This is a genomic window from Rhodococcus sp. OAS809 (assembly GCF_040546695.1).
Taxonomy (GTDB): domain Bacteria; phylum Actinomycetota; class Actinomycetes; order Mycobacteriales; family Mycobacteriaceae; genus Rhodococcus_F; species Rhodococcus_F qingshengii.
The window spans coordinates 4,281,967-4,512,652 of record NZ_JBEPOI010000002.1; the positions used below are offsets into that span (position 1 = coordinate 4,281,967).

Genomic DNA, 230,686 nt, shown 5'->3' on the forward strand with positions numbered 1-230,686 from the left:
CGAATTCCTGATCGTGACCGAGGTAGTCGAGGGTTGATTCTCTCGCGCAGAATGGCGGGGAAAGGTCCCATTCGACGCGAACCATCTCAACATCGTTGTCAGCGAAGAAGGTTGATGTGGGACTGCGCGCGCTCTGCGATGTAGTGCGGCTCATCGAAGCAAACAGCAGACGGATATCTGAGAACGCGTCTCTGTCCGGTGGACCCTTCACCTCATCAACCGATCAACACCCGCCCACTTGACTGATTCACGAGCGAACACTCACGCTGTGGGCGAGCGATGGTGCGGCCATCGAGCATGGTCGCACCATCATTGTCGATCGACTTACACGGTGGGCGAATACTTTCAACGAATCGCCAACTTTGTCGCACGATTCGTCGCCGCTGCGTTCCCGGAAGGACGCCGGAACTCGGTCGTTTACCCAAAAATGCCTCGACAACTGCAACACTGTTGGGGGCCGTCTATCGATCCCAAACTTGAAATTTCGACGGTGCAGTACGCGCGAGAGTAGTGCACGGCGCTCATGACGTCGAGTCGCGGTAGCTTCGATGCAGATCCCCCGCCAGTCGGGGGCAGAGTTCGCTGCCGAGCCCTCGTCCACGGACCCGCAAGCGCCTAGTCGGTCGACGCCTGAAGGCCCATACTATGATGCCTCCGAAGGACTTTGAGACAGTCGCACGGGTCCGCTGGATGTAGTTAGATCACGCAGGCACCCGGCCTCTTGCCCTTGTTCCACTACATCCTCAGCGAGCAAAATTGCTCTGACTCGGGTTTGCCCGGGTTCGTGTCCGTCGGGGCACCGAACCACAACGCACCAACATCTTCGCGACCCACGGTCGATCATTGCGTCCCGATATCTACGCACACGCCCGAGTTACGCACCACACTGTCGGACCGCACTTTCGAATGTTCCTGCGCCTCAATCGGCCTCAATTTCGGACGGTCCTCTGGCGAACCTTTCGAGGGCTAACAGGCCGTCGGAGGCAGAACAATACGACCTGAACCGGACCGCAGCGCTTTCTCCACCGGTTTGGGGTGACAAACAGATACGACTCCGGCTCTTCAGCTACCAGGAACAGGCGAGCAACGCGCTTGTAGCTCACCCATCAGCCGTACGATCGGGATGCGGCAATCTCGAACTGCGGAGACAGACTGTCTCCCACCGACAACCATCGACCTCTCCCGACAAACGCTCGCCCAAACACTTGCCAGTGATTCGGAGGAATGATCCTCCACGTATATATCGAGTGTCAGCTCCCCGACGCCCGAAAGAGTTGTCGAAGGGCCTGTGGGACGTACACCGCCGTGCGAAATCGGACTCAATGTAGAAACCCCACTATCAAGATCATGCTTCGTTCGCCGACGAACACCTAAGCGCTGGAACCCATTTGGCACTGCCTGTCGACGTCTGGAAGTCAAGGGGTCGCACCGACCATCCGAAGAGCCAATTCTACGTAGCGTGCCGCAAGTGCGTCGGGCTCCGAATAGGTGTTGGACGGGAACCATCGACTGACGTCGACCCCAAGCGAGGTGATAGCGAGTGCGGCTGCCTCCACGTCGACTGTCTGAAAGTCACCTGACGCGTCACCAGCCTCGATAACTCGGGTGAACACCCTCGATGTCGACCGCCTGATGTCCGCGATGACATTGAAATGCTCGTTCGAGAGCGAACGCAGTTCGTATTGCACGACTCGCGCGAGCGCGCGATTGTCTGCGTGCCACTTCACATAGGCGGCGACGATGGCGGCCAACCTGATCACCGGTGATGCGGCGGGCTGATCAGCCTGCTCAACGGCGATGAGCGCTGCATCGTGTCCTTCCAGACTGATGGCAAACAGTAGAGACTCTTTGGTCTTGTAATGGGGATAGACAGCCCCGGCACTGAGATCCAGATTCGCGGCAATCTCGCGAGTGGTTGTCGCACCGTACCCCTTAGCTGCGAATACCTCGATTGCCGCCGCGCGTATACGTGCGGCGGCCTTTGATGTACCCACCTCACTGACGCAATGGTGCGTGGGCGTACTCATCGCCGGGTTTCCTCTCGATCGGCTGGGCCTTGACAGGTATCCGTCTACAAGGTCAGTATATGCAAGTGCATAGAAAATATGCATCTGCATATTTTTCTTTCGCACGTGACCCACCGCCCTCGCAGATGTAACACGAGCAGGCCGCTCCAGAACCCCAGATTAGCCTCGGGGCAACCTCAAAGTCCGGTACGCCGGAGGCGGACTGAGCATCCATCGGTGTCGAGCATCTGAACCAGGAGAAGGAAACATCAATGGGCAACATCACTTACGACTTCACCGGCAAATCGGTCATCGTCACCGGCGCAGCCCGCGGCATCGGCCAGGCACTGGCACGCCACTTCGCCGAAGCCAAAGCCACCGTCTTCATGGTGGACTTCGACAAGGCCGAACTCGACAAGGCCGCCCGTGACGTCGGCGCCATCGGTATCCCCGCCGACGTCAGTAACACCGACGACGTCGAACGGGTCGTCTCCACCGTGATCGACGAGACCGGCCGAATCGACATCCTCGTCAACAACGCGGGCATCCTGCGCGACAAGGTGCTGTGGAAGCTGACCGACGACGACTGGAATCAGGTCCTGAACGTCCACGCCGGCGGGACATTTCGCTTCACGAGGGCATGTGTACCGCACTTCCGGAAGCAGGAGTTTGGGCGCGTCGTCAACATCACCTCGTACACCGGACTGCACGGCAACCGGGGCCAAGCGAACTATGCCACCGCGAAGGCCGGGATCATCGGATTCACCAAGACCGCTGCGAAGGAACTGGCGGCGTTCGGTGTCACTGTCAACGCCATCTCGCCGAACGCCGCCACGCGGATGACCGCATCGATTCCCGCGGACAAGATCGCCGAACTCACCGGACCGATCTCACGGTTCGCAGACCCTTCCGAGATGGCCGATGCCATCTGCTTCCTGGCTTCCGAGGAAGCCGGCTACATCACTGGCGTCGTCCTTCCGGTCGACGGCGGGGTCTCCATGTGACACCACTTTCCGAACGGATGAACCCATGACCGATGTACTCTCCCGGCGCGACATCGACTTCCTGCTCTACGAATGGCTCGATGTCACCTCGCTGACCTCCCGCACACGCTTCGCCGAACATTCGAAGGATACTTTCGATGCGGTGCTCGACCTCAGCGCGAACATCGCGCACAAGCATTTCGCCACGCACAACAAGAAGGCCGACGCTCAGGAGCCGACCCTGCGCTCCGACGGCACCATCGACATGATCGGCGAGGTCAAAACCGCCCTCGCCGCCTACGCTGCGTCGGGGCTGATGGCGGGGCAATTCGACGAGAGCGTCGGAGGTATGCAACTACCCGCCACTGTGGCGCGGGCGGCGATGGCCTGGTTCCAGGCCGCCAATGCAGGCACCGCCGCATATCCGTTCCTGACCATTGCCAACGCCAACCTGATCGCGGCTTACGGCACCGAACAGCAGATCGACGACTACCTTCGCCCGATGCTCGAGGGCCGGTACTTCGGCACGATGTGCCTCTCCGAACCCCAGGCTGGGTCGTCGCTGGCGGACATCACCACCCGGGCGATCCCGCAGGAGGACGGCAGCTACAAGTTGACCGGCACGAAGATGTGGATCTCGGGAGGTGACCACGAACTCACCGAGAACATCGTGCACCTGGTGCTGGCAAAGACCCCGGGCGGCGGCCCCGGAGTCAAAGGCATCTCGTTGTTCATCGTCCCGAAATTTCTTCCCGGCGTAGACGGCAGTGTCGGTGAACGCAACGACGTCACGCTGATGGGCCTCAACCACAAGATGGGTAACCGCGGCACCACCAACACGCTGCTGGCATTTGGCGATGGAACACATTCCCCGGCAGGACAATCCGGCGCTGTGGGATTCCTCGTGGGGCAGGAACACCGGGGTCTGTCGTATATGTTTCATATGATGAACGAGGCCAGGATCGGTGTCGGTTTCCTCGCCACCTCACTCGGTTATGTCGGCTATCTGAAATCGCTCGAGTACGCGAAGGTACGAACCCAGGGACGCCCGCTCGGAGCCAAGAACCCGTCTTCTTCGCCGGTTCCGATCATCGACCACGCCGATGTCCGCCGCATGCTGCTCGCACAGAAGTCCTACGTCGAAGGCGCTCTGGCCCTTGGTCTCTACTGCTCCAGGTTGGTTGACGAGCACGAAACCGTCGAAGATGCAGCAACCGCTGACGAAGCAAGTTTGCTCCTCGACATCCTGACCCCGATCGCGAAGAGTTGGCCATCACAATGGTGCCTCGAAGCCAACAGCCTCGCCATTCAAGTCCACGGCGGATTCGGCTACACCCGCGACTACGACGTCGAACAGCATTACCGCGACAACCGCTTGAACCCGATTCACGAAGGTACCCATGGCATTCAAGGACTAGACCTGCTGAGTCGTAAGGTCACCATGCGCGACGGTGCCGGCTTGGTCCTGCTCGGATCAAAGGTTGCCTCGACCATCGAACGCAGCAGGCTTCTCGGGGGCGAGACAGCGAGTTACGCGGACGAACTCGATTCGGCGTGGAACCGTATGGTCGAGGTGACGACGATCTTGCGCTCGACGGATGACGCGGCGATATCGTTGGCGAACTCGTCGGTGTATCTGGAGGTATTCGGACACACAGTGATTGCATGGATGTGGCTCGAACAGCTCACCGCGGTCGTCGGCAAGGACGGCGACTTCTACGACGGAAAGCGCCATGCCGCCCGCTATTTCTATCGTCATGAGCTACCGAAAGTCGCACCGCAATTGGATCTGTTGGCGCGCCTTGATCGGACCACTCTCGACATGAACCCCAGCTGGTTCTGAGTCGGATGAGGCATTGCACATGAGCTCTCGACGAGTTCCTCATCGCCTCGAATCATCACAGGGCAAAGAAACCGAAACCCATGGAAGGGGTCGCAAGTCTGGATGGCCACCGTCCCGACGGCCTCCTCATATCACTGTGCGTTCCGCCACAACCGAGCTAGTCACCCGAAAACATCTGTCCACCAACCCGAAGCACATCAAATCGTACGTACCAGATATACAGGAGAGATCATGACCCGTGCGGCAATTGTGTCCACAGCACGTACCCCCATCGGCAAAGCCTACCGAGGAGCGTTCAACAACACCCAAGGTCAAGAACTCGCAGCACATGCGATCAAACACGCACTGAGTACCGCTGGCCTCGACCCCTCCGACATCGAAGATGTAATCCTCGGTTGCGCGCTTCCCGAAGGCTCGACCGGCTTCAACATAGCCAGGCAGGCGGCACTCCGCGCCGGCCTCCCGGTAGCTGTCCCCGGAATGACCGTAGATCGGCAGTGCTCCTCCGGACTTATGGCTGTCGCAATCGCCGCAAAACAGGTTCTGGTAGACGGCATGCGGGCCACCATTGGCGGTGGCGTCGAGTCGATTTCGCTCGTTCAAAATGCGCATGTCAACAAATATCGCGCACGCGACGCCTGGCTCGAAGCGAATGCTCCCGGGATTTACATGCCCATGCTTCACACAGCCGAGATTGTAGCAACGCGATACGGCGTAAGCCGGGATCGCCAGGACCAGATGGCATTTGAGTCTCACCGCCGTGCCGCACAAGCACAAAACAACGGAATCTACGACGCGGAGATCGCTCCGATCACCGTTGTCAAGATCGAAGTCGACAAGGTCACCGGTGAGCAGCGAGAAATCGAGGTCACTCTCACGCGAGACGAAGGGGTGCGCCCGTCGACCACTCTCGACGGGCTTACCGGACTCAAAACCGTCCTGAAGCCTGGTGAAGTCGTGGATGCTCCTACTGTCACCGCAGGCAACGCCTCTCAACTATCCGACGGCGCATCCATGAACGTCATAGTCGACGAACACTTCGCCAAAGCCAATGGCCTTACCCCTCTTGGGTATTACCGCGGGATTGCAGTCACTGGCTGTGCCCCGAACGAAATGGGTATCGGCCCAATCGCGGCGATACCGAAGCTGCTCAAGCAACACGGCCTGACGGTGGACGACATCGGTGTCTGGGAACTCAATGAAGCGTTCGCCGCCCAAGCCGCCTACTGCGGCGACACAATCGGCATCGATCCGACAAAATGCAATGTGAATGGTGGCGCAATTGCCCTCGGCCATCCTTACGGAATGACCGGTGCGCGCGCAGTTGGCCATGCACTACTCGAAGCGCAGCGCCGCGGCGAACAATTCGCAGTCGTATCCATGTGTGTCGGTGGCGGTATGGGGGCCGCAGGACTTTTCGAAACAGCCTAACTGGCAACCTCATCCACGGTTGCCCTCGACGAGCAAAACATCAGGCTGGACGTCGCACCATACCGGCTAGCGCCGTCACGCTCAGTCGGAAAGGGCGATTCAAGTGATGGTTCCCGCCGCAGCGAGAACGGTTGGGTGCGGGTGATCGCGCGACAGGGCGATCACCCGCATACGAGATCGAACCGAGACTGTTCCAGGGATGGAATTCATGCCTCTGCTAGATTCTTGCGCGCAACTCGGAGCGCCGCCTGTCTACCCAATATTCGTTTGCGTCGAACTGGCAGACCCTTGTCCTGCCCTGACAGTTCGCGAGATGTACGGTCACCTGTCCGCGGCGATAGACTGAGACAGTCCACCTAAATACAAGCGGCCCGGGCGATCCCAGCTCGACCCTTCTTGGATTCTGCAGATTGCAGCGATGCATCAGCATTTTTCGGATTGGTACCGTCACCCAGACAGCCGAAACACCGACTGTGGCGGCGGATGACCACTTTTCGAATGCCCGGCCACGGTTGTCGCACCCAGGTAACCATCGCTGCTCTACCGCGTAATCGTCAGGTCTCAGCAGTGAGCGTCGCTCAACTCGTCACTCTGGGCGACCCTCAATCTCACCAATCACTCAGCGAGGACAGACAAGGTGCGTGCGACACACACTGGCTTCTCTTCGCCCTCTCTCTCAACGACGAACTTGACAGTTGCACGCAAACCGTGTTGACCCCATTCCACATGCTCGAGTGAGGCAATCGCTCGTACTCGTGAACCCACCGGCACGGGTGAGGGAAACCGAACAGATTCCGACCCGTAATTGAGCGCCATCGACAGACCCTCGACAGTGAAGATCTCCGACTCAAACCGTGGGATCAGGGAAAGGGTCAGGTATCCGTGAGCGACAGTCGTACCGAACGGGCCCTCGGCGGATCTTTCACGGTCTGTGTGGATCCACTGGTGGTCATCCGTCGCTTCAGCAAATTGATCGACACGCGCCTGCGTGATCGTCAACCATTCACTCGTTCCGAGCTCCTCACCGACCGCTGCTGCAAATTCACCAAGATTGCCAAAATTTCTCATGAGTCTCGCTCTCCAATTTCACACTTCGTCGTATCAAATTTCGCCGCTACTTCACTCCCGCGGGTACAAATTCACAGCCGCACGTAGCCCGGCTCGGCCATCTCGACGACAAGCAGTTCATCAACATTGGGCCTGATCGGATCTGTCAGGCTGCCGAGATGCGCGAAAAAGGTCCGAGGGTCGACAGCTTGCTCAGGTGCTGAGACCCCCTTGGCGTCGATCTGTCCCAGCGCGAGCATCTTGGCCCCGACCGCGAGGGGATATCCAGTCATTCCCCCCATTACGTAGGGCGGCCATGCTGTCAGGTAGGCCACAGCCGCCCGCCGCTCAGAACCGGTGAGTCCCTCCACATACGCCCATACTCGTGGGAACGGGTCTTTGGGCGTGAGCGACGGGTCTGCGGGTCGTTCAGCGCTCGCGACCAACTTCGCTGCCTCGAATAGGTCGATCTCTTCGCGGTCATAGGATCTCGCGATTTCCGCCACGTGTTCGAAGAGCCAATCGGGGCCTGACATCACATTGCTTGATTCGATGAGGTGAGGAAAAACCCGAGGAAGGGTAATCGGCTCTGGATGTCCGCAAGAAACAACTGTCTGTTTACCTAGACTGAGAAAGTTGACAATTCCACGCTCCAGTGGCGCCACATCGGTCAGCTCTCCGTTGCGCCAACTCCGAACCGTGCCACTGCACTGAAGCATCCAATGCTGCATCGCAGCCGATCCCGCCCCCGGCATGTCATACGCGGCTTCGGGCACGACCCCACTACTGGCTAGCTTCCACCCAGTAAGCGCAGTGTCGACGATGTCGAGTCGTTTGCCGGCTTCTACAGCAAGCAAGTTGGTGATACCGGGGCTCATTCCAAGCCCGATCACTGCCGTCAAATTGCGATCGGCGGCAAGCCCGTCAAGCTCGAATGCTTCAACGGTGGCCTCCCAGTCGTCGTCGATATCGAGGTAGTTGCACCCCATCTCTAGTGCGGTCTCGAGGATGAGACGTCCGAATCGAGCGAAGGGACCCATCGTATTGAGTACGACATCAACATCACGGAATACGCGTTCGAGATCGTCCCGATCCGTAGCGTTCGCCTGGACCGCAAATGCCTTGGGACCAACTTCGCGTGCGAGTTTCGATGCCCGATCTATATCAAGATCAGCGATGTCAATTCGTTCAATCTCGTCGTAAGTGGCAAGCGCACGGACTGTGTGCCGGCCCATCTGTCCTGCACCTCCGACCACGACCACTCGCAGAGTGCGATCTAGACACTGGGACATTTTCAGCAAACCTCCATTGATTGGCAAGGGCTCGAAAGAGAATTCGATCTCTACGGTTCTGCATTCGCGCAGTGTGCGGCCACGAATGCACGCTCATGCGCGGACCGCGGTAACACTGGGCGGGTTGTGGCTGTACAGCACCCGTCATAGAAGGCTCGGGCGAGATCCGCGGTCGCCGACTGACGGCTCCGCCCCGCAGTCGCAGCGCAACAAACCTGCACCACCCCATGAACCGATCACCGTGCTGCACACCATCGCCCGTTGGCACAACCTCCGTCGTCCACCAGCGAGACGTAGTCCGATTATATATCACACGTGCAAGTTAAATCTAGTATGAAGTGGAATGCCTCAAAGCACTGGCGGTGACTGATGACCCGAGCCCGGACCCCGCGCGTCACCGCCGCCCACTAGGGTTTTCTAAGTCGAACGTTCGAAAATATTTGCCATGAGGGGTGGATGGTGCCGAAAATTGTGGATCACGACGAGCGCCGAAAGGAGATCGCTGATGCGGTACTCGATCTCATCGCCCGCGTGGGGATCGACGGCGTGACTTTGCGTGAGGTCGCCCGCGTCTCGGGGTGGTCGACGGGCATACTAAGCCACTACGGGGGCAGCAGAGATGAATTGCTACTACTCGCACTCCGCCGGGCCGCCGAGCTTGCAGGGGAGAGTTTTCGAAAAGCTTCGCAAGATACGTCACTTTCGGATCTCGACAAGATTACTGAGATCATCTATGAATCTCTACCTGTGGGCCATTCGCGCTTAGCGCTTCAACGAATATTCCTATTTTACTACGCGCGGGCCGCAACGACGACTGACGATCTATTCTCAGCTGAAATGCGCCGGTATCTTGAAAACTGGCGTCGAGTCATTGCGCGATGCGTTGACCGAATCACGGAATCGGGTGGTTTACCACCTGGGGCCGACTCGGCTCGAATAGCGGCGGACATTGCAGCTATCGCAGACGGATCGAGCCTGCATGCCATTCTAGACCCGATATTGATGGACCGCCTGACCGAGGATCGATCGATCCCGCATTCGTGGGTAACAGCAGTATTGCAGGCAGCGGGCTACGACGACACACCACACTTTCATATGCCAGAATGAAATAGACATTCGCTGAGATGTCTTCTCTACGGCTGGCAGCCGCGGTACCCGATATGAAGACTCTTCGATCAGGGAAATATCCCTCAAAATAAGAAGAATTTCCAAATTTCAACTTTGATACCAACACAGCGCCGCCGCCAGCCAATATTGCCCCGACAACGGCCTCACCAGGCAGACTGGACCTCATCGCACGGAACAGTTCAAGTAATGCCGCGAGGCGTCTCGTCCGGGGCTGTCGGCTCCATCGACAGGTGCGCGGCACGACTCTGGCAAGCGAAAGCAGTCGCCCATCAGCGGCGACCCCAACGAACGAGTTCACTAACTCTGACAGCTTCCGCCACCAACATTAGATCTCACTGCAAGAATACCTAGTGGTAGCTCCCGTCTATACCTGAACCCAACTTTCAGACCTTCGACATAGAGCGGGCCAGTACTGAAATGCCCTTCTTGCTCTTCACTGTCGAAAATTCCCAAAAAACTCGCAAGCATCCACCAGATGCCCGTGCACCTCACACTCCCAGACATGCGCGGCCGATCATTGTGAGATTCACCCTTCGATTGTTTCATCCAACCACCGCCGACGCCAAATGACATGCCGGATTTTTCACCTTCTTCCATTGTCCAGCACTGCGCAACGACCATCTGGAAAAATTCTTTACGCCGTCCCGATCACCGAGCGGGAATGCTCTGGTCAAGCAACGCGCACGCTATTCTCACTTTTCAACAACGCATTTGGCACCTGCATACCGACCGTCCTCGAATGCCACTAGGAAAATTGGGCAACTGATCAGAACTGCACCCACGCTCACCAACGACTCATCCGCAACTCGATGGCACCCTCGCTGGGAGCTCCGCTTGGCAGCAACGACGTTGTGAACCTCTTCATCGTCTGCGATCGGGGTGATCGATTTCATGAACAACGCCCGACTCTTCTTCGCCGCACACGGAATCACCCGGATCGAACGGATGATCACGGACGACGGATCATGCTACCGGGCAACAGATTTCACAGCTTCGCTCGGAACCTCTCGACACCAACGGATCAGGCCGTACACCCCGAAACACAATGGGAAAGTAGAACGGTACAACCGCATCCTCGCCGAAGAACTGTTGTACTCCCGTGAGTACACCAGCGAGCAGCAACGCCGCATCGCCGTCGAGGTGTGGAATATTCACTGCAACTACCATCGACCGCATTCAGCACGCGGAGGACGACCGCCCGCCTCTTACGGCCGGCACCGCGTCACCAACGACCGTTCCTCGTACACCTATAGCTCACATAGCTCACACAATTGGCTAGATTGGTCTGATGACGTCTGTACTGCCTGATCGCGGCGCTGGACCTGACATGTTCGCGCCGCGATCGCCGGCGGCCGGGGCGTACGGCATTCTCGGCCTGTGCGCCGAAGAACTCCGCGCACGTGGACTGGCGTACTCGGCTGCCGCGGTCACCTACCGAGACCCGTCGACCGGACGGCATCGGGCCCTGGCGAGTTCCGGATACGACGCCAGGGTGCTCGAGGTCCTGCTCGACGACTTCGTCACTGACCGCGATTTCTCCATTGTTCGCGAGGCCTCAGGTGTGCCGGTTTTCTGGCAGGACGTGCCACGATTCGAGCAGACCGAGATGGTCACCGACGTTCTGCGGCCGTCCGGGTACGCCGAGGGCGCGTCGGTCGCATTGGGGTTCTCAGGCCGTGAGGTGACCGGATTACTGCACATGAGCTTCGCGGATTCCGGCGTCGTCGATCGCGTACGGGAGGTGGTGGCGGCGTCCAGCGCAGCCTGCTCGCGCGTCGTGGGAGACCAGGTGGCGCTCGATCGTGTCCATCTGAGCCCACGGGAGATTCAAGTACTGCAATTGGTGGCCAAGGGTGCGGGCAATGTCGAGATCGCTGAGGAGCTGTTCGTCAGCCGTCGCACCGTCGCCACCCACCTCGAGAACATCTTCGTCAAGACCGGAACCAATTCACGGGTTCAGGCAGCGGTGCGCGCCGCCAAGTGGGGTCTGATCGAGTCCTGAGTGACGCTGTGCGAGGGGAGCCCTACTATCACCCATTTTTGCCTCCCCCATTCTGTTCACAACTTGCGTTTCACGTTTGCGGCCGGGCTGTTGCGGCGGTTGCGTTGTTCCTGGCTTCGGTGTACGCCAAACGGGTGACGCCGTCGATCGCGGAATGCAGGTAGATGTAACCGAGGCGAGGCTGCTTCGATCGCGCCTCGCGTCGCCTCGATCGCTTGGCCTGCTCGGACCCGCGACCGTGAACGCGCCATCCGCCGCCGTCGGGGATCTTCCCAACTTTCTTGATGTCGACGTCACCATCTGGCCGGATCGTTTCGCGCTGATGACTTGCGGTTTTCGGTTGTTTTCGCCTTTCGGATCGATGAACCGGCGACGATTCAAGCCGAGGCCCAACAGGATTTTCGTGACCGGCCGGCGACCAAGGACGATGCCGTCGGTGCGGAGCTCGAACGTGATTCGTGAGGCCGACCATTTCCGGGTCCGTCGCATGGATTTGATCCCGGCCACGACCTCCGCGGCTGTGGCGGTCGGGTGGTGGTTGGGCGAGCTGGATCGGTCCTGTAATCCCAGTTCGCCGTAATTGCGATACCGATTGACCAGGTGGAAGCGCATTGGCGGGAGATACCCATTTCGGCCGCCACGTGCGCGATCGGACGAGTTCGGCACCGCTCGACGAGGCGTCGTTCTTTCCTCGTCAGTCAGCGGAGCATCACGATGTGGCACAGGGCTGGTCCCTTTGCTCGTGATGGTCTGTTTCGCAACTCCCATCCTGCCGCGAAGGGCCAGCCCGTCTACTTCATTCCCGCGTCAGCAACGCCCATACCGACAACAGCTAGGCCATTGCCAGTGAATCGGCCGGCTTCTTGTCCGCCCACGGACGTGCCGCTTCGAAGTTCGCGGCAGCCCGCAGGACCAGTGCGTCCTGGCGGTGACGTGCGGCGATCTGCAGCCCCACCGGTCGACCGTCGGCGGTGAATCCGGCGGGCACGGTGATCGCCGGATTGTTGAGCATGTTGTACGGGTAGGTGAAGAGCCAATCGAGCAACTGCTCACGCAGCGACGCACCCTCGAGCCACGACGGCGCGAACTGACTGAGCGGGAACGTGGCCGAAGCCAAGGTCGGCGAGACCAACACGTCGTAGTCGTTCATGAACGTCGTCCACGTGTCCCACATGACGCCGCGGAATGCGTCGGCCCGCCCGACGTCGACACCGGTGAGCCGCTCGGCCTCGTGCATGATCTCGATCAGGTTGTCATCGACCTCGCCGCGCTGGTTCTCCCAGTCGAGCAAGTCGTATTCGGAAGCGAAACCCGGAACCCAGATGCCGTTCCACATCGACGCCGACGGATTTCCCCACTGCGGGGTCGCCTCGGTGATCCGCGCACCCAATTCCTCGAATGCCGACAACGCGTCGAGACACACCGCCAGCACCTCCGGATCAACATGGCCGAGACCGAGATTCGTCGACCACGCCACGCGAAGGCCCTTCACGTCACCCTTCGAGGCTTCGACGTACGAGGTCTCCGCACGCTCGATCGAGAGCGGATCCGCATTGTCCGGCCCGGCCATGATGTCGAGCATCAGCGCGTTGTCGGCAACAGTCCGGGTGATCGGACCGTGATACGCCCAGTTGTAGAAGCGCCCGGCCAGAATGGTCTGCGGGATGACGCCGGTGGTCGGCTTCAACCCGACGACCCCACAGAGCGCCGACGGGATACGCACCGATCCCGCACCGTCACTGCCCTCGGCGAGTGGCCCGAGGCCTGCAGCCACGGCAGCCGACGCACCGCCACTGGACCCGCCCGCGCTGTTGCCGAGCTTCCACGGGTTGTGCGTCGGCCCGTACAGGTGGTTGTCCGTGCCACCGTAGTAACCACTTTCGGGAGTATTCGTCTTTCCCAGGAACAGTCCGCCGGCGCCACGCAGCCTGTCCACGACGACGGCATTTCCCGTCGCGATGTTGTCGGCCGCCTGCTTCATCCCGAACGTGGTCGGCAGTCCGTCCACTGCCGTCAGATCCTTGATCGTGAACGGCACGCCGTGCAGCGGGCCGAGCTTCTCGCCCGATTCCTGCTGCCGGGAGAGTTCGGCCGCGTCGCGCGTGACCTGCTCGCGATCGAACTGGACTATCGCGTTGATCGACGGATTGACGGCGTCGACGCGCTGGATCATCGCTTCGGCAATCTCGTTGGGCGAGAGACTGTTCGACGCGACCGACGCGGCCATCTCGGTAGCGGAGAGCCAATGCAGATTCTGTTCGGTCATGGGATTTCCTTCGCCGGAGGGGTAATGCTCTCAGGCTAGGAAGCGCCAAACTCGGCCACCATCGGTCATGTGACCGATACCACGCATCGGACCTGGTTTCAGTCCTCCCCCGCGGCAGGCGTTCAGCACCAAAGCGGCAAATCGTCGAGATGGCCGCACGTAGATTAGATGCGGAAGTCTGCGGCAACGATTCAACCCCTGCTCATGTAGCAACCTGGCTCGGCTGTTCGCCTCACTGAACGCTCCTCATATACTCGCGAATCGCACCGGGCTGAACAGCACACTCACCCGACGCCTGCCATCGCCGACAACGCAACCTCATGCCCGGCATCGAGGCGCTCCAGGACCAGGAATGCATCGTTGGTCCGGCGCGTCAATGTCGACACACTCGCCCATGTTGGACATGTTCGACGCAGCCAGTACCGAGGTAAGGGTGCGGGAAATGGGCCGCTGCGCCACGGGCACTGCCGCCGGGGCGCAGCGAACGACTCCCGAAAATAGGACACGCGCAAAGTCGTAGTGACTGAACCGATTGTGATCGCTGATCGAGACCGAATCGGCTCATCCCTCAGCCCCTGCGACACGCATGAGGCCGAGCGAAATTGGCCCTTCGATGAATACCCGGCTAACCATACAACTCATTGCCCTGCAGCGAAATTCGCGATGGAGCAACGGCCCGTACCCCAGGTTTCGGATGGATCGTTCGAAACCTGGGGCTTTGGTGTGGAGTGTTCTGGCCTGTCCAGCCAAAGGGATGGACTGTTAGCTGAGGGCCCCGGTTCCTGCGAAGGCTGCGAAGCCGGCGACGGCTCCGATTCCGGCGAGCACAGCGCCTGCTGTTCCTGCGATCATAGCCACGATGTTGAGCGTCTGCATATCGGACTCTGATGAACCCATTTCAATCTCCTTTTCATAGTGTGAGCAGAACCGCGAAGCGCGGGATCTGCTTTCTCACGCGTGACAGAGCCGCGTGAGACGTGGTGGTGAGTTGACCCATACGTGGTCGCACGGGCCGACCAGGTCGTGCTGGTTCGTTTGATATCTTGTTCAGCCACTCAGACAGTTGATCGGGATTTCCTGGCACGGCGCTGGCGAGTTGCGCAGTGACGCAATCAGGTTGGATCAGGTATGGCGGATTTCGGTCCCCACGGTGTTTGTTGTTCCCACGCATGGGCGAGTTGGAGCAATTGGAGATCCCCCGCACGCGGGCGGGCCAGGATTTGTAGTCCCATAGGCAGCCCGTCTGCGTTGAATCCTGCAGGGATGCTGATCGCGGGTGCGCCGATGAGAGTAGCGATCGTTGTCGTTTCCATCCATCGGTGATAACTCGACATCGAGACCCCATCGACTGTTGCCGGCCAGTGCGTTTCGACTGGGAAGGGAAAGACCTGTGCCGTGGGTAGCGCGATGTAATCGAAGGTGTCGAAGAGTTCGAGGAATGCGCGGTACATGGCGGTGCGTTTGAGGGACATGTTCCATATGTCCAATCCTGAAATCGGGCCTTGGCCGGTCGGGCCGTGCAGGAGACCGTCGATTTCGAAGCGGGCCTCGGTTTTGAGCGCTGCCGCCATCTCAGGGACCTGGTACAGGTCTGCAATTTCGGCTCCGATGTGCCAGTGGCGAAAGGTCAGCCACAGGGGCCACAGGTCGTCACTGCCGTTGAAGCCCGTCGACTTCGGTAGCGCTGATACGGATTCGACGGAGACGCCGAGGGCGTCCATGTTTGCCAGTGCTGTTTCGCACATCTCAATGACGCCGGGCTCGGTGGGCAAATAGCCGCCGAGGTCGCCCATCCAGGCCAGCCTCACATCGGTAAAATCTCGATCGAGGTTATCGGCCAAGGATTGCCCCTGTGGCCTGAGCAGTGACAACGGAGCCCGAGGATCGTATCCGGACATCGTGTCATAAAGCAGGGCAAGGTCTTTCGCCGTGCGAGCCATCGGCCCTTCGACTGCGCCGTGGCTGGTGAACGCGTTTGCGGCCGCGATGGGAACTGCACCAAAAGAAGGACGAAGACCGAAAAGATTGTTCCACCCGGCCGGATTGCGCAGTGATCCCATGAAGTCGCTGCCGTCGGCGACGGGGACCAGGCGTGCAGCGAGGGCAGCGGCGGCTCCGCCGCTGCTGCCACCAGCGGTTCGGGTGAGATCGTAGGGATTGCGGGTAGTGCCGAAAACCGAGTTGTACGTGTGCGAGCCGAGACCGAACTCGGGAATATTCGTCTTGCCGATGATGACCGCCCCCGCGCTGCGGATGCGGGCGATGGAAACCGAATCCTCGGTGGCGGGTTCGGTGTCGAAGGGCGGCCGAAAGAACCCGTAAGTCGTCTTGAGTCCCTTCGCATCGGCAGCATCCTTGACTGCGTGCGGAAAGCCGTGCATCCACCCCTGGTAGTTGCCGGCCTCGAGTAGCGCGTCCTTCTCCGCTGCTTCGAGGAGCAATTCCTCGTGTGGGCGGAGATTGACGATCGCGTTGACATGCGGGTTGAGGCGATCGATCCGATCGAGGTAAGCCGCCATCACCTCGACACATGTGACGTGGCGGTCGCGAATGGCCAGCGAGAGGCTGACCGCATCGAGTTGTGTGATCTCGTCCGCGGCGAGAGATCCGGAACTGTGCGGGAGCCCCCCGGAGGACGATGGAAACTCGATCGATCCTTCGGCGTCAGCGGGGGTGGTTGCGGCTGCGGTCATCGCCAGGGTGGCAGAGACGGTTGCCGCGAGCCCGAGAAAACTGCGGCGCCCCAATGTAAGAGAATTCGGTGAGCCGTCTGCTTCGGTCAAGTGCGTCATTATTTCCTTCATGATGTGGGTTCTGTGCCAGCGGATTCCTTGGCTGGATCACCGGCAAGAAGCACCTGCTGCGGAGAGGATCCGTCATGAGAAGTGGGCGTATGCACCGGCCTGAGGGTTTCAGATTCGGGTCCTTCACCTAACTGTGCGTAAATCCTCGGCTTGTATGTGCGCAGCCATAGCCCGTAACCCATCCCAAGCAACGCGACAGCGAAGAGAGCCCACGGAATCACGTTGACCACCCACGAATCCATCTGCGTGAGGATGCTGAAGTTGCCGATGGTGAGGGCCACCACGACAGAAAACACAATGAGAGCCAGAGCAGGCGCAACAATGTAGATGAGCTTCTCGCGATTCTTGATGAAGTAGAGCATGATCGCCAGCGCAGCAAGAACCTGGAGCAGCAGAATCCCTAGGGTGCCCAATCCGGTCATTGTCGTTCCGAACCCGTAGTAAGGATCGGCTCCTATGAGCGCGAAAATGATGATTACGACGACATTGATACCGGTCTGGACAAGGCTTGCGCGTGACGGCGTGCCCTGCGTGCGGTGAGGGACACCGATCCAGCGAGGGAGCAACCCCTCCCGCCCAGCGTTGAACATGTAGCGACTCGATGCATTGTGGAGTGCAAGTAGTGAGGCGAGCAAGCTCGTCAACAGAACTACCTGCATGACGGCTGTGAGCGATTCCGAGGCGAACTCCGAACTCAGAACGAAGTACATGTCGCCTGCGTTATCCGCACCGAAGCTGCGAATCTCGTCGGTGCCGACTGCTCCGACGGTGATCCAGGTGGTCAGGAAGTAGAACACCGTGATGATGCCGACAGACGTATATGTGGCGCGTGGGATGGATTTTCGAGGGTTCTTCGCCTCCTCCCGGTACAGGGCAGTCGACTCGAAGCCGATGAAACACTGAAAGGCGAACATCGCGGCCAGGCCGAATGTTCCCAAGTTCAGTGACGGATCAGGGGCGAAAATTTCCAGCGGGAATGCGTCCCACCCCTTGTGGACAACCATCGCGAGATCGAGGACGATCAGCGCGCCGACTTCCAGAACCAGCAAAACTGTGAGAACGCGTGCCGCCAAATCCACCTGGCGATAGCCGAACAGCGCAATGATGATGGCACCGGCGAGAGCGTAGACAACCCACGGCACGGAAACTCCGAGCACGCCTCCGATGATGAGGTCACCGAAGTAGCCGAGTCCCGCAACGATCGTCAAAGCGGTTGCGTTGTAGGCGATTATCGCCAGATAGGACGCGCCTACTGCAGGTATGCGGCCAAGGCCTTTGGCTACGTAAACGTAAAAGGCCCCCGCCGTCGAGATGCGCCGGCTCATCGCACTGTATCCGATCGAGAAGAGCAGCAGCGTTGCACCCGCGATGAGGTACGCCACCGGTGTAGCAGGCCCGCCCGCGAGTGCGAACGCCATCGGGATGATTCCGAGCACTGCCCCCATAGGCGCTGCGGCTGCAACGACCATCACTACGATCTTCGAGGCTGAGAGGCCTCCGGCCAGCTGACGATTCGAGTCTGCAGAGGGTGTCATGGACAAGCTTTCTGTTGAAATGCATCAGTGATACAGGTCACTGGTTCATGCAGCGTAATTTTAGTCACCCGAACATGTCAACTGACCAAGTCGGATCAACGGAAATTGTTGCGCCCAAGAGACTCGAATGAGTTTCCAAGCGGTTACGTTCGCGTTAGCTGCACTCGTCGCGCGCACCGACGACCTTGGCGGTCGGGCCACGCGAAAAGGCCACTCCACAGCATGTGGAGTGGCACGGGTTTCGCCGAGACTGGCGGAGGAGAGCCGAGTTAGCTTGTGCGCGAAGGTTCGTCGACAAGCGCGGCGAGCTGTTTGGCCGCGAGGGCCAGAATTGCCCGGGTCTGCTCAGTGTTGCGATCCGCCAACCAGGAAAGGATCGCGCCGTCGATCAAGACCGTGAACAACCGCGCCACAGTTTCGGTCGGCACCGCCCAGCGAAAGTCGAACCGCTCTGCAAGATCACCCAACAGGGCGTTGATCGCTTCGTAGTACTGGTCGTACTGCCAATGGGCAAGTTCGGCCAGTCCGGGATCGCGTAACACCGTCGTCGTCAATTCGTACAATACGAGCTGGCGATCAGGTCGCTCGAGAGCGGACCTGAGTAGATAATCAAAGGCTTGAGCGAGCGAAGACTCCAGGTCGGCCGCGGTAGTTTTCGGCGCCGGCGAACCCATCTCGACAACGACCGAGCGTGCCAGTTGCCGTAGCAAATCCTCTTTCGTGTGGAAACAATAGTGGAAGACGCTCTGGGGAACACCAGCTTCGGTACAGATCGCGCGTGTAGTCGCTGCCGATATGCCATCGCGTGCCATCACCCGAAATGCAGCCTCGACCAGATCTTGGCGTCGCTGCGTTGCCGGTATCCGAGCCATTGCGCCTCCAAAGTTCGAGCAGAAACCAATGTCCATTCCTCATAGGAGCTGATCCAGCTGTCCTATTATCTGCCGCTACGACAAGGTTAACGTCATCGCTCGTCCTGACCAAGTCAGACGACCAGGTTCGAACTCGACGACTCGCGAAACAGTTGGGAAAATGCCAGTGGAGGGGCACTGCCGTGAACAAGCGATACCCCTCCCCCACATTTTCGGTAATTTTGTTGTCAATTAATTGAGCCTGGCCTTGTTAGGCGTAGACCTTCCGTTGATGGACTTGTCCCAGCTCTCGATGTAGGGCGTGCCTGTCGCGCGCAGACACGCATAGTGCGTTTCGCAATATCCGAGCCGCACTGCGTGCGTCGAACAGTTTTCTTCGGAATTGCAGAAGTGAGCAAGTAACCTGTTCACCCCGACCCGGGAAAAGAAATAGAATTGTTCTCCCGCGACAATACCGCCGAATCCTCGCGGAGAAACTGAAAGGCAACCGTCGCCTTATCGAAAAACATAGGGTCGCCTTCACCGAAGGTCGCCACACGGATCACTCTTGCGGTCGCGTTTGCCCTCAGAGCAAAGCTCGGCGAGCTGAATCTGCAAAAAAATTTTGATGCCTCGGATATGCCGCGGCCAATTTATCTACGATTTGACGATCGCAGTCGAGATGGTGCACGAGGGTCCACATCTGGTCCACGAAGCGGGACAACGTCGTTCCGTATTGTTCGAATACCATTTCCTCTGGAACCCCGCCATAGGGCGCCCAGCTCAACGCTAGATTGAGAAGCGACATGGCTTCTGCTGGGCGATAACGCACAAGCTGGTCAGATATTTCGGCCACGATCTTCTGATGCCTTTCCTCATGATAGCGCCGCGAGAGTTCATCGAATATTGCTTTTGCCAGCCGAGAAGGGTCATTTCCCGACGAGTACGAAGTCCGATTGGTAGTCATGTGTTTTCAGCCAGTCTCCTGTGAGTTCGAGGTTTGAGAATTCGTCGGTAAAAGCTGCACTCGAACAGCCCGCCGAACTTGACGCACTGGTCGCGAACTTGCATGTCAAAACGAATGATGCTGCGATACAAGGCGAATCGGGCGGACCTGGACACCTACGTTCGACTGTTGACCCCACCGACAGGTTCCGGGGTGTTGCCTAGACGCACCATAATGACAGAAATCAGGATTTCATTTTTGTCGCGGCATGACTAGGTTGTTCAGAATTTCGGAATCTCCCACTGAAGCCGTTCGATTCTCGCAAGAGCGCGGAGGAAACCCACCCTGACCCGAAGCGTCTACGACGCCGAATTCCTCCAACGAACGAACTCGCCGATATGTCACAGCTCCGAACAGGTCAGATTTCTTGCGTTTGGGAATTTTCCTCTTGATCTATTGCGAGGACGGTCGCGCGGTCGAGGTGCCGCAGTCCTGCGCTTGCCAACGACGACGCGAGATCCCCCACGAGAACTGCGTTGGCGCCGGAAACGAGTGCTTGCCGCGCGCCGTGCACTCCCACTCCGACCAGCATCGAACCGAGTAACTCGATACTGCGGTCCGAAGGAGCAGTCAGTGAGCGCCGGGAGAAATATGCCCGCATCTTCTCGGCAATACGAGCCGAGATACTATCGGTCAGCCTGTCACGGACTGTCGTATTGGGTCCGGACGTGGCGTCGTCGAACAAAAGGCCAAACCCCGCAGGGTGCGCCGCCGCGTATTCGAACAACGCGAGCATATCGGCGTGGACCTGCCCGTCGATGTTGAGGTCAATGGCCGACTCGTAGGCGGCGAACAGCCATTTCTGCAACATCTTAGATTCACGCTCAAGGCAGGCTTGATAGAGATCCACCTTGTTGCCGAAGTGGGCATACAAAGTCGGCTTCGAGACGTCGGCACGTTCCGCGATTTTCTCCATCGCCGCCGCATGGAAGCCGACTTCGTGGAAGACCTCACACGCCGCGTCGAGAAGTAAGTTGTCGGAAGGCCTGTTGCCCTGACTGCGACGGGGACGTGAGCTAGTGCGAAGTCGTACACCTTCGGAATCCACCTGTTTCACTTTACCCAGCGCCTCCGAACGCCCTTGACCAGGCCACGGTGACAGCGCTCCCGGTAGAGGGCAGCAGCGCACCATCCGCCATCCTGGACCCTGATGTACCCCGGAGGGGCCGTGTCGGACACGAAGACTGCATCCCATCGAAACGCGTTCTGACAGCAGGAAAGGTAGGCGAGTCAAGCGCTCACGCAGGCCGCGTCACGTCGCAGCGTCCGTCAGAATGTTGATCTCAGTGCCAGTGTTGCGGACTCCTGAAACACGACAGCGATGTCAAAAGACGGATTCGTCGAGATCCATAAGTTCCAGATCCAGATCGTTGACGGTCTGTGCGACACCGTTGAGTAGGGGTAACATGCTCTTGGCGAAGAAAGACGCGGCGGCGACTTTGCCGAGATAGAACGGTCGATCCTGTTCCCTGCAATCGCCGGCAAGTGCAGCGATGGCTACCTCTGCTGCCACCAACAAACGCCAGCCGATGATCAAGTCGCCGAAGGCGAGTAGGAAACGCACCGAACCAAGTCCGACTTTGTGTAGTTCGCGGGGTTCGTCTTGCGCACTCAACAGGTACTGGGTCATTTTCGCGGTCATCGCCTCGATGTCGGTCAATGCGGCGCCGAGCAGAGCGCGCTCGCGTCCGAGTTCGTCTGTCCCTTCGAGGCTCTTCTCTGCGGTCTTGCGGACTTCGTTGAGCACGTGCCCAAGTCCTACACCTCGGTCCCGGGCAATCTTGCGGAAGAAAAAGTCTTGCGCCTGAATGGCAGTAGTACCTTCGTACAGCGAGTCGATTTTGGCATCGCGAACGTATTGCTCGATCGGGTAGTCCTGGAGGAAGCCTGAGCCTCCGAAGCACTGCAGAGTTTCCGTCAGGTACTGGTATGCCCGCTCGGATCCCACGCCCTTCACCACTGGTAGCAACAGATCGTTGACACGGAAGGCAACGTCGTCGTCGATCCCGCTGACGTTGTGCGCCGATACCGGATCTTGGTGTGCGGCGGTGTACAGGTACACCGCCCGTAACCCTTCCGCGTAGCACTTTTGTGCCATCAGGGAGCGTCGCACATCGGGATGATGAGTGATCGTCACCTTGGGTGGGTTTCTTTCAGCACTCCGGCTCAGATCGGAACCTTGCACCCGAGTCTTTGCGTATTCCAACGCATTCAGATAGCCCGAGGACAGTGTCGCGATAGCCTTGGTGCCGACCATCATGCGCGCTTCTTCGATCACCTTGAACATCTGCGCTATACCCGCGTGGTTGTCCCCAACCAACCAACCTTTGGCAGGAGAGTCTGCACCGAACGTCAACTCGCAGGTGGCCGACGCCTTCAATCCCATCTTGCGCTCAACATTGGTGACATAGACACCGTTTCGCTCCATCGACTCGCCGGTTACAGGGTCGAGAACGAACTTGGGTACCAGAAACAAACTCAGTCCCTTGGTGCCTCCACCAGCGCCTTCCGGCCTGGCGAGAACAAAGTGAAGGATGTTGTCGAACAGGTCATCCGAGTCCCCGGAGGTGATGAACCGTTTGACTCCTTCCAGGTGCCACGTTCCGTCCGGTTGCGCGACCGCCTTGGTGCGACCGGCGCCGACGTCCGATCCCGCGTCTGGTTCGGTAAGCACCATGGTTGCTCCCCAGTTCCGGTCAATCGCCAGGGTGGCCCAATGTCGTTGCTGTTCGGTTCCCAGTTCGTAGAGGATGCCCGCCATGAAGGGGCCGGTGAGGTACATATGGGCGGCGGGATTGGCACCCAGGCTGAACTCGTTGATCGCCCAGGCCAACATCGCCGGGGCGGGTACTCCCCCGATTCCTTCGGGTAGGCCGACTCGGAACCAGCCCGCTTTTTGCCATTCTCGAAGGGACTGTTTGATCGACTCAGGCAACAGCACTGAGTGGCTTTGCACGTCGAAAGTGGGGGGGTTCCGGTCGGCATCGGAGTAAGAAGCGGCCAAGGGGCCTTCGGCGAGTCGCGCCGCCTCTTCGAGCATCGATCGCACTGATTGCTCGTCGAGGTCTCCGAATGCGCCGGACTCAAGAATCGATCCGAGTCCGAGGACATCGAACAGAGTGAATTCAAGATCTCGAACATTGCTTTTGTAGTGGCCCATGTTTGTCCCTTCAAAGGCGGCAATTACCAGGAGTTGATTGAGAAAGTCGAACCGATGTCGAAGCCGAGGGGTCTCTCAGCGCGGCACGGAGCAGACACCGCATGTTTGACTAGAAAGTAAAACTAACACAGTTTTCCTCACGGGTAAATCTTCCTCGACGAAGTCGTCGGTCGCAGTAGCAATCCTTAGGACAACACACAGCTCTCGAATCAAAAGCCGGCCAGACACTCAGTCCCGTCCACAGGTTTCCCGGTGTCTGCGCATTCAACGACTTCCAGTCTGCGACAAAGCGTGACCTCAACCGCACGAGTTTCAAGGTGCTGTCGATCGAGGGAGCCTCACATGCCGCAACGGCGAGAGCGAACGGCCGGCGCGGGTGTCGTAGGAGTCGAAGACCACCGGTTCGAGTAAGTCGCATGGGAGGTGCGCCCACGGTGAATATCACTTCTGGGCAACGGATTTTTCCACGGCACCGCTGGTCGCGGCGACACTTTGTCTGCATGTTCTTCCGCGGTATCGACACGAGCACCTCCTCGTTTGCCTCCTGACCACCAAGATTGAGACGAGAATCGACACTGTCTGACAGTTGACGCTTTCCATCGTCTAGTCGATGGTTGGCGGGCTCCGAATGTTGCTTTACTCCTCAGTCGTTCGATGGTGGCGCACGCGGCAGGCAGTCAAGGGTGACGTGTTGTCGGCGGCCAACTCTTGCGCCGAAGAAACCGGCGAATGCACCGACAAATGACCAGCCTTCCGTGAATTCGTGAGGGCTGTCGGGAATTTGCGCAATTCCGTTCGTCCTGACCGCAAGTCGTGGGACCGATTCGATCGGCCCGTTATCCTGTCTTGGGCTACGCGCCACAGCTGCGAGGGACAAAGATCTGGTGGCAATTTCAGCATCAAATGGTCGTTCCGGCCACGCAATCATCAAACTTGCACCCTGCCAATCCGATTGACGCTATCAGGCTCGCCGAGGAGCCAAACATGCCCGGCTGCACGTCGAGTGATTTCATTTCATTTTGACGAGATCGGCAGGGCGCCTCAAATTTCCAAAAGGATAGGGGCTATGCGCGCAAACCCGAGAATCAGCGTTGCGACGGCATGTAAGTCGACACATACGCGCGCAGTGCGCGTTTGATTTCGTCGAAAACGAGTTCACTCCCGTTGGTTTCTTCTTCAAATCCATAGCGGAGGAGACGGTCAGCTAACTCCACGCTAAATCGAGACACATACCTTGGTATGTCGAGGGGATAGCCCACTGCACGTTCCAGGACGGAACGAGTTCGATCCGCGATCGCGGAGTTGCCCATACGGTCAGCGGCGACTACGGAAACGTCGAGGTGGCCGGAGAACCACAACGCGCGAAACCCGATCCTGACTCGAAACCAATTGACGTAGGCGTCGACCATTGCATCGACAGCATCCTCCCACGTCGCAAAGGTCCTGTCGTCGAGTTGATCCATCACCCAAGCAGCTTCCTCCACATAGCGCATTCCGAGCGCGCTGAGAACAGCGTCACGATCGCTGAAGTATGCGTAAAAAGTTGGAGGTGCCACCCCAGCGTGCTGAGTGATCACCCGAACACTCAGATCGTCGATCGGCATCTTTTCGAGCAATTCCGCAGCGGCATCAAGGATTTGAGAAACTTTGATCTGGCTGCGTCTTTGTTTCGGAATGCGCCGATTAGGCACTACCTGCGAATCTGAGACCGGGGCGTCCACCTCGACCTACCAACCGCAGGGCAGGTAGGGCGCGTAGACATTACCGCCAGTTCTTCGTGACACATCGGCCCTTCCCACAAAATTTCCGGCTTGTCGCTCGAATCGTAGCAAGGCAGTCGGAGGACTTCAATGAAAATCAGTGTCTGATTCGGATTTAGAAGATGTGAGTCGGGTTACCAAACACGGCGGGGTTCTGACCAGCGGATCTGCGGCCAATCCATCTGAGGACCCCAGCCGAGGTTCCTGTGCGTTCCCATCCGATTCAGCTGACATCACCGCGCCGGATCACCGAATTCTGGTGGCCGTTGAGTTCAGGTGGTCGCAAGTCACATGTAATTGTGAGATGCAGATGACTACCGGGGATCGAGGGAGGTTGGGGCCGCGCTAGTCGCCGGATTCGACACACGCTGACGGAGTCGTAAATGTTCGATTCAGCAATACGCCCGCCGGCCATCTGGGCAGTCCAATGAAACGGACAGAGGGATAGCTGCCCGGCCGTCGGGCGCCATGGCACAACCAGAGCCTCGATTTCGAAGAGCAATCTACGCCAACAGTGCTGCAACGCCAGCGATTCCGCCGATTACTGCCACCCCCGCGGAAAGCAGACTGGCGATTGCTCCGATTTGCTCAAACTTGGTTCCGGATGAATCCATATCAAAACTCCTTGCTCGCGGATTGGTCGATTCGCAGACACATCCGAACGATTTGATTTGCAACAATGCAAACGCACACTCAAGGCTGCGCCGTACAGCATCCGACATGGTTCGTGACTACATGCAGAGGCGCTTCCGTCCGGCCGCCTGGTTCGCCCGGTGAGGCCCACAACGACCCTGAAAAGTGACGAGCCACGGAATCCCAGCGATACAGCAAGTACTATTTCCTCTGCCGTGCAGGGAAATTGGCTTGAATCGGGGTCCGAGTTGTCCGGAAACCGGGGCATTTGCAAGTGGTGGGCCCCGTCTGGACGCCGCCAGGCCCTGCACCACCGCGCCCAATCAGCGACGAGTTCGTCGCATTGTGGAAACCAGCACGGTCGCGAGTTCACAGTCTGACAAATGCGAACTGAAACACGCCTTCATTGGTTGAGAGTTCTCGACAACGGTTCTAGGCGAGCATGTAATGCCCCTTTCGCGAGTCATCGTTCCTTGTGCATGAACGGGCGACAGGCTTGAAGCACTGTGGCACGGCTGACCTGTTGGACGTCGCGTCGTCCAAATGTCAGTATCTCGTGCGGATTCCGGAGAACAGGTCCCGGATCAGGTGTGCAGCCTGCTCACGGGCCAGCGCTGGGTCGGGTGCGTGAGCGACTGCGAGGGATACTTCGGTGATCGCACCGTAGATAGCGGCCGTTGCGAGGGTGTCTGGATGCGATTCGATCAGTCCCGAGGTGCGAAGGGTCGAGATGGAGTCGAGCACCAGACCCCTCAGGTATTGCTCGTCGAGTTCCCGCCAGCGCTCCCATCCGAGCGCCGCAGGGCCCTGCAGCAGAACGATTTCTCGGTAGTTCTTCTCGGAACATACATCCAGGAAGGCGTCGACGGCAGCAAGTTGCCGCTCCCAAACCTCGGTGCGAGAGCCGATCGCGTCGGAGATCTTCTGTGATGCTGCGGCTTCCTGTTCCTCGAAGACTGCTTCGAAGAGGCCTCGTTTGCCACCGTCGAAGTGGTGGTACAAAGCGCCTCGGGTCAGTCCGGCGGTTCGAACCACTTGCTCCGCCGACACGGATGTGTACCCGCTGGAGACGAATAGTTCGAGTCCGGCGTCGAGGAGAGCCCGGCGAGTGCTCTGGCTGTATTCATCTCGGCGACTGGCAGCTGTTGACATACCCTATGTATATCACATACAACTTGTATGTCGGATACATAAGGTATGGAAGCGAGTTGGCCATGGAACGAGAATTTGTCGACGTAGTCGTGATCGGCGCCGGGGTTGCGGGTCTTGTGGCGGCCCGTGATCTGACCCGAGAGGGACTCGACGTCGTTGTACTCGAAGCCCGAGATCGAGTTGGTGGGCGAGTCCTGAACGACGTCCTTCCCGACGGATCGCCAATTGAGATCGGCGGTCAATGGATCGGCCCCGGCCAGGACAGGGTCTTGGCTTTGATCGGTGAACTAGGACTTTCGCTACACCCCACACGAAACGGCGGTAAACACATCGCGGAGCTCGGCGGCCGCACCTACCCCGGCCGCACTCCGCGCCTCAATCCAATAGTCCTGGCGGACATCGCGCTCGGACAATGGAGGGTGGGCAACGCCTCTCGGAGAATCGTCAACGGTTATCCGTGGCTCAGTCGTGATGCCGAAGAGCTGGACCAGATGACTTTCGACGCCTGGCTCGAGAAGCACTTCCATACCAAGGACGGGCGCGCCCTCATGCGCCTGATCACCCAGGCGGTCTTCTCCGCTGAACCCAGGGAACTCTCTGCGCTGTGGGTACTGGCATACATCGAGGCCGCCGGCGGTCTCGACGCACTCATCAACACGCGAGGTGGTGCGCAGCAGGATCGCGTTGTCGGCGGAACGCAGGAAATCCCGCTGGGGCTTGCCGCGGGACTCGGTGACCGAGTCAGACTCGGAAGTGCGGTGACTGAGATCGAGTGGAGCACAGATGGCGCGCGTGTGCAGACTGCCGGCGGTGGGGTACTCGAGGCCCGTCGAGTAATCGTTGCCGTTCCGCCGCCACTGGCCGCCGAGATCAATTATGTCCCTGAACTTCCCGCTGACCGCGCGAAACTGTTGGCGAACATGCCGATGGGACGGGTGATCAAATACAACATCGTCTACCGTGAACCCTTCTGGCGCAGCGCAGGACTCAGCGGTCAAGTCACCAGTGCGAACAGACCTTTCGGAGTGGTGTACGACAACACACTGCCGGGCGGCGGCCATGGGGTGTTGGTGGGTTTCCTGGAAGGAGCGGCGGCAGACGACGCGCTACAGCTCGATGCCGACGAGCGTCGTGCCCGTGTCCTGGGCGATCTGAGCTCGTACTTCGGGCCACAGGCGTTGGAACCGATCGATTTCATCGAGCAGGATTGGGTTTCGGAGCACTATTCGCGTGGTGGATACGGCGGATATACCCGGCCCGGGACTCTGACGTCGGTGGGTTCGTCGCTGCGTCAACCTGTCGGACCCATTCACTGGGCCGGCGCTGAAACCGCCACCCGCTGGACCGGATACATCGATGGGGCGGTGGAATCGGGGGTGCGCGCCGCCCGAGAGGCGTCAGGCATCGAGCGCCGAGCGCAGAAAGACAGCTGACGCACGCCGGATCGAGGTCAGTTTTGCGTGCTCACGCTGGATGGGTCCCGAGGTCGCAGGGCCGCGTCAGCTCGCACTCACGCGGTCCTGACGCGTAACCAAGCAAGGTGGCGGCCTCGCGGCTGCAGACTCGCCACGGTCTCGCCGGAAGCACCTGTGCGTCATCTCTCAAGAACCGGCGTCAAACAGGGACACACATCCTTGACCGTTGTGTGAGCGCGCTGCTCTAATAACCCTATTCCGTATCCGACTCGCATTCTGATTTCAGGTCCAGCGGGTCCAACTCAGAGCTGGGAGCTTGGCGTGGGTAGATCGGTGATCAGGATCGGACAGTTGGAGATGAAGCGCGGTTGGTCTTCCACCGGCGAGATCGACACATGGATTCTCACGCGGTCCGCACGGCCACCGAACCCGGCAAGTTCAGCGAACTTGTGAGCGCCGATGACCGCTGGAGAAAATTTTTCGCCGCACTCGACAACCTCCACTCCGAATCCGACTGCATCACAACCCCACTCGTTCATATTGATCACACAGGCGGACCCTCATGAGCAATCCACTTAACAACATCACCGACCACTGGGCAGGTACCAGATGAAGACCGAAATACCCGAGGTGGCCGAGTCCATCGAAGTCCGGAACCCAGCTGACGGCATTCTGGTCGGACATGTGCCGAACGATGCGCCCGACACCGTCGCCGCAAAAGTCCGCGCCCTACGGCACGCACAGCCGGCTTGGGAGGCGCTCGGCCCCAAGGGACGCAAGCGGTGGTTACTGAAACTGCAGGACTGGGTGCTCGACAACGCCGAGCGCATCAACGATGTGCTGCAGTCCGAGACCGGCAAGTCTCGCGCGGATGCCGGTTTCGAGCCGGTCGTTACCGCCGACTTGATCAACTACTGGTCCGGCAACGCCGCCAAGTTTCTCGCCGACAAGCACCCGAGACCACACGGCCCACTGGGAATGCTGAAGAAACTCGAAACCGTATACCGGCCGTATCCGGTAGTAGGTGTGGTCACGCCGTGGAACTTTCCGTTCCTCATGCCGGCTTTCGATGTGATCCCCGCCCTGGCTGCAGGAGCGGCTGTGCTACTCAAACCCTCGGAAGTGACGCCCCTGTCCGCAATCGAATTTGCCCGAGGGTGGGCCGAGATCGGTGCTCCGCCGGTTCTGGCAGTGGCCACCGGCTACGGGGCCACCGGGGCCGCCCTGGTCGACAACGTCGACTACGTTCAGTTCACCGGTTCCACGGGCACAGGCCGGATTGTCGCCCAGAAATGCGCTGGTCGACTCATTCCGTACAGCCTCGAACTCGGCGGCAAGGACCCGGCAATTGTGCTCGCCGATGCTGACATCGATCGCGCAGCCAATGGCATCGCCTGGGGCGGATTGTTCAACGCCGGCCAAGTGTGCGTCTCGATCGAACGGGTATATGTCGAAGAACCGGTATACGACGAGTTCCTCGCCAAACTCGCGAAGAACGTCAACGAACTGCGGTTGGGTGAAGATGATCGCGGCTACCACTTCGATGTCGGCGCACTCGCAACCCAGAGCCAGCGCGATCTCGTGCAGCGCCACGTGGACGAGGCAATCGCGGCCGGAGCGAGAGCGGTAACCGGCGGCGCTCCCACTGGTGTCGGTACCTTCTTCCAACCAACAGTGCTTGCCGACGTCGAGCAATCGATGTCGTGTATACGCGAGGAAACTTTCGGGCCGACGCTGCCGGTGATCAAAGTGCGTGACGAACAGGAAGCCATTGAGCTGGCCAATGATTCGCGATACGGCTTGTCGGCGACCATATGGACTGGAAGTAACAAGCGTGGGCGCAGGATCGCTCGTCAACTCGACTCCGGCGCAGTCAATATCAATGATGCGTACGCCAACGTGTTCAACTTCGCCTTGCCTATGGGCGGCTGGAAAGAATCAGGAGTCGGTGCTCGCTGGGGAGGCCAGAGCGGAATCCTGAAATACTGCCGCCAACAGGCCATCACCACGCCGCGAATTCCGTTACAGGACAGAGAGCTGAACTGGTACCCGTACACGCCTTCGAGAGTCAAACTCGCGCTCGGTCTCATGCGGGCTGCAGCAGCTAAGGGCCGACGCCGATTCGGCCTCGATCACCGATAGCGATTCAGTCAGCACTGTCTGACCGACTATCGGGAATCAGCTCTGTTGCAACAGGAGTCGCCTCGAATCTCGATATCACTGAAAGCATCTACAGCTGGCGAAATCAACTACTCATCGATTCCGGCCAGAAGCCGGGAGTGCACTGGCCATTGCACGTGTTCCATCGAGGTGCGCGAGTCAGCGGCACTTTTCACATGACGGCACTAAAAGCTCGAGGTGATGGCAGGGAAGTCGCATTTTCGCACACCGGTTTGTCGCCCCATGGAGAGCTCCGGCTTCGACTGAGACATGGTTCAAAAATGTTGTTCTGTCGGAATTTCGAGCGCTTGTCGGCCTGCGATGCTGTCGTACGCGTGAGGTCTCCGATATTGGGGTTAGCAACCAAGCAACCTTGAACATCGGCGCTCGCCGCCAGGGGTAACTCTGTATCGGGGGTGGAGCTGGCCGTCACCAGGTTGGCGCAGTTTGCGCCGTTTCGACGCCCGTCCATGCGCGCCCCGGGCGGGACCACCTTGGCTAGAGATGCCGACACGATATGGCCGCAACAGACGATATGCTTACTGCTTCTGCGCTGACAACGCTCGTGTGCGGGTCACCGCGGGAGCGATCGGGTGAGACGTCAGTGTGGACTCGACAATTGAGCGGGCTCTTGAGCGCGCGCCCGGCATGATGGCGGCGAAGCGAGGGGTCCGTTTCCCGAGGAAAACAGCCGCGCGCTCTTGAAGAGGCATAGGCACACCATGCCGTCCACGGGTACCGTTGCCCAATGTCTGAGGAGCGCCCCGCGGAGCGCGAAAATCGGTCCCGCGAGTCTGACCCATTCGTCGAAGCCTTCGAGCGTGCTCTCACCCCCGCGTTGGTAGCCGATCTAGCAGGGACGCAGGCGCGGGTGATCCGCGCCAATGGCGCGTTGCGTCGACTGGCGGATCGTCCTGTCGTTGCAGAGGTACCGGTAGCCGACATTATCGAGGGATTCGTGTGCGACGGTGAATCGGGGGCCATTGTCGATGCCGTCGTAGTCAGGCCGACGGGCCAACGGATCGCAGTGACACTGCGGACGGACGTCCTGCCATTTCCCGGCGGGTCTGCATTGGTACAGCTCAGTCCGCACGGCGGCGCCGACCTGCACGCCGAACGCGCACTGTGGGAAAGCGAGCAGCGTCTGGAAGCGATTGCCGATGCTGTCGACGCGTTGATCTACCTCAAGGGCATAGACGGACGTTACTTGTTGATCAACAGCTTCTTCGAGCGAGAGCATGGGGTCCGCCGCGAAGACGTGACGGGTCTGACCGACGTAGACATTTTCGGCGAAGAACTTGGCCGCACCTACTCCTACAACGATCGTCGGGTGTGGGAGGCAGGGCACAGTATGCAATTCGAAGAGCTGCTACCGGATGGAGAAATCTATTTGTCGACCAAGTTCCCATTGCGTCGCAAGAATGGCGAACTCTACGCGGTTGGTGGGATCTCCACCGATATCACGGTCCGGAGCCGGGCAGAGCGCGCGATCCGCGCCGCAAAGGATGAGGCGGAACGCGCAAACCTGGCCATGAGCGAGTTTCTCTCCAGGATGAGTCATGAGCTTCGCACACCGCTGAACTCCATCTTGGGTTTCGGCCAGCTCTTGCAACTCGAATTGGCCGGCGACGTAGAGGTGAGCGAGAAGGCCGACCGGATTGTCCAGGCCGGTCGGCACTTGCTCAAACTTATCAACGAAGTCCTCGACATTTCTCGGATCGAGGATCACGGGCAAGACCTCTCGATCGAGCCGGTCGGTGCGGTCGAGGCATTCCAGGAGGCACTTGTCCTGGTGCGGCCACTCGCCCAGGCCCGGCACATCGAACTCGCGCGAGATTTCCACGACGGCTTGCATACAGTGGTGCTTGCAAACCCACAGCGACTCACCCAGGTCCTGCTCAACATACTGAGTAACGCCGTCAAATATAACCGTGAATGTGGGATGGTGACCGCCTCGTTCAGCGGCCCCTTGGATGGACGGATTAAGTTTCTGGTCACGGATACTGGACCTGGCCTCGCCCCTGCCGATCTCGAACGGATCTTCACACCGTTTGAGCGGCTCGATGCTGACGGCACTGGGGTAGAGGGCACCGGCCTGGGACTGACTCTCTCCAGGAGCATCGCGACAGCGATGGGCGGAACCGTCGGTGTCGAAAGGACGAAGAAGGGGCGCGGTAGCGTCTTCTACGTCGAACTTCCCGCAATCGAGGATTCCCTGGCCGGCGACATGCCCACCCAAACTTCCGCCGACAGCGACGCAGTCCAACTGCACTCAGTCTTGCGTAATGTTCGGGCGTTGTATATCGAGGACGACCCCGCCAACATCGAACTCGTGCAACAAGTTCTACGACGACGCGCCCTCGCCGATCTGGTTTGCGTTCCAACAGGTGGGGCGGGGATCGAGTTTGCCCGGCAAAGCCGCCCCGACGTTATCCTGCTCGACATGCACCTGCCCGACATGGAGGGTGAGCAAGTACTCGCGGAGCTCAAGTCCGACGATCGGACACGACGTATCCCCGTCATCGTGGTTTCCGCCGACGCCCTGCCCGCCCGAATCGACCGGCTACTCGACGCCGGAGCCACTGCCTACCTCACCAAACCGATCGACGTGTACAACCTCGTCGAGACTGTGCGGGCGGCCGTCGACGGGGTGATCTCGTGAGCGGACGTACGCGCGTTCTAGTCGCAGACGACCATCCTGTCTATCTGGATGGGTTGGCGCGATTGTTCGAGCAGCACCCTTCCATCGAGTTAGTCGGGGTCGCCAATGACGGTGCCCACGCACTAAAAGATCTGCGCCGCACCGTCCCCGACGTCGCAGTGCTCGATCTTCGTCTACCCGGCCTCGATGGGATCGCGATTATCGAGGCACTCGAGCGCGACGGCATGCCGACACGAGGCATCATCATCTCGGCGTTCGAGGACAGCGCCACCGTTTACCGTGCGATTGCCGCTGGCGCCCGCGCCTACCTGCTCAAGGTGGTTTCCGGGGAGACAGTCTGCGATACCGTGCTCGCCGTAGCTGGCGGCGCCACTGTGATCCCGCCAGATTTACAGACAGGATTCGCCGAGGAACTCCGCCGCCGGCACGCCGAGCCAGAGGGGGCCAAGCTGACGGCCCGCGAACTCGACGTTCTACGGCTCGCTGCGGACGGCCTGTCTATCAAGGATATCGCCGCTGAGCTTTTTGTCGGAGTCACGACGGTCAAAACGCACCTACAGCATGTGTACGACAAGCTCGGAGTCAGCGACCGGGGAGCCGCGGTCGCCGCCGGGATGCGTCGAGGCCTGTTGACCTGAGGATGGGATCGGATCTCCTCCTTTTAGTCGGCGTCTCTCCTCCAGCCATCCGGCCCATCGAATGATGTGCCGCGGGCACTTCACCCGTCATTGTTGACACGTACCTGATCAGTGTTCCAGATCACAATGAACCTGATCTGCCGAGTCTCCTTTCCGATAGCGTGGTCCGCCTCTCCGTCGGTACGTGCGAGTCTCGTCCACCTCTGAAGGAGTTGCGTGTGTCGATCACGGTAGGCCAGCATTCCCCGCCATTGATGAATAGAAAATCCCTGAACTCCATCTGGTACAGCATCGTCAGCGCAATGTTCTTCATCTATCTCGGCGCGGCGCTCGCCCTCGCCTACGGGACGATGAATGCCCTAATAGGACTGGCGCTCACTATCGTCGTCTACGGTGTTATCAACCGCGTCATTGCCGAGCACGCTCTACGGAACAACGTGTCGGTCGCAGAATTCTCACGAAGTATCCTCGGGCGCAGCGGAGCCTCTATTGCGTCGCTGATCCTCGGTGTTACCGCGCTGTACTACGCGGTGTTCGAGGGATCAATTGTCGCGTTCGCATTCCAAGCGGAGTTCGGTGGACCATTGCCCCTGTGGTCCGCCATCGTCGTGGCCTACTCGACGCCCCTCGTGGTCGGTCGGGTCCGGGAGTTCCTGGACCGCATTAATGGAATTCTGCTCCCGATTTACTGGGGCGGATTGCTGCTGGCCGTCGTATGGGCGGGCTTCAAGTACGGCACCGATTCGGAATGGATAACACACAGCGTGCCCGCGTTGCCCGTCGCATCCGGTGGCCCAGGGTGGCTCGCCGCCTTCGCTGCCTATATCGGCGTGTGGGTACTCATGATGTATACGATGGACTTTGCCGCGATGGGCCGTTCCGAGGACATTCGATTCCATAAGCGATACACCTTCGGATATCTCTTCTACGCCTTGGCATTCGGAGTCAACGCAGTCGTGGGAATCTTTCTCACTTTCACCATTCCTGGCATCGCGGCCACCGAAACAGGTGTTGCTACCGGACTCGTCCAAATGCTCGGAGTCGTCGGACTGCTCATCATTTTCGTCTCACAGACCCGTATCAATACGGCCAACTATCACCTGGCGATCACGAACTTACAGTCGATCGGAAAACGGGTTCTCGGAATCTCTGCTCCGATGTGGGTGTGGGCGATCGTCACCGGAGCGGCGATCTACCTCATGATGTTGCTACCTGTCGTCCAATATCTGCTGGTAGCACTATCGTGGCAGGCTGTCCTTATCACCGGTTGGGTCGGCATAGCGTTGACCCACATCATGATGACACGCCGACACGGCGAGAGTGCGGATCCCGCCCATACCCCCGAGTCGCGGTTCGCCCGGTTCTATCCCCCCGGAATCGTTGCCTGGACAGTGTCTACCGCCGCGGGCCTGGTGATCTTGCAGTCAGGGATCGGTTGGGGACCAGGTATCGGCGCCCTCGTCACACCGATTCTCGCGGCGACCATCTACGGCTCGATGCGCACTTTCGCCAGTAACCGCAGTGCGTTACTACCAGCCCTCGCCAATTAGTTAAACCCAAACCCAAACAACGTTCGCCTCGCCGAAGGAAGTTTCGAGATGCCCTACCAAATCTCCGCAGACACCGGAGGAACATTCATCGATGTCGTCATTAACGACGAACGCGGCAGAAAAACCATAGGAAAAGCACTGACAACGCACGACCGCGTTTCCCGTGGACTCTCACAGGCTATCGCCGCGGCAGCGAGCGAGATCGGCACCGATCTGTCGGGAGTGCTTTCAAACGCGAATCTTTTCATTTACGGCACGACCCGTGCGACCAACGCAATCGTTACTCGAAATGTTGCGAAGACAGCACTTCTGGCCACAGAAGGCTTCACCGACATACTCGTACTGAAGGAAGGTGGGAAGCTCGACGGCCACGACTTCAGCCACAACTATCCCGACCCGTACATTCCTCGGCGCCGCACCTTCGGCGTACCCGAACGCATCAGCTCTGAAGCTGAGGTGACGACGCCGTTGGACGAGGCGGCGGTCCGCACAATTCTGCAGCGACTTGGCGACGAGGGGTACGAGGCGATTGCCGTATCGCTGCTCTGGTCGATCGTAAACCCGGAACATGAACGTCGCATCGGGCTACTCATCGAAGATGAGTTGCCGGGCATCCCCTACACCCTGTCCCATCAACTCGCACCGATCATTCGTGAGTACCGCCGTACCTCGGCGACCGCGATCGACGCATCGCTCAAACCACTCATGCAAGGCCACTTCCGGGAGCTCCGAGACGATCTCGCAAATCTTGGCTATCAGGGCCAGCTACTCGTCTCGACGAGCATGGGTGGAGTGATGGGGATCGACGAGGTCATCGAGTCGCCGATCCATACTGCCAAGTCAGGACCGGCAATGGCGCCCATCGCGGGAGTTAACTATTCCCTCAGCGAGGGACTCGGTGGCGACATGGTCGTATGCGATACCGGCGGAACAACATTCGATGTCGGCGTGAGTCGAGACGGGCAACTGGTGTACTCCCGAGACACCTGGCTGGGCGGAATATGGGAAGGGGACCTTCTCGGGATTTCCTCCGTCGACATCCGCTCCATCGGCGCGGGCGGCGGGTCAATTGCGTGGGTCGATGACGGCGGCCTACTCCACGTGGGTCCGCAATCGGCAGGCTCTGAACCAGGACCGGCCTGCTACGGGCGCGGAGGAGTCGACGCCACTGTCTCCGATGCCGCGACTGTGCTCGGCTACTTCAACCCCGACAACTTCCTGGGCGGCCGTATGCAACTCGACCGCACTTCTGCTGAGAAAGCAGTGGACCGCCTCGCTGCGCAACTTGGCATCGGGCGGTACGAAACCGCCTGGGGCATTCTCTCACTCGCCAGCGATTCGATGGTCAAGGCCGTGCACGAGGTCACCACGGCCCAAGGGCTGAACCCAGCAGAGAGCACGATCGTTGCAGGCGGCGGCGCCGCAGGAATCAACATCATGCAAATCGCCTCCGAACTCGGCGCCCGCAACATCGTCCTACCCCGACTCGCGTCCGCGCTGTCAGCCACCGGAATGCACTTCGCCGACATCGTCAAGGAAGAGGCGAAGGCGTTCATCACGTCCACCAACCGCTTCGATACCCATTCGGTCAATCGGACCCTCGAAGAACTCGACCGTCGACTCAACGAATTCCTCGAACGCGCCGGTCTCCGAGGTCGGTTATCCTCCATCGACTACTTCGCCGAGGCTCGATACCAGGGCCAGGTGTGGGATGTAGACGCGCCCCTACCCTTCGCTCGATTCACATCCGGGGACGAAGATGTCGCGCGCTTCGTCGAGGAATTTCACCAAGCTCACGAACGTATTTTCGCGATTCGCGATGCCGGTTCAGCGGTCGAAGTCATCAATTGGAAAGCCCGACTGACCGTTGAAATTCCCTCCACCCGAGACCATGCCGCTCTCGTTCATGAGGCGACGAGCACCCCCGGTCAACGGTCGTGTTACTTCGGCGGGACAGAACCGATACCAACGGCGATCTACCGACCTGAGCATTTCGATATCGGCACCACTATTCAGGGCCCCGCAATCATCGAAGAGCCCACTACCACCCTTGTAGTTTTCCCGGGGATGAGCGCACAGATCAGCCCCAGCCGCAATTACATCCTGCACACAGACGGAGCGCACTGATGACCTCCACACCCACCACCACGTTTGATGCGGTCCTTACCGCTGTCCTGGCAAACCGCCTAGACAGCGTCGTACGGGAAATGACCAACACATTGCTCCGATCGGCCCGATCAGCAGTGATCAACAGTGCGCGCGACTTCTCGTGCGCCATAACAACTGCTGACGACCAACTGCTCGCTTGTGCAGAGGGGCTTCCTGTCCACATTTTCGGCTCGCAACTGCAGACAGCAGCACTGCGCGAACGCCATCCCGATCTCAAAGAAGGCGATGCCTACCTCGACAACAATCCGTACAAAGGTGGATCCCACGCCGCTGACCACACGATCCTCGTGCCCGTGTTCTTCGAAGGCGAACATCTCTTCACCGCGATCGCAAAAGCGCATCAAGCGGACATCGGGAACTCCCTGGCAACGACCTACCATGCCGAAGCTAGGGACGTCTACGAGGAAGGCGCACTCATATTCCCCACCGTCCAGGTGCAACGCGACTACGCCGACAACGACGACATCCTCCAAATATGCGCCTCGCGCATCCGAGTACCCGCGCAATGGTATGGCGACTATCTGGCGGCCGTGGGATCGGCCCGCACCGCCGAGCGGCGACTCAAGCAACTCTGCGCGAAGTACGGAGTGGAGACAATCAAAGCTTTCATCTCCGACTGGCTCGACTACTCCGAGCAGCGGATGGCCAACGAAATCGCCAAACTCCCCCGCCGGACACTGACGAACACCGGACGCCACGACGCATTCGATCCCTACCTTCCCGAGGGGCTCGAGATCCGGTCCACGATCACCATCGACCCGGACCAGGGACTCATCGAGGTCGATCTCCGCGACAACGCCGACAACCTGAACTGCGGGCTCAACATGACCGAGGCTACAACGATGGCGGCAGTCTTTGCCGGGTTGTTCAACGCCATCGGCGGAGAAGTCCCAAAGAATTCGGGCGCCTTCCGCAGAGTGAAAGTACTTCTGAAACACGGTGCGGCCGTCGGTATACCGAAGTTTCCGCACAGCTGCTCCCTGGCGACTACCAACCTCACCGATCGTCTCATCAACATGATCGGCAGCTCGTTCGCTCAGCTGGGCGCCCCTTTCGGTGTATCGGAGGCGGCTGTAGGGATGGGGCCAGCTATGGCTACCTTGTCGGGCAAAGACTCTCGCTACGACAACGAACCATTCGTGAACCAGATCATCGTGTCCGCCAACGGCGGCCCTGCCAGCGCCCGAGCAGATGGATGGGTCACCTTCGGCCTGCCTGTGGTCAGCGGACTGATGTATCGGGACTCCATCGAAATTGACGAAGTGAAGATGCCGATCCAGTACCGCCACATGTTGATTCGGCAAGACAGCGGAGGCGCCGGCGAGTTCAGAGGGGGGCCGAGTCTAGAGGTCAGTTACGCGGCAAAGGACACTCCGGTGACGGTGATCTTCCCGTGCGACGGCCAGGAAACCTCACCGAAGGGGGTTCTCGGTGGCCACGACGGACAGCGTGCCGAAGCGTGGATCGAGAACGCTGACGGCACCGAATCACCGCTACCTGCCAATGCCGCGTTCGAGCTCGAGCCCGGGCAGGCCGTGCGCGGTGTGGATAGTTCAGCCGGAGGTTACGGACGCCCATTCGACCGCTGTCAGGACGCCGTGTTACATGATGTCATCGAAGGCTGGGTCAGCATCAACGTCGCACGCACCACCTATGGAGTGGCAATCGTACGTACCGAAACGGGACTGGCGGTTGATAGCGCCGATACCTCAGCGCTACGTGGAGCGTGATCTGCTCCACCTCACGGTCCTCAAATTTATGTCTTTGACGACGATCGTTCGGAATACGGGTTCTATGCCAGCAGAATGCGATTGGCGCGGGGAGATGGGTTGTGAACCGTCCGGAATCGTAGGTTCGCGTGCGCTTTCGCAGGCGAACTACTGACGGCTTTGTCTGACCAGATCTCTCCCATCAATGGTGCTGCCCGCGGCAACAAAGTGTGCATAAATGTTTGTCTACCAATGCATTTATGCGCGAGGAAGCAACCAAGCACGTCTCGTACGCCGACTTAATTCTCACTCTGAACGACCGAGAGGAATCATGCGTTTCGAGGGTAGTCCCCCCAAAAAAGTGATCCGGCAAACCTGTTCCGCACCGAACTGGGCTCGCTGTATACAAGTTCTGCGATACTTCACTGCATTCGCTGCGCACCGAGTCTGACGGCGCCCTATCCCCGCTCGTCCAGCTTTCCACCACACAGGCGGCCCTTTATGAGCAATCCACTCAACAGCATCACCGACCACGTCGAACACTGGGCGTCCCACACCCCCAACGCGATCGCCGTGTCCTCATTCGACACCGAAATCAGCTATGCAGAACTCCTCTCACTCATCGACACCACCGCCGCACGCCTATCCGCTGCCGGTGTCCGGCCGGGAGATCGGGTCGTACTCTCAGGCAACAACACCCCTGCCTGGGTAGTAGCCTTCCTCGCGGCGCTACGTATGCGCGCGGTGATCGTGCCCTTGAACTCGCGCCTAGGGTCCGAACAACTCCGCCCACTGATCGAGCTCGTCGAACCCCGCATCGTCCTCGTCGACGACACTCAATTCGCGGTACTCACCACCGCACAGATAACCGAATCGGGAACTCGGATACACGCACTGGGTTCAGGTGACGTCACCGACGCATTCGCTGGGATGCCCTGCGATCACCGTTGGAACGCCCCCAGCTCAGCAGACCGTGACACCCTCGCCCTGCTGAGCTTTACCTCGGGAACCACCGGAGACCCCAAAGCGGCTTCGATATCTCACGGCTCCTTGGTCGATTCGGCGAGTGTGTACGTGCCGTGGATGCCGTTCCGCGAGCGCGCGGTCTCGACCATCCTAGTTCCGTTATTCCACAACACCGGCTATGTCGACCAACTCGGATTCATGCTGGTCATCGGCGGTCAGGTCGATCTCGTGCCTCGGTTCCGCACCACTACCGCCATCGATGCCATGACCCGGCGGCCTCCCTCCCACCTGGCCTCCGTCCCGAGTATCTACCGCATGCTCATGCTCACCGAACACGCTGACGTAATTCTTGGCTCCTGCCGGCACGCCATCGTCGGGGGCGCTGGAATGCCGCCAGCGTGGAGCGCCGAGTTCTTCGAACGCTGGCCAGAACTGAACCTTTTTCACGCCTACGGACTCACCGAGTTCACCTCGGCTACTCACCTGCTACCCGCCGAAGAAATCAGAGACCACGGTGACACGGTCGGCTACCCAGTTGCCGGTGTGCACTGCTCCATCCGTGACCCAGAAGGCAACGAAGTCCCCGGGGGCGCCGCCGGCGAGGTGTGGGTCAGCGGGCCGATGCGGATGCTCGAATACTGGAAGCGGCCCGACGCCACTAAAGACGCGTTCAGCGGGCACTGGCTGCGCACCGGCGACATCGGAGCCATCGACGCGGACGGGCGACTGCGAATCCTTGGCCGGATCAATCAAGTCATCAACCGCGGCGGCGAAAAGATACTGCCCACGCAACTTGAGTATCTTCTCGCGCAAAACACCGCGATCGCCGAGGTGGCGGTCGTGGGCCTTCCCGACCCTGTAATGGGGGAACGTATCGTCGCCGGTGTCGTCCTGCGTGGCGGGCACACACTCGACGAGACCGATGCCAGGGGACAACTACAAGGTCGTGTTCCCGACTACGCCATCCCTGAAAAATTCATCGCCTTACATGAACTCCCCTACAACGCTAGTGGCAAGATCGACCGCAAACACGCAACACAACTTATCGCACAACAAGACGCAGCAGGATCGGTACGAGTTCGTTGACGCCGGATATCTTGCCTGCTTTACTTGCGATGGGTCGGAGTGGAAACCACCATTTATGTTGCGCAGGTAAGCATCTCGCGGGGTGCGAAGACGCGGTAGCTAGCGGCGAGGAAGACGATAGTCTTCCGAGGGCGCCTGCCCGTCGTAGCCGGATCGCATTGGGACGTAAGCCAGCGCTACATCTGCAGCCCGCAATCGGTAGCGCGGCTACAGCATCAAAAGCGACGCTGTGTTGTGGGCCAATATTTCTGTGGCACAGCCATGAGTGCATCTCGCCAGGCGCCATGGCGACATCCGAGAACTGGTTGTGCGTGGATGATGGGTTCGTGTGTCACGTGCTCTCAATCCGCTTGAGCTCAGCTACACCCGAAGACTGAGGAGACGGCCCGCTGTGGGTGTGGATGTGCTGCAGCAGTTTCCAGCCGGGACCTGTGAAGTCAATCTGGCCACCGGTTAGAGTATGTCTCCGCTGCTTCGCATCGAGGCGCCGGGCGGGTTACGCGATCATTGGGAGTAGAGTCAGTAGACCCACTCCCCTGTGAAAGTTCCCGGAAAATGCGCATGTAGGATTTTAAATCCGTCGCGAGCAGAAAGGTTCGGCGGCGATCAGAATGAGTTTCGTCCACTGCTAATGTCCTCGCATGACGAACGTCACCGCAAATCGGTTCAGCGCCGCCGGTTCCGCCCTCGGCTATCTCGCTCAGGTTGAGTATGGATTGTTGTTGATGCTTCGCCGGATGGATACTGACGTATCGCTTGCGATGTCGATGGAAACCGTCGACGATATCGGTTTTGATGGTTCCGACGTCGGGACACCTCGCGAGTTGTGGCAGACGAAACACCATGTAGGTCGACGCGGCTCGCTTGGCGACGCCAGCCCAGATGTGTGGAAGACCATCCATAACTGGATCGAGACATCGGACGGTGCCGAATGTGTCATTTTCTCCACAGCAACTTCACCGGCAGATTCGGCTGCCTCCTTACTCGCTCCTGGTCGTAATGCGGACGCGGTTCGTCAAGCACAGGAGAAACTGGAAGCAGTAGCGAAGGCCTGCGGTAATGAAGCATCAAAAGATTATTACGAAGAATTTTTGAAACTTACGGTCAAAGCGCGATATGAACTTCTCAGTCGCGTCACGGTGATAGATCAAGCAGCGGCAGCAGTTGATATCACTGCCCAACTGATGTTGGCGGTTCGCAAGACGGTGCCAAAAAACCGCCGCACACCACTGGTCGAGCGACTGCGAGGTTGGTGGCATGGCCGAGCAATGACACATCTGACTCTCGTTGCTGATCAGCACAGCGACACGATTGAAATCGAAGAAATCGAAGAGCAATTGCATCACATCGCACAAGCATTGCGAGATGATAATCTCCCGCTCGATTTCGGTGACATGGAAATGCCGAGTGTGGGTGAAGTAGCGGAAGACGATCGAGTCTTTGTCGCTCAACTCAAGCTGATAATGCTCCATAATGAACGAATCCGAATGGCAGTCCTCGACCACAATCGCGCCTTCTTGCAAAGATCTCGATGGCAGCGCGAAAAGTTGCTCGCCGTGACTGAACTTGCAGATTACGACCGGCGCTTGGTCGAAGAGTGGCGCCGACTCTTCATACCCGCAGAGGAGCCGGGCGACACCGAGGCGGTAGACGTCGAAGAACGCAGACGAGCAGCCCTGGGACTCTTCATTGCATTAGGAGACCGACCGCTACCTGAGATACGCAGAGAATTGCGCTCCGGATACATCCCCATCGGGTCCATGCACATCCTGGCGGACCGCCTGACAATTGGCTGGCACCCCGATTGGGTGACCCTCCTTCGCGAACGTGTCGCCGAGGCGCGTGAGACAGCGTGATGCAACCCCCACAGAACACCCGCCCGGACGATGAAGCCGCTGCTCTCTTTAACCCCGCGTTCTGCGGCGCGCTGGTCAATCGCGCCTGTGCGGCCTTCGTTGACAAAACAGATGCACCGCTGCCATTGACTTATGCCTACATCATCCTGCCTGCGTCTCTCCACAAACAGACACGAGAGAATCTTCCGAAAACCGTAGCTACATCAATGTGGGCCTGGATTCGAGAGAACCCGCTGCTCTTCGTTGACATCGCTGAACGCGTAACAGACTTCAAGGAATTGACGTCAGAGGCGATCCTGTTTGGTGTCCGTCACGGCGTGCTAAGGAGCGATGATTTCGGCCTTCTGCCCTCACGGCTAAAGCGGCGTCCTCAGTCGCTTCGCCCAACCGAGGATTGGGAATCATGTATGAATACAGCCGTCTTCCTTGGAAAGTGGTTCGCCACCTCCGACAGTGACGAAGCCACCACACTAGCCAGATGGGGATTTCGACCATGATGCAGCTTGACGCCCTCGTTCTTTACAACCGATCCGGCGAAGAAAGAGTGATCCGCTTTAATCCCGGGAAGCTGAACATCATCAGCGGGGAATCGGGAACCGGAAAAACGAGCATCATCAACATTCTCCGATTTTTGCTCGGCGGCGACAGCCCGCACGCAGCCATCGGGCCTATTTCGAAAACCGTGCATTGGTACGGACTCCTCGCGCACGTGAACGAAACATCATTTTACATCGCCCGACCTGCACCAAATCATGGCTCCACCACATCGCTTGCCGTACTCCTCGTCGGGGAAGACTCGATCCCCGACATGTCTACGTTGTCAGTCAACGCGAACGCAGCCGACGTGATCGAATACATCGGAGGACTAATCGGTATTGGGGATAATCTGAATGTCCCGGCGGACGGCCAAACCAGACTTCCTCTCGCGGCGAATCTCAGGCATTCCCTGTACTACTGCTTTCAAGGGCAGGGTGAGATCGCGAACCCAGACATCCTCTTCCACCACCAAAATCGCGACTTCCAGAAACAGGCGATCCGAGACTCATTGCCGTACTTTCTAGGCGCGCAAGGCCTCGACGCGATGCGTAAACGCGAAGAACTCACTGCTCTGCGTCGAGACATACGGTCCAGGAGTATCAAGATCGGAACGGCAAGGGCAGCACTAACCCTCGGAGTCGGGCGGGCTGCAGGTCTGATATCAGAAGCGCGATCCTGCGGACTGCTCGACGTCACAGACGCACCAACTGCATCCGACGAAGCAATGGACCTTCTCAGGCGCATCCTGATCTCTCCGTCATCCACTGAAGTGGACTTCGGTGAATTTGACGAGACCGAACAACTTGTTCGACGAAAACGCGATCTTCGCAACCAGATTCGTGAACTCAACGACAATCTCCGCGGCCTCGACAATTTTGCCAACGTCGGTAGAGATTACAACCAAGAACTGAATGAACACCGGGTAAGGCTCGCGTCGATCGGGTTGATACCCGACAGAGAAGTAGAGAATCCCTCGTGCCCGCTTTGCCGAAACTCCATCGCCGCAATCCCAGAGCACGACGCAATCGCTCGCAACCTGGGCAGAGTAGAACACCGCCTGGAACTCGCTCAACGCGACCAGCCACGGATCGAGCAGGCGCGGAGCGGGCTGATTGCACAACGGGAGAAGCTGCGAGCGGACCTTTCGGACGCCGATGAGGCGCTTGACTCCCTGGCCCGAACCGACGAAGCGCGCCTCGCCGAACGCGGTGAGTGGGAACAACAGAGCTTTGTGAAGGGAAAGATCTCCCAGTATCTCGCAACCGCAAACGTCGACGGCGATGACACCATTGACCTCATGGAGCGGGAGCTGACCGAACTCCAACGGTGGGCCGAAGACCTCGCCGATGAACTCGACCCCGAAACGCTTCGATCTACTGTCGCCTCATTACTGGCCGCAGTTGCACGCAACATGACCTCTATGGCGCAGACGCTACAACTCGAACATTCGCAACACGGAGTCCGCATTGATCCTCAACGTCTCACTGTCGTCGCCGATACACCTCAAGGTCCCGCATACATGGATGCTGGCGAAATCGGCAGTGGAATGAGTTGGGTCGGCTACCACCTGGTCGCGTACCTCGCCCTGCACGATTTCTTCATTACGAACCGCCGACCAGTCCCGGGATTCATCGTCATCGATCAGCCCAGTCAAGCATTCTTCCCGCGTGACCGGGAAACCGGTGGTGACCTCAGCGAATTGACCGACACAGACCGTGACAACACTCGGATGCTGTACAAGCTCATGTATGACGCCGTGCAAGCGCAAGGAGGCCGACTGCAAATCATCGCTTTTGATCACGCGGATTTCACCGACGACTGGTTCCACGACTCTGTCGTTGAGACCTGGCGTTCGGGCGAAGCGCTTATCCCACGAACGTGGATCAATGCGGAGCGCAACATCGATTAAGTGGCCGATTGCGGCGGACGCAGGATGCCACGCCAATTGTCGCGGGTTCGAAGCGTTTGGACCGCAACCCCCTCTTAGAATCGGGGTGTCGTACTCTTTCTGCGAACGATGATGTCGCAGAAAGGTTCCTATGCGTCGGTGCTTCATTGTCAACGGAGGTCGGCGAGAGACAAAGCTGGGTACCGGTGGGCCCTGGCCAGTTTGTTGGTTGCGGCCGAAGTCGATCGAAGGATCCGGTCCGTCGAGGTGGCCGATTGGTCCGCGAAGGGTGTGTGCACCCTGGTCTCACAGGAAAACCGCTGATTGTCAATGGATTCGGGAGGAATGCAGAAATATTCTCGATCCGGCAATGACTCAGTTCGATTGCTGGCGAGACGATTTCATCGGAAAAATACAGCGTTCCGGTGATGATGGCACCGCGAAGCTCAATGTTCTTCACTGGCCCATCCGAGTATCCATGCCGGATCAGTCGCGCCAGAATTTCGCCGCGGATCATTCGCTCGGGTGACGTCCACTCAGCGATTTCGAGTGCGGGCGGCTTGATCGTGCGAAATGTCCGTCCAGCGATTTCGAAGTTGTGCAGCTTGGATTCGTACGGAATGGGGTCGCAGATCGTCGACGTCCGCACTGCATGGAGAAGTTTCCGTTCGGCTGGCAATAGATTTTCGGTGTCGAGGACGGGGCCCGCGCCATACCCCGGATCCTCGTATACCGGCGAAGGCACCGGGTCGTCCTCTGATCTAAGGCCTTCCGTTTCCAACACCTTTGCGTCTTCTTCCGTCGGGTACCCGGCAGCGCGGCTACAGCATAAAAGCGACGCTTCAGGGTGTCATACCGACGAACGATTCGGGTGCGGTCTCTCGCCGGCGCACGATTATGCGAAGTCGACAAGCTCCTTTGAACTGGACCTGCGGCATGCCTCGGGTAGGTCGAGATCTGCTCGAATGGCACCGGCCCACGGTATCTGGTTGAACGGGGTCAGTCGCGGCGTGACGGTGAATCCCGTCTGGAGCCGAACGCCGTTGGCGTCAATTAGGGAGTGAAATGTACGGAAGGCTTGCCTAGCTAGGTTTGTCTCAACTTCAGTATCGGAGCTTGTCTCATCGGGTCTGTTCCGCAGGTGTCTGTCTCAACTTCGGGCGATGGCGGCAGCTGCTGCCGCCATCGCCTGAAGGTGGGACAAGAATCGGTCATGGTGGGATTCGGGGCGAGCACCAGCGATTATGTCGATGTTGGGACGAAGCGCGGATGTAGGCCCAGCACACACCGTCCGGATCTGGGGCAGTTTGATTTGTGTATGGAACTTGTCGACCTGAGATACAGTGCGGCGACTGGGTCGCGTTGAAGAAATCGTGAGCGTGGTTCTTCAGCGTCTAGTCTGCGCAGGGTGGTTCGTAGCTGGCGACGGCGTAGTTTGTCGATGTTCGCCCGGGCGAGGTTGTACAGCGCAGTGCCTGTGGGTGTGAGTTCGCGAGTCCCATTGGGCATTCTTCGAGCGAAGATTTCCGTTCCGAGTGACTTGGAGAGGTACGCGCATTCTCGGCTGATTTGAGTGGTTCGGATTCCTAAAGTTGCTGCAGCCTCTGTCTCCCACGCGCAGAGGGCGGTTTCGGTGAATCGGCAGAGTCGAAGTGCGGCAACCATTTCACCGGAGAGCGCTAGATGGACAAATTCTTCGGGGTCGCCTGCCGTCGAGGCCGCGAGTGTGAGTGACAGACTAGTTCTTCGGAGGTCGCTGCGGCCGATGTCTCGAAGGTAGTGTTCTTCGCGTCCTCGGGCCGCCCATGTTCCGGATTGCACTGAATTGTGTTGTTTAGCTAGTGGGTTCACCGATTCGATGCTTGAGTAGGAGCCTATGGGCGGCCTCGCCGGATTTGTCTTGCAGGTCGGCAGGCATCGTCAGCACAATTTGCGGTAGCTATAGGCGGCGGGGCCGTGGAGCAGAGCAGCGCCGTAGGTTACGAGTGGGTCGCTGCCGGTCAGGGGTTGCCAGATGTAGCGCTGGATTTTCCATGTGAAGGCTTCGGTCAGGTAGGCGTTTGCCGCGCGAGCGAGGAGTCGAGTGTGATTGCGCCCGATATCAGAGGGGGCCGGGAAGATGCGTCGTCGGCGCCGGTAGTCGATCGGGGGTGGGCAAGCCATCGCTCGAGCTATTCGCGACATCCGCCGCGAAGCATTGAATTCTTGAAACATTTTTTCTTGCACAGTATTTCGCTCGCGGCCTTGTTTGTATCGTAGATTGGATGCGGGCAGGCGCATTTGTTGGGGAAAGCTTGTGCGGTCCCTTTCGCCTTCGGTGGCTACGGCATTACGAGTGCAGCAACGAGTCAGGTCTGAAGTCGGTCAAGATGCAGAACTTGCCGTAGTTTTCAGGCGCGGGGCTCTTTGAGCGTCGACCGCGGATCGAAGTCGGTGGACAACAATAGTGAATAGGTTTCGGCAAGTACAGGATCGACCCGTCGATCCTGGCGGAGTCGCTCACATGCGAAACTCAATTCGATTGGCCAAGAGGGTATTTGATTCTCGCATCATAGACCTGTGTAACCGCGTCCAAGCGCGCACCGGCCTCGCATAAGGACGCTATGGGCATTTGGTTTCGATCGGCAAGTCTCCGCGATCGGCGCCAGAAGTGACAGTGCCGTGGCGCAGGGCATCAGTGCGGCAGAAGAGCGGCCACCTGGGCCTTGATCTCCCCCCTGATTTCGTCGACAGTACGAGCGATGTTTACGGTGGCCGCCATTGCGAGGAACATGATCGCCGACACCACGTGCGCCCGCGTTGCAGCCTCGGCCTCTCCGATTTGACCGCCTCGGCGCAGCACTGCTGCGATGGCTTCTTCGGTCTGGCCGACGATAGTGAGCGCTTCCGCATGGTGGGGTTCCTCGGGGTTGCCGAACACCATCTCCCGCAGGTAGGTGCGTCCGTTGTCGATCTGGGTGCGGTTGCATTCCACGATCGGGCCGATGATCGCCATCACCGCGTCGAGTACGTCGGAGATGTTTTCGGCATCCGTGCGGCCCCGCGCGAGTGCTTCGCTGTAGTTCGCGTTCTGCACAAGTAGGAGCAACTCGCCTTTCGTCTTGGCGTACAGGAACACCGTCCCGGTACCGACGTCCGCCTTCTCGGCGATCTGTTGGGTGGTGACATCGTCGACGCCGTACTCGGCGAAGAGTTCGCTGGCAGCGGCGGTAATACGGACAAGTTTCTGCTGCTTGTTTCGCTCGCGCCTTCCGGCTGGCTGGGAAGCGGATGGCATGACGGATATCCTTCGGGAATAGATATTGAGTACATTCAGTTATGACTGTAGTCAATATTGATGCGGTTCAGATGTCCCCTTGATCGTCCCACGAGACATCACCTCTGCATCGCACCGATGACCTACCTGACCGATTTACCTGAGGAGCACCCCGCTCATGACATCACCTTCACTCTGGCAACCGTTCGCCCTCGGACGCGTCGAACTCCCGCACCGACTCGCCTTGGCGCCGATGACCCGCAACCGAGCAAACCCGGACGGCACCCCGGGCCCGCTCGTAGCGACCTACTACGGCCAGCGCGCCTCGCTCGGACTGGTCATCACCGAGGGCACCCAGCCCTCCGACGACGGGCAGGGTTACCCGAACACGCCTGGGATCTACACTCCGGCTCATATCGAGGGCTGGTCACACGTCGCCGACGCCGTCCATGATGGTGGCGGTGCGCTGTTCATCCAGCTGATGCACGTCGGCCGGATGTCGCACCCGGACAACACAACACATCACCGTCCGCCGGTAGCCCCCTCGGCCATCTCGGCTGATCAGGACATGTTCACCGCGACCGGTCCGCAGAAGACTCCGGTGCCGCGGGAGATGAGCATCTCCGACATTGAGACGACGATCGCCGATTTCCGGCATGCTGCGGCATCCGCGATCGCAGCCGGCGCAGACGGGGTGGAGATTCACGCTGCGAACGGGTATTTGCTGCACCAATTCCTCTCCCCGAACTCGAACCACCGCACTGATCAGTACGGCGGATCGGTGGAAAACCGGTCTCGCTTCGTGATCGAGGTCGCCGCGGCAGTGGCAGAAGAAATCGGAGCCGATCGGGTGGGGATCCGGATTTCCCCGTCGATGCCGTTGGGCGGGATCGACGAAGGTGAGATCGGGAGCGTGCGCGCCCAGTACACGCACCTGGTCGGGGAACTCGCGGCACTGAGCCTTGCCTACCTCCACGTCCATCATGTCGGTGACGACGATTTGCTCCGCTCGTTCCGTGACGTGTGGCCGACCGCTGTCCTGATCGTGCGCTTCGGGCGCACGCGTGAGCAGATCTCCGGCGACATCGACGCCGGTCTGGCTGACATCGCGCCGCTGGGGCAGTTCGCACTGGCGAACCCCGATGTCGTCGACCGTCTACGCCTGGGAGCGCCACTGAACGCTGTGGACCCGACCACCCTCTACGGCGGCGGCGAAGCGGGGTACACCGACTACCCGACCCTCGCACACGTCTGACCATCCGCCACGTAACCCAAGGAACCTGACATGCCCTCACTCAACGGATCCGTTGTCCTCGTCACCGGAGCAAACGGCGGCATCGGCACCCACTTCGTCCACGAAGCCCTCGCTCGCGGTGCGTCGAAGGTATATGCCACCGCTCGCACTCCTCGTACGTGGGACGACGAACGGATCGTCCCCCTCGCCCTCGACGTCACCAATCCCGCATCCATCGAAGCTGTCGTTTCCGCCGCATCGGACGTGACCGTTCTGATCAACAACGCCGGCACTTCCACCTCCAGCACGGGCATCCTCACCCATACCGACGAGGAAATCCGCGCCAATGTCGAAACAAACTTCCTCGGCCCCCTCTTTCTCGCCCGCGCCTTCGCGCCGATCCTTACAGCCCAGGACGAGTCGGTCATCATAGACATCCACTCGCTGCTGAGTTGGTACGCCGTCGCGGGTATCTACAGCGCCACCAAAGCTGCACTATGGTCTGCGACCAACTCACTTCGCCTCGAACTCGCACCCGCAGGCGTCCACGTCGTCGGCGTCCACGTCGGCTGGGTCGACACCCCCCATGGCCGCGCACTCCACCGACCCCAAAACTGATCCAGCGGACCTCGTACGCACCGTGTTCGACGCGGTCGAGGCAGGCGAGTACGAAGTCCTCGCCGACGAAGCATCCGCTCAGGTCAAAGCTGGACTCAGTGCGCCCATCGAAGCTCTCTACCCGCAACTCGGAACTGCAGCGCCGCAGCAGTAGCCAAGCGGAGGCGTCGCGGAAAACAGAGCCGCGACGCCTCCCCGCCCTTCCCGTCGCCCTAGCCGAAGGAACCAAAGACATGAAAGCGTTCGTCGTCACCAAATATAAAGGGCCACTGCAAGAATCCGACGTGCCGGAGCCAGTTGTCGGTGAGCGTGACGTGCTCGTGCGAGTAGAAGCAGCCGGGCTGAACCAACTCGACGAGAAGATCCGCACCGGTGAGTTCAAGCAGATACTCCCGTACAGGCTTCCGTTGATCCTCGGCAACGACCTCGCCGGCGTCGTCATCGAGGTCGGGCCGAAGGTTCAGTCGTTCAAACCCGGCGACGAAGTATTTGCTCGACCCGACAAGGATCGCATCGGAACATTCGCGGAGCGTATCGCAGTGACGGAGGCCGATCTTGCCCTCAAACCGGCAACAATCAGCATGACGGAAGCAGCATCCATGCCTCTGGTGGCACTGACCGCGTGGCAGGCACTGGTCGAGCGCGCCAACGTGCAGCCAGGACAGAGCGTCCTCATCCACGCTGGCGCCGGCGGTGTCGGATCTATCGCGATTCAGCTCGCCAAACACCTCGGCGCCACGGTCGCAACCACAGCCAGCGCCCGAAACGCGGACTTCGTTCGAGCCCTCGGTGCCGACACAGTCATCGACTACCACAATGAGGACTTCGAACAGGTCCTCCACAGCTACGACGTGGTGCTCGACAGCCTCGGCGGCGAGAACCTCAAGAAATCCCTCCGCGTACTCAAGCCAGGAGGAAAGGCTATCGGGATTTCCGGCCCGCCGGATCCAGCCTTCGCCCGCGAGATCGGGCTCAATCCGCTACTGCGCCTCGCGATCACCGGACTGAGCTCCAGTATCCGCCGCCAAGCTCGCAAGCTGGGTGTGAGCTACGAGTTCCTCTTCATGCACGCCAGCGGTGACCAACTCCGCAACATCGCCGAACTCGTCGACGACGGCGCACTCCGCCCCGTCCTCGGGCAGGTCTTCCCGTTCGAGGAGACACCCCAAGGCCTCCGGACACTGAGCAAGGGTGGCATCCGGGGTAAAGCTGTCATCAGTAACACCCGAAACCTCGAAACCTCAACCGACATAAGGACAAATCCATGAGTACCGGCAACGACCCCGTCATCACGTCCTATGCGAAGGCGCCGACCCGCACCATCACCGCCGGCGGCGTCACCTACGCGTACCGCGAACTCGGACCGAAGGGCGAAATCCCCGTCGTCTTCTTCGTCCACCTCGCCGCGAACCTTGACAACTGGGATCCGCGAATCATCGACCCCATCGCGAAAAAGCGCCGTGTCATCGCCTTCGACAACCGCGGCGTCGGCGCCTCTACCGGGAAAGTTCCCGACAGCATCGAGGCGATGGCCGACGACGCCGTCACCTTCATCACAGCGCTCGGACTCGGTACGGTCGATATCTTTTCGTTCTCCCTCGGCGGCATGATCGCCCAAGCCCTCGTGCTCGAGCACCCCGAACTCGTGCGCAGACTTGTCCTCACCGGGACCGGCCCCGCCGGCGGTAAGGACATCGACAAAGTCGTCCGCACAACCTATTACGACATTCTTCGAGCTACCCTGACCCGGTCCGACCCGAAAGAATTCCTGTTCTTCAACCGCAACACCGCCGGCAAACGCGCCGCCACAGCATTCGTCGAACGCCTGAAGGAACGCACCGACGACCGAGATGCGCCCGTCTCGGTCAAGGCCTTTCAGACCCAACTCACAGCGATCAAGAAGTGGGGCCGCTCCACACCGGAAAACCTGTCGGCCATCACCGCACCCACCCTCATCGCCAACGGCGACAACGACCGAATGGTGCCCTCAACCCTCTCCGAAGACCTGCACCGCCGAATCCCCGCAAGCGAACTGATCATCTACCCCGACTCCGGGCACGGCGGCATATTCCAACACCACGACACATTCGCACCCGCCGCCGTCGACTTCCTCACCCGCTGAACGAGCGGAAACCTTCCAGGCCAACACCACCGACGCATGACCGAGCAGAATCGCCGATCACGGCTGACCAAATCCTTGCTCGATGGAGCATGGAGAGGAAAACGGTTCGTGCGCACTTGAGCGCTTCCGATTACCACCGCGGACGATCGTCTCGGCCGCGCAGGGCGTGCTCGGACCTGTTCTCGACAAGAAGCTCTAGCTAGCCCTTGACAGCCCGCACAACACGGACGGCCGGTCCTTCATGCTGTTCGGATGCTCACTCATTGCCGGCCACGGGCGCACGGCTCATCGGGCAGCACGCACACGTCCAACCGATGAGCCACACACACCGCTCCGCGGCCGCCGCCTCCATCACCGTCGGCACCCGTGTCACTGAATCGCACCGTAGTTTCCGGGGACTGATGTACCCCGCACGACTCAGGGCTGGTCCCGTCTATGGGATCGATCGGCGATTGCTATGAACACGCCGTGATCGAATCTTTATGGGGCAGCATGTAAACCGAACTCTTGAATCGAAAACGACGGAAAACGAGAACCGAATTGGCCGACTCCACGTTCGAGTACTTCGAGATCTTCCGCAATCGCTAACGCCGTCACAGTGCCCTCGGGATGCTGACACCGATCGAGTTCGAGAACGTACACGTCACACGTCAACCCGTAGCCTGACGTAAAAATGACGGCTCCACGAAACTTGGGGTACATCGAAGTCCCCGGACTCGCCGGGGCGATTCCGTCGATACCGGCCGATCGGGAGTAAGGGGTTGTTCTTGTTGCGGGGAATCAGGTTTGGCGCCGTTCGAGAGCGAACACTCGAAGATTACGTGCCGTGCGAGTCTTGTACACCGAGTACGTAGGGTTGTATTCGACGAACTGTTCGAAGACGCTCTCTGCCTCCTGCCCTGTCAACAAGGTTGTGTTCACAGGGATCTCGGCCCCTCCGATTGTCACCGTCGCCTCCCGATTGGCCAACAGGTTCTCGGACCACGCGGGGTGATGGGGTCGCCCGAAATTACTACCGACCAGAAATAATCGGTCCCCTTCGCGCATGTAGGTGAGAGGCGTCGTCCGGGGCTGCCCTGTTTTCCTTCCGGTCGTGGTCAACAACAGCAACGGCACCCCCATCGGACCGAAGATCGTTCGTCGGCCTTTGCTGTGCGCGAGCAGTTTTCGGTCGATCGGCGTCAATTTCCGGAGATACCAAGACCCGATCCGCGACGATACGAAGGCATTCAGTGGCTTCTTGAGCAATCGCCGATCGTGACCCCACCGAATATCGGGGAAGGCGTTGGTGTCCATAGTTGATTGTCTCTCCGGTGCTTCTCTGTGTACACCGCCTCCTGCAATGCGCTCAGTCGGCGAAGTGCTGCGGAGTGTTGTGGTTCGGTGCCGGAGCTGATTGGCGGGTTGGTGTCGACTCGGGATGATCACGTGTGTCTTGGTGCGCGGCGTGTCTCGTTGCCCCGGCCGATGACGCGTCCCTGGTACAGCCGGCGGTCGACCTCCCGCCCGACATTGATTCGGAGTGACAACGGATTCGAGGAGTTTGGGGGAGCTCCGGGCGGGTAGGTGAAGGCGGTGAAGACAAATAAACACTTCCAGGGAGAGCGATCTGGTGCCGCAGGTGAGCAGGCCTCGGTGCTGTTGATCGCGGAACCGGGCAAAGCTACGGCTCTCGCGGAACGCATAGCGAAGTATCTGCCACAACGTTTACGAAGCCGTGACCGCCTCGAGCGCCGGTGGACGACTTGTGTACGTAGCAAGCCCTACCTCTCGGACGAGCAAACAGACTTCGCAGACGTCATCGGGGCGGTCGATCCGTCGTCCGAAGGGGAGGACATCGTCGTATACCTCACTGATCTACCGCGCCGCGAAGATACGCTGCCGGTGGTGGCCGACGTCAGCCCCGGCCATTGCTTCGCGCTTGTCTCTGTCGCTGGGGTGGGTGCGATCCACATCGAGCGCCGCGTCCGCGCTGTTACCGAACTCGCGATAGCCCGCATTCTTGGTGAACCGGAACTCATGCCGCAGGGCGCGGCGCGACGGTTCCCGTGTGCGCAGACGGAGAATGGCAGTCGTTACTTCGCGCCATCAGGACTGCGGCGGTTACGACTGTTGTCGGGGATGGTGCGGGCGAACCGCCCGTGGAGGCTGGTCGCCGGACTGTCGAAGGTGCTCGTCGGTGCCTTTGCCACGGGTGCGATCGCGCTGGCAACGAGTACGATTTGGTTGTTCGCCGACACGATGGGCCCTTGGCGTATGAGCGCGGCTACGCTCCTGTCGATCGTGGCGATGATTCTCTGGCTGATCGTCGATCACGAACTGTGGGAGCGGCCGAAGTCGTCGGAAGAGCGCGATCGATCCGTGCTGTACAACATTTCGACCGTGGTCACCCTGTTCATCGGCGTGACCGTCCTCCACGTGGCCCTGTTCTGTCTACTGTTGTTCACTGCGTGTCTCACACTTCCCCCGGAACTGCTGGCCCGCACTCTCGGACACGGGGTGAACTTCTCCGACTACCTCACGCTCGCCTGGCTGCTGGCGTCGATCGCCACGATAGGTGGGGCTCTCGGGTCGGGTCTCGAGGACGACGATGCCGTCACGGAAGCGACGTACGGGGTTCGGCAGCGGCAACGCATCAAGGAGACCCGAACGCGGTCGAACGAAGCGAATGAATGATCGCGAGAGCGCTTCGTAGGCGCTACTGCCGGTGGCGTTCGCGACCGCGGGCGAGGTCGTGATCCCTGCCGACGGTTCGTGATGGGAATGTGCAGCTGACCAGCGCAGTCCTTATTCTCTCGTGATGATCGAACGCAGCACGTAGTAGAGGACCACAGCGATCGGGGCTCCGACCGCGACACTGGCCAGCGCGCACCGTGATCGCGTTACGGCACAACCGAATCCGATTTCACAAGTGCCGAATTCGGTTTTTCTACAGGTGGGGTAGTGCTGCAGTGAGGAAGACGGCGCCGAAGGCGATTCCGGCAATGCCGGTGAGGATCCCGACCACGCCGGCGGTGTTGTCGCCCAGATCGCGTCCGGGGGTGTCGGGTCGGCGCGCTGCCAGGGCGGTTCCGATGGCGGCGGCACCGAGGAGGATGCCGAGGCCGAACATCCAGAACGTCAGTATCGAGAGTGCACCGAGCATCAACGCCATGTCGCTGTATTCATCGCTGGTGATCGGACGGTGGTGATCCCACCAATCGGGTGGAGTGTGCGCGCGGGATTCGGTGTTGTCGGTGTTGTCGGATTGTTCGTGCGGGGGGATAGTGGATGCAGTCATGGCAGCTAAAGGGTTCTCGCGCTGATTCTTTCGTGTGGTGGATGTACCGGTGTGCGCCACGGGTGTGCAGTGGGAGATCGAAACGATGGTGGGTGAGGCCCGAGAACCCATCGCGTGTCCTCGGGAGTCACCCCACCATCAAAGCGGTGTTCGGGCCAGGCGGATCAGGCTTCGATCTGCACCTGTGTTGTCGATCCGGCGTTATCGGTTCGGGAGGGTGGTCCGGAGGAGACCTCGATCCGCCGCGGTTTCGCCTTCTCTGCGATCGGCAACGTCACCGTCAACACGCCGTTGTCGTACGAGGCCTCGATCTGTTGGGCGTCGATGTCGTCGCTGATGGACAGCTGCCGTTTGTATGTTCCAGCGAAACGCTCACTCGCCAGCCAGCTCACACCCTCTTCGGAGAGGGCGGTGCGGTGCGCGGTCAACGTCAGGGTCGAGCCGTCGATGCGGACGTCCACTGATCCTGGGTCGACGCCGGGAAGATCGGCGTGCAGGACGTACTGGTCCTCGACCTTGTAGAGGTCCATCGGCATGAACCGTGGACTGCGTCCGTTGCCGGTTCCCGCGGCGAGTACGGACTTGGTGATCGCGTCGATGTCGGTGAAAGGATCGAAACGAAGCACAGCAACACACCTCCCATGTCGTGAAAAGAAAAGTCACCGCCACTGTGGCGGTTGACCGAACTTACTGTGCGAGAACATGATAACCACACGAATTAGCACTCTGCAACCGAGAGTGCCAGAAGCTTTGGGGAAGTGTTCCGGTCCCTGAAGATCGCTGCTTTGCCTGGTCCCGACAAAAGCGGTGGCCGCCTTCGGCCTCGATTCGAAGCGGGCGGCGCGGTACGGCACTTCGTCAGTAGCGGCGGCGCGGCAACGGATCCGCCGGAGCCCCGACTCTGCGTGTGCGAGTCGGGGCGTATGACCGACGTCGGCATTGAGCACACAACACCGATGACCCACTATCCGTGCGAAGTCGACGTTCATGTCGTCCGCACATCTTCAACCATAAACAGTGCGATCGGTATAAATCATGTTCAGTCGCCTTCGATGCCAAGAAGTGACATGGCCGTTTGCATGGCAAGGTGAACATCTTGGTCGTCACGCTAGCGGCGCAGTAGCCGCGGTGCCTGGAAAGGTGGCCCGTGCCTGGTATTTGGTTTGCAGACGTCTGTTCCGAATGCTTTTGCAAAATAGGTCTTTTCCCGATGTTTGCGGGTGGATCGGGCATCGAACATCGCGGGTGCTCGTTCGTCGGAGTCGCTGCGAACGATGTCGGTGTTCGTGCACACACCGAACCGGCTGTAAGGGAGAACACTTCGGCTACCGTCAAAGCTTGCTCATCACAATGGAACTGGGACTTTCGACCCTGTCGTCTACAAGCAGTGCGCAATAACCTTCGTCGGGTCGGGGGCACCCGTTCCGTTCGAGGGGGCAAACAATCGGGCGGGTGTTCGTCAAGGCAAGGCCATATCACCCTCACTGGTCTCCTTGCCGGGCCTTGAGCTGTGCGCGCCCAGAAGTGCTCAGGGCCCGCCCGATGCGGGGATCGAGAAAGTGAAGACGAAAGGTTCTCAGATGAGCCGAAGGAGTGATCGGCGATCGACAAGTTCTGCTCGCCGCCTGGCCACGCGGACTACCGGTGTCAGAGGTTCGGCGTGTAAGCCGAACTCGCTCACGGCAGAAGATCTGAGGGCTGTAATCGAGTCCCTCACTGGAGTTCTCGCTGCTCGAGAATCGAGCGCGGAAACCGCACCTCTCGCCGGAAATCCTCCGTTGTCGACGCCAACTGACAGGCAGTTCTGAATCGCACCGGTATTTTCGCAGCCGCACAGCATATTCGAACTCGGACGCGCTGTCAGCCGGGACGGGTGGTAATCACAGAAGGAGGTGGAAGATCTCGAAGGCGACTGTCCATTGGGCTGTGCCGGGGTTCTTGCGGTCCGGTTCGACCGTGGCGAAGGTTTGCGCCAGCGCTACGCTCAACCCTCCTGCGATCAGCGGCAGTCGTTGCTCTGTCTCCTCTGAGAGGGCCACGTCCAAGGGCGGGCGGGCCGTGAGCTGATCGAGCAGCGGTTGAAGTTCGATCTCCTCGTCGAGTTTTTCGAACCGGTGGATGCTCTCCTGTAATCCCTTGGTGATCGGCAGGTCCCACGGTTCGATCACGTCGCGCAAGTTTGCTTTCGCGGAGGCTTTCCCGATCAGGATCACGTCGTAGATCTTGTCGTCGATGAAATCGGTATAGCGCTTGAGATCGTTCCGGTCGACCTGCAGTCCGGCCGCTGCCCTGAAGAACCGCTGGAATTTCACGGTGCCCATTACTGGCATGTCGTCAGCTCCTTTCGAAGTATTCATGGATTTGGCGTACGGCCATCGCTCCTTCACCGACGGCGGATGCGACTCGTTTCACCGAACCGCGGCGGATGTCGCCCGCCGCGAACAGGCCGGGCAGGCTGGTTTCGAGCGTCCTGGACAGGCCGCCGTTGATTGGCAGGCTGCCGTCCGCTCGTGCGTGGATCGCGTCCACACCGGTGAGGACGAAGCCGTGGTCGTCGAGTGCGATCGCGTCGGCAAGCCACCCTGTGTGCGGTACCGCCCCGATGAAGACGAACAGGGCGCGCACCCGAATCGTGTCCTGGTCGCCGGTGCGATTGTCCTCGACTGCAATTGCCTCGAGGTATTTCTCGCCGTGGACCGCACGAATCTCGGTGTGCCGGTGCACGGTGACCCGCGGATGGTGTTCGATCTGGTCGACCAGGTATCGGGACATGCTCTTCCCGAGGTCATCGCCGCGGATGAGCAGGTGCACCTGTGAGACGTGCTCGGCGAGGAAGACGGCGGCCTGGCCGGCGGAGTTGCCGCCACCGACGATGGCTATCGGGTCGGTGCCGCATATCCGTGCTTCCTGATGCGTTGCGGCGTAGTACACGCTTGTTCCTTCCAGCGCCTCGATCCCCTGAACGGCCAACTTGCGGTACCGCGCCCCGGCGGCGAGCACAACGGCCCGGGCGTGCACCGACCCGCCGTCCGCCAGTCGGAGCACATGGTTCCCGGCCTCGGATCCCAAACCGGTCACTTCTGCCGACACCAGGATGCGGGCGCCGAACTTCCCGGCCTGGAGCACGGCTCGTTCGGCCAATTCGGAGCCGGAGACCCCGGCGGGGAATCCCAGATAATTCTCGATCCGGGATGAGGTACTGGCTTGGCCGCCCGCAGCGATCCGCTCCAACGTCACCGTGTTCAACCCGTCCGAGGCGCCGTACACCGATGCGGCCAGGCCGGCCGGTCCGGCACCCACGACGACGAGGTTGTAGACGTCCTTGGCTGCGTCCGCGACGGGTGCCGGGACAGGAAGCCCGACGACGCGTGCGAGTTCCGCATTCGTCGGATTGCGCAGCACCTTCTCGCCGTGCCAGATCACGACGGGTGTGTCCTCGGGTGCGACGTTCAGGCTGCGTAGCAGCTGCTCCACTCGTTCGTCCTGTTCCAAGTCGAATCACTTGTGGGGCAGACGGTTTCGCATCGCGAACTCACGAAGTCGCAACGTATCCGGGGAGAAGCAGGAGCCGATGATCCGGAATCCGGAGCCGAGCCCGATCAGCAAGTGCCGACGCACAAGGTAGGCGCGCAGGATCAAATCGCTGAGCACGGGATCGTGGGCAATCAGCTCGCGTACCTGCTCGGCCGGGACGACGAGTATCTCGCCGTCCTCGATCGCTTCGGCGGTGAAGAACGCCACCTGACCTTCCAGGAGTCCGAGCTCGCCCAGGAAACGCCCAGGACCGTGCACGCGCAGTATCCGGCGCTCGCCGTCCGCGTCGCCTTCGTCGACGACTGCGATCTTTCCGGAAAGGACGACGACGAAATCGTTGTCAGGCGCGCCTTCTCGGATCAGCACCTCGCCGGCGTGAACCGGTCGACGCGAGCCACCGACCTCGAGCTTCGCGACCTGGTCGTCCGTCAGCCGCGGGAAGGCGCCCTCCTCGTCCGGGGTCTCGTCGTCGACCGGCGGGCTGTACCCGATGGGTGAGGCGCCCTCAGACGAAGTTCTGGTCGACATAACACCACCGCCAATCCTCGCCGGGCTCCATCGACTGGACGATCGGATGCCCGATGGCGTGAGCGTGAGCACTCGCGTGCCTGCCCGGCGAAGAGTCGCAGCAACCGACGTGTCCGCACGTCAGGCACAGCCTCAGATGCACCCACGGGGTGCCGAGGCGAAGACATTCCTCGCAGCCCTGCGGGGTACGGGGCACCACGGCCCGGATCGCGGTTACATGTGGGTCCGCATGGACAGGACTCATGACTTCGCCTCCTCGCCGGCATTTTCCGAGAGCGCCTGATCGAGCCACGTGCGCAGCTGGGGGACCGGAGCTGCGCCCGACTGGCGAGCGAGAACCTCACCCCGGTCCATCACCAGCAGAGTCGGCACGGCGCGGACGGTGAATCGTTCAGCCGTCCGGGGTGCAGCATCGACGTCGACCTTGACCAGCTTGATCTGGCCGGCGTGTTCTCTGGCGAGCTGCTCGAGCGCGGGGCTGACCATGCGACACGGGCCGCACCACGTCGCCCACAGATCCACGAGCACAGGCACCGAGGATTTTTCGACGATCTCCGCGAAGTCACCGTCTCCCGCCGCGGCGATCCAGGGCAGCGGCTCGTGGCAGTTGCCGCAGCGAGGTTTTCCTTCCCCTGCTGCCGGGATGTTGTTGGTCTTGCCGCAGTTCGGGCACTTCACCTTTTCGGATCCCATGACCAGTTACCTCTTCTCAGGCCGCCGCGAAGGCGGGTTCGGCATACGCGACGGCAAGCTCGCCGCCGTCCACCGTGACGCTGATGGTGCCGTCCGGTTTGATCTCGCCGCGCAACAGTGCACGGCCGATCTTGGTTTCGACCTCGTGTGCGATGTATCGGCGCAGCGGCCGCGCACCGTAGACAGGGTCGAACCCGTGTTCGGCGATCAGTCGGCGTGCCTCCGGCGTGATTTCCAGGTGTATCTGTCTCTCCGACAACCTGTTTCGAAGGTCGGTGAGTTGCAGTTCCACTATGTACTCGATCTGGGGCAGGGTGAGTGGGGAGAACAGCACGATGTCGTCGACCCGGTTGAGGAATTCGGGGCGGAAATGCCCGCGCAGTTCTGCCATCACCCGTTCCCTGGCGTCCGGCTTGATTTCGCCGTCGGCTGTGACCCCGTCGAGGAGATGCTGGGATCCGATGTTGGAGGTCATGATGATCACCGTGTTCCGGAAATCGACTTGCCTCCCTTGAGAATCGGTGATCCGGCCGTCGTCGAGCACCTGCAGCAGGGTATTGAAGACGTCGGCGTGGGCCTTCTCGATCTCGTCGAAGAGCACCACGGAGTACGGCTTACGCCGCACCGCCTCGGTGAGCTGGCCACCTTCGTCGTACCCGACGTATCCGGGAGGTGCACCGATGAGCCGACTCACCGTGTGCCGTTCCTGGTACTCGCTCATATCGAGGCGCACCATGTTGTCTTCACTGTCGAATAGGGCGCTGGCCAATGTCTTTGCAAGCTCGGTCTTTCCGACGCCCGTCGGGCCCAGGAAAATGAACGAACCGATCGGTCGACGAGGATCACGGATACCGGACCTCGCCCGGATCACAGCGTCCGCGACCAGTTGCACCGCCTCGTCCTGACCGACGACCCGCTCGTGCAGGATCTCGTCGAGCTTCAACAACTTCTCCCGCTCACCTTCTTGCAGCCGGGCGACCGGGATACCCGTCCATGCGGCCACGATCTCTGCGATCTCGTCTTCGGTGACCACTTCACGCAGCAACGGATTTCGGCCTTGTCTGGTGGCCAGTTGCTCCTCCGCCGCCTCGAGCCGGCGTTCGAGCTCGGTGATCTCGCCGTATCGCAACTCGGCTGCCCGATTGAGGTCGTAGTTGCGTTCGGCGGCCTCGGCCTCGACGCGCAACCGTTCCAAATCTCCTCGCAGTTCTTGCACCCGCCGGATCGCCTGCCGCTCCGCCTCCCATTGAGCGTGCCGGGCGTCTGCCTCGGCCCGCAGGTCGGCCAGCTCCTTGCGCAATTCTTCGAGGCGCGCTTTGCTGGCCGCGTCCGTTTCCTTGGACAGTGCGGCCTCTTCGATCTCCAGACGGGTCACCTTCCGGGTGAGCTCGTCGAGTTCGGCAGGCATCGAATCGATTTCGGTGCGGAGCCGAGCGCATGCCTCGTCTACGAGATCGATCGCCTTGTCCGGAAGGAAGCGGTCGGTGATATACCGGTGCGAGAGGGTCACGGCGGCCACCAATGCACCGTCTTGAATTTTCACGCCATGGAACACCTCGAGGCGTTCTCGAAGTCCGCGCAGAATCGAGATCGCATCCTCGGCACTGGGCTCGTCGACGAGAACGGTCTGGAATCGACGCTCCAGTGCCGCATCGGATTCGATGTGCTTGCGATACTCGTCGAGAGTGGTGGCACCGATCATGTGCAGTTCGCCGCGTGCGAGCATCGGTTTGAGCATGTTGCCGGCATCGAGAGACCCCTCGCCGCCGACCGAGCCCGCTCCGACCACGGTATGCAACTCGTCGACGAACAACAGGATGCGCCCCTCGGCAGCCTTCACCTCGGACAGCACGGCCTGCAGTCGCTCCTCGAACTCGCCGCGGTACTTCGCACCGGCCACCAGAGAACCCATGTCGAGCGAGAAGATCGTCTTGTCGCGTAGGCCCTCGGGCACGTCGCCGCGGACGATCCGCTGGGCGAGACCCTCGACAATCGCAGTCTTACCAACACCGGGGTCGCCGATCAGCACCGGGTTGTTCTTCGTTTTCCGGCTCAAGATCTGAGTTACCCTGCGTATCTCGGCATCCCGGCCGATGACCGGATCGAGTTTGCCTGCCCGCCCCTCGGAGACGAGGTCGCGCCCGTACTTCTCCAATGCCTCGTACGCCCCCTCCGGGGTTGCCGACGTGACACGCTGATTGCCGCGCACCTTCGTCAGCGCTGTGAGGAAGGCGTCCCGTGTGACCCCGTGACTGGCGAGGACCCGCCCGGCCGCGCTGGCCGATCCTTCCTCGGAAAGGGCCATCACAAGATGCTCCACCGACACGTAGGAATCCTTGAGTCTCTTCGCCTCCCGCTCTGCGGCATCGAGCAGCTTGGCCAGACGCTGGGTGATCATCACCTGACCGGGGGTCACGCCGGGGCCGCTGACCTTCGGCCTACGCGACAGTTCACGATCCAGATCGGATCGAAGTGCTTCGACATTCGCGCCGGCCTGTTCGAGCAGTCGGGGCACCAGCCCATCCTGCTGATCGACCAATGCGAGCAGCAGGTGCTCTCCGTCGACTTCGGTGTGGCCCATTCTGGTCGCAACATTCTGGGCTTCCTGCAAGGCTTCTCGTGACTTTTCGGTCAAGCTGCCGGTGTCCATGAGGATGTCCTCCTTCTGCGGGCCGCTGTTTCGAGCCTTTCGATTCGATCCAGCAGATCGAGCACGAGCCCGATTGCCGAGTAGTTGAGACCCAGACCCGTCCGCAGTCGTTGGATGCGTGCGGCGTGGGTCACTTCGGATGGGTCGAACGACATCTCTCCGCCGGCGTAGCGGTGGGCGTCGAGCAGTCCGAGAGCCACGAGTTTTCGTGCCAGATCCGGGTGCAGGCCAGTACGTTCGGCGAAGGCGTCCGGCGACAATCCGGTACGGCGAACCAATACGTACTGAGTGATCGGCGTTGAGGTGCTCATGTCTCTTTCCTCGGATTGAAGTTCGATTCGGCGCCCAACTGCTCGAACAGTTCGCGTTCACGTGCTGTCGGTTTCGACGGAACCATCACCTTGATTTCGGCGTAGAGGTTGCCGTTGGCACCGCGCGGATTCGGCATTCCCTCTCCGCGCAGGCGCAGCTTCCTACCAGTCGAAGAGCCAGGCACCACTTTGACTTTCGCCTCTCCGCCCGGTGTGGGAACGACGACTGTCGACCCGAGAACCGCCTCCCATGGCGATACGGGAAGATCGACGTAGATGTCCCGACCCTGCACGCGGAACCGTGAATGCGGTTTGATCCGCACCACGAGGTACAGATCCCCAGGCGGCGCGTCACCGTTGCCTCGGCCTCCTTGCCCGGCCAACCGGATTCGCTGGCCGTCCAGGACGCCGGCTGGAATGTCGACGTCATACTGCCGTCCGTCCAGTCTGAGAATGCGTTTTCCGCCCTGATAGGCCTCTTCCAGAGCCAGTTCCAGTTCGGCCTCCTGATCGGCGCCGGGAATCGGTCCGAACCCACCGCCTCCGCCGAACATCTGCCCGAAGAGGTCTTCGAAGTCGACGGCACCCTCACCACCGACACCGTGGCCGAAGTGCACCCGTCTCCCGCCACCGCCGTACCCGGCGGCGTTTGCCCGCACCCGTTCGTCGTAATCCTCGGGTACATGCCGGAAGTCGTCACCGAATCGGTCATAGCGTTTCCGGGTGTCCGGGTCGGACAACACCTGATAGGCCTCGTTGACCTCCTTGAACCTGTCCTCCGCAGTGGGATCCTTGTTCACATCGGGGTGGTACTTGCGGGCCAGCTTGCGGTACGCCTGCTGAATTTCGTCGGTGCCGGCGCCCTTCGGTACGCCGAGTACTTCGTAGTAGTCACGGGCCATCGGTGCTCACCCCTCTGGGCGGCTGACGACCACCGCGGCGGGCCGCAACTGTCGCCCGTCCTCTCCATAACCCGGGCGCAAGACCTCGACCACGGTCCCGGACGGAAGGTCGGGTCGGGTTACCACACTGACCACTTCGTGGAGTTCCGGGGAGAACGGCACACCGGCCTCGTCGTGGCGCTCGAAGCCGAGTCGTGAGAGCACCTGTACCGCCTGGTCCCGGATCGCCTTCACACCTTCGACGACGGCCTGCGGATCGCTGCCTGCGTGTGCAAGCGCAAGCTCCAAGTTGTCCAGTATCGGCAGCCACGCCGCCGAAACCTTCGCTACTTCCGCGGCGCGTTCACGGTCCAGATCTTTGGCGTATCGCTTGCGCAGGTTGTCCAGATCTGCGACGGCCCTGCGCCAACGGTCCTCGAGTTGAGACAGCTCGTCTGCCGTCTCGGCGCGATCGGACTCGGTCTTGCTTTGATCCGTGTCGGCGCTGTTGTCAGTCGGCTCAGTCGTCGAATGATCTGCAGACATTTCCATCGTGCGCCTCAGCTTCGATCGAATTCGGCGTCGATCACGTCGCCGTCATCCGACGACGCAGCATCAGCGCCGCCTGCTTGCCCGTCGTCCGACTGGTCCGGCACAAGTCCGTAGAGCAGCTGTTGCAGCTCCGAGGTGAGTGGCTGAACCTCCGCGGGTGAAGCGCCGTCCTGCACGGCCTTTCGGGCGTCGGCAACCAGCATCTCGGCCCGCGCCTTCTCATGGGGCGGGGCACTGTCACCGAGTTCGGCGAGTCGCCGCTCCACTTGATACGCAACCGAATCGAGCCCGTTGCGCGCGTCGACCGCCTTGCGCAGCGCCTCGTCCTCACCCCGGTTCCGTTCGGCCTCCGCCAACATGCGCTCGACCTCACCCTGATCCAGGTTGCCCTGTTCACTGATCGTGATGCTCTGTTCCTTGCCGGTATCCTTGTCGCGAGCGGTGACGTTCAGGATGCCGTTGGCGTCGATGTCGAAAATGACTTCCACCTGGGCCTCGCCACGTGGCGCGGGGCGGATGTCTTCCAGCCGGAACCGGCCCAGCACCCGGTTGTCGGCCGCACGTTCGCGTTCGCCCTGCAACACCACGACGTCTACGGCGGACTGATTGTCTTCCGCCGTGGAGAACACTTCGCTGCGCCGTGCCGGGATCGTCGTGTTCCGCTCGATGATCTTCGTCATCACCCCGCCCTGCGTCTCGACGCCGAGGGACAGTGGGGTGACATCGAGTAACAACACATCGGAAACCTCGCCTTTGAGCACGCCTGCCTGGACTGCGGCTCCGAGGGCAACGACCTCGTCCGGGTTGACGCCCATGTGGGGGTCCTTGCCGCCGGTCAGCCGGCGAACCAGCGCCTGTACAGCCGGGATACGTGTCGAACCGCCGACCAGTATCACTTCGTCGATGTCGTTGGCGGCGACCTTGGCGTCACTCATGGCCTGCTTCACCGGGCCGAGGCACCGTTCCACCAGATCGGCAGTCAAATCATCGAACTTCGATCGCATGATCGTAGTGGTGAGATGTTTGGGACCATTCGCGTCAGCGGTAACGAAAGGCAGGTTTACCTGGGCCTGGGTCACCGAGGACAGCTCAACCTTTGCCTTCTCCGCGGCTTCGAACAGTCGTTGCAACGCCTGCGCATCCTTACGCAGATCGATGTTCTCCGCGCGCTGGAATTCGTCGGCGAGGTAGTCCACCACGCGTCGATCGAAGTCGTCGCCGCCCAAGTGGGAGTCGCCGGCCGTGGAACGAACCTCGACTACCCCCTCTCCGACGTCCAGCAGGCTCACATCGAAGGTTCCGCCGCCGAGGGTCGAAGACCAGTACGGTTTCGTGGGTCTGTTTGTCCATGCCGTACGCGAGTGCCGCAGCGGTCGGTTCGTTGATAATCCGCAAAACCTCGAGGCCTGCGATACGGCCGGCGTCCTTGGTGGCGTTTCGTTGCGCGTCGTTGAAGTAGGCAGGAACAGTGATGACCGCTTCCTTCACCTTCTCACCGAGGAACTTGCTCGCGTCGTCGACGAGCTTGCGCAGCACGAGAGCGCTGATCTCCTCTGGTGCGTATTTCTTGCCGCGCACGTCGAAGCGGGCCTCACCGTTGTCACCCGCTACGACGTCGAAGCTGACCGCTTTGGCTTCCTCGGAGATCTCGTCGTAGTGACGTCCGATGAAGCGTTTCGCCGAGTAGATCGTGCCCTTCGGATTCAAGATCGCCTGCCGTCGGGCAAGCTGGCCCACCAGACGCTCACCGTTCTCGGTGAACGCCACCACCGAAGGCGTCGTCCGTGCTCCCTCCACATTGGAGATCACCACCGGCTCGCCGCCTTGCCAGCTTGCGATGACCGAGTTGGTTGTGCCCAAGTCGATGCCTACAGCAGTTGTCATGACTCAATTCCTTTCGATCGGCCCGGCCGTTGAGCAAGTGCGATTCCGCCCGCAACTTCGCTCGATGTCGGCAAGGACTTCGTAGTTCCCTGGTTTTGGCGAGTGGATTGGGTGAAGTCACGGAGACCGAGCAGGGCGCCGATAACGGCGCCCGACACCAATCCGTGGATGGCGGGCGTGAGGCTCGAGAGCGGCCGAGGGTAAGGGTTTCCGCCACTGTGCTTTGACATCACGCCCCTCAGCGTTGATGTTGTGGGGTTCGCCGGGCCTGTGTGTACTGACAGGGCCCGACCGCCGGTCAACCGGTTGAGCTCACGAACCACCCAGCCATGATGAGTCTTTTCGTCCACCTAAAGGGCGTCAACAACATTCGCCTGATGGGCGGGGCGCAACGGGGCAGTGGCGACCACACCTGCCCTTGATCGAAGATGTCCGCCGGAACCCGATCGAAGCGGCCATCGCATGAAACTCCGAGTATCGGCTTCGACACGAAAACTCGAGTGTCGGCCGCTACTGCGGTACGTCCACACTACCGCGGCGCATGCAAAAGGAGAACTCCCTTTGCGAAAGATCGTCACAGTCAGTGAACAGCAGCTCCGTTGAACCCGGACGAGATTCATTGTAGTTCTATCGAATCTCCTTGTGACAGAAAGGTAATGAGCCACTACTGGTCGGTTCCAATTGGTTGCGAGTAGGTGGCGCACACCCGCGTGCTGCACGGTTCAACGTCCCGTTCTGTGGCTGGTCAACAGACCGCTCAGGCGGGAGCTATTGCAATTCAACATGTTTCGGTCACTGTCACTACGGGACTTACGTGGTTCTCGTCTATTCCTGTGCTACATCCTTTGGCAGGATTTCGATCGAGGGGTCGGTTTGCTCTCGCCCCCGTGGTGGCGCAGGTGTGCTAGGTCTGGCCGTGGTTGTGTTCGTCTCGGCTCGGAGCCGCCTCAGGGATGCAGTACGACTTTGGTCCAACCGTCGTCGTGAGCGTCGAAACGCTGGTCGCCGGATTCGGTTTCGCCGAGCGGGCTTGGCCGGCGTCAATTCACCTGACGCGCGGATGAAACAGAGCTCACAGCGCCGCCACGGCCGCCTCGGCGACGGTCTTGTCCTGCTCCCCGGTGCCGCCGCTGACGCCGACAGCGCCCACGACCTGGCCGTTGTGCCGCAGAGGCACACCGCCTGTGAAGATCATGATGTGTCCGCCGTTGGAGGCGTGTATCCCGTAGAACTGCTCGCCCGGGCCCGCGTTGGCCGCGAGGTCCTCGGTCGAGACGTCTAATGCCCGCGCGGTGAACGCCTTGTTGATCGAGATGTCGATGCTGGCGATCCAGGCACCGTCCATTCGCACGTGAGCCACGAGGTTGCCGCCGGCATCGACCACCGCAATGTTCGACGGCGACTCGATCTCGGTGGCTTTGGCCTGTCCTGCGGCGATGACCCGCTGCGCATCGTCGAGGGACACCGAGGTCTGGTTCACGGTCATGACGCACCTGCCCCGAGCTTCGCGAACTGCTCGACGATGGCCTGACGGAACGCAGGAAGGTCGTCGGGCGAGCGGCTCGAGATCAGGTTCCCGTCGATCGCGACCTGTTCGTCTACGACTTCTACTCCTCCGGCCCCGTCGGCAGTCGGTATCGCTATCTGCTTGCCCTGCAGTGGCATTGGCATCGTTGTGCTCCTCTCGGTTCTGGCCGTGTCAGGGATGCAGGACGACTTTGGTCCAGCCGTCGTCGCGAGCGTCGAAGTGCTGGTAGCCGGATTCGGCTTCGGCGAGCGGGAGTTCGTGGGAGATGATCCAGGAGGGCTTTGCCCGGTCTTCGTGGATGAGGTCGCGCAGTTGCCGGTTGTAGTGTTTGACGTTCGCTTGTCCGGTGCCGATCTTCTGGCCCTTGAACCAGAATTTGCCCATGTCGAAGGCGATCTTGCCGTTGCGCTCGAGTTCGTCGGGGCCGTTCTGGTCCTGGGGAAGGAAGATGCCGACCACCCCGATGTGGCCGGTGAAGCGCACCGAATCCACGAGCCGGTTCATCGTCATGGCGGCGTCCTCGTGGCCTTGCGGGTCGTGTGCCTGATAGCCGACGCACTCGCACCCCTTGTCTGCGCCTTTCCCGTTGGTTTGCTCGAGGACCTGCTCGACGGGGTCGCCCTTCGAGTCGTCGATGGGGACGACGCCGATCTCTTCGGCCAGGCGTAGCCGGTCGGGGTGGCGGTCGACGATCATCACCTTGCTCGCTCCCTGGATCATCGCCGAATACGCGGCCATCAAACCGACTGGGCCAGCGCCGTAGACCACCATCGAATCGCCGGGTTGCATGTCGGCCAGGCGGGTGCAATGCCATCCGGTGGGAAAGATGTCCGACAGCATCACGTAGTCGGTTTCCTTGTCCTGGGCATCCTCGGGCAGTCGCAGACAGTTGAAGTCGCCGAACGGCACTCGCAGATATTCCGCCTGTCCGCCCCAGAACGGGCCCATCCCCGCGAAACCGAATGCAGCGCCGGCCATCGTCGGATCGGGGTGCACCGTCAGGCAGAATGCGGTCAACCCTTCCTCGCAGTTTCGGCAGAAGCCGCAGCCGATGTTGAACGGCAAGCACACTCGATCCCCTGGCGATACTTTGACCACTGCATTGCCGACTTCGGCGACGATGCCCAAGTTTTCGTGACCGAGGACCATTCCGGGCTCCAGATCGGTGCGGCCTTCGTACATGTGTAGATCCGACCCGCAGATGTTGGTGCTCGTGATCTTCACCAGCACATCTGTCGGATTCTCGATCCGCGCATCGGGCACGTCCTTGACGTGGACCTCTCGAGGCCCGTCGTATACAAGCGCTTTCATCGCGGCACTCCCTTGTCTTGTAGCTGCGGCTTTCCGGTTGATCTCGTCGGCCGCAGGCGTCCACGCGTGAGCGACCGACCGAATGAATCGTGCTGTTCGGGGAAGGTCCACGGCGCGCAGAAGTGAAGACCGCACCAAAATGTCGGCGCACCAACATTTTTCCTGCCATCGACGCAACTGCGGCTGCATCCAGGTATCGCATTCCCTCACCATGGAGTCTCCTCCTTCGGCTCCACGATCGCTAGGGGGTTGGGATCGGTTTCCTCGAACGGTGGGTTTGGGTACCTTCCATTAACCGATGGATGGTGTGATGCTTGACAGTGTTCACCACCTCGAAGAGGAGATCCGATATGGCCACCAAGGCGCTGCTGGTCCGACTTGAAGCGAAGCCCGGCAAGGAAGAAGCGGTCGAGGAATTCCTCCGATCTGCACTGCCGCTCGTCGAGCAGGAGCCCGGCACGAAACCCTGGTTCGCGGTGCGGTTCGGGCCCTCGTCGTTCGGCATCATCGACGCATTCCCGGACCAAGCTGCCCGCGAGACACATCTCAATGGTCCGGTCGGCAAGGCCCTCGGCGAACGCGCCGACGAACTCTTCGCTGCGCCGCCCGAAATCAGCTACCTCGACATTCTCGCTGAAAAAGTCTGAACAACCGACTGGAAAATGTCTTGTCGATGGCGGTCACATTCGGTTGTGAATACAGTTGTGCCACAGCCATACCCGAATCACGGTAGCTTTGCCGGCGTGCGCGGCTGTGGCGTACTGTCCGTCGCTCGCTTCCGCCCAGGTATCGGTAGATCACGAGCAGGGACTCAGTCGAGCCAACTCGCTACCCGTGTAGGAAGAGCATTTCAAACTCGTTTCATTGCAAAGTGTTTCGAGTTTGAGGTGACCTTCCTGGAGTGAAGTAGGACTCCTTGTTCTTGGAGGAGGGCTTAGTGGAGCACCACGGATCATCGAGCAAGGACGATTGGTGCTAGTCCTGTTGGAAAGATGGTCATAGACGATGGCAAAGGTGAGGTCGGATGGATTCACCATCACCGTGCGCCGGTCACCGACCTGGGGTAGCACGTTACCTTTGGGTGCCTCGCAGTCAGCGTCGAACGTGTCCAAACCCGGGCCGCTGATACGGACGGTCAGTTCGGCGGTGTCTTGGCCCTCGTTGAGGTCCCGGATGCGGTTGACGGCGAAAATTTCTGCAGTCGCTGCGATACCGACGGCCCGGAATCGCTTTCCTCCCAGCGCCATCCATAGGTACTGACTGCAAGCCCGATTCCGATCGGGAAGGTGAAGACTCCCCACTACACGGGCGGTCGATCGAGTACGTCATCATCCCGGCGGCGAAACCGATGAGTTCGACCTGCCGCGGTTTGTCCGTGTTCTTGTTGGACAAACCGACACCCTGAGTGAGGGGTGGTTTTCGGGTGACTGTTTCAGGATTGAAAAGCGGTGATGCCGCGTCCCCGTGTGGTTGGCGTCGGATCGGTGTGAGCCCGGATTGCCGTGGACTGAATATTGTTGCAGTCGTTAGCTGTTCGCCGTTTGATGCGATCTCGTTGTGTGCGGTTTTGTTGGTTGCCGACCATATCATGTTGCCGTTGTTGCAAAGCGCCAGTAGGTGTTTGTTGGCATCAACGACGGCTGAGGTTGGAAACGACATGGACGATCTCCGCTGGCAAAGTATGTAAGGGGTGGTGGGTGCCCCTTGGAGCGCTCGGAATGCTCGTGGGAAGTCGCGGCCACACCTGTTGCCGCAGAACCATGGCGATAGGTCACCTGTCGGGTCGGTGCCTGGTGCTGGAAAGGTTCGAACCTAGTCGACAGTTTCCATCGGCAGTCACTCCCGGTCCTCGACACCCTGGTGAATCCTGACGCCCCGTGCCTCGTTCGTAGCTCCGTTGCTAACGGTTTCATCCCGTCGAGTCCAGGGAGAGGGGCAGTGTTGACCGACTGCTGGTGGATTGTTCTCAGCTGTCGAAAAGGCCATCTTTGCCCGGAATTTCAGCGCCAACTGTCGCGTAGTTTTTCGAAAGTCGCAGGTTGATCTGACAAATAGATCGGAATCTACAGCCGCCATCGCCTGAAGGTGGGACAAGGATCGGTCATGGTGGGATCCGGGGCGAGCACCAGCGATTATGTCGATGTTGAGCGGCTGCCGAGCGGTTACGGTGTTTGTCGAATCAGTCTCGGAGCCCGACGATCATCCGGCCACGACAAGTGCGACCGTAGCGAGAATCGCAATAGAAAGGATGGGTACGCGGCGACTGTCACGCTGGACTCCGTTTCCTCGGTTTCGCGAAAATTGCCAGGACAACCGGCTCTCGGAATTCACTCTGAGCCACGAGATGCCTGTTTTCGATACCCTCCGCCAGAGAGTGAGCCCGGGAACGCGCGTTGGTGAGCAGCGCTCTGCGGGGCGGCAAACTGAAGGGGCGGCAGCACCAGCTCACCCGAGAAGACGTACATCCCTTGCCATTTTAGAGACCGGCCAGCCCACAAATCGAAGTTTCGCCAGGTCGATCATCACGAGTAACACTCAGTGCCAGCATCTTTCGAACGGACCCAGCTCGACGATTCCGGTGTCACTGCAAAGCCGAGAGAACCGTGTCGACCCGACCACGGAGTGGGCCGTCAAGCTCGACAACTACCAGGGAGTCACACACCTGCATCGGATCGGCGTACACCAAATCCAGCAACGCGTCGTTCACCGCGCGCTGCAGCTCCGGCATCCCCACCGCAGGCAACTTCTGCACTGTTTCGACGGTAATCGGCACCACAACCAGCACGTCGAGAGTACACAGCGCGGACCTCACAATCGCTGCCTCGACTTCTGCCTCCGGATCGACACCACACGCCGACAAGTACGCCAGGAAGTCGAGCGGCGTGCGATCGAATACAACACCAGAAGAAGGTGTAGTCAGCAATCGCAGTGAACGACGAAGCTGCGCACGGTAATCATCAGCCGAGGGTGGAAACTCGAACTCGCGCCCCTCCTCTTCGAGCACGAAATACGGTTCATCGACCCGAATGTGTCCCGCGAGGCGGCCACACAACTCGTCGACCAGCGTGCTCTTGCCGGTCCCGTGCGGGCCGGATACTCCAATACGCATTAGTGGGGCCCTCTCGAAGAAAGTTGCGGAACTACTCGTCAGTTGAGCACCCGTCGACCGCCGGCTCGATACCGACCCCTGGATGCCCCGACCCGTCGACAATTCTCGTTGCACCTCGGTCGAGTCGTACTGAGGGTATCGAGGTGAGATCGGATCACGGTGGTGATCTGCTCGGAGTCGGTGGGCATCTTCGACGACTGCCTGCCCTCGGTAGTGGGATCTGCTGAACTGATCGTGCATCCCGAGAGCAGCAGTGCTGCAAGGGCTCCCCCGAGGAGGATCGATTCCACCGATCGCCGGCGGTAGTGGTTTATGGATGGATTCACCGAAACTCCATTATTCGTGAACATGTTGCGCCCGGAAAGTCATCCAGCCGGCGGCTAGAAGACAAACGCGGCGGACAGCAGAGCAAGGCTGAGGACCGCGGTGGCATTGGCGGCGCGAACAAAGACGTACTGCTCCGCATCCTCGGCGCCGAGACACAGCGGGGTCAGCTGCAAGGCCAGCGACAACATCCCGGTGTCGTGTGCACCGAGAGCGAACAATTGTCGAGCATCCATCAGCGGTATCCAATCCCGTTGCAGTCCAAAGGAACAACGAGCTGGTCACATGCGCGAACGTAGACTCGGCGAGAGTTCTCCGCACCAGCGGCCGAACTCCTGAACCGAGGATGCAGTCGAGAAGCTGCAGGGGGAGATTTCAGCATCTGGTGAGGACTCCCCGGCAAAATGCGACACAAAACGTCGCTACTTCAGGTGGTTGGGCCGAATCGCAATCCGCGGAGCAGTCGGCGGTAGGAGAAGCGGTCGTCCCAAATGCGAAGCAGGCCGTTTGCGAATGTGTAGTGGCCGTCTACGTCGAGGTGCATGGCAAACCATCCGATGCGGATGATCTCTCGTCGCCGGGAGGACACGGTGTTGTGGTCGGTGGTCATCGTGAGCACTTCCACGACCTCGTACCTGGTGATCAGGCGAGAGACGATCGTGAGCGCCAGTTCGACGCGTTTGCTTCCACGCACGCTGGGCAGGCCGGTATTGCGCCATTCGATGTCGGGATCGACGAGTGCGCGCACGGCATCGGCGTCCATTTCTTCCAGTGCGATCAGCAGGTCCACCACCCGCGATGTCAGTTGATCGTCGTTCAACAGGTACTCCGGTCGTCGGGAATTGTGTTTTCTCATCGGTGGATTCATGTGGTGACCGTCAGGCAGGGACTATTGCTCCGCGAAACGCACAGGAGCATCTTGCCGGCGGCGCGCTCGGCTGGGCTCAACGAATTGTCACGATGATCGACGTCGCCGTCGCTGACGCGGACCATGCAGGTGCCGCAGAAGCCCTGACGACATGAATAGGGGGCTTTCGGGTTCACACGCAGCACCGCGTCCAGTGCGGTCTGGTCGGCGGCGACATCGATGACCTGACCGGTGCGAGCCAGTTGGATGCGGAAGGGTCGTCCATCGACGACCGGTGCGGCGGAGAAGCGTTCGGCGTGCACTTCCACACCGGGCTCGTTGCGCACACTAGCTGTGATCAGGTCCAGCATCGGGACCGGACCGCAACAGTAGATCGCGTCGCCGCTGCGGACATTCGGCGGGAGAAGATCATTCGCTGCGGGTAGGCCGTATTCGTCGTCGGTGCGGATGGTGACCCGATCACCAAACGGCGACAATTCCTCGAGGAACGGTAGTGTGCGGCGCTCGCGACCGACGTACATCAGCGACCAATCCAGGCCCATGCGCTCCGCCTCGCGGACCATCGGCAGTATCGGTGTGATGCCGATGCCACCCGCCACGAAGTGAACGCGCTTCGCGCGCTCGATTCGCCCGGGTTCGACGAACCCGAATGCGTTGCGTGGACCGCGAACGCCGACGACGGTACCGACTGGCAACTCGTCGTGCACCTCGTTCGATCCGCCGCCACCATCAGGAATCCGGCGTACCGCGATCCGGTAGCAGCGTCGATCGGCGGGATCGCCGCACAGCGAGTACTGACGTATCCGTCCCGAGGGCAGGTACAGGTCGAGGTGTGCCCCGGGATACCACCGTTCGAGGTCGCTGCCGTCAGGTGCTCGCAGTTCGAGACTGACCACGTCGTTGTCGGTGGCCACCGTCGTGCGCTCCGACACCGTGAGCGTTGTCTTGTACTTGTCGATCCGGTTTTCCGGTGGCTCGTCGCGATGAATCAAGACCGCCAACTTGACCTGCGTGGAGACCAGGACATCCAGAATGCGCAGAATCGAGTCGCGGCGCTTGCCGCGACGTAGGTCGACCGGGATCTCGCGGGGGGCCGGCCACCGCTGTGTGAGTTCGGGCGCGTTGGGTGTCATGTGTTGACCCGCTTGGCCGCTGGCGATTGCGCGACGTAGGCGAGGGCCTGGGCGGTGGACCCCACACTGTCGGGGTGAAATCCCGGCACGAACGTCGACACACCGCTCCAGAACCATTTCGATACACCAGGCACCAGTCCGCGGCGTCCGGCGCGGACGAATTCCAGTAGCAATCGTGGATAACCGATGTTCGGCGTGTTGGGGTCGTTGCGACTCAGATACATCGCAGCACGGAGCAACCACCCCAAAAAGATTGGCCACGTGATGATCATGGAGATACAGCGGCGAAAGTAGCCGACTCCGAAGTACGTGGCGACCTCGTGTGCCACGGCACGATGCTCGACCTCTTCGGCCCCATGCCACCGATAGAGGTCAAGCATCTGCGGATCCGCGCCGAATTTCTCCAAGTCCGCGTTCAACGCCCAGTCGCCCACGAACGCGAACATATGCTCCGAAGACGCGCAAATCCCGAGACGCTCGATCAGACGCTGCCGGACGGCCCGCGGATCGGGGTCGTCACCGACGCCCAAAGTTCTACGGAAGAAATACTGCATCTGGCGGTTGAACGGGGCCGGGTCGATCCCGTGCCGTGTGAACACCTGATTCATGATCTCGTCATGCGCCTCTGCGTGCAGCAGTTCTTGACCCATGAAACCGAGCATGTCCTCGCGAAGCTTCTCGTCGTGCACGTCCGGGAGGGCCTGCTCGAAGGCCTGGATCATCATCCGTTCGCCCTCCGGGATGACGAGGTTCATCGAGCTGAGGAGGTATGAGGCGATCGGCTCGTTCGGCAACCACACCAAAGGCGCTTTCTCCCAGTCGAAATCGACTCGCCGCGGACGGATCGCTACCCGGCCGGGCGGTGCGATCGGACTCTGTGTCAGTCCACTCGTAATTCGCATGACCACTCCTCATTCATAAGTACTGCTGCGTACTTATGAATGAGCATGGCGATCTACCCTTGGCTTGTCAACACCGGACTACGAAGGGTCGGGCGAGAGATCCAGTACCCGTTCAAGGAAGGACATGATCGGGGCGTGAAGATTCATGTACGAATTCGACCCGTCAACCACCTGGCGGTAGAACAACTCGTTGCAACCGCCGATCGCCGCGAGAAACACTTCACGCCCCGGGGCTTCTGAAGACTTGGACGAGTAGCCGACGAGCAATGCATCGGCGAGCAGTTCCACGTACTCGTTGCGCTTCGCCACCCCGGCCGGGCCGGCCACAGGTAGGTCCACCACCCAGGCTCGCACGAACTCCGGTTCGGACGAACACGTCTCGAGATACTTCTCGATGACAGCCGAAAGCTGTTCGTGTAGAGATAAATTGGCGGTCGAGCTTTGTGTCGAGGTGATGTTGGAGACGATCACCTCGATGCCGGCGTCGATCGCCGCGATCAAGCACGCTTCTTTGCTCTCGAACTGCTTGTAGAAAGCTTGACGAGACACCCTGGCACGCCCGACGACATCGGCGATCGTGGTCGAGGCGATCCCCTTTTCCGCCGTCGACGAGATCACCGCACGCAGAATGCGATCGCGTTGCGCGTCTTGGACCTCGTCCACAGCCAGTCGGCCGCGGCCACGCGGCAACCCGGGGAGGTCACGATCGAACGATCCAGCCAGCCTGCGCATACCGAAATCGTAGCCCGCCTGGCGCCATCGGTTCTCTCGCTCACCACGTCTGTGGACCAACAGCCATGCGAGTGGACCGATGTCGAGTGGAATTGCCCCCGTGGTGCTCTGAGGCAATCTCCCATCGCGACACGGTTGCGTCCAGTTCGTCGTTTCTCCGTGGTGGGGCTGCTCCCTGTGACGAGTCCAGCCGTGGTGCGGCGGAGGGCATCGAAAAGCCTCCTGCATCGACGAAGGCCGTCCGTTGTATTGCATGGTCGTGGAGTGTTGCCTCGTGGAGTGTGAGCACGGGTGTGACACAAGCGTTCAGGCCGTCGAAGACCTCGACCCAGGCGTCGCGATCGTGTGTGGCGAAGGTTCTGCCGAAGCGTTCGGACAAGTCGTCCCAGTTCGATTGGTCCCAGCGATTCGGCAACGAGGCGGGATCCAATCCGAGTCCGAACACGAAGCGGTCGTAGTACACGTCTTCGAGGGCCCCTACCGCCATGTACCTGTGGTCTGCGCACTCGTACGCGCGGTAGAACGGGGCAGATCCGTCGAGGAGGTTGGTTCCACGACGGGCTGACCAGCGGCCGGCATGCTGCCACGATCGGACGAGCGCAGTCAACGAACTGGCGCCGTCGACCATCGCTGTATCCACCACCTGGCCTCGGCCAGTGCGTTCTCTTTCGTGCAGCGCGGCAAGTACTCCTACGAGCAGGAACATCGATCCGCCGCCGAAGTTCCCGACGTAGTTCAGCGGCGGTGACGGCGGCCCGGAAGCCGGTCCGAGCTGTTCGAGCGCGCCCGAAAGCGCAAGGTAGTTCAGGTCGTGCCCGGCTTCTCGGGCCATCGGTCCCTTCTGGCCCCAGCCACTCATTCGGCCGTAGATCAGCCCCGGATTGTCCTGCAGGCAGATCTCGGAGCCCAGGCCGAGCTTCTCCATCGTGCCGGGCCGAGAGCCCTCCATCAGGACGTCCGCTCGGCCGATCAGCCTGCGCACCTTGGCGAGATCTTCGGTCTTGGTCAGATCTGCAGTGAGTTCGGTCCGCCCTCGGAGCATCCCCGCATTCGCATCGTCGATGCCGTCATCTGCTCCCATCGAGATGGGGCGCACGATGCGCACGACATCGGCGCCAAGATCTGCCAACATCAGACCGGCGTGCAGTAGCGGCCCTATGGCCTCCATTTCAATGACCCGGATACCCGACAGCGGCCCGCCGTGCACTCCGCCGGTGGCTTCGTCCTGCATGATCACCCTCGCGCGGTCGGAGTCGGGACCGACTCGGAGCGTGCCGGCTCGGTACGAAAATCTGCCGGGTCGACTCGGTAGGTCATGGCCCAGTAGTCGTTGATCCGCCACGGAAGGACCGACACGACGCGACCGTCCGGGTTTCGGTACCAGTTCTCCATTGCCGGATGGGTCCAGACCATCTGTGCGTGCTGTCGGTCGACGGCCTCGTTGTATCGATCGTTGACCTCGGCCCGGCACTCCATCGCGCCGAGGTTTTCCGATTGCATCAACTTCAAGGCATCCATGATGTAGCGGACCTGACATTCCAGGATCGTGATGAAGCTCCCCCCATGTCCCAGGCCGGTGTTCGGTCCGGTCATGACGAAGAAATTGGGGAAGTCAGGAACTGTGATTCCCAGGTAGGCGCGCGCGTCGTGCTCGCCCCAGATTTCTCCGGTGGACCGGCCGGATCGACCGACGATGTCCATCGGGTAAAGAACGCGCACACTGTGGAAACCCGTCGCCATGACAATGACGTCCAGCTGGTGCTCGACGCCGTTCGTGTCGACGAGTCCAGAAGGTGTCAGGGCGTCGACTCCGTGGGGCACCAGTGTGACGTCGGGCTTACGAAGCATCGTGAACCAGCCATTGTCCAGCAGCATTCGCTTACCAAAGGGCGGATAGTCCGGAAGAGATGCCTCGATCAGATCTGTTCGATCACCCAGCTGATCGCGGAGATAGCGTTCGTAGAACTTGCGATGACCATGGTTGGTCGCATTGATCGAGGCGCTCGGCTCTGGCCAGTCGGGGTCGACCTGGAGGGACGAGTACACCTTGTCGTTGAAGATCCACGACAGACGCGCCCGGTACCACTCGCGATAGCCGGGGATGTTGTCCATCAGCCAGTGGACGCCGTCGTCGATGGTCGTGAAGTAGTCGTCGTTCGGTGCGATCCACTGTGGTGAGCGCTGGAAGATCGTCAGCGATCCGACACGATCCGCGATGGCCGGGCCGATCTGCATAGCACTGGCTCCGGTACCGACGATGCCCACTCGCTTTCCGCGGAGCGACTCGGGATCGTCGAGCTCGTTCGGCCACTCGGCGGAGTGGAAGAGGCGACCACGGAAGGTCTCGATTCCCGGTAGATGCGGGATCTTGGGACGATTGAGCAGACCGACCGCGCTGATCAGGATGGGAGCCTCGAGGGTCTCCGGCGCCTCACCTGGTCGCTGGACGGACACACGCCAACTCTGTTTCGACTCCTCGAACTCGGCGCGCGTCACCTCCTGGCGGAAGCGGACATTGCGCCGGATGTCGTTGGCCTCCGCAAAGTCCTCGAGATATCCCTGAACCTCGTCGCGCTTGCCGAAGTGGGTCGACCAGTTACGAGGGAACGACGAGATCGAGTAAAGGTGGCTCGGTGTATCAACTCCGGCGCCCGGATAGCGGTTCTCCCACCATGATCCGCCGACGTCGTCGTTCTTCTCCAGGATCACGTGAGGGATTCCAGCGCGGGTGAGCTCGACGGAGGCCAGCATCCCCGCGATGCCGGCTCCGATCACGATGGCGTGGAGTCGCTCGTCGCACTTGGTGGTGGCAGGCTTGATCTGCGGACCATTGACTATCTCCGCCATCATCGGCGCGAAGTCCGGCGGCACGGTCTCGCTGCAGGTGAAGTTGAGGATTCGCTCGACTTCCGAGCTGTCCAGCGTCCGCCGGGACGGCTCGTCCAGCGTCCACCAGCGTTCCACTGCGTCGATCAACGCGCTCCGGATTTCGGACTGAACGTCCTCCGGAAGTCCTCCCGTGGAGTTGTCATCCATGCCCCGACTGCGCGTGGGTTGATAGCGGGGTGCCACCCACCGCTCATCGGCGGTCAGCTCCAGCAACACGGCGAGCATGGTCGGAACGTTGCCCCGTAACACCGCCGAACGCAGGTGGTCACGGTCCAGGTCAGTGACGATAGTCATGTCATGCAGGCTAACAGCCGTTAGCGACACAACCAAGTGTGATTTCGATATTCCCATTGTTGCTGGGAAACTCTGCTTGACTCGCGTGGATGCCGATGACAGTATGAGCCAAATCATACTAACCGCGGTAAGCATTCAGGAAGTTGAGGAACCATGGATCTGTCGACAAGTGTCGAATCGGATGCCACTGATGTGCGACGGAGTTCAGGTCCGCTTGTCCGATCCCTCACAGCGACCCAGTCGTCACCGCTAGGGCGAGCGACGTTGGGCGACCAGCTACGCCGCCACTCGCAGAGTCGATACTCGAAGCCGGCGATCGTGTCGTATGCCCCAGGTGGTCGACGCACCGTGACCACCTACGGTGCGCTCAATCAGGATGCCAACCGGGCATCCCATATGTTCCTCGGACTCGGTGTTTCCCGCGGTGACCGGGTCGCCGTGATGGCCCGCAATCGCGTGGAGTCGATCGTCGCCTACTACGGTGCTCTCAAAATAGGGGCGGTGTACTCCGGCATCAATGTCCTTTTCGGACCGAACGAAGTGGCTCAACAGATCGGGCACCTCAAGCCCGCGGTTGTGGTCGTGGCCGCGGAATTCCTGCCGGTACTGGAAGAAGCGCTGGCGGGACTCGGTACCCGCCCCGAAATCATTGTTCTCGACAGCACGGACGAGTTCGGCGGCCACTGCTTCGATCAACTCCTCGAGTCCTCGTCGCCGACAGAGCCGGATTGCGATGTCGACGAGCACGATCTCGCAATGATCGTGTACACCAGTGGAACCGAGGCGGCTCCGAAGGGCGTCATGCTGCCGCATCGCAACTACCTGGTCTCCACCGCACCTGCGTACACGTGGGGACTGCGATGCCTGGACGATGACGTCTGGCTCTACGTCATGCCATTCCACACCATTGCCGGAATCGGCTCCCTGACCTCGCTCCTGCTATTGGGAGCGACGCTCGTGCTCCCGGCCAGCCTCGCGCCTGCCGACGCTTTGCACATGATCAAAGCGGAGCAGATCACCGTCCTGGCTCAAACCCCGACGTTCTTCATCTCGCTCGCAGATCATCCTGACTTCGGTCCTGAGACTGTCGGGACCATCCAGCGCTGCCTGACCTATGGAGGTCAGGTCTCGCCGCGAACGGTGGACGCATGGCACCACGCGGCGCCCGCATCGGTGTGGGGCACCTACTGGGGTCAGTCCGAGTTGACGCAGTTGGGCTCCGTCGGCTGGTTCAAGCGACTCGAGGACATTCCCGATCAGGATCCGACCTGGATCGGCAAGCCTGTAGGCCATCTCGAGGTCAAGGTGGTCGATGCCGACGGAAATGAAGCAGAGCGAGGTGAACTCCTCTGTCGCACGCCGTCGGTGATGCTGGGTTACTACAAGGATCCCGAGAAGACCGCCGCTGTCCTCGACGGTGGTTGGGTCCACACCGGCGACATCGTACGTCGCGATTCGGAGGGCAACATGTTCTTCCTCGATCGCAGCAAGGACATGATCAAGACGGGCGGCTACAACGTGTCCTCGCAGGAGGTCGAGCGCGTACTACAAGCCCACCCCGAGGTGTCGCGCGCCGCCGTCGTGGGACTTCCGGACGAATACTGGTCCGAGGCGGTCACAGGCTTCGTCATCGTCATAGACGGCAGCGACCTCACCGGCCAGGAGTTGCGAGACCACTGCAAGACCGTGCTCGCAGGCTATAAGGTTCCAAAGGCGATCAAGATTGTGGATGAGCTGCCCACGGACCCTCAGGGGAAGCTGCTCAAGAGAGAACTACGCCGCCTGTATGCAAAGGACTGAAACGCTGAACATCGATCCTGCCAGCAGCGCGACACCCGGATCCGGTCGACCACGGCTTGAAGGGCTTCCAAGCAGACGTGACGACATACTGGCCGCGGCGGCCGAATACTTCGCTGATCAGGGCTACCACTCGGCAGGCATGCGTGGCATCGCAGATTCGGTGGGAATCAAGGGCGCGAGCCTCTACAACCACTTCACCTCGAAAGAGGAGATCCTCTACGCGATCGCGCTCAAGATGACCCGGGACCCGGTCGAGGAGCATCTACTTGTCCTCGACGAGACTGGAACTCCGGTCGAGCGACTCACCTCGCTGATCGATGTTCATCTGCGGTATTTGGCGATGAACAGGGTCGAGCATCTGGTAAGCCTACGAGAGATCTCGGCGCTTACCGACGAACACCGTATGAGGGTGCTCGAGTACCGCAAGTACTACCAGAGGCGTGTGCGCGATGTGATTGCTGCCGGGGTCCGCGCCGGAGAGTTCGAGATCGCCGACCCACAGCGTGCGGCTGTTGCGGTGCTCGACCTCATGAATGGCGTGAGCTGGTGGCTTCGAGACGACCACGATATCGAGGCGCTGGTGGCAACCTACGTGGATTACATCGTCGTCGGAATTCTCCGTCACCGTCCCGGAACGCAGAGTGGTAACGGCGGTACGCCCAGCTGACGGTTACGCCCGTTCAGCCCGAAAACAGGTGATCCCCCTCCACCCGACGTGGAGGGGGATCACTTGTTTTCGAGCTCGATCAGAGTGCCCGCCGCAACAAAGGAACCAAAGCATCCGGATTCGCGATGGGGTTCGGATTGGTCCCGCACCAGATGTCCTTGAACGTGTACGTAGCCAGACTGGGGAGGTCGTTTTCGGTCAGCCCGACTTCTCCCAGCGATCTCGGCATGCCGAGCCGCCGGATGAGCGAGTCCGCCAACTCGTGTGCGGGCGTTTGCGGCGCACCCAAGGACGCACTGATCAGCGCCTGGCGATGCTCGTTGACTTCGCGGTTGTACTCGAGCGCGAAGGGCGCCATGACGCAGGAGGTGTACCCGTGTGGGACGTTGAACGAACCGCCGAGTGCATGCCCGACGGCATGGCTGACGCCCATGTCGAGGCCTGCGACGATCGCGACCATTGACGACCACGCACCGACCTGGCACATCAGCCGCGCATCCACGTCGTCGGTGTTCTCCTTCACTCGGACGAGTCCTTCGGAGAGCAGTCGTATGGCGTTCATCGCCATCCCGTCGTAGTACCCGTTCGATTCGAGCGAGCCCAGGGTCTCGAAGGCGTGGTCCAGTGCGCGAACCCCGGTCGACAGCCACAGCCACTCCGGAGTGTGCAGCGTGAGTGCAGGATCGAGGATGACAGCCTTCGGGGTCATCGCCGGATGCAAGTAACCCTCTTTGACGTTGCTCGTCTCATCCGTCGACCCGGCCAACGCGTTGAACTCACCTCCCGCCAGGGTCGTGGGCGCCACCACTACCGGGATCTTCGGGGCGGAGAAGGTGGGGGCGGTCACCGATGTGTCGGGATTGACCTGCAGGTGGTAGGCGTCCATTTGCGATGCCTCGCGAACTCCGTGCTCCAGAGTGATTGCAAGGATCTTCGCCAGGTCCGTCGCCGATCCGCCGCCCACGCACAACAGCATGTCCGGATCGGCGTCGGCAGCAACTCGGGTGGCAGCAATGACGTCTTCGCGCGGTACATGAGGTCGAACCGCATCGAACAGTCCCACGAATCGATCACCCAATGCCTCGATCACCCGAGCGATCTCGTCGGTCTGCGAGTTGAGCGTCCCGCTACATACGACGAAGACTCGGTTCGCCCCGAGCAACTCTGCTTCCTGGGCCGCGGCCTCCGCGACCGGAGCGCCAATGCGGACTCTCTCCATGGACGGCAGAGAGACAAGTGATGACTGCACGGCAATACCATCTTTCTTTCTTGATCCTCAATCCACCACGACGTCGTCAAGAGCGCTCAGCTCTCGCTCGGTCTGTTCAGGAGTGGGATAGAGCGTGGATCCGGCGCTGGGAAATGTCTCGCACCCCGTCGCAGGCTAACAGTGGTTACCCTATAGGAGATTTGTGGCGCACGCCACAATCGTTTGTCTTTTTGGCCAGCGGAACCAGAGGGCGAGGTTAGTCCGTGGGCGTCAATACTGACTTGATCTGCAGTTTTTCAGAAATCCTCATGGCTCCCGGCGGCGCGCCGTTGCATCTCCAGTGGAGGGCGAGAATCGGTTACGGTGGATTCGAGCCCCAAAATGTCGAAGTACCTAACAGCCGATTGCCTAATTTCGGGAACAGCTGCGCGATGACGCCTGGGTTGAGTACTGGGGCTGTAGCCATCACTGGCACTCTTGTGACGGACGCCGAATCCAGTGCGCACCCTTCCCTGCACTCAGGTGCATGGTGTCGACGGCGCGACATGCATCGACTTCGCCGTGGAGAAGCGCCTCGACCTTTCCTTGGTCAGAACAGCTGCACTGTGGTGAACAATTATCGCGAGGTATGCCGCGGGTTGATCCAGCTGCAAAGGGACTTGGCATATCGGGGACGAAGGTTTCTTCTTCCGAGATTCACTCCGCCGAAGCTGACCATTGCAGTCGGTCCGGCAAAGTTAGTCGAGACCCTCGGCTTCTGCTGGGGCTTCGAGACTGGGCATACCCACGGTAAATCCGCTGCCGCCAAACGACGCGAACTGTTTCTTCGACTGGATGGACCGTCAGCTAGAGGACATGATTTTCGGGGTTCGATTACGTACGTATCGAAAGGAGGTGCTGCGTTGTCTGCGTGAGCAAGGGGGCACCGAAGAGGAGAGCACGATGATGTTGCGTCACTTCGGTTCTGAGAGCGCGGTGCCACATCGGCAACCACCCTTCTGCTTGCCGCGCCACACTCGCCGGAGGCTCTGGTCGTGTCACTCGCCCTCGATCAATGGATCTTCCAGTTCGAGAAGCGCGACCTCGTCCGGATGCAAGTTTTCGTTCGGATCCACGGATCGGGTCAACCGGTCGTTTGGACCCAATTCGTCTGGCGCCTGGATGATCTGAAGACCTCGTGCCAAGATCTCGACTCGTCCACGGTTCTCGTTGCTCGTGAGATCTGCTGCGAAAGCAGCAGCTACGGCGTCGCGTGCCAGAGCCTCCGCCAGGTCCCAATCATGGATGTAATCCTCGACCGAAAGGTTCGCTTCTCGCCGGCTCAGCGCGGCCGAAGTGCATCCTTGAAAGTAGAGAGCGACCAACTCCTGAGCGCCGTCCCACTCCGCCTCCAGGCCGAGGGCTACCGTGTTCTCCCGCAACGCGGATCGAAGGTCGAGCGCGTCAGCTGCTCTCATCGGGGGTGACGCGCGCACCTTGCTCACGTACTCCTCGAACCCGATCACGGCGACAGTCCCGACGACATCGATTACTGCGGGCCAATTCGGCCCCAGATGGCTGGCGAGGTCGACGTCCGTGATGGTTGTCGACTCGATGTGCCGGACAAGCGAATCGAGCGAACGATCTGCGTCGTCGTAGAGTCCATCTCGTTGCGCCTGACGAAGCCACTCCGCTTCTGCGACTATCGCATCTCCGGGAATCGAACCGGCGTTCTCGAAAGCTTCATCAATGGATAGCTCAGTACCGACAGCGACTTGGGGCCCCCAAGCCGCTCCGTTGACTCGCAAGAGCTGCGCAGCAGTCTGTACCACGTTCGTCAAACGAACCGACGCGTCAGAAGAGCGACGCAACGTAGCTGCATCGGGCCTCGACGGGATGGGTTCACACGCTGGATTGTGCCGTCCACGTTCCGCTTTCGTGATGGTCTCTTCGATATTCGCAGAGGATGGGCGTGCAGCGAAGATCTTCGATACACCGATAGCACCAGCAGTAGCCACAGCGATGATCAATCCCGCTGCAACGAATTTCGCCCTCCGGGTCGGTACCGCATGCATGCTCTTGATTCCCCTTCGGTGTGCCCCGGACGATGCGAGCGAAATATCGGATTCTATCGCGAACGCTATCGGGCGCGTGAGACTTCGGTGTTCGGTCAAGCGCAAGATTGTTGCGGGGATCGGGGCGCCATAGGGAGTAGGTGCCTTGAAAGGGTTGTCAGACGACTCGACGATCGCACAGTCGGGACGGGCGCGCCGGGCTCTCGTCCTTGCTGTATGCAGTCGAAGCCAAGAAATGTCGGGGGACGTAATGGGGGGAGCTGCTGCGGGCCGACGGTGATGTTTTGGTAGCCCCATGGCCACAACGTCGAGTAGATCGTGTTCGGTGCCGATCGAAATCCTTGCGGTCGTCACTCTGATGACCCCAAGCAATTCGGAGTACACCTCCTTTCCTCGTCCTGGCGTCAATGATCGTCCGGATGCACCCGAAACGATCGAACGGCGATGACAAGCCGCGAGGCGATCGCGAAGAGCTCACCGTCACCGCACGACGCATCGAGGACGAGGTATCGGCGGCATGCGGGTCGACGAGCGCAACGGCAGGGGTCATGCGCGAAGGACTGGCCGACTGTAGCGCTCAGCGGGTTCGGACGTAGTCAGGCGCTGACCGGGTCCAGGAGGCCGGCAAGCCGTCCGGCAATCAGTGCTTCGGACTCTGCGACAATACGTTCCACCAATTCGCCCACAGTGGGGACGTCGCGAATCAATCCTTGCACAGTCCCAGCCGTCCAGATGCCAGCCTCCTGGTCGCCGCTGTCGAACACCGCTCTGCCCCGCGCACCGGCAACAAGATGTCGAACGTCTTCGAATTTGCCACCACTGGAGAGAATTTCGACAACTTCTCGGCTGATGCTGTTGCGTGCTACCCGTGCGGTATTGCGTAGTGACCTGAAAATCAGTTCCGTGTCGACCTCCGAGGCAGCGACTATCGCCTGCTTGATGTTGTGGTGAATCGGGGACTCCTCGGTACACATGAACCGAGTGCCCATGTTGATGCCGTCGGCGCCAAGCGCCAGGGCGGCCACCAATCCTCGCGCGTCGGCAAATCCACCGGACGCGATCATGGGAATGCTGATCCGCTCTGCTGCTGCAGCGATGAGGACGAGACCCGGTACGTCGTCTTCCCCTGGATGCCCGGCACATTCGAACCCGTCGATGCTGATGCCGTCGACACCGAGGGCCTGGGCTTTGACCGCGTGGCGGACGCTGGTGCACTTGTGGAGAACCTTGATGCCTGCGCCGTGAAAGTGCGGCAGATGGGGCGCGGGAGACGATCCAGCTGTCTCGACGACTTTCACTCCGCAGTCGATGATCACGTTGCGATACTCATCGTAGGGCGGAGGTGTGATCGTCGGGAGGATTGTGAGGTTGACCCCGAAAGGTTGATCGGTGAGCTCGCGCGTTCGGGATATTTCTCGGGCAAGATCGTCAGGTGTCGGCTGTGTCAGGGCAGTGAGCATGCCGAGCGCGCCGGCGTTTGCAACTGCCGCTACGAGTTCTGCTCTCCCCACCCATTGCATGCCGCCCTGCACGATTGGGTGGCGAACTCCGAATGTCTCGGTAAATGCGGTGGTCAGCACTGGACATCTCCTCGATGGTGCATGGCTATCTGTTTGTCAGTTACGTTGGTGCAAAGTCAATTTCGACCCGAACGGCGCATTCAGCGCGCCGATGTTGTCCACTCGTTCAAGGCCGGAACCTGTGAAAGTTCAGTTCGTGCCATCGGAGGTTCGGCGCGATAGGGCATGGCAGGCGTCAAATACTGTTCGCCATGTTCGTTGGTGCCGGGGATGAAGGTACGGTTCGCAATCACATCGTCGGCGCAAATTACCTGGTCGTAGTCACGCACAACTGCGGCAACCACTCCGGCCGCAGTGAGATGCTCTACCGCTTCCGCGGCGCTACGGTGGCACAGCTGCTTCTCGATCGTGGCGACGAGGTCTGCACGGTTTTCCACGCGCAGAGCGTTGGTGGTGAACCGCGGGTCGTCGGCCAACTCCGGCAGGTCGATTGCCTTGCACAGTTCAATCCAGGCTTGCGGTTGGTAGCCGCTGATCACCAGCTCGCCGTCGACGGCACGAAAGACGTCTGCCGCCGGTGCGACGCTTGGTTGTCCGTTCCCTTTGCGACTCATGGGCTTTCCGGATACCTGCCACTCGATCCAGTTGGCGGTCTGCAAGTGGATTGCGACGTCCAGCAGGGAAACTCGGACGGACGATCCTTTGCCGGTGCGTTCGCGCCGCAGTAGCGCTGCCAGTACCGCTTGAGCGACAACGTAGCTCGTTGCATGATCTATGACCGGTGCGCCCACACGTTGTGGCGGGCTATCCGCCTCACCCGTCACCGACATCAGTCCGCTCTCTGCTTGCGCAGCGATGTCGAGCCCCGCGCGGGTGGCGGACGGGCCTTCCGCCCCGTACCCGCTCACCGAGACGGCGATGATTTCCGGTCGCAGGCGTTGGAGTTCGGTAGAGGAGAATCCCAATCGATCGAGGGTTCCCGGGCGAAGATTGTGCAGCAAGATGTCGCTCGATGCGATCAGATCCCGAGCTCGCTGCAGATCGGCGGAGTCTTTGAGGTCGAGGCAGATTGAACGCTTTCCACGGTTGTACCCGTAGAAGATGCCGCGCGCGTAGTCGGCGTCGATTTGTCGGGCCGGTTCACCACCTGGAGGCTCGAGCTTGATGACCTCGGCGCCGAGATCGGACAACTGCTGCCCGGCGCTGGGTATTGCGATCAGCTGACCGATCTCCACTACTCGGACACCTGCCAACGGCAGGTCTACTTCGTCGGTCATCGAATGATCTCCACATGAGGCGAAGTGACATCCTCAGCGGGCTCCAGGCAGCGCGCCAACAGAATTCCTTCGGTGTGGTTGCAGGGGTTCAGTCGGTTTCTGTCACCTTCTGCTCCCCCGATTCGGATCGTCACCGTTCCATCGTCATTGCGTTCGAAGTGTGCGTCGTTGAGGTTGACGGTGTGGTCGCGGTACTCGAAGGACTCGAACCAGTGGTTGTACAGCATCACTCCGAAGTAGGTGCAGTCCGGGAGAGTGAATGTAATATCCACGGCAGTAGCGTCTTTCAGTGACCACCAGCCGGCAATGTATTGGTTGGAGCTGGTGCCGTAGAAGTCTCCCCACCCTCGCTGCTCCGAGGTCACGCGAATCTCGTTAGGAGACTGACTGAGTGTTTCGATGAGCTGAAGACTGCGTCGAAGGCTCACGTCCATGCCACGCGCAAGTTTCGTCAGGCGCTGGACCAGCCACGCCGTGTCGAGATCGGGGCGTGCACCAGGCGGCGGACCGAGGCGCTCGATGTGGAGAACGGGATCGATCTCCGCGTTACGCGTCTTGTGATACACACGCACTACTACGTCGAAGCAGCGCTCATCCAGCCGAATGCCGCTGCGCCCCTTAAGTTCTTGTGCGACGAAGATCTCGAAGTTGCCGTCCGCGTCACACACCTTGTCGTCGATGACGATGTTGTCGGCGACCCGGTCGATCCCAGACGCGCCGACGCGATTGGCGAGGGCGGCGACGTACGGCACTGTGCCACGGTTACCGTGAATTCGGTACGTTTCTTTGGGGTCGATCATCGCAGTCCAGTAGTCGACGTCGATGCCGTCTCCCCAGAACTTTCGCATCGGTGACATCAGAGTGAAGAGTTCAGGTCGGAGCACGTCTTGGCGTTCGATATTCATTTCGGCGAGGTATCCGAACAGGCGAAGTGCGTGCCGTACACCTTCGGCGCTGTCCAGCGGCGATCCGGTAGCGGCAGCGGTCGAACCGAATGTCGCAAGGCTGTCGGTGACTGCAGACCAAGCCTCGGTGAGCTGCCGGCGATCGTGCTGGGACTCGGATTGTGTTGACTGGTCAGTGAGTTGTGTCATCGTTTCTTCTCTCTCGTGGTAGACGAACTGGATTGTGTATGGGTGCGTTGGTCAGCAGAGGGGGTCGAAAGGGACGTCTGCGTCGGACTTGCCCGAGGTCTGGTTGTTCACCCATCTGACGTTCTGGGTCCATCGGTCGGCCGAAATCTGCACAGGCCAGAGGCTCTTCTGCCAAGCCCACACCTGGTTGGCTTTGTCAGCAGGAACATTCATTCGCTCGGTGAGAAGTTGAGCTCCTGCTAGCTCGTTCGCAGGATCGGCTATCCACCCTGCTGCGGCCTTGAGCGCCGCACACACGGGGGCAGCAGCATCGGATTCAGCGAATGTGGCTGTCGTGACGAGCACCGTGCCCAGGCCGTATGAACTCACGCCGTCAGAGCCCACCGGGTCTACTTCTGTAATCGCCGTCATCGGAATTCCTTCAGCATCGAATACGGCCTGGCTGGCAGCGGTGAGAACGGCGGCATCTATGTCGCCCTTTCGTGCGAGTGGTATCTGACTCGCGGTGGGTGCCGCTGCGATGAATTGCACCGTGGAGGCGTCGATGTTTCTCTCTGCGAGAAGCTGATTGACGAATTGCTCGGCCGCGCCGCCACGTGACGGTATGGCGATCCGCTTGCCGGGCAAATCCTCGATGGTGGTGATGCCGCTGTCTTTCGTCACGGCGATGGCAAGATCGATCGACCCGTAGGGGGACAGTGGCCGCAGACTCTGCCCTTGCTCTATGGCCGGCACGACGGTTCCGGGTGCACCGACCGCGAGATCGGTTGTACCGCCGATGAGACCGCTGATGAGTTCGGGCCCGTTCTTTCCGTCGATGAGCTCGACGTGGAGGCCTTCCTTGTCGAACATTCCTTGTTGGACAGCGACGTAGACAGGCAGGGACAAAGCACTCGCAGGGTAGACCCCGATGGCGACGCTACCGTCGTTCGGACGCCCTCCCCCTCCACACGCGGAAAGCAGTAGGGCCGCTGCAATGACTGTGCCGACAAAAGGTCGAAGTTTCATGGGATTCCTGTTCCTTGATGGCTGGGCGCATCAGAAATCAAGCTGAGTTGGGTGGGCGCATCAGAAATCAAGCTGAGTTGGCTGGGCACATCAGTGGTCGAGCTGACCACGCAGCCGGTTGAAGATTTCGATGTATCGAGGTTCGGCGGTGAGGGTTTCGAGTTCGCGGGGGCGTTCGATGTCAATGCTGACGTCGTCGATCACCCGGCCGGCCCCGAGCAGCAGAACGCGGTCGGAGAGACAGATGGCTTCGCCGAGGTCGTGGGTTACGAAGATGACCGTCCGGCCTACCTGGGATTGCCAAAGCTCGAGGAATTCTCGCTGTACTTCGACTCGGGTTTGCGCATCGAGGGCGGCAAAGGGTTCGTCCATCAACAAGATGTCCGGATCCAGTGCCCACGTTCGGGCCAACGCGACACGCTGGCGCATCCCTTGGGAGAGTTGCCAAGTCCACAGCCGTGACGCCTCGGACATTTGAACGGCCGCAAGCCAGCGCTCTGATTGAGTTCGTCTCTCCGCCTTGGGTACTCCCCTCAATTCGAGACCGTACTCCACGTTCTTCTGCGCTGTTCGCCACGGGAACAGCGCATCTCGGGCCATCATGAAGCCCATCCGAGAACGAGCGTCGAATGGTGTTGTGCCGAGGACCTCAGTCTTCCCTTCTGTTGCGTCCACCAATCCAGCGAGCGCGTTGAGCAGAGTGGTCTTTCCGCAACCGCTCCTGCCGACCAAGCTCACGAACTGTCCGCGAGGGATGGTGAGGTCGAGATTGTCGACCACAGTTTTCGTCGACCCGTCGGGCGAGGGGAAGGATATCGTCAGTCCGTCGAGTTGTACGGCGGGTGTAATCACGTTGGTATCCATGATGATTCCTGTCATCGTCGAGCCGGCGGCTGCCACCGAAGGAGGTAGCGCTCGGCGAAGTTCATGACCTGGTTGAGGACGACTGCGACGATTGCGAGAAGTATGAGGATCGCGTAGACCGCTTCCATCCGGAACTGGGCCGAGTAGATCGACACAAGCTGGCCCAGCCCGTCCCGTGACGAGATCAGTTCCGAACCGACAACGCCAAGTAGCGAATAGATCAGCCCCAACCGAAGACCGGCAAAAATGCCAGGTGTTGCGACGGGGAGGAGGATGTGCCAGAACACCTGTGTCTTACTGGCATTCAGGACAGTGGATAGTCGGAGCCATTCGTCGTCCACCGACTTCACACCGGCTCGTGCACTCGAGCAGACGATGAAGAAGACGAGTGTGAACGCGAGAGCGACCTTCGCCGTCATCGTGATCCCGAAGATGACGATAAGCAGAGGCGCCAGCGCAAGACGTGGCATGGCATTCGCCGCATCCAGGAACGGACTCATGATGCGTTCGAGGGTCGGAAGCAGTCCGAGAGAGAGTCCGACCGCCACCCCGACTGCGCTGGCGAGGATCCACGCGATCACGACGGCAGTCATCGTGGCACGCAAGTTCGACGAAATCTCGCCCGACTGCACCGCTGCGGTGAAGTAGGCCCAGGCCTCGCCTGGCGTTTTGGCCAGAACTGGCTCGATCCAACCTTGCGATGCGACGAGCTGCCACGCTCCGAGTAGGACCAGAAGCAGCGCGACCTGGGCCAGTCGTACCCCGATGGTGAGTCGCGTACCGGATCGACGCTGTCGAGCGGGCTTCGGCTCAGAGCGTGCCCGCCTCGCAGAACGGGGTGACGTAGCACCGGATGGCGAACTTGCGGTGATGGTTTCGGTCATTTCGGCGCCTCCTCCGTGGTGCTCGCAGGCGGCGATAGGTGCTCGACAAAAGCAGACGGGTGCCTCTGGTCGAAGCTCCCCGGGTTGTTGCTCACTGCGTTCATATGTGAAGCAGATCACGGGATACTTCTTCCCGTCTACGCCACATTCGAGAGGTATGCCATAGGGTTTCCCTATGCCTGACGGGCGCAAAATCGGGCGCGCGCGAGGACTGCCACGAGAAGGGAACCCCGAATGGACCGGCGTCATCTGGAATACTTTCTCGCCCTTGCTGATCGGGGCAGCATTTCCGCTGCGGCTCGCGGACTGGGGGTCAGCCAGCCGACAATCTCGGAGGCTCTCGCCAGAATGGAGAAAGAGTGCGGCCTGACGCTCGTCCGCCGTGGCTCGCGGGGAGTCACCCTGACCGACGCTGGACGCGATCTCACAGGTCCGGCGGCCCAAGTACTTCGGGCATACCGGGATTTGGATCACGCTTTGCATCCATTGAACGTCGTGCAGCGGGGTCGGCTGACGGTCGTGTGTCCGCGAACACTGGCGCGTGATCCAGCGGCCACGGCCCTGGGTGCGTTCAGAAGCAAATTTCCGAACGTTGCGGTGACGATGCTCAGCAATGACACCGACGGAATCGGAACGGTGGTCGCCTCGGGTCAGGCTGATATCGGCCTCGGGGTGGACGAGGTGTTCGACGAGGGCGTTGAACGTATCCTTCTCGGCCGGCAACAAATCGTTGCGCTGGTGCCGGCCGCACGAAGTGAAGGCGAGGGGGCAGCGGCGTTGACGGATCTGTTGCGAATCGGATTGATCACCAGCCCGCGTGACGATGTCACTCGGCGACTGTTGGCGGAACGCCTGGGCGAAGGCACTGTGGACGAGGCGGTGGTTGCGGAGACTATCTCTGTGGCTTCGATGATCCCACTTGTACGCGCGGGAGTCGGCGTCGCTTTCCTTCCCGAATCTGTCGCCGATACAGTCGGAGAAGGTGTGGTGCTGTGTCGTACTCGGCCCCCTCTCACTCGTGATATCTGGATGTTCCACGGTTCGACGCCATCGCCTGCGGCACAAGCGTTTATCGAGACGACCAGCCGATTACGTGACGAAGGTGGAATGGGGAACGCCGGATGAGCAAGTTCGGAGAGTCCGCCACCCCGCGAATCGATCCGCGGCAGCTACAAGACTTCCTTGCCGTCGTCGAACACGGCAGTATCACGGCGGCAGCGGCAAATCAGTTCACGGGAACATCGAGCGTCTCTCAATCAATTGCGCGGCTCGAAAGACGCGTCGGAGGACGGCTTTTCAATCGAAGCCGGACCGGCGCGACGCTGACTGCGCGCGGACGGAATCTCATCGATCCAGCACGCGAAGCGCTGGCCGCGCTCGACCGATTAGTGGTCGAGCGCGAGTTCTTACTGTCAGCAGTCCCCCACCTCAGTGTTGCCACGACAGCGAGCCTTGCGGACGATCCCGCAGCGGTACTGCTCGGAGCGCTGCGCACGGAGGTGCCGAACCTGAGGATCACCATCTCGGATCCGCCTGGGTCGTCCGTGGCCGATGCGATTCACCCGGTCATGGCAGGCACCGCTGACGTGGCAATAATGGAGTCGCTGCCCACCGGTGTTCCCGGGACGCGCACGGTGCGCCTTCCGGACCACAAGTTGCGGCTCGTCTGCCCGCCCGGTACCCCGCCACCGGTGGACGGGGTATTCATCGGCGAAGATCTCATGCGCATCGGCTTGGTTGTCGCACCACGGTTCGAAACTTCCGATGTCTATCGCCATCTGCGGTCGATCGAACCGCGAATCGACCACGCATTCGTGATGAGGTCACAGCACCGCGATGCCTTCGCGGATTTCGCGTACGAAGGGATCGGTGCTGTCATCCTCGAACTCTCCAGTGCCGAGCGAGCATCCGAACGCGGGTGCACTGTGGGCGAGATATTCGAACTGCCCCCACGGAAGATCGCAGCCGTGGCAAGGGACGGCCAGAACACGCAGATCGTCGAACATTTCCTACGGCTGTGTGCCGAGCAATCCGCGCGGAAGCCGTAGGCCGAGGCGATCTCGACCTTGCGCTCTGGGTATTCGCGTCGCCCGGGCATCCACCGAGAACGATGATTTTGTCCACAGACACAACACTTCTGGGATAGTCCGTTTCCTGAAACAAAGCCGACGGGTTGCCTTCCCGTGAATATGTAATACACGTCACTCCGGATCAACTTCGAAAGGTTGACTTTCATGCGAAAGTCTCTGAAACATTTCGTGAATGCTGCAGCGGCGGTTGCGTTGTGCGCGACGCTAGGACTCACGGGCGCAACCGGAACAGCGGCTGCCGATGCGCCCGGCATCCCGAGCGTCGGGCACGATTGGGCGAGTGCAGGGCCGTACACGCCGAACGTCTCGATCGGGCTGGTGCACACTCTGTACTACCCGCGCCAGCTCGGCGCGCGCGGCGAGAAGCACCCTGTTGTGATCTGGGGGAACGGGACCGGTGTGCTCCCCGGTGCGTACACCTCTTTGCTGCGCCACTACGCCAGCCACGGATTCATCGTGGTCGCCGCCAATACACCGGCAAGCAACTTCGCCATCACCATGCGGTCGGGAATCGACCTCATCGCGGACAAAGCGGCCAGCCCGTCGAGTGTCTTCTACGGCAAAGTCGACCTGGAACACATTGGTGCGGTGGGGCACTCGCAGGGCGGGTCTGCGGCGATCAACGCGGCGATCGACCTCCGCGTCGACACTGCCGTCGCGATCCAACCAGGCCCGCTCAATGATGTCGATCTCATCGACGAGCCGGTTCTCTATCTGGCCGGCCAGGCCGACGCAATCGTTTGGCCGGCGATCGTGCGGGCGATGTACGAGGACGCAGACCACGTGCCTGCCGAGTATCTGGAACTGCGCGGCGCCACGCACTTCGGTACGGCGATCAACGGCGGCGATATGCGCGGGCCGAGCACGGCGTGGCTGCGGTACTGGCTACTCGACGATCCGAACGCTCGCACCGAGTTCTTCGGAGCGAGCTGTGGATACTGCACTGACACCCAGCAGTTCTCCGACTTCGACCGCAACGATCTGGCCCGGCAGATCCCGGGCTGACGGTAAGTCGGGAGTCGAAGACGAACGACCTGTCTGTTCAGATCGGCGGAGTTGCGAAGCTCAAATGACGACGTAGCCGTACATTCGTTCGCCCTGAGCCACAGCTCTGGTCGCTAGTTCGACGAAGGCGGTCAGGAACGGCACTGAGTCCTCCGACGGTTCACTGGTCTCGTCGATCGCCCAGGCGGCCGCAGCGGCCGCGACGCCTTCTGCGTTCAATTCCGCTAGTGCATCACGCAATTCGTCGGTAACCGTGAGCACGAGGGTGTCGCCGTCGTCGCTCATCGCGACGAGTTTCCCGCAGCGTGGACCTTTTGCAACTTCGTCGTAGGGGCGAGCGGTGAGGGCTGCTTCCAGTCGGCCGAGCGCGACAACTGGATCGACGCCTTTCGCCTGCAGAACTGGAGTCCCACTCGCAGCCAACTGGATCCGCGGGCGAGAAGCTGCGTTCGCCTCCATCACCTCTGGTTCCAAGTCGACGAGTCCCTCGAGGGCAGAGGTGGCATGTTCATCCGTGCGCGCGGTGAAGTAGTCGGTGATCGCAGACATGGCGCGATCATCTCACACACGATGCATCTCAACGCCCCGGACTCCTTCCGCGACTTACTGATCGACGTCAGGAGGGACAGGTGTGTGCTTCCTCGATTGCTTTCGCGAAAGCGCGAAGTCGTGGGCTTTCGAGATCGGTACGCCACACGAGACCCAAAGCAGATTCGGGTAATCCGTTGATCGGTACGAATGTGATGTCCGAGCGCTGGCTGTATGCAGCGGTTGCAGCGCAGAGGATGAGGCCGACCTGACTGAATGCGACCTGCGACAGGCCTTCCTGAACGGTGCTCGCCCCACCCTGCGTGGGAATCGTGGCTCCGCCCGGCGTCGTGCTCGGGGAATTCACACGCTGCCAATAGTCGGGGGCGGGGCCGGTGATGGGTACGAGACAGATCTGCGCCAACTGCTCGGCGTCGATCACGCCCAGTTCGCTGAACGGGTGATGGACTGAGACGGCGAGGGTCTGGGGCTGTCGAGAAAAGACGAGCCCGGTTGTCAGTTCCGGCTCATCTACGGGGAGAAGGGCCACTGCCGCATCGATTCGCCCGGCGAGTACATCACTGAACGGATCACCCAGGGGTAATTCTTTGATGGTCACGCATGTTTGCGGATGTTGTATCTCGAAACGAGAGACAGCAGCCGCGATCGAATCGTAAATTGCTCCTTGGAAACCCACCCGAAACGGCGTCGGCGTGTTGCGTGCTCTCGATTGAGCGTCCTCGATTACTCCGACAAGCGCACGATGCGCGGGAGCCAACGACGCAAGAAAATCGGCACCGAATTCAGTCAGGTGCACGCGGCGACTGGTCCGCGCCACCAGGCTTGTGCCGATACGACGCTCCAATGCGCTGATCAGCTGACTCACTCGGCTCTGGGAGATGAACAGCCGCTCGCCGGTGCGACCGAAGTGCAGTTCTTCAGCGAGAACGAGGAAACACTCGATCTCACGCATCGGAGGCTCCGACATTTTCACTCCGACCTTCGACTCATTCGACCACTCCATCATGGCTCATCGATGAATTGAGCTAATGGTTGGATGAGCGATTCGCCGTTGATCCATCGGCGTGCAGGAGCTTCTCTGGTTACATGCCCCACTCCGCATCTGTACAGAACAGCCCTGCGTCCACGTCCTCAACCCACGCACACACCATTGAGAACCGGTGGGCTGCGGTCGCCCTGATCGCAGCGTCCACCTTCATCGTTGTCGCGGCAGAGATGATGCCGGTCGGGCTACTCACCCCGATCGGTGCTGACCTGGTGGAAAGCGAAGGGACCATCGGGCTCTCACTGGCCATTACCGGATTGGTGGCAGCGGCCACTGCCCCGTTTGTGCCCATCGTGACCCGGCGCTTCGATCGTCGGTCGACGCTCATCGTCTTGATGCTGTTAGTCGCAGCGGCGAACGCCCTCACGGCCCTTGCTCCGAGCTTCGTTGTCCTCGCTGTGGCTCGCGTCCTTCTAGGCGTGAGCATGGGCGGAGTCTGGGCACTCGCCGCAAGCCTGGCTCCCAGGTTGGTGGAGACCAGATCCGTCGGGTTGGCGACCACGATCATCTTCAGCGGAATCGCTGTTGCCTCAGTTCTCGGTGTCCCTGCTGGGACGTATATCGGGGCAGTCGCCGGATGGAGCGTGGCGTTCTGGACTCTCAGCTGCGCCGCGACGCTGATCGCGATCGCCATGATCGCTGTCCTACCCACGATGCCAGCTGATCGGGCCTTGTCGCTCGGGAGTCTCGTGGCGGCCTTTCGTAACCCAGGAGTCCGGGTCGGATTCGCGATTACCGCGCTCATCGTCGCCGCTCATTTCGCGGCGTACACCTATGTGCGTCCGGGGCTGGAGTTCTTCGCGGGGTTGAGCCCTGCACAGATCGGCACGATGCTCTTGATCTACGGGGCTCTGGGCGTCGTCGGCAACTTCATTGCCGGGCCATCTGCAGCCAAGTCTCCGAAGACTGTGGTCGTCATCCTCAGCGCGGGAGTAGCGGTCACACTCGCCCTGTTTCCGATCTCGGCTACCACCTTGATCGCAGCTGCTCTGCTCATGGCGGCTTGGGGCCTCTTCTACGGTGGTGTATCGGTGAGTACTCAAACATGGATCGCACAAGCAGCTCCCGTTCACCGCGAGGCTGCTTCTGCTCTGTGGGTTGCAGTCTTCAATGCAAGCATCGCGCTCGGTGCGTTTTCGGGCGGACGCATTCACGACCACTCCGGTTCCGAAACGGTCTTCTGGACAGCCGCGGGAATCGCAACTCTGGCAATGCTGCTCGCGACATTCCGCAATCCCGTCGTGGCAAAGCGCGAACTGACAACCTAGTCCGCCTACACAAACCTTCATAGAGGCAGGACAACAGATATGCACCAGACACCCGCTTCGGCATTCATGGATGTGGCCGAGTTGCTCGAACGCTACCGGGACAAATCGCTGTCTCCGGTGGACGTGCTCGAGTCCACCATCGAACGTATCGAGGCGCTCAACCCAACCTTGAACGCAGTGGGACACACTTTCTTCGCTACTGCACGAGTACAAGCGAAGTCAGCGGAACGCCACTACGCCCGCGGCTCGGATGTCAGCCTTCCGCTCGCCGGTGTTCCCGTTGTGGTGAAAGAGGATGAAGCGGTACAAGGCCAACCTTGGACTCAAGGGTCCAAGGTCTATGAGTATGTGATCGCCACTCACACTTCCACTTTCGTGCAGCGAATCATCGACGCCGGTGCGATCGTCCACGCGCGATCGACGGCGCCCGAATTCTCCTCGGCCGCGTTCACACAGTCCGAGTTGTGGGGCGTCACTCGCAATCCGTGGAACACGAAATACTCCTCCGGCGGGTCTTCCGGTGGATCGGCAGTCGCACTTGCCACGGGGATGACGCACTTGGCTACCGGTTCCGATGTTGCAGGATCGATCCGAACTCCGTCGTCTCTCAACGGAATTGTCGGGTTCAAGCCACCGCATGGCCGTGTCCCCGTTGATCCGCCCTTCAATCTCGATCGCTACTGCCACTGCGGTCCGATGGCGCGCACCGTAAGTGATTGCCTCACACTGCAGTCGGTCATCGCGGGACCGACCTCCGCTGACATTGCCTCGCATGTACCGGCATCGCAGTTACCTACCTTCGCAACGCGTTCGTGCGCGGGAATGCGTATCGCCGTGATCCCCGCATTGGGTGACTGGCCGGTTGATCCGGACGTCGCCGAGAACACGGCGAAGTTGGTGGACACCCTCACCGCTCTGGGCGCACGCGCGGAGATCATCGAAGTCGACCTGTCCCGCACTGCCGTCATGCGCGCGGCCGCCATTCACTACGACCACGTGTTCGGTGCTTCGATCTCTGCCGAAGCGTCCGCGCACCCCGACAAGGTCACGGAGTACGCGAAGGAATTCGCGCGATGGGCACGTCGCACTCGTGGTGATGCGACTTTCCTCGACGGACTCGCGATCGAAGCCGAACTGTATTCGTCGATCGGATCCCTGTTCGACACCTATGACGCGTTGATCACTCCGGCAGTGGCGACGGAGGGCTTTCTTGCCGGCGACGACTACGTGGGGCACAGAATCAATGTGGCTGGAACAGAATTGGAGTTCTACCTCGAGGCTGTACCGGCCATCACCTTCAACATCCTGAGTAGCTGCCCGGTGCTGACAATCCCCACAGGTTTCGCTCGGAACGGAATCCCCACGGGCACACAGATAGTTACGCGGCCGTACGACGACCAGACGGCCTTTGCGATTGGGCTCGCCCTCGAGAAGGTCCTGCCGTATCCCGGCAATCACCCGGACTGCCATGCGGCCCCGCAGGTATTGTTCGGCGTTTGAAGCTAGCTCTGGTGGAGGGTTGACCAGAATGTAGTTAGGTGCCATATTAGTTGCATGGCAGTGGACGGAACCGATCACGACTCACCCACGTTGGATCAGGCGCGGCGGCAGTTGGAGCACTACGGCCTCGGGTCCGATCCGCAGGCTGTGCTGGTTGCGGTGCGGCTGATCTCGGCGGGCGCGCGACTCGGTCGAGCGACCGAGGTTCACTTCGCGAGGTATGGACTGTCGACCGGCCGTTACCGACTGCTTGCGGATCTGGAAGACCACGACGGGGAGAAATCTCCCTCGCGACTGGCCGCTGATCTCGGCGTCTCGCGGGCCACGGTCACCGGCTTGGTCGATGGGCTCGAGCAGGAGGGTTTGGTCGCTCGACGTCCGTCCGCGGAGGACGGGCGTGGTGCGGTGGTCGTCCTGACTGCTCGTGGCGCTCAGCGGTTGCGTGACATGGCGCCCGAACACTTTGCTCGTCTCGAGGAAATGGTCGACGAGCTCACTGTCGACGAGCGTGCGGTTTTTTTGGATCTGCTCTCGCGGGTCGTTCGCGGTATCGGTGCGCTGACTGCGGAGTAGTCGGCTGGGATTACAAGTATTCGCGTAGCGATTCGAATCGTCGTCAATTCTCGACAGAGACTTCTCTCTTCATGCCCAAATAGTTAGTCACCTAATTATTATCGGAAAGTTGGCCTCCTTCATGTCCGGACTCACCCCGCCGATCCGTCGCGAAAACAAAAGGGAGATAACCGATTCCAATCGAATCGACCCGGTTGCCGATCGTCGCGGCGCACGACCTTTCATCCTGTGGAGAGAGGTGCTGGTCGCCTACCTTGCCCCTGCGCTGATGGCGGGTGCGGGCGGAGTCGCATCCGGCCAATCGGGCCTCACGATGGCGGCATTTACGTCCATCGCGGGCACGTCGGCAGTGGTGGCGTTGCTGATCGGCTCCTGGCTGCAGCGTCGCGGGAGGTCACGGCCGTGGACCACGACACTGCCTCGCGTCATGGTGGCGGCAATTCTTGCCGTCGGAGCCGCTGTGATTGCTGGTCTCGTCGGGTGGTTCGCCTCCCGTTGGCTACCAGCTCACACGAGCGTGGTCGACACTGCTTGGCTTGCTCGCCTGCAACTCGATCTACCGATATCTGCCGCTGTCGCTGCCGTCATCGTCAGCTGGCGATGGCGCCGTCAGAATCCCTGACCGACAACACATGTCAAAGATCCCTGGTTTCCCGGGGAAGACCGAAAGGAACACGATGATCGTCATCATGGGAGCGTCCGGAACCACAGGCGGCGCGTTGCTACGCAGTCTCGCATCCTCGGGTGTGCCGAGCAGAGCGCTGTCCCGCGACCCGGACAGGCTGCGCGCCCACCTCGGCGATTTGGCCGACGGTTTGGTCGAAGTAGTGCCGGCCGATGCCGCAGACCCAACTTCGCTACGGACGGCTTTCAAAGGGGCCGAACAACTTTTCCTCGCCATGGCCAACGGACTCGAACAGGTCGAGCTCGAAACGCGTGTGATCGACATAGCCGCCGAGAGCGGCGTCGAACACATCGTCAAGATCTCCGACCCCGCCGCCGCGGCCGACTCCCCCATCGCTCTCTCCCGCGGCCACCATGACGTCGGCGAACACCTGCGTGCATCCGGGATCCGCCACACTCTGCTCCGCCCTTATGCGTTCATGCAGAATCTGTTGCTCCTGGCTCCGGCGGTGGCTGCGCAAGGGGTGATTCTGGGCGCGATGCGGGACGCGCCGTGCAACTGGATCGACTGCCGAGATATCGGTGACGTCGCCGCGGCCGTGCTCACACGCGCCGACCTCGCCGGCGGCACCTACGTCCTGACGGGCAGCGAGGCAGTCGGCTACGGCGGCATCGCCGATTCTCTGACCCGCATGCTCGATCGCCCCGTCCAATATATCGACCTGCCACCGCACGAACTTCGGCAAGACCTCGTCGATCATGCCCACATGCCTCCGTGGCTGGCCGAGCACATTCTGGAGATCCAGCAACTTGCCGTCTCGCGCCCGGAGTCACCCACCGACACGGTGGCACGTGTCCTGGGGCGTGAGCCACGAACCCTGGATGCGTTCCTGCGTGAGCATCTGGACCGTTTCCGCTGATTCACGCTGCGAGAGCAGTGCCGCCAGCAGTCATGCGGTTGATCAACGAGCCCACCGAATCCTGATCGGACCTCGTACGGATTCCGGGTCGACGACTTCGCCGCCTTGGGTGATCTGCACTTCGCCGTGGGCCACCATGTGGCGGGCAGCCTCTCGGACGGGTTCCATCAGCGGACGCCAATTGTCGGGTGCCGCTGCGCGGGCCACGTCGGAGGGGCAGATGCTCGACTCGGCCGATCGGGCACTGAGTAGTTCGCGGATCTTCGCCGCCAGTTCTTTCTCTTCCACCATATGACCTCAGTTTCCGGACGTGACCGTAGGCCTTCAACAGAGTATGAACCTTCGGTTCGGCGAGTTGTGGCGAAGGAATGGTGCACATCGATAATCATTGACGGCGTGGAGAATTCGAGTGCAACGCGCCGCGACGTAGTCCGAGAGTCGTATTCGGCCAGATCCCAGGAGTACACGGACCTCTTCGGCTCGATGGATTCGACGCACGTATCTGATCGGGCCCTGGTGACCAGCTGGGCTGCCACTTTGACCGGCCCCGTGCTCGACGCCGGGTGCGGGCCGGGGCAGTGGACAGACTTCCTGGCCCAGGCCGGGCTGGCTGTGAGCGGGATCGATCTCGTGCCCGAGTTCGTCGAACGAGCCCGCACCCGATACCCGGATCTTTCCTTCGAGGTCGGGGGCTTCGAGGCATTGGACGCGAAAACGAATTCACTGGGCGGCGTGCTGTCCTGGTACTCGCTCATTCACCATCACCCGCAAGATATCGAGGCACCGCTCGCTGAATTCGCGCGCGTGATCCGCCCAGGTGGTGGGTTGCTGGTGGGCTTCTTCGAAGGCACAACGGTAGAGCCTTTTGATCATGCCGCGACGACTGGTTATCGATGGCCGGTGACCGAACTTGCCGAGGTGCTGGTCACAGCGGGTTTCGACGTGATCGAGACCCATACCCGGACGGGGAGCGGCTACAGGCCGCACGGCGCAATCACTGCCAGCCGGCGCGGCGTCGAATAGCGGATCGAGACAGCGGATCGAGACAGGGCGAGCAATTCTCTTTCATTCATTTCGTGTGAGTGGTGTGCTGGATGAGTCACTTCCCGGCTTTTTCAGCACCGGATCATCCACAGTTGAAAGAAGGCGCCATGACCACGATCCATCTTCACAAGACGACCACTGCGACGCCCGAACAGGTCCTTGCCGGCCTGACCGACTTCGGCCCGGGCCGTGAGGAAATCTTCGGCCGCAGTGCGGACAGCTACCTGAAAGTGCACCAACAAGGACCCCACGATGCTGATGTCACCGAGGGCTCCAGTGGTATCTGGGAGCGTCTGCACTACGACTGGACCGACCCGCACCGCGTCGTGATGACAACCACCGACTCCAACCTGTGGGGCGGGGCGTCGAGCCATACCTACACGCTGACCCGGCAACCGACGGGTCTGACCGATGTCGATGCCGTCGTGGTCCGGGACGGCAAGAACCTCAAGGGAAAGCTCCTGGCGTCGGTACTCGGACTCGTCGGCACCCAAGTGCTGGGAAAGTCGTTCACGAAGTCCATCGACGCCATCGAAGCTCGCAACGGTGGCGCGAGCGGCGGCAACCCACAGTGACAAGAACCTGACGGACGGTCAGAGCGCTTCGAGGGCTTCCGTCATCTTCTTCACCGTCTCCGGTGCCACTTTGGCTTCGAATCCCGCCTTCAGGAGAGGCGACGCAATCTTGGCGGCACCGTTGAACTCGACGTTCGCGTGATACTCGATCTCGGTCGAGTTCGGACCCACCGAAGTCAAGGTGATGTCGTCGGTACTGGTGGCAGTCTTGTTCTTTCCTTCGAGAACAACGTGATTCAGCTCGTCGGTCACCAGCGTGTACGTCAGTTCCGTGGTGACGCCGAACAGCTTCGACACGTTGTGCCATTGGGTTCCGACGCCGACAGGACCGTCGGAGATCTGCGTGCAACTCTCGGTGCCCGGATCCCACGTCGGCGCATTGGCGAAGTCGCGGAGAAACGCCGCAGCCTTCTCGATCGGTACCTCGGCGGTGAATTTGCGGGTGACGTCAACCATGCGGTGGGCCTTTCGGTTCATTTTTCGGCGGTAGTGCCGAGGCGAGACTTCGTTCCGACGCCCGGGCTACCCAAACTCGACGAACGGTAACCGCCTTCAGAAGACTGCGCGGTCCAGTGGACGTGGAAGCGGATCGAGTGCGCCGGTCTCGCGCAGGCGCTCGTACGCCCGAACGACCCCATCGACGGCCCCGATCTGTAGCAACACGCCGCCCGGTAACGCGGCAACGCCTGCTGCCAGGTCATCCGGGATCGCGTCAGCGCGAGCGGACGAGAGGTAGCCGACTCGGCCGATCACGGGATCACCGACGCGATAGTCGGACTCGTCTTCGAGAGCGTCGAGGATGTTGTCGTCGGTGACATCCCCGAAGTCCGGTTCCCACACCGCGGCGAGCATCCGAAGTAGTTCTGTCTCAGGAACTTCGGCGGCGTCCGGCGCGCTGACAGCGAGAATCATCGACTGTAGGACGATTTCCGGTTCGCCGCCGGCCAACCCTGAGAGTTCGAGCCCCCATTCGGGCCCTCCGCCGGATGCGAGCCTCAACCCGATTCCCAGACGATCCGACCAGTCTTCGGCGGCCTGCGCGATCTCGAGCACGTGTGCCAACTGGTCGACGGTCACGGCAGTAGCAGGTCCAGCGGAATGGATCTGTTGCCACGACCCGCCGACCACCTCGGGCAACAGGAATTCGACTTGCTCCAACGTCCGACGCCACCGGGAGGCCACGGCCTGCACCGATTCCGGCCGTCGTCCCCAGAAAACTCGAATAGCGCGTCGTGTCATCGAGTCCTCCGGTAAGGATCGTCCATGGGTAGCCATCTCCCGTCCTCGTGGATTCCGAGATCAGTGACGCCGCGGGTGAGAGCGTCGACGGCCGCGAGAACGGCAGGGCGCGTTTCGTTCTCACGACACAGGAGTGACCACGTCCAGATTGCCGCCGGGTCGATCATCGGGCGTGCCGTGAGATCGCTCGGCAGCGTGATGGTCTGCCCTTTGGGCGAGTTGACGACCGGACGGCCGACGGCACGGACGTGATCGAAGAATGCCGGGCCGGTGATACCACCGTCGTTGATGCGCATGATCTGTGCGCCGGTATCGCGAGCGAATTCTTCGGCGAAGACGTTCCACGAATACCAGGAGGTGGTGTCGTCGTCGACGAGCACGACGACGTCGCGTGCCCGCACCGGTGTGGTGTCCTCTCCGGTGGAGACGGCGTAGAGCCGATCCGCACCGAGCAGTCTGGCGTTCAAACCGTTTTGGGCGACATCGTATTTACGTACCCAGGCGATCGCCAGATCGAGGCTGCCGTCTGCCACCCGCGCGGCCTGTGCGTGTGATGGCACCACCCAGGCGTCGACGTGCAGTTGCGCGACCCCTGAAGTGCGCGCGATCAGATCCGTGGGGAGCCAATTGACGTAGCCGATCCGGACGGGCTCCGCTCCGGACAGACGCTCCGCGCGGCGTCGCAGATTCTCGGCACTCTCGAGTAGCGCACGGACATCAGGGAGCAAGGCCGCGCCGGCTGGCGTCAGAGCGACGGAACGGCGGTCGCGGACGAACAGCTTGACGCCGAGGTCGCGCTCGAGTGCCATGATCTGCTGCGACAATGACGGCCCGGCTATCAGTAGCCGCGCCGCGGCTCGGCCGAAGTGCAATTCCTCGGCGACGACCTCGAAATATCTCAGCTGACGCAGCTCCACGATCCTTCATGCTACGTGCGGTGGGAGGTTGTGCCTATCAGTCAGGAGCAAAGCGGTCGTGGCGGTTCGGCGCGGCCGGGGCACACGATAAGACCATGACCACAATCCACAACGGCGTCTCCCCGCGAGCGCACGCTGTCCAAGCTGCCGCTGCGCTGGCGGCGAGCATGGGAATCGGTCGATTCGTCTACACACCGATTCTGCCGTTGATGCACACGCAGTCCGGTCTGTCCGCCTCGCTCGGCGCCACCCTGGCGACGGCCAACTACGTCGGGTACCTGATCGGCGCGCTCGCGGGAATCCTCATTCCCGGCGTGGTGCGCTCGGCAGCGGTGATGCGTACGTCGTTGGTGGTCCTCATCGCGACTTTGGCGCTCATGCCCACTACCCACGACGGATCCATCTGGTTCGCCCTGCGGCTCGTCGCAGGCATTGCCAGTGCCCTCGTCTTCATGATCGCCGTCAGCGCTTTGCACGCGCACCTTCGGGGGCAGTCCCAATTCCTGGCCGGATGGGGATTCGGCGGAGTTGGGTTGGGTATCGCCCTGTCCGGGGTCCTCGTGTTGGTCGTCCGCTTCATCGGTACCTGGAGTACAGCCTGGCTGGCATCTGCGGCCCTTGCAGTGGTGTGTGCGGTCGTAGCCTGGGGATTGACGCCGGAACCGCGTCCGGCCATCACACCGGACGCGCCGGGAACTCCCACTCCCCAACGCGGGTTCACTGCCTTGTTCATCAGTTATTTCCTGGAAGGCATCGGCTACATCATCGCGGGCACGTTCCTTGTTGCCGCAATCGATCTCGCCGCTCCAGAATGGGTGGGCAGCGGCGCTTGGATAGTGGTCGGTCTGGCCGCATTTCCCTCGTGCGCCCTGTGGGCTTGGCTCAGCCTGCGTTGGTCGAGGCCGACTCTGCTTCTCGTTGCCCTGTTGATTCAGGCGGTGGGCATAGCGCTTCCTGCTGTGATCGGAGGCGTCGGCCCCGCACTGATTTCAGCTTTTCTGTTCGGTGTCACCTTCCTTGGTATCGGGTCAATTGTGTTGGCAATCGGCGCGCACCTGCAGTTCCCACGCGCCGTGGCGTTGCTGACCGCTGGATACAGCGTCGGTCAGATTCTCGGCCCACTCGTTGTCACTCCGTTGCTGCGAGACGGGTATCGCGACGCTCTGCTGTTGGGTGCGGCCGTCGTTCTGGGCGCAGCAGTGGCCGCCACGGTTTTGCGGTTCCGATTCCCTTCCGATCTCGATGCGGACCCTCGGACGGCCACCTCGACTGAGGAGGTAGTTTTTGATGTCAGATGACGAAACCGCCGGAGCACTACCCGACGTAGGACTGGAGATGTTCGAATGAGCGCACTCACAACCGATCTCGACCTGAAGGTCCCTGTCATCGCAGCCCCCATGGCCGGCGGCGCTTCCACGCCGGCACTTGTTGCTGCTGCCTCTCGCGCAGGCGGTCTCGGATTCCTCGCCGCCGGGTACAAGACGCCTCAGGCTCTGTCCGACCAGATCGACGCCGTGCGCGCCGAGGGAGTGTCGTTCGGTGTCAACGTCTTTGCACCCAACCCGGTGCCTGTCGATGTCGATGCCTACCGTGCCTATGCCAGGGCGATCCAGGTCGAGGCGGATCGCTACGGCATCACACTGGCTGACGGTGAGCCGGTCGAAGACGACGACTACTTCGAGGACAAGATCGATCTGCTCCTGGCCAGCCCGGTTCCGGTGGTCAGCTTCACCTTCGGCTTTCCCGCACCCGGCGTCATCAAGGCGCTGCGCGCTGCCGGTTCACTTGTCGTCCTCACTGTGACTTCGGAGGCAGAGGCGCTCCTTGCCGTCGAAGCCGGTGCCGATCTGCTTGTGGTGCAATCGTCGGCTGCCGGCGGCCACTCCGGAACGCTCACTCCCCTGCAGGTTCCGGCAGAAACACCGATCACCGAACTGATCGCACAAATCCGTCATCGCACCTCTGTTCCGCTATTGGCGGCCGGTGGACTGGCGACCTCCGCCGACGTCGCTGCAGCCTTACGTGCCGGAGCGGACGCGGCAGTGGTCGGTACCGTACTGCTGCGCACCGAGGAGAGTGGCGCCTCGGCTCCGCACAAGGCAGCTCTGGCCGACACGTCACGCGGGAACACAGTCGTCACAAAGGCTTTCACGGGACGCCCCGCACGGGCACTTCGGAACGAGTTCATCGATCGCTACGACGCACTAGCGCCCATCGGGTACCCGGCCATCCATTACCTGACCAACCCGATGCGCAAAGCCGCTGTTGCGCAGGCAGATCCCGAGCGAATGCACCTGTGGGCCGGTACTGGCTATCGCCACGCGACGGAGGAACCAGTCGGGGTAGTGCTTTCGCGATTGGCTAACCTGTGACGGTGCGGACACCGGAAGCCGGATTGCCGGAAGTAGTGACATACGACGGGTTGCCCGGGTCCGCCGGTGGTGCACACTCGCTTCGAGTCAAGCGCCCCGACGTGGCATTTCAACGCCTGCAGACATTTCTGGAAGCCTGCATCGAACCAGTGTCGTTGCCGTCGTGGACGTTCGAGATCTACAAGAGTGGGCCATCCGAGCCGACCGCGCAATTGACAGAGCTTGCCACTGGGATCCTCGGTGGGCCCCGCTACAAAGCGCAAACCCATACCGAATGGAACGTCCCACCTGGTTCTGTCAACGAAGCGCTCGATGCCCTCGTTGGTTCCGATGCGGTCACAACCCACGGACGTTCTTTGGCGGCACTGACCTACAGTGCGCCCGTACGCCTGATCGACCCGGACACCCATGCGCCGTATCCCGACATCACGCCCGACGCGTTCGGCCGCTTTGCCGTCGACGGATACGGCCGGACTCTCGGCGAGTCAGGCATACGCGCAACCCTTGGGAACGCGGCATCCTCACTGTCCCTGTGGCTCAACCTGCCAGCAGACGAACGGTTGTCGTCCGGTGCTCGTCACCTACAAGACCATCTCCCGTTCCGGTTGTCCGCGAAACACTGGCGTCTCTGGCGGCCGAACCGGAGCGCAGACTCTTATCGTTCCAACAAGATTCCGTCGCCGGTTCACGACCGCGTTTGAATCACGCAGCAAGCATTCCGAGTTGCGCACCACCCATACCGCGCGTGGCACGTTGTCAGAATGCGTCTTCCTCGAGTTCCATGATCTCGTTGTCGAGGGAACCCAGGATTTCTTTGGTCGACGCCAGGACGGGCAGGATGTTCTTGGCGAAGTACGACGCGATCACCACCTTGCCCCGATAGAACGACCGGTCCTTTGCCGACGCGTCACGGTCCAAGGCTGCCAACGCGACTTCCGCTTGCACCAACAGGCGCCATCCGATGAGCAGGTCGCCTACCGCGTACAGAAAGCGCACCGAGCCGAGGCCTATCTTGTACAACTCGGAGGGTTGGTCCTGGGAAGCCATCAGATACCCGGTGAGCGTCCCGGCCATCTCCTGCACGTCGGTCAAGGCGGTCTCGAGTAGGACTCGCTCGGCCTTGAGTCGACCGTTCCCGGCCTCACTGTCGATGAACTCTCGTATGCGACCGGCTACGTGAGCGAGCGCAACGCCGCGGTCGCGTGCGATCTTTCGAAAGAAGAAGTCCTGCGCCTGGATTGCCGTGGTGCCCTCGTACAGGGTGTCGATCTTGGCATCGCGGATGTACTGCTCGATGGGGTAGTCCTGAAGATAACCGGAGCCGCCCAGGGTCTGCAGGCTCTCGGTGAGCAGTTTGTAGGCCTTCTCGGAGCCGACGCCCTTGACGATCGGCAGCAGCAGATCGTTGATCCGCGCCGCCAATTCGGCATCCGCACCCGAAACCAACTCGGCGACATCGGCATTCTGGTGTGCAGCGGTGTAGAGGTAGACCGCTCGGAGGCCTTCGGCGTAGGCCTTCTGCATCGCCAGGCTGCGTCGGACGTCGGGGTGGTGCGTAATGGCCACGCGGGGCGCGGTCTTGTTTGTCAGCTCGGTGAGGTCTGCGCCTTGAATTCGTTCTTTTGCGTACTCGAGGGCGTTGAGATAGCCGGTGGACAGTGTTCCGGTAGCCTTGGTGCCCACCATCATTCGAGCATTCTCGATGACCTGGAACATCTGGGCGATACCGTTGTGGACATCACCCACGAGCCAGCCGACGGCAGGAACGTCCGTCGCTCCGAAGGTGAGCTCGCAAGTCGGGGAAGACTTGAGGCCCATCTTGTGCTCGACGCCGGTGACGTACACACCGTTGCGCTCTCCCAGTTCAAGTGTGTCCGAGTCGAAATGGGACTTCGGAACGTAGAACAGGCTCAAACCTTTGGTTCCTGGACCGGCTCCCTCGGGCCGGGCAAGCACCAAGTGGAAGAGGTTCTCGGCCGTGTCTCCGACGTCACCGCCGGAGATGAACCGCTTGACGCCCTCGATGTGCCACGTGCCGTCCTCCTGCGCGATTGCCTTTGTTCGGCCTGCGCCTACATCGGATCCCGCGTCTGGTTCGGTGAGCACCATCGTCCCGGCCCATCCGCGCTCGAATCCCTCTTTGGCCCAATGTTTTTGCTGTTCGTTCCCGATGGTGTAGAGCACGCTCGCCATCAGTGGACCCATGTTGAAAAAGCTTGCGGATCCGTTTGCCGCGACCAACATTTCGCCGATCGCCCAGACCAATGGCGCGGGAGCAGGAACGCCACCCATGCCTTCCGGTAGACCGAGTCGCGACCAACCGGCCTCGTTCACCGCCTCGACCGTCTTGCGCAGAGGTTCCGGGACAACGATGGCGTGATTGGGTGCGTCGAATTCGACAGGGTTTCGATCCGCGTCGGCGAAGGACGCGGCGACCGGGCCTTCTGCCAGCCTCGATACTTCCGCAAGAATGTTGCGCACAGTGTCGGTGTCGAGGTCCCCGTAAGCGCCGGCATCCAGCAGTTCGCCGATCCCGAGTACCTCGAACAGATTGAACTCGATATCACGCACGTTGCTTTTGTAGTGACCCATTGTTCTCCGACCTTGGTTCGTCAGCAATACGATTCGTCAGCAGATACGGCTCGTCAGCAGTACACAAGAAAGCCTGCCCCACAAGGAATTCAGTACGCAACCGTAGGTAGAGACGAGTGCCGTTGCTACAAAGTAGCGCCGAGTCGCTCTCAATGAAACATTCACTCGTACAATTGGTTTCCGCTGGTGGGGGCGCATATCAGTCGCGTAGCGTCCTCTACGATCAAAGCAGCTGCGCACCAATTGAAGTGCCCGTCCGCACCTTCGGCATCATACGCATTCGGTGTGATCAGTGAACATGCTGATCGGTCGACCAAGAGCGCCTCTCGTTGGTAGCCGAGACGTTCCTCGACCGGCGTGTAGAGCCCAGTTCTGTCTCGTGAGCCTTTGGTATCGGTCAGAGGGTGAGTAGCACTTTGGTGGCGCGCCGCTCGTCCATCGCCCGGTAGCCTGCGGCGGCGTCCTCCAACGGGAGAGTGAGGTCGAAGACGATGCCTGGGTCGATCTGGTCGGTCATGATGAGCTCGATCAGTTCGGGTAGGAATCGCCTGACCGGCGCGGGACCGCCGAGCAGGCTCACCGTCGCGAAGAACAGGTTCATGCCGTCGAGTTCGACGCCGTGGGATACCCCGACGTAGCCGACATGTCCGCCGGGGCGGGTAGCTCCGATAGCCTGCATCATCGATTCTTGGGTACCTACGGCTTCGACGGTCGAGTGGGCGCCGTAGCCGCCGGTGAGTTCCTTGATCTTCGCGATGCCCGCGTCGCCCCGCTCTTCGACGATGTCGGTGGCGCCGAATTGTGTGGCGAGTGCCTGCCGGTCGGCGTGACGTGACATGGCAATGATCCGCTCGGCGCCGAGTTGTCTGGCAGCGAGGATCGCCAAAAGTCCGACTGCGCCGTCGCCGACGACGGCGACCGTTTTGCCAGGTCCGGCTTCCGCAGCTACTGCGGCGAACCAACCGGTGCCGAGTACGTCGGAGGCTGCAAGGAGGCTGCGGGCCTGCCGCTCGGTCGGCTCTCCGTGGACAGGGACGAGGGTGCCGTCCGCGAGCGGGATGCGAGCGTATTCGGATTGGGTGCCGACCGAGCCCATCATGACCTGGTGGATACAGCGAGACTGAAAGCCGGCCTCGCAGATTTCGCAGGTGTTGTCCGACGCGACGAACGAGCCCACGACGAAGTCCCCAACTTCGATGTCGTTGACGTCGGGGCCGACCTGTTCGACGACGCCCACGTATTCGTGTCCCATCGGCGTCGGGCCATTCAGCTCTTCGATGCCGCGGTACGGCCAGAGGTCGGAACCGCAGACGCAGGTGGCTGTAACGCGAATGATCGCGTCGGTCGGTTCGACGATCACCGGCGCTTCGATCTCTTCGACCCGGACGTCGCCGGGGGCATGCATGACGACAGCGCGCATGACGTGGCTCCTCACCATCGGTTTTCTCGTGTCACTTCAACCTGATCACGATTTGGCGGCGCGCGGGAGTCCCGCGCGATAGTGGTACTGCGAGGGACTCCCTCGCTACCGGTCACTGACTTACGCTCGATGGCATGGACGATCGAGCGCAAGTACGCGAATTCCTGACCTCGCGGCGCGCCCGAGTCACGCCCGAACAAGTTGGACTTCCGGCCGGATCGAACCGCCGCGTGGACGGTCTACGTCGAAGTGAAGTGGCAACCCTCGCCGGCGTGAGCGTCGAGTACTACACGAGGCTCGAGCGCGGAGCGATCAGCGGCGCATCGCCGGGTGTACTCGACAGTATCGCGAAGGCCTTACGACTCGACGACGCCGAGCGCGCCCACCTTTTTGATCTCGCGCACGCGGCAAGCCCGGTAGCCAGACCCCCGCGTCGGCGAAATGCGAAGGGCTGGAAGCCCCATCAGAGCCTGCAGTGGGCGCTTGATGCAGTCACCGCGGGACCCGCTTTCGTGCGGAACGGTCGCATGGATCTTCTTGCTGTCAACCCACTCGCGCGTGCGTTTTACAAGGACCTGTACGACATGCCGGGGCAGCCCCCGAACATCGCGCGCTTCACGTTCCTCGACGATAGGGCTTTCGAGTTTTATCCGGACTGGAACGAGTTTGCCGAGGTGACCGTCTCGATTCTGCGAACCGAGGCCGGGCGAGATCCTCACAACAAGGAATTGCACGATCTGATCGGTGAACTCAGCACTCGGAGTGAGGAATTCCGGCGTCGGTGGGGCGCGCACGACGTCCGCCATCACGGCACCGGATTCAAGACTTTTCACCACTCCGCCGTGGGGGAGCTGACGCTTGCCTTCGAAGGTTTGGAGATGGCCGCCGAGCCGGGGTTGACGCTCACGATCTACACCGCAGAGCCGGGATCGCCGTCCGCGGAACGGATGCAGTTACTCGCCTCGTTGGCAGCCAGTGAGAATGCGGACTCTTCGCCTCACGTGTCGGAGCGGTCGCTGACGGACGGCTGACGAACTGCGCGACGGTTGATCGGGTCGTCAGTTGACGACTTCGACGGTGGTGCGCTTCGTGCGTTCCTTGCGCAACAGGATCATCAGCGGCAGAAAGTAGAGAGCGGCAACGCCGGTGCCTACCAACACCGGCCCAGTGGCACCGAGACTCGAGGCGAACGCGAACCCGGCGATCCAGGAGCCGACCGCGGTGCCCAGATTGAACGACGAGGTGCTGAGAGCAGAAGCCATCGTCGGCGCCTGATCGGCATAACGCACAGCCATCCCGATCAGGATGGGATTGGTCGACATGCCGAATAGTCCCAGCATGACTAAGAGAATCACCGTCACGATCACGTTGTGCGAGAAGAGGCAGAGCGCCCCGAGCACGAGAAACGTCATCGCTGCCGAGACGAACAAGACGCCGTACTGATGCTTCGCACCGAGTCGACCGCCGAGATTGGAGCCGACGAACGCACCGAGTCCGTAGCCGACAAGCACTAGCGGCACTGCCGACGCAGCAAGTCCCGTGTTCTCGGTCAACAGCGGAGAGATGAAGCTGTACGCCGCCAGCGACGACCCGCACACGACGGCGCAACCGGACAGAACGAGCCAGATGCGTCCGTCCCGTAGGCTCGCGATCTCCGCTCGCCAGGACGGCACCGCACCGGAGTCGGTGTCGGCGGGTACCAATCGGTGGACGACGGCCGCGGCAACGAGTGCGAGGGCGGCGAGGGCCCAGAAAGGACCACGCCACCCGATGCTCTGACCGGCCAGAGCGCCGAGCGGAACACCGATGACGTTCGCGAGCATGCCTCCGCCCAAGACGATGCCGAGCGCGCGCGAGGAAGACGCCGGGCCGGCCGCTTTTGCTCCGACCACTGCGGCGACTGCCCAGAATGCGCCCGTCGCCACGGCTGTGAGGAAGCGGGCGCCGAGAATGAGTCCGAAGTTGGACGAGAGCGCGACGATGACGTGTCCGATCGCGAAAACAACCAGCGCCGAGCTCAAGGTCACGCGTCGAGGAACCCTGAGTGTCAAGATCGCCATCGCCGGCGTGCCGACGATCATTCCGATCGCGAAGACGGTGATCATCAGGCCGACGTTCGCGATCGACGTACCGAGGTCACCCGCGATCTCGGGAAGAATGCCGGCGACGACGAATTCGGTTGTACCCATCAAGAAAACTCCGACGGCCAGCACGTAGATCACGAGCGGCAGGCGGCCGGTTTCTTCGACGGTCGGGGCGGAAATCATGAGGTGGTCAGTTCTCTTTCTGTTGACGACGCGCATGTCGTGGCGCACCCGTCCAGGGCATCACGCCTGTCGCCTGCGAGGGAGTCCCGGTCGTTGGGGGTACTCGAAGGGACTCCCGGTGTGGCCGATTGCGCGCTACCGTCGGCGCAAAGACTGCCTGAACCCGGGAGGCGCGCCCATGACACGACGACAGATCCGGGGGCTCGGCGCCGCCGTGCTTGTCTCGGCCTTGATGACTGCTTGCAGTACCGAGGACGCTGAGGGGCCCGGTCCACAGGCAAGCACGACAACACGATCGGCGCCCGCCGCGGCCTTCGGTGAACCCGAGACCGTCGCCGACGGCTTGGACGCGCCCTGGTCGATCGCATTCCACGGCGATACACCACTAGTCAGTGAGCGCGACAGCGCGCGAATCCTCGAACTCGACGCCGGCGGAAACAGCCGCGAGGTGGGAGTCGTCGACGGCGTCAGCCCAAGAGGTGAGGGCGGTTTACTAGGGATCGCAGTACGTGAAAACCGCCTGTACGCGTACTTCACCGCGAACGGGGAGAACCGGATCGAACGCTTCGACATCATCGGTGCTCCGGGGGAATTCGCGCTCGGGCCGGCCGAGACGATTCTCGACGGGCTCGCTTCGGCCAACTACCACAACGGTGGTCGCATCGCGTTCGGCCCGGACGGGATGCTGTACGTGACCGTCGGTGATGCCGGTAGTCGAGACAGAGCTCAGGACCTCGACTCGATGTCCGGGAAAATTCTGCGCATGACTCCGGATGGTGATGTGCCGCAAGATAATCCATTTCCGAACTCGTTCGTCTACAGCTACGGCCACCGCAACTCCCAGGGCATTGCCTGGACCGAGGACGGCACGATGTACGCCAGCGAGTTCGGGCAGGACACCTGGGACGAACTCAACCGGATCGAAGCAGGCGGAAACTACGGGTGGCCCGAGGTCGAAGGGATTGCGGGTGAAGACGGATTCATCGACCCGCTCCAACAATGGTCACCGGATGATGCCAGCCCCAGCGGAATCGCCATCCACGACGGCTCGATCTACATTGCCAACCTTCGTGGTGAGCGACTCCGCATTGTGCCGTTGGCTGACCCCGCGACCGCCGATGAGCAGTTCGTCGACGTATACGGGCGCCTCCGTGACGTTGTAGTCGCACCGGACGGGTCGCTGTGGATACTGACGAACAACACCGACGGTCGTGGCGACCCCAACCCCGGTGATGACCGCATCCTTCGCGTGCCGTTGCGCTGATGTCGATTTCCGGCGAACGCAGTACTTCCAGCCCGAGGGTCCTGGCCGAAGCCTGTGATTCACTAATATCTTTACGACAGGTGCGCCGGGTACGGATCGGAGAGACAGCATGGGGACTTGGGGTTCAGGACCTTTCGACAACGACGTAGCGGGCGACCTGCTCAGCGCAGTACAGGCGGGTGACTACGACATCGACGATTACGCTAGCCACCCCGATGGCGGTTATCTCGATGCCGATGATGCTCAAACAGCAATCGCCGTCGCCGAGATTCTTGCGGTTGCGCACGGCGTTGCGCCGAAGCCTGTGCAGCTGGATGGAATTGACGCCGCCGGGTACGTCAGCACCTTGAGCCCGGAGCAGAAGAGTTGGGTCCTCTCCGCACTCGAGCGTGCAGTTTCCGACAGCGACACTTCGGAGTTGTACGAGTTGTGGGAAGAGAACGGTCCGGAAGACCTCGCAGCTTGGCGGGCACCGATCCTGAGCAGATTGGCCACCCTCAAAACGGTGGGGTAAGCGTCACTCGTCTGCAGTCCCTTGCTTACTCGGAGTTCGACGAGGACAGACTCCCCTTGACGTACCGGGTGGTGTCGTCAGCGAGGATCTCGGCGAGCCCGCTTTCGATACCGTCCAGTGCTTGCGCGGCGACGTCGGCAGGATCGATCTTCTGTTCGGCGGGTACGCCAGCGGCCATGTCGGTATCCATGTATGCGACATGCAGTGCCGATACGGAGATTTTGCGCGGCGCAAGTTCTTCTCGAACGGCGTCGGTCATCGCCCAGGCCGCTGCCTTCGACGACGCGTAAGACCCGAGCGCGGCTGGATGGAACCAGGACAGCACCGACAGAACGTTGAGTATTGTTCCGCCGTCGTTGTTTTCGATGACGGGAGCAAACGCCCGGGTCACGGCGAGCGGGCCGTAGAAGTTGACGTCCATCTCTCGTCGAATGTCATCGATGTCGCCCCCGATCAAGGGCGCCGAGGTAGAGATACCTGCGTTGTTGACCAGCAAGGTCACATCCGATGCGATTTGCGCGGCGGCGGTTATCGATTCGGCGTCCGTCACGTCCAACCTCAGGGGGATGACGCCGGGTAGATCGACAGTTTCCGGATTGCGCGCAGCCGCGTACACCTTTGCGCCGCGCTCGACGAGTCCCGCAGCCAGATGGCGTCCGAGCCCGCGATTGGCTCCTGTGACGACCGCAACCGTCTTGTTCAGGTCCATGATTCTCCCAGAGTTGTGATTGCTCGTGACGTTTAGATTATGAATCAAATCTAAGTGTCGGCTAGGATAGATGTCAAGTGAAATCCAAACTGGAAGGCGTTGTGATGGGCCGCGTATCGCAGCAACAAGCGGAAGAGAACCGTCGGCGCGTCGTGGAAACCGCAGCCCGACTGTTCCGAGAGAAGGGCACTCACCTCAGCGTCGCCGACCTGATGAAGGCGTCGGGGCTGACCCACGGTGGCTTCTACAAGCAGTTCGCGTCCAAGGACGCTCTCATCGACGAAGCGACCACCCACGCCTTCAAGGAACTGGCTCAGCTGCATTCTGCGGGACTCGAAGAGCATGCAGGGCAACGTGACTCCGCCCGAAAAGCTTTGATCGATACCTATCTCTCGGTGGCGCATCGCGACAACCCGGCAGACGGATGCCCCGCTGCTGCGCTCGCCGCCGACATGGCGCGCGAGCCTGCAGACAGCGAGGCCCGTCGGGTTTACACGGAGGGAGTGGGGGATTTTGCCGCAGCTCTTGCCGACGACGAAGCTGTCGGTCTCCTCCGGCTCTCCACCATGCTCGGTGCACTGGTTCTTTCGCGAGCTACCAAGGGTTCCCCGCTCTCCGAGGAAATTCTCGATTCCGCGCGCGTCGAACTGATCAGAGGGCTTCGAGAGCCGCTGTCATCTTCTTGACGGTCTCGGGTGCCCCTGGCCGCGAATCCCGCTTTCACGAGGTCCAGTGCTCGCGGTTCCGAGAGTCGGACTCTCGATATGTCGATTGAACGCTCTAGTTGATTCCGACGACTTCCTGGGCGATCGCTGCGAGTCTTGCCTGGGCAGCGGATACGACGCCGTGTCGGTTCTTGTGCGCTTCCTCGTACGCAACGATGTCCCGCACCTGTGCGGCGTCGGTCAGTTCCTTCACGGCGGAGACGGCTTGGGTGACGTTGAGTTCGTCGAAGTCTTCGATGGGAAGTTCAGTGGGGTCGAGTAGCCCACTCGACTTCCGTACCGAACGGAAGACGTCGGCGGCACCGTCAGCACCTTCTCGGCGAGTGACCTTCTCAGCCGTGGCGATGGCCGCATCCCTACTGGCCGAGAGTGTTTTCACAGTCACGTCACCGGCATATGCGCCCCAGCTGATCAGCTCACCCAGTACCGGCGGTGAGGTGCGAACAGCGTCGATGGCACGGTCGAGACTGCGGGTGGACCAGGAGACCGGAACGTTGACCAGCCGTATCGCCGCGCCGGTGGCAGCTTGCATCGGTGTGCGGCGCAAAGCTGCCGGTCCACCGAGTGCCTCTTCGGCCAAGACAGTCGTGAGCCAGTCCACGGTCGCGGAGTGTGCAGCGATGAGGCGGTCGGCCAACGCCGCGACGGTCTGATCGCCGCCGGCAGTGGCCAGGGCCTTGAGGTAGCGGGAGCGGTCGAGGAGTTGATGTTCGAGCGCAAGGTCTCCCAATACCGCTTCGTCGAAGGGCTGAGCCTGTTCGACCATCGCTTTCACTCCGGCTGTCGCGCGTCCGAGGAACGGACCGACCAATTCCGGCACGCCCCCCAGATCGCGAACAGTGGACTCTATGGAACTCGCCCTTTCACGGCCGTTCTCTGCGTTTTCCGTCAATTCGCGTCGAACAGCCTCGGTTCTGGCCTGTGCGACGCGCGTTTCGGCGACCTGGATCTCGGTGTGCGTCAGACCGAGGAGGATGCGTAACTGGGTGATCAAGGCGGACGTGGTTTCGGAGTTGCTCATATCGGGGTCGTCCCTTCGTCGGTGCGTGCTTTACGTGATGTTCAGCTTCTGCTCGACGAGTGCTCCGCGGGTCGCGGAGCCACCGCCGCTACGCGGGCTACCCCGACCTACCGCGTAGTAACCACAACGAACAAGTGGGGTCGACGCACCGAGATCGTCGGCGCCAGGACGAGTGAGATCCCGGCCACCCCGAGGTTTCGATTTCTATTCGGCGGGAAGGAGGCATGTGCAGTGCATCCATCCAGAAGCCCACGAGAAACTGCGTCACCTGAGGAGTATCGATATGCCGGACCAGTACGCAATGCAGGACCCGACCACGCGGTTCCCCGCTCCTGTGCGTGAGCGGCAGGCGGAGATCGCACACCCCGGTCTCACCGCAGACATGATTTCTCCTCCCGACCACGGTGAAAACACCTATCGAGGGAGCGGTCGACTCGAAGGAAGGCGTGCGATTGTCACCGGAGCAGATTCGGGCATCGGACGTGCGGTCGCGATTGCATTTGCCAGAGAAGGCGCGGACGTTGTCCTGAGTTATCTCGACGAGGAAGAACAGGACGCTCGGGAAACCGCTCGCTGGGTCGAGGAGGCAGGTCGCAAAGCCGTCTCGGTGCCGGGAGATCTCCGAAGCGAGGAACATTGTTCTGCTTTGGTCGAAACCGCGGTGCGTGAACTCGGCGGACTCGACATCTTGGTGAACAACGCCGCGTTTCAGATGGTGCAGATGGGCGGCATCGCCGATATCACCACCGAACAATTCGACCGTGTGATGAAAACCAACCTCTACGCACTATTTTGGCTCTCCAAAGCAGCGATCGCGCAGATGGAGCCCGGATCGACGATCGTGAATACCTCGTCCATCCAAGGTGCGTCCCCGTCGCCCGAGCTGCTCGATTACGCCACGACAAAGGCGGGCATTATCGACTTCACCAAGGGGCTGGCCGCCGATGTCGCACGGAAGGGAATCAGGGTCAATGCCGTTGCACCTGGACCGATTTGGACGCCACTGATTCCGGCGACGATGCCCAAGGAGAAGTTCGAGACGTTCGGGGACGACGTTCCGCTCGGGCGGGCAGGTCAGCCGGCCGAGCTTGCTCCCGCCTATGTATTTCTCGCCTCTGGCGAATCCAGTTACACCACTGGGGAAGTCATCGGCGTGACGGGTGGAAAACCGCTCACCTGACTACCCTGGTCGCAACCGGGTGGAACTACAGCCGCGACTTCTGCACCTTTCCCGTTGGAGTCAAAGGTAGCGCCTCGATGAACTCGACTGCATGGATGCGCTGGTAGGGAGCCACCTTCTCACTCACGTATTCCACGAGTTCGGATGCCGAAACCCTGGCCGCGCCCGGCGATCTTACGACGAAGGCCACCGGGATCTGCCCGACTTCGTCATTGGGCCTGCCGATCACCGCACTCTGCGCGACGCCGGGGTGGGAGCACAGCACCTCCTCGAGCTGAACCGGATATACGTTGTACCCCTTGTAGATGATCATGTCTTTGCTCCTGCCGACGACATACAGATTTCCATCGCTGTCGAATCTGCCCAAGTCGCCGGTCTTGAGCCAACCGTCACGAAATTGGAGCGCGGTCAGTTCGGGTGCGGCGAAGTACCCGGCGGTGACTTGCGGTCCACTCGCCCAGATCTCGCCCACTTCACCGGCTGTGACTTCCTCTTCGGTTTCCATGTCTCGCAATGATATTCGCGTGTCGAAGATCGGTAGGCCTACGCTGCCGATCGGTGATCGCGCATCTGGGTTGTTGAGTTGATTGGTGAGAATGGTTGTCGCCTCGCTGAGTCCGTAACCCTCGATGACCTTCGCGTTCGAGAATGTCTCGCCCATGCGACGCAACGTGGTCGTGTCGATGGGTGCAGCACCTGAGAACACCGAACGCACCGAACTCAAATCGTGAGTCGATTTGGTCGAGGCCTCGAGGAGTAGGTGGTAGAACGCCGGTGCGCCGATCAGTCTGTCGATCTTGTGGCGCTCGATGGTTGCGAGGTACTCGTGAGGATCGAACCTGCCGAGTACGAGGGTGGTGGTACCGGCAAGTACGTGATTGCACTGTCCGACGAGAGCCAGTCCGTGAAAATACGGTGCGACGACGGCAATGACGCCCTCGCCCATTCGCTCCGAATTCTCGTGTACAGCAGTGGGTACCGGAACCATCCGAATGCCACCGTCTTCGTCGCTTTCCGGAAGAGACGAGCTACGCCACGCTGTGGTCTGTATCGTGCTGGCCACCAGATTGCGGTGCAGAACCTGAACGCCCTTCGAGCGGCCCGTGGTGCCACCGGTGAGCTGAAGATGTGCGACGCCTTGTGAACTCGCCAGTTTTCGGGTGAGGACCGGCGACTCGAGAAGATGAGAGAGATCGACGTCACTGATTGCGCTGTCTTGCGACGGGCAGCTCGCCGGGGCCGCAGCGGTCGGGGGAGCGACGACGGTGAATTCGAGCCCCGAGTTCTGTGCCGCACGGAATGCCGCCACACTGGACGGGTGAACCACCGCGGCACGAGGCGAGAACTCTACCAACAATTCTCGCAGTGTTTCCGTCGGCTGAGTGTGGTTGACCGGGCATGCCACGGCGCCGGCACACAGAATTCCGAAGTAGGCGACCGGGTACCACAGGGAATTGGGCATCAGGAGAACTACACGATCGCCAGGTCGAATGCCCCTGTCGGACAGTCCTTGTGCTATGCGGAGCGCGTGATCGTGGAGTTCGATGAAAGTGAGAGCCTGGCCGCCGTCCCGTAGGGCAATACGATCTCCGTAGGCGCGTGCCGAACCGGCGAGAACAGCGTCGAACGCAACGTCGGGATACTCGAGAGATACTGGCATGAAGGGCATTCCGTGCACATCTACTCCTGACGTAGTTAACCTGCCTGCATGGTCGCGGCGAGCTTCGGCCGCGTGTCGAAAGTGGGAGCGTGCTTTTCGCGAATGAGAACTTCCTGAGTGACCGTGGCAACCAAAACCCCGGTGCGGGTCCAGAATTCGCCACTGGACAGACCCCGTCCGTCCCCCGACGTAGGGCTGCGTTGAACGAACAGCAACCATTCGTCGGTTCGGCAAGGGCGGTGGAACCACACGGCGTGATCGAGTGAAGTGAGAAAGAGCTTCTGGGATGGACTTCCACCGCCGATCAGATCGAGATGACCGAGGGCGGCGGTTCGCGCCAGCGTGAGGTCCGAGCAGAACGCAAGTGCGGCGGCGTGCATCCCGTTATCGCTCGATACTTCACCTGCGATGCGAATCCACATGCGGCGGTCCCTGCCACCGCCGTGGTCGGCAGCGTCGTCGTCGGCCGAATCTCCGCTGATCGGGCGCACCTGCACTGCCTGGCGAATGGCCGAGGACGTGATGCCCGACCAGAATCGATCAACGGATTCGCTCTTTGCCGGAATTGATTCCGGTGTGGGAACGTGGGGCATCGCAATATGGCGATCGGGTCCGAGTTCCTCCTTCTTGAAGGATGCGGTCAGTGAGAGCAGCGCATTGCCGCCCTGGAAGGCGGTCACCTCTCGTAGTGCATAGGTGCCACCGTCTCGGAGGATTCGCACTCGGTACTGCACCTCGGCGCCCGGTCGACCCATGGACAGGAAGTACGCGTGAAGCGAGTTCACGTACCGTACAGGGTCGACGGTGCGGTGCGCAGCGAGCAGGGCCTGCGCGACGACATGGCCGCCGTAGGCGCGATCTGGGCCACCGGCACAGCAGGTTCCGCGAAATTCGGGTGCCCCGCCGTATGCAGTGCCTGCGTGAGTGAGCTGCAACAGTTCGTCCATCGGGGCTCCTATCGGCTCAGGGATTTCGCGATGATCGTTTTCATGACTTCGCTGGTGCCGCCGTAGATTCGCGGCACCCTCGTGTCCGCGTACAACCGTGCGATCGGGTATTCGAGGATGTACCCGTAGCCGCCGTGCAGTTGTAGACACTTGTCGATCACGCGGCCTGCCATCTCGGTACAGAAGAGCTTGCAGATCGCAGCGTCGACGGCACTCAATTCGCCGGCGTCTTCGAGTGCGACGGCGTGATCGACCATTGTCTGACCTGCGGCGAGATCCGTAGCGCATTCGGCAAGAACGAATTTGGTGTTCTGGAAGTCTGCGACCGGTTTTCCGAAGACTCGTCGGTCGCTGGTGTAGGAAACCGCGTGGGCGATGGCAGCGGCTGCGGTGGCGCACCCTCCGGCCGCCATGGCGAGGCGTTCGCGGGGCAGGTTCTGTCCGAGGTAGCTGAAGGCCGCTCCTTCCTCGCCGAGTACATCGGTGACCGGTACCCGGACGTTGGTGAACGAGACCTCGCAGGTATCGCTGAATTTCAAACCGATCTTGTCCAATCGGCGACCAACTTCGAAGCCGGTGGATTCGGTGTCGACGACAAACAGCGAGAGCCCGCCTCTGCGATTCTCACCTGGGTCGCCGGTACGGGCGACCACGACCATGTGTGTCGCCTGAGAGGCGTTGGTGATAAAGGTCTTTGCGCCGTTGAGGATGTAGCTTTCTCCGTCGTCGGAGAGCTTCGCGGTGGTGCGAATGGCGGCCAGATCCGAACCCGTCCCCGGCTCGGTCATCGCCACGGCAAGCACGGCCTGCCCACTCGCACAGGCGGGCAGCCAGCGCTTCTTCTGATCCTCGTTTGCGAGAGTGAGCAAGTAGGGCAGAACGATTCCGGCGCTCGCGTGGTAGTTACCCAATGAGACACCGGCCAGCGCGGCTTCCTCTCCGATGATCATCAGATAGCGGTAGCTCGTCGCCCCCGCGCCGCCGTATTCCTCCGGGATGTCGAAGCCCATGACTCCCAATTCTCCGAGCTTGCGGTAGAACTCGCGTGGCGCGTAACCCTGTTCCTCCCACTTCGCGAACTCAGGGACGACCTCCCTGTGTAGAAAACCCCGGAACACCTCGCGAAAGGCATCGTGCTGATCGTCGAAGATTGTGCGCTTCATGGGAAGTCTCCTTGTTCCGCGGACGACGCGGGGTTGGCTAGGTGTAGAGGCTGCGCAGTGAACGTTTGTCGGTCTTACCGGTGGCCGTGGTCGTCAGTGCTTCGACGAAGGCAACCGTGCGCGGTGCTTTGTACCCTGCGATTTGGGTTTTGACGTGCTCGCGAATTTCTTCGGCGGTGGCATGCAGTTGTGGGTTGAGGACCACCACTGCATGCACGCGCTCGCCCCACTGAGCGTCGGGCAGGCCGATGACGGCGCAGCGCAACACAGCGGGGTGGTTGGCGACGGCGTCCTCCACCTCGGCCGAATAGACGTTCTCGCCGCCGGTGATGATCATGTCCTTGGCGCGATCGACGATGAAGATGTAGCCCTCGTCGTCCATGTACGCGAGGTCTCCGGTGTGCAGCCAGCCCCCGCGTAGCGCTTCGGCGGTCTCCTCCGGACGATTCCAGTATCCGAGCATGATGTGCTCGCCGCGGGTGACGATCTCTCCGACAGTGCCCCGTGGCACCTCGTTGCCTTCCCGGTCGGCGATGATGATTTCGGCGTGCAGGCTTGCACGGCCCGCCGAGCGCAGGCGAGGACCACCGGCCCGGTGATCCGATCCGAGCAGGGAGACGATGACCGCGGTCTCCGTCATGCCGTACCCCTGGACGAAGTTCGCGTTGGGGAAGCGCGACATCGCGCGTTCCAGGATGGCCGCGGGCATCGGGGCGGCTCCGTACACAATCGATTTGACGCTGGTGACGTCCGTGTCCGAAAAGGCCGGATGGTTGTAGAGCATCTGCAACATGCTCGGGATCGCGGTCATCGTGGTGACCCGACGGCCCGCGATCAGGCCGAGCACGTCGCCGGCGTCGAAGCGGTTGGCGAACACGACTGTGCCGCCGACCACGGTCTGGGCCATCATGCCGAGCAATGCGGCAATGTGGAACAGAGGAGCCATCACCAGAGTTATGCCACCGATCTCGCAGGACCGGGCAAAGCCGGTACCGCCGAGCAGGGCGGTGGAGAGACTGCGATGAGAGTGCATGACGGCTTTGGGAGTGCCGGTGGTTCCGCCGGTGTAGATCAGCGCGGCCAAGGTGTCGCCGCCGGCACGCACGTCCTCGACCTCGGGGCCTTCGACGATCAGGTCTTCGAAACCAGCCATTCCGGCGGGAGCCGGCTCGTCGCCCATGTAGACGAGCGTGACAGTGGCGTCGAGTCCGGTCACCAGTAGCCGGCATTCCTCGTCGACGAGTACAAAAGCGCTGCCGACTCCGGTGACCGCGTCGGTGACTTCACGGACGGAACCGTGACGGTTTACGAGATTGACGACAGCGCCGATCCACCACGTCGCCATCAACGACTCGAAGTAACGGTCGGAGTTGAACGCCAGGATGCTGACCCGGTCGCCCGGACCCACGCCACGCTCTCGCAGGGCTCCGGCGAGTCTGGCGACTCGCTTCGCGATCTGTGGGGCGTTGCGCTCGCGATGCTCGCAGACGGTCAAGGGTCGGTGCGGCTGTTGTTGAACCGCCCTGTGCAGAAGGTGGGTCAGATGCATGGGCTGGCGTGCTCCTCGAGTCGGGTGGTGCTGACGGCGGATAGTCGAGATGCCGACGAATCGACACCCCGACCTCGAGTTAATCGATCAGGAATTCCGCGTCTCCGACGAGGGCCTTGACGCCGTTCTGACGAGCGCAGACAAGTTCGACACGAGCACGTCGACCGTCCTCGGCCTCGTAGGTGTCGACGACGACAGCAGAGCAGGTGAGTTCGTCACCGGGCCAGACCTTGTCGGCGAATCGAATCTTGAACCGACGCAGGTTCTCGACACCCAGCCAGTCGGTGACGTAGCTGGCCAGCATGCCTGCCTGAAGCATGCCGACGGAGAACACGGACGGGAAGCCGGTCTCACGGGCGAACGTGTCGTCGTGGTGCAACGGATGGAAATCACCCGAGGCACCCTGATACTTGACGAAGTCGGTGCGAGTCAGTGGAGGGAAGGTCTTGCTCTCGGCCTGTTGTCCGGCTACGACGGTTTCGGTCGTGGTCGTCATTTCCCCTCCTCCTTGCCGCCCGTTGTGGCGGTCTCGATGATCGTGCTGTTCTGCGTCGCGATCAGTTCTCCGGACTCGTCACGGAACTCGGTGATCATCTTCGCGAAGGTCATCACACCACCGCGCTTTCCGGGCTTTTCGAAGCGGTCACCGACAGTTGTCTCGGCGGTCAGCTTCTGGCCGGCACGTGGAAGTGGGCCGTGGAAGATGTACTCCTCCTCACCGTGGAGGATGCGACGACGGTCGAATCCGAGCTTGGCGAAACCGGATTGGTCTGCGGGCTCCCAGATCATTCGGCCGCTGGTGAGCATGGTCGGCGGGATCACCGCATCCTCGCCGGCATGCTGTTCTGGGTTTGCCTTCACGGCCCGGACGAATTCCTGGACCTTGCTGTAGTCGAGCGGAAACGTGTAACTCACTTGGTTTCTCCTTCGATCTTCGGGATGCCGGCTCGCCGGGTCTCGACCGACTTGAGGAAGGCGTCGTCGCCGAGAAGCTTTGTCAGTTCTCCGATGTCGAGCTGCCGGTCCTCACGAATTTCGTCGGCGATCGAGTAGCCGCCGTAGAGACCCACGTAGCCGCCGTAGACGGCAAAAACCTGTCCGTTGAACGCGCACTCGGCGCTCGACAGGTAGGCCACGAGTGACGAGCAGTTGGCGGGGTTGTAGCGATCGAAGACTGACTCGTCGACGGGCTCACCGACCAAATCCTTGATGCCGGGCGTGGCTTTGACAGGTTCGGTGCGCGCCACGGGAGCGATGGCATTGGCCTTGACGCCGAATCGCTCGAATTCGCGAGCGGCGTTGACTGCCTGGATGGCCAGACCGGCCTTGGCGGCGGAGTAATTCCACTGCCCGAAGTTGCCGTGCAGTCCGGATCCGGAACTGGTGTTGACCAGGTTGCGTGTCTCCTGCACGCCTGCCTTCGACTGGTCGCGCCAATATCTCACGGCGGCGCGGGTAGCAGAGAAGGTTCCCTTGAGGTGTACAGCGATGACCGAGTCGAACTCTTCCTCGGTCATGTTCCACAGCATCGCGTCGCGGATGATACCGGCGTTGTTGACCACCGAGTGCAAGTTTCCGAAGGTGGATACTGCTGCGTCGGTTAGCTTCTCACCGACGGCCATTTCCGCGATCGAGCCCTCTACCGCGATGGCCGAGCCGCCGGCAGCGACGATTTCGTCTGCCACCTGCTGTGCTCCGCGCAGGTCGTTGACCACGATGCTGGCGCCTTCGGCTGCCATGAGTAATGCGTGTTCGCGACCGAGGCCTGCGCCGGCCCCGGTGACGATGGCAACGCGTCCGTCGAGTTGTCCCATGATGTTTCCTTTCGTTCTTCGCGCCGAGCTACGGCGCGGCGGTGTTGACGTGTTGGCGGAAGTGGTTGCTAAGCAACCTTTTCGTAGAGCGTGATGACGCCGGCGCCGCCGAGACCGAGATTGTGCTGCAGTGCAAGCTTTGCTCCGTCGACCTGTCGTGCGTCGGCGGTGCCGCGCAACTGCCACACCAGTTCCGCACACTGCGCCAAGCCGGTGGCGCCGAGCGGATGCCCCTTGGACAGCAGACCACCGCTGGGGTTCACTACAATCCGGCCGCCGTAGGTGTTGTCGCCGTCGAGGATGAACTTCTCGGAGCACCCTTCGTCGACCAATCCGAGGGCCTCGTAGGAGAGCACCTCGTTGACCGAGAAGCAGTCGTGCAATTCCACGACCTGGATGTCGCGTGGATCCACTCCGGCCTTTTCGTAAATCCGTTGCGAAGCAACTCGAGTGATGTCCGCACCGACCACTTTGAAGACGTCGTCGTCGGTGAAGACGCTGGGGAAGTCGGTGACCAACTCTTGAGCTGCGATCGCCACGCCCGGTGTGAGGCCGTGGGCACGCGCGAAATCTTCGCTGCATACGATGGCGGCGCCGGCTCCGCAGGTGGGCGGGCAGGCCTGCAAACGAGTCAGCCCGCCGTACAGTGCCTTTGATTCGAGCACTTCCTGCTCAGTGACCGGCTCACGGAAAACCGCGTACGGGTTGTTGGCAGCGTGCTTGCGGGATTTGACCGAGATCTTCGCGAACAGATCCGGCGAGACCCCGTACCGCTTGGAGTACTCCTGCGCAGCGGCACCGAAGTACTGCATCGCCATGGACGGGTTGGCGGGGTCGATGCCGTAGGTGCGGTCGAGGACTTCCGCGTGTCGCTCCATCGGAGCCGGGCGGTCTCCCCAGTGGTTGACCAAAGCGCCAGGCTGCATCTGCTCGAAGCCAACGGCGAGTGCGCATTCGACGACGCCCGACTCGACGGCTTGTCTGGCCAACCACAGCGCGGACGAGCCACTCGCGCAGTTGTTGTTGACGTTGACAACCGGAATTCCGGTCATACCCGCGCCGTAGATGGCGCGTTGGCCACTCGTCGAATCCCCGTACACGTAGCCGGCGTAGGCCTGCCCGATCTTGTCGAATCCGATTCCGGCGTCCGCGAGTGCGTTGACAATGGCCTTCGCGCCCATCTCGTAGTAGTGCTCGCTGCGCCCTGGCTTCGTGAACGGGATCATTCCGACCCCGGCGACTAGTACTTTGCGACTCATCGGTGCTCCCTTGTGATTACTGGTCTTCGTGGATTGGTGGTTGATTCGTTGTGTGTGAGGCGCATTCAGAGCAACTCGAGGATGGTGGCGTTGGCCATGCCGCCGCCCTCACACATCGACTGCAAGCCGTAACGGATTCCCTCGTCACGCATGTGGTGCACCATCGTGGTCATCAACCGCGCGCCGGAGCCTCCCACGGGATGCCCGATGGCCATGGCGCCGCCGTTGGGGTTCATCAGCGAATAGTCGGCTCCGGTCTCGCGCAACCAGGCCAGCGACACGGCGGCGAATGCTTCGTTGATCTCGAACGTGCCGATGTCGGAGAGCGTCAACCCGGACTTCTTCAGCGCCAACGCCGTTGCCGGGATCGGTCCCTTGAGGATGCTCACCGGATCGGTACCGGTCACGACCGCAGTGTGAATGCGGGCGATCGGTGTCCAACCGTGTTCACGCGCAACGTCACTGGTCGTCACGAGGAGCGCGGCGGACCCGTCGGAAACCTGGGAAGCGTTTCCCGCCGTGATCTCGGTTCCCTCGAACGCTGCCGGCAGCTCGGCGAGGCGTTCCATGGTCCCGCCGCGACGGATACCTTCGTCCGTCTCGATGATCCGGGTGGCGCCTTCGGCGTCGATGACCGTGACCGGAGCGATCTGGCCGGCGAAACGGCCGGCGTCGACAGCGGCAGCAGCTCGGGCATGCGAGTCGAGGCCGTGTCGATCCATGTCGGCGCGACTGATTCCGTACTCGTCGGCGATCATCTGAGCGCCGAGTCCTTGGTTGAATCGCTCGATGTCGTAGCGCCCCAGCACTAGTGGACCGTGCATCGGCCCGTAGTCGCCGGCACGCGCAGCCGCGCCGAGCGGGATGACGCTCATCATCTCGACTCCGCCCGCGACTGCGACGTCGTACTGGCCCGAGATCACGCCCGCTGCCGCCTGGTGTACGGCCTGCTGCGAAGAGCCGCATTGACGGTCGACTGTCACGCCAGGGACATGTTCGGGCCATCCTGCACCGAGTACTGCCGACCGGGCGATACAGCCGGCCTGCATGCCGAGGGTTCCGACGCAACCCCAGATCACGTCGTCGACGATTGCGGGGTCCAGCCCGGTTCGCTCTGCCAGCGCGCGCAGAACGTGCGCTGACAGATTGACTGCATGCGTGGTGGACAACCCGCCACCACGTTTGCCGATCGGTGTCCGTACCGCATCGACAATGACTGCATCACGCATGAAAGCTCCTGTGTCCGAGTCGGTTGGAGATCAGAGACCGATGTCCTTGGCGATGATGGTCTTCATGACTTCGCTGGTACCGCCGTAAATGCGCGAGACTCTCGTGTCGGCGTACAGGCGAGCGATCGGATATTCGAGGATGTACCCGTAGCCGCCGTGCAGTTGTAGGCACTTGTCGATCACGCGGCCTGCCATCTCGGTGCAGAACAGCTTGATGCGTGCAGCATCGGCGGCGGTGAGTTCTCCGGAGTCGTCGAGATCGAGTCCCTTGTCCGCCAGTGCCTGCGCGGCAGCGACTTCGGTAGCACATTCGGCAAGAACGAACTTGGTGTTCTGGAAGGATGCAACAGGTTTACCGAAGACTTGACGCTGGCGGACGTACTCCGACGCGAACTCGATCGCCGCAGCCGCACATGCGGTCTGGCCGACACCGATGGAAAGTCGTTCGCGGGGGAGGTTTTGGCCGAGGTAGGAGAAGCCCTTGTCCTGCTCGCCGAGGAGATTCTCGACCGGAACTCGAACATCGGTGAACGAGAGTTCGTTGGTGTCGGAAGACTTCATACCGATCTTGTCGAGCTTGCGTCCGAAATTGAAGCCGACACTGTCGGTGGGAACTACCAGGAGGCTGAGTCCGAAGCGTCGGTCCTCCTCGGACGGCGCGGAGGTTCGAGCGGCTACGACGCAGAGTTCCGAGTTGCGGGCACCGGTGATGAAGGTCTTGGCACCGTTGAGGATGTAGTGGGTGCCGTCTTCGGACAGGCGCGCCGTGGTCTTGATGCCTGCCAGATCCGATCCGGTTCCCGGCTCGGTCATGGCGATGCAGAGCATGGTCTCGCCGCTCGCCACGCCTGGAAGCCACCGCTGCTTCTGCTCGTCGTCGGCAAGGCGCAGCAGGTACGGCAGCACGATGCCGATGCTCACTCCGTAGTGTCCGAAACTTACTGCTGCACGAGCTGTTTCCTCTTGGATGACAGCTTGGAATTTGAAGCTGGTGGGCCCGGCGCCACCGAACTCCTCGGGGATGTCGAAACTCGTCGCGCCGAGTTCTGCAAGCTGGTTGAACAACTCACGCGGTACCTGATTCGCGTTCTCCCACTCCGGGTAGTTCGGCGTCACCTGCTTGGCGATGAAGGTCCGGATGGTCTCGCGGAATGCCTCGTGCTCGGGGGCATAGACGGTACGTTTCATGATGCGCTCCTGAAGATTTGTGGTGAGATGACGTGTTTTGGGTCAGACGCGTCCGGCGTCGACGACGAGGCACTGGCTGTTGATGTAGTCCGATTCGGGAGTGCACAGCAGGTACACCGCCCCCGCGGCTTCCACCGGAGTGCCGCCTCGGCCAAATGGGATCATCTTCGACGCGACGGCCAAGCGATCAGGGTTGACGCCGACGCGAATCTCGCGGCCGTCGATCGTCAACGTCGCGTTCGCGTCCGCGGACACCTCGGTCATTCTCGTGATGATCAGTCCGAAGGCCACTGCGTTGACGTTGACCCTGTACCGACCCCATTCCTTGGCAAGAGTCTTGGTCAGTCCGATCAGTCCGGCTTTGGCGGCGGCGTAGTTGGATTGGCCGGCGTTCCCGTAGTACCCCGACACCGACGACACGTTCACCACCTTGCGGTGGTATTCGGTCGGGTTGGCTTTGATGAAAGGTTGCGCCGCACGCAGGATGCGGAACGGCGCTTTGAGATTCACGTCCACGATGGTGTCCCACTGCTCGTCGGTCATCTTCTGAATCACCGAGTCCCAGGTATATCCGGCGTTGTTGACGATGATGTCCAGACCACCGAAGGTCTCGACCGCAGTGCTGACGAATCGCTCCGCGAAACCGTCCTCGGACACTGAACCCACTACGCTGACTGCTTGCCCGCCGGCCGCCTTGATGTCGTGCTCGGTCTGTGCAGCAGCTTCGGGATCCAAGTCGTTGATTGTCACCGCTGCACCCTCGCGGGCGAATTTGAGTGCGATTTCTCGACCGATCCCACGTCCCGACCCGGATACGAGAGCGACCTTTCCCTCCAGGTTACCCACGGTCCCAGTTCCCGCGATCCCATTTCCCACGGTGTTCCCTTTCGAGTGAAGAGTGTTGTAGCGAAACGTAATTGGCGGTAGTCCAGGCCGGTGGTTGCTCCGGCGCTGCGATATCCCGAGGCGTCGTGGCTCCGGGAGCTTCATTCGCAATTACTGATGATTCACTTTTAGGCCTTAAAAGTATGTATGTCAAGCATCTTCGCTGTCACAGCTGGTCAAGCGCTATTCCAATGCGTTCACAGTTGCGTGCAAACTTGGCAGGGTGGGGCGTAGGTGGCGAGTGACGGACACTCTGGGGTGCCGGAAGCTGTCGATTGTCACCGCACGTGTTGGGGCATCGTGCGGTTGGGTTTCGAGGGAACTGGCCTTTCGGCAAGGTCACCAGTGTCGTCGGTAGTTCGAAGTGACCCTTGACACAGTAGGGAAAATGGCTCAAAGTGAATCCCAAGTAATTCCCTGAAGCGGCATTGCATGAGAATGCCCGCGCACGGATGGCTGAACTGAAAAATTCGACCTGAGGGAGGCGGGCGTCGAACTGTCTGTTTCTGCTTATCTGGCAGTGCTATTCGGTGGTTTTCTCTCAAGGAATGGCCAACTGACGTGTCTTCTCTGCGGAAGAAGAGCGTGATGGATCTCGATTCCAAACATCGATGTGAACTCGAAGTGTCACCAAACCAAGCGACAAGTCTGCCCCTGCACTGCGTTGGCAGTGCCCGTTGATCAAACCGTCTCCTCGAAGGATCCGACAGTGACAACACCCCGGACCACACCCAAGGCAACGCCTCGTCAAGTGGCAACACACCAACAAGCATCTTCGGGCACAGCAGTGCCCGCACCGCCCGAATCACGTCGCCGTGCTTGGGGTTTGACCTCGCTGCTGGTCTTCCTGACCGTCATCAACTGGGGCGACAAAGCGGTTTTGGGCATCATTGCCCAACCGTTGTCCAAGGAGTTGGGGTTGACAGCATCCCAGATCGGTCTCGTGGGTAGCTTGTTCTTCCTCACCTTCACGATCGGCGGTTTCTTTTCCGGAGCGATTGCCCGAATAACGACACTGAGATGGGCGCTGGCGGTGTTGGCCTTGCTCTGGTCGGCGGCAATGCTCCCGATGGTCATCACGGCGAGTTTTGCTGTGCTGGTGGTCAGTCGGATGCTGTTGGGTTTGGCTGAGGGGCCGAGCGGGCCCCTGACGCACACCGCCGCGTTCTCCTGGCATCCGCCGGCGAAGCGTGGACTTCCAGGTGCGCTTCTCGCCGGGTCGGCCTCGCTGGCGAAGATTGCCGTGGCTCCCGCGCTTGCCTTCGTGACGGTCACGTGGGGGTGGCGTGCGGCCGTGGTTTGCATGGCGGTGCTCGGCGTGTTGTGGTGCGTGCTCTGGCTGCCCCTGTGGTCGCAGGGTCCCTACATCCGTAGTGGAAAGCGACGAGAAGAGGCGGGAGCCGGTGCAGCCGAGACCGACGAGCCGGCGGTGCCGTGGATACGCATCTTCCGAACGCGGACGTTCATCAGCTGCACAATGCTGGTGATGGCGATATACGCCATCGTCGCGGTTGTGCTGACCTGGCTTCCGTCGTACTTCGAAGTGGGCCTGGGATACAGCCGACTGCAGGCTGGTTCGATGTTCGCATTCCCCAGCATTGCGGGCCTTATCTTGATGTTGATCCTCTCCTCTTCCGGAGATCGTCTGACTTCTCGCGGCGCCACGTCCCGCCTGATTCGAATAATCGTTCCCTCGGTGGGTGTGCTCGTCAGCGGAATGATCATGGTGTTCCTGCCCTACGTGTCGGCCCCCGCGCTGGCGGTCGCGATCGTCTCGGTCGGATACGGGTTCCTCGCGTCCGGCTATCCGCTGATCATCGCCACGATCTCCGAAATATGTCCGCCCCGGCAGACAGCCGGAACGCTCGGAGTTTTCATGGCAATGATGGGAATCGGGGGTTTGATCGGCCCTTACGTGACCGGGCGGATCGTCGACGCTGCCGATACTCCGGCTGCGGGCTATGCCACTGCGTTCCAGGCCTTCGGGTTGGTTGCGGTCCTGTTTGCGTTCGGAACCTTGATTTTCGCCAACCCCGAGCGTGACAAGGAGATCGTCTGGAAAGCTACGAGTCGAACGTAGCTACCTGAGGTTCCCGAGTGTGCAGAATAGTAGGTAACTGGACTTTTCTGGTTATGAGTCGTCTTCATGCGAGTACACTCGCTTTGTGAATCTGACGCAATGACCGAATCGACGATAGGATGGCGGCGTGCCACGTGAAAGGGAACCGATGACTGCCGTCCGTCGACCCCGCGACCGTAAGCAACAGATATTGACAGCAGCAAGCGAGCTGTTCCGGGAGCACGGGTATCACAACATTTCTGTTTCGGATGTCACCGCTCGTGTGGACATCACGACGTCCGCGCTCTATCGCCATTATCGAAACAAGAACAGCCTGCTCTATCACGCGGTTCTGGCCGGGATCGAGTCTCTCAATGAATCTGTCGGCGGTGCAACGGATCTGTACACGTTGCTGACAACGCTGTCGGCAACGTCGGTCGAGCGCCGCGGGCTGCCGCTGTTGTGGCAGCGTGAAGCCAGGTATCTGGACGACGACCAACGAGAGATGCTGCGTAAGAAGTTGCGGTTCAGTACCTCTCGCATCTCGGAGCTGGTGCAAGCGCACAGGTCTGACCTTTCCGACTCCGACAGTCGGCTGCTGGCGTACTCGATCCTTGCAGTGTTCAGCAGTTCGTCAAGTCACCGAATCTCGATGCCTCCCCGCCAGATGGAGGCACTGCTGTTCGACCTTTCGGCGCGTGTTTCCCTGTCCCCCATCGGGTCTGCGGACCCCGACGTTCCCGCTGCGCGCACAGAGGTCATCTCCATACCCGTTTCGCGACGCGAACAACTACTGACTGCGGCGATTCAACTGTTCGACGAACGCGGGTATCGAACGGTGAGCAACGAGGACATCGGCGCGGCCTGCGGGACGACAGGCCAGAACGTGTACAACCATTTCGATACAAAGCTCGACATTCTGTCCACGGCAATCACCCGTGGTTTCGACCGACGTGACCTTGCCGTGAGGCAGGCCCTGTCGCAAGTAGGCGATTCGAGCCAGACGCTCGACATTCTCTTGGGTGTTCATATCGCGTTTGCCCTGGAAGACGGACACCTCATCGGTTTGATGGCGACGGAACTCGCCGAGCTTCCCGACAACACCCGAAAGGCATGTGTCCAAGCTCAGCGGGACTACCTGGAGCTGTGGGTTAGAGCGCTCAGTGAAGTTCGCCCCGGCTTGGATGCCACCGAGGCGAAGTTCACCGTGAGTGCAGCAATGACGTTGATCGGCAACGCTATCCGTATCGGAAGCGTTCGGCGCCGTGCGGACCTCGCAGACCGACTGACAGAAATATGCATCGCTTTGATGACGGAGACTTCGGATCCCGCTGCGTCATTGGTGGACGCCGGCGTTGGTTCCACTCCGTAGTCTCGGAGCGGCACATCGGCACCCACAGAACGAGTCAGTCGCGCCCGGCTTCGACCAGCTTCTCGGCGAGGGTCGCTGGTGTAGTGAAAATCGCTTCGTGGCTTCCTGCCATCTGAACGATCCTGCACAGGCCGAGTCTGCTCGAAAATCGTGGATGCCAAGCGAACTCGCCGTGCGGCATTGCGGTGTCTTCCGTGCAGTTCAGGTAGGAAGTCCTCATCGTCCCGGAGTTGACGAGTTCGTAGAACTTCGTGAGATCAAGTTTGTCTTCCAACATAGTGACCGGTGTCGGACATAGAGACTCGTAGGCGCTCATGGCTGTCTCGTGATCGGCGTCGTTCAAGAACGCTTCTCGCCACACGTTCCAAGGCAAGGAGAACATTCCATCCACCGCTCCTTCGCGCACCATCTCTCGATAGTGAGCCGGGGACTCGTCGTTGATGCTGTTGCCATTCGCTGGAACAAAGGCGTTCCAATAGACAAGTCGTCGAATGCGGTCGGGAAATACCTCTGCGACCTTGGAGATGATCGTGCCGCCGAAGCTGTGTCCCACCAGAATGAAATCCGTGATGTCTCGCTCTGTGATGTACCGAACGATCGACTCGACACCGTCCGCGTGTCGGACACTCGTCTGTGATACCCCGAACCCCGAGACCGTGGGCGTGTACACGCGATGGCCGACTGCAAGCAGGTGTTTCGCCACTGGTGCCCAGTGCTCCCCGGTATGCCAAGCTCCATGCACGAGAACGAAAGTGTATTGCTGCGCCACGACTATTCCTCCATTACGTAAGTTCGCTTGCCGAAAAGAAATTCATCCGTGAGATCGAATATGATTACCGCTCTGCGGAATTGGAGATATCCGTCAATTTCGTTCGAGGTGCCCTAGCGGACTGCCACAGCTTCGATCTCGACCAGCATTGCCGGGTCGGACAGCCCGGTAGTCTCAGCCATCAAGCTGGCTGGTGAGCATTGGTAGGTTTCGAGGGCATCGAGAACAACATCGTAGTTCGAGGTTGCAGCAGCTATGTCTCTGACAAAGATGCGGATCTGTACTACGTCTCTGAAACTGAAGCCCGCAACTTCGAGGGTGCGGTCGATGTTGACAAAAGTCGTTGCAACTTGGGCTCTGAAGTCGCCGACGCCTCCGCGTGTGTCCACGCTGCCTCGTCCCTCATGCCCCGATACGAAGAGAAACTCCGAAGGTGCGCTGATTCTGACCGCGGCGTTGTATCCGAACCTACCCGTAATGAGTTGTGGGGCAATGTTTTCGCGCTGCATGTCGAGTGGCGTCCAATCTGAATCGTCGATAGTTTCGCCGCTGATCGAGTCAGCGGTCGTAGGACAAGATCTGTTTGGCGACTGCTCGGGGAGCGGAGATCATCCCGTCGTGCCCGGTGTTGATCCGATCGAGTTGCCACTCGCGCGAGTTGTTCAGCACCCGCTGCTTCGACGCTTGGATGTCGGGGAAGGCGGGCTCGGTGAAGTCGATGTAGTGCCGTGGAAGTCCAGCACCAGCCGGACCGGTGAGAGTGACTGTGTCACTCCAGGTCGACCATGGGTGCGCAGTGAGTTGCCTTTTCGCCCAATCGATGTCATTTCGATCGGTGAGACCGAACATAGTGGGATCTGTCGGGGCGGGTACAGCGTGCCCGCCGGTGGCAGCGACAAGCGTTCGGAGTACCTCCTGACTGCCGAGTGGCATTGTGGACAGCACTGTCTCACCGTTTTCGATGACGACAGCATCGAGGTAGACCAATCGACGGATCTTCTCAGGCATCCGGTCAGCCACCGAGGTTATGTAAGCACCACCGATGCTGTGGCCGACCAGTACGAAGTCTGTGAGCTCCTCTGCTTCAATCGTCCGAATGATGTCGTTGACAGCGTCGTCGTAGCTCAACTCTGCATGGAGGAGATGGGATCGGTCACCTACGCCGGTGATCGTCGGAGTGATCACTCGGTTTTCGCCGCGTTGCAACATCGGCGCGAGTTTGCGCCAACACCAACCTCCATGGCTGCCACCGTGAACGAGAAGGTAGTCCGGTCGCGCGGGGGAAGCTGAAGAGACGCCGGTGACTGCGGTAGCAGTTGCAGGGGCAGCGGGTGTGACTGCGGCTGCGGCTGCGAGTGCCGCCGCCCCTGCGAACAGCGTGCGCCGATTCATTCGCGAGTGAATCCTCGACGGCTCGCCGGCTACACCTCGCTCGGAAGCATGCGACATTCTGCTGTGCGTTCGAGTTGCGCTGTTCGGGGCCGTCAGGGCCCCGAAGGGCATGGGAGATGTCATCCACCTAGCCTGCCGATCTACACACCTGCTGAACATGTTGGTCAGACCACGAAACATGTCCTTGCGTTCGCTTGCCTTGCCTTGCCTTGCCTTGCCTTGCCTTGCCTTGCCTTGCCTTGGCGGGGGTCTATCGATGCGTGGGCTTGGACGCTGCAGAGTCGACATTCACTGCGATCTTGACTTGCGGCTCGCCAGTCTGTCGGACTCCCGTAACCGATCAACTAACGAAATCAGCATCTCCTGGGAATCAGACGACAAAGCGTTTGTCAGTCCGAGAAGATGCTTCACCGGTTCATCCGACAACTGGGCAATGAGCAAGGCATCCGAGTGTCGCGAGTCTTCAGTTCCTGAATCGCCTCGGCTGTCGAAGAAGTGGCTGGTTGTGACACCGAAGAACTGTGCGAGGCCATGCATCACAGTCGCTGACGGGGCGCGGCGAACCCCGGTGCGAAGTTGAGAAAGGTAGGCGTCGATATGCGATACCCCTGCTGGCGAAGTGCGTCGCAGACTCGTGCATTGGTCAATCCAGGTTGGCGGGTTGCGAAAAGAGCGTTCAATCTGATGCAGAAAACGCTGTATCCATGCTCGCTCAGCAATTCTCTGCTCTCCGTGTGGCGTACCGGTTCGGTCCGATACCCCCGAGCGGGCCGGGACCTGCCGCTCGGGGGATGAGTGATCGGGTTGTCAGACTTGAATGTCGCTGAGCGCGTCGACGATCAAGTCGGTTACCGCTGACGGCTGCGACGCCAAGGATGCGTGCCCAGCTGGCAGCTCGACGAGTTTGCGAGGGTTCATTCGCCCAGCCATCATGCGCTCGTTGTCGGGATGGATCATTCGATCTTCACTGGAGACCTGGTACCAGCTCGGCTTGACCTTCCACGCCGGTGCAGTAACCGCGTCACCGAAAGTACTTGCCAATGGTGCTTTTTGGGTAACTGCCATGATCAGTGAGTCATTGACGTCGAGATCCTGACAGAAGCTTTCGCGATACTTTTCCTGAATGATCCACAGGTATCCGTCGGAGTCCGGTGTCAGATTTGCGGCAGCGGCGGGTGGGTTCTGTTGGGTGATGCCGCCCGGGCTTTCGCCGGCATCGGGTGCAAACGCTGCGATGTACACCAGCCCGACGACGTTGGGGAGGTCCCCCATTTCGGTGATGACTGCACCGCCATAGGAGTGACCGACCAGCAGAACAGGGCCTTGAATCTGCTCGACCATCTTGCGCGTGCGTTCGGCATCGTCAGCGAGTGATGTCAGAGGCAGTTCGACGGCGCGGAGATTCGAATATCCCCTGGCGTGCAAATCGACGATGACTTTGCCCCAGTGGGCCGCGCCGCCCCAAAAACCGTGTACCAAAACAACAGTTACGTCAGTCATGCCGTTCCCTTCGGTTGGTGTTCCTTGTTTTCGGCAGTGGCCAGGCCATCGGCGTTCTCGGTCAGCCCGTCAGGCACTGCACGCTGAGTTGACCGGTGCCTTGTTGATTCGGTCCCACAGGAACTTTGCCGCTAGCGGCATTCCGGTCGCCGTTCCGAAATCATGGCTGAGAGTTGACCCCGGTAGTAATGGCGGCGTGATGTCGTCTTGTGTGTATTCGACTTCCGCTCCCAATGCGCACCATCTGTCTCTCAGTGCTGCAACGGAATCAGCGGGAACGATGTCGTCGTTGGTGGACGTGTGCAGGTATACCGGGGCAGAGGGGGTCGTGCGTCCGATCTGTTGATCGTCGACTACTGCCGCGAGTTCCGGCTCTTCGGAGAGGATCTGAGAGAAGGATTTTCCGTCGACGGTGTAATCGGTACTACGAGTACCCAACGATGTCAGCCCGGTATCCGGCACGCATTGCGTCGCACTGGTCGTAAGCCATTGTTTTCCCTCCTCGTTGAGCCGCTTGTCGAAGATCGGACCTAGCTCGGGGTATCTCGCCATCAGGCTGTTGAGGGTGTACCCGATCGCTCCGGTGAGTAGTGACCCGTCTGCCTTGCGGAGAACTTCGCGCAGATCGGGATCGGCTGCCCCCGCGTAGGTACCGAGCATGTTCAGCTCTGGTGCCCGCTCGTCGACGATTTCTGCAGCGGATGCGCTCGCCCCGCCGCCCTGGGAGTAGCCCCAGAACGCGATCGGCGTGGAGTCAGGCAGATTCCACAGTTGATTCGAGGCGCGCGCGGCATCGACGACGGCGTTGCCCTGCTCGACCCTGTTGACGTAGGTGTGAATCCCGGGAGTGCCAAGTCCGATGTAGTCGGGCATGACTACTCGAAACCCTGCGGTGAGCAGCAAGCCGGCGTCGGCGACGTTGTAGTTGACGGGCAAGCTCAACTGAGGGCTGATCTGAATATTGAAGGCCCACGCAAGGTTCTTCGAACCGGCGCATTGATCGCCCTGGCCGAACGTACCCGGAGCGACGACCACGGTAGGTCGTTCACCGGGCCCGCGCCAGGGAAACGCCGGCGTGATGGCTGCGCCCGTGGTGGCCACGGGAGTTCCGTCCACGAGAGTGGAGGTGTACATGATCTTCTCGCCATTGCCCGGCCAAGTGCCAGGGATGCCGGGTATCTGACCGAGCAGAGGGGTGGGCTCGGACTTGATCATCGTGCCCTCCCCTGCCGGCAATGTCGTGGGTGGTTGATAGAAATCTTGCGATTCCGCTTGTGCAAGAGCGAGATTCATGGAAAATACTCCGACAGTGAGGAAGCCCACTGTCGTGAGACGGAGCAGCGCAGCTTTGTGCATTTCTTCTCAGATCTTCCGTGTAAGACATTGTTGTCTAACTTTCCCTCAAGGTAGCGCACATGTGACGGGACTCGCAATGGTCGTCTCGCATCGGTGTTCGCCACAGTTGGAGTCTGTATGGGGCCCTGCACCGCGCGCCGCTGCTGAGGAAGATTCCGGCCTGCGGGAGAAGGGCCGGAAGGCAGAAGGGTTCCGAGGAAGACGCTGCAGCGTGTGGCGCGCCGCGGTCGAATCAGCTGGACGAGGTGTCGGTGCCGATCAGAGCGCTCAAAATCGTGGACATGACTTTGACAAGACCGTCGACGGGCGGGCGGGTGGGCGTAGTGCTCCACTGATGCACGAGAGCTATGAGTGCGCCGATGAATGCTGTCGACGCCATTTCGTATCCTCCGGGGGGAACGAAATCCTCACCCACGGCATTTTGAACTGTCGTTTTGAAGAACACGGCCCATTCTGTGCGCCGCTCTACTCGATGTGCTTCCACTCGCAGGCTGACCCCGACGATGTCTACGTACGAGATCTGAGCTCGCCGAGGATCGCTGCCGATCGACTCGACGAACGCTGTCATCGCCGTCTCTGCGAGATCGGCTAGTGTGTCGGGCTTTTCGTCAGCGATCGCAGTCAGCATCGCGTCCCGCGCATCGCTTTGGATCTGGTCGTACAGTGCGATCAACAGATCTTCGCGGCTGTCGAACTCGTCGTAGAACTGTCGTCGTGCAAGGCTCGCAGCGGTACAGATGTCCGCGACCGAACTCGAGGCGTAGCCCTTGTCCGAGAAGACTTCCAGCGCAGCCCAAATGAACTGCAGCCGCCTTTCGGCACGCCGAGCCGATACCGGTCGACCGCCGTAGTTTCGAGTCTCGTCGCTCACCTCCTGCACGCGTCCATGATAGTCGCCCGACTCGGCGGGCTACGCTGAGCCTCAGGCGTAGACGGCCTTCAAGTCGGAAGCGCAATTCGCGAGGACGACGTCGCTCTCGAGCGAATAACTTCGGCGTCAGTTCGGCGGCATCGTGAAACCATTCGGGCGCGTTGACGCTCCCCACAGCCTGGCTGCTCCCGGCGCATCGCGACTCACTCGAAACGGGTGATGTGCAGGTAGGGATTATTCGGTTCGAGCTCGAGAGGGGTACTGAGAAGGTGACACCCCGTAATGCGTCTTGAACGCGGTACTGAGATTGAACGCATCCGAATACCCGGTCTTCTTTGCCAAACGATCCAATGTGAGCGATGGATCGACGATCAGCGAATCCGCGACCAAGGCCAGCCTCCACCGGCGTAGATGTTGCATCGGGGGTTCACCGACGGAACTTTTGAATTCAGAGACGAACATGGATCGCGACATGCCGGCAATGGCGCTCATCGCCGGCAGGGTCCATTTCTTCCCGGGATTCGAGTAGACCTCGCGCAATACGGCACTGATCGATTGACGGGGATCGTGCGACAGGTTCCCCACATTCCAACCGGCAGACCACTCCGCGAGCATCAGGCAGACAATCGATTCGAGGAGTCTGACCGCCGTGGATGGGAATCCTTTCCCATCGGCCCAGTTGTCGTGTTCCCGGGCAAGCGACTGCAGGACATGGGATACCGAGCTCACCTCTGAGGTTCTCGACGTCAAAAGATTCGGAAGATGATGCTCCAGAATCGAATACAGATTTCCTGCCGACTCGAAGGAGAATACGAGGACGGGTGGGTGGCTGGACCTTTCCGTTCGATCCGAATCGCGATGTGGTTCGGACAGGCGAAAGTCACGGTCAGCGGGCAGGCACAGGATGCCGACCTCACCAGCGTGGAGCGCTGTAACTTCTCCGCGTGAAGTGGTAGATGTTATCTCGAGTGATAGTTCAGTATTGCTGAAAATAAGGAACTTTCGGGAGAATCCCACCTCGAATGTCGACGACTCTGCAGACGCATCGAAGTCCTCGATGCCGGTGTTGGCGATGCCGGTGTTCGCGATATCGAAGCTCACGATACGAAATGCCGAGAGTGCGCTGTCTACGGGACTGAGCATCTCCTGATACTAGGCAAATGGAGAGTTGGAGGGGCGAAACGCAATCACATGGATCCTGAACCCGCGAGCATGGTGCGCTGACCGACGACGAAACTAGCGTTCAACCATGGCAAAAAGTAGAGAGATTTTGGTACTCGGAAGTACTGGCCAAACTGGTCGGATAGTGGCGGATTCACTGGAGAGCGAAGGACACGCGGTACGGCGAGCCTCCCGTTCGTCTGGGTCCACGCCCTTCGACTGGTTCAGCCAGGACACGTGGCGGCAAGCAGTCGAAGGCGTCTCGCGCGCGTACGTGGTGCTGCCCGAAAGAGTGGTGGATTTTGGTGCCTTCGTGGACCTTTTGGAGAATTGCGGCGTGGAGCACGCAGCTGTTCTGACCGCTCGAAACCCATCCGTCAGTGGTGACGGCATAGCTGTCGGGGCCGAATTCGCGTTTGCCCAGTCGGCGGTGAAGAGCACTTTCCTTCAACCGAGTTGGTTCGCGCAGAATTTCACGACGGGTATGTTCGCGGGACAACTTCAGGCCACCGGCACATTGAGGCTCCCGGCGGGAACCGGTTCGGAGCCGTTCATCGATTACCGAGACATCGCAGAAGTGGCCTCCTCCATCCTTTCGATGGACGACCCTTCGCCGAGCGGTCCTTTGCCGCTGACGGGTCCGAAGTCCTACTCGTTCGAGGAAGCCCTCCGGGTCCTCGCTGATGTAACTGGCACGGATGCAGGGAGATTCGAATCGATCTCCGTTCTCGAATGGAAATCCGACGCAACCCGTATGGGAATTCCTGAATCTTTCGTGCAGTCGCTGACAAACCTGTTCGTTGCGATATCCAAAGGTCGTGACGATTACATTTCCAACGGTGTGCACGAGGTGCTCGGGAGGGAGCCACGTACACTCTTCGACACTTTTCGCGATCACTCGAACGTGACGACCTGACTATCGGCGACCACCGGATCGTTAGGATGGAATGAGCGAGCGACGAAGGGTGTAATTGTGGCGAGGGCGGTTGTTGTCGGTGCGAGCCGAGGTCTCGGTCGTGCTTTGATCGAGGGACTGAGGAGCGACGGCCACGAAGTTCTCGGCATCTCTCGGCGGCGCCCTGACGGGTTCGACGTCTCCGAGTGGATCGAAGTAGACCTGACCGACCCTGTTACGGCGGCGAACTCGATCGATCAGGAGCTTGTCGGAGGTGTAGACACCCTGATTTGCAACGTCGGGATTTGGGAAGGGGACGCCTTCACCACTGACTATGCATTCGCAGAACAATCGGACATGGAAATGCTCGAAATGATCAACGCCAACATCACGGCCACAATTCTCCTGCTCAAGCGCCTGATCCCGAGAATGATCGGCCGTCCTCGACCTCGGATCATCTTGACCGGGTCCACCTCGGGGCTCCCGCGAAGCGGTAGGCCGGAGGTTGCGTTCGGTGCATCGAAGTTCGCGATCAACGGCATTGCCGACGCGTTGAGAGAGGGCTACCGGAAGGACAGACTCGCCGTGACTGTCCTTCATCTCGGATATCTCAATACAGAAGACGGACTCGACGTGCCCCGAGACGTCGCTGCCGCCAGGGGAGAGGGATCTCTGGTCCCGGTACATGACGTTGTGGATACGGTGCGCTCGATCTCGAGTTTGTCGTCTTCGACGTCAGTGCGGGAAGTAGTCCTCACTGCGATCGACGATCCGCGATTCTGATTTGCGGCTGTCGACTCAATCTGGTTGCTGAACAGACGTATTCAGAGAATCTAAACCCCGATCAAGAAGTAAGCTCCGGTCAGATACGTCAGGGTGAGGCCCGCCAAGGCCCACGCCATGTACGGCCGGATGTAGAGGCGCCGCAGGCGGTGCAATCGCAGGGAGGCTCGCAAGAACGCGCCCACGGTCCCGAGCAGCAACATCAGGCTCGGGACGAAGACCGCCAGTCGGCGATCCTTCTGTGAGCACAGCAAGGTGTCGGTACCGAAGCATTCGCCCCGCCGGGAGCCCAACCACACGATCGCGATAACCAAAACCGCGGTAGCCAGAACGACTGACACGCCGTACGTCAGGGTTCGCCTGTTGATCTTTCGCTCTCGACGCTGAATTACATCTGACGCGTCAGAACTGTCGGTCATCACACCGGCTCCTGTACATCGCACCTCACTTCGTGGATCGGCGGTGGGAGAGGGCGTACAGCACTACTCCGACGGCCAAGAGTAATGATGCGCGTAACCACGTCGCAGCGCTCTGCTGGGTGAGCAACGCAACGCACGTACCGAGAGCGAGGATCGGGAAGATGATCGGCGTTCGGAAGTGTTTGTGTTGCACTGCGTCACGGCGCAGAACCAGGACGGCGATGTTGGTGCTGATGAATACGAAAAGCAGCAGGAGTACCACCGTCTCCGCCAGGGCTGACAGCGATCCGGTGACGCAGAGAGCCATGGCGACGGCGGTGGTCGCGATAATCGCCACCCAGGGGGTCCGTCGCTGCGGCAGTACCCGAGCGAAGACGCTCGGGAGCAAGCCTTCCGATGCCATCCCGTATGTCAGCCTGCTCGCCATGATCATTGTCAGCAGTGCGCCGTTGGCGACGGCGACCAACGCGATCAGGCTGAACAGGCGAGGCGGAACGCCGACGTCGGCAGCTGACACAACTTCCAGCAGTGGCCCGGAGGATGCGGCAAGTTCGTCGGCGGGCAGGACCACCGAGACAGCCAGGCCGACAAGGACATAGGCGGCGCCGGCTGTCAGTAATGCTCCGAACAGTGCGCGTGGGTAGACCTTGCTCACGTTCTTCACTTCTTCGGCGACGTTCGCGGACGTTTCGAAGCCGACAAAAGAGTAGTACGCGAGGAGTGCCGCAGCCAGCACCGCGAGTGCAGGCGATCGGCTGTCGTCGAACTCCACGACGCGGCTCAGGGTTCCGTCGCCGCGCCCGAGAACTATGCAAGCGAGGACGACAACGAGGACGAGCCCGGTGACCTCCACGACTGTCATGACGACGTTGGCGCGCATCGACTCCTTGATGCCTCTGGCATTGAGAAGTCCCACCAGGAGCAGGAAGACGAGCGCCGCTGGAACGGTTGGGACGTCGATGAAGGCTTTGAGATAGTCGCCCGAGAATGCGAGGGCGAGTCCCGCCGCACTGGTTACGCCGGCCGCCAGCATCGAGAAGCCGACAAGGAACGAGATCAGTGGTTTCCGATACGCCCGTTGGGCGAAGACGGCTGCGCCGCCCGCTCGCGGATATTTGGTGACCAGTTCGGCATACGACGTTGCTGTCAGCAATGCCATGACGAGCGCTACGAGCAGTGGTACCCAGACGGCTCCACCAACTTCACCGGCGATGACGCCCACCAACGCGTAGATGCCGGCACCCAGAACGTCTCCGAGGATGAACACGAAAAGGAGTGGGCCGGTTATAGCCCGAGTGAGAATGTTCTTACCGCCGTCTTCATCTCCGCCTGCGGTTTCGTCCACGTTCTCAGCACCCGCGGCGCGTCGCATATGCAAGGTTCGTCCTGTCTTCATGGTGGCGTGCCGCCACCTCAGGAGCAGTCATGTACCCATTGGCCGAGGTTTCAAACGTAGGTCGCCCGCCTTCCCGTGCTTTGCTTGTAGGGGAATCGCAGAAGTAGTGACTGGAGGACGAAGTGGCCGAAACGGTTGCCGCGGTGATGGACGAGTTGGCTGCTCTCGAAGATCCGAAGGCGCGTGCGGTGAACGAGAAGCACGGTGACGATCACGGTGTGAACCTCACAAAACTGCGCGCTGTTGCGAAGCGATTGAAGACTCAGCAGGAACTCGCACAACAGCTTTGGGCGACGGGCGATACCGCGGCGCGATTGTTGGCCCTTTTGATCTGCCGCCCGAAGGCGTTCGAGCGTGACGAGTTGGATGTCATGTTGCGAGAGGCCCGCACTCCGAAGGTGCAGGACTGGCTCGTCAATTACGTGGTGAAGAAGAACCCGCATGCCGAGGAGTTGCGGGTGGCCTGGACCGCTGACCCTGATCCTGTGGTCGCTAGCGCCGGGTGGGCTCTGACCACCGAACGTGTCGCGAAGAAGCCCGAGGGACTTGACCTTTCAGGGCTACTCGACGTCATCGAGGCGGAGATGAAGGATGCTCCTGACCGCCTGCAATGGGCGATGAATCACTGCCTGGCTCAGATCGGGATCGAACATGCCGAGTACCGCGCCCGGGCAATCGAGATCGGTGAGCGACTGCGGGTGCTCGAGGATTACCCGACTCCACCGAACTGCACCTCGCCGTTTGCGCCCATCTGGATCGCGGAGATGGTGCGACGACAGAGGGCAAAGTAGAGCGCACGACAACTGAGGATAGGGTTACCTTCGTGCTACGTTAGGCGCCGTCACCCGCTCGGGGTGTCTGAGCAGGTCAATCGGTCGAGAGGTGCTTCAGTGACAAGGATTCCGGGTCGAGCGTCATCGGAGCGGCGCAGCCGTGTCCGCGGGATGGTAGCTGTCCTGGCGGCATGCGGCCTCGTAACTGGAATGGCGGCCTGCAGCAGCAACGACGACGGTGGTGGCACCGAGACTTCGTCCGCGGCGAATGCCGCGTTTCCGGTGACGATCACGTCGGCTCTCGGCACGGCCGAGATCAAGGACGAGCCCAAGCGGGTTGCTACCTGGGGTTGGTCCAACCAGGATGCCCTTCTGGCGCTCGGGGTCGTCCCGGTCGCGATGCCCACGTTTTCCGGACCTCAGTACGGGGCCGACGCGCAGGGCATTCTGAAGTGGGACGCCGAGGCACTCGACAAGCTCGGTGGCGAGCAGCCCACCTTGTTGTCGGGTGACGGAACGGGCGAAGCACCTGTCGAGCAGTTCGCCAAGGCTGAACCAGATCTCATCTTCGCCCCGTACTCCGGGCTCACTCAGCAGGAATTCGACGCACTGTCGAAGATCGCGCCGGTGGTTTCCTTCCAGGACGAGCCGTGGACCGCGTCGTGGCAAGACCAGGTGACCATCGCCGGTCAGGCGCTGGGTAAGCAGGCCGAGGCCGGCGCACTCATCGACAAGACCAACGCCGCGATCAGCGCGACGGCTGCGAAGAACCCTGCGTTGCAAGGTAAGACCGTCACCATCGCACTCCCGAACAGCCCGAGCACGTTCGCGGTGAGTAAGAACGCCGACGTGCGTGTCGAGTTCCTCGAGCAGCTGGGTCTGAAGAACGAGCCGACGATCCAGCAGGCCGATCCCGCCAAGGATCCCGAGGCCGTGTACTTCGAGCTGAGCACCGAGCAGGCGCCTCTGATTGCGTCTGACGTGCTGTTCGTGGTGGCCTACGACAAGGACTCTCTGAGCGCGTTCCTTGCCGAGCCACTGGTGGCAGCTCAGCCGGTGATCGTCGATGGGCGTACGGCATCCACCAAGGACTTCAGCGTCGACAAGAACTTCGCGTTCGGCGGACTGACGGTCCTGACCATCCCGTACATCCTCGACGACGTCGCCACAGTTCTGAACACCGCTGCCGGCAACGTCAAGGGCTGACCGGCCCGCTAGCGGGAAGTTCGAAACTGTGTCCGGTACCGCTGTGGGCTGGTGCCGACCAAGTCTCGGAAACGTTCGCGGAACGTGGTGACGGCATTGAATCCGACTTGTCCCGCAACACGTTCGATCGAGTGGTCGGTAGTCTCGAGCAGAAATTGCGCTTGACGGAGCCGCGCGTGATGGAGCCACTGCAACGGCGTCGTACCGATTTGTTCCTGGAAGCGGCGGTTGAGCGTGCGAGTGCTCATCGTTGCCTTGGCCGCGATTGTCGTGATGTCGAGTTGCTCCCCGAGGTTCTCTTCCATCCAGTTCAGTAGCGGCCTGAGGGTTGTCCCGCTGGGTACGGGAGGCTCGTGAACGATGAATTGTGCTTGCCCTCCGGCACGTTCGAGCGGCATCACACTCAGCCGCGCCGTGTCGGCGGCGACCGCGGACCCGTAGTCCTGACGAACCATGTACAGACACAGGTCGAGTGCGGCCGCGGCGCCGGCGGAAGTCAGGACGTGCCCGTTGTCTACGTAGAGAACGGCAGCGTCGACGTCGACAGCCGGGTGCCGGCGGGCCAACTCCGACGCAGCCGCCCAGTGCGTCGTCGCGCGAAGTCCGTCGAGCAGGCCTGTGTCGGCGAGGGTGAATGCGCCGACACACAGTGAGGCGATGCGCGTGCCGCGATCCGCGGCAGTTCTGAGGGCTTCGATGATCTCGGGGTCGATCGGCACATCGAGATCGGCGGTGCCCGGGATGATGATCGTGCTGGCCTGGGCGAGACGTGACAGTCCGTGCGGTACGCGCATCGTGAACGTTCCGGTCTCCACCTCCTCGGTGAGCGCGCACACGGCGGTCCGGTAGGCCGGTGCGCCTGAGGGAAGCCTGCATCGTCCGAAGACTTCGAGGGGTGCTGCCAGGTCCATCGGCACCACTCCGGGCAACGCGAGAACTGCAACGTCATGCATGTCTGAAACGTAGCGTATGTGGCGCGAGATTCTGTGATCTCGTGTCGTGAAATATTCTCTCAACTGGTATTTCACAGAATATGTGAGGTTGGCTGAAAGCCGTCGAAGGTTGGCTTTCAGCCGTCGCCGCAGGGGTCAACTTCCTCCTACTGTCGTAGGAACAGCGACGCGCACAGGAGCGCGTCGCACAAAATCGGAGGTTGCAGTGCACGCGCAGATCGTGTTGTTCGACGGATTCGATCCCATGGATGTCGTGGGTCCGTACGAGGTGCTCTACGCCGGGGGTCTCGCCAGCGGTGGGGCGTTGAGTGTCGAACTCGTCAGTGCGGAGGGGCCTCGGACCGTCCTGAGTGGAAGTGGTGAACTCGCTATGACCGCCACTGCAACCCTCGATGTCGAACACGCGGATCTGATTATCGTTCCCGGAGCATCGGGTCTCTTCGAACCCGATGCGGACCAGCCGGGCACCAGTTTGCCGGAAAGACTCGCGGCCACAACGGAAACCGAACTGCCTGTCATGATGCGCCGTGCACTTGACGATCCTGGTGTTCTTGTTGCGACCGTCTGTGGAGGATCTTTGGCGCTGGCGATGGCGGGGCTTCTCGAAGGGCGCCGCGCCGTGACGCACCATCTTGCCGTGGACGCACTGGCGGCCGGCGGCGTTATCCCGATCCAGGCGCGAATCGTCGACGACGGTGACCTGATCACCGCCGGCGGTGTGACATCCGGTCTCGACCTTGGCCTGTACCTGTTGGAACGATGCCTCGGGCCCCGGATAAGTCTCGAGGTCGAAGCGCTCTTCGACTACGAGCGTCGTGGAACGGTGTGGTCGGCCAATGGCGCCGAGCCTGTAATCACCTTCGCCCCGGACGCTGCGTGAATACGCTTGTGCGTACCGAAACGCGAGAAATCTCATGACCGGAATCCTGCTGTCCCTCCACGTGATTGCGGCCATTCTTGCCATCGGCCCCGTCGCTGTGGCGGCTAGTATGTTCCCGGTGGCGAGCCGCGCCGCGCTCGCCGATCCGGACAGCGCCAGTGTTGCGACGACGGGCATGCTGCATCGCATCGTTCGGGTGTATGCCACGATCGGAGTTGTCGTTCCGATGCTCGGTGTCGCCACCGCCGTCAATCTCGGAGTGCTCGGTGACGCGTGGCTCATCACCTCGATCGCACTCACCGTCGTTGCCGCCGTGATACTCACCGCGGTCGTGCTTCCCGCCCAACGGCTGACAATGGCGGCGATCGAAGGAACCGGGTCCGTTGTGGATGTCGCAACGCGGCTCACCCGTCGACTGGGCACAGCGACGGGGATCTTCAATCTGCTCTGGGTCGTTGTCGTCGTGTTGATGATCTTTCGGCCAGGATCGACAACCGGCGTGTGATCCGAGGCGATATTTCCCGTGTCGGAGACAGCGACGCTTGACCTTGACACAGTGACAAGGACTCCAATGGTCGACGAAGGAGGTGGTTGTCGTGAACACAACCAACCATGGTGGACAGAATGCTCACCTCGTCGACGCATTGGCCGCGGCTGATCCCTCGGTTCGGCTGCGCGCCGCGCTCGCTGTCGGCACGCGCCCGGACCCTGAGCTGACGGATGCCCTGATCGATCGGTGCGCCGTCGAGCCGGACTTCTTCGTCCGCGACATGCTGACCTGGGCATTGTGCCGCTTGCCGGCCGAAATTACGGTGCCGAGGCTGATCCGTGAGCTCGGGTCCGATGGTTCGCAAGCCCGCAGTCAGGCGCTCCACACCTTGTCCAAGATCGGCGATCCGATCGCGTGGCCCGAGGTCTCTGCGCTGGTGCACGACCAGGACGACGAGGTCGCGCGCAGTGCGTGGCGCGCCGCAGTGGCACTCGTGCCGGCAGGAGTCGAGGGTGCATTCGCAGCGGATCTGGCGACCGAACTCGGGCGGGGTGAACTGCAGATGCAGCTCAGTCTGAGCCGTGCTCTGACCGGGCTCGGCGAGGCTGTACTCCCGGTGCTCGACGCGGCCGGAATGAGCCCGAATCCGCGTGTCCGGGCGCATGCTGATGCTACAAAGCAACTCTGGCACGACCCCGACGGTGGGTTCGCACTCTCACACGAGTTGGCGAAGCGCGTCGCGGCAATCGGCCCGGACGCGTAGGAAGGGTAGACGGATGTTGATCGGCGAGGTCTCGCGGCGTTGTGGTGTCAGCACACGGATGCTGCGTCACTACGACACCTTGGGACTGGTGAAGCCGACGGGCCGCACGTCCGGCGGTTACCGGGAGTACTCCGCCGACGACATCCGTCGACTCTTCCACGTCGAGAGCTTGAGGACGTTGGGGCTCTCGTTGAACGAGGCCAAGCGTGCACTGGACGAACCCGACTTCGCGCCGGCCGATTTGGTGGGTGAACTCATGCAACACACTCGGCAACGGATCGCGGCGGAGGAGGAATTGCTGACCAAACTCGAAAGGGTCGATGCCAGCGCCCCTTCGGAGTGGGACGACGTCCTGCGCATGGTCTCGCTGTTGCGTGCACTCGAATCCGAGTTCGCTGCTCATCGTCAGCAAGCGATCCTGTCGCAGGAGCTGAATGCGGCGTTGCCCGTCGACGCACTCGTCGAGGCCATCCTGTCGGAGAAGGATGCCAACGTGGCCGGAGCGTTGCAGTGGGCGTTGGCGAGGACCGAAGGTGCGGGCCTTGCAGGTCTCACGAAGGGGCTCGAATCGGAGGACGTCGAGGTTCGACGCCGCGCGACGTCGGCCATCTCCGGGATCCACACCGAGGAAGCAACTCGGGCGCTGAAGCGAGCTCTCGATGATTCGGACGCGATAGTCCGCGCTGATGCCGCTCTCACCCTCGGATCTCGCGGAGAGGCCGTCTCGATGCCCGCTCTCCTCGAGATGGTCGCCGACGGGCGACGCGACGTCGAGGCCGGAGAGGTGCTCGGTCTTCTCGCGGAGCACTCACCGACAAGCGGTGAGGTCGTCGATGCCGTGCAGGCAAGACTCGACGGCACTGACGACGCCCCGACGAGGTTGCGAATCACGCAGGCACTCGCTGAGATTCCCGGCGCGGCGGCCCGGGAAGCGCTCGCCCGGCTGACACGCGACAACGACAAGACGGTCGCGTCCACGGCAGCCGCGATCCTCGAGATGCGGGACCGTGGACCACGCCGGCGCGAACGACCGCGTATCGGGAACTGAAATCGGAGAACTAGGGCACCTCTGACAAATGCGGGCCCGGGTGGTCAGCGCCGCAACGATTTTGCCGCGGCGTTGCCCTTCAACGCTGCACAGAGCAGGACAAGGAGCACCGCTAGAAACACGACTGTTGAGGCGACAGCCGACACCACAGATCCGAAACCTGTCACGACACCGATGACGACCTGCATGCACAGTCCCACTACGGCTGTCCACGCCGTCCGGCGTAGAAGGGGCCACGCAATCCGATGGGCCAATTGCCACGCCTCGGGGCTCGAGATCGTCGCCTTCGTGCGTATGCCGACAACGGGATTCGGTTCATCACCGACGACTCGCGGAAGAATCCCGGCAACGAACGCGAGGACAAGCGTCGACGACGACAGTGAGGCCGTCAGACCCAGTAAGTCAGGCGATTCCATCCGTCCAGCCCCCTGTCGGCAGATTTGACACAGCGGACATTCCAGTCTGGGGTGCCGCTGGGACACATCCGACTGTATGCGAACGAATGTATGTACTGCTGATCGGGTGACGCACTTTCAGGCTTTGTCGGATGAGCAGTGGACTCGATCTCGGACTAGTTTTCAGACAAGCCCTAGTGTGGATTGCCTAGGCAAAAAAGGTTTCCCGCCGGATCCGCCAACACGTGCCGGATGATCCGCCCGAATCAAGTCGAGGTGAACCGTATTCCTTTGGCTGTGAGCCTGATCCATCTCAGGCAAAGCCTCGAAGCTGCTGCGCACCCGCTGCGCGGTGATCAACGGATATGGTCTCTCACGTGGTGGATCAACGGCGAATGAGTTTGCGACGCAGGTACCTGAGCCTCGGTCTTGGCGAACTGGCCGCCGCGGGAGTGTTTGCCGCCGTGGCTGTCAGCGTCGTGATGCCTCGGCTCGAAGGTCCGAAAGACTCCGCGGCGCTGTGGTCGCCGCTGGCCCCAATGCTCGTGGTTCTCGTGCAAGCGGGTGCCTATTGGCTGCTTGCCCGAGGCTGGGTCGAGCAGGCGCCGATGCCTGCCCGCCTCGCGGCGCTCTACCGTGTGTTTCGGGTCCTCGACATTGTCGTCTTGGCGGTCGGTCTCCTCGGCGTGCTCATTTGGCTACCAGATCATTTCGTCACTGCGGCGGCCATCATGGTGGTGTGGGCTTTCGGCGTCGTCGAATACGTCAATTACTTCGTGGCCCGTCTCGCTTATCCGCTGCGGCGGTGGCCGTTCGAGGTCGGCAAGTGGCGGACGCCTCAACTTGTGCGCGACCTGCATTCGGCGCGGTGATACCGGCAATGAAGCCGGCCTTTGCCGCAACGGCAAAATTTGATGCGGGATCGGCGTGAGTTCGGAAGGATCGGTACTGCCTATCCAGGAATGAAGCCTCTTCGTCGTTCTTCACCGAGGAAGGAGATCCACCATGGCAACGTCGCGTCGGAGCCGCCGTGATGTCCCACCGCCCCGGACAGGGATTAGCGAGACCGATACGCTGCGCGCGTTTCTCGACTACCTGCGTGATTCGATCGCTGCCGAGGTTGAAGGTGCTCCGGAACCTCAGGTGCGCACCACAATTGTTCGGTCGGGAACAACCTTGCTCGGGCTGGTCAATCATTTGACCTTTGTCGAACGATCGATGTTTCTCGCCGAAAACGTGACGGATTGGAAAGCGACGTTTCAGCGAAGAGACCGGGCGCCATGCCGGGCACGTTGACATCCTCCGCGAACTTATCGACGGTTCGACCGGTCGGTGACATCGCAACATCGATCACAACAGTGGTTCGAAGTCGTCCGTCTCGCCGACAGCTTCCGCGCTTCATTGAGGCGAATGTCCACTACCGAAATCGGGGCCCACAGGTATCGGGTCGGTCGCTCCGTCGGGAGTTGTTACTTCCCAGTGCAGTTCGGATGCAGTCGGGGGAACGAGCGCGCCGATCCACTCGGCAACGACACCGACGATAACTTTCTCGAGTTCCGTGCGTGACCACTCTCGCGGACGAGTGGGAACCGGTGGCTCCCAGCCTTCCTCACCCCAGATCACGCTGAAAAGCTCCCGTTCGTCGCCGATCTGCTGATTCAAACTGAACGCATCCGGATCGTCGAATCGCGCCCAGACGCCGAAAGTGCCCTCGCCGTCCTGGTCCACGGAGACGTCGATGACAATGCCTTCGGCATGTGCTGTCGCCGCGGCGCGCATCGCCGCCAGCCGGCTTTCGACTACCGACGATGTGGTGTCGAGGACGGACCTCAGCGAGTCACGGTATTCGGTAGCTTCCACGGACTCAGAATATAGAACTCGTGGCTTCGAGCATGGTGGTATCGGGTCTTGGCCGAAATGTGGAGCGATGACGAGACCTGGGGGACTCGCAGTGCATCTTCGTGTCAAAGGATAACCGTTCGCCTGCAAGCATTTTCGGAAATCGATAGGGTTTGGCTTGTATTGATGTGGGGAGACTCGCAGCGTTGAGTGCGGAATCTGCGCACGACGGTTTCGCTCCTCGAGATCAGAGCGGTGAAGGTGGCATATGTCCGTTATCTTTTAAGCGGTGGTCCCATCTCCGGCCGCCACGCACTTGCGAGTGCGGACTGCAAGTGGAAGGCGGCCCTCGTGCAACAGGTATCGAGCCGAGTCTTGTGACGGCCCTGCGAGTGGTCATCGCCGACGACGACGTGCTCCTACGGGAGGGGGTGGCCAGCCTGCTCACTCGGGCAGGCCTGGAAATCGTCGGACAGGCAGGGGATGCGGACGAACTGCTGACACTGGTCGACGGGCAAAATCCGCAACTGGCCATCATCGACATCCGGATGCCACCGTCACACACTTCGGAAGGGCTCGACGCAGCGCTGCGTATAAGAAGAGAGTTCCCCTCCGTTGCAATGCTTTTACTGTCAGCACATGTCGAGGTCGATCATGCGTTGGAGCTTCTCGACGGAGGGAAGGGGATCGGGTACCTCCTCAAGAGTCGAGTGACCGACGTAGACGATTTCGTCGCGACGCTCGACAGGATCGCAGCCGGCGCCTCGGTCATCGATCCCGCTCTGGTCTACGAATTGGTGGCGGCCAGGCGACGTGACGACCCGTTGGCGGCACTTAGCGTCCGCGAGCGAGAAGTGCTGACGCTGATGGCAGAAGGCCTGTCGAACGTGGGGATAGGGCGTCGGCTGTGGATCACCGAGGGCACCGTCGAAAAGCACGTGCGGAGCATCCTCACCAAGCTCGATCTGGAGAGTACCGCCGACGACCATCGCCGCGTGCGCGCAGTCATCATGTATCTCGATGCCGTCAGCTGACGGGTGTCTGCGTTTGAATCGGCACACTCATCCTTGCGAAAGAATCCGCGCAATCGAGTCTGCGGACAGTTCGAACTTCGAGAGGAATCCGATGGCTGAACTCGATTCGACAAGATCGGCGAAGTCTTCTTCGTCGTGTGTCGACACAAGGATGATGGCCGGCGTCGGCGCCAAACCGGCGGCGTGGAGAATCTCCACCACGTCGAATCCGCTTTCGAAACCGAGGTCGATGTCCACCAGGACCAGGTCGGGGTGGGTAGCTTCGGCCACTGTGATGGCCGTGCCGAGGCTGGATGCGGTTCCGACAACCGTCATACCCGCGGCCTCGAGCACTCGTCGTGCAGCGGTGCAGAATGCATCGCTGTCGTCGACGATGAGGCAGCGCCGGTCGGAAGACTTCACCCTGTCAAGGCTGTCAGACGTCGGCGCACCCGGCATTACCGCTACCCGTAATTTCTCGGGGAACCCGGGCGTCCGATGACTTCGTCAGTTCCGTTGCGCGGCCGTCTCGTCACGTCCGTGCTGCGTCCGAGCGCTCCTCCCCTCGGTTGGGGCATCGCCCTGGCTACGGGATTGATTGTCGTGGAGATTCTTCTCGTTCTGATGTTGAAGCGGATTGCACCCGAGAATGCGTTCGGCGCGGTTTTTCTTTTCGGTGTCCTCGTCGTTTCGGCAGGCTGGGGATTTCGGCTGTCAATTGCGACGGCGGTTGCCAGCACTGCCGCGTACGCCTACATCCACGTCGTCGAAAGCCGTGAAAGCCTTGTACCGGCAGTGGTGGTTTTTCTCGTCCTGGCCTTGCTGACCAACGTTCTCGTCGGTCAGTCACGTCTTCGCGCCATGGAATCGGATCAGCGTCGTCGTGAGGCGGATCTGTTGGCTGCGCTGGCTCGGACGATGCTTCGGACGTCGAATGTAGTGGAGATGCTTGACGACGCGAGCGTGCGATTGTCCGCCGTGCTCGACCTGCCCGCGCCGTATGCGAAGTTAGGGCCCGCGGATGCCCCGGTGGGGCGCGGGCAGAGGCGGATCGTTCTACGGGATGGAGCCTGTGTCGCGGGTTCGCTACTTGTACCGGCAGAGTTGACCCAGGCCGATGCTCGCCGCGTTCAACGAATCGTACCGTCGCTCGAGGCCCTGCTTGCCGCTGTGCGAGATCGCGGGGTACTTCTCGAACAGACTCTCGCGTTGGCGCGTCAGCAGGCTTCACTGCGACGCGTAGCGACACTTGTTGCCTCGAGAGCCGAACCCGACGATGTCCATCATGCTGTCGCCGCGGAGTTGGCCGACGGACTGGACATCGAACACGTGTCGGTCGTGCGTTACGACGACGACGACTACTTCACAATTCTCGCTGCGCGGGACGATACTACAACCGGAGAACGATTGATCCCGGGTGAACGCTTCCCTGTCGGTGGATACAACGTCTGCACGATCGTCGAGACTTCGGGTGCGCCGATTGCCATCGACTTCACCACTGCGACAGGGGCGATCGCGGGGAGGCTGCGCGGACGCGGGTTGCGTACGGGAATCGGGGTACCGATCAACGTCGACGGTCGGACGTGGGGAGCTGTAATCATCGGCGGTACGGGACGTGTTCTCGCGAGTGACGTCGAGGACCGGTTGACCGACTTCGCAGACCTGCTCGCAACCGCGGTCTACAACGGTGAAACCAGGCGCGAGCTCACACGGTCCAGGGCGCGCGTCGTGGCTGCAGCCGACAAAGCCCGCCGAACCATCGAACGTGACCTGCACGACGGGGCGCAACAGCGGATCGTCACTCTCGGCATGGAGTTACGCGGCGCTCAGGCCGCAGTTCCCGACGGATTCGATGAGCTGCGAATCAGCTTGGCCCGCACCGTTGAGACATTGGCTCAAGTCAATACCGATCTTCGTGAACTCTCGCGAGGGATTCACCCGGCGATCCTGTCCCGCGGGGGTCTCGCGCCGGCGCTGAAGACTTTGGCTCGCCGCAGTCCGATCCCGGTCGCGCTCACAGCCGAGATCGTCACTCGACTAACCGATTCTGTGGAAGTCGCGGCGTACTACGTTGTCGCTGAAGCGCTCACCAACACCGCGAAATATGCCGACGCGTCCGTGGTTACGATCGCGGCCGTCTCGCAAGAGGGTCGTCTGGACCTCACCATCAGTGACGATGGCAAGGGGGGAGCAGACGCCGAAAGCGGTTCGGGTCTGATCGGGCTGCAGGACCGCGTTGCCGCGGTTGGAGGAACTCTGACGATCTCGAGCCCGGTCGGTGGTGGCACCACCATTACCGTTCGCATCGATCCCTCTACCAGTTAGCCGGTAGTGGGTTCCCCGGGTAGCGCTCCCCCACAATGGAAGCCAGCAGCGACGACATCGCTCCTGAAGTGGACGAATGTTCTTGTTACCCAACGAGAACCTTTCGCCCAGGAGGACATCATGCCGTACATCAGCACTTCCGACGGAACCGAGATCTACTACACCGAACAGGGCGCCGGGAGGCCTGTGCTGCTCAGCCACGGTTGGCCCCTCTCCTCGGACGCCTGGCAGTTGGAACTCAAGGTGCTCGCCGACGCCGGTTACCGTGCCATCGCACACGACCGTCGCGGCCACGGCCGGTCCTCGAAGACCTATCAGGGCAACGACATGGATACCTATGCCCGTGATCTGGCTGAACTCGTCGAAGCGCTCGACCTCCACGATCTGACGCTCGTCGGTCACTCGACCGGAGGCGGCGAGGTCGTTCGGTACGCAGCGCAACACGGCGCAGGGCGTGTTGCCAAGGTGATCACCGCCGGCGCCGTTCCGCCGATCATGGTGAAGTCGGAGAACAACCCGGAGGGCACACCGATCGAAGCGTTCGACGACATCCGGTCCGGAGTTCTCACCGACCGTTCGCAGTTCTATCGCGACATCGCCGAGCCGTTCTTCGGCGCAAATCGCGAGGGGTCGAACGTGTCCCAGGGGGCGAAGGACGATTTCTGGCGCCAGGGAATGCTGGTCAATCTGGCAGCTGCCTACGACTGTGTCAAGGCGTTCTCGGAGACGGACTTCAGCGAGGACTTGAAGGCGTTGACCGTTCCCGTCTTCATTGCGCAGGGTGACGACGACCAGATCGTTCCCATTGGCGCAGCCGCCCTCAAGGCAATCGAATTGGTCAATGACGGCACATTGAAGATCTACAAGGGTGCGCCGCACGGAATCTACGGCGACTACCAGAAGGCTTTGGACGCAGACATTCTCGACTTCATCGCCAAGTAAGCCATTCAGCCCAGGCCGGTGGTGACCGTATGGTCACCACCGGCCTTTACGTGACAGAGTCCCGCCCTCGTCCGGAGACGGGACTCGGGTGTCAGCGAACTCGGCAGCGCGTCAGACTGCTTCCTTGCTCGCCTGCGCTGCGAGGGTGAGCGCGATGTCGACGATCATGTCCTCCTGACCACCCACCAGACGGCGGCGTCCAGCTTCGAGCAGCAGTGTGCGAACGTCGATTCCGTAGCGCTCCGACGCAGCTTCGGCGTGGCGCAGGAAGCTCGAGTACACGCCGGCGTAGCCGAGAGTGAGGGTTTCGCGATCGACGCGGACCGGCCGGTCCTGCAGCGGTCGGACGATGTCGTCGGCGGCATCCTGCAGGGCGAACAGGTCGCAGCCGTGCTCCCACTCCTCGATGTTGGCGACGGCGATGAAGGCCTCGAGGGGGCAGTTGCCGGCACCGGCGCCGTGACCGGCAAGCGAAGCATCGACGCGGGTGACGCCGTTCTGCACGGCCACAACAGAATTGGCAACCGAGAGTGAGAGATTCTCATGGGCGTGGATACCGATTTCGGTGCCCTCGTCGAGGATGTCGCGGTATGCACGAACACGATCCGCGACGTCGTTCATCACCAGACGTCCACCCGAGTCGGTGACGTAGACGCAGTGCGCGCCATACGATTCCATCAACTTGGCCTGCTTGGCCAGTTCCTCGGCAGGCGCCATGTGGCTCATCATCAGGAAGCCCGAGACGTCCATGCCGATCTCGCGGGCGGTTTCGATGTGCTGCGCGGAGACGTCGGCCTCGGTGCAGTGCGTGGCAACGCGAACCGAGCGAACACCGAGGTCGTAGGCATGCTTGAGTTCACTGATCGTGCCGACACCCGGAAGTAGCAGCGTGGTGAGACGAGCGTGCTCGAGTACCTCGGCCGCTGCTTCGATCCATTCCCAGTCGGTGTTCGAGCCGGGGCCGTAGTTGAGCGAGCCGCCGGCGAGGCCGTCACCGTGTGCTACTTCGATCGCGTCGACGCCGGCAGCGTCGAGAGCTTTGACGATCCGCTTGACGTCGGTGGGCGAAATGCGGTGGCGGACAGCGTGCATGCCGTCACGAAGGGTGACGTCCTGGACGAAGATCTTGCGGTTGCTCACTTGGTTGCTTCCTTCTGCTGGGCGATGCGCTCCGCGATCTGCATTCCGGCGGACGTCATGATGTCGAGATTGCCGGCGTACGCAGGCAGGTAGTGGGCCGCGCCCTCGACCTCGAGGAACACCGACACCTGGTGGGTGGGGCGATTGCCGTCGACGAGCAACGTCTCGACGGGCTGGTCGGCCGGGATCTCGGTGATCTGGACTTCCTGCTTGAGCCGGTAGCCGGGGACATACGCGGACACGTCGCCGACCATCTTCTCGATCGACTGACGGATCTCGTCGTGAACAGCCGGGTCCGGTGCGTCGACGAGGCAGAAGACCGTGTCGCGCATGATGAGCGGCGGCTCAGCGGGGTTGAGGATGATGATGGCCTTGCCGCGACGAGCGCCGCCGACTGCCACGATCGCCTCGGACGTGGTCTCGGTGAACTCGTCGATGTTGGCGCGCGTTCCGGGGCCGGCCGACTTGGAGGCGATGGACGCGACGATCTCCGCATACGCCACCGGGACGACCCGAGAAACAGCGGCAACCATCGGGATGGTGGCCTGGCCGCCACACGTCACCATGTTGACGTTGGGTGCGTCCAAGTGCTCGTCCGCGTTGACAGCCGGTACGACGTACGGTCCGATCGCGGCAGGCGTCAGGTCGATCATGCGCTTGCCGAGGGGAGCCAGCCGCGCGTTGTTGGCCACGTGAGCCTTTGCCGAGGTGGCGTCGAAGACGATCTCGATCTCGTCGAAGTTCGGCAGACCGACAAGGCCTTCGACGCCTTCTGCCGTGATCGGCACGTTCAGACGCGCCGCGCGAGCGAGGCCGTCCGACGCGGGGTCGATACCGACCATCGCGCCCATCTCCAGGTAGTCGGAGTTGCGCAGCACCTTGATCATCAGATCCGTGCCGATGTTGCCCGATCCGATGATCGCGACCTTGACCTTGCTCATGCGTTGTCCTCTTCGCTGGAGAAACTGGTGGTGACGGAACCGAGCCCGGAGACGGTCACGGTGACTACGTTGCCTGCGGTGACCGGTGCCATGGGGCCGAGAGCGCCGGACAGGATCACCTGCCCTGCGGTCAGCGGCTGCCCCAACTCACGTGCAGTGCGGGCGAGCCAGACGACGGCTTCGATCGGATCGCCCAGGCAGGCGGTTCCGACGCCGGTGGACACCTCGGTGCCGTCGACGGACATCGACATGACGACGCCGGCGGGTTCCACCTCGTCGAGGGTGCGTCGTTCGGTTCCCAGGACGTACACGCCCGAGGACGCATTGTCGGCGACGGTGTCACCGAACTTGATGTCCCACGACTCGATGCGGCTGTCGCAGATCTCGATCGCGGCGACGGCGTAGTCGATCGCACCGCGCACCTGCGCACTGTCCAGCGGTCCGTCCACGAGGTCGGCACCGAGCACGAAGGCAACTTCCGCTTCGACCTTGGGCTGGATCAAACGGCTCATGGGGATGGCGCCGCCCGCGGGGAACTCCATGTCGGCGTACAGCACGCCGAGGTCGGGCTGGTCGACACCGAGCTGCTGCTGGACTGCCACCGAGGTCAGGCCGATCTTGCGGCCTACGACCACGGCCCCCGCCTGCCGACGGATTTCGTCGACGCGGCGCTGGACGGCGTAGGCGGCGACGAGGTCGTCGGCGCCGATCAGATCGCGCACGGGCGCGCAGGGAGTGCCGCTCGCGATGGCGGCTGCGAGGCGGTCCGCAGCAGCTGCGATGTCGGTCTCGCTAGCTGTACTGGTATTCGTGGGCTGGCTCATGGCCACTACTTTCGCCGCGGCACCGAGATTGCGCCAGGGAACTGTCTCACTCAGCGATACGCTGGGGAGGTGACTGGCAGCGCAAACCTCGACACCGTGCTCGGCAAGGCGGTGACGATCCTGCGCGCCTTCCGGGCCGACGACCACGTGTTGCCTCTGGCCACCCTGGTCCAGCGGACGGGCCTGCACAAGGCGACGGTGCACCGCCTGGCCAACGAACTGGTCGCGAACCGGCTACTCGACCGTATCGACGGTGGCTACCGGCTCAGCGGCGGCCTCTTCGAACTCGGCATGCTCGCCTCTCTCGAACGTAGCCTCCTGGAGATGGCGATGCCGTTCCTCCAGGACCTGTACGAGCGGACCCACGAGACAGTCCACCTGGGGGTCCGTGACGGCCACGACGTCGTATACGTCGCGAAGATCGGCGGACACCGGCAAGCCAACTCGCCGTCCCGGACCGGTGGCCGGATACCGCTGTATTGCACCGCAATCGGCAAGGCGCTCCTGGCATTCTCCGACAACGAGTTTCGCCGCGAGGTGCTGTCGGAGCCGATGACGCGCCGAACCCCGCACACAATTGTTGCGCCCGGCATTCTCAATACTCAATTGAACCGAGTGGTCGAGACCGGTATTGCGTTCGAGCGCGAGGAATCAGCGCCGGGTCTCGCGTGCGTTGCGGCGCCGGTATTCGGAACCAATGACAAACCCGTCGCGGCCATCAGTGTCACCGGTCCCACCAGTCGCTTCGTCCCCGAGAGCCAGGTGTCCTACGTGCGCGCTGCTGCCGAAGGCCTACACAGCACGATCGCTCGCCGCGAACGATTGCGGTGATCTGGCCGTCCCGACCCGGACGAGCCCGGTCAATGCGTGCGGCAATGGCCCCTCGTGTAAGACGCCGAGACGTTGGGTCGCGCGGGTGAGGGCGACATAGAGTTCAGACGCACCGCGTGGGCCGTCGGCGATGATTCGCTCCGGTTCCACGACGAGCACGGCATCGAACTCCAGGCCCTTCGTTTCCGAAACCGGCACAGCGCCGGGCACACTCGCAGGTCCGATGACGACGCTCGTACCCTCGCGTCCGGCCTCGTCCTGATTGAATTCGTCGATGGCGGAGGCTAGTTCGTCGGCGGATATTTGTCTGGACCACGGCGCGATCCCGCAGGCGCGGACGGACTCGGGTGGCTGGACGTCTGGCGCGAACTCGGCGAGCAAGGCGGCGGCGACGCTCATGATCTCGGCGGGGGTGCGATAGTTCACCGACAGGGATCGGTAGATCCAGCGGCCGGGAACGTACGGCTCCATCATCGTCGCCCACGATCGGGCACCTGCGGGTGAACGTCGTTGCGCGAGATCACCTACCACCGTGAAAGACCGGTCCGGGCAACGGCGCATCAGGACTCGCCAGTCCATCTCGGACAGCTCTTGTGCCTCGTCGACCACGATATGCCTGTACGTCCAGTCTCGGTCAGCAGCAGCGCGTTCGGCGAGCTCCCGGGTATCGCGTTCGACGAAACGATCCGCCAGGTCCTCGGCGTACAGCATGTCTTGGGCGAGGAGATGATCCTCGTCGTCCATCAAGTCTTCACGACTGATCATCATGTCCAGCACGCCCGCTGCATACGCAGCCTCGTCGCGGCGTTCACGTTCGGCACTCTGGTCGACGGGCTTGTCCCGGCCGAGCATGTCCACCAATTCGTCGAGAAGCGGAACGTCGGACACCGTCCAGGCATCACCCTCTCGGCGCAACAGTGTCTCGTCTGCGCCTGCCTTGCGTAGGCGTTCCGGCGAAGTAAACAGCTGTGTCAGTAGCTCTTTCGGTGTCAAGATCGGCCAGAGTGCGTCGAGTGCGGCGGCAAACGCGTCATTCTCCGCCAACTCTGCGGTCAGATCTGCGCGCACTTGTTCCCAGGCTTCACGGTCACTGCGTGTCAACCATCCCTTGCCGATCCGCGCTATCGCCCGCTCGGTCAGTGCCCAGGTGACGATTTCGGTGAACACAGTCCGAGCGTCGTTGTGGGGGAGTCCGCTCGAACGAGCTTCTTCTCGGGCCCACTCCGCAGTTTCGGCGTCGATTCGCACTGTGACGTCCGCCAATTCGATCAACAACGGGTTCTCGGGCAATCGCTGATGATCGGCAATCGCTGCGCCGAGAACGTCCAGGATCTTCAGCGAGCCTTTGAGCCCAGCGGCCTCAGGAGCGTCCTCGGCGGTGACGCGTAAACCCGGAACGAGATCACCGGTGGTCATGAACACCACGTCGGACTCGCCCAGCGACGGCAGTACGCGGCCGATGTGGTTCAGGAACGCCGGGTTCGGCCCGACCACGAGGACGCCGTGACGTTCCATTCGCTCTCGCTGCGTGTAGAGCAGGTAGGCGACGCGGTGCAAGGCGACGACGGTTTTCCCGGTACCGGGGCCACCTTCGATCACCAGCACCCCGGGGTGTTCGAGTCGGACGATGTCGTCCTGTTCGGCCTGGATGGTCGCCACGATGTCCCGCATTCCCTCACCGCGGGGTGCATTGACTGCTGCGAGCAAGGCGGAATCGCTGTGGGTGTCGTGTTCTGCGCCGTCAGGGCGCCCGAGTACCTCGTCGGTGAAATCGACCACGTGTCGACTGCGTGTGTGGAACTGACGGCGTCGACGCATGTTCTCCGGGTTTGCAGCGGTGGCAACGTAGAACGGGCGGGATGCCGGCGCCCGCCAATCGAGCAGCACCGGTTCGTAGTCGTTGTCCGCATCGAGAAGGCCGATTCGGCCGATGTACGAAGTCTCACCCGACAGCGAGTCCAACCGGCCGAAGCACAGGCCGTTGTCGGCTACGTCCAGCCTCTTCACCTCTTTGGCGAGCGCGCGCACCTCTGCATCGCGTTCCATGAGTGCTTCGCCGTTTCCGCGCAGAGCGGTGCTGTACCTGCCCTTGACTCGGGCGCGCTCCGCATCGAGGCGTGCGTAGAGCGTCTCCACATAGTTCCGCTCGGATCGCAGTTCTTCTTCGTATCCCTGGGTTGGCACGTGCCCTCACTTCCGCTGGCTGTTCCGATCCCGTAGTGGGTCGTGCGGGATCGGAAGAGCCATTCTGCGGCACTACCCGGGCCTTGCCGCAAGGCCCCCGGTGCGATATACATTGATAGTGGAAGGGAGTGTCGATCCTCCCTCGGCTTTTTCCCACAGATCCTCTCGCGACCCCCCAGCCTGATGCACGGCTCCCAGCCTGATCGATGTTTGGACCCCGAGTGTCACGGGTACAAATCCAGTGACCGGTGTTCCAAAAACGGTTCCCCTCATGAACTTACGTGGATCGAGGGATTGTGAAGGCGATACTGGCAACGGCCGCGAGCATCCTTCTGGTGGTTGCCCTGGCCGTCGCCGTCTTGCTTCTCCTTTCCGGATCACCGCGCGAAGGTACTTCGCACGAGCTCGCCGATACGGTTCACACGATCGGTGGGAAGCCGACAACCTGCACCGAGTTGTTCGGTGAAACATGCAGCTTTGCTTTGCAGTCGGACTACAACCAGTGGGGACAAAACCTCGAGGGTTTTGTCAATGCCGGGACCCTCGGACCTTTCGCCCGCAGTATCGGCTTCGTGGCGGAGGCGAAACTGAGCTTGCAGGCATGCGAGGTCAGCGCAACCGCCGGGCGGACGATTCTCGATTTCTACACTCTCGCCGAGATCGACCACCCCACGGCCACCACCACCGACCTCTTCCCCTTCTGGAACGAGTCCCGCCAATTCCTGTGCCCGGTAAACAGTTTCTGAGAATGCTGTTTGCTATTTGAGATGTTCGAGACGCATCGCTCGCTCGGAGCCAGGTTGGGCGCAAGCGCGCGAATCGTGGACAGCGTTCCGCCCACGGGGGGATCGGTCTGTAACTGGCTCATGAGCACTGAATAACACACGAGAGTGAACGGCACTCCCCTCGGTGGCCGCTTCTTGTACGCGTTGCGGCGTGTCGGTGCACGGATGTTTATGCGAATTTCGACGGGGTAGGGCCTTCTGTGTGGGAGTCCTACCTGTGTGGGATCCCCGAGCGAGAATCCGAAACGTATTGGAGGGTCAACGTGCCAGATGACAAGAGCGGTCCCAGCGAGGGAATCAAAGGCGTCGTAGAGGACGTCAAGGGTAAGGCCAAGGAAGCCGTGGGTGCGGTTTCCGGAAACGACAGTTTGACCCGAGAGGGCCGCGCCCAGCAGGACAAGGCCGAAAGCCAGCGAGAAGTCGCGAAGAAAGAGGCAGAAGCCGAGAAGGCTCGCGCAGAAGCGGCCGCGGACGAAGCGCGACAGAAGTCCGAGCAATAGCCCCTGACGCACTCGTCACCCTCGGCCTGGGATTGATCCCAGCCGGGGGGTGAGTCGTGGCTCCGCGTTCAGTTTGAAATCTCTACTTACATAAGGCGTAACAAGATTCTTGCGCCCAGCATGACGATCAAGAGGAGCTGTTCGATGCCTTCATCTCAGTCCGTCCCAGGTGCACCGGCCCCGAAAGCGCCGGACCTGAAAGAGCCGGTCAAGCCTCGACAGCCGTTGCCGCCCAAGGATGACCAGCGGCAGCCGGAGGTGCGTACCGTCGCGGGTGCCGAGGAGAAGGTGAAGGGAAACGGTCGCGGCCAGCGGGGGGAGTACCTCACCACCGCAACCGGTACACGTCTCTACGAGACCGACCACTCACTCACTGCCGGCGAGCGCGGCCCGACTCTTCTTCAAGACCACCACCTGCGTGAGAAGATTACACACTTCGATCACGAGCGAATTCCGGAGCGCGTCGTCCACGCCCGCGGGGCGGCCGCACACGGAACGTTCCTGGCGAATGGCGCGGCCGAAAACATCTGTAAAGCATCGGTGTTCGCTTCCGGTGCTCGAACCCCGGTGTTCGTGCGGTTCTCGACGGTGCTGGGTTCACGAGGTTCGGCGGACACCGTACGCGACACACGCGGTTTCGCCACCAAGTTCTACACCGACGAAGGTGTCTTCGACCTGGTGGGCAACAACATCCCGGTGTTCTTCATCCAGGACGGCATCAAATTCCCGGACATCATCCATGCCGCGAAGCCCCACCCGGACCGCGAGATCCCGCAGGCGCAGAGCGCGCACGACACATTCTGGGATTTCGTGTCGCTGCACACCGAGGCCACGGCGCACACATTGTGGAACATGTCCGATCGCGGCATCCCGCGCTCCTATCGCATGATGGAGGGCTTCGGTATTCACACGTTCAGGCTCGTGAATGCCGATGGCGAGACGAATCTGGTGAAATTCCACTGGAAGCCGGCCGCCGGAGTGCATTCACTCGTGTGGGAGGAAGCGCAGATCGCCGGCGGTGTGGATCCGGATTTCCATCGACGCGATCTTGCCGACGCCATCGAGGCGGGCGCATATCCGTCCTGGGATCTGGGCGTGCAGGTGTTCCCTGATACCGAAGACGAAATGTTCGAAGGCATAGATCTATTGGATCCCACCAAGATCGTGCCCGAAGAACTCGCGCCGGTTCAGGTCATCGGAACGATGACACTCGACGCCAATCCGACGAACTTCTTCGCCGAGACCGAGCAGGTTGCATTCCATCCGGGTCACTTGGTTCCGGGTGTCGACATCACCAACGATCGTCTCCTGCAGGCACGTTTGTTCTCGTACCTCGACACCCAGATCACGCGACTCGGTGGCCCCAATTTCGATCAGATCCCGATCAACCGTCCTCACGCGCCTGTCAACGACATGCTTCGCGACGGCTTTCATCAGGACGGTGTACATACCGGAGTTGCGCCGTACCATCCCAATTCGTTGGACGGTGGGTGCCCGTTCTTGGCCTCGGCGGAGAGCGCGGCCTATATCGAGGTGCCCGAAGAAGTTTCAGGGCGAAAGGTGAGGCAGGCGCCGGCATCGTTCGACGATCACTTCTCGCAAGCTCGACTCTTCTATCGCAGTCTCTCCCCTGTCGAGCAGGAGCACGTCGCGCAGGCGTATACCTTCGAATTGGGTAAGTGCTACGAGGAGAACATCAAGACCCGGAATCTGGGCATCTTGGCAAATATCGACGCGGGTCTCGTGTCGATCGTCGCAGGGGGGCTTGGCCTTCCGGTTCCCGAACCGACCGAGCCGTTGAGTGATCCGGAGCTCAGCCCTGCACTGTCCCAGGTTGGTGCGGAATGGCCGGTAGACGGAAGGATCATCGCACTACTGGTCGATGAGAACTCCGATCTCGAAACGGTTGTCGCCGTTCGAGACAAGATCTTCGACGCCGGCATGGTGCCGCTGATCCTCGGCCCGCACGGCGGAACCATCGGGGACGGTGACGACGCGGTGACGGTGCAGCGAACGTACCTCACAGCTCGTTCGATCGAATTCGATGCAATCCTGCTGAGCGGCGACGTTTCTCGGATCGGCGAGGGCAAGTTGGATCCACGGGTGGAGACTCTGCTGAACGAAATGTATCGTCACAGCAAGGCAATTGGTGGTTGGGGAGAGAGCATGAGTGCGCTGGCTGCGGCCGGTATCGACGAGTCTGCATTGGGAGTCGTCGTCGATGCAGACGCGGAAGGAGCGCTCGCCTCGCTGGCTCAGCTTCTGAAGACGCACCGCGTGTGGGGGCGTTTCGAGGTGCCGCCTACATCCTGAGTGCCGACGTACGTTCGAACCTGCGGTGTGGCCGAATTGCCAGTTCGGCCACACCGTCGGAGTGAAGACGAGTGAAGGGACGAAACAGTGGCTCGCAAGGACTCACAACCTCAACTCAAGGATCAAGAACTCTACGAAGAGCTACGCGAGAAGGGCGATTCCAAGGAGAAGGCGGCCCGAATCTCCAATGCGGCCGCCAATCGAGGGCGGTCGAATGTCGCCAAGTCCGGCGGACAATCCTCGCCGTACGAGGAGTGGACAGTCGACGAGCTGAAGAAACGTGCCAAGGAACTCGATCTGCACGGCTATTCGAAGCTGAACAAGGGTGAGCTGATCGAGCAACTCCGCACTCACTGAGCTGTGTTCTGCTCGAGTCGTATTCTGCTTGTGCAGAATACGACTCGAGCGGTCGGTTCAGTGCCCTTCTTGATCGAAGAGTTCCTGACCTTCCAGTCGTTTGACCCGTCGGTGTTCCATCAAGATGGCCAGTGTTCCGACGATGAAGGACACCACGCACACGACGCCGGCAATGACTGCCCAACCACGAAATCCGTAACCTGCTGCCACCAAGGTCAATCCGAGTGTTGCCAGGCCCAGTCCGATCAGCAGGTATCCGGGATAGTTGCGACCGTCGCTGATTGCCTCCCCTGCGTGCGATCGATTTGTGTGTTCGTCATCTACCGGTGAACTTTCGCTCGCGTTTGTCACGGCACACTCCATCCTGAGCTCATGACGACTTGCGATTCTTCGCTCGTCGTCGGTTCACAGGGCAACTACCCGATCGGTGACTGGATGAAACGGTCGGAGTAGTGCCGAAAGGGGTAGAAGGTCGTACGCTCGAAGTATCGGATGTGGATGAAAACCGGTGCGAGGAAGCCCTATGAACGCGAAGCCGACTCCCGACATATTCTCGGTAGGTACACCGACTCTCGGTGTCGAAGAGGAGTTCTTGCTCTGCGATCCGCAGACTGGACATCCCACTCTGCGCAACTCCGAGGTTGCTGCCGCCGGGCGGGAACTCGGTATCTCGCTGCAACTCGAACTCACGCGCTGTCAGGTGGAGACGTCTACGTCGATCGGAAACCATATTCGTGATCTTCGTGATCAACTCTGTGAGTCGCGTGCCGTCACCGCCGACGCCGCTGCCCGTGTGGGTTGTCAACTCATCGCAGTCGGGACGCCGTTCTACGATCCGCCGGTAGACGAGATCACTCAAACGTCGCGATACCAGCGAATGGCCGGTCAATTCAGAGCGATCACCGAAGGTGTGATGTGTGGTTGCCACATTCATGTCGGTGTGGAAGATCGAGAACGATCGGTCCAGATCATCAACCATCTGCGCCCATGGTTACCGACCTTGTTGGCACTGACGGCGAACTCTCCGATCAGCGCCGGTCGCGATACCGGTTATGCGAGTTGGCGTTACGTTCTGTTCGGCCGATGGCCCAGTTCGGGTCCGCCGCCCTACTTCGAGTCCGTGGCGCACTACGAAGATGCTGTTGCAGCAATGCTGGAGACAGGGGTCATTCTCGATCCACACATGGTCTATTGGGATGTGCGCATGTCGGATCACCTTCCCACCGTGGAGATTCGGATCAGCGACGTGCCCGCCACCGTGGAGGAGACGATGACTCTGGCCACACTGGTGCAGGCACTCGTCGGTACCGCATCCGCCGCGATCACGAAAGGTGAAGCAGCGCCTGCTGTCGATCACGAGCTACTCCGCGCGGCTTGCTGGCGGGCGGCGCGTGACGGACTCGACGGGAGGTCGCTGGACGTGGAATCCGTGCGCTTGCTGACTGCACACCAGGCGGTTCGGCAATTGGTGGATCACGTCGAACCTGCGTTGACTGCATTCGGAGAATTCGAGCAGGTCACGGCCTCCTTGGACAAGGTGTTCAGCAACGGAAACGGGGCGATCGTGCAGCGCCGTCAACTCACGCGTCGGTCACGTGTAGCTGATGTGATCGACGAGTGCGCTCGACGCACTTTCGAAGGGTGCAGTTCGCAAGGGGGCAGTGAGCTGTAAGGCACGGTTGGAATGGGCATTCGAGAACTTTCAATGTCTTGTCGAAGTCACCGATCGGACTGCAGGAGGAGGAACATATGAATGGCGATCCACGACCCGAGCTTCCGTCGGACAAGGATCTCGACGATATGTGCAGGCAATTGGCTGCGGCAGTAGAGGAAAACGGTCTGTCGGTGGCGACGGCGGAATCGTTGACTGCCGGGAACATCGCCGCACATCTGGGAAAGGCGCCGGACGCCGGATCGTGGTTTTGTGGTGGGATCGTCGCGTACACCCGCGAGGTGAAACATTCCGTACTTCATGTTCCGGACGGGCCAGTGGTCTGCGAAGAGGCAGCCAGGGTCATGGCGCACAGCACCGCCACACTGATGGGTGCGTCGCTAACGCTGGCCGTCACCGGTGAAGCCGGTCCTGATACCCAGGAGAACGTTCGACCCGGAACTGTGTGGTTCGGAGTCGTCGACCATGGGACCGCCGAAACGGAGAAGCAGGTTTTCTCGGGCGACCCCGAAGCTGTCCTCGGTGCAACTGTCGAGCACGCGATCCAACTACTTCTGCGTCACGCATCCGGTCGCCACACACCGAGTTCGAGAGTTGTGAACTAGTCGAGTTTTCAACTCTTCGAACGGTTCTTCTTGTGACGACCTGTGTGTTTCGCAGGCGCCTGCGCGGTTGGAACCAGATGACCGTCGGCCGTGTATTTTTCGACTACGAGGTTCTTGCTGACTCCTCGGTTCGCATCCACTGCGCAAGTGATTGCTTCCTTGTCGGAATTGAAAGGTTCCTCGGTCGAAGAGCCGTCGGGCATCGTGATTTTGTACCGATCCATACATCGACTATTGCGGGTTGATCCGTCTCCGACAACCCGAGTTCACGGAAATATCGGTCTGGGAGTCAGGCGGATCAGCGGGTCCAATACTCTTCGGGACGTTGACCCGGACGGAATCCGTAGTGCGCGAGCATCGCGGTCGCTTCCGGAAAATTGGCTGCCAGAGCTTCGGGCACATGTGCATCGCTGCCGAATGTCACCGCTTTACCTCCCTCTTCGCCCCACCATTGGGGTATCCAGGGCAACAGCCGACGGGTGTTCATCTCGAGGATCCGGTCGCTGTCGGCGATGGCGCGCATCGCATTTCGGAATCCCTCTTCGAATCGACGGGGATCGAAAGGTCCGGCACTTTCGATCGGCCATGCACGCACCGCGTAGTCGATATGGGTGAACACCTCGAAGGTCCGAGAGTCAGCCACCATACGCGGGATCTCATCGAGGTATGCCCACATGACTTCGTCGGCACTCCACTTTCGAAACAGAGTGTTCGGTTCACTCCGATCGTCGCCGACCTCAAGCGTGTGCAAGGAACCCAATACCCGGTCGATGACACCGAGATCAAGGAGGTGCGACGCCTGCGCTTCGTGCAGGTGCGGTTGTCCGAACTCGACGCCGGTGAGTATCCGCAATTCAGGAAAACGGTGTCGGCATCGTTCGATGCTGTCGAGATAGCCGCCGACGTCGAGGATCGGTGCGCGCGCAAGTCTGTTGCATTCGTCCGGATGCGTGCGACAGCGGTCCACCGGTGTCCCACGACCACTCGCTGTGAACATGACTGTCCGCGGGTAGTTGCATGTTCGGTTCGTACCAGAGCCGGGAGTTTCGGGGGGCGGTTAAAGCTCGGACTGTCGCGCGAATTCGCTCTGTGCAGTGGTTCCCCAGATCTCGGAGGACTGAGTCTCGGGCTCGCTGTCCAGCTTTCGGACGTCGTGAATGAACTCCACACCGTGCAGTTCGTCGGACGGAACCGACAGAAGCTTGCACGTGGTGCTGACGAAGAATCGCTGGACATCTTCCAACTCGAGACGCCCACCGGGCCGGTACCAATGCGCGACCCCGGTACACATCTCGAGTATCGCGAGTCGGCTCAATGCCAGATCTTCGATGTCGAAGGCGCCCACGCGTTGTCCGCGTTCGAGGATCTGTCCGAAAAGTTGCTCGTACTCGTCGCGCAGGGTCTGCAACTCGATGCGGTTGTCTCCGGTCAACCCGCGCATCTCGTACTCGGCGACGCGGGCAGTCAGTTGGTTGACGGCGGTAATGCCGACGTGTGACGACACCAGGCCGGCGAGCTGGACTACGGGATCGGCGCTTCGGCGCATTGCCCGCTCTCCCGACTGCGTCAGCTCGTCGAGGCAGGACCGAATGATCGAGGCCAACAGTGACTCTTTGCTGCCGACGTAGTGGTAGAGCGTTGCCGAGTTGATGCCGGCTTCGGCTCCGAGCTCACGAATGCCGGTGGCGGCGAATCCTTTCGTCGCGAACAGCGTGACTGCCGCCCGTTGAACGCGCCCCAGGTCCATGATCCTCATTTCGGTTGGTTGCCCAATCATGCTAGCATCGCCGCCGAAATCGACCGGCTGTCAATCAGTCGATTGATAGCTGTTTGTGAACTGGCAAATTGCATCTCAACTAATCAATCGATCGATTGAAATACGCTTGACTGTGCCCTGGGTCACTGCATAGTCTCCTTGTCGAGCCTCCCTCTCGGTGCGAGAGCTAACAGGGCACTCCATACAAGGAGCAATGACATGAACGACGCGAATCCCCCATCTCCCGCAACTGTCGACAGGCCTGCCCTGCGGCGTGTGGCCGGATCGGTTCTGGTCGGCACCACGATCGAGTGGTACGACTTTCAGATCTACGGCGCCTCCGCCGCGTTGGTCTTTGCGCCGCTGTTCTTTTCGGGCGCAGACCCCGCGCTGGCGACAATTCTTTCCTTCGCCACCTTCGCTGTCGGCTTCCTGGCGCGGCCACTCGGCGGTGTTGTGATGGGCCACTTCGGCGACCGCATCGGACGCAAGAAGGTCTTGGTGCTCGCACTTCTCTTGATGGGAGCAGCGACGTTCCTGGTCGGCGTCCTTCCGACCTCCGCCCAGATCGGTGTGTGGGCCCCGATTCTTCTCGTATTGCTGAGACTGATTCAGGGCTTCGGCGTCGGGGGTGAGTGGGGCGGTGCAGTTCTGACTGCTGTGGAATACGCACCCAAGAACCGCCGCGGTTTCTACGGCAGTATGCCGCAGGTCGGTGTGCCTGCTGGCCTTCTGCTGGCGACGGCCGTCATGTTCGGCACCAAGACGCTCACCGGGGACCAATTCCTGGTGTGGGGGTGGAGAATTCCCTTCCTGCTGAGTATCGCGTTGGTCGCCGTCGGGCTTTACATTCGCACCGCGTTGGAAGAGACTCCCGCATTCGCTCGCGTGAAGCAGCAGAACACTGCGGTCAAGATTCCGATGGTCGACGCGTTCAAGAACTACCCTCGTCAAATCATTCTTGCCGCAGGTTCGATGATCAGCACGGGCGCTTACTTCTACATCCTCAACACCTACAGCCTGACCTACGCCGATCAGTTCGATCTGCTGTCCGGAAACCTCATGCTCGGAGCGGTCATGGTGTCCGCGCTCGTTGCAGTCATCTTCATTCCGATCTTCGGTCAACTGTCCGAAAAATTCGGCCGACGCCGGATCCTGATGGTCGGCATCACCGGCATGGGAGTGTGGGTCTTCGTTGCATTCGCCGCGATAGATACCGGCAACTTCTGGATCACCACCGGCGCATTGGCAGTCGGCGCATTCATGCTCAGCATCTCGTACGGGCCGCAGGCGACGTTCATCGCGGAACTGTTCGACGCACGGGTGCGGTACAGCGCAGCGTCCATCGCTTTTCAGATCGGGGTGCTCTTGGGTGGTGCAATCGCGCCGATGGTTGCCGCCATGTTGGTTCGCGCAACCGGTGGATCGCTTGCGGTCGCTGTGTATATCGCTGCCCTGTCTGTTATTTCGCTGATCAGCGTCTACTTCGTCCGTGACACCGACCTCGACGAAGGAAGTCGCGACATGTACATCGATGACAACGGGGCGTATCTGCCGCCGGTCGATCAACGCTCCACGGTTGTCAACTAATAGAGGAAACTTCAATGATCACAAAGAGTTTCGAAGAGATCTCTGTCGGAGACATTGCGGTGACGGACCCGCGGGTCGTCACCGAAGACTATGTGCGAAGTTTCGCCGACCTCACCTGGGACCGCCATCCCCTTCACCTCGACCCCGACTACGCGCAGCAGACGCGCTTCGGTCGCCAGATCGCCCACGGTGCCCTCATGTTGTCCACCTTGCTCGGTCTGGTGGAGTTGGACCCCCGTTACCTGCAGTGCTTCTACGGGCTCGATCAGGTCAGATTCCACCGGCCGACTTACCTCGGCGACTCGGTGCATGCGGTGTCGGAAGTGCTGTCGGTGCGCCCTCGCTCGGACGGTGAGACCGCGATCGTGACGTCGAAAGGCTCACTCGTCAACCAAGACGGAGACCTTGTCTTCTCCGGCGAATTCTCATTCCTGGTAGGCGAGACCCATTCCCTCGACCTCGAAGTGGGTGCTCGGTGAGTTCTCGGCGGCATATGTCATGGTGGCAGGACCTCGAAGCAGAACACTTCGAATGGGCTGTGCCAGAGCACTTCAACATTGCGCACGCATGTGTCGATGTACAGAATCCCGATGATCTGGCCCTCGTCGTAGACACCGGTGGGCACTGGGCGCGGTACACATTCGGTGAAGTCGCCACGATGAGCCGAAAGTTCGCGACCGTGCTCGCGGATCTCGGCCTGGTCTCAGGCGATCGCGTCGGTGTGATGGTCCCACAGGGAATCGAGGTTCTGGCGACACATCTGGGCGCCTTCCGATCCGGAATGGTCACCGTTCCACTTTCGGTCAAGTTCGGATCGGATGCGTTAGTACATCGGATGCGTGACTCCGGCGCGAAAGTTCTTGTGGTCGAGAAGGACTGCTATGAAAGAGTTGCCGACGGAATCGGTGAGATGCCGGGTCTCGAAGCCGTAATCGTGGTCGGAAGGCTCGATCGGCTCTCCGATTCGACGCCCGTGCAAATCCTCGATTTCCACAGCCTCGTCGACGATGCCGCAGAAAGTAGTGAACTGGTAGCCACGGGCCCCGATTCACATGCCATCATCATCTACACCTCAGGGACGACCGGGAATCCGAAAGGCGCGCTCCACGGGCACCGAATTCTCCTGGCGCACATGCCCGGTATGCGGACGGCGTTCGACAATGCTCCGCAGCTGGGAGACGTCTTCTGGACGCCGGCAGACTGGGCCTGGATCGGTGGTTTGTTCGACGTACTGTTCCCCGCACTTGCGTTGGGGTGCCCCGTAGTTGCGACGCCCGACAAATTCACGCCTTCGCGTGCGGTCGAGATTCTGAGCCGTCACAAGGTGACGGGCGCCTTCATTCCTCCCACTGCCCTCAAGCAGATGCGAAGCATCGGCGTCGACAAGACTGCTGCGCGTGGTATTCAGCTGCGGGCATTGGGAACCGGTGGTGAGGCACTCGGTGACGCGCTGCAAGCCTGGGTTGCGAGCACTCTCGGCGTAGCTGTCAACGAGTTCTACGGGCAGACGGAAATGAATCTGACCATCGGCACGTCGCGGTCGAAGTGGAGTCCCGCCAGCGGTTCGATGGGCCGCGCCTTCCCCGGCTTCGAAGTCACCCTCCTCGATCCACTCGGCGAGCCGGTCGAGATTGGTGAGGTAGGCGAGATCTGTGTGAAGGCAGGCAACCCCGGACAGTTCCTCGGATATTGGAACCAGCCGTCGAAGACCGATGAAAAGGTGTACGACGGTTGGATTCACACCGGTGATCTGGGTCGGACTGATGACGCCGGGAACTTCTGGTACCAGGGACGTGCCGATGACGTCATTTCGTCCGCGGGGTACCGAATCGGCCCCGGAGAGATCGAAGAGTGCCTGCTCTCGCACGACGAGGTAGCCATGGCAGGTGTCATCGGTGTTCCGGATCCGTTGCGCGGCGAAGCGGTTCACGCTTTTGTCGTACTGTCCGAGGGGTCGAACTCCTCGGAGGAGCTCCGTTCGGAGTTGCAGACCCACGTGAAAAGTCGCCTTGCTTTCTACCAGTACCCGAGGGAGATCACGTTCATCGACAGCTTGCCGCTCACCACTACCGGCAAGATCCTCCGACGTGAACTCCGAGCGCTGGCCACCTCCGCGAACGGACTCGGCTAGCAGAGGGCTACATGTTGGGTAGGACCACGACGAAGAACCAGCCGCTCAGTGCCAGACCGATGAATCCGGTGAAGAGGCCGACTATTGCATCCCATGGCAGCTGGCGGGCATTCGAGAGCAGATGCCCGCCAGACTTCTTCGGGTGACGTCGGAGCGCGAAGATTCCTGTTGTGATCGCGCCGACGCCCAGCAGGATGCCGAAGCCGAAAGCCCAGAACAGGAGTACCGACAGCGCGCCGAGCATCTCAGACCGCTCACTCCAGCGTGCGATGCGCTGTGTTTCGGTGGGCGGAGGCCACTTGTGTGAAGGCGACAGAGCTGCTCCGAAACGGCGGGTGTGGTGACGAATTGACTGGTCGCTGAGAAACATTGTCCACCACGCCTGGAGTTGAGTCGATGTGCCGCTGGTATGTACTCGTCTACCCCGTCTTCGCGGATGTATTCCGCTGATTTCGAGGCTAGGTGGTTGCCGCTTCTTCCCAGGAGTTTCCATTCCACACGATGGAGATGGGGTATTCGTTGTTGACCCCGTTTTCCCAGTAGTCGATGACGCCGTGGCGCTCCGATTCGAGTTCGATCCAGCCGATGCTGAATCCCCCTCGAAGTACGCGTTGAGCCCGGCGGTCGATCTTGTCCAGGGAACTGCAGAGTCCTCGCACGCGGGAGTCGATCCAGCCCGCAGAGGCATCAAGAACGGTGATCTCGACGATGCTCGCGTCGCTCAGCGGAATCTCGATGAGAAGCTCGCCGGAATCTCGTACCTCTCGAGTCGATCGATTCTCGTAGGCGTGCAACAGCTCTCGCGGTTCGAACACCGAAGGGTCGCCGTCGGACCGTCGAGACCAACCGAAACGCTGCACGGACACATTGTCTCCCACGAATTGCAGGAATGTCATTCGATGTGAATGAGGCCGTCCAGGGCGTCCAGTACCCGGTCCAGCCCGAACTCCCAGGCCGCCTCGGGGCTGTACGGGGAGTTCTTGGCCTCGCCGGCCGCCCCTCCGACTCGCTGCGCCAGCGGGAAGTCGTCGCCGAGATAAGCAGCCAGACGCTGGTTCCAGGACGACCACACCTCGGCCATGTCGGCTGCTCGGGGGTCAGGGCGCCGCGCTTGCGCCGAGGATCGGGCGAAGTCGGCGACAAATGTCAGGGCGGAGTCCCGGTCGATGTCGCTCAGTCCCGTGCCGTCGAAGGCGTGAAGTTCGTGGTCGTACTTCGCGATAGTTCCCGGACCCAACGCGGAGCGCTGATCGGAGATGTCCAGGAGCCACCAATGCTCCGTATAGAGGGCAAGTTCTTCCTCGGCGACCCGACGCACACGTTGGCGCCAGGTCATGTTCCCGTACGGCAGGAGTGGGCTGTGTCCGTGTACGGCGTCGACCATGAGCACCAGCAGATCGTCGCGGGATCCGACGTGGGTGTACACCGCCATGCCCGAGATTCCGAGTTCGGCGGCCAATCGGCGGACCGTCACGGCGTCGAGGCCGTCGGTATTCGCGACGGAGATCGCGACGTCGACCGCCTGTGAGGTGGTGACCTTCGCTCGCGGGCCGCGGGTGCCACCCTTCGGCGCGAGGGGGTGATCGCGCCAGAGCAGGTCGATCAGTTCGCGTGCCATCAGTCGTCTCCAGAAATCGGGAATACCTCAACGGTGGTATACCTTATACGGTGCATACTGTATGCACTGCATAAGGTTTATTGATCATGGGAGGCCCACGATGAAAATCACCAGCACTGCTCTGTCCTTGAACGTCGCCGACACCGACGCATCGGCAGACTTCGCGAAAACCCATTTCGGTTTCACCGAGGCCATGGCCGATGACGGCTTCGTTTCCCTGAATCATCCGGATGCCGGGGTCAACGTGGTCTTCCTGCGCACCGGGCTCGGGACGTTCAAGCCCGACTTCGTCGCAGGTCCGGCCGGTCAAGGCTTGCTCATTGCATTCGTGGTCGACGATGTCGACGCCGAGTTCGCCCGCATCGCTGCTGAAGGTGCCTCCGTCGTCACCGAACCGGAGACGGAACCGTGGGGTGAGCGTTACTGCCAGTTCGTCGACGCCAACGGAATCGTGTGGCAACTCGTTCAGTGGGTGTGAAGAACCCGAGCGCTCGGCTCCGCGGCGCGCGGCGCAGAACGTAACCAGAGGGCGCGTTCGACGGACTGGGCTTGGAAGCGCTGCGGTGAGATCCCGTGCGCAGTGCGAAACGCTCGGCTGAATGCGGGCAGGTGCGCGTAACCCAGGTTCCTCGACACCGTGCCGGGTGCAACCCCGAGTTGGAGTTGGGTGCGTGCCTGGGTCATCCGTGAAAGCGATCGCCACTGCGGATACGTGGTGCCGGTTTCGATACGGAACTCCCGGCGCAGCCTGGCCGCGTCGGTACCGAACTCTTGCGCCCACTCGTCCAGAGTGCGAGGGTCGGCCGGGCGGGCGGCGGTCGTCGCTGCCAGTCGTGTGGCAATCGAAGCGGCGGGCGAGGTGTTCGAAACCGGTTGTGCAAGAGGGCCGGTGGCGATGATGTCGAATGCCATGGCGCTGTCGTGGCCGCGCGGGCGCAAGGGCGTGTAGGCGGCGACGAAAGTGTGCAGCAATGCCAACTCGTCAGCGGGGGAGAACTGCACGGTCTCGAGGGCGTCGGCAGATACGGTCGACCCGTTCGAGGAACGGAAGCCGAGCGGCAGAAGCAGTGAACCAGTCGGAACCGTGACGGTATTGAGGACGCCTGCAGGAAGAATCATGGCCTCTCCGGTGCGCAGTTCCCAGCTGCGGTCCGCGACGTCCACCCGGGCTTGGCCTCGGTAGACCCACACGGCGACGTGGGCGCCGTTGACGCGCGGCCACGTCGCATTGGCCGGTATCGGCGGCGCTGTTTCCCCGGGCTGCCTGGTCTCTGCGAGCATGCGGACCAATGCTTGATCGTTGTCGGTGTCCACGCTGCGATCGGTTGGACCGGAGAGGGCCCGGCGGCGATAGTCGCTCGGGCTCTCTCCCATCTGGGACCGGAACGCACGCGTGAATCCGCTGCCCGTTTCGAAGCCGACTTCGTTTGCAATCCAACCGATCTCGCGGTCCTGCTTCAGGTACTCCAACGACGCGGCGATCCGAGCTCGAAGCCGCCAGCGCGTGAAGGTGAGGCCGGTTTCTTCCACGAAGTATCGCTGGAGCGTTCGAATGCTGATCCCGGCACGCTTCGCGAATTGTGCCTCGGTGTCGTCGGTGCCAGGTGTTCGCAACAGGGCGTGCGCGATCTCGAACGCTTCCCGTGATTGCGGCAATTGCGGCAGCGAGGTGGCCCCGTCGTCGGCCCGGGTAATCATTTCGAACAAGGACGACGGGTGTGCAGCGTCGCCGCGCAGATAGCCCAGGTTGTGAACGAACTCGTGGATCAGTCTGTCTTCCCATCCGGGCGGAACGCGCAGACGCGTCACGGTAGCCGGCCCGGCGCTGACGCCGTTCGAGGGCGGAAGCAGGATGGGAAACGCGACGGAATCCGAGTCCGTCTCCATCGAATATCGCACGCTCGCCGGGATCCACAACAACTCGCCCGCCGGCACCTCGTAGACGGTCGATCCGGTCCTGACGCGTCCACTACCTGCGAGAACCCAGAACAACAGCGGTGAGCGGCCGATGCTTGGCTCGGTGCGGCAGGCGCGGATCGGCCCCAAGTCGATTGCGTCCGACCTTCCCGATAGTGGTAACACGTTGGCGCTCCTGGACAACCCTTGCGACTTAAGTATGGCTAACTTTACCTCTGCCGACTGTGTTCGCAGCGGCGCACTCTCGTATCTTCAGAAAGCCACATACTCATGCGCAGATCTCTACGCCCGACGGCGGCAGTACTCGCCGCGGTCGTCGCCCTCGCTCTTGCCGGCTGCTCGAATTCGTCAGGTAGTGACACCGGAACCGAGGGCACCCAGGAAACCTCCGGGGCCACCGAGGGCTGGCCGCGCACCGTCGATCACGGCGGCCGCAGTACCGGGATCACTGCAAAGCCGACTCGGATCGTGTCCACCTCGCCGTCGTTGACCGGTACGCTGCTTGCGATCGGAGCGCCGGTGGTCGCGAGTGCGGCGACAACGCCGTCGGGAATGACCGATGACCAGGGGTTTTTCTCCCAGTGGTCGGGCGTGGCGGCTGATCGTGGCGTCGCGGTGCTCTACCGAAATCTCGAGCTGGACCTCGACGCGATCGAGACCTTCGAGCCCGATCTGATCATCGGCTCCGCCAACGGCGGCGACTCGACACTCGATGCCTACTCACAGCTGAGCGACATCGCACCCACTGTTCTTCTCGACTACGGCGCCAGCTCCTGGGAGGAGCTCGCTGATCAGCTCGGGACTGTCACCGGACTCGAGAGCGAGGCCGCCAAAACCGTCGACGAATACGACAGCTGGGTCACCACCCAAGCCGTGAAGATCAAACTTCCCGAGCAGCCGGTGACGGCACTGGTCTACATGGGTGCCGACGGTGTCTGGACGTTCCGAGCCGACAGCCCGCAGGGCAATCTGCTGGCCTCGCTCGGCTTCACCTATGCCGAGCCCGCTGAGCAGTTTGTCGCTCCGGACAAGCGGGGTGCCTCCGGCGTCGCGATCGTCAGCTCCGAAAACATGTCTGCCGCACTAGACGGGGCGCAGACGCTGTTTGCCGTCTCGATGGGGCCCAAGGACGTGGAGAAGCAACTCGCGGCCGACCCGCTCCTTGCGAATCAACCTGCGGTCAAGGGTGATCGGGTATACGCGATGGGAACGGCAGCCTTCCGTCTCGACTACTTCAGTGCAAAGCAGACGGTCGAGTCGCTGGTGTCCACGTTCGGTGGATGACCGCGTGGGTGTTTCTGTGCAGTCCCGGACCGAAGCGCCACTGCGGTCCGGGACGGCCGCGCGTGCGGGGTTGTTGGTCCTCGTCTCCATCGTTGTAATCGTGCTGGCATCCGTCGGCGGACTCGTCATCGGCTCACGCAACATCCCCGTCTCCACTGTCCTCGATGCAGTTCTTTCCTACGACGCCGGTAACAACGAGCACCTGATTGTGATCGAATCACGTTTGCCTCGGACAATTCTCGGGCTTGTGGTCGGGGCCGCGCTCGGACTGGCCGGCGCGCTGATGCAGTCGATCACCCGCAACCCTCTGGCCGATCCGGGACTACTCGGTGTGAACGCCGGAGCATCAGCAGCAGTCGTGATTGCGATTGCCTATCTGGGGGTGACTTCGGTCGGCGGCTATCTGTGGTTCGCGCTTGCCGGCGCGGCCGTTGCCTCGGTAGGTGTGTACATGTTGGGGTCGGCGCATCGCAGCGCCGCGACCCCAGCGCGCATGGCGCTTGCCGGTGCCGCTGTTGCGACGGCGATCACGGCTCTCACCAGCATGGTTCTCATCAGTAACGAGGCCGCATTCAATCAGTTCCGATTTTGGGCAGTGGGTTCGTTGCAAGGCCGCGGCGGAGACGTGATCGTCACTGTTCTGCCCTTCGTCATCGTCGGTATCGTGTTGTCGTTGTTGCTGATTCGTCCACTCAACGCAATCGCGCTCGGCGAGGATGTCGCCAAAGGGCTCGGTGCCAGCACCGGACCCGCACGGGTCGGATCCGCTGTCGCAGTCATCCTGCTGGCAGGGGCCGCCACTGCGGCGGCGGCTGGACCGCTCGGATTCGTGGGCCTGGCTGCGCCGCACATCGTGCGCGGCGTCGTCGGGCCGGATCTGCGATTTCTTCTGCCGTGCGTGCTCGTTGTCGCCCCGGCATTTCTGCTCTTGGCCGACGTTCTCGGTCGCGTTGCCACCGCGCCGGGAGATCTGCAGACGGGGATCGCCGTGGCGGTGCTCGGTGGCCCCTTGTTTGTTGCGCTCGTTCGCTCACGTCGGGTGGCGTCGCTGTGAACGCGATTGCGGCGCAGCCGGTTCCACCGCTGTTCCGCGGTTGGGTGGTTCGAATCGGGCCGTACTCGTGGCGGATAGTTCCGCGAGTGCTGTTCGTAGCCGTGACAATCAGTGCGGCATTGGCGGCGCTCTCGTTTGCCACGCTGATGTACGGAACCTTGGATCTGTCCTTGGGGGATGTGTGGCGTGCCCTGCACGGCGAAGGCACCCCAGCGGCGGTTCGGTCCGTCCAGAATCGCCGACTGCCTCGACTGATCACGGCGATCGGTGTGGGCGGAAGCCTCGGTGTGGCCGGCGCGGTTTTCCAGACGCTTTCGCGCAATGTTCTCGGCTCGCCGGACATCATCGGTTTCACCACCGGCGCTGCGACTGCAGCCGTGGTTCAGATCGTCTTCTTCGGAGGCGGGGTACTGCAGACCGCGGGCGCCGCTGTTCTCGGCGGCATGCTGACGGCGCTTCTGGTGTACACGCTGGCACGCAAAGACGGAGTCAGCGGCGGTCTTCGACTTGTCCTGGTCGGTATCGGTGTGGGCGCGATGCTGAGCGCCGTGATGTCGTTCCTGGTGGTGCGTGCGGATATCGACGACGCCACCGTTGTGCAGCAGTGGACGGCCGGCTCGCTGACCGGGCGCGGTTGGCCACACGCGGTCAGTGTTGCGATCGCCGCCGGTGTTCTCGTTCCTGCTCTCGTCGTGGTGTCCCGGCGCGTCACCATGATGGAGATGGGCGACGACGCAGCGTCCTCGCTCGGGATCTCCGTGGAGCGATACCGATTTGCCGGCATTCTGCTTGCGGTCGCGCTCACCGGCGCGGCGACCGCGGCCACCGGCCCCATCGCATTTGTGGCGCTCGCCGCTCCCCAGATCGCACGACGGTTGGCACGGCGCAGCGGTGTTCTTGTCGCGACTTCCTTTCTGCTCGGCGCAGTTCTGCTGGCGGGCGCCGACTTGATCGCGCAAGCGGTCGAGGTCGGTCTCCGCACTCCGGTCGGTCTCGTCACCAGTCTGCTCGGTGGTGCCTATCTGATCTGGCTGCTCGCTCGTCAGGCCTGAAAAAACTCGCTACGAAAGAGATTCATGACTACTGCCACCCCAACATCGCGGCTGCGTGCCGAGAAGATCGAACTACGGTACGCCGATCGAACCATCGTGGACGAGTTGAGTCTCGAGATCCCCGATGGAGGGTTCACCGTCGTCGTCGGACCGAACGGGTGTGGCAAGTCGACATTGTTGCGTGCGCTCGGCAGAATGCTCGCACCTCGATCGGGTCGTGTTGTGCTCGACGGTAACGATATTCGGTCCTATCGAACCAAAGAAGTCGCCCGGCGAATCGCCCTGTTGCCACAGTCCCCGCTCTCTCCTGGAGCGATCAGTGTCGCAGACCTCGTATCCCGCGGCCGATATCCGTATCAGAGCATGCTGCGCCAGTGGTCACCCGAAGACGAGCATGTTGTCTCCGAGGCCCTGAATGAAGTCGGAATGCGATATGCAGCAGACCAATTGGTGGACGAGCTGAGTGGGGGACAACGTCAGCGGGTATGGATCGCCATGACGCTTGCGCAGCGCACCCCGGTGTTGTTGCTCGACGAACCGACCACCTTTCTCGACATCGCACACCAGATCGAGGTTCTCGACCTCTGTTCCCAACTCCACCAGTCCGGTCGAACATTGGTCGCGGTCCTGCACGACCTGAACCTCGCGGCCAGATATGCCACGCACGTAGTTGCCATGCGGTCCGGAAAAATTGTCATGCAGGGCAGTGCCTCGGACGTCTTCACCCCTGAGTTACTGCGCGAAGTCTTCGACCTCGAGGCGCTGGTTCTCGAAGACCCGGAAACCGGACGGCCACTTGTTGTTCCGCGTGATCGAAGACCTGTCAGTCAGCTACCCGTCCACAACTGAACCACCGATCAGGAGATATCAATGACTACCGCATCTCGACCTGAAGAAACTGAAACGTCTGCGTCGGCAAAGGCGCCACGCGGAGAAGACCACGACCGCGGTCTCAACGACGTGGTTGCCGTCGTCGAACGCGTCGAACGGCCGACCGAGAGCATCTTGCGCATCGCCGTCCAGTTGACTTCGTCGGCGGACGACCCGAATTGGTTGCGGCCCAACGTCGCATTTCGCATCCAGCTCGGTCCACAGTACGGCGACGTCTCTCGCGTCTACACGGTGCGCACCTGCAACGCGCCGAGCAGTTCGATGACCTTCGACGTAGTGCTGCACGGCCACACCAGCCCGATGATGAGGTGGGCCGCCGACCTGCGTGTGGGTGACACGTTCTCACTCACCGGTCCTCGCCCGCACTTCCTCGTTCCCGAGATCGCCGGGCGCCGCGTCGCACTGTTCGCCGACGATACCGCGATACCTGCCCTCTATTCGATTCTGCTTCAGTGGCCCGAGGGACTGACCGGCGTCGGCTGGGTCGCCACCGGTGACGCCGAGGCTTTCGCGGAACTACCCGTGATCCCCGGCCTCGAGCTGCACCATGTCGAAGATGGCCTCGCCGAGTACGCCGTCGAACTCGAAAACCCAGGAGACTACGCTGTGTGGGGTGCCGGGGAACGGGACGAGATGCGAGCCATTCGAGCGCATTTCCGCAAGACAGTCGGCCTGGCGAAGGACGATGTAGTTGTCTTCGGGTACTGGAAGCGAGGGGTCAGCACTACCGAGATAGATCAGAACAGACTTCGGAACTACACGAGCATCCTCGAAAACGGCGGCACGCTCGCAGACATCGACGATCTGGCAATCGGTATCTGACGCTATCACCGGGCACTAGTGCCGGCGGGAGGTTCGGGAACGTCGTGCCTCATCGCCTGTGAGACGTACCCCGTGCCGATTCTGACGCCGCCCAGCCACTCGGTGAGGCGCGCCGCCTCGGCATCGAGAGAACGTCGCGCAGACGCTGACACGGTCTCGAGCAATCGAACGTGCACCACACCGGTTTCGTCTTGGATCCAGCACCCAACGACGCGACCGTCGACCCAAGCGGTGGTGCCGGCATTACCGCGGGTGTCGAAGAGTTGGTTGCGGTGCGGGCCGAGGTAGAAGTCACGGTTCTTCCACCCCATGATCGTCGGGTCGAGCACCGGTAGGAGTGCCACCCAAGGACCTGGATCAGGCACCGTGGCGACGTCATCGGGTAGCAACCAGCCGGTGTCGCCTCCGTCGAGTGAGACTGCAACGGCGTCGAGTTCGGCGAGGGCGGCCCGGACGACCGTCTTCGTCGAGCCCAGCCACCAGACGATGTCGTCTACCGTGCCCGGTCCGAAGGTGTAGAGCCAACGGCGGACTATTTCTCGATAGCCGTCTGCAGATTCGAGATCGACGGGGGCGTCGTCGAGCCAGTGTCGAGTGAGAGTCCACAGTGGGCGTGAGACGGGGAAGCGTGCGGTGTTGGTGCCGCGCATGATGTCTGCGGTCGCCCCGAGATGCGTGAGAACCCTGGGTGCCGACCAGATTTCACCTGCCGAACCCTCGACCTTGACGTCTATCATCGGCACGGCCTGACGAATCTCTACCGCTGAAAGCCCTTCAGGCCTATCGGTGAGCAACTTCAGCACTTCCGTCCGTGCGCGATCGAGCCAGTCGTTGCCGTCGACGGCGAGTCCGGCCTTGACGACATCCTTGGCCATTCGTGCCCGCTCGGTGTTCGCGACGCGGGCGGACGCACTCGACCACGCGGCCGGCAGCAAGTCGCAGGGAAAGGTGAAGAGTGTGCGGCGCATTGCCAATTGCTTCACGAGACTGCGTTGGTCGTACAGGGCGCGGTCGACGTCGGCGGCGTCCACGGACCGAACCCTCGCCCAGCAAGACAGATAGACCGTCGCTGACTCGGTGGCGTGCAGTACCGTCATCGCCCGCGTGGCAGCTTCCGGCGAATCGACGTGAAACATTGGCTCCAGCGCATGACGTACTCCTATGCGAGCACGGCGTTCGTCGTCGGAGACATGGCGCATCAGGCCATCGTGCCACAGTCCAGGTGCGTCGTATCAGCTAGTTGCGCGAGGGTTCGGTTGCGCCAGTAGTCGTCGTGTCGGAGATGTGTGATTGCACCCGGGGCGGTCGCGAAGGTCGCAAATCCTGCGGCGTCGACGGGAATCTGTAGCCAGGCGGAGACGACGAATGTGTGTGCAAAGCCGTGGGTTACGACGATGTGATCGTGATCGAGATCGTCCATCAGTTCGCGCATGCATTCGTGAACCCTTGCTGCGATGTCGCGGCGGGTCTCGGCACCGGCAACGGGGCCACGGTGATCGAGGCGGTTGTTGTCAGGGGCCGGGACCTGGCGCTGGGCCAGCCACGAGTTCGGGCGTCCTTCGGCTTCTCCGAAGCTGATTTCGCGCAATCGAGTGTCTGTTGTCGCCGGAGCATCGAGTGTCCGGGCGATGATCGTGGATGTCTCGGTGCACCGTTCGAGGTCGGACGAGGTGATGCGGACCGCGCGCGAAGTTCCGGTGCGTCGTCGTTTCAGTGCTTCGGCGATCAAACCTGCATCGCGCCGACCAGCGGGGGTGAGAACCGAATTGTGCCAACCGCCGACTACGTCCTGCGCTGTGTGTTCGGCATGAGGATGAGTGACGACGTAAAGATCCTGCATGAGACCCCTTTTGCTTACCCGACTTTTTCCGGCAACAGTATTCCAGGATTGAGGATTCCACGGGTATCCCAGGACGATTTGATCAACTGCATTGCGGCGATGTCGGTTTCAGTGCGCCCCAGCGATATCCACGGCGACTTCGCGCGGCCTATCCCGTGCTCGGCGCTGATGCTTCCATGGTGGGCGGCGACGAGTCGGAACACCATATCGGTCAGTTCGTGTGCGACCCTCGGCTCGGCATCCAGAAGGTTCACATGAATGTTTCCGTCGGCGAAGTGCCCGAACAGGATTGGCCGCACGAGGGGGAATCGTTGTGCCAGGCTTTCTCGGAGGTTGTCGATGAACATTCCCATCACGGACAAGGGGACGGAGATGTCGAGCTTGACTACCGGCGTCGTCGACGACGCGCTGATGCTTTCGGTATGGCTTTCCCGCAGAGTCCACAGTTTTCGAGCCGGCCCAGGCTCGACCGTCGCGTCCTCGATGAGGTCGGCAGAGTCGGAGAGTACTTCGAGGAGCGACTCTTCCGTTTCGCGCGGTGATGACACCTCGATGAGTGTGTACATCGGTGAAGGGGTGCCGAACGGGCGACGGGCATCGGTGTGTGCGCAGACGAGGGAGATGCCGTCGTCGGTCATGATCTCGGCGGCTTCGACGGTCAATCCGCTCTGACGCACGCGATTACACAAATGAAGCGCTTGATCGACTTCGCGTACACCCGCGAGCACGACCTGGGTGTCGGTCGCCGGGGTGACCAGCTTCATCAGGACCTTGGTGATGACTGCGAGCGTTCCCTCGCTGCCGGCGAGAAGTCCTGGAATATCGTATCCGACATTGTCTTTGACGAGTGGAGTCCATCTACTCAGCACCGAACCGTCCGCGAGCACGGCTTCGATACCGAGTATCTGTGCGCGTGTATTTCCGTATCGGACCATGCGCGTCCCACCGGCGTTGGTTGCGACGATGCCGCCGAGTGTTGCGGATTCCTTTGATGCCAAATCGATTCCGAAGCGGAGACCGTGTGCAGATGCGGCCAGGTCGGCGCGAGCAACGGTCACGCCGGCGCCGGCTGCGATTGTCCGACCGATGGGGTCGACGGCTTCGATCGTCTCCAGACGTCTGGTACTCAGCACCACGGACCCAGCCGAGGCGATCCCACCACCGACCAGTCCGGTGTTGCCGCCTTGCGGTGTGATGGGAACCCCCGCGTCGAAGCATGCTCGAAGAACCGCAGACACTTCCGAGGTGTTGCCGGGGCGGATGACCGCGATCGCGTCGCCGATCCAACGTCCCGTCCAGTCACGTGTGAAGCCCTCGATCAGTTCGGGATCGGTAAGGACATGCGTGTGGCCGACGATCTCTGCGAGGGCGTCGATAAGCCTCGCGTCTGTTGCAGGTTCAGTGAGTGCTCGGGGATTCATGTGCAACCTTGTGATCGTTCGGGTGACAATTTTCGGGAGACAGACGGTGGATCAACGTGAACTCGATCCTCCGACCTCAGGTGATGCCGTGTCCAAGACCAAGTAGTGACACCACCATCTGTTTTTCTTATAATCGCCGTATGAACCTGCAGCGTGCCCGTTATCTGATCGCTCTGTCGGATCATGGGAGCTTCACTCGAGCCGCTGCGAACGTCCACGTCGCGCAATCGGCCCTCAGTCAGCAGATCAAGGTTCTCGAGCGCGAACTCGGAGTTCCGCTGGTGGATCGTCGGGGTCCGCAGTTCACCTTCACGGAAGCCGGCAAGGTGGCGGTACGAGAGGCGCGCTTTTTGATCGGGTGTGCGGACCGGGCGGTCGAACGAATTCGGTTGGCCGCGCGCGGTGTGGACGGAGAACTGCGCATCGCGTACACCCGTTCGTGGGCGGGCGGCGCAGTCGCGGATCTGGTCAGCACCTATCGAAGGCTCTACCCGGGCGTCGAAGTTGTCGTTCATCGTGGCACTTCGGCGCAGACTGTCGACCTCGTCCGAACCGGAGCCGTCGACATCGCGGTTGTTCGCCCGCCGCTCGATGAAGACGATCGAGAACTTCCCCTGATCGTCCTCGATACCGAACCTATCCTGGTCGCTGTTCCCGTGGATCATCCGTTCGGTGGTCGAGCGACGCTCGAACTCGGAGATCTGGTGGATGTCCCCGTTGTGTTCTGGCCGGAGGCCAACGCCCCGGGGATGTATTTGCGTACGCTCGAACAACTTTGGCCAAACGGGGCGCCCAGCATCGTTCGATTCGAGGCCGACGACGAGCAGGTGCTGCATGCCGTCTCGGACGGGGTGGGTATTGCGCCGATCCCCCAGGGCAGAGCGCGGATGCTCCGCATCCCGGGTGTCCATCTATGTGAGATCGCCGGTGAGCAACCAACTCTCGACGTGGCAGTGACCTACCGCCCGGATAATCCGAATCCGGCGCTTGCGCCGTTTGTTGCGCTCGCTGAACGCGAAAGATCGTCAACCACTGCGTAGTGCCTGTGATGCGCGGTGGGTCCTATCCGCCATCGAGGACCAGCATCATGGCCGTTGCGCGTGCTCGGTTCTCGATGGCGTCGACGTGGAATCCGACGTGCTGGGACAGTTTCGCCAATCGGTGCGCGACGCTGCTGTGGTGAAGATGCATGGAATCGGCTGCGGCCCTCAAGGTTCCGGACTGCAGGTATGACCTCAAGGTTTCGAGTAGTTCTAATCCCTGTTTGGTGTCGCCGATCTCTTCGGCACGAACCAGATCCGGTATTCGCGAGTGATCGATGTGTGGTCCCGGCGCCAGGAGGTTGAGGGCGCCGAGATTGTCGGCGTTCACGATCGGTGTTGTTGCCGACGCCTGTGCTCGAGCGAATCGTGCAGTGCTCAGTATTGTGCTCACTTCGGAAGCGGGAGCAGTCAAAGATATTCCGGCGCGAATGAATGACGACAGCGCGGCCTCGGACAGCTCGGGTGTCGCCGCGAACGAACCCGTCACGAGATTCAGATACTCGCCGTCAGCGTCTATCCCAGTGGCTTTTCCAGGTTTGTAATCTGGCGAAATGACAAGGTGTGCAGCACCTTCGGCCGTGCCTGAGACTGCCTTGGTTGCCATTACACGGACTGGGGTATGGGGTTCGATACCGAGACCGGCGCAGGAGGTGAGCACCGCGAGTTCATCCATCGGGAACAACAGATTTCGAGTGTGCTCGGCTTCGGTAGGCAGGCGTCGCGGTTGCAGAATTATCGCTGCGGTCAGGGCCATCCGGTCGACGAGCATTTCGTCGAGTGGCAAGCTGGCCCCGGGTCGTTCGATCCATACCGTTCCGAGAACCTCGTCGTCTACGGCAATGTTTCTGGTCATGCTCGGTGGGAGCTGAGGATCGGGTGACCATCGGCCGCGCGGATCGCAACGGCGCAAATTCTTCTTGCTTCTGCCGCGCTCGACGATCTCGATACCCACGACGCAGTCCGCCAACTGCGCGCTCGCACGAAGCAAAGACGCGGTGTCGGAGCCGTGCCGCACGAGGGCGTCGAAGTAATCGATGACACGTACCAGGCCTGCCGAGTCTGCATCGAGCTCGGCAAGCCGGTACATCAGTCCTTGCATCTCGCAACGCTACGAGACCGGCGAGAGCGAACGCAACCCTCTCCTGAGCGCAGTGAGGGCTTCGGCGGCACCTCTTTCGCTGACCGCGGCGGTCGCGACCAGTGCCGACCCGTGAAAGGTTCCGGGGAAGGAGTGCAATTCGACGCTGACTCCCGCTTGCAGCAGCCGAAGGGCGTATTCGATTCCTTCGTCGCGGAGCGGGTCGAGTTCCATGGTGGACAGGTAGGTCGGCGGCAGGCCGGTGAGGTCGGTAGCCCGGGACGGCGCAGCGTAAATGGACACGTCAGGATCTTCGGGACCGGAATACGACTCGCCGAGATAGTACTTCCACGACAGGATGGCGTTAGGGCGGTGCCACAAGGGGGTGTCGACGAAGTTCGTCATCGAGACCGTCGCCAGGCGGTCGTCGAGTTCAGGGATTTCGAGGAATTGGAAGGCCACGGGCACAACGCCCTCGTCACGGGCTTTGAGGACAGTGCCTGCGGCCAGTCCACCGCCTGCGCTCTGCCCTCCCACTGCGATGCGGCGTGTATCGACCCCCAGCTCCTCGGCATGGGCGTGGATGTAGAGGAGTGCGGCGTAGCAGTCGTCGACGGGGCCGGGGAAGGGGGTTTCGGGGGCGAGGCGGTACTCCACGTTCGCAACGGCGAATCCTAGTTCCCGCGCCACCTCGACGCAAAATGGATCGCTGGATTCTGCGGTGCCGATTGCGAATCCGCCGCCATGGATCCAGAGCAGAACGGGGACAGGGCCGGCAGTGTTGTCCGGGGTGAAGAAACGAATCGTGACTTCCGGATCGCCGTCCAGGCCGGGTGCCGACAGTTCACGAAGCGTGACTCCGTCGAATGACAGGTCGGCCAACATGGTGCCGACCAGAGCGTCGTAGGTGGCCCGTGCGTTGGGGAGGTCAGCGAAGTCCACCTTCGGGAGCATGGTGAGTGCCGCGGCGAGTTCGGGGTCGAGAGTCGGGAATGTTGTCATGCACCCATCATCGAGCCTGAATGTGGCCTACGTCACCAGCGGCTTGTAGGAAATCGGAGAGTCTCCCTCCGACACCCGTCGGATCTCCCTAGGATGACGCCGGTGGACAGGGTACATCTCGGGGTGGGTTCGAGCGATTCGAAAAGTGGGGCACGGATTGGTGGACGACCTCCGCAGGTTTTCGCTGGTCAGGCGATTCTGCATTCGCACGAGTACCTTCTGACGCTCGAGGCACACACGGCGCCGTGGCTCGGCGCGCGAGAGCTTTCGGTCTTCATCCGTCGAGGTTTCTCCATCGGCGACGACGACCTCGAATACCCGGACATCGGGGTTAGGGCAGTCCTGCACCCCTCGTCGTCACGAAGTGCGGAATCGGCGGGCAGCCATGCGGGCCTTGGCAGCGCGGCGTTGATCAGGATTCCCTCGGACGACGAGGTGATGCCGTTGGTGTTGATAGCTCCGCAACCGGTGCTCATTCAGAACGAACCGTCGTATGCCGAATCCGTGGAGGCGGATGGACACAGCTTCCTGTTCCAGATCAACGAAGAGGGGTGGCCGGTGGTTGCCGAGTCCCACCCCGATTTCGTAGAGGAGTACCTATTCGGTTACGGGTCGGTGTATTTCTACGGGAGCTCTGACGCGACCGGGCTCGTTCGCGAAGTTGTGCCGGGATTTCTCGACTTCTGACCGGCCCGACGGCCCGTCCGCCGATACCGTGGGCAGCGTATCGCGACCGGCGGTTATGTACTCGGAAAAATTGTTGCGGAAGTTTGTCGATCGGTGAGTGCGCCGTTCGACGTGTAAGCAGAGGGACCGAACAGAGCGGTCCACGAACGAAGGAGATTCTCATGAAGTACATGCTGATCATGCGTTCCACCGATGAGGCCATCGAAGCATCCAAAGACATGGACTTCGACGAGATCATCGCCGCGATGGGGCAGTACAACGAGTCCCTGATCAAGGCAGGTGTCTTGCTGGCCGGTGAGGGACTGGCGATGGAGGAGGGATTCATCGTCGATTTCGAGTCCGATCCTCCGCTGGTCTCCGACGGCCCGTACGGGGAGACGAAGGAGTTGTTCTCGGGATTCTGGATCATTCAGACGTCGACCAAAGACGAAGCCTTGGAATGGGCGAAGCGCTGCCCGCTCGGGCCGGGAAGCAAGCTCGAGGTACGCCGCGTGAGCGAGATGTCGGACTTCGATCAGGACAACGAGTACATCCAGAAAGAGGCAGGCTGGCGTGAAGAGCTCGGTACCGATCGTCCGGTCGCAGGCTGACCATGACCGACGAGGCGGTGCGAGAAGAAACGAGAAAGGCTGTCGACGCGGTCTGGCGTATCGAATCCGCGAAGATTGTCGCCACGTTGACTCGCACCGTCGGAGATCTTGATCTCGCCGAGGATCTGGCCGCGCAGGCTCTGCTCGAAGCCGTCGAGCAGTGGCCCGCGACGGGGGTTCCGAGAAACCCCGCTGCCTGGCTGACATCTGTGGCGACACGACGAGCGATCGACGGGTGGCGACGACGTGAGAGGTTGGACGAGCGCTACGCCCACTTTGCGCGTGAACTCGAGAACGACGCTTCACATTTCGACGACGTCAGCTGGGATCCGGACCGCATCGACGACGATGTCCTTCGCCTGATGTTCATCGCCTGCCATCCCGTGTTGAATCGAAAAGCGCAGGTGGCGTTGACGCTTCGGGTGGTGGGCGGTTTGACCACGGAAGAGATTGCGAAAGCGTTCCTCACGCCGACGGCGACGGTGCAGCAGCGGATAGTCCGCGCGAAGAAGGCGCTGACCGCCTCGAAAGCGGTTTTCGAAGTTCCAGGGCGAGAAGAGTTTTCGAGCAGATTGAGCGCGGTCCTCGGAGTGCTGTACCTGGTGTTCAACGAAGGCTATGCAGCCAGTTCCGGGGACGAGTGGATGCGGGCGGAGCTCAGTGCTGAGGCTCTGCGGCTCGCGCGAATACTCGCCGAATTGGTCCCCAGGGAGTCCGAGGTACACGGCCTTGTCGCTTTGATGGAGCTGACAGCCTCGAGATTCGGCGCTCGGACAACCTCGACCGGTGAACCCATCCTGCTGGCTGACCAGGATCGGACGAGGTGGGATCGCCTACAGATCTCGCGTGGGCTTGCCGCGCTGGAACGAGCTGACGCCGTCGGGCGTGGACGAGGCCCGTACGGCCTGCAGGCGGCGATTGCCGAATGTCATGCGCGAGCAGCAACTTTCGAAGACACCGATTGGAAGAAGATAGTCATCCTCTACGAGGCTCTGGCGCAACTGGCGCCATCGCCCGTGGTCGACCTCAATCATGCGGCGGCGGTATCCATGGCATACGGTCCTGGCCCTGCGCTCGAATTCGTCGACAAGCTTGTCGCTTCAGGTGAACTGGCCGACTACCACCTGCTTCCCAGCGTTCGGGGGGAGTTGCTCAGTCAGCTCGGCCGATCCGAGGAGGCTAGAACCGAACTCCTCGAAGCGGCTCGGCTGGCCGGGAACGAGCGTGAGCGCGCTGTGCTGGTCGCGAAAGCCGATGCGCTGCTGCCGGATCGGTAGTCACGCGATTGTTAGTCACGCGATTGTTAGTCAGGGCTGAGTCGGATCATCATTCGGCACCATGGGCGGCATCCCGACTCCGTAGGGATCGAGCATGTCCGATACACGTCGACCCCACCGTTCATGCGCGGACTGACGGGTCATTCCCGCTGCGCGGCCGATGGTTGACCATGTTGCGCCGAATCTACGCAGGCTCATGACGCTTGCCGTCGAATCGATACCTGCGGCGAGCTGAATCCGGAAACAGGCCAACTGCCACGCCATCTGACGCTGCGCCGGGATGTCGGTGTCCTGTTCTGCCTCCCACTCAGGGCTGCCAGGTAAAGGATCTGTTCCGACAATCTTGTCTGCCTGAGTGCCGGCCTCGGTGATCGCGGCGTTGACCGTGGTGATCGCGGCGGTCTCGATCTTCGCAGTCAGGGCGCGTTCGATCAGGTCTTCCATGAGAAGTTCTCCTTTCGTCAGGACTAGCCTGACAGGCGCTGTTGAATTCTGTCAAGAATCCCCTGACAGACTTTGAGTTTAATTAATGCACGATTTATTTGTGTACTATCTAAATAGTCTCCGGTTCTGTTGACCGTCGTCGAAGGGGTTGCTGGTGAAAATCGTGGTTTTGTCGTTCCTGGTGGCATTGACTTTGATAACGGTCGGGATCATCGCCGCGCGCAACCGCAGCACTCGACCTGCCGTGACCGGGGCAGTTACTGCGGCGTCAACGGTTCTCGCTGCCGCCTGGACACTTTTTGCCGTGGCCTTCGTATTGGCCTGATCGTGCTGCAGTGCCGATGCGCCGGTAGTGGTGGTGAAGGAACTTCGCAGCAGGTCAGATGCGTTTTGTGTGCGGCGCGATGCCGCATACTCTGGCAGACGTGGCAATCGCTGAAACAGACAGAAATTACGGTGGAAGGTCGGTCGCGGCTCGCAAGGCCGAACGCCGTTCCCTCTTTTTGAATGCTGCTCTCAGCGTGTTTGCAGACCAGGGGTATGCCGGAAGTTCGGTGGCGGATATCTGCGCGTCCGCGAGTCTGGCCAGAAGGCAGTTCTACGACGAGTTCGGTAGTCGCGAGGATCTACTCCTCGCGCTGTATGACCAGATTCAACTCGACGCCAGAATTGCAATGGTCGACGCACTCGATGCAGAGCCTTCGGTCAATCTCCGTGACAAGGCAGCGACGGCCATGGCCGCCTTCGTCGAGTCGGTCGGAAGTGACCCACGACGCGCACACGTTGCCTTCATCGACGTCGTAGGTGTCAGTCCCCGGGTGGAAAAGCATCGTGTGGACCAACGTTCGGTCTGGGCAACATTTTTCGAGTCGATCATCAAAGGGATCGTGGGCGAAGATTACGAACCGCCGGGTGGTTACCGGTGGGCGTCCACCGCTTTCATCGGCGCGCTTACCGCGCTGGTGCACCAGTGGAGCACTGCGGAGCCTCGTCCTCCCGTGTCGGTACTGGTCGATCTGATGACGGTGCTCTTGAATGCGTTGATCGACGACGCGCCCCTTCGCACCGACGAATAGGTCACGAACACCAGGGGATTGTAATCCAGCCCACAACGCTCTACTCTCGTCCTCAATATGTTAGACACTCACATCTAACTTGTGTGCTCGTGATGAGAACTGCGGCAACACAAGGCAATCTGTGCGTTTCCGGGGAGGAATTGGTATGGGACGACGCTGGACAACTGACCGACAACGCGGGGGCCTCGCAATTGCCGTGATTGCAGTAATCGGGCAGATCGGACTTTCGGCACCTGCCTCAGCGGCACCGGACGAAGGTGTTCCCGCCCAAATTCAGGTCCAGCCTGCCCTGCCGCCTGCGGTTGCACCGCCTTTGCCTGAACTGGACCAGGCCTTCTATGAACCGCCTGTCGAGGTCGTCGAATCCAAGCAACCGGGTGAGATCATCGCCGCTCGTGCGGTGAATCTCGGTACTCTCAACCTGATTCCGACCAACGTCGATGCGTGGCAGATCTCGTATCGATCCAATAATGCTGCGGGCGAGGCGATTCCTGCTGTCACCACAGTGATCAAGCCGCGTGGCGACACTCGCGATGGAGGCCCGCGCCCGCTGCTGTCCTTTCAGATGGCAGAGGATTCACTCGGAAACTACTGCGCACCTTCGTATGTCATGCAGCAAGGCGCGTTGCCGTGGCTGGTGACGGGCGCTGCGACCGGTGGGGCTCAATTCCTCGAAGTGCAGGCGGCACTGGCGCAGGGCTGGGCATTGTCGGTGCCCGATCATCAGGGACCCAATTCTTCCTTCGCCTCCGGCCCCGTCGCGGCCCGGATCACGCTCGACGGTATTCGTGCTGCTGAGAACTTCGAACCCATGGAGCTGCAAGGGCGGTCAACTCGCGTAGGGCTGCTCGGCTACTCGGGTGGATCGATTCCTACCGGTCACGCAGCTGAAATACGGCAGGCGTACGCGCCGGAACTGAATATCGTCGGAGTCGCCGAAGGTGGTGTTGCCGCGGATCTCGGCGCTTTGCTCGACAATGCCAACAACGCTCTCGGGGCCGGGATCGTCGCTGCCGGTGTAATCGGAGTGAGCCGAGAAGATCCTGAACTTGCAGGTTTCATCGATCAGCACATAAACCCTGCCGGCCGAGCGCTTTTCGCTGCCAAGGACAACCTGTGCATGCTCTGGACGTCGGCTGCAGTGCCCTTCCTCAACATCAAGGGCTTCCTCGATGTCCCGGGAGATCCGGTCCAACACCCCACGGTGAGAGCTGCGCTCTCCCGAGCTGCCATGGGTAAGTCTGTTCCTGACGTGCCGATGTACATCTATCAGTCGAATCCCGACTGGTTGGTGCCTGTTGGCCCGGTGAACAAACTTGTCGATACCTATTGCCAAGATCCTTCTGCGAGTGTCGTTTACACCAGAGACCACTTCAGTGAGCATGTCAGCATGGAAGTCGTCGCTTTGCCGAGTGCTCTACTGTGGCTTCGCGATCGGTTCGCTGGTGTGCCTGCTCGGCAGGGATGCAGCACCTTCGACGCTGGATCCATGGCGCTTGATCAGAGGACCTGGCCAGTCTGGGTGGATGCGGTCGGTGAACTCGTCGCAGGCCTGTTCGGCAAGCCGATCGGGACCTGACGGGTGACGTGATTCTGCGGTGGTGAGGAATTCTCACAAGGGCAGCGTGTTGCACTGACTGGACGTTATTTCATTGATCGGGCCTTGAAGATGGTGTCTTGTCACCAATGGGTTCCTTTTACCGACGAAAGGTTGCGCGATGACAAAGCTGTTGTTTGCGGTGACTTCTGCAGATCACTGGACGCTGAAGGACGGAACACCCCACCCGACCGGGTACTGGGCGGAAGAACTGGTCGAGGCGCATCGCGTTTTCGTCGACGCCGGCTACGAGATCGTGATCGCGACGCCTGGCGGTAAAGCTCCCGTTGTGGACGAGGGAAGCCTGGCGCCCGAGGTGAACGGCGGGCAAGAAGGCGCCGACCGTATGCGCAAGTACATCGCCGATCTGCAGCCGGTGCTCGATTCGCCGGAGATTTTGGAGAACGCCGATGCTGCCGATTACGACGTGGTCTTTGTACCGGGTGGACATGGACCGATGGAGGATCTTGCGGTGTCGGCATCCTTCGGTGAGCTTCTCGTGAACTTCTTGGACGCGGACAAGGTGGTCTCGGCGGTCTGTCACGCGCCGGCGGCACTCCTGCCGGCCCAGAGACCCGATGGAAGCTGGCTGTTCGACGGCTATCAGCTGACCGCGTTCACCAACGAAGAGGAGACGCAGGCTGGTCTGGCGGACAAGGCTCCGTGGCTGCTCGAAACTCGCCTACGCGAATTGGGCGGCAAATTCTCGAAGGCTGAGGCGTGGTCGCCTTATGTCGTGGTGGACCGCAAGCTCTACACCGGTCAGAATCCGGCGTCGTCACGGCCTCTCGCCGAGCGGATTGTCGCCGACTTGGGCTGAGCATGTCTTTTGGCGCCGCATCGAGGTCTCCTCGATGCGGCGCTGGTCCGTGTTCTGTTGTCGCCAAAGAGGTTTGACCTCTCAGGTTTTGAAGGTGGTGTTCGCCGGCCGTGGGTGCTGCTGCGGGTCGATCGAGGGTGGCGGGATGAACCAGGGTTTGTTGTCGACTCCGATCTGAATCGCCCACTTCCCGACGAACCCTGATTTGCGGTGCATCAGTCGGTGGTGTGAACGGCACAGCAGGGCCAGGTTGTTCATCACCGTCGGGCCGCCGTTCGCCCAGTGCCGGATATGGTGCGCATCGGTCCACGCCGGTACACATGTGCAGCCCGGGAACGCGCAGCCTCTGTCGCGGGCAATCAACGCAGTCCGTTGTTCGGCGGTGACCAACCTCTTCCCTGGTTTCGCATCGAGCGGCGCGCCGTGACCGTCGAGCAGCACGGTGGACAGGAAGCAGTCACACCCGAGGAGCCTGGTCTGCGATACGGACAGCGGTCCCAGCCACGGCATGTGCCCGACATCAAGATCAGACACAGCCACTCCACCACCATCAGTTGGTGTGGCGGCGCAGTCCCGATGCTCGGCCAGATCACGGGCGTTGATGTGCACATTCACGTGCGGACGCTGACCACCGTCGGTGCCGGTCTTCGCGCAGTCCAGGTAACGGCGGATCAGTTCGGTGAACCCGTCCGCCGTCCGCTTGGCCGCCGACCGAGCATCCGGGCTTCCATCGGGCGCCGGGGTGGGCATCGTCAGATTCGACAACGCCGACAACAACATTTCACCGGTGAGGGCGTCGAAATCACCACGCACCACCACCCGACCGTTCAATGTCGACGCGATCCGCAACTCATTGAGATCGACATCCTCGGCGGGCGGGATCTCATCCGATTCGAACAACCGCTCCAAGGTCGCGATCACGTTCCGCACTTTCGTCGTCGTCGCCTCCACCCCCGACGCAGCAGCGAGCAACAAATCGATGCACTTCGGGAGCGCCTCCTCCGGCATCCCCTTCGGTGGTGATTCACAGAACGCCACGATCAACACGGCATGATCGAACGAGCAATCCCCATCATTGAAGCCTGCCGCCACCGCCGGAAACGGCCGCAAAGCAGCACCCAACGCGGCGATCTTCTTCCCGTCCCGAACCTGCAGCATCGTGTTGGCCGCCAACCACGCACCCACACCGCGGCTCGCAATCACCTGATCATCCGGGCGCAACGACAGTTCGTCGACCACCGCCACTCGAACGGCCTCGAGGCGCAGAATCTCCGCACTCGCCTCGACAGCAGCAGCACGCAACTCGGCAGCAGACAACTGCCACAACCGTCCGCGTAACCCCACCGCAGAACCAGACACCACATCCGACAACAAGACACTCATTGAATCCCCCGATCCCCTCCCCAAAGGATACTCGAACACACGTTCGAGTCAAGAGGGAATTAGGCGAGGGCGCGAAGGAGTGGAGTGGGGTCGGCGACGACGAACAGATGGCCGCCTCCGTTGATCTCTTCGAAGCGAGAGTCGGGAATCAACGAGTGTGCCCAGCGGGCTACTTCGACGGGTACGTTTCCGTCGTCGGTTCCGTGTAGGAAAACCGTTGGTACCGAGATCGATTGGAAGAGTCCAGGCACCTCGTGGCGATACCGAGCCAAGTCGACAACCCCTGCGGATCCACCCTGTGCGATCCCTTCGGATGAATCCAACTGGAGAGCGGGGCGATGTACCTCGTCGGTCATGACGGCCTGATCGGCGGCCGGCCAGATCGAGACTGAGTCGCTGCGTAGCTTGGAGAACACTCCGGTTCCTGCGAGCATTGCGCCGGCCACGCGGGGAGCCCAGTTGGCGGCAAAGTACAACGCAGATACCAGTTTTATTCTGCGTCGCAAAGTATCTCGCGGTGCCCCGGGGATCATGGCGCACGCCAGCACCAGTTTCGAGACTCGTTCGGGAACGGCTGCAGCGACTGCGAGCGCGTAACCGCCGCCTCCGGAGAAACCCATTAGTGTGGCCGAGTCCAACTCGAGGTGATCGACCAGGGTGACGTAGTCGTCGTCCCAGGAATGAAATCCCTTGTCCGTGTACGGATCCGTGCGTCCGAAGCCGGGTCGATCGGGGACTATCAGCCGTATGCCTGCCGTCGAAGACGCGTTGTGGAGTGAGAGCCCTTCGTATCGGCTGCCAGGTGATCCGTGGGCCACGACTACCGGGTTGCCAGTCGGATCGCCGTACTCGCAGAATGCGATACGACGCCCCGACGCGTCGCGAATTTCGGTTGTGGTCACGCTGCTCGTCATGATGTGGTTCCTTGCTGCGCGATCGACGCCACACCGTCCAGGATTAGGGCGACTCCGAACTCGAACCTTCGGGTGGGATCGTGATGAAGTGCGAACACCGATGCCTCGCGTCGATCGGCAGGTGCGCTGTCGAAAGCGCCGCGTCCCAATTGAATTGCGACGTGTCCGGTGACGAAATCATGCAGCGCGCCGTATGCGTACGTGGCCTGCTCGTCCTCGAGGCCGGCCAAGGAAAGGGCGCTCACGACTCGGTGGGCGGTATCGTCGGCCCCGGGTGCTTCCAGTGATGCCTGCCGATGGGCTTCCAGGACCAGGGGATGGCGCATCAGGAGATCGTGGAGGCCGTAGGCGAACGTGCGGGCAACCCCGCGCCAGTCGGTCGGCCAGTCGATCGACGAGACGGCTTCGCCTACGAGAGTCGAGATCAGATCTCGCCTCAAGGCGTCGATACCGCCGGTTGTGCGGTGGACGGACATCGGCGATATGCCGAGTCGTTCGGCGAGCACTCGAAATGACACCGCATCCAGGCCGTCCGTATCGGCGATCTCTGCCGCGGCATCAAGAATCTGTCTGTGACTCAATGCTTTTGGTCGACCAGCCCTTGCAGAGTTGGTGGATTCGGATACCATGCTGACAACAATAGCGATACGCGTATCGAAATTACAAGTGTCCATCGACCTCCAAGGAGCGCTGCCCGATGACCGATCTCCATCAACTGTCCGCCGTCGAACTTGCCGGTGTGATCGCCGCCAAGCAGGTCTCGATTCCCGAAGTCACCAGGTACTTCGTCGACCGTGCGACCACTGCCGATGACGTCGGCGCCTTCACGACGATCGCCGGGGAGCACGCTGTCGCCCTCGCCGAACAAGCGCAGCGCAGGTTGGACGAGCGGGACGCCGGGCCCCTTCCGCGTCTGTTCGGCGTTCCGACGGCAATCAAAGACCTCGACGCAACGCGCGGCATTCGCACGACCTTCGGATCGGCGCTCTTTCGCGACTTCGTGCCGGACGCTGACGACGAGATCGTCGAGGCGATCCGAGAAGGTGGGTTGATCGACATCGGGAAGACGACGGTGCCCGAGTTCGGGGCAGCCTGTTACACCGAGCCGGAAGTCGCTCCGCCTGCTCGCAGCCCGTTCGATCGCACGCGGAGTGCCGCCGGCAGCAGTGGCGGCGCTGCTGCCGCCGTCGGCGCTGGTCTGGTGCCGTTTGCACAGGGAAGTGACACCGCCGGTTCGTTGCGTTCGCCGGCAAGTACGTGCGGAGTCGTCGGCCTCAAGCCGAGCCGCGGTTTGATCACGATGGGCGTGGCGGGGCATGACAACTTCGGATTTGCGAGCAAGGGGCCGATCGCCCGGACAGTTCGCGATACCGCTGCGCTGCTGGACGTTCTGGCGACGCGACCCGGCGCCGGAACTATCCACCCGCCTCGGCCGAAGTCGTTCGAAGAGTTCGTCGTACAGGCCGGGGGAGTTCGGGCTCGCCCCTTGACCGTCGCTCTTGCTCACGGATCGGTCTCCGGCGGAGCCGTGGATGCGCAGCTCTCGGCTGCTGTATCGAAGGTTGGGTCTGTGCTGGAGGGTCTGGGTCACAACGTGTTCGAGCGACCGCAGGCTCGCGATGACATTTTCATCGATGCTTTCGTCAAGATGTTCTCGTCTTTGGCGGGAACCAAGCCGATCCCGGAGGAGTACGAACACCTTCTGCGTCCGATAGTGCAACACTTGCGAGTTCAAGCAAACGAGGTGCCTTCGGGCGAGCTGGCCGCGGCAATCGGAATTGTTCAGGCCTGGGCGCGACGATGGAGTCTCGACTACGCCGACGCCGACCTTGTTGTCACTCCGACTGTGACGAAGCCGCCGCTTGCGATCGGGGAGTTGCGCAACGACGAAGATCCCGCGACCGAACTGATCGACATGGTCGCTTTCACCGGAAACACCGTCGTCGCCAATGCAACCGGTTTCCCGTCGATCAGTCTGCCACTCGGTTGGACGGAAGACGGCGTTCCACTCGGCATCATGATCTCGGCGAAATGGGGTTGCGACGCGGAATTACTCTCTGCCGCTGCAATGCTCGAGGCCGAGATGCCGTGGAAGGATCGGTACCGATTCGACCGCGCAACCGTGCTCTAGTTCGGGAGCGGTACCCGGTCGCTCGCCGATGCGAACCCCAACCACGTGTGGCGGTTACCCCACCAGCACCACCCGACTTTCGGGGCGTTGCGGTTGTCTTTGCCGTCGCGACCGGTTCCGTTGCTGATCCACACGGCGGGAGTTCTGGTGTCGAAGGATCCGTCAGGTTTGCGCAGTCGGGAGCCGATGGTCATGAAACACTTTCCGCGTTCGAGAATGTCGGGGCGCTGCAACAGCCAGTGGATGCCTTCGGTAAGCGTCAGCGGCGTACGGTCTGCGTCGACGATTGCGGGCAATGCTTCGTCCGGGCTCCAGTTGGCCAGGTGATCCCCGCGGTCGACTCCACTGAGCAGATGTAATGGGCTTTCGGGCAGCGTTGCCTGCTCGGTGGGGGCGAACAGATCGACGTCCGCCATGTCGACAACTATGAATCCGCGCTTGTTCTCGAGCTCGAGCAGCGGAGTCAGAACTGAAGCCGGAGCCAGTTTTTCGTGCACGGTGAGTAGTCCGACATCACCGTGCCCGGTTGCGGCCTCCTTGACTTCGCCGGCAGAAAGTCCGGCCAACTCGTGAACACCGAGTTCGATCAATCGCTCGGCCTGCTGATCGATGGGCGGGAGGTCGAAATGCATATCTGCGATCCTACCGATCGTGAGCAGAGCGATCGGAGGGTTCGGCCGCGAGGGAAGTCGGCCACGCAACGCCCAACGCGCGCATGATGAACGGGACGGTGGTCGCTACGACGGCGTCCACTCGGTCGCCGGCCATGAGCATCGGGCGTCGGCTTTCCACGCAGGCGAGGATGAGTTGCGCGGATGCGGCAGCATCGGAATCGACAAAGACACCGGCGTCGACACCTTCCTGGACGAGCTGTTCGACCAGAACCGACAGCGGGACAATATGTTCGAGGAAACTTTCGCGATCCTGCGCTGACAACAATTCGACCAACGCGATTCCTGTGAATCGTTGCAGTGAGAACTCGACGAGTGTCAGTTTGACGAGGATTTCGAGTCGGTCCACAGGATTCTCGCGGTCCGCGAGTTCACGCTCGGCCAGGAGTAGGAATCTATCCATCTCGCGGGTGGACCAGGCGAGCAGCAACGCGGATTTATCGGGGAAGTAGTTGTACACCGCTGTCCGCGAGACGCCGGCCGCCTGGGCCACGGTCTGCAGCTTCACGTTTTGCCAGCCCTGCTCGTGAAGTTCGCGAATGAATGCGTCCAACATGGCTTCTCGGGTGGCGATTTTGTGCTCTGCGGTTGTCGCGCCACCGGTCAACTTCGGCATGGTCGATCCTCCTAGGTCTGATTCACGGTCACGGGGAGGTCGAACAGGTCCGCAACAAGGCGCGGATCACCTTGCCACATCGAGACGGGTGCGAGCATCATCTGCTGCGCGATCGAGCGTACGGATCGGCAGACCTCTTGTTCTTCGGCGAGTGTGAGCGTCGTGCGTTTGCGCAATCGCTCCATCTCCGCGGTAGTGAGATCAGTGATCCATTCCTCGGCTGCAAGCGAGAGGGGTGAATCCGGTGTCACGACCGATCCAACTCGGCACTGGAGAACCGCGAAGTCATCACGGACAGCGTGATGACGGCGACGACCGAGACGGCGTGTGCCGCCGCCAGCCAGAGCGACTCGGGTGCATGTTTGTGAAGGGTGGGCGCCATCAGCATGGCCATGAGGAGGGCGAGACTCGACAACATCGCGGGACCGTTGGGGCGGCCGACAAGCAGGCTGACCAGAAGAACGAGCGCGACGACGCTGCCCGCCACATCTACAGGTGGGTACGTGGCCGGAACGATTCCGCTGACAGTGTCGGTGAAGTTCAGTCCGATCGACACCAATTGCGCGAGACCTGTCGCGCCGGCCAACCAGGCCGTCCAACGCAGTCCGTGGAGTCCGGCTTTCCGAATGCCGGTCAGGGTTCCTTCGGCGGATTCCCACGCTTCGGGCGTCGGTGTTGTCACGGCTACTCCTTTTTATGACGAGGTGTCGTCATAAAATAGCAGTGCGCGATCGCGAGATTCTTGCCGGTAGGTGACTGGCCTGCTTCGAAGGGATAGCGTCGAAGTACCGGTCGAAATGACAATCGCGGGGAGGTGGCTCGATGACGACCTCTGCCCACACGGATCGGCCCTCGTCGAAACAGAGTTGGTTGGCGCGCGCAGCCTTCGCGGCCCTGGTTCTTGCAGTCGCGGTGCTCCTGATCTTCGCCGGACTGAAAACCTTGACCATGCTGATCCTGGGAATCGGTGGGGTGGTCGTGTGCGTCGTGGCCGTGTACTGGTTTCTGACGACCCGCGGATTCCTCCGCTGGCTCTCGTTGGCCGTGGCGGTTCTGACGCCGATCGTGGTGCTCACCTTCCTGGTCCGAGAACGACTCCTGTGGGTGGTGCTGCTCGCGATCGGGTTGTTCGTCGTAGCCGGTATCTGCGCTCGCACCGCCTTGGCGGGGGAGGAGAAGGAATTGCCGGTTGTCGAGCGACCGGCACCGCCGCCCGTCAAGCCGTTCTTCGTGATGAACCCGAACTCCGGTGGTGGCAAGGTCGAGAAGTTCGACTTGAAACGCAAGGCCGAGGAACGGGGGGCCACGGTCGCACTGCTCGAGGGGCCCGAGAAGATCGACGTGACGGCCTTGGCCAGGCAGGCGGTCGCGGACGGCGGCGACCTACTCGGTGTGGCCGGTGGCGACGGAACACAGGCACTGGTTGCTGCTGTCGCGGCCGAAAACGACCTGCCCTTCCTCGTCGTCAGCGCGGGAACGCGCAACCACTTCGCCGCGGATCTGGGGCTCGATCTCGAGGATCCATCTCGGTGCCTCGACGCGCTCGTCGACGGCGTCGAGGTCACGGTGGATCTGGGAAATGTCGGCGGTCGAACTTTCGTCAACAACGCATCGTTCGGGGCGTACGCCGAGGTAGTCCAGAGTCCGGAGTACCGCGATGCCAAGACCAGCACCTTCTTGCAGATGCTCCCGGATCTCCTCGCCGGACGTGCCGGAGCGGTGCTGACCGCGCGCTCCCCGAGCGTGTCCGCGGTGGGTCCACAGGCTGTGCTGGTCAGCAACGGCCCGTACGAGATGAACGACCTGGCGGGGCTCGGTCATCGGCCGCGATTGGACAGGGGCACTCTCGGAATCGTCGCGATCTCCGTCAGCAGTGCCCGTCAGGCCATCGGGTTGCTCCATAGGGCGCATCAACACGGTCTGGCTCAGGGCACCGGATTCGAGGTGATCGTCGACGCCGACACCGACGAGATTCCGGTCGGCGTCGACGGCGAGGCGCTGGTGATGCCAACTCCGGTCAGGTGCACGGTCAGTCCGCAGGCGCTGAGGGTCAGAGTCCCCCGAGATCGACCGGGTATCCGTCGCCCCCGGCACGCCTGGGATCTGGTCCGGTTGCGAGAGTTGGCGAAGTTCAGGAGATCCGGCGCATGACCTGACCGACGGCCAGGACTCCCTGCGGATCATGCGTGTCCGCCAAAGCGCTCAGCCAGTGAGCGGTGTCCTCGTCGTAGGTGCGGGCGATCTTCTCCGGGTCGACGCTCGGCGCGAAGTTGGGCAGTGCATGCCCGTTCGTCCATGGCGCCATCGTTCGTCCGAGAGTCTCGGCGTGCGGGACTACCGCGTCGACCATCGGTGGGGCAAGAACTCCGACGGTGAACAGCGAGAAGGCAGCGTCCCGATGGCAGAAGGCGCTGCGGTGCTCAGGTTCCCGTGCGAGGGCGCCCCCGAGGAGACGTAATTCGACGACGGTTTGGGGTGAACCGGATCCGGGGCCGGCAGCGGCGAGCAGTGCGTCGACGGCCTCGTGTGACAGCTCGTTGGTCAATGCCGTGGATTCGTGCGTCGGCATCGGGTCGACGGGATCGGCGTGCACTGCCCCGAGGGCGGCATAAGGCAGCACACCGACTGCGTCGATCAAGGGTGTTGCGATTGAACGGATTCGGTCGATCAGTGACTTGGCATCGGATTCCTCGGCAAGACTTGCGAATCTGACCGCGACGGTGAGCCTGCCGGCCAGCGGTGGCGGAACCTGTGGAAGGGGTGGAAGTTGCAGAAAGGCAAGAGAGGTCGAGCTGTGCTCAGGCAGGTCGGCGCCCCAGTCCAGCCAGGCGTGCGCGACCGCGCTTGCATCTGCGCCGTCGAAATAGAGTGCACCGCCGTAGAAGTGGGTGACCGGTAGTAGGTCGATCTCGATGGCTGTGACAATGCCCAGTGTGGCCTTGCCGCCGCGTAGCCCCCAGAACAATTCGGCATGTTCGTCGGGGGTGACATGAATGAGTTCGCCACTGCCGGTGACGATGTCGAACGAACGAACGTGATCCGACGAGAGCCCGTACGTGCGCACCATCGGGCCGATGCCGGCGCCGGTGAGGAAGCCGGCGACTCCGACCGTGGGTGAAGAACCTGCCAGTGGCGCCAAGCCGTGGGGTGCGGCAGCGTCGATGACGTCCTGCCAGATCAAGCCCGCGCCGATTCGGGCAGTGCGGTTTTCGGGGTCGACGACGCACTCCGTGAGCCTGCCGGTGTGGACGAGGAGAACGTCACTGCCGAGAGGGACCGCGCCGTGGCCGGTGCGCTGAACACCGACGCGCAGACCCAACTTCGCCGCAAATCGCACCGTTGCGACAATGTCTTGCGCGCTCTCGACTGCCACCACAGCGCCAGGCGCGACGGGAACCGCTGCATTCCACGGAATCGCCAACTCGTATCCCGTTTCGCCAGGCAGGGAAACGGAGCCGGTCACCTCTGCGCGCAGTGATTCGACCGCGGCGTCGAGCGTGGGGGTCTGAAGGTTCATGGTCTTCCTTTCCTCATCCGTCTTTCGGTCAAGGGAAGGATGTCCGAACAGGCTTGGGTGGTTCTTGACGTATGTATCCCGAGCGGATCCAAGTTTTATCCAAGCGCATTCTCGCAGTTCAGGGCCATGTCGATCGCGCTCGTTCAGCTACGCCCCGCATGCCGAGTGTCTCCGATTCGGCCGCCACTTCCGTCAGCTCCCGTTCACGTTCGGCGGACGGCTCTCGGAGCTGCGCCCGAAGCAGTCGACAGCGCAGCAGTGTTGGTGCTCCGCCGGAGCCAGTTGCGATCTTCTCGGCCTGATCCAGGAGAGTCGATGCCTGCTCGACGTGACCGAGAAGCGCGTGCAGACGCGCGGAGGCTTCGGCAACCGAGCCCAGTTCACCGACATGGCCTACCGTTGCGATGCAGCCGGTGTGTGGCGAGAGAAGGCCGATGAAGGTGTCGGCGTATTCGACCAGTTCCAGATCTGCCACGACGCGTGCAAGTAGTGTCTGGTGTCCCAATGTCGTCCACGTCTGTGGCCCGCGATTGATCAGCCACTTCTTGATGCCTTCGGAAGTGGCGTCGCGCTCGCCTCGGGCGGCGTCGATGGCGATGTTCCACGAATCAGGTTCCACGACACCGGGATCAGATTCTGCCAACGCACCTCGCTCCCACTCCAGAGTGTTGAACGCCAGATCTGCGCTGCCAGCCGTGTACAACTCCGTTTGCAGATGGATCTGCCTGGCCGTCTCGTACTGCCGGCGGGCTTGCGCGAAGTCTCCGTACCATTCGGCGAGAGTTGCTTCCATCCAACGTAATTGGACCCGAACCACCGGGAGTCTCAGTAGCTCGCAGCCGATGATCCCCTGCCTGACGTGTTTGACGGCAGCATCGACATTGGCCAGATTCATCTCCGTCATGCTCGCGACGGCGTGTGCGACGACGCTGTCGACACGCGATTGTTGGTGCGGCAGTTCGAAAAGCTCGCGCAGTAGGCGCATGGACTCCGCGCTGTGCACCGCGACTCCGGAGAAAAGCAGAATCCGTCCGAGCAGCGCGTCCGCGATCACATCCGAATCGTCGAGTTCGCGGGCGATGTCGAGAGCACGGGCGCTCCATCGATTCGGGATCTCGGCTTCGGGGTGGTAGCAACTTCCCACCGCCAGCGCAGCAAGAACCCGTGCGTGAGCTGACCTGTCGTTCTCGACCAAGGGCTCGACCGCCGCGAGCCGTTCGAGCAGTGGTCCCGGATCGGTACCGTAGGAAACCCACGGCCACGCACCGGCGGCCCGAAGTAATGCGCCTGCCAATCGTCCGACGGCGGAGGTTCGCCCCTCCCGAACAGCCTCGAGGAGACCGGCATTGACGACGTCGAGAACTGTCTGCCCTCGACCTGCGCGGGCGAGGGCCTCGACTCTGGCCACCAGCAGGTCGTCCCGATCGTCAGCGGATTGCTGGGACACCGGAAGTAAGTCGAACGCGCGGACAGCTGCCTCCCACCACTCGGCCGCGGTCTCCGAACTCCACCGATCGGTCGCATCCTGAGCTGCAGCCGTGCATGCCTCCAGAACGACGAGTGGATCGACCAGGGGAAGTGCCGACATCAGATGTTGCGCGCGGCGGCTCAGCCGGTCCGGATCGGAGGAATTTTCGAGCACTTCGGCAACTCGGGCATGTATCCGCTGGCGACGAAGCGTGGGTATCGCTTCGAGGACTTCGTCTCGGAGAAGGCCGTGAGCAAAGACGTAACCGCCGTTTGCCGAGTCCGCGACGATGATTCGATCATCAGCAGCCGCGTCGAGATGGTCGGCGAGAGTGTCGACATCGAGACGGGTGGCTGCGGCCAGTGTGTACACCTCGATGGCGTCGCCGATAACTGCGGCAACCCGAAGAGCGTGCAACACTGCCGGTTCCACTGCAGCAAGCCGTCGACCGAGGACAGATCGAACGGCGACGGGGATGCCGTCGCCCAGTCGCTCGTTCCGGGGAAGCCTGGCGTACTCCGAGACGAACAGCGGGTTGCCGCCGGTTCGTTCCGCCAGGGTTCGCGCCTCCGCGTCGTCGAGCGTGTCCCCGGAGACGCACCTTGCGAGTGTTGCAACCTCGCCCTGCGCGAGCGCCGGCACAATCATGGTTCGGTTTCCTTCGCCGTGGAGTACGGCTTCTTCGAACTTGCGCACTGCCGACCCGACTTCCGAGTCTCGGAGCGTCGACACGAACCAGACTCTGGCACTGGTCATTGCGCCGACCAGGTAGGTCAGGCAACGAAGGGACGTGGGATCGGCCCATTGAATGTCGTCGATGACGACGGTCAACAGTGCATCTTTCGCCGCAGCTTCGATGGTGGTGCGAACCCGTTCGTAGACGGCAAATCTCGCTTCGTCCGGATCGATGTCCGTCGGCGGCGTCAGTACGAAATCGGCGTCGGCTCCGAGTTCCCGAACCAGTCGGCGGATCGGCCACCACGGCGGCGTTCCGTCGTCCTCCGGGCAACGTGCCCAGACGGTGGCTCCTCGAATGGACGTTGTTCTCGACGAACACTCCTCGGCGAATCGTGTCTTGCCGATGCCGGCGGGGCCGGTCAAGATCAACCAGCGAGGTGAGCCACGGCGAACGTCGTCGAGCATCTTGTCGGCGACAATCGTCTGAGCGTCGCGCCCGACGAACAAGCGTGAGGAATCCGTCTCGGGCATCGCTGCTACGGCTGGGGGAGAAGCCGGGACCGACACTTGTTCGGCCCCCGTCCATCCCGGAGTGCGCGGCCAGGCGGCCAGGCCGGGTTCGTGGCGCAGGATCGCGCCTTGCAATGCTGTCAGCTCCCCGCCGGGCTCCAGTCCCAGCTCGGCGTCGAGCCGAGACGCGTGTAATCGAAACTGTTCCAACGCTTCCGGTGACCTGCCCGCCCGATGCAGGGCAACCATTCGCAGCCAGCAGGTCCGGTCGCGGAACGGGTACTCGCTACAGAGTTGAGCAGCTTCGACCAGCGCGGGTGCCAGGCGCCCGAGAGCCAGAAGCGCCGTTATCCGGGTCTCCCGGCACTCGGTCCGCACTTCCTCGAAGGCTGCGGCTTCCACCTCCACCCAGTGCGCGTCGTTCAGGTCGTCCAGAAGCTGCCCCCGGACCGAGGCGAGGGCACGGTCAGCGGTCGTCAAAGCCTCCTGCCACCGTTCGTTCTCAGCGTGTTGTCGCGCCGTTTCGGCGTCGTCGAGAAACACCGACAGATCGACGTCTGCCGGAGCGACCTCGAGGACATAGCCCGGCGATTGACGCACTATCGGTGACGCCGTACCGGTTTCGACGCGTAGCGCTCGGCGCAGGTTGGAGATATACGCCTGGATGCTTGCCATCGCACTCGCCGGTGCGTCGTCGTGCCAGAGAGCATCGATCAGCCGGTCGGTGGAGACGACGCGACCACGGTTGAGCAGTAGAACGGCAAGGACCGTTCGTTGTTTTCGAGGGCCCAGATCGATCACGTCGCTCGTCGCCGGACCCCGTGCGACCTCCAACGGCCCGAGCAGTCGATAGATCATCCGTTTCCCCTCGTACCTGCGGACGCAGGACGGTTCGATTCTAAGGAGCGAAATTCATACATGCAGGACAAAACGGTCAACTAGTTCTCGTCAACATCTGCTCGGATTCCTCGGAGAGAGTCTGGTTGACGCTGGTAGTGCGCAGCGTCGCCGCACAGACCAACGCACCGAGAGCTGCGATGAAGGCTGCGACAAACAGTGCCAACCGAAGTCCACCGACAAAGTCGTCCGGTGGTCCGCCGGGCAGCATCGACTGCGCCGGAAGGAAGGCGCCGAGCACGGCAACCCCGACTGCGATGCCGGTCTGCCGGAACGCGTCGTTGATCCCTGCGGCCAATCCGGAATGGTTCGAAGTGCTTTCGCCCAGAACCAACCCACTCATGACGGGGTTGAACACCCCGGCCCCCACGCACGCGACAACAAATCCGGGAAGTATCGCGTACGGCGAACTGGTCACGTCGACGACGGTCATCATGACCAGCCCCACCGAGACGAGTAGAAGCGAGCACGTCAACGAGACCGAGACGGGGATGCGCCCGTCCAATTTCGCGGTGGCGCCCGCGACGACGAACATCGCTATCGTCGCCGGTAGATACACCAGGCCGGCGTCCACGGGAGACAGATGCAGCACGTTCTGCAGGTAGATGGTCGTGTAGACGAACACCGCGAACAGGGAGGCGGAGATCGAGAACGCTGCGATCTGCGCTCCGGCGAAGGCCCGATTGGCGAGCAGATGTGGGGGCAGCATGGGCTCGGTGGTACGAAGCTCGTGCAGGGAGAAACCGATCATGGCGGCCGCGGCGATCACCGCGGCGATCATCGGCTGCGGCTCGAACCACCCATCCTCGTTACCGCGTAACAAACCGAACACCAGAGCTGCCAGGCCGGTGGACACCAGAATCTGCCCGGGCACGTCCGCGCGGCGAGGCCGAGGATCGCGTGACTCGGGAACCCACCGCACCGTCATCGCCAGTGTGATCAACCCGATCGGAACGTTGATCAAAAAGATTGCGCGCCAATCCAACAACTCGGTGAGCAACCCGCCCACCAGTGGGCCGACGGCAAACGCGCCCCCGATCGTGGCGCCGTATGCAGCCAGAGCAGTCGCGCGCTGGGGACCCTTCTCGAACACGTCCGCCAGCAAGGCAAGTGAGCAGGCGAAGAGTACGGCACCGCCGATACCCTGAGCGGCCCGCGCGAGGTCGAGCACCCAGATGTTCGGCGCCAGAGCGCAGAACAGAGATGCCGTGGTGAACCACAGAATGCCGATGACGAAAACATGGCGTCGACCCCGTCGGTCTGCCCACGATCCGGCGCTGAGAACGACCGTCGCCAATGCCAGCGTGTACGCGTCGATCACCCATTGCAGGGCGCTGACTCCGGTATCGAGATCGGATGCGATCGACGGCAGGGCGGTGTTGACGACGGCGATGTCGAGCATGAGCATTGCGGTGCTCACGCATACTGCCAGCAGAGTGGCTCGTCTTACTGCGGTGTTCTTCGGGGTGATCGGTGCGGGCATGGCCCGTCCTGATGGTCGAAGGGGTGTGGACTCGGAACACCCTGCGCCCCGACGCTTGGGACATATCGGGCGAAATGCTTGGAACCCGCATGGTTGATAACTGCCGTGTTACTCGGAATCCGTCACCACCTGCTCGGTCGAATACGCACTCTCCCAACGGTTAATCTCTGGTCATGGAGACCAGCCAGTGGGTGCGACGGGTGTTGGTGGTGGAAGACCAACCACTGATGCGTGCGCTCGTCGGTGACACGCTCACACACGCCGGGTTCGTGGTCCATACGGCCGGATCGGCGGTCGAAGCGCTCACGGAGTTCGACGGATTCGATCCTGACCTCTTGGTCACGGACATCGACCTTGGCGTGCGGCCGAACGGCGTCGATCTCGCGAACATCGTCACCGTGAAGGCTCCGCATTGCGCGATCGTGTTCCTGACGAACTACCCCAACGCATCGACAGCGCCAGGTTCTGCGGGTGTGCCGCCGAAATCGCTGTTCGTGGACAAGGCGGCTGTCCAGTCGGCGGATCAGTTGATCGGCGTAGTGGAGGCCGCGTTGACGGAAACCGAGCCACCGACGCTCGGGAGTGATCCGGACTCCGCCTTGTCGAGCCTCACCAGATCACAGCTCGATCTTCTGCGTTACATCTCGCTCGGGTGGTCGAACAGCGCAATCGCAGCGCATCGTGGGTCCTCGATCCGAGGTGTGGAGAAGCTCATCGCGCGCACTCTCGAGAGCCTGGGATTGACGCACGATTCGTCCACCAATCCGCGAGTGCTTGCTGCGAGTATCTTCATCCGCCATTTCGGTGTGCCCGAAGTGACCGACTCGGTGTGAACCCGCGCGAGTGGTGGCTTCGTCTCGGTGATCGGAACATCGTCACCAAGTGGTCCTGGATTCTGACGCTGCCGTTCGCGGTGACCGTGATGGCCAACTACTACCTGTGTACCGGGGTGCGCGAAGTAGGCTTGATGGCAGTCGGCGCCTTCGCGACCCACTGCGTTGTCGGGGTGATGCTGCTGATGGCGAGGGCTGTTCTTGCAGCACACCGATCGCAGCTCGCAGCCCTGGCCCTGTTCGCAATGATCGGCGCGATCCGCCCGTTCGTCCTCGACGCGATCACCCGCTCGCTCGAACTCCCCGTCGACCCCAGACCGATGCTCGTCCGGGTGGGACTCAACGTCGTGTGCAGCGTTGTCTTCTTGTCGTTGACCGCCGTACTGGTAGGCGCTCTCCGTGACCGCCTCGCGCTGCAACGGAGTTTGAAGGTTGCCGGGGCCGCCGTCCAACTCCAGCAGACCCGGGATCGATTCCGCCTCGACCAAACCCGTGCGCAGTGTCGGCGAGAGCTCGAGCGCAGTATCGAGACAGTCATGCACGCGGTTGCTGAAACGGAACTCGAGGGAGTACGAGGAGCAGCGCTCTTGAAGCGAATCTCCGACGACGTGGTTCGCCCGATGAGTCATCGACTGTTCCGGGAGATTCCCCCGATCGAATCACCGACGCCGACTGTGCGGCTGACGGCGAGAGATCGACTGATCGGCGTCGTACGCAGCGTTGAACCGGCGCCACTGTACGTACCGGTGTTCGCGTACACGGCACTGGTGACCGTCTACCTGCTCACGACTTACGGCGTGACGTTCACGGCGGTCCAGCTCGGCGTCGGTTTCTGGCTCTTCGTCGGTGGCAATGCGTGCGCTCGCCGAGTTGTCAGCAGCGGAGACGGCCCTCTGAGACGGATCGCGACTCTTTCTGCGGTGTACTGCTCGAGTGCGCTGATCAGCAGTACCGCGACGTGGCTGCTCCTGACGGTGTTCGGCCGTACCCCGACTTTCTATCTCTCGTCGATGGCCGTCTACCCGTTGGTTGCGCTGTCCGTCTGCCTGATCAGGGCTGCGGATACGCAGCGTCAGGACGAGGAGCGTCAACTCCGCAGTGCCCTGAGCCGGCAAGCGCTCGATGCAGCTCGTATCCATGCCGAGCTCATGCACACCCGACGTGGACTGGCCAGGTTGTTGCACTCGTCGGTGCAGGGCGAACTCGTAGCGGCCGCATGGTCTTCGGGCGCCGTTGCCGGTCGCCCAGTCGATGTTGCGGCAACCATTGCCCACATTCTCGACGGCTTGGAAAGCGACCTGTCTGCGTCATCCGATCAGCCGGCTGACTCCGATGCCCGAAAGCGTATCGATGATCTTGTCACGGTGTGGCGCTACGCAATTCCGGTCGTAAGTCACGTCGACGACGAAGTCTGGGCGGTGATCGGTTCCGGCTCCGCTCGGCTCGACAGCGTGGTGGAGATCCTGTCGGAGGGACTGACCAACGCCGTGAAACACGGTGCAGGAGGGCCCGTCTTCCTCGAGGTGACACTCGCCGATGCTCGGGCGGTAGTAGTGCGGATCAGTTCGCCGGGTCGGATGCCGGTGGCACGGGACTCAGGGATCGGGCTTGAATCGCTCGCCGGTACGGTAACGTCCCTCGAACTTGTCGAAGAGGAAGACCGGGTGGTCCTCACAGCCGTGCTTCTGTGACACCGTGAGTGGCGATGTCGTGGAGGCCGAACGTTTCGCCAATGGCCGGATTGGCCGCTTGTACGGTCGCAGAAATGGAATCGATTACTGCGCAGCTCATCCCACTCGCCACCGGCGTCGTCATCAGCCCGATTCCTCTGGTTGCGATCATCGCGATCCTGCTGTCCACTCGGGCGAAGGCAAATGCATTCGCGTACACCGCGAGCATCGTGCTGGCCGCGGCAGCGATTACAGCAGCGACGGCACTCTCGACCACCGGAGTGGAATCGAAGTCCAGCGGCAGCGCGCATACCGTCCAGACGGTGTTCGCCGTCGTGTTCACTGTCGGTTTTCTGGCGCTCGCGTACTCGAGTTGGCGTGGCCGTCCGAAAGACGATGCCGAGCCGGCGATGCCGTCGTGGCTGGCGCAGATCGACTCGATGCAACCGGCCAAAGCTGCGGTTCTGGGACTGTTGTTGACCGTACCCAACGCGAAGAACCTGCCGCTCGAACTCAAGGCAGGTTCGATCATCGGTGGCGGGCACCTCGGCTGGGTATCAGTGATCGCGTACTCCGTTCTGTTCGCGGTAGCGGCGTCCATCGCTTTGATCGTGCTGTCAGCATTGGCTGCCGTGCCCTCGGCGAAGGTGACCGATGCACTGAGCGCCACCAAAAGCACTCTGATCCGCCACAATGCAGCAATCATGACCGTTTTGTTCCTGATGCTGGCAGCATTGGAACTCTCGCACGTTGTCGAAGCCCTGTCGAAGTAGCAACTTGTTTTCGAGGAGAAATCGAATGACGATCACACCCAGCGAAGCGCCGGTAGTCGAGACAACGTACGGGCCGGTTCGAGGATCGACGGAAGGCTCGGTGTCGAGTTGGAAGGGGATTCGTTACGCGGCACCTCCGGTCGGTCCGCTGCGATTTCGCGCGCCGGTTCCGCCGAAGCCATGGACCGAGGTCCAGGACGCAACAGAATTCGGGCCGTGTGAGCCGCAAAGTCGACTCGCGATGATCCCGCTCGGTGAGAACGTTCCGATGGACGAAGACTGCCTGTTCCTCAACGTGTGGGCACCGGGCCCCGTCGGTTCTGATGCGCCGGGTAAACCGGTGATGGTCTGGATTCACGGCGGAGCGTATTTCCGCGGAGCGTCCAGCCAACCACTTTTCGACGCAACCACATTGGCTGAGAACGGCGACGTTGTCGTCGTCTCGATCAACTACCGCATCGGTGTGTTCGGCTTCGTCGATTTCTCGTCCTTCAATTCGAGTGAACATACCTTCGAGCCCAATGTCGCTCTCCGCGACATGATTGCAGCGCTGCAATGGGTTCAAGGCAACATCGCGGCTTTCGGTGGCGATCCCGACAAAGTGACGTTGTTCGGCGAGTCGGCAGGTGGCGGCGCGGTGACGACGCTGATGACCGTCCCGTCCGCTCGCGGCCTGTTTCATCGCGCTATTGCCGAAAGTTCGCCCGCCACTTCGGTGTACGGTAGTGAACGTGGTGAGATCGTCGCGAAGCTGTTTCTCGAGATCTTCAGCGGCGGAGGCGATCTGGGTCTGTTGCGGTCCACGTCTGCCGAAGACTTGATCGGGCCGTCAGACGAACTGTTTGCTCGCGTCCCCCAGGAGACGCCTGGCACTTTGGCGTTCGCGCCGATCGTCGACGGTGATCTGCTCCCTGACTACCCGGTGCGCGCGTTCCGTCACGGCAATGCACACCCGATTCCGCTGATCATCGGAACCAACAAGGACGAATCTTCGCTCTTCCGGATGATGAAGTCGCCGTTGATGCCGATCGATCCCGTCGTGATCACGTCGATGTTCGCGGAGATCGCCGACGAGCATCCAGGACTCGAGCTACCGGATCATTCTCAAATCGAAGGCGCGTATTCGGGACTGTCCAAGCTGGGCGCCGGTCTCGGTTTGACCCGTGATTTCGGATTCCGGCTGCCTACGTTGTGGATCGCCGAGGCGCACAGCAAGGTTGCGCCGACGTGGTTGTATCGCTTCGACTACGCGCCGCCGATGCTCAAGGCGCTGAAGATCGGTGCGACCCACGGCACCGAACTTGCCTACGTCTTCGGCAACATCAACCACGGGGCACGAGACATCACCTACAAGTTGGGTGGCTTGAGCGCGGCGCGTCATGTCTCTGAGCGCATGCAGGCGAGGTGGTTGGACTTTGCCAGAGCTGCAGGCGATTACGACGCCGGGGACGATTGCGAACTGGGTGCGGACCCGGGGTGGCCCACTTACGACACCGACACACGCTCGACACTGTTGATCGACAAACGCGATGCGGTCGTCGCTGATCTCGACCGCGAGATCCGGGAGGCGTGGGGTGAGACGGTGATTGCATTCACCTGACGGTTCAGCCCTGCTCCAATTCGGCCAGGTAGTGCGAGACGGGTCCCACGGCGAGCATTCCGCTTCCGGCGCCGGCTATTTCGGCGGCGGCAGGTAGGAGCGCCGCTCGCGCACGCTCCTTGACTCGACGGTCGCCGACTGCAGTCGCCGCTGCGGCAGTCAAGCACCACAGTGCCTCGGAGAGTAGGTCTTCGGGCGGGTCCGGCAATGCCTCGACGGCCTTCGCTGCTTCGTTCGTCTGCCCCTGTGCGATGAGCAGGTGTGGCCGGGCCCAGGGTTCGTACGGGCCCCACTGCGTGGTCGGGTCGAAAATCGCCGGCAGTCCCCGCCATACGCGGAGGGCGAGAATTGCGAGAGGGAGTATGCCGTCCGCGAGACCCGGCATGCCGGCATCGGAAAGATTGACCGCCGCAGCTTCGTACAGCTTCTCGCAGTGCGCGGCCTCCGCGCCGGCAGCGGCAGTACGCATAGCGCGAAACCAGGTGGTGAACACCGCTGCCAACGGGCGTTCGTGACGTCCGGCCAATCGATCAACCGTCTCGGCATGTAGCTCGGCTGCATCGAATTGCCCAAGGGCGCTGAGGGCTTGCATGCGGATCAGATGGCCGAGGATCTCGAAGGTAGCCAGGCCGTGTCGAATGGCGAGGTCGACCAGTTCACGGCCGATGTCGTCGCGCTCGGAGGCCAGACCGTTAGTCCAGAACGTCTGCATGAACAATCCGTTCAGAGCGAAGGCCAGGAGCCCTGGATCGTCGAGAGCGCGACCGATCTGTACTGCGGCACGGGCACATTCGAGACCGTGATGACCGGGCAGTCCGCGCGATTCGAGTGCGATTGTCGCCAACAGTCTCGCCCGAGCGGGTTCGTTGCCGGCCGGAAGTCGATCGAGAGTGCGCTGAGCGGTCTCGACGATCTGCGTAGCCTGCCGAGGATCGTCGGATCGCGTCCAGATCCCGGGCACGTCGTAATTGCCGATGATCCGCGCGGTGAGTTCGACGTCGTCCAATTGTTCAGCGGCGCCGATGATTGTCAGTCGTTGGTTTCGGGCAATCTCGAGTCCGCTTCCGCCCGCAACTGCCAAACTTCGGAGGAGGCCGACGGTTGACTCCAATCTCGATTTCGATCCTGCCGCTACGGTCCGGTCGTACGCTGCCGAAACCTGACTGAAGATCTGTTCTGCCCCTACAGGATCCAGGCGGGTTTCCCGGCGGAGAATGTCGGACTCGAGGTCGTTCAGTCGTGGACCAGGGTCGATGCCCAACTCTTCGGCGAGTAACTTCCGTGCGCGACGTAGGACTGCCAGAGCATCGCCTTGACGATCGGACCGGTACAGCGCCAGAGCGAGTAGTCGCCAACCCTCCTCGCGCCAAGGGTGTTCCGTCACGTGGGCATCCAGATCGGGAATCGCTTCGGCAGCTCGCCCGAGATCGAGCTGCGCGGATGCCAAGCGTTCGACGGCAGCCAGACGCAGTTCCTCCAAGCGTGATCGCTCCGTTCGGGCCCAAGGCTCGTCGGCGAACTCCGCGTAGGCCGGCCCTCTCCACAGCTGCAGCGCGGTTCGGAGCAGTTCGAGTGATTTTGCCGGCGTCGAATCCGCGGCTTCACGCACCAGTCTTTCGAATTCCCAAGCGTCGACCGCGTCGGGTGCTGCATGAAAGGCGTAACCGGGCCCTTCGGTGACAATGACTTTCGGCTTCTTTCGCGGCGCGCGATCCGGTTCGAGCGCACGCCTCAAAGCGGAAACGAACGTACGTATTGCGCTGGTAGCGCCGGACGGAGGATCGACCCAGAGGTCGTCGACAATCACGTCCACGGGAACAACACGTCCGCGGGCGACGACGAGACGAGCGAGGACCGCTCGGTGTCGTGGACCCTTCAGATCGATCTGGTGTGAAGACTCGTTCCACGCGACCACGGGTCCGAGCACTCCGAAAGCCGGGGCTTCAAATGTGTGGTCTCGCATTTCCCCACGCTATCGCGCTCATCGAACGCTCATCGACTGCGGCGAAGCTGATTGCCATCACCCCGACCTGCCATCACCCCGACTAACGAGAGCGACCGATGACTATCACCATTCCAGGCTTCGACTACCAGCAGATTTCCACAGCAGACGGAGTGCGGCTCAACGTCGCGGTCGGCGGAAGCGGAACACCACTCGTCCTCCTGCACGGCTTCCCTCAGACTCACCTCATGTGGCGTCACGTAGCCACTGCCTTGGCGTCGGATCACACCGTCATCTGCCCGGATCTACGCGGATACGGAGCCAGCGACAAACCGGTCGAGGAAAACCCGGACACCTACTCCAAACGAACAATGGCTGCCGACATCGTCGAGGTGGCCAGGAAATTGGGACACGAGAAGTTTGCCCTCGTCGGCCACGATCGTGGCGCACTGGTTGCCGTCAGAGCGGGGCTGGATCATCCGGATGTGATCACGCAACTCGGCTCGCTGGACGTGCTCCCCACCCTGGATATGTGGGACATCCTGCATGGATCGAATGCTGCTGTGGCGTTCCATCTCTATCTCATGGCTCAGCCACCTGGTCTTCCCGAGCAGATGATCAGCGCCAGCGCCGATGCGTTCTTCGAGTACTTTCTCGACGTGTGGACGCAGAACCGCGAAGCGATTCCGGTAGACGTGCGGGCGGAATACCTGCGCGCCTCACGGGAGGCGGTGCCGTCGATCGTTGCCGATTACCGGGCGTCGGCAGGCATCGACATCGAACACGATCAGTCCGATCGGGAGGCGGGCAACCAACTGCACATGCCGGTCACGGTCATTCAGCAGGACTGGGGCTCGATGCTCGGCTACGACGCCGAGGCCCTGTGGAAAGCGTGGGCGCCCGATCTCGAGCACCGCACGCTGTCCGCAGGTCACTTCATGGCAGAAGAGGCGCCTGCCGAAGTGGTCGAGGCGATCCGGACCCTACTCGAGAGGTAGTTTTGACGCTTCTCGGCTGTCGAGGTACTGGCGAGCGCATCACGTGCGTCGCGAATGGACGAGGGGGATCGATGGGTTTCTCGCTGCACTTCATGCGGGTGACGAAGGACGTGCAACTCGATGTTGATCGGGCGGCGGTCGCCGCTTTCCTCGATCAGCACGGGCTGCGCGTGGTCGAGAGCCCGTACGGAGGCGAGATCGTCGACCGTGACGACAGGGCATTGACGATCGACGGGGCCTTCTCCGACCTTCATCTCGACTCGCTCGAGCAGAGCGATCCACTCAGTGGTGGAATCTTCCACGCGACGCTGTCGCCTGCCGAGTGCGCGTTCGTCTACGACCTCTGCGCGGCGGCTGGGTTCCTGATCGTCAACCCTCAGGGTGACCCGACGTTTCTCGTTCCCCAGCGCAATCACGAGCCCGACGACGTTTCCGAGTTGGAGGACGTCGTCTGGGTCGACAGCGCCGAGGAACTGGCGCGGGCGCTCACCGGTGGTTTCCAAGCGTTCCGCGAGTTTCGGGACCGCGTGACAGGACGAGCCGCCGGTGCCGAATGATCGGGGCCCCGTCGGGTCGACGAAGGTCGGGTTCTACCGCTTGACCCCGGCCGCCAAGTCGTCGACGAGAACCTTGGCGGTCAAGGCGTATCCCGCGGCCTTGTAGTAGTCGAAGGGAATCGCTCGACCAGCCTGCGCGGCGGGCAGACGCTGCCACGTCGGCGAGGTGTACACGCTGCCGGAGGCGCTGCGATCCAAGGCGAAGATGACGTCGGCTTCTTCGAGACGGTTGAACTGCTCCGATCCGAGCATCACGCGAAGGTCGGGGCCTTCACGGAGCACCTCGAATCCCAGGTCCTCGGCGACGGCGGTGCGGAAATCGTTCTGGAACCACGCGATCTGATCCTCCGCGGCGGCGACGAAGGCAACCTTCTTGCCGGCCATCAGCGGTTCGACGGTCGGGCGGACCTGAGCTACATGGGCGTCGTACTCGGCGAGTACTTCTTCGGCGCGATCGCTGCGCCCGATGCCGGTGAGGAAGTCCGACATGACCTTCCGCCACTCCGGGGTGAAGTCCTTGCCGACGGGCAGGACCGGTGCGATCTGCTGCATCCGGTCGTTGCCGTACGACCCGGTGTCCCACCAGCCGGCGCTGAGGACGAGAAGGTCTGCGCCGAGAGTCGAGATGTATTCGAAGTTGGGATCGGAAGCACCTTCGGCGAAGATCTCGACACCCGTGGCATCCGGGACCTCACGGCGTAGGTGTTCGGCTGCGCCGGTCGGGTAGGCGGTCACCGGGTATCCGGCGAGGATCGACAATTCGAGGCCGTCCCGCGGGTCGAGGGCAACGACGTTCTGCGGGTCCGTCGGAATGATCAGCTTCTCGTCGCCGCGCGTGAACTCGAAGGTCTCCGCGTTCTCGGGCGTCGAACTTTCCGTGCTGCCGCAGGCGGCGAGAAACGCGGCCGCAGCGACGCCCGCGCCGACGCCGAAGAAACCGCGTCGCGTCAGGTTGTCCACGATCGCCCAGTAGTCGCGATCGGTCGTGGAGGGAGAAAGGAGTCGAGTCATGCTTGTTAGGTTAGCCTTAGGGGCTGTCTTCGGGAATGCTGAAACAGCTCCCGCGAACGCCAAGAAATACGGCGAACACGCCAGCACAGAGAGTGTTGTCCGCGTCACCGGCAGGTCTGATTCACAACCCACTTTCGACCTCTGACGTGCATGACGTCACAACCGGCCGCCTCCTCGATCGCGATTTGGCCCTGATCGCGCCGACTATGCTGAGTTGACCAGCAGTACGATTTCGGAGGTTGCAATGCAGATCACCAGCGTCGGCCACGCAGGATTTCACATCCAGACCGAGGCCGGATCCATCCTGTGTGATCCATGGGTGACCCCGACGTATTTTGCGTCCTGGGTGCCGTTCCCCGACAACACAGAGTTGGACTGGGACGCGCTGGGCAACTGCGACTACCTCTACGTCTCGCACCTGCACAAGGACCACTTCGATCCGAAGAATCTGATCGCGCACGTCAACAAGGACGCCACAGTCCTGCTCCCCGATTACCCGGTGCCGGACCTCAAGCGTGAACTCGAGAAGCTCGGCTTCCACAAGTTCTTCGAGACGGAAGACTCCGTCAAGCACACCGTCAGCGGTCCCAAGGGCGATCTCGACATCATGATCATCGCTCTGCGCGCTCCCGCGGACGGTCCGATCGGTGACTCGGGCCTCGTCGTCTCGGACGGGGAAACCACCTGTTTCAACATGAACGACGCCAGGCCCGTCGACCTGGACCCGCTGACCGACGCCTTCGGGAAGGTCGACATCCATCTGCTGCAGTACTCGGGCGCGATCTGGTACCCGATGGTCTACGACATCCCGAAGGGCACCAAGCGCAACTTCGGCAAGCAGAAGCGTCAGCGCGGCATGGACCGCTGCCGCAACTACATCTCCCAGGTCGACGCTGCCTGGGTTGTCCCGTCGGCCGGCCCGCCGGTCTTCCTCGACGACGACCTGCGTTACCTCAACGACGATCACGGCGACGAGGGAAACATCTTCCCCGACCAGATCACGTTCCTCGAGCAGATGCGCATCAACGGCAACGATCGTGGTCTGCTGATGATCCCCGGCTCGGCCGTCGAACTTCGCGGAAGCGAGAAGGTCGCGCTGACGCATCCCATCCCGGACGCAGACGTCGACAAGATCTTCTCCAACAAGGCCGAGTACATCGAGAAGATGGCGCAGAAGATGGCACCGGTCATCGCCGCGCAGAAGGCCACGTGGGCTCCGGCCGAAGGCGAGCCGCTGCTCGACGGTCTCAAGGCCAAGTTCGAGCCGATCATGGCTCAGTCCGATCTGATCTGCGACGGAATCGGCTACCCCGTCGGACTCGTGATGGGAGAGGAGACGGTCGTCCTCGACTTCCCGAAGCGGATCGTTCGTGAGCCCATCGACGGAGAAGGTAAGTACCGCTACGGCTTCCGCATCGCTCCCGAACTGGTTCGCACCGTTCTGCGTGACGACGAGCCCGACTGGGTCAACACCATCTTCCTGTCGACACGCTTCACGGCGTGGCGCATCGGTGGGTACAACGAATTCCTCTACACGTTCTTCAAGTGCCTCACCGACGAGCGCATCGCGTACGCCGACGGCTGGTTCGCCGAGGCCCACGACGACAGCGCGTCTATCGAGTTGGGCGGGTACGAGATTCAGCGTCGTTGCCCCCACCTCAAGGCTGACCTGTCGAAGTTCGGTGTCGTCGACGGCACCAACCTCACCTGCGATCTGCACGGCTGGCAGTGGGATCTCGAGACCGGCCGCTGCAAGACGTCCAAGGGCCACGAGCTGCGCACCAGCAAGCTGAGCTGAACCGAGCTCGTCGGGTGACGGGATACAGCAGGTCGCTGATCGGCCTGGCGACAGCGCTCGCCGGGTTGGCCGGTTACGTCGACGCGCTCGGATTCATCACGCTCGGTGGGCCTTTCGTTTCGTTCATGAGCGGCAACATGACGCAGGCGAGCGTCGCATTTGCCGACGGGGTGTGGTCGACCGCGCGGGTGGCCGGCGGCATCATCGTGCTCTTCCTTCTGGGAATCGCGCTGGGAACCGTCGTCACCCACTTCACGGAGCGCTATTCGGTCCGGGCCCGCAAGGTGACGGTGCTCGCGGTTGTAGCCGGGCTGCTGGCCATCGGTTCGGTGATGAGCAGCCTCGACGTCACCCCCGGCGCGATCTCGGCGATGGCTTTGGCGATGGGAGCCGTCAACTCGGTGTTCCAGCGCGACGGCGAGGTGACGATCGGCGTCACGTACATGACCGGTGCGCTGGTCAAGATGGGCCAGCGTCTGACCGGAGCCTTTCTGGGCGGTCCGAAGTGGGCGTGGCTGCAGCACTTCGGGATGTGTGCCGGGTTGATCGCGGGCGCGGTGGTCGGTGCATTGGTTCACCGATGGATCGGTCTTCACGCTCTGTGGCCCGCATCGGCGTTCACGGTTGTTCTGATCGCCGTTGCCTGGCAGGTCTCGCCCCCGTCTCCGGCAAAGGTGTAGAAAGAGCCAGACACAAATCCGGGGGTACAGGGGGAAGCAGTGGATGCTCTGATCATCGTGGTGCTCGGACTGCTCGGAATCGTCGCGGCCTCGACGCTCGGAGCGCGGATCGGAGTCGCAGCACCGTTGATTCTGGTGATGGCCGGGATCGTTGTCAGCCTCTTACCATTTGTCCTAGCAGTGGACATCGACCCGGAATGGATTCTGGCAGGCGTGCTTCCGCCACTGCTGTACTCCGCCTCGGTCTCGATGCCGTCGATGGAGTTTCGGCGTGAGTTCGGTGCCATCGGTGGGCTTTCCGTTCTGCTCGTGGTCGTGAGTGCGCTTGTTCTCGGTGTGTTCTTCTCCTGGGTGATACCAGGACTCGGTATCTGGTGGGGCATTGCACTCGGTGCGATCGTGAGCCCGACGGATGCCGTCGCGACGTCCATCGTCAAGAAACTCCCGGTCTCGCCGCGGGTGGTGTCGATCCTCGAAGGCGAAAGCCTGCTCAACGACGCCACCGCTCTGGTTCTGTTGCGTACTGCCATCGCCGGGGCCGCCGCATCGGTGTCGCTGTGGAGTGTGTTGGGCAAGTTCGCTTTTGCCGTCGTCGTGGCCGCGGTCATCGGAGTTGTCGTCGGCAAGGTCAACCTGATGGTTCGCGCCCGTGTCACCGATTCGACGGTCAACACGGTCATCTCGTTCACGGTGCCGTTTCTGGCGGCGATCCCCGCCGAAGAGTTGGGTGCGTCAGGGTTGGTTGCTGCAGTCGTGGCCGGGCTCGTCACCGGCTACGACGCTCCTCGGAAGCTGTCACCGCGACACCGGTTGTCCGACTCCCAGAACTGGCGCACAGTCGAATTGGTCCTCGAAGGTGCGATCTTCCTGGTGATGGGCCTTGAACTCTCGTCGATAGTCGACGATGTCCGGGTCGACCACGAGGGCATATCCACGGCGGTCTTCGTGGCGGCGGGTGCACTGTTCCTCACGATCTTGGTGCGGGCTCTGTACGTGGCCCCGCTCCTGCGAGCGCTCCAAGCGCGGGCGAATTTTCGTGAACGCATGAAACCCAGACTCTCCGACATCGCGAATCGCCTCGACAATCCCGAGGATTACCCGCCAGACGAACGACGCAGCAGGCGCCGGGCACCTTCGGCGAATCAGATGGAAAGGTTCAAGGTTCGGGTTCGGCGGACGGTTGCCGATATCGACTACTACCTTGCTGCGCCGTTGGGATGGCGTGAAGGCACGATCGTCATCTGGGCCGGCATGCGCGGGGCGGTCACTCTGGCTGCAGCGCAGACTCTGCCGGAAGACACCCCGAGTCGATCGCTCCTGATCTTGGTTGCGTTCCTGGTGGCAGCAGGCTCGTTGATCCTTCAGGGAGGAACGTTGAAGCGCGTCGTAGTGGCGACCGGTCCGGCAGCGCAGGACCTCACCGAATCCGAACTAGACGAGCATCGCAGGTTGCTCGACCTCCTCGAAGATGCTGCTGCGAGTGTCGTTCCGCCAGAGGGTCGGTCGAAGAAGAGGATCCGCCTCGACGTGATCGACGCGCAGCGTCAGGCACTGCTCGACGCACGTGACGATGGCGTGTTCGACGCACGGATGCTCGGATCGGCACTTGCCGCGCTGGATGCCGATCAGATCAGCCTCGAACTCAAGGGCGGTCCGGACGGTTGATCACGTGCACAGTCTCTTTCGAGCGGACGTCATCATTGCCCGCGTGATCACGCCGTGCAGTACCTGAACGGGTGCGAAGTAGATTCGGCCCGCGCGGTTCTTCAGCTCCACGGCGGTGACGACGTGCAGGAGGCCGGCGTCGTTGTCGGCCTGAACCGAGGCGACGAATCGTAGGTGTTTCTCGTCCGCTTCGATGAGGGCCTCGCCGTCGGCGATCTTGTCGACGGCAAAGGTGTCGGGGCGTCCCTTGGCGATGCCGAGCAGTCCGACTATCCGCTCCCTGAGCCAGAACATCGCGAGGACGGGTGCGGGGACATTCCTGACGTCGAAGACTGCCTGCGCCCACTCCTCGGATGTATGGGTCGGAACAGACGGGATGGTGATCGTGGTGGCTTCTGCCCAGTCCGGTGCAGGCATTGCCTTGAAAGCGAGTGTCATTTCGTCCTCCGTACGGTGCCGTATGGAACTTACCCATACGGTACCGTACGGAGGTGCCGAATGCCCGCGCCCGACTCTCTCGCGACCAGTGGATCGATGCAGCTTTCCAGGCTCTGACAAGCCATGGGCCTGATGCAGTTGCAGTGGAAAAGGTGGCGCGCACGCTCGGATCGACCAAGGGTTCCTTTTATTGGCACTTCGCCAACCGCGACGAATTGCTGCAAGCTGCGCTCGGCCGGTGGGAAGTTTTGGCAACCGAGAGACTGATCTCCTCCGTCGAGTCCTCTGGTGAACCGGCGGAGGTGAGGTTGCGTCGTCTGGTGGATTCGGTCACGACCGGATTGGCCGGTCGCCGTGCGGAGTTGGAACTGCTTGCCGGCATCGGCCATCCTTTGGTTTCGGCGGCGGTTCGACGTGTCACCGAGCGTCGAGTTACCTACATCGTGACGTTGTTGGTCGATCTGGGGATGGACAGGCAGAAAGCGGAACATCGTGGCGTACTTGCCTATTCGATGTACCTGGGGCAGATGCAATTGGTACACAGTGCGCCCGATGTGGTTCCTGGCAGCGGTGCGGACGCTCAGGCGCTCGCCGACGAGTTCGTGAACATGGTTCTGGCCAGGTAAGTCCGCCGTCGAACGCAGCGTGATCTGCGCATCACCCTGCGCTTTCAGGTGAGGGACCACACATTGCGCGTAACCCATAGTTACAGATACTTTGAGGTCAGCTGAAGTGGGGTGCCGGATATGTCGACATTTCCCGGAGGCGCAAAACCGTTTCACGACAGGAAGAAAGGTGACTCACCATGAGCGTTGTGCTTATTTCGTTGCTGGTCGCCGCTGGACTCACCGTGCTGGCCACCAGTGACGGTGCCGGTCTGGACTTCGGGAGTCGGCAGCTGAACCGCCAGTTGAAGACCCGCACGCACCGGTAACCCCGGAAATCGGCCGGCTCCACGCGATACTTCGCGGAGCCGGCCGATTGCGTTGCTCCGGTCAGTTCACTCCGAGATCTACCAGCCAGGCCCGGGTGCTGCGGGCGACGATGCCCAAGGCAACGGCAGAACCCGTCGCGGAGTCGAACGCGACGCTGTCGGCAGATTCGAGTCCCGTGTAGAGGTGGGAAACCCCGGCTGCTGCGCCCCCTCCGATGATCGGCGCAATCGACGCACCGAAGGCATCGGGCGTCACGGCTTCGAAAGTTACCGCGCGCGAGAAGTGTTCGGCGAATGCCTCGGCGAGTTCGATGCCGGTGATCGCCGGAATCTGTCCGATGTCGACCGCGTCCGGTGCTACGTCGAGAGTCAGGGCCGCAACGGCTGCATCAGCGACGTCGAGATGTGAACTCCATGCGACCGCGAGATCGGCACGCAGTGGGTAACGCAGGACCCCTTCGTCTTTCACCCCCGACAGCACGGTGGGCAGAAGAAGATTCTCGAGGAACAAACGCGGGGTCAGGACGGTCACCGCGATACCTTCGGCGCGGAGTCCGTCGACGAGCTCGGAGAGAACGGGTGTGTTGGGACCGGCAAGCGGCGAAGTAGCGTCGCGGGTCACCGTGCCGCTGGTAGAGATCACGAACCGCGAAGGATCTGTCACTCTTGCTGCTGCCAGAACGTTGTGGGCGTAACCAGCTAGCGTCTCGGTGTCACCGGCGAGTGGCAGGTGGAAGAACACCCCGTCTACCCCGCGATAAGCGTCGGCGAGAGAGTCGACTGACGCATTGTCCGCGACAACGGTGTTCGCACCCTCGAACGTCTGGTCGGGGTTGCGGGTGATTGCTCGGACTTCGGCACCTGTCGATCCGGCGAGAGCCGCGACCAATCCCGCGAGAACGGGAGAACCCTGTGCGCCGGTGGCGCCATGCACTGTGTAAGTCATGACGCCTATAGTTCAGATTGGGAACCAGTTACTTCAAGTGAACTAATGGGGAATCGATGAGTGAATCAGGTCACGTGCTTCCGGAGTGCGGCGTCGCGCGCTTTCTGCTGGTTCTGGACGGACCGTGGGCAACGCTGATCGTTCGTGAGCTCACGCACGGCCCGATGCGCTTCACGGAACTACGACGCGCATTGCCCGGCATCAGTCCCAGGACACTGTCCGCCAGGCTCAAGCGATTCGAGGAGTTCGATCTGGTGACCCGGACTGCCTACGCCGAGGTGCCGCCGCGAGTGGAGTACGAACTCACCGCGACGGGGATGGAACTGCGCTCCGTGCTCGAAGCGATGGTCGAGTGGGCGGATCTGGCACTCCCCGTTTCGTGACCCTGCCCTCAGTGCGGGCCCGAAAGTCCAACCCGCAGAGCGCCGCAGGCCTCGAACATCGCATCTTGACCGGTATGGCCGACACCGGTGGTGTTGACGAAGGCATGGATCAATCCACTGTGACGCCTGAGTGCAACCGGGACTCCGGCCTCTCGCAGCCGGTTCGCGTATTCCTCACCCTCGTCGCGTAGTGGGTCGAAACCGGCGACGGCAACGTACGCGGGTGGCAGGCCGGCCAGGTCCGGAGTGAGCAGCGGGGAGACTCGCGGGTCGAGGGCCGAAGCGCCGCCCGACAGGTAATGGGCTGCATACCAGTCGAGTTGGGCGTCGGTGAGAAAGAAGTCGGTGCCGAACATCTTGTGCGAAGGGCGCTTCGACGAAAGGTCCACCCAGGGGAAGAAGAGCAGTTGGAATACTGGTTTGACGTCGTCTTCGGTCGTGGACTGCGCGACGACGGCAGCCAGGTTCCCGCCCGCGCTGTCTCCGCCTACCGCAATGGATTTCGGATCTGCACCCAGATCTGTGGCATGCTCGACGCAGTACCGGAATGCGGCGACGGCGTCATCGACCCCGGCGGGGAACGGGAACTCCGGCGCTAACCGGTAGTCCACCGACAACACACTGACCTCGCCGTGGCGGGCCAGGAAGCGGCACACACTGTCGCCGCTCTCGAGGCTGCCGAGGACGAACCCGCCGCCGTGGAAGTACACCAAAAGTGGAGCGGGCGTTGAGACTCCGGCCGGGCGATACAGCCGAGCCGGAATCGCGTGATCCCCGGCCGGGATCTCGAGGTCACGTACCGTCTCGATGTCGATGGGCGTACCGCCGAACAGTCGCGATTCGGCGTCGATCTGAGCCCGTCCCTCTTCGACCGGAAGATGCTCGAAGCTCGTACCTTCGACCGCTGAGAGCAATCGCAGCGCAAGCTGGATCTCGGGGTGCAGAGTCTGCCCGTCGATCTCCTTCGGCTTGCCACCGAGAATGCGCTGCGCGCCGGTCGGTAAGGCGCCGACGACATCGAGTACCACCCGCGCAACACGATCTTGGACAGACATCTTCTCCGTGGACATACTCGCCTTCCGTCGGCTGATCACCCGTCGCCTGTACGTTACGAAAGAACTGGACAAATATCCAGGAATCTCGACGCTCGCGATCAGCTTGCCGGCGTCACCGTGACTGTGGCGGGGCCCGCGTCGTCCGCGGTTTCCACTGTGAGAAGACGGCTTTGGGGGTTCCAGTTCACGATGTCGGCGCCCGCGACGTCGACGCCGCCGGGAAAGCCGCTTTCGGGTAGGTAGATCTCGGTCGGTGCCGTCACTGCGGGGTTCGGGGTGAACGTCAGCTGAAGGCGGTCAACGGTCGAGGACCATTCGGTGGGTGTGCCCGCGACGGCTCGCGGATACGGCTTGTTCAGGGTGTCGACGAGGAGTGTCTGCGATCCGTCCGGCAGGTACGGGCCCCAAGGACCTGGATCACTGGACCAGTAGGAGACACCCGCACCGAGTTCTCGGGCGGTCGTGTAGACGCGGTCGATGTAGTCGGTTGCGCCGGGCAGTGTTGTGTCGAGCCCGAATTCGCCGAGAATGATCGGAACGCCGCCGAGTACGTTGCCTGCGATGTGTTCGACGCTGTCGCGCCAGGTGTCGATGGTCGCGTCGGTGAGTGTGCGTGAGAGGCCGGAGTATCCGTCACCGAGGTCGAGGGGCAGCGGGTACAGGTGTGGGCAGTAGGCGATTCGCTGTTCGCCGGCTCGTGGGTCGTTGATCTTCGTGAGCCCGCTGGGGACACCTTGGTTGACGCCGACGGCCTGCGGGGCCACACACACCCAGCTGTCCTGATCAACTTCCCTGATGGCGTTGGTGGTTCGCTGATACAGGGCAGCGAGGGGCCCACCTTCGAAGGCGGGGCCTTGGAGGGAACCGCCCCACGGCTCGTTCATCAGGTCGTATGCCACGACGGTGTCATTGCCTGCAAAACGTTCGGCCACCGCCTGCCAGGCGTTCGCGTAGTGCTCGACCAGTTCGGGATGTTGGCCGGTGGTGTTCCAGAAGTTGTCGAATGCACGCATCACACCGGGTTGGACGTAGTACAGCTCCCAGCGGTCTTGAGGGGTGACCGGAAGGCCGTCCATGTATGTCGCCCAGGCCGGCGCGCCGTTGCCGATGTTGCCGGCGCCGTTGCCGCTGTTGCCCTCTGGTGTGATCGCGCCGGAGTAGACGTCCTGATGCATGTCGAGCATGACCTTGTAGCCGCGCTCGGCGTACCAGCTGACCCGGTCCTCGACGCGGTCCAGATATTCCTGGTCGTACTGTCCCGGCGCTGGCTCCACCGAACGCCAGGAGATCAAGAAACGCACGAAATTTGTTCCCATGTCGGCATGTTCGCGCTCGAGATCGGCTTCGGTGAACTTCGGCATGCCGTCGGGTGCGCTCTTTGCGCTCGACGCCGTGTTGAACCCTCGCAGGATCAGGGAGCGCCCGGCGTCGTCGGTCAGGTACGACGGTGGCACCGACGTGCCATCGGCGCTCCCCGACGTGGGCAGGCTGCCCTGAGCCGCGGCAATTCCGCCGCCCAGTATCAGTGAGTCCGCGACTATCAGTGCTGAGAGCGGGATACGACGCACGGAAACTCCTTCTGGGTGTGTGGATGGATTGACTTGTCCGAATGGGGATTCGGCCCTGGGCTTGAACGCTCGGTGTCGATTCACGTCGGTTGGCTTACACTGGTCCGCCCGTTTTCGATGTGTCCGACGAGCACGCGCTTGAATTCAGGATCTTCGTCGACCGTCACGGTGG

Annotated in this window: 211 protein-coding genes and 6 pseudogenes (2 of these 217 running past the window's edge); 99 read left to right on the forward strand and 118 right to left on the reverse strand. The window is 61.4% G+C overall.

Annotated features, from left to right (window positions below):
* Window positions 1-37: the 3' end of a saccharopine dehydrogenase family protein gene (locus tag ABIE52_RS22900; protein ID WP_192712647.1), read on the forward strand. The gene continues 1,130 nt to the left of window position 1, outside the view; the window shows 37 of its 1,167 coding nt (coding positions 1,131-1,167); the start codon falls outside the window, past its left edge; its stop codon occupies window positions 35-37.
* Between the two features lie 1,378 nt (window positions 38-1,415).
* Here the strand turns inward: ABIE52_RS22900 and ABIE52_RS22905 are convergent.
* Window positions 1,416-2,027 (reverse strand): TetR/AcrR family transcriptional regulator, encoded by a 612-nt coding sequence (locus tag ABIE52_RS22905; protein WP_192712648.1) that lies wholly within the window; start codon window positions 2,025-2,027, stop codon window positions 1,416-1,418.
* A 251-nt stretch (window positions 2,028-2,278) separates the two neighbouring features.
* Here ABIE52_RS22905 and ABIE52_RS22910 point away from each other — a divergent pair, with 251 nt between their 5' ends.
* From ABIE52_RS22910 to ABIE52_RS22920, 3 genes are all read left to right on the forward strand, one after another.
* Window positions 2,279-3,010 carry an SDR family NAD(P)-dependent oxidoreductase gene (locus ABIE52_RS22910; protein ID WP_192712649.1) on the forward strand — a complete coding sequence of 244 codons (732 nt, stop codon included), beginning with the start codon at window positions 2,279-2,281 and terminating at the stop codon, window positions 3,008-3,010.
* Between the two features lie 25 nt (window positions 3,011-3,035).
* On the forward strand, window positions 3,036-4,832 hold the full coding sequence (locus ABIE52_RS22915) for an acyl-CoA dehydrogenase (protein ID WP_192712650.1): 1,797 nt from the start codon (window positions 3,036-3,038) through the stop codon (window positions 4,830-4,832).
* A 231-nt stretch (window positions 4,833-5,063) separates the two neighbouring features.
* Window positions 5,064-6,263: an acetyl-CoA C-acyltransferase gene (locus ABIE52_RS22920; protein ID WP_192712651.1), complete on the forward strand. Its 1,200-nt coding sequence runs from the start codon at window positions 5,064-5,066 to the stop codon at window positions 6,261-6,263.
* Between the two features lie 615 nt (window positions 6,264-6,878).
* On the opposite strand, the gene ABIE52_RS22925 is transcribed toward ABIE52_RS22920, so the two are convergent.
* Complete coding sequence (locus ABIE52_RS22925; protein ID WP_192712652.1) at window positions 6,879-7,331, reverse strand: MaoC family dehydratase; 453 nt, start codon at window positions 7,329-7,331, stop codon at window positions 6,879-6,881.
* A 71-nt stretch (window positions 7,332-7,402) separates the two neighbouring features.
* Window positions 7,403-8,602, reverse strand: a complete 1,200-nt coding sequence (locus tag ABIE52_RS22930) for a saccharopine dehydrogenase family protein (RefSeq protein ID WP_354541586.1) — start codon at window positions 8,600-8,602, stop codon at window positions 7,403-7,405.
* 456 nt (window positions 8,603-9,058) lie between these two features.
* On the opposite strand from ABIE52_RS22930, the gene ABIE52_RS22935 reads away from it, so the two are divergent.
* From ABIE52_RS22935 to ABIE52_RS22945, 3 genes and pseudogenes are all read left to right on the forward strand, one after another.
* A complete protein-coding gene (locus ABIE52_RS22935) occupies window positions 9,059-9,709 on the forward strand; it encodes a TetR/AcrR family transcriptional regulator (RefSeq protein ID WP_192712654.1) in 651 nt (216 codons plus the stop codon).
* A gap of 891 nt (window positions 9,710-10,600) precedes the next feature.
* Window positions 10,601-10,978: pseudogene (locus ABIE52_RS22940) on the forward strand (integrase core domain-containing protein); the annotation flags it as partial.
* 40 nt (window positions 10,979-11,018) lie between these two features.
* Window positions 11,019-11,732 carry a helix-turn-helix transcriptional regulator gene (locus ABIE52_RS22945; RefSeq protein ID WP_192712656.1) on the forward strand — a complete coding sequence of 238 codons (714 nt, stop codon included), beginning with the start codon at window positions 11,019-11,021 and terminating at the stop codon, window positions 11,730-11,732.
* An 85-nt stretch (window positions 11,733-11,817) separates the two neighbouring features.
* Here ABIE52_RS22945 and ABIE52_RS22950 read toward each other — a convergent pair.
* The 10 genes and pseudogenes from ABIE52_RS22950 to ABIE52_RS22995 all read right to left on the reverse strand — a co-directional run.
* Window positions 11,818-12,455, reverse strand: a pseudogene (locus ABIE52_RS22950) (helix-turn-helix domain-containing protein); the annotation flags it as partial.
* 109 nt (window positions 12,456-12,564) lie between these two features.
* Window positions 12,565-13,998: an amidase gene (locus ABIE52_RS22955; protein ID WP_192712658.1), complete on the reverse strand. Its 1,434-nt coding sequence runs from the start codon at window positions 13,996-13,998 to the stop codon at window positions 12,565-12,567.
* Window positions 13,999-14,760: 762 nt separating this feature from the next.
* Complete coding sequence (locus tag ABIE52_RS22960) at window positions 14,761-14,895, reverse strand: hypothetical protein (RefSeq protein WP_354541538.1); 135 nt, start codon at window positions 14,893-14,895, stop codon at window positions 14,761-14,763.
* Between the two features lie 215 nt (window positions 14,896-15,110).
* Window positions 15,111-16,790, reverse strand: coding sequence for an amidase (locus ABIE52_RS22965; protein WP_354541539.1), 1,680 nt, complete (start codon window positions 16,788-16,790; stop codon window positions 15,111-15,113).
* Window positions 16,791-16,798: 8 nt separating this feature from the next.
* Window positions 16,799-18,337 carry an APC family permease gene (locus ABIE52_RS22970; protein ID WP_192712659.1) on the reverse strand — a complete coding sequence of 513 codons (1,539 nt, stop codon included), beginning with the start codon at window positions 18,335-18,337 and terminating at the stop codon, window positions 16,799-16,801.
* A 269-nt stretch (window positions 18,338-18,606) separates the two neighbouring features.
* Window positions 18,607-19,209: a TetR/AcrR family transcriptional regulator gene (locus ABIE52_RS22975; protein ID WP_192712660.1), complete on the reverse strand. Its 603-nt coding sequence runs from the start codon at window positions 19,207-19,209 to the stop codon at window positions 18,607-18,609.
* A 1,343-nt stretch (window positions 19,210-20,552) separates the two neighbouring features.
* Window positions 20,553-21,242, reverse strand: coding sequence for a TetR/AcrR family transcriptional regulator (locus ABIE52_RS22980; protein WP_192712662.1), 690 nt, complete (start codon window positions 21,240-21,242; stop codon window positions 20,553-20,555).
* 276 nt (window positions 21,243-21,518) lie between these two features.
* Window positions 21,519-23,354 carry an acyl-CoA dehydrogenase gene (locus ABIE52_RS22985; RefSeq protein ID WP_192712663.1) on the reverse strand — a complete coding sequence of 612 codons (1,836 nt, stop codon included), beginning with the start codon at window positions 23,352-23,354 and terminating at the stop codon, window positions 21,519-21,521.
* A gap of 1,085 nt (window positions 23,355-24,439) precedes the next feature.
* Window positions 24,440-25,045 carry a TetR/AcrR family transcriptional regulator gene (locus ABIE52_RS22990; RefSeq protein WP_192712664.1) on the reverse strand — a complete coding sequence of 202 codons (606 nt, stop codon included), beginning with the start codon at window positions 25,043-25,045 and terminating at the stop codon, window positions 24,440-24,442.
* A gap of 1,248 nt (window positions 25,046-26,293) precedes the next feature.
* Window positions 26,294-26,899: a TetR/AcrR family transcriptional regulator gene (locus tag ABIE52_RS22995; RefSeq protein ID WP_192712665.1), complete on the reverse strand. Its 606-nt coding sequence runs from the start codon at window positions 26,897-26,899 to the stop codon at window positions 26,294-26,296.
* Window positions 26,900-26,961: 62 nt separating this feature from the next.
* Between ABIE52_RS22995 and ABIE52_RS23000 the strand changes: the two genes are divergently transcribed.
* Complete coding sequence (locus ABIE52_RS23000; protein WP_192712666.1) at window positions 26,962-28,332, forward strand: flavin monoamine oxidase family protein; 1,371 nt, start codon at window positions 26,962-26,964, stop codon at window positions 28,330-28,332.
* Between the two features lie 284 nt (window positions 28,333-28,616).
* On the opposite strand, the gene ABIE52_RS23005 is transcribed toward ABIE52_RS23000, so the two are convergent.
* A complete protein-coding gene (locus tag ABIE52_RS23005; protein ID WP_192712667.1) occupies window positions 28,617-28,817 on the reverse strand; it encodes a hypothetical protein in 201 nt (66 codons plus the stop codon).
* A 106-nt stretch (window positions 28,818-28,923) separates the two neighbouring features.
* On the opposite strand from ABIE52_RS23005, the gene ABIE52_RS23010 reads away from it, so the two are divergent.
* The 10 genes from ABIE52_RS23010 (at window position 28,924) to ABIE52_RS23055 (ending at window position 45,556) form a co-directional block, all read left to right on the forward strand.
* Window positions 28,924-30,456, forward strand: a complete 1,533-nt coding sequence (locus tag ABIE52_RS23010) for an aldehyde dehydrogenase family protein (protein WP_192712668.1) — start codon at window positions 28,924-28,926, stop codon at window positions 30,454-30,456.
* Window positions 30,457-31,222: 766 nt separating this feature from the next.
* Complete coding sequence (locus ABIE52_RS23015) at window positions 31,223-33,136, forward strand: ATP-binding response regulator (RefSeq protein ID WP_192712669.1); 1,914 nt, start codon at window positions 31,223-31,225, stop codon at window positions 33,134-33,136.
* Window positions 33,133-33,774, forward strand: coding sequence for a response regulator (locus tag ABIE52_RS23020; protein WP_192712670.1), 642 nt, complete (start codon window positions 33,133-33,135; stop codon window positions 33,772-33,774). Before ABIE52_RS23015 ends, ABIE52_RS23020 begins: the two co-directional genes overlap by 4 nt.
* Window positions 33,775-33,992: 218 nt before the next feature.
* Window positions 33,993-35,324 (forward strand): purine-cytosine permease family protein, encoded by a 1,332-nt coding sequence (locus tag ABIE52_RS23025; RefSeq protein WP_354541540.1) that lies wholly within the window; start codon window positions 33,993-33,995, stop codon window positions 35,322-35,324.
* A gap of 48 nt (window positions 35,325-35,372) precedes the next feature.
* The gene (locus tag ABIE52_RS23030; protein WP_192712671.1) at window positions 35,373-37,451 is read left to right on the forward strand and encodes a hydantoinase/oxoprolinase family protein; all 2,079 of its coding nucleotides are present in this window, start codon (window positions 35,373-35,375) and stop codon (window positions 37,449-37,451) included.
* Window positions 37,451-39,223 carry a hydantoinase B/oxoprolinase family protein gene (locus ABIE52_RS23035; protein ID WP_192712672.1) on the forward strand — a complete coding sequence of 591 codons (1,773 nt, stop codon included), beginning with the start codon at window positions 37,451-37,453 and terminating at the stop codon, window positions 39,221-39,223. Before ABIE52_RS23030 ends, ABIE52_RS23035 begins: the two co-directional genes overlap by 1 nt.
* 480 nt (window positions 39,224-39,703) lie before the next feature.
* Window positions 39,704-41,254: a class I adenylate-forming enzyme family protein gene (locus ABIE52_RS23040; protein WP_192712673.1), complete on the forward strand. Its 1,551-nt coding sequence runs from the start codon at window positions 39,704-39,706 to the stop codon at window positions 41,252-41,254.
* Window positions 41,255-41,895: 641 nt separating this feature from the next.
* Window positions 41,896-43,110, forward strand: coding sequence for an ABC-three component system protein (locus ABIE52_RS23045; RefSeq protein ID WP_192712674.1), 1,215 nt, complete (start codon window positions 41,896-41,898; stop codon window positions 43,108-43,110).
* Window positions 43,110-43,607: a three component ABC system middle component gene (locus ABIE52_RS23050; protein ID WP_354541587.1), complete on the forward strand. Its 498-nt coding sequence runs from the start codon at window positions 43,110-43,112 to the stop codon at window positions 43,605-43,607. The genes ABIE52_RS23045 and ABIE52_RS23050 overlap by 1 nt, the downstream gene beginning before the upstream one ends.
* On the forward strand, window positions 43,589-45,556 hold the full coding sequence (locus ABIE52_RS23055) for a DUF3732 domain-containing protein (RefSeq protein WP_192712676.1): 1,968 nt from the start codon (window positions 43,589-43,591) through the stop codon (window positions 45,554-45,556). Before ABIE52_RS23050 ends, ABIE52_RS23055 begins: the two co-directional genes overlap by 19 nt.
* Window positions 45,557-47,455: 1,899 nt before the next feature.
* Here ABIE52_RS23055 and ABIE52_RS23060 read toward each other — a convergent pair.
* Window positions 47,456-47,698 (reverse strand): hypothetical protein, encoded by a 243-nt coding sequence (locus ABIE52_RS23060; protein WP_134929588.1) that lies wholly within the window; start codon window positions 47,696-47,698, stop codon window positions 47,456-47,458.
* Between the two features lie 511 nt (window positions 47,699-48,209).
* Window positions 48,210-48,812, reverse strand: coding sequence for a TetR/AcrR family transcriptional regulator (locus ABIE52_RS23065; RefSeq protein ID WP_007735533.1), 603 nt, complete (start codon window positions 48,810-48,812; stop codon window positions 48,210-48,212).
* A 157-nt stretch (window positions 48,813-48,969) separates the two neighbouring features.
* Here ABIE52_RS23065 and ABIE52_RS23070 point away from each other — a divergent pair, with 157 nt between their 5' ends.
* From ABIE52_RS23070 to ABIE52_RS23085, 4 genes and pseudogenes are all read left to right on the forward strand, one after another.
* The gene (locus ABIE52_RS23070; protein WP_192712677.1) at window positions 48,970-50,046 is read left to right on the forward strand and encodes an alkene reductase; all 1,077 of its coding nucleotides are present in this window, start codon (window positions 48,970-48,972) and stop codon (window positions 50,044-50,046) included.
* A gap of 30 nt (window positions 50,047-50,076) precedes the next feature.
* A pseudogene (locus ABIE52_RS23075) lies at window positions 50,077-50,797 on the forward strand (SDR family oxidoreductase).
* A gap of 79 nt (window positions 50,798-50,876) precedes the next feature.
* Window positions 50,877-51,911: an NADP-dependent oxidoreductase gene (locus tag ABIE52_RS23080; protein ID WP_192712678.1), complete on the forward strand. Its 1,035-nt coding sequence runs from the start codon at window positions 50,877-50,879 to the stop codon at window positions 51,909-51,911.
* The gene (locus tag ABIE52_RS23085; RefSeq protein WP_151098487.1) at window positions 51,908-52,765 is read left to right on the forward strand and encodes an alpha/beta fold hydrolase; all 858 of its coding nucleotides are present in this window, start codon (window positions 51,908-51,910) and stop codon (window positions 52,763-52,765) included. The genes ABIE52_RS23080 and ABIE52_RS23085 overlap by 4 nt, the downstream gene beginning before the upstream one ends.
* 780 nt (window positions 52,766-53,545) lie before the next feature.
* Here ABIE52_RS23085 and ABIE52_RS23090 read toward each other — a convergent pair.
* Window positions 53,546-54,061, reverse strand: coding sequence for a nitroreductase family deazaflavin-dependent oxidoreductase (locus ABIE52_RS23090; protein ID WP_054826691.1), 516 nt, complete (start codon window positions 54,059-54,061; stop codon window positions 53,546-53,548).
* 279 nt (window positions 54,062-54,340) lie between these two features.
* On the opposite strand from ABIE52_RS23090, the gene ABIE52_RS23095 reads away from it, so the two are divergent.
* The gene (locus ABIE52_RS23095; protein ID WP_039973504.1) at window positions 54,341-55,441 is read left to right on the forward strand and encodes a membrane protein; all 1,101 of its coding nucleotides are present in this window, start codon (window positions 54,341-54,343) and stop codon (window positions 55,439-55,441) included.
* A 253-nt stretch (window positions 55,442-55,694) separates the two neighbouring features.
* Here the strand turns inward: ABIE52_RS23095 and ABIE52_RS23100 are convergent, their stop codons facing one another.
* The 15 genes and pseudogenes from ABIE52_RS23100 to ABIE52_RS23170 all read right to left on the reverse strand — a co-directional run bounded on the left by ABIE52_RS23100 (window position 55,695) and on the right by ABIE52_RS23170 (window position 69,917).
* Window positions 55,695-56,045, reverse strand: a complete 351-nt coding sequence (locus ABIE52_RS23100) for a hypothetical protein (protein ID WP_039973505.1) — start codon at window positions 56,043-56,045, stop codon at window positions 55,695-55,697.
* Between the two features lie 164 nt (window positions 56,046-56,209).
* On the reverse strand, window positions 56,210-56,671 hold the full coding sequence (locus ABIE52_RS23105; protein ID WP_007735543.1) for an Hsp20/alpha crystallin family protein: 462 nt from the start codon (window positions 56,669-56,671) through the stop codon (window positions 56,210-56,212).
* 1,254 nt (window positions 56,672-57,925) lie between these two features.
* Window positions 57,926-58,366, reverse strand: coding sequence for a DUF1931 family protein (locus tag ABIE52_RS23110; protein ID WP_191908650.1), 441 nt, complete (start codon window positions 58,364-58,366; stop codon window positions 57,926-57,928).
* 13 nt (window positions 58,367-58,379) lie between these two features.
* Window positions 58,380-59,519, reverse strand: coding sequence for an NAD(P)/FAD-dependent oxidoreductase (locus ABIE52_RS23115; protein ID WP_354541541.1), 1,140 nt, complete (start codon window positions 59,517-59,519; stop codon window positions 58,380-58,382).
* 24 nt (window positions 59,520-59,543) lie between these two features.
* Entirely contained in the window at window positions 59,544-60,107 is a 564-nt protein-coding gene (locus ABIE52_RS23120; RefSeq protein WP_354541542.1) for a Crp/Fnr family transcriptional regulator, read from the reverse strand.
* A complete protein-coding gene (locus tag ABIE52_RS23125; RefSeq protein WP_007735548.1) occupies window positions 60,085-60,351 on the reverse strand; it encodes a UBP-type zinc finger domain-containing protein in 267 nt (88 codons plus the stop codon). The genes ABIE52_RS23120 and ABIE52_RS23125 overlap by 23 nt, the downstream gene beginning before the upstream one ends.
* Window positions 60,348-60,800: a thioredoxin gene (trxA, locus tag ABIE52_RS23130; RefSeq protein WP_007735549.1), complete on the reverse strand. Its 453-nt coding sequence runs from the start codon at window positions 60,798-60,800 to the stop codon at window positions 60,348-60,350. The genes ABIE52_RS23125 and trxA overlap by 4 nt, the downstream gene beginning before the upstream one ends.
* Before the next feature lie 16 nt (window positions 60,801-60,816).
* Window positions 60,817-63,450: an ATP-dependent chaperone ClpB gene (clpB, locus tag ABIE52_RS23135; RefSeq protein ID WP_020971359.1), complete on the reverse strand. Its 2,634-nt coding sequence runs from the start codon at window positions 63,448-63,450 to the stop codon at window positions 60,817-60,819.
* Entirely contained in the window at window positions 63,432-63,761 is a 330-nt protein-coding gene (locus tag ABIE52_RS23140) for a chaperone modulator CbpM (protein ID WP_020971358.1), read from the reverse strand. The genes clpB and ABIE52_RS23140 overlap by 19 nt, the downstream gene beginning before the upstream one ends.
* Entirely contained in the window at window positions 63,758-64,663 is a 906-nt protein-coding gene (locus tag ABIE52_RS23145; RefSeq protein WP_064113708.1) for a DnaJ C-terminal domain-containing protein, read from the reverse strand. The genes ABIE52_RS23140 and ABIE52_RS23145 overlap by 4 nt, the downstream gene beginning before the upstream one ends.
* 6 nt (window positions 64,664-64,669) lie before the next feature.
* Window positions 64,670-65,194, reverse strand: a complete 525-nt coding sequence (locus ABIE52_RS23150) for a nucleotide exchange factor GrpE (RefSeq protein ID WP_064113709.1) — start codon at window positions 65,192-65,194, stop codon at window positions 64,670-64,672.
* 8 nt (window positions 65,195-65,202) lie between these two features.
* Window positions 65,203-67,078 (reverse strand): annotated as a pseudogene (gene dnaK, locus ABIE52_RS23155) (molecular chaperone DnaK).
* 1,072 nt (window positions 67,079-68,150) lie between these two features.
* Window positions 68,151-68,564 (reverse strand): GlcG/HbpS family heme-binding protein, encoded by a 414-nt coding sequence (locus tag ABIE52_RS23160; RefSeq protein WP_007735555.1) that lies wholly within the window; start codon window positions 68,562-68,564, stop codon window positions 68,151-68,153.
* Window positions 68,561-68,692 (reverse strand): annotated as a pseudogene (locus tag ABIE52_RS23165) (DJ-1/PfpI family protein); the annotation flags it as partial. The pseudogene ABIE52_RS23165 and the gene ABIE52_RS23160, both read right to left, overlap by 4 nt.
* Before the next feature lie 85 nt (window positions 68,693-68,777).
* Window positions 68,778-69,917 carry a glutathione-independent formaldehyde dehydrogenase gene (locus ABIE52_RS23170; RefSeq protein WP_030537139.1) on the reverse strand — a complete coding sequence of 380 codons (1,140 nt, stop codon included), beginning with the start codon at window positions 69,915-69,917 and terminating at the stop codon, window positions 68,778-68,780.
* A 350-nt stretch (window positions 69,918-70,267) separates the two neighbouring features.
* Here ABIE52_RS23170 and ABIE52_RS23175 point away from each other — a divergent pair, with 350 nt between their 5' ends.
* Window positions 70,268-70,564 (forward strand): putative quinol monooxygenase, encoded by a 297-nt coding sequence (locus ABIE52_RS23175; protein WP_054826696.1) that lies wholly within the window; start codon window positions 70,268-70,270, stop codon window positions 70,562-70,564.
* 1,934 nt (window positions 70,565-72,498) lie between these two features.
* On the opposite strand, the gene ABIE52_RS23180 is transcribed toward ABIE52_RS23175, so the two are convergent.
* The 9 genes from ABIE52_RS23180 to ABIE52_RS23220 form a co-directional block, all read right to left on the reverse strand.
* Window positions 72,499-73,026 (reverse strand): AAA family ATPase, encoded by a 528-nt coding sequence (locus ABIE52_RS23180; protein ID WP_007735561.1) that lies wholly within the window; start codon window positions 73,024-73,026, stop codon window positions 72,499-72,501.
* Window positions 73,027-73,064: 38 nt separating this feature from the next.
* The gene (locus ABIE52_RS23185; RefSeq protein WP_192712679.1) at window positions 73,065-73,352 is read right to left on the reverse strand and encodes a hypothetical protein; all 288 of its coding nucleotides are present in this window, start codon (window positions 73,350-73,352) and stop codon (window positions 73,065-73,067) included.
* Between the two features lie 54 nt (window positions 73,353-73,406).
* Complete coding sequence (locus ABIE52_RS23190; protein ID WP_054188352.1) at window positions 73,407-73,586, reverse strand: hypothetical protein; 180 nt, start codon at window positions 73,584-73,586, stop codon at window positions 73,407-73,409.
* 191 nt (window positions 73,587-73,777) lie between these two features.
* Entirely contained in the window at window positions 73,778-74,170 is a 393-nt protein-coding gene (locus ABIE52_RS23195; protein ID WP_230544128.1) for a limonene-1,2-epoxide hydrolase family protein, read from the reverse strand.
* 44 nt (window positions 74,171-74,214) lie between these two features.
* The gene (locus tag ABIE52_RS23200) at window positions 74,215-75,351 is read right to left on the reverse strand and encodes a PDR/VanB family oxidoreductase (RefSeq protein WP_064113714.1); all 1,137 of its coding nucleotides are present in this window, start codon (window positions 75,349-75,351) and stop codon (window positions 74,215-74,217) included.
* Window positions 75,348-76,253 carry a metal-dependent hydrolase gene (locus ABIE52_RS23205; protein WP_136471083.1) on the reverse strand — a complete coding sequence of 302 codons (906 nt, stop codon included), beginning with the start codon at window positions 76,251-76,253 and terminating at the stop codon, window positions 75,348-75,350. The genes ABIE52_RS23200 and ABIE52_RS23205 overlap by 4 nt, the downstream gene beginning before the upstream one ends.
* Window positions 76,254-76,331: 78 nt before the next feature.
* Window positions 76,332-76,985 (reverse strand): TetR/AcrR family transcriptional regulator, encoded by a 654-nt coding sequence (locus ABIE52_RS23210; RefSeq protein ID WP_042922070.1) that lies wholly within the window; start codon window positions 76,983-76,985, stop codon window positions 76,332-76,334.
* 40 nt (window positions 76,986-77,025) lie between these two features.
* Window positions 77,026-78,216 (reverse strand): CaiB/BaiF CoA transferase family protein, encoded by a 1,191-nt coding sequence (locus ABIE52_RS23215; RefSeq protein ID WP_042922113.1) that lies wholly within the window; start codon window positions 78,214-78,216, stop codon window positions 77,026-77,028.
* A 2-nt stretch (window positions 78,217-78,218) separates the two neighbouring features.
* Window positions 78,219-80,168, reverse strand: coding sequence for a flavin-containing monooxygenase (locus ABIE52_RS23220; RefSeq protein ID WP_168798817.1), 1,950 nt, complete (start codon window positions 80,166-80,168; stop codon window positions 78,219-78,221).
* Between the two features lie 153 nt (window positions 80,169-80,321).
* Here ABIE52_RS23220 and ABIE52_RS23225 point away from each other — a divergent pair, with 153 nt between their 5' ends.
* Together ABIE52_RS23225 and ABIE52_RS23230 are read left to right on the forward strand one after the other, a co-directional pair.
* Window positions 80,322-81,968, forward strand: a complete 1,647-nt coding sequence (locus tag ABIE52_RS23225; RefSeq protein WP_354541543.1) for a class I adenylate-forming enzyme family protein — start codon at window positions 80,322-80,324, stop codon at window positions 81,966-81,968.
* Window positions 81,955-82,635 (forward strand): TetR/AcrR family transcriptional regulator, encoded by a 681-nt coding sequence (locus tag ABIE52_RS23230; RefSeq protein WP_007735574.1) that lies wholly within the window; start codon window positions 81,955-81,957, stop codon window positions 82,633-82,635. The genes ABIE52_RS23225 and ABIE52_RS23230 overlap by 14 nt, the downstream gene beginning before the upstream one ends.
* Window positions 82,636-82,714: 79 nt before the next feature.
* Here ABIE52_RS23230 and ABIE52_RS23235 read toward each other — a convergent pair whose 3' ends face one another.
* Together ABIE52_RS23235 and ABIE52_RS23240 are read right to left on the reverse strand one after the other, a co-directional pair.
* Entirely contained in the window at window positions 82,715-83,884 is a 1,170-nt protein-coding gene (locus tag ABIE52_RS23235; RefSeq protein ID WP_024487884.1) for an iron-containing alcohol dehydrogenase, read from the reverse strand.
* A 998-nt stretch (window positions 83,885-84,882) separates the two neighbouring features.
* Window positions 84,883-85,899, reverse strand: coding sequence for a hypothetical protein (locus ABIE52_RS23240; RefSeq protein ID WP_050654928.1), 1,017 nt, complete (start codon window positions 85,897-85,899; stop codon window positions 84,883-84,885).
* A 419-nt stretch (window positions 85,900-86,318) separates the two neighbouring features.
* Here ABIE52_RS23240 and ABIE52_RS23245 point away from each other — a divergent pair, with 419 nt between their 5' ends.
* Window positions 86,319-86,495, forward strand: coding sequence for a hypothetical protein (locus ABIE52_RS23245; RefSeq protein WP_156511704.1), 177 nt, complete (start codon window positions 86,319-86,321; stop codon window positions 86,493-86,495).
* Here the strand turns inward: ABIE52_RS23245 and ABIE52_RS23250 are convergent, their stop codons facing one another.
* The 6 genes from ABIE52_RS23250 to ABIE52_RS23275 all read right to left on the reverse strand — a co-directional run bounded on the left by ABIE52_RS23250 (window position 86,496) and on the right by ABIE52_RS23275 (window position 92,546).
* Window positions 86,496-87,479 (reverse strand): NAD(P)H-dependent flavin oxidoreductase, encoded by a 984-nt coding sequence (locus ABIE52_RS23250; protein ID WP_118605803.1) that lies wholly within the window; start codon window positions 87,477-87,479, stop codon window positions 86,496-86,498.
* Window positions 87,480-87,559: 80 nt separating this feature from the next.
* Entirely contained in the window at window positions 87,560-88,696 is a 1,137-nt protein-coding gene (locus tag ABIE52_RS23255) for a CaiB/BaiF CoA transferase family protein (RefSeq protein WP_136471079.1), read from the reverse strand.
* Window positions 88,693-89,790, reverse strand: a complete 1,098-nt coding sequence (locus ABIE52_RS23260; RefSeq protein ID WP_136471077.1) for a hypothetical protein — start codon at window positions 89,788-89,790, stop codon at window positions 88,693-88,695. Before ABIE52_RS23260 ends, ABIE52_RS23255 begins: the two co-directional genes overlap by 4 nt.
* A 51-nt stretch (window positions 89,791-89,841) precedes the next feature.
* On the reverse strand, window positions 89,842-90,798 hold the full coding sequence (locus ABIE52_RS23265; protein WP_136471075.1) for an ABC transporter substrate-binding protein: 957 nt from the start codon (window positions 90,796-90,798) through the stop codon (window positions 89,842-89,844).
* Between the two features lie 90 nt (window positions 90,799-90,888).
* A complete protein-coding gene (locus ABIE52_RS23270) occupies window positions 90,889-91,662 on the reverse strand; it encodes an ABC transporter ATP-binding protein (protein WP_042448237.1) in 774 nt (257 codons plus the stop codon).
* An 11-nt stretch (window positions 91,663-91,673) separates the two neighbouring features.
* Window positions 91,674-92,546 (reverse strand): ABC transporter permease, encoded by an 873-nt coding sequence (locus tag ABIE52_RS23275; RefSeq protein WP_029256682.1) that lies wholly within the window; start codon window positions 92,544-92,546, stop codon window positions 91,674-91,676.
* Between the two features lie 234 nt (window positions 92,547-92,780).
* On the opposite strand from ABIE52_RS23275, the gene ABIE52_RS23280 reads away from it, so the two are divergent.
* The 3 genes from ABIE52_RS23280 to ABIE52_RS23290 all read left to right on the forward strand — a co-directional run bounded on the left by ABIE52_RS23280 (window position 92,781) and on the right by ABIE52_RS23290 (window position 95,641).
* Complete coding sequence (locus tag ABIE52_RS23280) at window positions 92,781-93,671, forward strand: LysR family transcriptional regulator (RefSeq protein WP_192712680.1); 891 nt, start codon at window positions 92,781-92,783, stop codon at window positions 93,669-93,671.
* Window positions 93,668-94,594 (forward strand): LysR family transcriptional regulator, encoded by a 927-nt coding sequence (locus ABIE52_RS23285; RefSeq protein WP_192712681.1) that lies wholly within the window; start codon window positions 93,668-93,670, stop codon window positions 94,592-94,594. Before ABIE52_RS23280 ends, ABIE52_RS23285 begins: the two co-directional genes overlap by 4 nt.
* 186 nt (window positions 94,595-94,780) lie before the next feature.
* A complete protein-coding gene (locus ABIE52_RS23290; protein ID WP_192712682.1) occupies window positions 94,781-95,641 on the forward strand; it encodes an alpha/beta hydrolase family protein in 861 nt (286 codons plus the stop codon).
* 60 nt (window positions 95,642-95,701) lie between these two features.
* On the opposite strand, the gene ABIE52_RS23295 is transcribed toward ABIE52_RS23290, so the two are convergent.
* Together ABIE52_RS23295 and ABIE52_RS23300 are read right to left on the reverse strand one after the other, a co-directional pair.
* Window positions 95,702-96,190, reverse strand: a complete 489-nt coding sequence (locus ABIE52_RS23295; protein WP_030537159.1) for a hypothetical protein — start codon at window positions 96,188-96,190, stop codon at window positions 95,702-95,704.
* Window positions 96,191-96,257: 67 nt separating this feature from the next.
* Window positions 96,258-97,157 carry a LysR family transcriptional regulator gene (locus tag ABIE52_RS23300; RefSeq protein ID WP_042448101.1) on the reverse strand — a complete coding sequence of 300 codons (900 nt, stop codon included), beginning with the start codon at window positions 97,155-97,157 and terminating at the stop codon, window positions 96,258-96,260.
* 119 nt (window positions 97,158-97,276) lie between these two features.
* On the opposite strand from ABIE52_RS23300, the gene ABIE52_RS23305 reads away from it, so the two are divergent.
* From ABIE52_RS23305 to ABIE52_RS23325, 5 genes are all read left to right on the forward strand, one after another.
* Complete coding sequence (locus tag ABIE52_RS23305) at window positions 97,277-98,503, forward strand: MFS transporter (protein WP_192712683.1); 1,227 nt, start codon at window positions 97,277-97,279, stop codon at window positions 98,501-98,503.
* A gap of 39 nt (window positions 98,504-98,542) precedes the next feature.
* Window positions 98,543-100,003 (forward strand): amidase, encoded by a 1,461-nt coding sequence (locus ABIE52_RS23310; RefSeq protein WP_192712684.1) that lies wholly within the window; start codon window positions 98,543-98,545, stop codon window positions 100,001-100,003.
* A gap of 54 nt (window positions 100,004-100,057) precedes the next feature.
* Window positions 100,058-100,576 (forward strand): MarR family winged helix-turn-helix transcriptional regulator, encoded by a 519-nt coding sequence (locus ABIE52_RS23315; protein ID WP_003943230.1) that lies wholly within the window; start codon window positions 100,058-100,060, stop codon window positions 100,574-100,576.
* A gap of 121 nt (window positions 100,577-100,697) precedes the next feature.
* Window positions 100,698-101,198 carry a hypothetical protein gene (locus ABIE52_RS23320; RefSeq protein WP_192712685.1) on the forward strand — a complete coding sequence of 167 codons (501 nt, stop codon included), beginning with the start codon at window positions 100,698-100,700 and terminating at the stop codon, window positions 101,196-101,198.
* A gap of 55 nt (window positions 101,199-101,253) precedes the next feature.
* A complete protein-coding gene (locus ABIE52_RS23325) occupies window positions 101,254-102,120 on the forward strand; it encodes an NmrA family NAD(P)-binding protein (RefSeq protein ID WP_192712686.1) in 867 nt (288 codons plus the stop codon).
* A 42-nt stretch (window positions 102,121-102,162) separates the two neighbouring features.
* On the opposite strand, the gene ABIE52_RS23330 is transcribed toward ABIE52_RS23325, so the two are convergent.
* Window positions 102,163-102,411: a DUF3253 domain-containing protein gene (locus ABIE52_RS23330; protein WP_064443525.1), complete on the reverse strand. Its 249-nt coding sequence runs from the start codon at window positions 102,409-102,411 to the stop codon at window positions 102,163-102,165.
* A gap of 105 nt (window positions 102,412-102,516) precedes the next feature.
* Here ABIE52_RS23330 and ABIE52_RS23335 point away from each other — a divergent pair, with 105 nt between their 5' ends.
* Complete coding sequence (locus ABIE52_RS23335) at window positions 102,517-103,143, forward strand: methyltransferase domain-containing protein (protein WP_192712687.1); 627 nt, start codon at window positions 102,517-102,519, stop codon at window positions 103,141-103,143.
* A 128-nt stretch (window positions 103,144-103,271) separates the two neighbouring features.
* Complete coding sequence (locus ABIE52_RS23340) at window positions 103,272-103,739, forward strand: hypothetical protein (protein ID WP_031331426.1); 468 nt, start codon at window positions 103,272-103,274, stop codon at window positions 103,737-103,739.
* Window positions 103,740-103,757: 18 nt separating this feature from the next.
* On the opposite strand, the gene ABIE52_RS23345 is transcribed toward ABIE52_RS23340, so the two are convergent.
* The 3 genes from ABIE52_RS23345 to ABIE52_RS23355 all read right to left on the reverse strand — a co-directional run bounded on the left by ABIE52_RS23345 (window position 103,758) and on the right by ABIE52_RS23355 (window position 105,895).
* Window positions 103,758-104,195 carry an SRPBCC family protein gene (locus ABIE52_RS23345; RefSeq protein WP_007735601.1) on the reverse strand — a complete coding sequence of 146 codons (438 nt, stop codon included), beginning with the start codon at window positions 104,193-104,195 and terminating at the stop codon, window positions 103,758-103,760.
* A 96-nt stretch (window positions 104,196-104,291) separates the two neighbouring features.
* Window positions 104,292-104,978: a hypothetical protein gene (locus ABIE52_RS23350; protein ID WP_054188336.1), complete on the reverse strand. Its 687-nt coding sequence runs from the start codon at window positions 104,976-104,978 to the stop codon at window positions 104,292-104,294.
* Complete coding sequence (locus tag ABIE52_RS23355) at window positions 104,975-105,895, reverse strand: LysR family transcriptional regulator (protein ID WP_054188335.1); 921 nt, start codon at window positions 105,893-105,895, stop codon at window positions 104,975-104,977. The genes ABIE52_RS23350 and ABIE52_RS23355 overlap by 4 nt, the downstream gene beginning before the upstream one ends.
* Window positions 105,896-105,990: 95 nt before the next feature.
* Here ABIE52_RS23355 and ABIE52_RS23360 point away from each other — a divergent pair, with 95 nt between their 5' ends.
* From ABIE52_RS23360 to ABIE52_RS23370, 3 genes are read left to right on the forward strand one after another with little or no spacing between them, the layout of a single operon-like run.
* Entirely contained in the window at window positions 105,991-107,193 is a 1,203-nt protein-coding gene (locus ABIE52_RS23360) for a YbfB/YjiJ family MFS transporter (RefSeq protein WP_192712688.1), read from the forward strand.
* Between the two features lie 45 nt (window positions 107,194-107,238).
* Window positions 107,239-108,267, forward strand: a complete 1,029-nt coding sequence (locus ABIE52_RS23365; RefSeq protein ID WP_192712689.1) for an NAD(P)H-dependent flavin oxidoreductase — start codon at window positions 107,239-107,241, stop codon at window positions 108,265-108,267.
* A complete protein-coding gene (locus tag ABIE52_RS23370) occupies window positions 108,264-108,968 on the forward strand; it encodes a hypothetical protein (RefSeq protein WP_192712690.1) in 705 nt (234 codons plus the stop codon). The genes ABIE52_RS23365 and ABIE52_RS23370 overlap by 4 nt, the downstream gene beginning before the upstream one ends.
* A 55-nt stretch (window positions 108,969-109,023) precedes the next feature.
* Here ABIE52_RS23370 and ABIE52_RS23375 read toward each other — a convergent pair whose 3' ends face one another.
* Together ABIE52_RS23375 and ABIE52_RS23380 are read right to left on the reverse strand one after the other, a co-directional pair.
* A complete protein-coding gene (locus ABIE52_RS23375) occupies window positions 109,024-110,859 on the reverse strand; it encodes an acyl-CoA dehydrogenase (RefSeq protein WP_192712691.1) in 1,836 nt (611 codons plus the stop codon).
* A 397-nt stretch (window positions 110,860-111,256) separates the two neighbouring features.
* Window positions 111,257-112,279: a zinc-dependent alcohol dehydrogenase family protein gene (locus ABIE52_RS23380; protein WP_030537173.1), complete on the reverse strand. Its 1,023-nt coding sequence runs from the start codon at window positions 112,277-112,279 to the stop codon at window positions 111,257-111,259.
* Window positions 112,280-112,413: 134 nt separating this feature from the next.
* Here ABIE52_RS23380 and ABIE52_RS23385 point away from each other — a divergent pair, with 134 nt between their 5' ends.
* Window positions 112,414-113,310 carry a helix-turn-helix transcriptional regulator gene (locus ABIE52_RS23385; RefSeq protein ID WP_064689072.1) on the forward strand — a complete coding sequence of 299 codons (897 nt, stop codon included), beginning with the start codon at window positions 112,414-112,416 and terminating at the stop codon, window positions 113,308-113,310.
* A gap of 27 nt (window positions 113,311-113,337) precedes the next feature.
* On the opposite strand, the gene ABIE52_RS23390 is transcribed toward ABIE52_RS23385, so the two are convergent.
* On the reverse strand, window positions 113,338-114,546 hold the full coding sequence (locus ABIE52_RS23390) for an MFS transporter (RefSeq protein ID WP_192712692.1): 1,209 nt from the start codon (window positions 114,544-114,546) through the stop codon (window positions 113,338-113,340).
* A 178-nt stretch (window positions 114,547-114,724) separates the two neighbouring features.
* Between ABIE52_RS23390 and ABIE52_RS23395 the strand changes: the two genes are divergently transcribed.
* Window positions 114,725-115,810 (forward strand): PQQ-dependent sugar dehydrogenase, encoded by a 1,086-nt coding sequence (locus tag ABIE52_RS23395; protein ID WP_192712693.1) that lies wholly within the window; start codon window positions 114,725-114,727, stop codon window positions 115,808-115,810.
* Between the two features lie 109 nt (window positions 115,811-115,919).
* Window positions 115,920-116,324 (forward strand): DUF4259 domain-containing protein, encoded by a 405-nt coding sequence (locus tag ABIE52_RS23400; protein ID WP_099697237.1) that lies wholly within the window; start codon window positions 115,920-115,922, stop codon window positions 116,322-116,324.
* A 25-nt stretch (window positions 116,325-116,349) separates the two neighbouring features.
* On the opposite strand, the gene ABIE52_RS23405 is transcribed toward ABIE52_RS23400, so the two are convergent.
* Complete coding sequence (locus tag ABIE52_RS23405; protein WP_007735616.1) at window positions 116,350-117,033, reverse strand: SDR family oxidoreductase; 684 nt, start codon at window positions 117,031-117,033, stop codon at window positions 116,350-116,352.
* 77 nt (window positions 117,034-117,110) lie between these two features.
* On the opposite strand from ABIE52_RS23405, the gene ABIE52_RS23410 reads away from it, so the two are divergent.
* The gene (locus tag ABIE52_RS23410; protein WP_007735618.1) at window positions 117,111-117,719 is read left to right on the forward strand and encodes a TetR/AcrR family transcriptional regulator; all 609 of its coding nucleotides are present in this window, start codon (window positions 117,111-117,113) and stop codon (window positions 117,717-117,719) included.
* 94 nt (window positions 117,720-117,813) lie between these two features.
* Here ABIE52_RS23410 and ABIE52_RS23415 read toward each other — a convergent pair whose 3' ends face one another.
* Window positions 117,814-118,779 (reverse strand): DUF8129 domain-containing protein, encoded by a 966-nt coding sequence (locus ABIE52_RS23415; RefSeq protein WP_047272359.1) that lies wholly within the window; start codon window positions 118,777-118,779, stop codon window positions 117,814-117,816.
* A 283-nt stretch (window positions 118,780-119,062) separates the two neighbouring features.
* On the opposite strand from ABIE52_RS23415, the gene ABIE52_RS23420 reads away from it, so the two are divergent.
* A complete protein-coding gene (locus ABIE52_RS23420; RefSeq protein ID WP_007735622.1) occupies window positions 119,063-119,959 on the forward strand; it encodes an SDR family oxidoreductase in 897 nt (298 codons plus the stop codon).
* A 25-nt stretch (window positions 119,960-119,984) separates the two neighbouring features.
* Here ABIE52_RS23420 and ABIE52_RS23425 read toward each other — a convergent pair whose 3' ends face one another.
* From ABIE52_RS23425 to ABIE52_RS23475, 11 genes are all read right to left on the reverse strand, one after another.
* Window positions 119,985-121,619 carry a class I adenylate-forming enzyme family protein gene (locus tag ABIE52_RS23425; protein WP_354541544.1) on the reverse strand — a complete coding sequence of 545 codons (1,635 nt, stop codon included), beginning with the start codon at window positions 121,617-121,619 and terminating at the stop codon, window positions 119,985-119,987.
* 35 nt (window positions 121,620-121,654) lie between these two features.
* The gene (locus ABIE52_RS23430; protein WP_192712695.1) at window positions 121,655-122,566 is read right to left on the reverse strand and encodes an acyl-CoA thioesterase; all 912 of its coding nucleotides are present in this window, start codon (window positions 122,564-122,566) and stop codon (window positions 121,655-121,657) included.
* 8 nt (window positions 122,567-122,574) lie between these two features.
* A complete protein-coding gene (locus tag ABIE52_RS23435; protein ID WP_192712696.1) occupies window positions 122,575-123,729 on the reverse strand; it encodes an acyl-CoA dehydrogenase family protein in 1,155 nt (384 codons plus the stop codon).
* Between the two features lie 37 nt (window positions 123,730-123,766).
* On the reverse strand, window positions 123,767-125,278 hold the full coding sequence (locus ABIE52_RS23440) for a long-chain-fatty-acid--CoA ligase (RefSeq protein ID WP_192712697.1): 1,512 nt from the start codon (window positions 125,276-125,278) through the stop codon (window positions 123,767-123,769).
* 79 nt (window positions 125,279-125,357) lie between these two features.
* Entirely contained in the window at window positions 125,358-125,774 is a 417-nt protein-coding gene (locus ABIE52_RS23445; protein WP_003943245.1) for a MaoC/PaaZ C-terminal domain-containing protein, read from the reverse strand.
* Window positions 125,771-126,193, reverse strand: coding sequence for an FAS1-like dehydratase domain-containing protein (locus ABIE52_RS23450; RefSeq protein WP_007735631.1), 423 nt, complete (start codon window positions 126,191-126,193; stop codon window positions 125,771-125,773). The genes ABIE52_RS23445 and ABIE52_RS23450 overlap by 4 nt, the downstream gene beginning before the upstream one ends.
* Window positions 126,190-127,092 carry an SDR family NAD(P)-dependent oxidoreductase gene (locus ABIE52_RS23455; protein WP_192712698.1) on the reverse strand — a complete coding sequence of 301 codons (903 nt, stop codon included), beginning with the start codon at window positions 127,090-127,092 and terminating at the stop codon, window positions 126,190-126,192. The genes ABIE52_RS23450 and ABIE52_RS23455 overlap by 4 nt, the downstream gene beginning before the upstream one ends.
* A 68-nt stretch (window positions 127,093-127,160) precedes the next feature.
* Entirely contained in the window at window positions 127,161-128,351 is a 1,191-nt protein-coding gene (locus ABIE52_RS23460; protein WP_003943007.1) for a lipid-transfer protein, read from the reverse strand.
* Window positions 128,352-128,416: 65 nt separating this feature from the next.
* Window positions 128,417-129,580: a thiolase family protein gene (locus ABIE52_RS23465; RefSeq protein WP_192712699.1), complete on the reverse strand. Its 1,164-nt coding sequence runs from the start codon at window positions 129,578-129,580 to the stop codon at window positions 128,417-128,419.
* Window positions 129,581-129,610: 30 nt separating this feature from the next.
* Entirely contained in the window at window positions 129,611-130,768 is a 1,158-nt protein-coding gene (locus ABIE52_RS23470; RefSeq protein WP_003943151.1) for an acyl-CoA dehydrogenase family protein, read from the reverse strand.
* Window positions 130,769-130,810: 42 nt separating this feature from the next.
* Window positions 130,811-131,614, reverse strand: coding sequence for an SDR family NAD(P)-dependent oxidoreductase (locus tag ABIE52_RS23475; protein ID WP_007735643.1), 804 nt, complete (start codon window positions 131,612-131,614; stop codon window positions 130,811-130,813).
* A 748-nt stretch (window positions 131,615-132,362) separates the two neighbouring features.
* Between ABIE52_RS23475 and ABIE52_RS23480 the strand changes: the two genes are divergently transcribed.
* Both ABIE52_RS23480 and ABIE52_RS23485 read left to right on the forward strand, forming a co-directional pair.
* Window positions 132,363-133,733 carry an MFS transporter gene (locus ABIE52_RS23480; RefSeq protein ID WP_003942979.1) on the forward strand — a complete coding sequence of 457 codons (1,371 nt, stop codon included), beginning with the start codon at window positions 132,363-132,365 and terminating at the stop codon, window positions 133,731-133,733.
* A gap of 127 nt (window positions 133,734-133,860) precedes the next feature.
* Entirely contained in the window at window positions 133,861-135,084 is a 1,224-nt protein-coding gene (locus tag ABIE52_RS23485) for a TetR/AcrR family transcriptional regulator (protein WP_270008254.1), read from the forward strand.
* 34 nt (window positions 135,085-135,118) lie between these two features.
* Here ABIE52_RS23485 and ABIE52_RS23490 read toward each other — a convergent pair whose 3' ends face one another.
* The 7 genes from ABIE52_RS23490 to ABIE52_RS23520 all read right to left on the reverse strand — a co-directional run bounded on the left by ABIE52_RS23490 (window position 135,119) and on the right by ABIE52_RS23520 (window position 142,115).
* Window positions 135,119-135,853 carry an alpha/beta fold hydrolase gene (locus tag ABIE52_RS23490; protein ID WP_192712700.1) on the reverse strand — a complete coding sequence of 245 codons (735 nt, stop codon included), beginning with the start codon at window positions 135,851-135,853 and terminating at the stop codon, window positions 135,119-135,121.
* Window positions 135,854-135,966: 113 nt separating this feature from the next.
* Complete coding sequence (locus ABIE52_RS23495) at window positions 135,967-136,362, reverse strand: RidA family protein (protein WP_003943219.1); 396 nt, start codon at window positions 136,360-136,362, stop codon at window positions 135,967-135,969.
* Window positions 136,363-136,411: 49 nt separating this feature from the next.
* Window positions 136,412-137,245: an alpha/beta hydrolase gene (locus ABIE52_RS23500; protein WP_007735649.1), complete on the reverse strand. Its 834-nt coding sequence runs from the start codon at window positions 137,243-137,245 to the stop codon at window positions 136,412-136,414.
* An 807-nt stretch (window positions 137,246-138,052) separates the two neighbouring features.
* Window positions 138,053-138,745: an alpha/beta hydrolase gene (locus ABIE52_RS23505; protein WP_007735651.1), complete on the reverse strand. Its 693-nt coding sequence runs from the start codon at window positions 138,743-138,745 to the stop codon at window positions 138,053-138,055.
* 69 nt (window positions 138,746-138,814) lie between these two features.
* Window positions 138,815-140,038 carry an alpha/beta hydrolase gene (locus ABIE52_RS23510; protein WP_238565269.1) on the reverse strand — a complete coding sequence of 408 codons (1,224 nt, stop codon included), beginning with the start codon at window positions 140,036-140,038 and terminating at the stop codon, window positions 138,815-138,817.
* Window positions 140,039-140,333: 295 nt separating this feature from the next.
* Window positions 140,334-140,981 carry a TetR/AcrR family transcriptional regulator gene (locus ABIE52_RS23515; RefSeq protein ID WP_007735654.1) on the reverse strand — a complete coding sequence of 216 codons (648 nt, stop codon included), beginning with the start codon at window positions 140,979-140,981 and terminating at the stop codon, window positions 140,334-140,336.
* 225 nt (window positions 140,982-141,206) lie between these two features.
* Window positions 141,207-142,115 carry a helix-turn-helix transcriptional regulator gene (locus ABIE52_RS23520; protein ID WP_192712701.1) on the reverse strand — a complete coding sequence of 303 codons (909 nt, stop codon included), beginning with the start codon at window positions 142,113-142,115 and terminating at the stop codon, window positions 141,207-141,209.
* A 106-nt stretch (window positions 142,116-142,221) separates the two neighbouring features.
* On the opposite strand from ABIE52_RS23520, the gene ABIE52_RS23525 reads away from it, so the two are divergent.
* Both ABIE52_RS23525 and ABIE52_RS23530 read left to right on the forward strand, forming a co-directional pair.
* On the forward strand, window positions 142,222-143,049 hold the full coding sequence (locus ABIE52_RS23525; protein WP_192712702.1) for a Rossmann-fold NAD(P)-binding domain-containing protein: 828 nt from the start codon (window positions 142,222-142,224) through the stop codon (window positions 143,047-143,049).
* Window positions 143,050-143,106: 57 nt separating this feature from the next.
* Window positions 143,107-143,811: an SDR family NAD(P)-dependent oxidoreductase gene (locus ABIE52_RS23530; RefSeq protein ID WP_003943023.1), complete on the forward strand. Its 705-nt coding sequence runs from the start codon at window positions 143,107-143,109 to the stop codon at window positions 143,809-143,811.
* Window positions 143,812-143,861: 50 nt separating this feature from the next.
* Here ABIE52_RS23530 and ABIE52_RS23535 read toward each other — a convergent pair whose 3' ends face one another.
* Window positions 143,862-144,230 (reverse strand): hypothetical protein, encoded by a 369-nt coding sequence (locus ABIE52_RS23535; protein ID WP_007735659.1) that lies wholly within the window; start codon window positions 144,228-144,230, stop codon window positions 143,862-143,864.
* A gap of 25 nt (window positions 144,231-144,255) precedes the next feature.
* On the reverse strand, window positions 144,256-145,602 hold the full coding sequence (locus tag ABIE52_RS23540; RefSeq protein ID WP_042922927.1) for an APC family permease: 1,347 nt from the start codon (window positions 145,600-145,602) through the stop codon (window positions 144,256-144,258).
* 170 nt (window positions 145,603-145,772) lie between these two features.
* On the opposite strand from ABIE52_RS23540, the gene ABIE52_RS23545 reads away from it, so the two are divergent.
* Together ABIE52_RS23545 and ABIE52_RS23550 are read left to right on the forward strand one after the other, a co-directional pair.
* Complete coding sequence (locus tag ABIE52_RS23545; RefSeq protein ID WP_042448257.1) at window positions 145,773-146,417, forward strand: DNA alkylation repair protein; 645 nt, start codon at window positions 145,773-145,775, stop codon at window positions 146,415-146,417.
* A 99-nt stretch (window positions 146,418-146,516) separates the two neighbouring features.
* Entirely contained in the window at window positions 146,517-147,605 is a 1,089-nt protein-coding gene (locus tag ABIE52_RS23550) for an ABC transporter substrate-binding protein (RefSeq protein ID WP_354541546.1), read from the forward strand.
* A gap of 8 nt (window positions 147,606-147,613) precedes the next feature.
* Here the strand turns inward: ABIE52_RS23550 and ABIE52_RS23555 are convergent, their stop codons facing one another.
* On the reverse strand, window positions 147,614-148,558 hold the full coding sequence (locus ABIE52_RS23555) for a GlxA family transcriptional regulator (protein ID WP_054826711.1): 945 nt from the start codon (window positions 148,556-148,558) through the stop codon (window positions 147,614-147,616).
* 205 nt (window positions 148,559-148,763) lie between these two features.
* Between ABIE52_RS23555 and ABIE52_RS23560 the strand changes: the two genes are divergently transcribed.
* The 4 genes from ABIE52_RS23560 to ABIE52_RS23575 all read left to right on the forward strand — a co-directional run bounded on the left by ABIE52_RS23560 (window position 148,764) and on the right by ABIE52_RS23575 (window position 151,739).
* The gene (locus ABIE52_RS23560) at window positions 148,764-149,438 is read left to right on the forward strand and encodes a DJ-1/PfpI family protein (RefSeq protein WP_081558639.1); all 675 of its coding nucleotides are present in this window, start codon (window positions 148,764-148,766) and stop codon (window positions 149,436-149,438) included.
* 34 nt (window positions 149,439-149,472) lie between these two features.
* On the forward strand, window positions 149,473-149,943 hold the full coding sequence (locus tag ABIE52_RS23565) for a DUF2269 family protein (RefSeq protein WP_192712703.1): 471 nt from the start codon (window positions 149,473-149,475) through the stop codon (window positions 149,941-149,943).
* Between the two features lie 82 nt (window positions 149,944-150,025).
* Entirely contained in the window at window positions 150,026-150,691 is a 666-nt protein-coding gene (locus ABIE52_RS23570) for a HEAT repeat domain-containing protein (protein WP_192712704.1), read from the forward strand.
* 13 nt (window positions 150,692-150,704) lie between these two features.
* Window positions 150,705-151,739 (forward strand): HEAT repeat domain-containing protein, encoded by a 1,035-nt coding sequence (locus ABIE52_RS23575; RefSeq protein ID WP_064689079.1) that lies wholly within the window; start codon window positions 150,705-150,707, stop codon window positions 151,737-151,739.
* A gap of 44 nt (window positions 151,740-151,783) precedes the next feature.
* Here the strand turns inward: ABIE52_RS23575 and ABIE52_RS23580 are convergent, their stop codons facing one another.
* On the reverse strand, window positions 151,784-152,155 hold the full coding sequence (locus ABIE52_RS23580; RefSeq protein ID WP_192712705.1) for an SdpI family protein: 372 nt from the start codon (window positions 152,153-152,155) through the stop codon (window positions 151,784-151,786).
* A 374-nt stretch (window positions 152,156-152,529) separates the two neighbouring features.
* Between ABIE52_RS23580 and ABIE52_RS23585 the strand changes: the two genes are divergently transcribed.
* The 3 genes and pseudogenes from ABIE52_RS23585 to ABIE52_RS34045 all read left to right on the forward strand — a co-directional run bounded on the left by ABIE52_RS23585 (window position 152,530) and on the right by ABIE52_RS34045 (window position 153,470).
* A complete protein-coding gene (locus ABIE52_RS23585) occupies window positions 152,530-153,006 on the forward strand; it encodes a hypothetical protein (protein WP_192712706.1) in 477 nt (158 codons plus the stop codon).
* Between the two features lie 133 nt (window positions 153,007-153,139).
* Window positions 153,140-153,298, forward strand: a pseudogene (locus ABIE52_RS34040) (mini-circle protein); the annotation flags it as partial.
* Window positions 153,299-153,377: 79 nt separating this feature from the next.
* A complete protein-coding gene (locus ABIE52_RS34045; protein ID WP_452623750.1) occupies window positions 153,378-153,470 on the forward strand; it encodes a mycothiol transferase in 93 nt (30 codons plus the stop codon).
* Window positions 153,471-153,532: 62 nt separating this feature from the next.
* On the opposite strand, the gene ABIE52_RS23595 is transcribed toward ABIE52_RS34045, so the two are convergent.
* Window positions 153,533-153,994: a DUF6389 family protein gene (locus tag ABIE52_RS23595; protein WP_054188324.1), complete on the reverse strand. Its 462-nt coding sequence runs from the start codon at window positions 153,992-153,994 to the stop codon at window positions 153,533-153,535.
* 356 nt (window positions 153,995-154,350) lie between these two features.
* Between ABIE52_RS23595 and ABIE52_RS23600 the strand changes: the two genes are divergently transcribed.
* Window positions 154,351-155,007 carry a response regulator gene (locus ABIE52_RS23600; RefSeq protein ID WP_030537435.1) on the forward strand — a complete coding sequence of 219 codons (657 nt, stop codon included), beginning with the start codon at window positions 154,351-154,353 and terminating at the stop codon, window positions 155,005-155,007.
* Window positions 155,008-155,034: 27 nt separating this feature from the next.
* Here ABIE52_RS23600 and ABIE52_RS23605 read toward each other — a convergent pair whose 3' ends face one another.
* On the reverse strand, window positions 155,035-155,409 hold the full coding sequence (locus ABIE52_RS23605; RefSeq protein WP_354541547.1) for a response regulator: 375 nt from the start codon (window positions 155,407-155,409) through the stop codon (window positions 155,035-155,037).
* 75 nt (window positions 155,410-155,484) lie between these two features.
* Between ABIE52_RS23605 and ABIE52_RS23610 the strand changes: the two genes are divergently transcribed.
* Window positions 155,485-157,311, forward strand: coding sequence for a sensor histidine kinase (locus ABIE52_RS23610; RefSeq protein ID WP_030537433.1), 1,827 nt, complete (start codon window positions 155,485-155,487; stop codon window positions 157,309-157,311).
* Window positions 157,312-157,431: 120 nt separating this feature from the next.
* Window positions 157,432-158,253, forward strand: a complete 822-nt coding sequence (locus tag ABIE52_RS23615; protein WP_192712708.1) for an alpha/beta fold hydrolase — start codon at window positions 157,432-157,434, stop codon at window positions 158,251-158,253.
* Between the two features lie 111 nt (window positions 158,254-158,364).
* Here ABIE52_RS23615 and dmpG read toward each other — a convergent pair whose 3' ends face one another.
* Genes dmpG through ABIE52_RS23630 form a run of 3 tightly spaced genes read right to left on the reverse strand, consistent with a single transcriptional unit; the run spans window position 158,365 to window position 161,158 of the window.
* Window positions 158,365-159,393: a 4-hydroxy-2-oxovalerate aldolase gene (gene dmpG / locus ABIE52_RS23620; RefSeq protein ID WP_158170732.1), complete on the reverse strand. Its 1,029-nt coding sequence runs from the start codon at window positions 159,391-159,393 to the stop codon at window positions 158,365-158,367.
* Window positions 159,390-160,334 (reverse strand): acetaldehyde dehydrogenase (acetylating), encoded by a 945-nt coding sequence (locus ABIE52_RS23625; protein ID WP_003943168.1) that lies wholly within the window; start codon window positions 160,332-160,334, stop codon window positions 159,390-159,392. The genes dmpG and ABIE52_RS23625 overlap by 4 nt, the downstream gene beginning before the upstream one ends.
* Window positions 160,331-161,158: a 2-keto-4-pentenoate hydratase gene (locus ABIE52_RS23630; RefSeq protein ID WP_007735684.1), complete on the reverse strand. Its 828-nt coding sequence runs from the start codon at window positions 161,156-161,158 to the stop codon at window positions 160,331-160,333. The genes ABIE52_RS23625 and ABIE52_RS23630 overlap by 4 nt, the downstream gene beginning before the upstream one ends.
* A gap of 69 nt (window positions 161,159-161,227) precedes the next feature.
* Here ABIE52_RS23630 and ABIE52_RS23635 point away from each other — a divergent pair, with 69 nt between their 5' ends.
* Window positions 161,228-161,989 carry an IclR family transcriptional regulator gene (locus ABIE52_RS23635; protein WP_003942865.1) on the forward strand — a complete coding sequence of 254 codons (762 nt, stop codon included), beginning with the start codon at window positions 161,228-161,230 and terminating at the stop codon, window positions 161,987-161,989.
* Here the strand turns inward: ABIE52_RS23635 and helR are convergent.
* Complete coding sequence (gene helR, locus ABIE52_RS23640; protein ID WP_158170734.1) at window positions 161,951-164,173, reverse strand: RNA polymerase recycling motor ATPase HelR; 2,223 nt, start codon at window positions 164,171-164,173, stop codon at window positions 161,951-161,953. The two genes, ABIE52_RS23635 and helR, sit on opposite strands and share 39 nt — an antisense overlap.
* 281 nt (window positions 164,174-164,454) lie before the next feature.
* Here helR and ABIE52_RS23645 point away from each other — a divergent pair, with 281 nt between their 5' ends.
* The 4 genes from ABIE52_RS23645 to ABIE52_RS23660 all read left to right on the forward strand — a co-directional run bounded on the left by ABIE52_RS23645 (window position 164,455) and on the right by ABIE52_RS23660 (window position 168,128).
* Window positions 164,455-164,919, forward strand: coding sequence for a hypothetical protein (locus tag ABIE52_RS23645; RefSeq protein ID WP_225320190.1), 465 nt, complete (start codon window positions 164,455-164,457; stop codon window positions 164,917-164,919).
* A 302-nt stretch (window positions 164,920-165,221) separates the two neighbouring features.
* Window positions 165,222-165,458, forward strand: coding sequence for a microaggregate-binding protein 1 (mbp1, locus tag ABIE52_RS23650; protein WP_003943084.1), 237 nt, complete (start codon window positions 165,222-165,224; stop codon window positions 165,456-165,458).
* Between the two features lie 144 nt (window positions 165,459-165,602).
* Window positions 165,603-167,771, forward strand: a complete 2,169-nt coding sequence (locus tag ABIE52_RS23655; RefSeq protein WP_003943216.1) for a catalase — start codon at window positions 165,603-165,605, stop codon at window positions 167,769-167,771.
* Between the two features lie 87 nt (window positions 167,772-167,858).
* Complete coding sequence (locus ABIE52_RS23660) at window positions 167,859-168,128, forward strand: DUF7218 family protein (RefSeq protein ID WP_003943161.1); 270 nt, start codon at window positions 167,859-167,861, stop codon at window positions 168,126-168,128.
* Between the two features lie 57 nt (window positions 168,129-168,185).
* Here the strand turns inward: ABIE52_RS23660 and ABIE52_RS23665 are convergent, their stop codons facing one another.
* The gene (locus ABIE52_RS23665; protein WP_192712709.1) at window positions 168,186-168,491 is read right to left on the reverse strand and encodes a hypothetical protein; all 306 of its coding nucleotides are present in this window, start codon (window positions 168,489-168,491) and stop codon (window positions 168,186-168,188) included.
* Window positions 168,492-168,651: 160 nt separating this feature from the next.
* On the opposite strand from ABIE52_RS23665, the gene ABIE52_RS23670 reads away from it, so the two are divergent.
* Both ABIE52_RS23670 and ABIE52_RS23675 read left to right on the forward strand, forming a co-directional pair.
* Window positions 168,652-169,800 (forward strand): glutamate--cysteine ligase 2, encoded by a 1,149-nt coding sequence (locus ABIE52_RS23670; RefSeq protein ID WP_007735690.1) that lies wholly within the window; start codon window positions 168,652-168,654, stop codon window positions 169,798-169,800.
* 77 nt (window positions 169,801-169,877) lie between these two features.
* Complete coding sequence (locus tag ABIE52_RS23675; protein WP_158170736.1) at window positions 169,878-170,405, forward strand: CinA family protein; 528 nt, start codon at window positions 169,878-169,880, stop codon at window positions 170,403-170,405.
* Window positions 170,406-170,703: 298 nt separating this feature from the next.
* Here the strand turns inward: ABIE52_RS23675 and ABIE52_RS23680 are convergent, their stop codons facing one another.
* On the reverse strand, window positions 170,704-171,402 hold the full coding sequence (locus tag ABIE52_RS23680; RefSeq protein WP_354541548.1) for a PHP domain-containing protein: 699 nt from the start codon (window positions 171,400-171,402) through the stop codon (window positions 170,704-170,706).
* A gap of 60 nt (window positions 171,403-171,462) precedes the next feature.
* Window positions 171,463-172,161, reverse strand: coding sequence for a TetR/AcrR family transcriptional regulator (locus ABIE52_RS23685; RefSeq protein ID WP_225320187.1), 699 nt, complete (start codon window positions 172,159-172,161; stop codon window positions 171,463-171,465).
* Window positions 172,162-172,380: 219 nt separating this feature from the next.
* Between ABIE52_RS23685 and ABIE52_RS23690 the strand changes: the two genes are divergently transcribed.
* Genes ABIE52_RS23690 through ABIE52_RS23700 form a run of 3 tightly spaced genes read left to right on the forward strand, consistent with a single transcriptional unit; the run spans window position 172,381 to window position 175,882 of the window.
* Window positions 172,381-173,751: an MFS transporter gene (locus tag ABIE52_RS23690; RefSeq protein WP_192712710.1), complete on the forward strand. Its 1,371-nt coding sequence runs from the start codon at window positions 172,381-172,383 to the stop codon at window positions 173,749-173,751.
* Window positions 173,752-173,765: 14 nt separating this feature from the next.
* Window positions 173,766-174,230 (forward strand): MaoC family dehydratase, encoded by a 465-nt coding sequence (locus tag ABIE52_RS23695; protein WP_003943225.1) that lies wholly within the window; start codon window positions 173,766-173,768, stop codon window positions 174,228-174,230.
* Between the two features lie 14 nt (window positions 174,231-174,244).
* Window positions 174,245-175,882: an AMP-binding protein gene (locus tag ABIE52_RS23700; protein WP_064113550.1), complete on the forward strand. Its 1,638-nt coding sequence runs from the start codon at window positions 174,245-174,247 to the stop codon at window positions 175,880-175,882.
* Between the two features lie 7 nt (window positions 175,883-175,889).
* On the opposite strand, the gene ABIE52_RS23705 is transcribed toward ABIE52_RS23700, so the two are convergent.
* The 3 genes from ABIE52_RS23705 to ABIE52_RS23715 all read right to left on the reverse strand — a co-directional run bounded on the left by ABIE52_RS23705 (window position 175,890) and on the right by ABIE52_RS23715 (window position 177,500).
* Window positions 175,890-176,252 (reverse strand): hypothetical protein, encoded by a 363-nt coding sequence (locus ABIE52_RS23705; RefSeq protein ID WP_225320185.1) that lies wholly within the window; start codon window positions 176,250-176,252, stop codon window positions 175,890-175,892.
* Between the two features lie 88 nt (window positions 176,253-176,340).
* Window positions 176,341-176,778, reverse strand: coding sequence for a hypothetical protein (locus ABIE52_RS23710; RefSeq protein WP_007735701.1), 438 nt, complete (start codon window positions 176,776-176,778; stop codon window positions 176,341-176,343).
* On the reverse strand, window positions 176,775-177,500 hold the full coding sequence (locus tag ABIE52_RS23715; RefSeq protein WP_007735703.1) for a TetR/AcrR family transcriptional regulator: 726 nt from the start codon (window positions 177,498-177,500) through the stop codon (window positions 176,775-176,777). The genes ABIE52_RS23710 and ABIE52_RS23715 overlap by 4 nt, the downstream gene beginning before the upstream one ends.
* 100 nt (window positions 177,501-177,600) lie before the next feature.
* Here ABIE52_RS23715 and ABIE52_RS23720 point away from each other — a divergent pair, with 100 nt between their 5' ends.
* Window positions 177,601-177,978: a VOC family protein gene (locus tag ABIE52_RS23720; RefSeq protein ID WP_030537422.1), complete on the forward strand. Its 378-nt coding sequence runs from the start codon at window positions 177,601-177,603 to the stop codon at window positions 177,976-177,978.
* Here ABIE52_RS23720 and ABIE52_RS23725 read toward each other — a convergent pair.
* Complete coding sequence (locus tag ABIE52_RS23725) at window positions 177,966-179,582, reverse strand: AraC family transcriptional regulator (RefSeq protein ID WP_192712711.1); 1,617 nt, start codon at window positions 179,580-179,582, stop codon at window positions 177,966-177,968. The genes ABIE52_RS23720 and ABIE52_RS23725 overlap by 13 nt on opposite strands.
* A gap of 105 nt (window positions 179,583-179,687) precedes the next feature.
* On the opposite strand from ABIE52_RS23725, the gene fepB reads away from it, so the two are divergent.
* The 5 genes from fepB to ABIE52_RS23750 are packed head-to-tail and all read left to right on the forward strand — an operon-like array spanning window position 179,688 to window position 184,520.
* Entirely contained in the window at window positions 179,688-180,701 is a 1,014-nt protein-coding gene (fepB, locus tag ABIE52_RS23730) for a Fe2+-enterobactin ABC transporter substrate-binding protein (RefSeq protein WP_192712712.1), read from the forward strand.
* 4 nt (window positions 180,702-180,705) lie between these two features.
* On the forward strand, window positions 180,706-181,755 hold the full coding sequence (locus ABIE52_RS23735) for a FecCD family ABC transporter permease (protein WP_354541549.1): 1,050 nt from the start codon (window positions 180,706-180,708) through the stop codon (window positions 181,753-181,755).
* Window positions 181,752-182,807 (forward strand): FecCD family ABC transporter permease, encoded by a 1,056-nt coding sequence (locus ABIE52_RS23740; protein WP_192712713.1) that lies wholly within the window; start codon window positions 181,752-181,754, stop codon window positions 182,805-182,807. The genes ABIE52_RS23735 and ABIE52_RS23740 overlap by 4 nt, the downstream gene beginning before the upstream one ends.
* Window positions 182,808-182,831: 24 nt before the next feature.
* Window positions 182,832-183,656, forward strand: a complete 825-nt coding sequence (locus ABIE52_RS23745; RefSeq protein ID WP_007735712.1) for an ABC transporter ATP-binding protein — start codon at window positions 182,832-182,834, stop codon at window positions 183,654-183,656.
* A 21-nt stretch (window positions 183,657-183,677) separates the two neighbouring features.
* A complete protein-coding gene (locus tag ABIE52_RS23750; RefSeq protein ID WP_042448187.1) occupies window positions 183,678-184,520 on the forward strand; it encodes a siderophore-interacting protein in 843 nt (280 codons plus the stop codon).
* A gap of 5 nt (window positions 184,521-184,525) precedes the next feature.
* Here the strand turns inward: ABIE52_RS23750 and ABIE52_RS23755 are convergent, their stop codons facing one another.
* The 3 genes from ABIE52_RS23755 to ABIE52_RS23765 are packed head-to-tail and all read right to left on the reverse strand — an operon-like array spanning window position 184,526 to window position 187,781.
* Window positions 184,526-185,719, reverse strand: coding sequence for a winged helix DNA-binding domain-containing protein (locus tag ABIE52_RS23755; RefSeq protein WP_125052350.1), 1,194 nt, complete (start codon window positions 185,717-185,719; stop codon window positions 184,526-184,528).
* Window positions 185,719-186,360 carry a histidine phosphatase family protein gene (locus ABIE52_RS23760; protein ID WP_058226800.1) on the reverse strand — a complete coding sequence of 214 codons (642 nt, stop codon included), beginning with the start codon at window positions 186,358-186,360 and terminating at the stop codon, window positions 185,719-185,721. The genes ABIE52_RS23755 and ABIE52_RS23760 overlap by 1 nt, the downstream gene beginning before the upstream one ends.
* Before the next feature lie 14 nt (window positions 186,361-186,374).
* Window positions 186,375-187,781, reverse strand: a complete 1,407-nt coding sequence (locus tag ABIE52_RS23765) for an FAD-binding oxidoreductase (RefSeq protein ID WP_125052348.1) — start codon at window positions 187,779-187,781, stop codon at window positions 186,375-186,377.
* A 140-nt stretch (window positions 187,782-187,921) separates the two neighbouring features.
* On the opposite strand from ABIE52_RS23765, the gene ABIE52_RS23770 reads away from it, so the two are divergent.
* Window positions 187,922-188,821, forward strand: a complete 900-nt coding sequence (locus tag ABIE52_RS23770) for a LysR family transcriptional regulator (RefSeq protein ID WP_042922908.1) — start codon at window positions 187,922-187,924, stop codon at window positions 188,819-188,821.
* A 22-nt stretch (window positions 188,822-188,843) separates the two neighbouring features.
* Here ABIE52_RS23770 and ABIE52_RS23775 read toward each other — a convergent pair whose 3' ends face one another.
* Together ABIE52_RS23775 and ABIE52_RS23780 are read right to left on the reverse strand one after the other, a co-directional pair.
* On the reverse strand, window positions 188,844-189,923 hold the full coding sequence (locus tag ABIE52_RS23775; protein WP_241199069.1) for a helix-turn-helix domain-containing protein: 1,080 nt from the start codon (window positions 189,921-189,923) through the stop codon (window positions 188,844-188,846).
* Window positions 189,924-189,932: 9 nt separating this feature from the next.
* Window positions 189,933-190,904, reverse strand: a complete 972-nt coding sequence (locus ABIE52_RS23780; RefSeq protein WP_116057680.1) for an alpha/beta hydrolase — start codon at window positions 190,902-190,904, stop codon at window positions 189,933-189,935.
* A gap of 93 nt (window positions 190,905-190,997) precedes the next feature.
* Between ABIE52_RS23780 and ABIE52_RS23785 the strand changes: the two genes are divergently transcribed.
* The 3 genes from ABIE52_RS23785 to ABIE52_RS23795 all read left to right on the forward strand — a co-directional run bounded on the left by ABIE52_RS23785 (window position 190,998) and on the right by ABIE52_RS23795 (window position 193,458).
* Entirely contained in the window at window positions 190,998-191,591 is a 594-nt protein-coding gene (locus ABIE52_RS23785) for a hypothetical protein (protein WP_192712714.1), read from the forward strand.
* Between the two features lie 161 nt (window positions 191,592-191,752).
* Window positions 191,753-192,181 carry a YciI family protein gene (locus ABIE52_RS23790; protein WP_007735729.1) on the forward strand — a complete coding sequence of 143 codons (429 nt, stop codon included), beginning with the start codon at window positions 191,753-191,755 and terminating at the stop codon, window positions 192,179-192,181.
* 2 nt (window positions 192,182-192,183) lie between these two features.
* Window positions 192,184-193,458 carry an RNA polymerase sigma factor gene (locus tag ABIE52_RS23795; protein WP_042922905.1) on the forward strand — a complete coding sequence of 425 codons (1,275 nt, stop codon included), beginning with the start codon at window positions 192,184-192,186 and terminating at the stop codon, window positions 193,456-193,458.
* Window positions 193,459-193,488: 30 nt separating this feature from the next.
* Here the strand turns inward: ABIE52_RS23795 and ABIE52_RS23800 are convergent, their stop codons facing one another.
* Window positions 193,489-193,902 (reverse strand): hypothetical protein, encoded by a 414-nt coding sequence (locus ABIE52_RS23800; RefSeq protein WP_003942828.1) that lies wholly within the window; start codon window positions 193,900-193,902, stop codon window positions 193,489-193,491.
* A gap of 154 nt (window positions 193,903-194,056) precedes the next feature.
* Here ABIE52_RS23800 and ABIE52_RS23805 point away from each other — a divergent pair, with 154 nt between their 5' ends.
* From ABIE52_RS23805 to ABIE52_RS23820, 4 genes are all read left to right on the forward strand, one after another.
* Complete coding sequence (locus tag ABIE52_RS23805; protein WP_003943130.1) at window positions 194,057-194,227, forward strand: hypothetical protein; 171 nt, start codon at window positions 194,057-194,059, stop codon at window positions 194,225-194,227.
* A 58-nt stretch (window positions 194,228-194,285) separates the two neighbouring features.
* Complete coding sequence (locus ABIE52_RS23810) at window positions 194,286-194,978, forward strand: TetR/AcrR family transcriptional regulator (RefSeq protein ID WP_080712795.1); 693 nt, start codon at window positions 194,286-194,288, stop codon at window positions 194,976-194,978.
* Between the two features lie 145 nt (window positions 194,979-195,123).
* On the forward strand, window positions 195,124-196,557 hold the full coding sequence (locus tag ABIE52_RS23815; RefSeq protein WP_007735743.1) for a lipase family protein: 1,434 nt from the start codon (window positions 195,124-195,126) through the stop codon (window positions 196,555-196,557).
* 139 nt (window positions 196,558-196,696) lie between these two features.
* Window positions 196,697-197,395, forward strand: coding sequence for a type 1 glutamine amidotransferase domain-containing protein (locus tag ABIE52_RS23820; RefSeq protein WP_030537402.1), 699 nt, complete (start codon window positions 196,697-196,699; stop codon window positions 197,393-197,395).
* A gap of 81 nt (window positions 197,396-197,476) precedes the next feature.
* Here the strand turns inward: ABIE52_RS23820 and ABIE52_RS23825 are convergent, their stop codons facing one another.
* Genes ABIE52_RS23825 through ABIE52_RS23835 form a run of 3 tightly spaced genes read right to left on the reverse strand, consistent with a single transcriptional unit; the run spans window position 197,477 to window position 200,321 of the window.
* Window positions 197,477-198,778, reverse strand: a complete 1,302-nt coding sequence (locus tag ABIE52_RS23825; protein ID WP_192712715.1) for an HNH endonuclease signature motif containing protein — start codon at window positions 198,776-198,778, stop codon at window positions 197,477-197,479.
* A gap of 59 nt (window positions 198,779-198,837) precedes the next feature.
* Window positions 198,838-199,692, reverse strand: a complete 855-nt coding sequence (locus ABIE52_RS23830; protein WP_192712716.1) for an alpha/beta fold hydrolase — start codon at window positions 199,690-199,692, stop codon at window positions 198,838-198,840.
* Window positions 199,689-200,321 (reverse strand): TetR/AcrR family transcriptional regulator, encoded by a 633-nt coding sequence (locus ABIE52_RS23835; RefSeq protein ID WP_234552371.1) that lies wholly within the window; start codon window positions 200,319-200,321, stop codon window positions 199,689-199,691. The genes ABIE52_RS23830 and ABIE52_RS23835 overlap by 4 nt, the downstream gene beginning before the upstream one ends.
* Before the next feature lie 68 nt (window positions 200,322-200,389).
* On the opposite strand from ABIE52_RS23835, the gene ABIE52_RS23840 reads away from it, so the two are divergent.
* The gene (locus ABIE52_RS23840) at window positions 200,390-201,823 is read left to right on the forward strand and encodes an amidase (RefSeq protein ID WP_007730212.1); all 1,434 of its coding nucleotides are present in this window, start codon (window positions 200,390-200,392) and stop codon (window positions 201,821-201,823) included.
* Here the strand turns inward: ABIE52_RS23840 and ABIE52_RS23845 are convergent.
* From ABIE52_RS23845 to ABIE52_RS23860, 4 genes are read right to left on the reverse strand one after another with little or no spacing between them, the layout of a single operon-like run.
* A complete protein-coding gene (locus ABIE52_RS23845) occupies window positions 201,820-202,455 on the reverse strand; it encodes a DUF5701 family protein (protein ID WP_065456500.1) in 636 nt (211 codons plus the stop codon). The genes ABIE52_RS23840 and ABIE52_RS23845 overlap by 4 nt on opposite strands.
* 10 nt (window positions 202,456-202,465) lie before the next feature.
* Window positions 202,466-203,110: a TetR/AcrR family transcriptional regulator gene (locus ABIE52_RS23850; protein WP_054188290.1), complete on the reverse strand. Its 645-nt coding sequence runs from the start codon at window positions 203,108-203,110 to the stop codon at window positions 202,466-202,468.
* Window positions 203,111-203,121: 11 nt separating this feature from the next.
* The gene (locus ABIE52_RS23855) at window positions 203,122-203,361 is read right to left on the reverse strand and encodes a hypothetical protein (protein ID WP_192712717.1); all 240 of its coding nucleotides are present in this window, start codon (window positions 203,359-203,361) and stop codon (window positions 203,122-203,124) included.
* Window positions 203,358-203,792, reverse strand: a complete 435-nt coding sequence (locus tag ABIE52_RS23860) for a hypothetical protein (protein WP_192712718.1) — start codon at window positions 203,790-203,792, stop codon at window positions 203,358-203,360. Before ABIE52_RS23860 ends, ABIE52_RS23855 begins: the two co-directional genes overlap by 4 nt.
* Window positions 203,793-203,932: 140 nt before the next feature.
* On the opposite strand from ABIE52_RS23860, the gene ABIE52_RS23865 reads away from it, so the two are divergent.
* Complete coding sequence (locus ABIE52_RS23865) at window positions 203,933-205,261, forward strand: diacylglycerol/lipid kinase family protein (protein ID WP_192712719.1); 1,329 nt, start codon at window positions 203,933-203,935, stop codon at window positions 205,259-205,261.
* Here ABIE52_RS23865 and ABIE52_RS23870 read toward each other — a convergent pair.
* The 3 genes from ABIE52_RS23870 to ABIE52_RS23880 form a co-directional block, all read right to left on the reverse strand.
* Window positions 205,242-206,627 (reverse strand): FAD-binding oxidoreductase, encoded by a 1,386-nt coding sequence (locus ABIE52_RS23870; protein WP_042922891.1) that lies wholly within the window; start codon window positions 206,625-206,627, stop codon window positions 205,242-205,244. The two genes, ABIE52_RS23865 and ABIE52_RS23870, sit on opposite strands and share 20 nt — an antisense overlap.
* 118 nt (window positions 206,628-206,745) lie before the next feature.
* A complete protein-coding gene (locus tag ABIE52_RS23875; protein WP_083954727.1) occupies window positions 206,746-210,141 on the reverse strand; it encodes an ATP-binding protein in 3,396 nt (1,131 codons plus the stop codon).
* 76 nt (window positions 210,142-210,217) lie between these two features.
* A complete protein-coding gene (locus tag ABIE52_RS23880; RefSeq protein WP_158170342.1) occupies window positions 210,218-211,663 on the reverse strand; it encodes an MFS transporter in 1,446 nt (481 codons plus the stop codon).
* A 173-nt stretch (window positions 211,664-211,836) separates the two neighbouring features.
* On the opposite strand from ABIE52_RS23880, the gene ABIE52_RS23885 reads away from it, so the two are divergent.
* From ABIE52_RS23885 to ABIE52_RS23900, 4 genes are all read left to right on the forward strand, one after another.
* A complete protein-coding gene (locus ABIE52_RS23885; protein WP_050654977.1) occupies window positions 211,837-212,496 on the forward strand; it encodes a response regulator in 660 nt (219 codons plus the stop codon).
* Window positions 212,493-214,187, forward strand: a complete 1,695-nt coding sequence (locus ABIE52_RS23890) for a sensor histidine kinase (RefSeq protein ID WP_192712720.1) — start codon at window positions 212,493-212,495, stop codon at window positions 214,185-214,187. Before ABIE52_RS23885 ends, ABIE52_RS23890 begins: the two co-directional genes overlap by 4 nt.
* A gap of 74 nt (window positions 214,188-214,261) precedes the next feature.
* Complete coding sequence (locus ABIE52_RS23895; protein WP_192712721.1) at window positions 214,262-214,939, forward strand: GAP family protein; 678 nt, start codon at window positions 214,262-214,264, stop codon at window positions 214,937-214,939.
* 25 nt (window positions 214,940-214,964) lie between these two features.
* Complete coding sequence (locus ABIE52_RS23900) at window positions 214,965-216,539, forward strand: carboxylesterase/lipase family protein (protein WP_192712722.1); 1,575 nt, start codon at window positions 214,965-214,967, stop codon at window positions 216,537-216,539.
* A gap of 4 nt (window positions 216,540-216,543) precedes the next feature.
* Here the strand turns inward: ABIE52_RS23900 and ABIE52_RS23905 are convergent, their stop codons facing one another.
* The gene (locus ABIE52_RS23905) at window positions 216,544-218,502 is read right to left on the reverse strand and encodes an AfsR/SARP family transcriptional regulator (protein ID WP_192712723.1); all 1,959 of its coding nucleotides are present in this window, start codon (window positions 218,500-218,502) and stop codon (window positions 216,544-216,546) included.
* A 98-nt stretch (window positions 218,503-218,600) separates the two neighbouring features.
* On the opposite strand from ABIE52_RS23905, the gene ABIE52_RS23910 reads away from it, so the two are divergent.
* Complete coding sequence (locus ABIE52_RS23910) at window positions 218,601-219,479, forward strand: alpha/beta fold hydrolase (RefSeq protein WP_003942926.1); 879 nt, start codon at window positions 218,601-218,603, stop codon at window positions 219,477-219,479.
* A gap of 71 nt (window positions 219,480-219,550) precedes the next feature.
* Window positions 219,551-220,036, forward strand: coding sequence for a hypothetical protein (locus ABIE52_RS23915; protein WP_042922885.1), 486 nt, complete (start codon window positions 219,551-219,553; stop codon window positions 220,034-220,036).
* Window positions 220,037-220,069: 33 nt separating this feature from the next.
* On the opposite strand, the gene ABIE52_RS23920 is transcribed toward ABIE52_RS23915, so the two are convergent.
* A complete protein-coding gene (locus tag ABIE52_RS23920; RefSeq protein WP_192712724.1) occupies window positions 220,070-221,047 on the reverse strand; it encodes an ABC transporter substrate-binding protein in 978 nt (325 codons plus the stop codon).
* A gap of 244 nt (window positions 221,048-221,291) precedes the next feature.
* Between ABIE52_RS23920 and ABIE52_RS23925 the strand changes: the two genes are divergently transcribed.
* The 3 genes from ABIE52_RS23925 to ABIE52_RS23935 are packed head-to-tail and all read left to right on the forward strand — an operon-like array spanning window position 221,292 to window position 225,190.
* Window positions 221,292-222,845 (forward strand): MBL fold metallo-hydrolase, encoded by a 1,554-nt coding sequence (locus ABIE52_RS23925; RefSeq protein WP_003942885.1) that lies wholly within the window; start codon window positions 221,292-221,294, stop codon window positions 222,843-222,845.
* Between the two features lie 14 nt (window positions 222,846-222,859).
* Window positions 222,860-223,525 (forward strand): YoaK family protein, encoded by a 666-nt coding sequence (locus ABIE52_RS23930; protein ID WP_054188283.1) that lies wholly within the window; start codon window positions 222,860-222,862, stop codon window positions 223,523-223,525.
* Window positions 223,526-223,564: 39 nt separating this feature from the next.
* Complete coding sequence (locus ABIE52_RS23935; RefSeq protein WP_192712725.1) at window positions 223,565-225,190, forward strand: cation:proton antiporter; 1,626 nt, start codon at window positions 223,565-223,567, stop codon at window positions 225,188-225,190.
* On the opposite strand, the gene ABIE52_RS23940 is transcribed toward ABIE52_RS23935, so the two are convergent.
* The gene (locus ABIE52_RS23940) at window positions 225,191-225,628 is read right to left on the reverse strand and encodes a DUF2867 domain-containing protein (protein ID WP_007730272.1); all 438 of its coding nucleotides are present in this window, start codon (window positions 225,626-225,628) and stop codon (window positions 225,191-225,193) included. It abuts the gene before it with no gap.
* Window positions 225,629-225,681: 53 nt separating this feature from the next.
* On the opposite strand from ABIE52_RS23940, the gene ABIE52_RS23945 reads away from it, so the two are divergent.
* Together ABIE52_RS23945 and ABIE52_RS23950 are read left to right on the forward strand one after the other, a co-directional pair.
* Entirely contained in the window at window positions 225,682-226,254 is a 573-nt protein-coding gene (locus ABIE52_RS23945; RefSeq protein WP_039973149.1) for a TetR/AcrR family transcriptional regulator, read from the forward strand.
* 179 nt (window positions 226,255-226,433) lie between these two features.
* Complete coding sequence (locus ABIE52_RS23950; protein WP_003943237.1) at window positions 226,434-226,562, forward strand: hypothetical protein; 129 nt, start codon at window positions 226,434-226,436, stop codon at window positions 226,560-226,562.
* 61 nt (window positions 226,563-226,623) lie between these two features.
* Here ABIE52_RS23950 and ABIE52_RS23955 read toward each other — a convergent pair whose 3' ends face one another.
* The gene (locus tag ABIE52_RS23955; protein WP_151098428.1) at window positions 226,624-227,508 is read right to left on the reverse strand and encodes an SDR family oxidoreductase; all 885 of its coding nucleotides are present in this window, start codon (window positions 227,506-227,508) and stop codon (window positions 226,624-226,626) included.
* A 56-nt stretch (window positions 227,509-227,564) separates the two neighbouring features.
* Between ABIE52_RS23955 and ABIE52_RS23960 the strand changes: the two genes are divergently transcribed.
* Window positions 227,565-227,891, forward strand: coding sequence for a winged helix-turn-helix transcriptional regulator (locus ABIE52_RS23960; RefSeq protein WP_019745900.1), 327 nt, complete (start codon window positions 227,565-227,567; stop codon window positions 227,889-227,891).
* Between the two features lie 8 nt (window positions 227,892-227,899).
* Here ABIE52_RS23960 and ABIE52_RS23965 read toward each other — a convergent pair whose 3' ends face one another.
* The 3 genes from ABIE52_RS23965 to ABIE52_RS23975 form a co-directional block, all read right to left on the reverse strand.
* Window positions 227,900-228,961 (reverse strand): alpha/beta hydrolase, encoded by a 1,062-nt coding sequence (locus ABIE52_RS23965; protein WP_081305499.1) that lies wholly within the window; start codon window positions 228,959-228,961, stop codon window positions 227,900-227,902.
* Between the two features lie 83 nt (window positions 228,962-229,044).
* Window positions 229,045-230,514 (reverse strand): cellulase family glycosylhydrolase, encoded by a 1,470-nt coding sequence (locus tag ABIE52_RS23970; RefSeq protein ID WP_192712726.1) that lies wholly within the window; start codon window positions 230,512-230,514, stop codon window positions 229,045-229,047.
* Window positions 230,515-230,594: 80 nt separating this feature from the next.
* Window positions 230,595-230,686, reverse strand: the 3' portion of a protein-coding gene (locus tag ABIE52_RS23975) for a phosphocholine-specific phospholipase C (RefSeq protein ID WP_192712727.1). 2,032 nt of this gene lie beyond the right edge of the window; the window shows 92 of its 2,124 coding nt (coding positions 2,033-2,124); its start codon lies beyond the right edge, outside the window — the gene reads right to left on this strand; the stop codon is at window positions 230,595-230,597.

Coding starts and splice junctions, on each gene's coding strand:
- ABIE52_RS23430 (WP_192712695.1), bottom strand. CDS start 122,566: ATGGACGAACTGTTGCAGCTCACTCACGCAGGCACTGCATACGGCGGG.
- ABIE52_RS23820 (WP_030537402.1), top strand. CDS start 196,697: ATGACAAAGCTGTTGTTTGCGGTGACTTCTGCAGATCACTGGACGCTG.
- ABIE52_RS23205 (WP_136471083.1), bottom strand. CDS start 76,253: ATGCGAATTACGAGTGGACTGACACAGAGTCCGATCGCACCGCCCGGC.
- ABIE52_RS23575 (WP_064689079.1), top strand. CDS start 150,705: ATGTTGATCGGCGAGGTCTCGCGGCGTTGTGGTGTCAGCACACGGATG.
- ABIE52_RS23625 (WP_003943168.1), bottom strand. CDS start 160,334: ATGAGCAAGGTCAAGGTCGCGATCATCGGATCGGGCAACATCGGCACG.
- ABIE52_RS22965 (WP_354541539.1), bottom strand. CDS start 16,790: ATGACGCACTTGACCGAAGCAGACGGCTCACCGAATTCTCTTACATTG.
- ABIE52_RS23915 (WP_042922885.1), top strand. CDS start 219,551: ATGGGTTTCTCGCTGCACTTCATGCGGGTGACGAAGGACGTGCAACTC.
- ABIE52_RS23780 (WP_116057680.1), bottom strand. CDS start 190,904: ATGACAACATTCCCGACTCTCGACCCCGAACTCGCCGCGGCACTCACC.
- ABIE52_RS23465 (WP_192712699.1), bottom strand. CDS start 129,580: ATGCGTGATGCAGTCATTGTCGATGCGGTACGGACACCGATCGGCAAA.
- ABIE52_RS23800 (WP_003942828.1), bottom strand. CDS start 193,902: ATGGAAGACCTGATCGAACGCGCCCTGACTGCGAAGATCGAGACCGCC.
- ABIE52_RS23700 (WP_064113550.1), top strand. CDS start 174,245: ATGTCATGGTGGCAGGACCTCGAAGCAGAACACTTCGAATGGGCTGTG.
- ABIE52_RS23175 (WP_054826696.1), top strand. CDS start 70,268: ATGGCCACCAAGGCGCTGCTGGTCCGACTTGAAGCGAAGCCCGGCAAG.
- ABIE52_RS23245 (WP_156511704.1), top strand. CDS start 86,319: ATGCACCCGAAACGATCGAACGGCGATGACAAGCCGCGAGGCGATCGC.
- ABIE52_RS23200 (WP_064113714.1), bottom strand. CDS start 75,351: ATGACACCCAACGCGCCCGAACTCACACAGCGGTGGCCGGCCCCCCGC.
- ABIE52_RS23400 (WP_099697237.1), top strand. CDS start 115,920: ATGGGGACTTGGGGTTCAGGACCTTTCGACAACGACGTAGCGGGCGAC.
- ABIE52_RS23655 (WP_003943216.1), top strand. CDS start 165,603: ATGCCTTCATCTCAGTCCGTCCCAGGTGCACCGGCCCCGAAAGCGCCG.
- ABIE52_RS23580 (WP_192712705.1), bottom strand. CDS start 152,155: ATGGAATCGCCTGACTTACTGGGTCTGACGGCCTCACTGTCGTCGTCG.
- ABIE52_RS23870 (WP_042922891.1), bottom strand. CDS start 206,627: ATGAACCTTCAGACCCCCACGCTCGACGCCGCGGTCGAATCACTGCGC.
- ABIE52_RS23015 (WP_192712669.1), top strand. CDS start 31,223: ATGTCTGAGGAGCGCCCCGCGGAGCGCGAAAATCGGTCCCGCGAGTCT.
- ABIE52_RS23340 (WP_031331426.1), top strand. CDS start 103,272: ATGACCACGATCCATCTTCACAAGACGACCACTGCGACGCCCGAACAG.
- ABIE52_RS23895 (WP_192712721.1), top strand. CDS start 214,262: ATGGAATCGATTACTGCGCAGCTCATCCCACTCGCCACCGGCGTCGTC.
- ABIE52_RS23125 (WP_007735548.1), bottom strand. CDS start 60,351: ATGAGTCCTGTCCATGCGGACCCACATGTAACCGCGATCCGGGCCGTG.
- ABIE52_RS23440 (WP_192712697.1), bottom strand. CDS start 125,278: ATGCATCTGACCCACCTTCTGCACAGGGCGGTTCAACAACAGCCGCAC.
- ABIE52_RS23705 (WP_225320185.1), bottom strand. CDS start 176,252: ATGTTTCTCAGCGACCAGTCAATTCGTCACCACACCCGCCGTTTCGGA.
- ABIE52_RS23295 (WP_030537159.1), bottom strand. CDS start 96,190: ATGTCTGCGATCACCGACTACTTCACCGCGCGCACGGATGAACATGCC.
- ABIE52_RS23065 (WP_007735533.1), bottom strand. CDS start 48,812: ATGCCATCCGCTTCCCAGCCAGCCGGAAGGCGCGAGCGAAACAAGCAG.
- ABIE52_RS23795 (WP_042922905.1), top strand. CDS start 192,184: ATGACCGACGAGGCGGTGCGAGAAGAAACGAGAAAGGCTGTCGACGCG.
- ABIE52_RS23325 (WP_192712686.1), top strand. CDS start 101,254: ATGATCGTCATCATGGGAGCGTCCGGAACCACAGGCGGCGCGTTGCTA.
- ABIE52_RS23260 (WP_136471077.1), bottom strand. CDS start 89,790: ATGACACAACTCACTGACCAGTCAACACAATCCGAGTCCCAGCACGAT.
- ABIE52_RS23540 (WP_042922927.1), bottom strand. CDS start 145,602: ATGCGACGCGCCGCGGGTGCTGAGAACGTGGACGAAACCGCAGGCGGA.
- ABIE52_RS23010 (WP_192712668.1), top strand. CDS start 28,924: ATGAAGACCGAAATACCCGAGGTGGCCGAGTCCATCGAAGTCCGGAAC.
- ABIE52_RS23615 (WP_192712708.1), top strand. CDS start 157,432: ATGCCGTACATCAGCACTTCCGACGGAACCGAGATCTACTACACCGAA.
- ABIE52_RS23835 (WP_234552371.1), bottom strand. CDS start 200,321: ATGGTATCCGAATCCACCAACTCTGCAAGGGCTGGTCGACCAAAAGCA.
- ABIE52_RS23000 (WP_192712666.1), top strand. CDS start 26,962: ATGGAACGAGAATTTGTCGACGTAGTCGTGATCGGCGCCGGGGTTGCG.
- ABIE52_RS23510 (WP_238565269.1), bottom strand. CDS start 140,038: ATGAATCTCGCTCTTGCACAAGCGGAATCGCAAGATTTCTATCAACCA.
- ABIE52_RS23760 (WP_058226800.1), bottom strand. CDS start 186,360: ATGCAGGATCTTTACGTCGTCACTCATCCTCATGCCGAACACACAGCG.
- ABIE52_RS23500 (WP_007735649.1), bottom strand. CDS start 137,245: ATGAATCGGCGCACGCTGTTCGCAGGGGCGGCGGCACTCGCAGCCGCA.
- ABIE52_RS23415 (WP_047272359.1), bottom strand. CDS start 118,779: ATGAGCAACTCCGAAACCACGTCCGCCTTGATCACCCAGTTACGCATC.
- ABIE52_RS23905 (WP_192712723.1), bottom strand. CDS start 218,502: ATGCGAGACCACACATTTGAAGCCCCGGCTTTCGGAGTGCTCGGACCC.
- ABIE52_RS22910 (WP_192712649.1), top strand. CDS start 2,279: ATGGGCAACATCACTTACGACTTCACCGGCAAATCGGTCATCGTCACC.
- ABIE52_RS23380 (WP_030537173.1), bottom strand. CDS start 112,279: ATGCGCGCTGTCGTCATGCATGCCCCCGGCGACGTCCGGGTCGAAGAG.
- ABIE52_RS22905 (WP_192712648.1), bottom strand. CDS start 2,027: ATGAGTACGCCCACGCACCATTGCGTCAGTGAGGTGGGTACATCAAAG.
- ABIE52_RS23150 (WP_064113709.1), bottom strand. CDS start 65,194: ATGGAAATGTCTGCAGATCATTCGACGACTGAGCCGACTGACAACAGC.
- ABIE52_RS23350 (WP_054188336.1), bottom strand. CDS start 104,978: ATGACACGACGCGCTATTCGAGTTTTCTGGGGACGACGGCCGGAATCG.
- ABIE52_RS23290 (WP_192712682.1), top strand. CDS start 94,781: ATGCGAAAGTCTCTGAAACATTTCGTGAATGCTGCAGCGGCGGTTGCG.
- ABIE52_RS23445 (WP_003943245.1), bottom strand. CDS start 125,774: ATGACGACCACGACCGAAACCGTCGTAGCCGGACAACAGGCCGAGAGC.
- ABIE52_RS23955 (WP_151098428.1), bottom strand. CDS start 227,508: ATGACTTACACAGTGCATGGCGCCACCGGCGCACAGGGTTCTCCCGTT.
- ABIE52_RS23045 (WP_192712674.1), top strand. CDS start 41,896: ATGACGAACGTCACCGCAAATCGGTTCAGCGCCGCCGGTTCCGCCCTC.
- ABIE52_RS23405 (WP_007735616.1), bottom strand. CDS start 117,033: ATGGACCTGAACAAGACGGTTGCGGTCGTCACAGGAGCCAATCGCGGG.
- ABIE52_RS23460 (WP_003943007.1), bottom strand. CDS start 128,351: ATGAGTCGCAAAGTACTAGTCGCCGGGGTCGGAATGATCCCGTTCACG.
- ABIE52_RS23420 (WP_007735622.1), top strand. CDS start 119,063: ATGCCGGACCAGTACGCAATGCAGGACCCGACCACGCGGTTCCCCGCT.
- ABIE52_RS23810 (WP_080712795.1), top strand. CDS start 194,286: ATGCGTTTTGTGTGCGGCGCGATGCCGCATACTCTGGCAGACGTGGCA.
- ABIE52_RS23815 (WP_007735743.1), top strand. CDS start 195,124: ATGGGACGACGCTGGACAACTGACCGACAACGCGGGGGCCTCGCAATT.
- ABIE52_RS23090 (WP_054826691.1), bottom strand. CDS start 54,061: ATGGACACCAACGCCTTCCCCGATATTCGGTGGGGTCACGATCGGCGA.
- ABIE52_RS23055 (WP_192712676.1), top strand. CDS start 43,589: ATGGGGATTTCGACCATGATGCAGCTTGACGCCCTCGTTCTTTACAAC.
- ABIE52_RS23435 (WP_192712696.1), bottom strand. CDS start 123,729: ATGAAGCGCACAATCTTCGACGATCAGCACGATGCCTTTCGCGAGGTG.
- ABIE52_RS23110 (WP_191908650.1), bottom strand. CDS start 58,366: ATGGGCACCGTGAAATTCCAGCGGTTCTTCAGGGCAGCGGCCGGACTG.
- ABIE52_RS23495 (WP_003943219.1), bottom strand. CDS start 136,362: ATGCAGCGCGAAAACATTGCCCCACAACTCATTACGGGTAGGTTCGGA.
- ABIE52_RS23035 (WP_192712672.1), top strand. CDS start 37,451: ATGACCTCCACACCCACCACCACGTTTGATGCGGTCCTTACCGCTGTC.
- ABIE52_RS23315 (WP_003943230.1), top strand. CDS start 100,058: ATGGCAGTGGACGGAACCGATCACGACTCACCCACGTTGGATCAGGCG.
- ABIE52_RS23610 (WP_030537433.1), top strand. CDS start 155,485: ATGACTTCGTCAGTTCCGTTGCGCGGCCGTCTCGTCACGTCCGTGCTG.
- ABIE52_RS23210 (WP_042922070.1), bottom strand. CDS start 76,985: ATGCGCAGGCTGGCTGGATCGTTCGATCGTGACCTCCCCGGGTTGCCG.
- ABIE52_RS23280 (WP_192712680.1), top strand. CDS start 92,781: ATGGACCGGCGTCATCTGGAATACTTTCTCGCCCTTGCTGATCGGGGC.
- ABIE52_RS23330 (WP_064443525.1), bottom strand. CDS start 102,411: ATGGTGGAAGAGAAAGAACTGGCGGCGAAGATCCGCGAACTACTCAGT.
- ABIE52_RS23785 (WP_192712714.1), top strand. CDS start 190,998: ATGACGCCGGTGGACAGGGTACATCTCGGGGTGGGTTCGAGCGATTCG.
- ABIE52_RS23120 (WP_354541542.1), bottom strand. CDS start 60,107: ATGTCGACCAGAACTTCGTCTGAGGGCGCCTCACCCATCGGGTACAGC.
- ABIE52_RS23720 (WP_030537422.1), top strand. CDS start 177,601: ATGAAAATCACCAGCACTGCTCTGTCCTTGAACGTCGCCGACACCGAC.
- ABIE52_RS23535 (WP_007735659.1), bottom strand. CDS start 144,230: ATGACCGACAGTTCTGACGCGTCAGATGTAATTCAGCGTCGAGAGCGA.
- ABIE52_RS23885 (WP_050654977.1), top strand. CDS start 211,837: ATGGAGACCAGCCAGTGGGTGCGACGGGTGTTGGTGGTGGAAGACCAA.
- ABIE52_RS23395 (WP_192712693.1), top strand. CDS start 114,725: ATGACACGACGACAGATCCGGGGGCTCGGCGCCGCCGTGCTTGTCTCG.
- ABIE52_RS23875 (WP_083954727.1), bottom strand. CDS start 210,141: ATGATCTATCGACTGCTCGGGCCGTTGGAGGTCGCACGGGGTCCGGCG.
- ABIE52_RS23940 (WP_007730272.1), bottom strand. CDS start 225,628: ATGACACTCGCTTTCAAGGCAATGCCTGCACCGGACTGGGCAGAAGCC.
- ABIE52_RS23275 (WP_029256682.1), bottom strand. CDS start 92,546: ATGACCGAAACCATCACCGCAAGTTCGCCATCCGGTGCTACGTCACCC.
- ABIE52_RS23300 (WP_042448101.1), bottom strand. CDS start 97,157: ATGTCGGAGCCTCCGATGCGTGAGATCGAGTGTTTCCTCGTTCTCGCT.
- ABIE52_RS23140 (WP_020971358.1), bottom strand. CDS start 63,761: ATGAGCACCTCAACGCCGATCACTCAGTACGTATTGGTTCGCCGTACC.
- ABIE52_RS23230 (WP_007735574.1), top strand. CDS start 81,955: ATGCAAAGGACTGAAACGCTGAACATCGATCCTGCCAGCAGCGCGACA.
- ABIE52_RS23240 (WP_050654928.1), bottom strand. CDS start 85,899: ATGCATGCGGTACCGACCCGGAGGGCGAAATTCGTTGCAGCGGGATTG.
- ABIE52_RS22960 (WP_354541538.1), bottom strand. CDS start 14,895: ATGGGTTCATCAGAGTCCGATATGCAGACGCTCAACATCGTGGCTATG.
- ABIE52_RS23665 (WP_192712709.1), bottom strand. CDS start 168,491: ATGGAGTGTGCCGTGACAAACGCGAGCGAAAGTTCACCGGTAGATGAC.
- ABIE52_RS23190 (WP_054188352.1), bottom strand. CDS start 73,586: ATGGATGCTCGACAATTGTTCGCTCTCGGTGCACACGACACCGGGATG.
- ABIE52_RS23925 (WP_003942885.1), top strand. CDS start 221,292: ATGCAGATCACCAGCGTCGGCCACGCAGGATTTCACATCCAGACCGAG.
- ABIE52_RS23565 (WP_192712703.1), top strand. CDS start 149,473: ATGACCGGAATCCTGCTGTCCCTCCACGTGATTGCGGCCATTCTTGCC.
- ABIE52_RS23960 (WP_019745900.1), top strand. CDS start 227,565: ATGAGTGAATCAGGTCACGTGCTTCCGGAGTGCGGCGTCGCGCGCTTT.
- ABIE52_RS23865 (WP_192712719.1), top strand. CDS start 203,933: ATGACGACCTCTGCCCACACGGATCGGCCCTCGTCGAAACAGAGTTGG.
- ABIE52_RS23220 (WP_168798817.1), bottom strand. CDS start 80,168: ATGACTATCGTCACTGACCTGGACCGTGACCACCTGCGTTCGGCGGTG.
- ABIE52_RS23085 (WP_151098487.1), top strand. CDS start 51,908: ATGAGTACCGGCAACGACCCCGTCATCACGTCCTATGCGAAGGCGCCG.
- ABIE52_RS23850 (WP_054188290.1), bottom strand. CDS start 203,110: ATGCCGAAGTTGACCGGTGGCGCGACAACCGCAGAGCACAAAATCGCC.
- ABIE52_RS23685 (WP_225320187.1), bottom strand. CDS start 172,161: ATGAGGATCATGGACCTGGGGCGCGTTCAACGGGCGGCAGTCACGCTG.
- ABIE52_RS23375 (WP_192712691.1), bottom strand. CDS start 110,859: ATGGGTCACTACAAAAGCAACGTGCGTGATATCGAGTTCAATCTGTTC.
- ABIE52_RS23285 (WP_192712681.1), top strand. CDS start 93,668: ATGAGCAAGTTCGGAGAGTCCGCCACCCCGCGAATCGATCCGCGGCAG.
- ABIE52_RS23390 (WP_192712692.1), bottom strand. CDS start 114,546: ATGATTTCCGCCCCGACCGTCGAAGAAACCGGCCGCCTGCCGCTCGTG.
- trxA (WP_007735549.1), bottom strand. CDS start 60,800: ATGGGATCCGAAAAGGTGAAGTGCCCGAACTGCGGCAAGACCAACAAC.
- ABIE52_RS23585 (WP_192712706.1), top strand. CDS start 152,530: ATGAGTTTGCGACGCAGGTACCTGAGCCTCGGTCTTGGCGAACTGGCC.
- ABIE52_RS23270 (WP_042448237.1), bottom strand. CDS start 91,662: ATGGATACCAACGTGATTACACCCGCCGTACAACTCGACGGACTGACG.
- ABIE52_RS23675 (WP_158170736.1), top strand. CDS start 169,878: ATGAATGGCGATCCACGACCCGAGCTTCCGTCGGACAAGGATCTCGAC.
- fepB (WP_192712712.1), top strand. CDS start 179,688: ATGCGCAGATCTCTACGCCCGACGGCGGCAGTACTCGCCGCGGTCGTC.
- ABIE52_RS23765 (WP_125052348.1), bottom strand. CDS start 187,781: ATGAATCCCCGAGCACTCACTGAACCTGCAACAGACGCGAGGCTTATC.
- ABIE52_RS23215 (WP_042922113.1), bottom strand. CDS start 78,216: ATGCAGGACGAAGCCACCGGCGGAGTGCACGGCGGGCCGCTGTCGGGT.
- ABIE52_RS22970 (WP_192712659.1), bottom strand. CDS start 18,337: ATGACACCCTCTGCAGACTCGAATCGTCAGCTGGCCGGAGGCCTCTCA.
- ABIE52_RS23425 (WP_354541544.1), bottom strand. CDS start 121,619: ATGCCAGTATCTCTCGAGTATCCCGACGTTGCGTTCGACGCTGTTCTC.
- ABIE52_RS23050 (WP_354541587.1), top strand. CDS start 43,110: ATGCAACCCCCACAGAACACCCGCCCGGACGATGAAGCCGCTGCTCTC.
- ABIE52_RS23910 (WP_003942926.1), top strand. CDS start 218,601: ATGACTATCACCATTCCAGGCTTCGACTACCAGCAGATTTCCACAGCA.
- ABIE52_RS23715 (WP_007735703.1), bottom strand. CDS start 177,500: ATGGCACGCGAACTGATCGACCTGCTCTGGCGCGATCACCCCCTCGCG.
- ABIE52_RS23180 (WP_007735561.1), bottom strand. CDS start 73,026: ATGCGTATTGGAGTATCCGGCCCGCACGGGACCGGCAAGAGCACGCTG.
- ABIE52_RS23790 (WP_007735729.1), top strand. CDS start 191,753: ATGAAGTACATGCTGATCATGCGTTCCACCGATGAGGCCATCGAAGCA.
- ABIE52_RS23365 (WP_192712689.1), top strand. CDS start 107,239: ATGAGCGCACTCACAACCGATCTCGACCTGAAGGTCCCTGTCATCGCA.
- ABIE52_RS23470 (WP_003943151.1), bottom strand. CDS start 130,768: ATGAAACGTACCGTCTATGCCCCCGAGCACGAGGCATTCCGCGAGACC.
- ABIE52_RS23360 (WP_192712688.1), top strand. CDS start 105,991: ATGACCACAATCCACAACGGCGTCTCCCCGCGAGCGCACGCTGTCCAA.
- ABIE52_RS23310 (WP_192712684.1), top strand. CDS start 98,543: ATGCACCAGACACCCGCTTCGGCATTCATGGATGTGGCCGAGTTGCTC.
- ABIE52_RS23840 (WP_007730212.1), top strand. CDS start 200,390: ATGACCGATCTCCATCAACTGTCCGCCGTCGAACTTGCCGGTGTGATC.
- ABIE52_RS23225 (WP_354541543.1), top strand. CDS start 80,322: ATGGATCTGTCGACAAGTGTCGAATCGGATGCCACTGATGTGCGACGG.
- ABIE52_RS22930 (WP_354541586.1), bottom strand. CDS start 8,602: ATGTCCCAGTGTCTAGATCGCACTCTGCGAGTGGTCGTGGTCGGAGGT.
- ABIE52_RS23845 (WP_065456500.1), bottom strand. CDS start 202,455: ATGCATTTCGACCTCCCGCCCATCGATCAGCAGGCCGAGCGATTGATC.
- ABIE52_RS22920 (WP_192712651.1), top strand. CDS start 5,064: ATGACCCGTGCGGCAATTGTGTCCACAGCACGTACCCCCATCGGCAAA.
- ABIE52_RS23965 (WP_081305499.1), bottom strand. CDS start 228,961: ATGTCCACGGAGAAGATGTCTGTCCAAGATCGTGTTGCGCGGGTGGTA.
- ABIE52_RS22995 (WP_192712665.1), bottom strand. CDS start 26,899: ATGTCAACAGCTGCCAGTCGCCGAGATGAATACAGCCAGAGCACTCGC.
- ABIE52_RS23555 (WP_054826711.1), bottom strand. CDS start 148,558: ATGCATGACGTTGCAGTTCTCGCGTTGCCCGGAGTGGTGCCGATGGAC.
- ABIE52_RS23545 (WP_042448257.1), top strand. CDS start 145,773: ATGGACGAGTTGGCTGCTCTCGAAGATCCGAAGGCGCGTGCGGTGAAC.
- ABIE52_RS23060 (WP_134929588.1), bottom strand. CDS start 47,698: ATGGCTTGCCCACCCCCGATCGACTACCGGCGCCGACGACGCATCTTC.
- ABIE52_RS23680 (WP_354541548.1), bottom strand. CDS start 171,402: ATGTTCACAGCGAGTGGTCGTGGGACACCGGTGGACCGCTGTCGCACG.
- ABIE52_RS23950 (WP_003943237.1), top strand. CDS start 226,434: ATGAGCGTTGTGCTTATTTCGTTGCTGGTCGCCGCTGGACTCACCGTG.
- ABIE52_RS23305 (WP_192712683.1), top strand. CDS start 97,277: ATGCCCCACTCCGCATCTGTACAGAACAGCCCTGCGTCCACGTCCTCA.
- ABIE52_RS23745 (WP_007735712.1), top strand. CDS start 182,832: ATGACTACTGCCACCCCAACATCGCGGCTGCGTGCCGAGAAGATCGAA.
- ABIE52_RS23900 (WP_192712722.1), top strand. CDS start 214,965: ATGACGATCACACCCAGCGAAGCGCCGGTAGTCGAGACAACGTACGGG.
- ABIE52_RS23345 (WP_007735601.1), bottom strand. CDS start 104,195: ATGGTTGACGTCACCCGCAAATTCACCGCCGAGGTACCGATCGAGAAG.
- ABIE52_RS23755 (WP_125052350.1), bottom strand. CDS start 185,719: ATGCGCCATGTCTCCGACGACGAACGCCGTGCTCGCATAGGAGTACGT.
- ABIE52_RS23505 (WP_007735651.1), bottom strand. CDS start 138,745: ATGACTGACGTAACTGTTGTTTTGGTACACGGTTTTTGGGGCGGCGCG.
- ABIE52_RS22985 (WP_192712663.1), bottom strand. CDS start 23,354: ATGGGCCACTACAAAAGCAATGTTCGAGATCTTGAATTCACTCTGTTC.
- ABIE52_RS22945 (WP_192712656.1), top strand. CDS start 11,019: ATGACGTCTGTACTGCCTGATCGCGGCGCTGGACCTGACATGTTCGCG.
- ABIE52_RS23520 (WP_192712701.1), bottom strand. CDS start 142,115: ATGCTCAGTCCCGTAGACAGCGCACTCTCGGCATTTCGTATCGTGAGC.
- ABIE52_RS23265 (WP_136471075.1), bottom strand. CDS start 90,798: ATGAAACTTCGACCTTTTGTCGGCACAGTCATTGCAGCGGCCCTACTG.
- ABIE52_RS23775 (WP_241199069.1), bottom strand. CDS start 189,923: ATGCAAGGACTGATGTACCGGCTTGCCGAGCTCGATGCAGACTCGGCA.
- ABIE52_RS23455 (WP_192712698.1), bottom strand. CDS start 127,092: ATGGGACAACTCGACGGACGCGTTGCCATCGTCACCGGGGCCGGCGCA.
- ABIE52_RS23170 (WP_030537139.1), bottom strand. CDS start 69,917: ATGAAAGCGCTTGTATACGACGGGCCTCGAGAGGTCCACGTCAAGGAC.
- ABIE52_RS23695 (WP_003943225.1), top strand. CDS start 173,766: ATGATCACAAAGAGTTTCGAAGAGATCTCTGTCGGAGACATTGCGGTG.
- ABIE52_RS23920 (WP_192712724.1), bottom strand. CDS start 221,047: ATGACTCGACTCCTTTCTCCCTCCACGACCGATCGCGACTACTGGGCG.
- ABIE52_RS23630 (WP_007735684.1), bottom strand. CDS start 161,158: ATGAGCCAGCCCACGAATACCAGTACAGCTAGCGAGACCGACATCGCA.
- ABIE52_RS23880 (WP_158170342.1), bottom strand. CDS start 211,663: ATGCCCGCACCGATCACCCCGAAGAACACCGCAGTAAGACGAGCCACT.
- ABIE52_RS23770 (WP_042922908.1), top strand. CDS start 187,922: ATGAACCTGCAGCGTGCCCGTTATCTGATCGCTCTGTCGGATCATGGG.
- ABIE52_RS23030 (WP_192712671.1), top strand. CDS start 35,373: ATGCCCTACCAAATCTCCGCAGACACCGGAGGAACATTCATCGATGTC.
- ABIE52_RS23710 (WP_007735701.1), bottom strand. CDS start 176,778: ATGACATTCCTGCAATTCGTGGGAGACAATGTGTCCGTGCAGCGTTTC.
- ABIE52_RS23750 (WP_042448187.1), top strand. CDS start 183,678: ATGACTACCGCATCTCGACCTGAAGAAACTGAAACGTCTGCGTCGGCA.
- ABIE52_RS23145 (WP_064113708.1), bottom strand. CDS start 64,663: ATGGCCCGTGACTACTACGAAGTACTCGGCGTACCGAAGGGCGCCGGC.
- ABIE52_RS23670 (WP_007735690.1), top strand. CDS start 168,652: ATGAACGCGAAGCCGACTCCCGACATATTCTCGGTAGGTACACCGACT.
- ABIE52_RS23385 (WP_064689072.1), top strand. CDS start 112,414: ATGGACGATCGAGCGCAAGTACGCGAATTCCTGACCTCGCGGCGCGCC.
- ABIE52_RS23825 (WP_192712715.1), bottom strand. CDS start 198,778: ATGAGTGTCTTGTTGTCGGATGTGGTGTCTGGTTCTGCGGTGGGGTTA.
- ABIE52_RS23080 (WP_192712678.1), top strand. CDS start 50,877: ATGAAAGCGTTCGTCGTCACCAAATATAAAGGGCCACTGCAAGAATCC.
- ABIE52_RS22975 (WP_192712660.1), bottom strand. CDS start 19,209: ATGGCTCGGATACCGGCAACGCAGCGACGCCAAGATCTGGTCGAGGCT.
- ABIE52_RS22915 (WP_192712650.1), top strand. CDS start 3,036: ATGACCGATGTACTCTCCCGGCGCGACATCGACTTCCTGCTCTACGAA.
- ABIE52_RS23255 (WP_136471079.1), bottom strand. CDS start 88,696: ATGACCGACGAAGTAGACCTGCCGTTGGCAGGTGTCCGAGTAGTGGAG.
- clpB (WP_020971359.1), bottom strand. CDS start 63,450: ATGGACACCGGCAGCTTGACCGAAAAGTCACGAGAAGCCTTGCAGGAA.
- ABIE52_RS23525 (WP_192712702.1), top strand. CDS start 142,222: ATGGCAAAAAGTAGAGAGATTTTGGTACTCGGAAGTACTGGCCAAACT.
- ABIE52_RS23830 (WP_192712716.1), bottom strand. CDS start 199,692: ATGACGAGCAGCGTGACCACAACCGAAATTCGCGACGCGTCGGGGCGT.
- ABIE52_RS22925 (WP_192712652.1), bottom strand. CDS start 7,331: ATGAGAAATTTTGGCAATCTTGGTGAATTTGCAGCAGCGGTCGGTGAG.
- ABIE52_RS23160 (WP_007735555.1), bottom strand. CDS start 68,564: ATGACCGTGAACCAGACCTCGGTGTCCCTCGACGATGCGCAGCGGGTC.
- ABIE52_RS23070 (WP_192712677.1), top strand. CDS start 48,970: ATGACATCACCTTCACTCTGGCAACCGTTCGCCCTCGGACGCGTCGAA.
- ABIE52_RS23100 (WP_039973505.1), bottom strand. CDS start 56,045: ATGACTGCATCCACTATCCCCCCGCACGAACAATCCGACAACACCGAC.
- ABIE52_RS22935 (WP_192712654.1), top strand. CDS start 9,059: ATGGTGCCGAAAATTGTGGATCACGACGAGCGCCGAAAGGAGATCGCT.
- ABIE52_RS23690 (WP_192712710.1), top strand. CDS start 172,381: ATGAACGACGCGAATCCCCCATCTCCCGCAACTGTCGACAGGCCTGCC.
- ABIE52_RS22955 (WP_192712658.1), bottom strand. CDS start 13,998: ATGACCGAACAGAATCTGCATTGGCTCTCCGCTACCGAGATGGCCGCG.
- ABIE52_RS23320 (WP_192712685.1), top strand. CDS start 100,698: ATGTCCGGACTCACCCCGCCGATCCGTCGCGAAAACAAAAGGGAGATA.
- ABIE52_RS23040 (WP_192712673.1), top strand. CDS start 39,704: ATGAGCAATCCACTCAACAGCATCACCGACCACGTCGAACACTGGGCG.